We start from the raw sequence: 172,600 nt of genomic DNA, 5'->3' as shown, positions 1-172,600 counted from the left end.
CTGTAGAGCCAGACATCCTTTACATATTGAACCGGGGACATCCTTTACACCGATAGGCGTTGGACCTGGGAGGAGCCAGGTCCAAGCCGGCCTAAGGGATACTGGCCGAAGCGCAGCTCCCACACATCCGTCTCGACTTCGCGTAGCGCGACCCACTCGTCGATCAGGGCCTCGGACAGAAACACCGAGCGCCCTTGCCACTTGATGCAACCGTTGCTGTGCACCCGCCGGAGTTGCAGCCCTGTCGGGTACTCGATCGCCGGTAGACGGGCCGGATAGGGGCGCGGCGAGGGCCCATAGCGCTCGGCCGGGACCGCCATCCCGAGTCCTTCATGCGGCCGTATGGTGTTGAACTCCTGGCGGAACCGTTCAAACGCCATCTGCTGCTGGGCCAGATTGGGAGCGGGGGGCTTCAGGACGGCCGCTTTCAGGCTGCGGTGCATCCGCTCGTGTCGGCCATTCTGATCGGGACGGCCCGGCGCGATGCGCTCCGGGTGAATACCCAGGTGAATCCACCACACCGCCAAGCGCGAGAGACCGCCCACGCCCACCGAGGCGAACGGGCTGCCGTTGTCCGTGCGGATAGCCTCCGGCAGGCCGTATTCGCGGAAGGCCCACTCGAACCAGGGTCGACTCAGCCCGCCGCCGGGACGCGGCAAGCCCCGGCAGCACAGCAGATACCGGCTGGCCTGATCGGTCAGGGTCAAGGGATAGCACCAGCGACCATCCCCGGTCCGAAACTGCCCCTTGAAATCAGCACACCAGACGTGGTTAGGCTGCAGGCCGGCGCGCAAGGGCGTGACGGACGCCGGGGTGCTCCGCGGACGTCGGCGCGACTGCACCAACCCTGCCCGTTTCAACCATTCTCCCGCTGTGCTAGGGGCTGGCCAGGGCAATTCCGGATCCTGCTTGCGCAGACGCACCAGCAGCTTCTTCGGCCCCCAATCCAGATGCCGCAGCTTCTCTTCGATCAACCGCTCAATCAGCGCCGTCGCGGTCTGTTGCGGGCTGCTGAGCGGTCGCCGGGACTGCTCCAGAAGGCCAGCCTCACCGTGTTCCGCATAGCGCTGCAGCCACTTGTCGAGCGTCGGCCGGCTGATGCCATAGCTGCGCGCCAGCTCGCTCTTGCTGTAGTCACCGCTGCTCCAGGCGTGGATCAGCTCGATACGTTGGTCCATGGGCGACACTCTTTTCCAGGGCATGGCAGCTACCTCCTGCCATGCGAATTACCTGTAAAGGATGTGTCCGGTCCAACCTGTAAAGGATCTATCCGGTCTGTACCCCCCCCAGCCCCTCTCCCAAGGGGAGAGGGGTGAATCACGCCTGGCACGCATTGACCATCCTGCACGGTCAGCCCCCTCTCCCTCCGGGAGAGGGTTGGGGTGAGGGGCGGGAGGAAACTCAGCGCTTCTTCGCGATCAGGAACAACCCGATCAACACCGCCACGCCACACAGCGCCGCCACGTAATAGGCGGGGCCGAGGCTGTCCCACTTCAGCAGCAGCGACACCACCATCGGCGTCAGGCCACCGAAGATGGCGTACGCCAGGTTGTAGGAGAACGACAGGCCGGAGAAACGCACCACCGGCGGGAACGCCTTGACCATCACATAGGGCACGGCGCCGATGGTGCCGACGAACAGACCGGTCGCCGCGTAGAGCGGGAACAGCCAATCCGGATGGGCCTTGAGGCTGGTGTAGAAGGTCCAGGAGCTGATCGCCAGCAACAGGCCGCCCACCAGGAAAGTGCGGCCCGCGCCGATGCGGTCGGCGATGGCGCCGGAGGCCACGCAGCCGATGGACAACAGCACAATGGCCAGGCTGTTGGCCTTGAGCGCGGTAGCCGCCTCGAAGCCGTAGACGGTCTGCAACAGGGTCGGGGTCATCAGGATCACGACAACGATGCCCGCCGACAGCACCCAGGTCAGCAGCATGGACAGCACCACGGCGCCACGATGCTCGCGCAGCACGGTCTTCAGCGGGACCTCTGCCGCCAGCGCCTTGCGCTGCTGCATCTCGGCGAACACCGGTGTCTCGTGCAGCCAGCGGCGCAGGTACATGGCGAACAGACCGAAGACCCCGCCCACCAGGAATGGCAGACGCCAGGCCCAGTCCAGTACCTCGGCAGGGGTGTAGATGGTGTTGATCAGGGTGGCCATCAGCGAGCCCAGGAGGATGCCCGCGGTCAGACCGGAGGTCAGGGTGCCGCAGGCATAGCCCACATAGCGGGACGGCACATGCTCGGCAACGAAGACCCAGGCACCCGGAACCTCACCGCCGATCGCAGCGCCCTGCACCACACGCATCAGCAGCAGCGCCAGCGGGGCCCAGATGCCGATCTGCTCATAGGTGGGCAGCAGGCCCATCACCAGGGTCGGGATCGCCATCAGGAAAATGCTCAGGGTGAACATCCGCTTGCGCCCCAGCAGGTCGCCGAAGTGCGCCATGACGATGCCGCCCAGAGGGCGCGCCAGGTAGCCGGCGGCGAAGATGCCGAAGGTCTGCAGCTGGCGCAGCCATTCCGGCATCTCGGCAGGGAAGAACAGCTTGCCCACCACGGCGGCGAAGAACACAAAGATGATGAAGTCGTAGAACTCCAGCGCGCCGCCGAGGGCAGAGAGCGACAGGGTCTTGTAGTCGCTGCGGGTCAGCGGACGCGAGGCGGACGCCTCGGAGGCGAGCACGGAAGACATGTGGGGAGATTCTCGTCTGGGGGTGCGGAGCGTTTACCGCTGCTTGGGCGGCAAATCGCCAGGCAACATATCAAAAACGACCAAATGTACACAGTCCGAGCCACAAAACCGCCTCTGGCGCGTCACAGCGGTCGTCTGGCGCCACCTCATGGCTATATACTGCGCGCTGTTCAGCGCAGGTCGGCATGCAGTGGGTCGGCTGGCGCATTGGGAAGGAGAAGGGCCCACCCCTCTCCGGCATTGGCGCCACACACGAAACAGGCAGTTCCGGCATGATCGATATCGAAGAAGAAGAGAACCTCACCCCGCAAGGCGACCTCGCCCTGCAAATCACCGCGCTCCCGCGGGAAACCAACGGCTTTGGCGACATCTACGGTGGCTGGCTGGTTTCCCAGATGGACCTGGCCGGCACCGCCATGGCCAGCAAGGTGGCCGCAGGCCGCGTGGCCACCGTGGCCATCGACCGCATGGCCTTCCTGGTTCCGGTGGCCGTGGGCGCCCAGCTCTCCTTCTATACCCAGACCCTGGAAATCGGCCGCAGCTCGATCCAGATGCTGGTCGAAGTCTGGAGCGACGACCCGCTCTCCAGCGAATGGCGCAAGGTCACCGAGGCGGTGTTCGTCTTCGTCGCCATCGACGGCAGCGGCCGCACCCGCCCGGTCCCGCCGCGCCGGGGCTGAAGCCATCGCACAAAGGGCCGCATCAGCGGCCCTTTTTCATTGGCGGACACCTTGTGGGAGCGATTTCAATCGCGAATGAATTCGCTCCCACGGCCAGCCGAAACACCGCCCGGCCTTCATTCCAGACGCAAGGCATCCACTGGATGCAATCTCGCCGCGCGACGGGCCGGCGCCAGGCCCGCGCCCATCCCCACCAGCACTGACAGCAGCAGCGCCAGCAGCACCAGCGGCGGGCTCAGGCTCAGCGGCAGCCCGGGCAGCATCAGGTGCAGCAGCCCAAGCAGGACGCCCACCATCACCAGCCCCAGCACCCCGCCCAGCAGCGACAGCAGGGTCGCCTCGGCGAGGAACAGCGCCAGCACCTGGCGCGGCGCGGCGCCGACGGCGCGGAGCAGGCCGATCTCGGCGGTCCGTTCGCCAACGGTGGTGGTCATGATGGTAAGGATGCCCACCGCCCCCACGAACAGGGAGATCCCGCCGAGCGCCGCAACACCGAGGGTGATGGTGGCAAGGATGCGATTCAGGCTGCCCAGCAGGTCGCCCTGGGAGGTCATGCGGAAGTCCTCACGGCCGTGGCGCTCCACCAGCAACTGGCGCACCGCGTCGGCGAAGGGGGCGGCCGGCACGCTGTCGTCGAACAGCACGTGGATCTTCACCAGGCCCTCGCGGTTGAACAGGCTCTCCGCCCAGTCCACCGGGATGTAGGCGATGTCGTCGAGGTCGAAGCCCAGCAGGTTGCCCTTGCTCGCCATCACCCCGATCACCCGGAAGCTCATGCCACCCACCCGCACCCGCTGGCCCACTGGGCTGGCCGCACCGAACAGTTCCGTCGCCAGCTTCGCACCGAGCACTGCATAGGGTGGCGTACGGCCGTCCCGCGAGGGCGGCAGGAACTGCCCCAGGGCCATGTGCACGCGCCAGGCCTCCGCCAGTTGGGAGCCGGTGCCGAGGATGTCCACACGCCGCTGTCGGCCTTCCGCCTGGATATCGCCATTGCCCTGGATGATCGGCACCACGGCTTCGGCGTGGGGCAGACGACCCAGGGCGTCGGCATCGGCGATGGTCAACGGCCGCGCGCTGGCGAGAATGCCGCCGATGCCGCCCGTGGGCAGGGTGCCCGGACGCACCGTGACGACCCGCGTACCGAACTGGGCGAAGCTGTCCAGCACGCGGTTGCGCATACCCTCGCCCATGGCGGTGAGCAGTGCCACGGCGGCGATGCCGATGGCCACGCCGAGCAGGGTCAGCAAGCTGCGCAGAGGCTGGCTGGAGAGCGCCGAGCCGCACAGGCCGAAGCCATCGCGCCAGCGCATCAATGACTCCCTTGCGGCTGCAACGCCTGCACCGGCACCTGGGCCGCAGCGTGCCGGGCCGGCAGCCAGGCGAACAACAATGCCGCCGCCACCGCCAGCGACGGCGCGCCCAAGCGCGCCCACCAGGGCGCATGCAGCGGCAGGTCGGTGGCCAGCCGTCCGACCCAGAGCAGCAACTCACCCAGCGCCAATCCGGTACCGGCTCCCAGCAACGCCAGCAGCGCCGCTTCGCCGAGGAACAGCAGCCGCACCTGCGCCGAGCTGGCGCCCACCGCCTTGAGCAGGCCGATCTCGGCGGTGCGTTGCAGCACGGCGATCCAGGTGACATTCATGATCAGGATGCCGGCCACCAACAGGCTGATGGCCGCGATGCCGGCCAAGGCCAGCGTCAGCCCATTGAGGATGCCGTCGAAGGCCGCGAGCATGGAGTCCTGGCTGAGCAGGGTGACGTCTTCCTCGCCCTGGTGGCGCTCGGTCAGGGTCGCCAGGACCTGCCGCCGCGCACTTTCGAGATAACTGGGGCCACGGGCTTCGACGAACACGCGGAACAGTGCCTCACGATTGAACAGCGCCTCGGCACTGGCCACCGGGACGATCAGCGCCTCCGAGAAATCCATCCCCAGGGATTCGCCCCGCTCGTCCAGCACCCCGATCACCCGGAAGCGCCGGTCGCCGGCCCGCAGCCACTGGCCCAGGACCGGGGCACTGCCGAACAACTCCTGACGCAGGCGGCTGCCGATCACGCAAACCTCGCCCCCCTGCCCCAGTTCCAGCACCGGCAGCGGTTGCCCCTGGGCGAGGCGCAGTTGGCGGATGGCGAAAAAATCGCGGGTGGTGCCCAGGGTCAGGGCCTCGCGATTGCGGTTGTCGTGGCTGATTTCCACCTGGCCGGCATGCAGCGGCGCCACGCGGTGCACCGCCGGCAGGCGGCCGAGGGCGGCGGCATCCGCCTGGGTAAGGGGCCGGGGCGCCATACCGGTGATGGGCGGCATGCCACCTGTGGTTTCATTGCGGCCTGGCAGGACAATGAGAATGTCGCGCCCGAGCAGGGAGAACTCCCCCAGCACGTAGGCCCGCGCGCCCTCCCCCAGGCCGCCCAGCAGGGTCACGAAAAACACCCCCACGGCCATCGCCAGCAGGAGCATGGCGCTGCGCGATCCATGCCCGCGCATCGCGCCGAACCAGAAGCGACAGGCGTCCAGCGGGTCCATCAGTGCAGCGCCCCCTGGCGCCGGTCGCTGAGGATGCAGCCGTCGCGCATCTGGATCTGGCGATGGGCGCGGGCGGCGTGCTGGGCGTCGTGGGTGACGAGGATCAGGGTCAGGCCCTCGGCGTTCAGCTCCTCAAGCAGCTCCACCACCTCGGCGCCGGACTGGCTGTCGAGGTTGCCAGTCGGTTCATCGGCCAGCAGCAGGCGCGGCCGCATCACCATGGCGCGGGCGATAGCGACCCGCTGGCGCTGGCCGCCGGACAGCTCGGCCGGATGATGCCGCAGCCGCTCGGCCAGGCCGAGGCGTTCAGCCAGTTGCAGGCTGCGGCGGTGACGCTCGGCGGGCTCGATACCGGCCAGCAGCATGGGAAGCTCGATGTTCTCCAGCGCGGTCAGGCGCGGAATCAGGTGGAAGGACTGGAACACGAAGCCGATCAACCGGCTGCGCAGGGCCGCACGGCGCGCTTCGTCGAGGCAGGCGGTGGGCTCCTCGTCCAGCCAGAATTCGCCGCTGTCCGGCGCATCCAGCAGCCCGAGGATATTCAGCAGGGTGGACTTGCCCGAACCGGACGCGCCGGTAATGGCCAGGTACTCGCCATCGGCCACGTCCAGGTCGAGATGGTCGACGCCGCGCACCCGCTCCTGCCCCAACTGGAAGCAGCGGCTGACCTGGTGCATGAGAATCATGGCGCCGCCTCTGTGGAACCGGCACTGGGGCTGACCACGCTGCCGTCGGCCAGGCCCTCATGCTGCAGGCTGGGCAGGATGCGATCGCCAGCGACCAGCCCGCCCTTCACCTCGCTCCAGCGCCAGTTGGCCAGGCCGATTTCCACCTTCTGCTCCCGCAGGTGGCCGTTGCTCGGGTCGTAACGCAGCACCTTGCCGCCTTCCAGCAGGCTTTCCGTGGGCACCCGCAGGGTCTGTGCGCGCTGAGCCAGGAGGATTTCCACATCGGCGCTGTAGCCGCTGAGCAGCATCAGGTCCGCCGGAACCTGTTCGAACTTCACTTCCACATCCACCGTGCGCGCCTGCTTTTCCAGCTCACGCACGAAGGGCGCGATGCGGCTCACCCGACCCTCGAAGCTGCGCCCACGGAAGGCGTCCAGGGTGATGCGCACCGGCATGCCCGGACGCACCAGGGCGGCGTCCACTTCGTCGATGGGCGCTTCCACATAGAGACATTGGTCGTCGATCAGGTCCACCGCAGGCGGCGTGGGGATGCCCGGTGGCGAGGGCGTCACCACCTCGCCCAGCTCGCCGTTGATCTCCGCGACTATGCCGGCGAAGGGCGCCCGCAGGGTGGCCTGGTCCAGTTGCGCCAGTTGCAGGTCGAGGTTGGCTTCGGCCTCGCGGATCTTCGCCTCGCCGCCGCTGCACAGCAGCTGCGAGAGCCGCGCGCGGGTGACGCTCTGGTCCAACAGGTCCTCGGAGGCCAGCTTGCGCTCAGCCAGGCGTTCGAGGCGCTGCTGGTCGCGGCTGTCCTGGCTGGCCTGGCGGCAGCTCTGCTCACGCAGGTTGCGCTGGGCATCGAGGCGCGCGCGGGCTTCCTCCACCCGCGCCTGCAGATCGTCCTGGCGCAGGCGCATCAGCACGTCGCCCGCCTGCACCCGCTGTCCGGCATGGATCAGCAGTTCGCTGACCTGCCCGCCGGTCTTGAACGACAAGTGCGCACGCCGGCACGCCTTCACCGTACCCGCTCGGGTGTTGGCCACCAGGGTTTCCACTTCACCTTTACCTACTTCCACCAGTTGCACGGGCACGGGATCAGGCCGCGCCCAGAGCCCCAGCAACATCGCCAGGGAGGCGAAAATAGGAATAATTATCAGTAGCTTGCGCATGGCACCGACTCCACTTGCGAGCGGATTAAGCTGAGTCTAGGTGCGCTGTTACGGGCCCTTTCCGGCACCTGCGTGCCGCTATTCCCCGGTTTCGGGGAAGGACCGCCCATAAATGAAGAGCTTAGCGATGGGTCCGGCCAACCCGCGCCAATCGGGGCTCGGACCATCCATGTCAAATTGCCGACAAGTGGAACACCACTTACGAGCGCCCGATGAGAACTCGTCAAAATCAGATCACCAGCAACCTCAACGCCCTGTCTCTGGTCGAATCCCGGGAAAGCCCTTGCCGCCTCTGCCATGCTGTTTCGAAATAGCAGATGGCGCCCTGGCGGCCCGACAGCACAGCAAGCGGAGATTGCGATGTACGACGAAACCCTGCCCACCGTGGAACAGCTGGAGGTGGATGAACTGGTCTGCTGGCGGGTGCATACCCGTCACGGGGAATTGTTGATGGCCCAGCAGGGCGCGCAGGTCCTGAGCTACCAGCCCCACGGCGAGGAGCCGGTGATCTGGCTCAGCGGCCAGGCCGCCTACCAGAAGGGCAAGGCAGTGCGCGGTGGCGTACCGGTGTGCTGGCCCTGGTTCGGCGACCTGCGGCGCAACCCCGCCGAGATCCAGGGCATGCACCAGGGCGGGCCGATCTGCCCAGCCCATGGCCTGGTACGCGAACGCGACTGGACGCTGCTGGGTATCGACAGCGAAGGCCCGGCAGTGCGCCTGGACTTCGCCCTCGACACCGCCGCCGAACCGCTGCCCGGCTGGCCCCATGCCGCCGAACTGAAGCTGTCCATCCTGATGGACGAGCAACTGCGGATGACCCTGTCCACCCGCAATACCGGCGACCGCCCCCTGGCCATCAGCCAGGCCCTGCACAGCTACTTCGCCGTCAGCGATATCCAGGGCGTGGAAGTGGAAGGCCTGGACGACTGCCGCTACATAGAGACCCTGGAGGACTGGCAGGAGCGCAAGCAGAAGGGTTCTGTCGCCTTCCGCGGCGAAACCGACCGTATCTACCTGGAAACGCCACGACGCATGGCCATCGTCGACCGCGCCTGGAAGCGCCGCATCCTGCTGGAAGCCGACGGTTCCGCGTCTGCCGTGGTGTGGAACCCCTGGATCGACAAGTCCCGGCGGCTGTCCCAGTTCGCCGAAGATGCCTGGAAAGGGATGCTCTGCATCGAAACCGCCCGGGTGATGGACGACTTCCTGGTGCTGCGGCCCGGCGAAGAACAGCAGATGGTGCTCAACATCAGCAGCACGCCGCTTTGATGCCGGTGGTGGGCTGAAGCGGAACGCCGTCCGGCCCACCCTTGGTCTCTATTCATACCTGTAGGGTGCGCCATGCGCACCGATTACAAGGTCAGCCGACACGTCGCACCCAACTCCTGGTGCGCGCGGCGCACCCTACGGTCAGACTCGCGGTACCGACTGCTACAGATCCCCCTCCTCCACCAGCCGCACGCTGCCGGCATCCATGGCATAGGCGGCGTCGGCCAGGTCGTTGCTGACCTGCTCCACCTTGAGGGTGCCGTCGACCCAGATGGGCGCGTAGATGTCGTCGAGCTGGATGCCCTTGGGGTAGCGAACCAGCACGATCTGGTTCGGTGGCGGCGGCGGGACGTGGATGCAGGCGCCGGGATACGGCACCAGGAAGAACAGCGTGCTGCGGCCCTTGGCATCGCTTTCCAGCGGCACCGGGTAGCCGCCGATATGGATCGTCTTGCCGTTCAGCGCCGCTACCGTCTTCGCGGAATACATCACCGCCGGCAGGTTCTTGTCCTGCTGCTTCAGGCCACCTTGCTGGCCGAAGGTGCCGTCGGCCTCGGGCGAGTCGTGGCTGATGTCCGGCATTTCCTCGAGGGCCTTGCGGTCCTCAGGCGGCATCAGTTCCAGCCAGTCGGTTTCGGGGAGTTCGGCGCGGGCGAGGGTGCAGCAGAACAGCAGGAGGAGGCAGGCGAGACGGCGCATGGAAGGACTCTTCAACGCATGGGGCGGGAACATCAGGCGCTAAGACTAACCGCGCGGGAAGTCGGTTCCCAGCCCCACGGAAAAGCGGTCAGCTAACTCTTCCTCACCAGCCCGTAGATCACCAGCAGCACCACCGCGCCTACCACCGCGCCAATGAAGCCAGCGGCCTGCCCGGCCTGGTAGATGCCCACAGCCTGGCCGCCATAGGTGGCCAGCAGCGAACCACCGACACCGAGCAGGATCGTCATGATCCAGCCCATGCTGTCGTCGCCGGGTTTGATGAAACGTGCGATCAGGCCAACGATCAGCCCGATGATGATGGTGCCGATGATGCCCATGTCATGCCCTCCGAAGGTAGTTGAGGCATGCCTGAGCCTAGATGCAGTTGAGAACGCTTGCCATCGACCGCCCCGCAGGGCGGCCGGATGGACGTCAGGGCTTGACGATCAGCGCTTCGACCGCGGCGATCTGGCGATCGAGGGTGGCGCGATCCGCGCAGCGCAGGGTGGCGTGGCCCACCTTGCGGCCGGCCTTGAAGGCCTTGCCGTAGTGGTGCAGGTGGCAGTCGTCGACAGCGATCACTTTATCCACGGCCGGTACTTCGCCGATGAAGTTGAGCATCGCGCTCTCGCCCAGCTTGGCGGTCGAGCCCAGCGGCAGGCCGGCGACGGCACGCAGGTGGTTCTCGAACTGGCTGCACTCGGCGCCTTCGATGGTCCAGTGACCGGAGTTGTGCACGCGCGGGGCGATCTCGTTGGCCTTCAGGCCGCCGTCCACTTCGAAGAACTCGAAGGCCAGCACGCCGACGTAATCGAGCTTGGTCAGCACGCGGCCGACATAGTCCTCGGCCAGGGCCTGGAGCGGATGGTCGGTGCTGGCGATGGACAGGCGCAGGATGCCGTTCTCGTGGGTGTTGTGCACCAGCGGGTAGAAGCGGGTTTCGCCGTCGCGCGCACGCACCGCCACCAGCGAGACTTCGCCGGTGAAGGGCACGAAACCTTCGAGGATGCACGGCACGCTGCCCAGTTCAGCGAAGGCGCCAGTCACGTCTTCCGGCTTGCGCAGGACCTTCTGGCCCTTGCCGTCGTAACCCAGGGTGCGGGTCTTGAGCACGGCAGGCAGGCCGATGCTGGCGGCTGCGGCGTCGAGGTCGGCCTGGGACTGGATATCGGCGAAATCCGGGGTCGGAATGCCGAGGTCCTTGAACATCGACTTCTCGAACCAGCGGTCACGGGCGATGCGCAGGGCTTCGGCGCTCGGGTAGACCGGCACGAACTGCGAGAGGAAGGCCACGGTCTCGGCCGGCACGCTCTCGAACTCGAAGGTCACCAGGTCCACTTCATCGGCCAGTTGGCGCAGGTGGTCCTGGTCGCCGTAGTCGGCGCGGATGTGCTCGCCAAGGGCCTGGGCGCAGGCGTCCGGCGCCGGGTCGAGGAACGCGAAATTCATGCCCAGCGGGGTGCCCGCCAGGGCCATCATGCGGCCGAGCTGGCCGCCACCGATTACGCCGATCTTCATGACTCAGGCCTCACGCGGGTCCGGGTTGTCCAGGACCATGTCGGTCTGCTCGCGGCGGAAATCCTTCAGCGCCACGTGGTATTTCGGGTATTTGCCACCGAGGATGCTCGCAGCCAGCAGGGCGGCGTTGATCGCACCGGCCTTGCCGATGGCCAGGGTGGCGACCGGGATGCCGGCGGGCATCTGCACGATGGACAGCAGGGAGTCGACACCCGAGAGCATGGACGACTGCACCGGCACGCCAAGCACCGGCAAGTGGGTCTTGGCCGCACACATGCCCGGCAGGTGGGCAGCACCGCCGGCACCGGCAATGATCACCTCGATGCCACGGCCTTCGGCTTCTTCGGCGTACTGGAACAGCAGGTCCGGAGTGCGGTGGGCGGAAACCACCTTCACTTCATAGGGAATGCCCAGCTTTTCCAGCATGTCGGTGGTGTGGCTGAGGGTGCTCCAATCGGACTTGGAGCCCATGATCACGCCTACCAGTGCGCTCATCGTCGTGCCTCATCAAAGTGCGCCAGTTGGCGCGACCAAAAAACAACAAGCCACGCAATGGCGTGGCTTGTCTGCAATGTGGGGCCGTGCTGCGGGACGCGCTGCCGGCCGAAGGCCGCGCAGTATAACGCAAAGCCGCGCCTGGCGTGCATTTGCGCTTACCGCTCGTCCAGAGCTGGCGCCGCAGGGCGCGGACGCGGCTAAACCTTGCTCCAGCGCAATGCCCGCAAGAGGTAGCGGCGCAGAATCGGAGGTCTCTTCCAAGGAGGTGCATGCCATGAACCAGACCATGAAAGCTGCGGTTGTCCACGCCTTTGGCGAGCCGCTACGGATCGAGGAAGTGAAGGTTCCCCTGCCCGGCCCGGGGCAGATTCTGGTGAAGATCGAAGCCTCGGGCGTGTGCCACACCGACCTGCACGCCGCCGAAGGCGACTGGCCGGTGAAACCGAGCCTGCCCTTCATTCCCGGCCACGAGGGCGTGGGCTATGTCGCGGCAGTGGGTGCCGGCGTTACCCGCGTGAAGGAAGGCGACCGCGTCGGCGTGCCCTGGCTCTACACCGCCTGCGGCTGCTGCGAGCACTGCCTGACCGGCTGGGAAACCCTCTGCGAAAGCCAGCAGAACACCGGCTACTCGGTGAACGGCGGCTATGCCGAATATGTGCTGGCGGACCCTAACTTCGTCGGTATCCTGCCGAAAAACGTCGAATTCGCCGAGATCGCGCCAATTCTTTGCGCAGGCGTCACCGTCTACAAGGGCCTGAAGGTGACCGGTGCGCGGCCCGGCCAATGGGTGGCGATTTCCGGCATCGGCGGCCTTGGCCATGTGGCTGTGCAATACGCCCGCGCCATGGGGCTGCACGTCGCCGCCGTGGATGTGGATGACACCAAGCTCGAACTGGCGCGCAAGCTCGGCGCCAGCCTGACCATCAACGCACTCGACGAGAACCCTGCCGAGGTGATCCAGCGGGACATCGGCGGCGCCCACGGCGTGCTGGTCACGGCCGTCTCCAACAGCGCCTTCGGCCAGGGCATCGGCATGGCCCGACGCGGCGGCACCGTGGCCCTGGTCGGCCTGCCACCGGGCGACTTCCCGACGCCGATCTTCGACGTGGTGCTGAAGGCCATCAGCATCACCGGCTCCATCGTCGGCACCCGCGCCGACCTGCAGGAAGCCCTGGACTTCGCCGGGGAAGGCCTGGTGAAAGCCACCATCCACCGCGACAAGCTGGACAACATCAACGGCATCTTCGAGCAGATGCGCGCCGGGAAGATCGAAGGGCGCATCGTCGTCGAAATCTGACCCCTCTCCTCTCTCAATGACCCATTACAGCGTGCGGCCCAGCCGCGCACCGTAATGGGTCTACTTCGCAAGCCTTTCCCCGGACAAGTGCAAGTCCCCCTCCTGGCATAGCGCACCTTACATCCATCTCAGAATTTGCTTACTCCCACAACATACGCCCGCCGACATAAAAACTTTCCTGGGAACTTAATACTCCCCGCGTTCGTTTACCTCTAATTCCAGACAGTTGAGAAGTCCAAGCCTGGCACCGCACATACCGAGAGCAATAATTAATCTGTATTCAGGCCTTGAACGTATCAAACACCATATAAGTTCAGAGCCGCAGAAAATGAGACCAACCAAAACCATTTCTTCTAGATTCGTCGCCGCTTTCTTCGCATTACTGAGCAATAGCGCCTGGGCAGACATCAGCTTTGACGGATATACACGCTTCATTTTTGAGAGCAGCCATAAACTACTGACTTTCAATGTCGTCAATGAAGCCAATGAGGCGGCGCTGGTTCAAGTCACACTTGATTGGGGGGAAAATCGAAACTCGGCCTACGTTCCCATGGCCTTATCTCGACCATTGTTGGTAATCCCAGCCAATGGCAAAGCCTCTGTGGATATTCTTTACGAAGGCACGGGCCTGCCCGACAACCAGGAATCCTTCTTCCTATTGAGTGTCCTGGAAGTTCCGAAAGAACCAACAGAGCGAAATACTGCCCAGATTACGCTGCAACATAACCTGAAGCTGTTCTACCGCCCTCACTTCAGCCAATCCCGTGAAGAGGCAGTCGAGAAACTTCGCTGGACTCGGAAAAACCGCGCCACCGGGCAATGGCAGGCGGACAATAACTCGCCGTACTACATGACTCTGACCGACGTCGAGTTACTTGACGAACAGGGGCAACACTGTGGAACTCCGGTCAATCATCTGATGGTGGCGCCATTCAGCACCTTCGACCTCGCCATCCCTGACTGCACCGAGACGCCGAGCCAGCTCGCTTATCGCGTTATCAGCGATGGGGGTGTTGCACACGAGCGAAAGTACGACCTCACGCCAAATCAAGCCAATCAACAACAATGACCTAAATCAATGCTGGATTCTAATAACGCCACGACGGAAGTCTGACCTCATGAAAATCAAACAATTGCCACTAATTTTCCTGACTTTTTTCCTGAGCACCCGCTATAGCTACGCTTTGATATGTCAAGGGGCTTCTTCCGGCAGAATCGACGAGTCGATCACGATCTATACGACTACGGCAATTCCCAGCACACTACCTGAAGGTACGATTCTTTGGCGGCAACCTACAAAGACCATCAAAGTAGAGTGTTGGGTAGATATAAATGGACAACCTAGCGAAAAAATTTACTTCTACCCAAACCCAAATAAGAAAGATTTGGGCGACGATATCGAGGTAGGCGTAACTTTCCAGGGCAAGGATTATCTTTATTCATCGCTTCCAGGTGGAAAGCTGGATATCGGCTGGTATGTCAGGGGCTGCCCCAATGAGTCCGTCTGTGGCATTCAGAAGGAGCGCAAAACCCTGACTTATTCAATCTTTTTCTCGAAGAAATCCCCTGCCAGTGAAAACAAGGAAGGAGCGCTTGCATCCTTACCTAGTTACCGGGCATTCCAATTGGATGGCAAAGGCGGGGTTCGCCCAGGCAAAAGCTACAACCTCACCGTCCGCGGGCTCGGCGGTTTCAGATACGTGCCTTGTGCGTCGACCGTCAGCATATCGCCAAGCACTATCAACTTCGGGCAGATCAGCACCCACGGAGCCGCGACCGGCGCCACGATCAAGGAGACTCCCTTCACCGTCACTGAGAAGCGGTCATGTAACGCTGTTTACGGCGTGAGCGGCTATCTGGAACCCTTGAACGCAACGTTGTCGTATGACGAGAAAACCCTGATACCAACCGACAACAACTCCGTGGGCATCGCTATCCTCGACCCCCGCGACCAGACGGTGATCCCCTTCAAGCAGGAGTTCGTTCTGACCCCTGAAGGCGCCAGCTCTCAGTACAATTCGCGGGAATTCCTGGCACGCCTGAAGTGGATGGTCGGAACGCCCAAACTTGGCGAGTTCAATGCGGGTGCGACGTTGAACATCTTCTACAAGTAGCCTGCGTCGCGCAGCAGTGGTCAGGCCTCCCCGCCCACGCCACCTTCCAGCTTGCGCCACAGCAGGCGGATTGCTGCCTTGCGCACCAGGGCACAGCGGTACAGGCGAATTTCCAGCGGCACGTGCCATTGGCTGCCGCCACAGATCACCAGGTCACCACGGGCCAGCTCGGCCTGGGCGCTGAAGCGCGGCACCCAGGCCACCCCCAACCCTTGCAGCGCCATGCTCTTCAGGCTGTCGGCCATGGCGGTTTCATACACCGTGGTCGAACGCAATGCGCGCTGGCGGAGCAAGATGTTCACGGAACGGCCGAGGAAGGCACCGGCGCTATAGGCCAGCAGCGGCACGCTCTGGCCGCTGTCCAGTTCGAAGAGCGGTTTGCCGCTGGCGTCCACCGCGCAGACCGGCAGCATTTCGGTTCGTCCGAGGTTCATCGAGGGGAAGATTTCCGGGTCCATCTGCAGCGCCGCGTCCGGGTCGTAGAAGGCCAGGATCAAGTCGCAACCCCCTTCACGCAGCGAGTGCACGGCCTCACCGACGTTGGTGGCGATCAGGCGGCTGGCGATGTTCAGCCCATCGGCCCGCAGCCGGGCGATCCACTGCGGGAAAAAGCCCAGCGCCAGGGAGTGCGCGGCGGCGAACTGCAGCACCTCGCCCTGCTGGCCTTCCAGGTGATGCAGGTGACGCACCACCTCGCCCAACTGGTCCACCATGCTGCGCGCGGTCACCAGGAACAGCTGCCCGGACTCCGTCAGCTCGATGGGGGTGCGCGAGCGGTTGACCAGCGTCAGCCCCAGCGCCGCCTCCAGGCTGCGGATGCGTCGGCTGAAGGCCGGCTGGGTCACGAAACGCCGCTCGGCGGCCTGGGAAAAGCTGCGGGTGTTGGCCAGGGCGACAAAGTCTTCCAGCCATTTGGTTTCCAGGTTCATCTGCGTCTTCCGGAATGCTCGATTTTGGTGCACACGCTCGCGGTGCAACCCGCGTCACGCGGGCATTATGCCGATTGTGCATGACCTAGCGAATAACAGCATTGGCCGACAAATGGCTACAGGCCTAGATTATTGGGCATCGCGGCACTGGCCGTGTTCCCCCAGAGATGAATCGCATCATGTCCTCCGCTGCATCCTTCCGCATCGAAAAAGACCTGCTCGGCACCCTCGAAGTACCCGCTGACGCTTACTACGGCATCCAGACACTGCGCGCGGTTCACAACTTCCGCCTGTCCGGCGTACCGCTGTCGCACTACCCGAAGCTGGTCATCGCCCTGGCTATGGTCAAGCAGGCCGCCGCCGATGCCAACAAGCAGCTCGGTCACCTCAGCGCCGACAAGCACGCCGCCATCAGCGAAGCCTGTGCACGTCTGATCCGCGGTGACTTCCACGACCAGTTCGTGGTGGACATGATCCAGGGTGGCGCCGGTACCTCCACCAACATGAACGCCAACGAGGTGATCGCCAACATCGCCCTGGAGGCCATGGGCAAGCAGAAGGGCGAGTACAAGCACCTGCACCCGAACAACGACGTGAACATGGCGCAGTCGACCAACGACGCCTACCCCACCGCCATTCGCCTCGGCCTGCTGCTGGGCCACGACGCCCTGCTGGCCAGCCTCGACAGCCTGATCCAGGCCTTCGCCGCCAAGGGTAAAGAGTTCGCCGACGTACTGAAGATGGGCCGTACCCAGCTGCAGGACGCCGTGCCGATGACCCTCGGCCAGGAATTCCACGCCTTCGCCACCACTCTGGGCGAAGACCTCGACCGCCTGCGTCGCCTGGCGCCCGAGCTGCTGACCGAAGTGAACCTCGGCGGCACCGCCATCGGCACCGGCATCAACGCCGACCCGGGCTATCAGAAGCTGGCCGTCGAGCGCCTGGCAGCCATCAGCGGCCACCCGGTCGTCCCGGCCGCCGACCTGATCGAAGCCACCTCCGACATGGGCGCCTTCGTGCTGTTCTCCGGCATGCTCAAGCGCACCGCGGTCAAGCTGTCGAAGATCTGCAACGACCTGCGCCTGCTCTCCAGCGGTCCGCGTACCGGCATCAACGAGATCAACCTCCCGCCGCGCCAGCCGGGCAGCTCGATCATGCCGGGCAAGGTCAACCCGGTTATCCCGGAAGCCGTCAACCAGGTGGCCTTCGAAGTCATCGGTAACGACCTGGCCCTGACCCTGGCAGCCGAAGGCGGCCAGCTGCAGCTGAACGTGATGGAGCCGCTGATCGCCTACAAGATCTTCGACTCGATCCGCCTGCTCCAGCGCGCCATGGACATGCTGCGCGAGCACTGCATCGTCGGCATCACCGCCAACGTCGAGCACTGCCGCCGCCTGATGGAAAACTCCATCGGCCTGATCACCGCGCTGAACCCGTACATCGGTTACGAGAACGCCACCCGCATCGCCAAGGAAGCCCTGGAAAGTGGCCGCGGCGTGCTGGAACTGGTGCGTGAAGAGAAGCTGCTGGACGAGTCCATGCTGGCCGACATCCTCCGCCCGGAAAACATGATCGCCCCGCGCCTCGTGCCGCTGAAGGGCTGATCAGGCAAACGAACTCACCAGGAGGGGCCTCGCCCCTTCATCCTTCGAGGATGGCGCCAGCCATCCTTTTTTTTGCCCAGTAGGAGCGAATTCATTCGCGAAGGGCATCGATCGCGATTGAAATCGCTCCCACAATTGCGCCCCCCGGATTAGCCAGCGTCGGAACAGTGGATTCACAGGAGCGAGCTCTGCTCGCGAATGGCGGACAAACCGTTACCCATGTCTCCCGACAGAAAGCTTCGCGAGCAAGCTCGCTCCTACAGGTGCCACGCCTTGCGGAGGGTACGGATTGCCTCGGCGATCTGCGCTTCCGGCACGGCGGCAAAGCCCAGCACCAGCCCGGCGCGGTTATCCACAGGCTCCGCGCTGTTCTCCAGCCAGTATTCGCTCAGGCCGTTCAGCTCCACCCCGGCCGCTCGTGCGCTATTCACGAGCTCCCGCTCGCGGGCCAGGCTGTCCACCCGCACGCACAGGTGCAGGCCGGCATCCACCGGCGGCATGGGCGCGCAGCCGGGAATGAATTCGGGCCAGTCACGCAGCAGCGCATCACGGCGGGCGCGGGCGGCCAGGCGCATGCGCCGCACGTGGCGCTGGAAATGCCCGGCGGCGATGAACTCGGCCATCACCGCCTGGGTGCCGATTTCCGAGTGACGCATATCCAGGGCGCGGCGCCGGGCGAAGGATTCGGCCAGGGCTGGCGGCAGCACCAGATAGCCCAGGCGCAGCGCGGGGAAGGTGATCTTGCAGAAGGTGCCCACGTAGATCACCCGCCCCTGCCGATCCAGCGCAGCCAGGGGCGCCAGCGGGGTTCCGCTGTAGCGGTACTCGCCGTCGTAGTCGTCCTCGACTATCCAGCCGTCGCGGCGTTCGGCCCACTCCAGCAGTTCCAGGCGCCGCGCCAGGGACAGGGTCACGCCTGTGGGGTACTGATGCGAAGGGGTGACGTAGGCCAGCCGGCAATCCTCCACCCGCGCCAGCGCGGCGCAGTCCAGGCCGTCGTTATCCACAGGCACGCCGCACAGCTCGGCACCGGCCACGGCGAAGGCATGGCCGGCGGCGCGATAGCCGGGGTTCTCGATAGCCACACGATCGCCGGGCTGCACCAGCAACTGGGCGCAGAGGCTGATGGCCTGCTGGGCGCCGCAGGTGATCACCACCTGCGCCGGGTCGCAGGACATCCCGCGACTGCTGCGCAGGTAAGCGGCCACCAGCTCGCGCAGGCCCCAGTCCCCCGCCGGGTCGCCATAGCCCAGTCGCGCCGGCGATGGCTTGCGCCAGAAGCGGGCCTGCAGCCGCGCCCAGGTTTCGAAGGGGAACAGATCGAAGGCCGGCACGCCGATGCGGAACGCCCTTGGCGCGCCCGTGACCGGCGGCGGCAAGTGGTGCTCCTGCAAGCGCTGCAACGCTGGGCCGGGCGCAGGCCCCGCCGGTGGCTGGGGCACGGGGCGCGCTGTGGATAACTCGGCGACATAGGTGCCGTCGCCCACCCGGCCTTCCACATAGCCTTCGGCGTAGAGCTGGTCGAAGGCGCGGGTCACGGTGTTGCGGGAAATCCCCAGCAGCGCTGCCAGGTCGCGCGTCGCCGGCAGGCGCGTGCGACTGCCCAAACGGCCGTCGAGGATGCGTTCACGCAGGGCCTGGTAGAGCTGGCGCGACAAGCCCTGGCCGGGGTCCAGGCGAATGCCGGAAAGGTCGACGGGAAGCGGTGGCGTGGCAGGCATGCTCGGGCCTCGGATTGGCTCTATCGAACTGGCGGTAAATGGCTCTTACAACAGTCCAATATCCTGCCTAGCATGGAGCCATTCCGCCAGGAGAAGCCTTCATGTACGTCCCCTCCGCCTTCCGCCAGAACGACCTCGCCCAGCTCCATGCACAGATGCAGGCCACCGGCCTCGCCGTGCTGACCAGCGCCGGCAGCCAGGGCCTGCTGGCCAGCCACCTGCCGCTGCTGCTGGAGCCCGGTGAAGGGGAGTACGGCACGCTCTATGGCCACTTCGCCCGCGCCAATCCGCACTGGCGCGACCTCGCCGAAGGCACCGAAGCGCTGGTGGTATTCGCCGGCCCGGACGCCTACGTCACGCCCACCTGGTACCCGGCCAAGGCCGATCACGGCAAGGTGGTGCCCACCTGGAACTACATCGCCGTGCATGCCTGGGGCCAGGCCGAGGTATTCGACGACCCCGAGCGGCTGCTGCAGGTGGTCAGCCGCCTCAGCAACCGCCACGAAGCCGGCCGGCCGCAACCCTGGGCCGTGGACGAGGCACCCCACGAATACCTCGACAGCATGCTCCGCGCCATCGTCGGCTTCGCCCTGCCCATCCGCCGCCTGGAAGGCAAATGGAAGCTCGGCCAGAACCGCTCCGCCGCCGACCAGGCCGGCGTTCGCGAGGGCCTGGCCGGATCCGCCAACCCGCGCGACCGTGAACTGGCCGAGCGGATGTCCCTGATCGACTGACCCCAACAAGGAAGAAACCCATGTCCGCCGCACCGCTTGAAATCCGCCCGGTCAGCGCCGCCGACCACGCCGCCTGGCTGCCGCTCTGGCAGGGCTACCAGCGCTTCTACAAGACTGAAATCCCCGCCGAGACCACCGCCGTGACCTGGCAGCGCTTCCTCGATCCGGCCGAGCCGATGAACGCCGCCCTGGCCTGGCGCAATGGCGAGGCCGTGGGCCTGGTGCACTTCATCTATCACCGCAGCTGCTGGACCGTGGGCGACTACTGCTACCTGCAGGACCTGTACGTCGCCGAAGGCGTGCGCGGCGGCGGCATCGGCCGCCAGCTGATCGAACACGTCTACGCCGAGGCCCGCGCCGCCGGCGCCTCGCGGGTGCACTGGCTGACCCACGAAACCAACACCGACGCCATGCAGTTGTATGACCGCATCGCCGACCGTTCCGGCTTCGTCCAGTACCGCAAGATCCTCTGACCGGAGAGCAGCATGAGCAACCAGGACCTGAGCCACTGGCAGCCACGCCCTGCCCCAGCCCACACACCGCTGCCGGGGCGCTTCGTGCGACTCGAGCCGCTGGACGCCGCGCGCCACGGCGATGACCTCTGGCACGCCCTGCAGGGTCCGGACCCGGCGCTGTGGGACTACCTGCCCTACGGCCCCTTCGCCAGCCGCGAACCCTTCGACGCCTGGCTGGAGGGCAACGCCGCCAGCCGCGATCCGCTTTTCTATACGGTCGTTGACCTCGCCAGCGGCCGCGCCCTAGGCGTGCTCAGCTACCTGCGCATCGCCCCGAAGGACGGCGTCATCGAGATCGGCCATATCGCCTTCGGCAAAGCCATGCAGCGCACGCCAGGCTCCACCGAAGCGGTCTGGTTGCTGGCCCGCCACGCCTTCGACGACCTCGGCTACCGCCGCCTGGAATGGAAGTGCAACGCGCAGAACGCCCGCTCCATGCGCGCCGCCGAGCGCCTGGGCTTCAGCTATGAAGGGCTGTTCCGCCAGCACATGATCGTCAAGGGCCAGAACCGCGACACCGCGTGGTTCTCCATCATCGATGGCGAATGGCCGAAATGCCGGGAAGCCTTCGAGCGCTGGCTGTCTGTGGATAACTTCGATGGGGAGGGACGGCAGCACCAATCGCTGGAAGGGCTCAGGCGTTGAGCCAGGGGACCGCTGCGCGGTCCTTTCGCGACTGAAGTCGCTCCCACAGGTGAAGCACGCACCCGAATCGTGGGAGCGAATTCATTCGCGATGCCCTTGCACCCAGCTCACTCGATCTCGAACAGCCCGTTCTTGAGCGGCGCCACATCCAGGCGCTGGCGCACGTCGTCGTCGATGCGCGGATCGTCGGGGCGGTAGAGCTTCACCTGGCGGTAGGCAGCGACACGGTTGATCTCCGGGCCGAGGAATTCCCAGACCACGCGGGTGCAGGCCGGATTGCGCCGGTCGCCGCTGGAGACGCCGGTCTTCAGACCGTTGAGGCGCGTGATGCGGCTTTTGTAACTGGGAATGAGGATGGTCTGGCTCATCTCGTTCAAGGTGAGCGATTCGTAGTCCACCAGGAACAGGCGATCCTGCAGCTGGAAGGCCGCGCCCAGGTAGCGGCAGCGCACCCAGTCCTCGGCCCCCACGTCCGGGCTGCTGGATCGCTCCTGACGCTCCTGCCGCTCGAAGAGGAAGTTGCCGTCCTCCTCCCACAGGTGCACCAGCGACAGCAGCACCGTGCCCGGCACGGACATGCAGTTGGAGTATTCGAAGTAGTAGCCGCAGTAGCGCGACAGGTTGCCGGAATGCTCGCGCAAGGGCTGCAGCAGGCTGAGCAGCGGGTCATTGGCGCGGGCGAGACTTTCCGACTGGCGGACGCCGATCAGCCGGGCGAACTGCTCGGTGGGCAGGGCCAGTTCGTAGTCCTCGACGCCGAAAAAATCACCGATGCGCTTGAGGTTGTAGGCGGTCGGGTGGCTCTGCCCGCTCAGGTACTTGTTGAACTGGGCGCGGTTGATCGCCAGCTTGCGGCAAACCTCCGAGATAGAGCGGTAGTGGCTGCACAGTAGCTTGAGGTTTTCGCCCAGATTGTCCGACACCGCCCATTACCCCCTGTTGCGAGTGGCGCGACTATAGCATCAAGTCGCATCACGTCGAATAAAGCCGCGAAATTGTCTGATATGTCGCATTCCCCAACCATGCGCGGCAACGGCAGAGGCGTGTCCGCCCGAAGCCTTCGTCCATCACGCGAACAAAATAAGAATCGAGGTCTCACTCATGCTTGAAGTGATCAACGACTTCCTCTCGGGGAAAGTGCTCATCGTGCTCATCGTCGGGCTCGGCACCTATTTCACCCTCCGCTCCCGCTTCGTCCAGTTCCGCCATTTCGGCCACATGTTCAGCGTGTTCAAGGAATCCATCCGTGGCCAGGCCGGCCAGCTGAGCTCCTTCCAGGCCCTGATGCTGAGCCTCGCCGGCCGCGTTGGCGCCGGTAACATCGCCGGTGTCGGCCTGGCCGTGACCCTCGGCGGCCCCGGCGCCGTGTTCTGGATGTGGGTCACCGCGCTGGTCGGCATGTCCAGCAGCTTCTTCGAGTGCACCCTGGCCCAGGTCTACAAGCGCGCCGATGGCGACGGCCTGTACCGTGGCGGCCCGTCCTACTACATCCAGCATGGCCTGAAGCTGCGCTGGATGGCGCTGACCTTCGCCGTGCTGCTGCTGGTGACCTACGGCTTCGCCTTCAACGGCCTGCAAGCCTTCACCGTGACCCACTCCCTGGAAAACGCCTTCGGTCTGCCGGTGCAGTACACCGGTATCGGCCTGGCCGTGCTCCTGGGCCTGGTGTTCATCGGCGGCATCAAGCGCATCGCCTCGGTGTCCGACCTGCTGGTACCGGTCAAGACCCTGGCCTACATCGCCGTCACCTGCTACGTGATCATTTCCCAGATCGAGCTGGTGCCGGACATGCTGGTCACCATCGTGAAGAGCGCCTTCGGCCTTGAGCCGGCCTTCGCCGGCCTGCTGGGCAGCGCCATCGTAATGGGCGTGAAGCGCGGCGTGTTCGCCAACGAAGCGGGCCTGGGCAGCGCGCCCAACGTCGCCGCCGTGGCTGCCGTGAAGCACCCGGCCGCCCAGGGCGTGGTGCAGGCGTTCAGCGTGTTCCTCGACACCTTCGTGATCTGCACCTGCACCGCGCTGCTGATCCTGCTGTCCGGCTTCTATACCCCAGGCTTCGAAGGCGACGGCATCGTGCTGACCCAGAACTCCCTGGCCGCCGTGGTCGGTGAGTGGGGCCGCGTGTTCATCAGCGTCGCGCTGAGCCTCTTCGTCTTCACCTGCATCCTGTACAACTACTACCTCGGCGAGAACGCCCTGCAGTTCCTGGCCGGCCGCAGCCGCGCCGCCCTGCTGACCTACCGTGGCCTGGTGCTGGCACTGATCTGCTGGGGCTCCATGCAGAACCTGGGCACCGTGTTCGCCTTCGCCGACATCACCATGACCTGCCTCGCCTTCGTCAACCTGCTGGCCCTGGCCATGCTGATCAAGGTCGGCCTGCGGGTGATGCGCGACTACGACGAGCAACGCAAGGCAGGCATCAACCAGCCGGTGTTCGACTCCGCCAAGTTCGCTGACCTGGACCTGGACCGCGACGCCTGGCCGGCCAACCCGGCGCCGAGCGAGGACACCATCCCCGTCGCTCACGGCCTGGCGCAAAGCCACCGCTGATCGAGCGTTCCGGTAGTACCTGGTGCCGCTCCTCCGCTGATGCGGGGAGCGGCACTGTCGTTTCTGCATCCTGCTTTTTTCGAGTTTTCCCGACCCATGAATGCTGTGAAGAACCTTTTCGTGCTCTACACCGGCGGCACCATCGGCATGCTGCAGACTCCCGAAGGCCTGGCCCCGGCCAGCGGCTTCGAGGCACGCATGCGCGAGCAGCTGGACGGCCAGGGAGTGGCACTGGATTGGCACTTCCAGGAACTGCTGCCGCTGATCGATAGCGCCAACATGCGCCAGACCAACTGGCTGGCCATGCGCGATGCGATAGTCGACGCGGTGGAACGCGGTCACGACGGCGTGCTGCTGCTGCACGGCACCGACACCCTGGCCTACAGCGCGGCGGCCCTGGGCTTCCTGATGCTGGGCCTGCCGGTACCCGTGGTGCTGACCGGCGCCATGCTGCCGGCTGGTAGCGACGGCAGCGATGCCTGGCCGAACCTGCTGGGCGCCATCCGTGCGCTGCAGGCGGGAGTCGCACCCGGCGTGCATCTCTTCTTCAATGGCGAGCTGCTGCACGGCGCCCGCGCCAGCAAGCTGCGCTCGGAGGCCTTCGACGCCTTCGCCGTACTGCCGCGCCCACGGGAGGGCGAACGCGCCGGCCGGATTCCCGCCGGACTGGATTACCGCAGCCCGCGCCAGCCGGTGAACCTCGCGGTGCTGCCGCTCTTCCCCGGTGTGGCGGCGAGCCATGTGGAGGCACTGCTGGGCAGCGGCGTGCAGGGCCTCTTGCTGGAGTGCTACGGCAGCGGCACCGGCCCGTCCGACGACAAGGCGCTACTCGACGTCCTGCGCGCCGCCCACCAGCGTGGCGTGGTGCTGGCCGCCATCAGCCAGTGCCCGGCCGGGCATATGCAGGCGGGCGTGTACGCCGCCGGCAGCCAGTTGCTGGCCACCGGCCTGGTGCCGGCCGGCGGCATGACCCGCGAGGCCGCGCTGGGCAAGCTGTTCGCCCTGCTCGGCGTCGGCATGCGCCAGGAAGAAGTGGAGCAGTGGTTTGCCGTGGATCTGTGCGGGGAGATGGTGGAGTGAGCGCCACACGACACTGATGGGTAGGAGCGAGCTTGCTCGCGAAACGGCCGAGCACGATCCTTCGCGAGCAAGCTCGCTCCTACAGAAACCACCCAATGGCTCCGCTTGATGGGTTTCGCTCCGCTCTACCGCATCCTACGGGCGCTGACTCCTCAAAACGGCCACCAGCCTCGTCCGTCCTCCAGCGCTTCGCGGCACTGAGCCAGTTGCCGTCCATAGGCTCTCGACTGCTGGTCCACCTTGCGCGCCACTTGCATCAGCCAGGGTTTCTGGCGGTAGCTGCCGCGCCGGAATCCGCCCCGCCCTTCGTGATAGGCCAGGTACTGGTTGTAGGCATCCCACTTCGAGAGTCCCAGGTGGCGGCTGCTGGCGTCGGTGTACCAGCCGATGAAATCGGTGGCGTCGTCGAAATCGCTCCGTGAACCGCCGTCTCCTGTCGCCCGCTCGTAGTCGTCCCAGGTGCCATCGAGCGCCTGGGCGTAGCCGTAGGCGGAGGTGACCCGTCCCCAGGGAATGAACCCCAGGACGTAGTTGCGCGGCGGGAGGGCATCATGCCGATAGCTGCTTTCCTGGTCGATGAAGGCCATCGCCACGTGGATGGGCGTGCCCCAGCGCTGCTCCATTTCCCGCGCGCCCTCGTACCAGTCGGGGTACTGGCGGAAGATCGCGCACAGGTCGTCCGGTGCACGCGGCGGCGCCGTGGCGCAGCCGGCGAGCAGGAGAACGATCAGCAGAATCGGGGCGATTCGACGCCCCCGCCCAGCAGTCAGACTCGCTCCGGCCGGCCAAGCCGGTAGCCCTGGAACAGCTTGAACGGGAGCCCCTTGACCAGATCGTATTGCCAGTCGGTCTCGACCTTTTCGGCGACCAGCTCGACGGGGTAGCGGTGGATGAACTGGTAGAGCCTTTCCATGAGGCGCGCGTAATGGTCCGACATGAAGGCCTCGTCACCGCGACAGGCGATGCCCAGGTCGAAGAGATCAAGCTTCACCACATCGCACAGGCCCAGGTCGAGCTCCCAGTGGATGGGGGAATGGATGTCGTAGTCATCGAGCGCAACCTGCACGCCCTCCTGCCGCAGCCGGATCAGCCCGTTCATGTAGGCCTTGAATGCCTCCGGGGCGTCCAGCGGCCGCTCAGTGACCTCGACCACCAGTTGGGCACCGGTGCTGAGCAGGTCGGCAGCGCTTTCGATCAGTTCGTCGACCATCGCCGGCTTGGCCAGGCTGCGCTTCTCGACATTGACGAAGTGCCGCACCATCGCCTGCCCGCCACGCTGGTCGTTCAGCTGGCGGTGGTAATGGGTGTCGAGCAGGCAACGCATGCGCAGCCCCAGCAGCAGCTCCCGGGTGACGCTGTGCAGAAGGTCGTCGGACATCCTGTAGATGGCCAGATCGCCGGTGCCGTCGAAGCGCGCCAGGTTCTCGAATCCGATGATGCATTCCTGCCGGTCCAGGATTGGCTGCAGCCGAACCTCGGCCAGCCAGGCCGAGAGGAAAATGGGCTTGCCGGTGGGCGGCACGGGCGGAACGTCGCGCATGGGACGAAGGGGCATGGACCTGCTCCCGCAATTGGAGATGCGCGCAGGCTAGGTATCCGGCCCTCGATGATGGAAATCAGAAATCGTCATTGGCACGAGCAGGGGCTAGCAGGATGACGCTGATCCGGTAGGGTGCGCCGTGCGCACCGGCGGTTTGACCAGATGCCGTGGCGGTTCGTGGAATCGGTGCACACACAGCGCACCCTACGATCCAGACCGAGCCAAAGACATCTACCTTCTTCTCGGACACAAAAAAAGGGAGCCTTGCGGCTCCCTACGGGGACTATCGCCGGAGCAATCAGGCGATTTCGATCAGGATCTCGCCCGGGTTCACGCGGTCGCCCTTGGCCACGTGGATGGCCTTGACGGTACCGGCGATGGGCGCCTGGACTTCGGTTTCCATCTTCATCGCTTCGGTGATCAGTACGGCCTGACCGGCTTTCACCTGGTCGCCTTCCTTCACCAGCACGTCGACGATGTTGCCCGGCATGGTGGTGCTGACATCGCCCGGGGCGCTGGCCTGCTTGCGCTTGCTGCCGGCACCTGCGACGAACTCGTTGAGCGGCTCGAACACCACCTCTTCCGGCATGCCGTCGATGGCGAGGTAGAAGTGGCGCTTGCCGTCGCTCTTCACACCGACGCCGGTGATGTCGATGCGGTAGCTCTCGCCATGCACGTCCACCACGAACTCAGTCGGAGTACCTTCGCCGCCGACCGCAACCGCACCCTTGCCGTTGGGCATGGGCAGCAGCTCTTCCGGCTTCAGGGTGCCGGCGGCGCGCTCTTCGAGGAACTTGCGGCCAATGTCCGGGAACATGGCGAAGGTCAGCACGTCCTCTTCGCACTTGGCCAGGCTGCCAATGTCGGCGCGCAGCTTGTCCAGCTCGGGCTTGATCAGGTCGGCCGGACGCACGTCGATGACTTCTTCGTTGCCGATGGCCTGGCGGCGCAGCTGCTCGTTGATCTCACCCGGCGCCTTGCCGTAGCGGCCCTGCAGGTAGAGCTTCACTTCGTTGGTGATGGTCTTGTAACGCTCGCCGGCCAGCACGTTGAAGAAGGCCTGGGTGCCGACGATCTGCGAGGTCGGCGTCACCAGGGGCGGGAAGCCGAGGTCGGCACGCACGCGCGGGATTTCTTCCAGCACTTCGGCCATGCGGTTGAGGGCGCCCTGCTCCTTCAGCTGGTTGGCCAGGTTGGAGATCATGCCGCCCGGAACCTGGTTGACCTGCACGCGGGTGTCCACGCCGGTGAATTCGCTTTCGAACTGGTGGTACTTCTTGCGCACGGCGTGGAAGTACATGCCGATTTCCTGGATCAGCTCCAGGTCCAGGCCGGTGTCGAAGGGGGTGTTGCGCAGGGCGGCAACCATCGACTCGGTGCCCGGGTGGCTGGTGCCCCAGGCCATGCTGGAGATGGCGGTATCGATACGGTCAGCACCGTTCTCCACGGCCTTCAATTGGCACATGCTGGCCACGCCGGCGGTGTCGTGGGAGTGCACCACCACTTCCAGCGGCAGGGCATCCTTCAGGGCCTTGACCAGGTCGCCGGTGGCGAACGGGGTCAGCAGGCCGGCCATGTCCTTGATGGCGATGGAGTCGACACCCATGGCAGCCATGGTCTTGGCCTGATTCACGAAGGCGTCGATGGTGTGCACGGGGCTGGTGGTGTAGCAGATGGTGCCCTGGGCGTGCTTGCCGGCGGCCTTCACGGCTTCGATGGAGACACGCAAGTTACGCACGTCGTTCATCGCGTCGAAGATGCGGAACACGTCGATGCCGTTGACCGCGGCCTTGGCGACGAAGGCACGAACCACGTCATCGCTGTAGTGGCGGTAGCCCAGCAGGTTCTGGCCGCGCAGGAGCATCTGCAGGCGGGTGTTGGGCAGGGCGGCCTTGAGCTTGCGCAGGCGCTCCCACGGGTCTTCCTTGAGGAAGCGCACGCAGGCGTCGAAGGTGGCGCCGCCCCAGACTTCCAGCGACCAGTAGCCGACCTTGTCGAGCTTGTCGCAGATGGGAAGCATGTCTTCGGTGCGCATGCGGGTGGCCAGCAGGGACTGGTGCGCATCGCGCAGGATGGTATCGGTGATCGAAATCTTCTTGCTCATGTTCTGAATCCTTCCCCTACAGGCCGGCGTGGGCGGCGATGGCGGTGGCGATGGCGATGGCCAGGTGCGACGGGTTGCGCTTGATCGAGTACTGGGTCAGCTCCGGATGGCTCTCGACGAAGCTGGTGTTGAACTCGGCGCTGCGGAACTCGGGATTGCGCAGGATTTCCTGGTAGTAGGGCGCGGTGGTCCGCACACCCTGCACGCGCATGTCATCCAGCGCACGCAGGCCACGGTCCAGCGCTTCTTCCCAGGTCAGTGCCCAGACGATCAGCTTCAGGCACATGGAGTCGTAGTACGGCGGAATGGTGTAGCCGGTGTAGATCGCGGTATCGGTGCGAACGCCGGGGCCGCCAGGGGCGTAGTAACGGGTGATCTTGCCGAAGGACGGCAGGAAGTTGTTCTTCGGGTCCTCGGCGTTGATGCGGAACTGCAGGGCGAAGCCGCGGTGGATGATGTCGTCCTGCTTGACCGACAGTTCCAGGCCCGACGCGATGCGGATCTGCTCGCGGACGATGTCGATGCCGGTGATTTCCTCGGTGATGGTGTGTTCCACCTGCACGCGGGTGTTCATCTCCATGAAGTACACCTCGCCCTCGGCGAGCAGGAACTCCACGGTGCCGGCGTTCTCGTAGCCCACGGCCTTGGCCGCGCGCACGGCGAGGTCACCGATGTAGGCGCGCTGCTCGGGGGTGAGCTGCGGGCTCGGGGCGATTTCGATGAGCTTCTGGTTGCGGCGCTGGATCGAGCAGTCGCGCTCGAACAGGTGCACGGTGTTGCCGAAGGAGTCGGCGAGGATCTGCGCTTCGATGTGCTTCGGGTTGACGATGCACTTCTCGAGGAAGACTTCAGCCGAGCCGAAGGCCTTGGTGGCTTCGGAGATCACACGCGGGTAGGCCTGCTCCAGCTCCTCGCGGCTGTTGCAACGACGGATGCCGCGACCGCCACCACCGGAGGTGGCCTTGAGCATCACCGGGTAGCCGATGCGCTCGCCTTCGCGCAGCGCTTCTGCGAGGTCAGCGACGTTGCCTTCGGTGCCGGGGGTGACCGGTACGCCGGCCTTGATCATGCTGCGGCGCGCTTCGGTCTTGTCGCCCATGCGGCGGATCACTTCGGCGGAGGGGCCGATGAACTTGATCCCGCGCTCGGCGCAGATATCCGCCAGTTCGGCATTCTCTGAGAGGAAACCGTAGCCCGGATGCAGGGCATCGCAGCCGGTCTCGACCGCCAGATTCACCAGTTTGCGCGGGTTCAGGTAGCCCGCCAGAGGATCGTCGCCGATGCTGTAGGCCTCATCAGCGCGCTTGACGTGCAGGGCGTGCCGGTCGGCATCGGAGTAGATGGCCACCGAGCGGATGCCCATTTCGGCGCAAGCGCGCACGATGCGGACGGCGATCTCACCACGGTTGGCGATCAGGATTTTCTTGATCACGAGTTTTCCCTCGACCAAGTGAACAGGCGAACGGCTGGGCCGGTCGTTGAGTGACCGCTGATCGTGAAGCGGTCGCGTCATTACCCTACGCGCTCGATGTGAATAACCCCAATCAATAATTATTGGGTTATCCATTAGGATCGTCTTATAGTCAGCCACCCCTGCCCATCCGCGAGGCCACCCACCGATGCGCAAGACACTGCTGCGCATGACCCTGCGCCAGCTCCAGGTATTCCGAGCGGTGTTCGAAAGCCGCTCCTACAGCCGCGCGGCCGAGGAAATGGCACTGACCCAACCGGCCGTCAGCCTGCAGATCCGCCAGCTCGAGGAGCTGGTGGGCCAACCGCTGTTCGAGTACGTCGGCAAGAAGCTCTACGTGACCGACGCCGCCGAGGCACTGATGCGCGCCAGCAGCGATATCTTCCAGCGCCTGGCCAGCCTCGACATGCAGCTCTCGGATCTCCAGGGCTCGCTGCAAGGCCAGCTCAACCTGGCGGTAGAGTCCAGTGCCAAGTACTTCGTTCCGCACCTTTTCGCCGCCTTCCGCGAACAGCACCCGGACGTCAGCCTGCACCTGGTGGTGACCAACCGCGCCCAGGTCATCAAACGCCTTTCGGATAACCGCGACGACCTGGTGATCATGTCCCTGGTGCCCCAGGACATGGCCCTGGAGTTCCTGCCCTTCCTGAACAACCCGATCGTGGCCGTAGCGCCGCCGGGCCACCCGCTGTGCAATGCCGCCAAGCTGACCCTGAAGGACCTGGAGCCCTACACGCTGCTGGTCCGCGAGGCCGGCTCGGGCACCCGCAAGGCCTGCGAGGAATACTTCCAGCAGAAGCGCGCGCACTTCGCCCAGACCATGGAAGTGGCTTCACTGGATGCGCAGAAGGAATGCGTGGTGGCTGACCTGGGGATCGCCCTGATCCCGCGCCACGCGGTGAGCCTGGAACTGGCAACGGGGTTGCTGCGGGAGCTGCCGGTGGAGGAGCTGCCGCTTTACCGGAGTTGGTGCGCGGTACACGCCAAGGGCAAGCGGCTGTCGCCGGTCGCCCAGGCGTTTTTAGCCTTTATCCGCGAAGAACGCGCCCAGATCAGCGCGCTTTCGCACCGTTTTTCCGGCGCACTGCCTTTGACGACAACAGGTAGTTAACGGCGATCAATTCGGGGTAGGGATAGTCCGAGCACTCCGCCTGCAGGCGGCGTTGCTCGGCTCGGTCTTCGATGGCGCGGCGGAACTGCATACGCCGTTGGTCCTCCAGTTTTCGCCGGGTCTTGCTGTCCAGATGTACGGATTCATCGTGAAAGCGTTGCATGGCGTCTCTCCCAGGGTGGGTTCGGAAGCAGGCTGACAGGCGCAGGATCACCCGCCCCTGTGACGCTTTCGCGAAGGCTCGGTGAATCTGTGGTGAAGCGGGAGTTTCAGGTAGCTGGACAGACTGCCGGCGCCAGACTTTGCTCAGCAGTAGACGGGTAACGCCGCTGGAGGACGCCATGAGCAATGCCGTCGAGTTCTTCCAACGCTTTCCGATCCAACGGGTGCGCGCAAGCATCATCGATGACGTACTGGCCAGCGAACGGCAGAAGCTGGTGCTGCTCTACCTCTGGCAGGACGACTGCCCTCTCTGCGACGTCGCCAAGCACGACCTGTTGCGCACCCAGGAGCGCTGCCAGTGGCCGCAGGTGCGCTGGCTGCACGACGAAGTGGATGAAGACCCGGCGCTGGCGCTGCGCTACGGCCTGCACGGGGTTCCCACCTTCGTTGCCCTCTACCACGGCCGGCCGCTGGGACGGATCACCAGTTGGCCGGGCAGCGGGCCTTTCATCGAGGCGATAGAGAGGCTGCTCGTGCGTCAGGGCCTGGCTTGACGCCTCAACCCCTGAACAGGCTCTGAGCGGCTCAGTCCTCGGCGCTCTTCACCGACTTGGGCGACAGGCGCAGGCTGCGCAGGCTTCGCTTCACGCTCTTGAGGTGGTTAACCAGGCTCGGGCCACGGGCCATGGCGACGCCCATGGCGAGCACGTCGATCACCACCAGGTGGGCGATGCGCGAGGTGAGCGGGGTGTAGATCTCGGTGTCTTCCTGCACGTCGATGGCGAGGTTCACCGTGGCGAGATCTGCCAGGGGAGTCTGGCTCGGGCACAGGGTGATCAGGGTCGCGCCGGCTTCACGCACCAGGTTGGCGGTGATCAGCAGGTCCTTGGAGCGGCCCGACTGGGAAATGCAGATGGCCACATCCGAAGGCTTCAGGGTGACCGCCGACATCGCCTGCATGTGCGGGTCGGAATAGGCCGCCGCGGTAAGCAGCAGGCGGAAGAACTTGTGCTGGGCATCCGCCGCCACCGCACCGGATGCGCCGAAGCCGTAGAACTCCACGCGCTGGGCCTGGGCGCAGGCGCCGATGGCGCGCTGCAGGGCTTCCGGGTCGAGCTTCTCGCGGACTTCCATCAGGGTGTGCAGGGTGGTGTCGAAGATCTTCAGGCTGAAGTCCGCGACCGAGTCATCCTCGTGTATCGCGAACTGGCCGAAGCTGGCACCGGCGGCCAGGCTCTGCGCCAGTTTCAGCTTGAGGTCCTGGAATCCGCCGCAGCCGATGGCACGGCAGAAGCGCACGATGGTCGGCTCGCTGACCCCGACGCCCTGGGCCAGATCGGCCATGGAGCTGTGCATGACCGCTGCGGGATCGAGCAGGACGTGGTCGGCGACTTTCAGTTCCGACTTGCGTAGCAGATGACGCGACTGGGCGATATGTTGCAGCAGGTTCACAGGGCAGGCTCTGTCTGGAATGGGGTTCTTGCCGGATTCTTCCGTCATGCAACGGCTATCGACTCGGTTATGATCGGCTGAACCAGGCTGTAGTGATCTTGTAGTTATACTACATGAGTCGCTTCTCCGCCCAGTTGAACCACCTTTTCTCAGCGTGCAAGGAAGGGAGAGCGCATCCTTGACCAGCTCCTGCGACATGCTTGTCTTCGGCGGCACCGGCGATCTCGCCCTGCACAAGTTGCTTCCGGCCCTCTATCACCTGCATCGCGAAGGACGCCTGCATCCCCAGATGCGCATCCTCGCCCTCGCCCGCAACACCCTCGACCGCGATGGCTTCCGCGCCCTGGCCGAGCGCCGCTGCCGGGCCCAGGTGGCCCGCGCCGACTTCACCACCGAGGCCTGGCGCGGCTTCTCCGAACGCCTGGACTACTTCGCCATGGACGTATCCCAGAGCGCCGACTTCGGCCGCCTGGCCCACTACCTGGGGCCCGATCCCGGCTGCGGGCGGGTGTACTACCTGGCCACCGCCCCCGACCTGTTCGAGGACATCGCTGCGCACCTCTCCATCGCCCGCATGGCCACTCCGCAGTCGCGCATCGTACTGGAGAAGCCCATCGGCCATTCGCTGGATTCGGCCCGTGCGATCAACGCCGCCATCGGCAAGGTGTTCGACGAATCCCAGGTGTTCCGCATCGACCACTATCTGGGCAAGGAAACCGTGCAGAACCTGATGGCCCTGCGCTTCGCCAACGGCCTGTTCGAGCCGATCTGGCGCGCCGGGCATGTCGACCATGTCCAGATCAGCGTCTGCGAAACCCTCGGCGTGGAAAACCGCGGCGCCTACTACGACCGCTCCGGCGCCATGCGCGACATGGTGCAGAACCACTTGCTGCAACTGCTTTGCCTGGTAGCGATGGAAGCGCCGGTGCGCTTCGACGCCGAGGCGGTGCGCAACGAGAAGGTGAAAATCCTCGAGGCGCTGAAACCCGTCTCCGGCCAGGATGTGCGCGACAAGACAGTGCGCGGGCAGTACAGCGCCGGCAAGATCGGCGGCCAGGAAGTGCCCGCCTACTACTTCGAGAAGAACGTCGACAACGACAGCGACACCGAGACCTTCGTCGCCGTGCAGGCGGAGATCGACAACTGGCGCTGGGCCGGCGTGCCCTTCTACCTGCGCACGGGCAAGCGTCTGGCGCGCAAGTACTCGGAGATCGTCATCCAGTTCAAACCGGTGCCCCACCGCCTGTTCGCCGACGGCGAGGCCAACCGCCTGCTGATCCGCCTCCAGCCGGAAGAGCGCATCAGCCTGCAGCTGATGGCCAAGAGCCCCGGCAAGGGCATGAACCTGGAGCCGGTGGAACTGGACCTGAACCTGGCCAAGGCCTTCAGCCATCAGCGCCGCTGGGATGCCTACGAGCGCCTGCTGCTGGACGTGATCGAAGGCGATTCGACGCTCTTCATGCGCCGCGATGAAGTGGAAGCCGCCTGGCGCTGGGTCGACCCCATCCTCGAAGGCTGGCACGAGCACTACCAGAGCCCGCGCCCCTACCCCGCCGGCTCCACCGGCCCGGAGCAAGCCCACAGCCTGCTGGAACTGCACGGCCGCGCCTGGCACGACTGACCGCGACCATCCCGTAGGGTGCGCCGTGCGCACCGGGTGCCCTCGCGCCGGCCTTCCGGTGCGCACAGCGCACCCTACCGAAAACGACTTCCGCCCTCGCGAGTGCGACACCCCGGCGTCGCACATTGCTCTGGAGCAATAAAGCCCCCTCGCCCAGTTCCTAGAATCGCGCGCCCGTCCTCCAGACTCCGCGAGCCGCGCCATGCACAGCCCCGAACTGCTCTCCCCCGCCGGCACCCTCAAGGCCATGCGCTACGCCTTCGCCTACGGTGCCGATGCCGTCTACGCCGGCCAACCGCGCTACAGCCTGCGGGTACGCAACAACGAATTCGACCACGCCAATCTGGCCCTCGGCATCCAGGAGGCCCACGCCGCCGGCAAGCGCTTCTACGTGGTGGTGAACATAGCCCCGCACAACGCCAAGCTGCGTACCTTCCTCAAGGACCTGGAACCGGTGATCGCCATGAAGCCTGACGCGCTGATCATGTCCGATCCCGGCCTGATCATGCTGGTTCGCGAGCATTTCCCGCAGATGCCCATCCACCTCTCGGTACAGGCCAACGCGGTGAACTGGGCCAGTGTGAAGTTCTGGCAGCAGCAGGGGCTCAGCCGGGTAATCCTGTCCCGCGAGCTGTCGCTGGAGGAAATCGGCGAAATTCGCCAGCAGGTGCCGGGCATGGAACTGGAGGTCTTCGTCCACGGTGCCCTGTGCATGGCGTATTCCGGCCGCTGCCTGCTCTCCGGCTACCTCAACCACCGCGACCCCAACCAGGGCACCTGCACCAACGCCTGCCGCTGGCAGTACGACACCAAGCCAGCCCATGAGGACGAACTGGGACAGGTGGTGCCCACCCTCGGCTGCGGCCAGCCGAGCGACCAGGTGGTCCTGTTGGAGGAAGCCAATCGTCCCGGCGAACTGATGTCCGCCTGGGAGGACGAGCACGGCACCTACATCATGAATTCCAAGGACCTTCGCGCCGTGCACCACGTGGAGCGTTTGCTGCAGATGGGCGTGCATTCGCTGAAGATCGAGGGTCGCACCAAGTCGCACTTCTATGTGGCACGCACCGCCCAGGCCTATCGCAAGGCCATCGACGACGCCTGCGCCGGCCGCCCCTTCGACCGCACCCTGATGGACGATCTCGAATCATTGGCCAACCGTGGCTACACCGAAGGTTTCCTGCGCCGCCATGTGCACGACGAGTACCAGAACTATGAGCACGGCTACTCGCTGTCGGAGCGCCAGCAGTTCGTCGGCGAGCTGACCGGGGTGGTTCGCCAAGGGTTGGCGGAGGTGCGGGTGAAGAATCACTTCGCCGTCGGCGACCGCCTGCAATTGATGACCCCGCAAGGCAACCTCGACTTCCGCCTGGAAGCCCTGGAAAACCGCTACGGCGAGCGCAAGGCGGTAGCCCCGGGCGACGGCCACACCCTGTACCTGCCGCTGCCTGCTGGCGTGGACCTGGAGAACGCCCTGCTCCTGCGCTGGTTCAGCAACGGCAATAGCCGCACGGCGGCCAGCGCCTGACCGTAGGAGCGAGCTCTGCTCGCGAAACGCCGTGGCATGAGACTTCGCGAGCAGAGCTCGCTCCTACAATGCTTCAGCTCCGTAGGATGGGTCGGGCCGCGTTCCGCGAGCGGAGTGATACCCATCGCCCCGCCCGAAACTGATCAGCGCCAGAGCGCCGCAGCCTGCTCCTTGAGCAGCCGCACGAACTGGGGCGCTTCCACCGGCGGGCTGATCAGGTAGCCCTGGATCTCGTCGCAGCGCTGGCTACGCAGGAAGCTGAGCTGCTCGTGGTTTTCAACGCCCTCCGCCACCACTTTCAGCTCCAGGCTGTGGGCCATGGCGATGATCGCGCGGGTGATGGCGGCGTCCTCGCTGCCGGCGGAGAGGTCGCGGATGAAGGTCTGGTCGATCTTCACGTAGTCCACGGGGAAACGCTTGAGGTAGCTCAGGGACGAATAACCGGTGCCGAAGTCGTCGATGGCCAGCTTCACGCCGATCTGGCGCAGTTGGTGGAACGTGGCGATGACGTTCTCGACGTTTTCCAGCAGGTGGCTTTCGGTCAGTTCCAGCTCCAGCAGGCGCGCCTGCAGGCCGGTTTCCTCCAGCACCTGGCGCACCAGGCTCACCAGGTTGCCCTGGCGCAGCTGGTGCATCGACAGGTTCACCGAAACGCGGATATCCGCCAGGCCCTGGCGCTGCCATTCGCGGGCCTGCTGGCAAGCCTGGCGCAGCACGAATTCGCCGATGGGGGCGATCAGCCCGGTTTCCTCGGCAAGACCAATGAAGTCCCCCGGCGGCACCAGCCCCTGCTGCGGATGGCGCCAGCGCACCAGCGCCTCCGCCGCATTCAGGCTGTTGTCGGCCAGGCCCAGCTTGGGCTGGTAGAAGACCTCCAGCTGGCCTTCCTCGATAGCCTTGCGCAGCTGGTTCTCCATCTGCAGGCGCTCCAGGGTGCAGGCCTGGAGGTTGTCGGTGAAGAACTGGAAGGTGTTGCCGCCCAGGTGCTTGGCGTGCTGCATGGCCATGTTGGCCTGGCTGATCAGGGCGGAAATATCGCGGGCGTTTTCCGGCAGCAGGCTGATGCCCAGGGAGCCGCTGATCACCAGTTCGTGGCCGCCCACGGTCATCGGCATGCGCAGCTTGCCGAGCAGGCGACTGGCCTGGCGCGCGAGGTTGGCGACGCTGCCGTAGGCGTCGAGGATCACCGCGAACTCATCGCCCGCCAGGCGCGCGATGGTATCGGCCTCCGGCACGGCCTGGGTCAGGCGGCGGCTGACCTGGCGCAACAGCTGATCCGCCCCTTCATGACCGAGGCTATCGTTGAGCACCTTGAAACGATCCAGGTCGATGTGCAGCAAGGCCAGGCTGCGGCCGCTCTGGCGCGCGCGCTGGCTGGCTTCGTGGAGCCGGTCCTTGAACAGGGTGCGGTTGGCCAGCCCGGTCAGGTCGTCGTAGTTGGACAGGTAGCGCAAGCGCTCCTCGGCCTCGCGACGGGCAGAAAGGTCGGCGAAGAAACCGACGATATGGCTGACATTGCCCCGCGAGTCGCGCACCACGTTGAGCTGCAGCCATTGCGGGTAGAGCTCGCCGTTCTTGCGGGTGTCCATCAGCTCGCCCTGCCAGCTGCCGCTCTGCTCCAGCTCTTCGCGGATCAGGTGGTAGCGGCGGCGGGCTTCGCGGGTGCCGATCAGGGTGGCGACGCTACGCCCGATCACTTCTTCCTGGCGATAGCCGGTGACCTGGCTGAACGCCGCGTTGGTCTGGATTACCCGGTAGTCCGGGTCGAGGATGACGATGCCCTCGCTGGCCGCGTCGAACACCGTCGCCGCCAGGCGCTGTTCTTCGTCCTGGAGCTTGCGCGCGGTGATGTCGCGGCGGGTGCCGAGCATGCGCAGCACCTTGCCCTCGTCATCCCGCTCCACCACGCGGCCACGGTCTTCCACCCAGACCCAGTGGCCATCGACGTGGCGTACCCGGTAGTCGATGGCATAGCCGTCCGTACGGCCCTTCATGTGTTCCACCAGGGCCCGACGCAGCAGCGGCAGGTCGTCCGGGTGCAGGCGCGGCTTGAGGTCGCTCAGGACCCGGGTGACGTCGTCAGCCTCGATGCCGAAGATGGCTTTGAGCTGCGTGTGATGAACTTCGTCGGTTTCCAGGTTCCAGTCCCACAGGCCGAGCTCGCTCGCCTCCAGGGCCAGCGCCAGGCGCGCTTCGCTCTTCACCAGTGCGTGGCTGGCATCGGCCAGCTCCAGCGTGCGCTGGGCCACGCGCATTTCCAGCTCGCCATGGGCACGACGCAGGTCGCGCTCGGCGCGGCGGCGCTGCTCCACTTCACGGGCCAGTTCTTCGTTGAGGCCTTCGGCGCGGCCCTTGGCCTGCTCTAGGTGGCTGATCAGCGCCTGGTTCTGGAAGCGCTGCAAGAGGCTGCGCTGCACCAGCCGGTTGACCTGCCAGGCCACCACCATGAGCGAGGCGGCGAGGATGACCCCGAGCACGCCCCAACCGCGCAGCAGCGGCGTATCGCCCAGCAGCAGCCAGGTGATGGAGGGCAGCAGGCAGGGCAAGGCGAACGTGAGAAAGGCCGAAAGGCTGACGGCATAGGCAACGCTGGCGGAGAGGATCGCGGCGGCGATCAGCCCGTAGACCAGCGCCTGGGTCAGGAAGGCGTCCGGCGGCACCAGCGCAACGGCGGCGAACGCCAGGGTCAGGCCAGAGGCGCCGGCGCCCAGCAGGAAGGCCCGGCGCCAGCGCGGGCAGGCCTGCTTCGAGGGCAGCGCCTGTTTGAATGCGGCCACCTGGGTCAGGCGCAGGATGGCCAGCAGCACCAGCCAAACCAGCCAGCCGCCGAGCAGCAGGCTGTTGCCCGGCCCCCAGAGCAGGTAGGCGCAGGCCAGGCCGTTGAGCAGCATGAACAGGGTCGGGACCTGGGAGCCCTGGTAAAGAAGGCGCGTGCGTTCGGCCGCAATGTCGGTCGCGAACTGCTGGCGAATCTCGCGGCTGTCGGCCAGGGACAGCGTCTGGCCGGCAAACATTGAATTAGCGGTCATAGGCGCTTGTTTTTGTCTTGGTCTGCCTAAGCGAGCCCGGAGCTTACCCGAGCGGGGAGAAGCTGCAATAGCTTTATGTGCGAGGTTCCGGACGAGCGTCCCCCAACTTTAGGAGGGTCTCTGGCCCCAGCATCTGCGACCGTCCAGCTGACCATCCGGTCATCGGTTTGCCCTGCCCCGGCCGCCCCCCTAGAATGCCGCGATGCATGACGATCTCTCCCTCCTCCTGAACTCCCTCAACGATGCTCAACGCCAGGCCGTAGCGGCCTCGCTGGGGCGTCAACTGGTGCTTGCCGGCGCCGGTTCCGGCAAGACCCGCGTGCTGGTGCACCGCATCGCCTGGCTGATCCAGGTGGAGCAGGCCTCGCCGCATTCGATCCTGTCGGTCACCTTCACCAACAAGGCCGCCGCCGAGATGCGCCAGCGCATCGAGCAACTGCTGGGGATCAACCCGGCGGGCATGTGGGTCGGCACCTTCCACGGCCTGGCGCACCGCCTGTTGCGTGCCCATTGGCAGGAAGCGGGCCTTGCCGAGAACTTCCAGATTCTCGACAGCGACGACCAGCAGCGCCTGGTCAAGCGGGTGATCCGCGACCTCGGCCTCGACGAGCAGCGCTGGCCGGCACGCCAGGCACAGTGGTTCATCAACGGGCAGAAGGACGAGGGCATCCGTCCGCAGCACATCCAGGCCGGCGGCGACCTGTTCCTCGGCACCATGCTGAAGATCTACGAAGCCTACGAGGCCGCCTGCGCGCGCACCGGAGTGATCGACTTCTCCGAGCTGCTGCTGCGCGCCCTCGACCTCTGGCGCGACCGCCCAAGCCTGCTGGAGCACTACCAGCGGCGCTTCCGCCACGTGCTGGTGGACGAGTTCCAGGACACCAACGCCGTGCAGTACGCCTGGCTGCGCCTGCTCGCCAAGGGCGGCCAGAGCCTGATGGTGGTGGGCGACGACGACCAGTCCATCTACGGCTGGCGCGGTGCACGGATCGAGAACATCCAACAGTTCTCCAGCGACTTCCCCGACACCGAGGTGATCCGCCTGGAGCAGAACTACCGCTCCACCGCCGGCATCCTCAAGGCTGCCAACGCCCTGATCGCCAACAACCAGGGACGTCTGGGCAAGGAGCTGTGGACCGAGGGCGAAGACGGCGAACCCATCGGCCTGTATGCCGCGTTCAACGAGCACGACGAAGCCCGCTATGTGGTGGAGAGCATCGAGAGCGCGTTGAAAGACGGCATGGCCCGCAGCGAGATCGCCATCCTCTACCGCTCCAACGCCCAGTCGCGGGTGCTGGAAGAGGCCCTGCTGCGCGAGAAGATCCCGTACCGCATCTATGGCGGCCAGCGCTTCTTCGAACGCGCCGAGATCAAGAACGCCATGGCCTACCTGCGCCTGCTCGACGGCCGTGGCAACGACGCCGCGCTGGAGCGGGTGATCAACGTACCGCCGCGCGGCATCGGCGAGAAAACCGTGGAAAGCATCCGCGAGTTCTCCCGCGTCAACGAAGTCTCGATGTGGGAAGCGATGCGCCTGATGATCGCCAACAAGGCCCTGGCCGGTCGCGCCTCCAGCGCCCTGGCGGCCTTCATGGAGCTGATCGAGAACCTGACCGCGAAGTGCCTGGACATGCCCCTGCACCTGATGACCCAGACGGTCATCGAGCAGAGCGGCCTGGTGGCCTACCACAAGGACGAGAAGGGCGAGAAAGGCCAGGCCCGCGTGGAAAACCTGGAAGAACTGGTCAGCGCCGCCCGCGCCTTCGAGAACGAAGAGCCCGAGGACGACCTCACCCCGCTGCAGGCCTTCCTCAGCCACGCCTCGCTGGAAGCCGGGGAAACCCAGGCCGACGCCTTCGAGGACAGCGTGCAGCTGATGACCCTGCACAGCGCCAAGGGCCTGGAGTTCCCGCTGGTGTTCCTGGTGGGCATGGAAGAAGGCCTGTTCCCGCACAAGATGAGCATGGAAGACCCGACCCGCCTGGAGGAAGAACGCCGCCTGGCCTATGTCGGCGTCACCCGCGCCATGCAGCGCCTGGTGCTGACCTACGCCGAAACCCGCCGGCTCTACGGCAGCGAGACCTACAACAAGGTCTCGCGCTTCGTCCGCGAAGTGCCGCCGCAGCTGATCCGCGAAGTGCGCCTGAACAACAGCATCAGCCGTCCCATGGGTGCCGGCAGCCGCCACGGTTCCATCTTTGATGGCGCCGCCGTGCCGGAAACGCCCTTCTCCCTGGGCCAGCGCGTGCAGCACGCCTTGTTCGGCGAGGGCACCATCCTCAACTTCGAAGGCGCCGGCGCCCAGGCCCGGGTGCAGGTGAAGTTCGAGAGCGAAGGCAGCAAGTGGCTGATGCTGGCCTACGCCAAGCTGCAACCGCTCTGATCCCGCCCTGTGGGAGCGAATTCATTCGCGAATGAATTCGCTCCCACAAAGGCATGCGCCCCCTCCGCCCGTCCGATGCCCCTGTCACCTCCGCGAGCTTGGCCATACTCAGTGGCGGAGGTAATTCCATGCCCCGCTCCCCCAGCGCCCAGCAGATTCTCGATTGCGCCCTGTCCCTGGCCGACAATTGCGGCTGGGAGCAGCTTCACCTGTTCGAGGTGGCCAACCAACTCGGCGTCGGCCTCGACGCCATCGCCAAGCACTTCCGGCAGAAAGATGACCTGGTGGAAGCCTGGTTCGACCGCGCCGACCTGGCGCTACTGGAACGGGGCAAGGGCGGCGACCTGACGGCGTTGAATGCCGAAAAGCGTCTGGAAGAACTGCTGATGGCCTGGCTCAGCGCCCTGGCGCCGCATCGCTCCGTGACCGGGCAGATGCTGCTCTACAAGCTGGAGCCCGGCCATTTTCACTTGCAAGTGGCGGGTCTGTTGCGAATCAGCCGCACCGTGCAGTGGTGGCGCGAGGCAGCGCAACGGGAAACCCTGCATCTATGCCGCATCGCTGAGGAAAGCCTGCTCACCGGTGCCTACCTGCGTACCTTCGTCCACTGGCTGCGCCACCCCACTGAGGACGAGGCCGATCTGCGCGCCCTCCTTCGCAGGCAACTGCGTTGCGGTCCATTGATCCTCCTACTGCGCAGATGAACGGCAAGGCCGGAAAAGGCCGATTTCAGTGCCAGACAAAATCCCGAAACACTCTGCCCCTAGCTATCGCGCGACTGACTGTGCAGCATGGCGCGCGTAGATTCATAACCAAGAGAAGCCTCTGATGCGCCGATTCCTCAGTATTGCCCTGGCCCTCTGCGTCGGCCTGACGCTGAGCCTGGATGTCAACGCCGCCAAGCGTATGGGCGGCGGCAAGTCCTTTGGCTCCGCGCCGACTCACCAGACCCGCCAGGCAGCACCTGCCCAGCAAACCCCGAATGCCGCCGCTCCTGGCGTAGCCGGCAAACCCGCTGCCGCAAGCGGCGCGTCCCGCTGGCTCGGCCCGCTGGCCGGCATCGCCGCCGGTGGCCTGCTCGCCTCCATGTTCATGGGCGACGGCTTCGACGGCATGCAGATCTTCGACTTCCTCATCATCGGCCTGATCGCCTTCCTGATCTTCCGCTTCCTGGCCGCCCGCAAACGCGCCCAGCAGCAGGGCCGTCCCGCCATGGCTGGCGGCCATGCGCCGTTCCAGCGCGAAATGCCGCAGATGCCGCAGCAGCAGTCGCCGATCTTCGGCAGCGCCGCTCCGGTTGCCCAGCCGGCCTTCAACGCCCCGAGCTGGTTCAACGAGCAGCGCTTCGTCGAAGCCGGCCGTGAACACTTCATGGCCCTGCAGCAGCACTGGGACGCGGCCGAGATGGACAAGATCGCCGAGTTCGTCACCCCGCAGATGCTGAACTTCCTCAAGGAAGAACGCGCCAGCATGGGCGACGCCTACCAGTCCACCTACATCGACAACCTCCAGGTACAACTGGACGGCATCGATGAACTGGCCGACAAGACCGTCGCCACCCTGACCTTCAGCGGCATCTCCAAATCCTCGCGCTTCGACCAGGGCGAGGCGTTCAGCGAGAGCTGGCGCATGGAGCGCGTGAACGGCGACAACCAGCCCTGGCTGGTGGCAGGCATCCGTCAGAACTGATCGCTGGCGCACTGAAAAAACCCCGGGCTTGTCCCGGGGTTTTTCTTTTCACTGGCGCCGACCTCCACCGCGCCGCCAACGCCGACGGGCGATGGAGCGACGGAACCAGAATGGCGGCGGTTGCGGCGGCCGTGCGCCTTTGAGCCTGTTCATGGTCCGGTGTGAGCGCAGCGCAGCAAATCATGCTCGCTAATGACAGAGCTCGCAGACTTCGGCATCCGGCACCAGCTTCAGGTAGTCGTCCATCCGCATATGCACCAGATTCTCGTGGTCACCCGCCTCCAGGTAGATGTCCTTCTGCCGTGTCAGCTGCGGGTCCACCACCATATTCATGCCGTAGGGCTCGCCTACTGCGGGCACGGCGCCGAGTTCGCAGTCCTTGAACAGTTTGGCCAGGTCGGCCTCGTGGGTGAGCTGCCAGAGCCTGGCGTCCTTGCGTACCTTGCCCACGTCCAGATGGCGGCTGGCAGGTACTACCGCCATGAGGAAGTGACCTTGGCGATCGTCGAGGATCACCGTCTTGGCCAGGCGCTCAGCCGGGATGTTGGCGACCCGAGCCGATTCGAGGCTCGTGGCCGAGTGCGGGTGCGGCACCACATCGAACCGGGTATGGGAACGCGCCAGGCTACGCTGCAGGGTTGCGGCCATTCGCATGATGCACCTCCTGTGGATAACCAGGGATGGTTGGCTGCCCGGGGCAGCCGTATCGGTGCACACAGTTTAGCCAGCGAGCCCCCGTAGGGCTGAAGCAGTTGGTACTGAGCCGCGTCCGTTAAAGCAGCTTGAAGCCTAAGCGCGGCGCATGCCGATGTGGGGAATGCCGTCGTCCAGGTAGACCTCGGTCACCGGCGAGAAGCCATAGCGGCCGTAATAACCCTGCAGATGTGCCTGGGCGGAGAGGTACACCGGCATCCCCGGCCAGCGCCTTCCGGCCTCTTCCAGGGCGCGCTCCATCAACCCGTGTCCCAGGCCACGGCCACGAGCCTCGGCCGCACTGACCACCCGCCCGATCACCACGTCGCCGCCCTGGGTCGTCGGGTCCAGCAGGCGCAGGTAAGCCAGCAGCGCACCATCTTCCCAGGCCATCACATGGCAGGTATCGGCTTCCAGGTCCTGGCCATCGACATCCAGGTAGGGACAGTTCTGCTCCACCACGAACACCTTGCAGCGCAGCGCCAGGAAGCCATAGAGCTCGCGGGTATCGAGTTCGCTGTGGTGCTTGCAGGTCCAGGCGATGGCCATGATGGGGTCCTCGGAAAAAGGTCGAGCTTAACGGTTTGGCGGACCAGCGCATCTCCATGTGACGATCAGGCTCTTTTCTCCCCAGGTCCCGGCTACTGTATAAAGCGCATCCCAATGCATGAGGGCCTGCCGCCATGGAAGAAGTCATCGAACAGCTGCGCGAACTCAACGAACCGGTACCGGTTCCCCTGGAGCTCCCGGACGAGGAGTTGCTGGTGGAGATCGAGGAGCAGTTGCTGATCAACCTGCCCTTCGAGCTGCGTGAGTTCCTGCTCAAAGTCAGCGACGTGGTCTATGGCCGCCTGGAGCCAGTAACCGCCACCGACCCGCAATCCCACACCTTCCTGCCGGAAGTCGCCGCCGTGGCCTGGGACCTGGGCGTCCCCCGCGACCTGGTGCCGCTCTGCCAGGATGGCCGCGACTACTACGTGGTCGATGGCGAGGGCGAAGTATTGCTGTGGGACGGCGACGAAGGCGAGCTTACCGACGAGAGCTGGGATTCGGTGTGGCACTGGGCGAGAGACGTCTGGCTGGCCAACTGATTTCTGCGTCGCAACAGCAGCGTTGAAGATGGGCTCAGCCTGTAGGGTGCGCCATGCGCACCAGCCACCGACTCCGCGAGAGGTGCGCGCAGCGCACCCTACGATCCGCGTCGAGCCCCCCATCAGCGGTGATGCTGGTCCTGGCTCTGCTCCAGGGTCTCCATCAGCGCGATCTGCATCCGTGAATGCACGCGGATCAGCCAGCGCCAGAGCAATGCGCTGACGCCTGCCGCCAGCAGGGCGATCAGCACCAGCAGTTCCAGCGTCGGCAGGATGCTCGCCGACAGCGCCATCAGCAGCAGCATGATGCCCAGCAGCGACAGCAGCGGAATCACCTCGGCGATCACCTTGCGCACCCGCTCGGTGTGGCGGCCGGCCTTGTCCGGCGTCACGCCCATTTCCGCCAGCAGCATGGAAAGCGCCTTGAGCTTGCGGTAGGCGGCGATCAGGAAGGGCAGCGATAACAAGAGCGCGCCACCCCAGATCAGCGCCTTCTGCAGGTTGGGCGAGGCCACCCACTCGCTCAGGTACTCAGCCAGGGTGCCGGCGAAATAGGCGCTGCCCAGGAAGATGGCCACCACCAGCGCCAGGTTGACCATCACCTGCAGCAGGATCTTGCGGATCATCCCCGCCAGCACCGCGCTCTGGCCCTGGGGCTGGATGCTGCGCAGCCAGTCGCCGTAGTAGCCGAACACCCGCGCCAGCGGGCGTGGCATGGCCTTGGCCAGCTTGATCGACAGCGGGTCGGCAGCGCGGATCAGATAAGGCGTCAGCAGGGTGGTGATAGCCGACACGGCCACGGCCACCGGATACAGGAAGTCGCTGGTGACCTGCAGGGTGATGCCCAGCGCGGCGATGATGAAGCTGAACTCGCCGATCTGCGACAGGCCCATGCCGACCCGCAGCGAGGTGCGTCCGTCATTACCGGCGATGAAGGCGCCGAGGCCGCAGGACACCATCTTGCCCAGCACCACCGCGAGGGTGATGACGACGATGGGCCAGGCGTACTCCACCAGGATCTTGGGGTCGATCAACAGGCCAATGGCGACGAAGAAGATCGCACTGAACATGTCGCGCACCGGTTCGATCAGCCGTTCGATCTGCACCAGCTGGCGCGACTCGGCCATGATCGCGCCGATCAGGAAGGCGCCCAGCACCATGCTGTATTCCAGCTTCACCACCAGCAGGCAGAAACCGAAGCAGAGGCCGAGCACCGTCACCAGCAGCATCTCGTTGCTCTCGAACTTCGCCACGTAGGCAAGCAGGCGTGGTACCAGCAGGATGCCGATGACCAGCGCGACAATCATGAACAGGCTGAGCTTGCCCACCGTGGCGAACACTTCCCCGGTCTCCACCGAGCCGCTCACGGCGATGCCCGAGAGCAGCGCGATGATGCCGATGCCGAGGATGTCTTCGACGATCAGCACACCGAAGATCAGCTGCGCGAAGCGCTCGTTCTTCATCTTCAGGTCGCTGAGCGCCTTGACGATGATGGTGGTGGAAGAGATCGCCAGGATCGCGCCGAGGAACAGCGAATCCATGGTCTTCCAGCCGAAGTAACTGCCGATCTCGTAGCCGATCCAGATCATCAGCACGATTTCCAGGAAGGCCGCGATGAACGCGGTAGCCCCCACCTTGAACAGCTTGGCCAGGCTGAATTCCAGGCCCAGGCAGAACATCAGGAAGATCACCCCCAGCTCGGCGAGGGTCTTGATGGTCTCTTCGTCGTGGATCAGCTCGAAGGGCGGCGTGTGCGGGCCGATGATGAAGCCGGCAACGATGTAGCCCAGCACCACCGGTTGTTTGAAGCGGTGGAAAAGGATGGTCACCATGCCCGCGACCAGCATGATCACGGCAAGATCCTGGATGAAAGCGATGGCATGCATGGCGATGGACTCCTTTTCTGTAATGCGCGGCACAGCGGTCCCGCGCGCGGGCTACTCGCTCGGCTCCGGTGGAGCCATGTAGGAATTAGGGAAAATGAGGTTAGGAACGGCCGCAGATTATCATCGCCACCTTTCTCTCCAGGGCGATGCAATATGCAGTAACACTTGCCTGAAAGGTCCTACGGGAGCGAGATCGGCCCGCTCCCGAGGAATGGCGGGTCAGCCGCTGCGGGCCTGGGCGAAGTCCAGTTCCAGCAGGTTGAGGAGGGATTGGCCGAAGTAGGTGAGGTCCTGCTCGATGGCGAAGCGCGCAGCCTTGCCGTCACCGGCCTGCAAGGCCTTGAAGGCGTCTTCGTGGAAGTCGTTGAGACGCAACGACAGGTCCGCCTCGGTGAACAGGCGATTGAAGAAGGGGCCGACTTGCAGCCAGAGGGTTTCGATGGTGCGCAACAGGACCGGGTTGCCACAGGCGCCATACAGCACCCGGTGAAACTGGCTGTTGTCGGTCAGGTAGCCCTGCACGTCGCGCTGCTCGATGGCGGCGTCCATGCGCTCCATGCAGCCCTGCAGGACATCCAGTTCATCGGGGGAAAGCCGGCCCGCCGCCGCCTCCACCGCCATGCCTTCCAGCGCCATGCGCACCTGGAATATCTGCTTGAAGCGTTCGCGGGTCATGGGCGGCACGCGCACCGAGCGCTGTGGCTCGCCCTCCAGGGCACCTTCGGCCACCAGGCGCTGCAAGGCGGCGCGCACGGGCATCGGACTGGTGCCCCAGGCGGCGGCGAGATCGCGGATCTTCAGGCGCTCGCCGGGTTTGAAATGGCCTGCCAGCAGGCCTTCGCGTAGTCGTTGGTAAAGCAGTTCCTGCAGGTTCTCGGCCATGGGCATATCACCGTGCAAGGGCCGGCGGCGCCGGCAGTTGGTTCAGGGTCAGGCTGCAGTTACGCATGCGCTTGGTCGCCTTCTGTTGATGGGTTGATCGCTACGACCCCAGGTCGAGTCCGGACCAGCGGAGGCTTTCCATCTGGTCTATCGTTCGATCCTGTGATCACAAATATGCTTTCAAGTTAATTTTCAGGGCCTTTTTTCGCAAGCCTTGACAGAATTGTGATCACAAAACACGATGTGCAGAAATTCGAACGAGGTGTTCAACATGACTGCCAGTGGAATCAGCCAAGCTGCCGTGGAAACCTTTGCCGCCCGCGAGCGCGCCCGTTTCCTGGAGCGCAATCCGAAATCCGTCGCCCTCGCCGAACGCGCGCACAAGTCGCTCTACGCCGGCGTGCCGATGCACTGGATGGCCGACTGGTCCACGCCCTGCCCGCTGTTCGTCGAGCGCGCCAAGGGCGCCCGCTTCTATGACGTCGACGGCCACGAGTACATCGACTTCTGCCTGGGCGACACCGGCACCATGTTCGGCCACTCGCCGGACCCCATCGCCCGCGCCATCGCCGAGCAGGCCAACAATGGCCTGACCACCATGCTGCCGGGTGAAGACGCCGTGGTCTGCGGCGAGCTGCTGGCCCAGCGCTTCGGCCTGCCCTACTGGCAAGTGACCGCCACCGCCACCGACTCCAACCGCTACGTGCTGCGCTGGGCCCGCGCCATCACCGAGCGCAAGACCCTGCTGGTGTTCGACGGCTGCTACCACGGCACCGTGGACGACGTGATGGTGCGCTACCGCGATGGCGAGACCGTGCCGCGCTCTGGCCTGGTGGGCCAGGCGTACGACCTGACCCAGTACAGCCGCTCCATTCCCTTCAACGATGTCGAGGCGCTGGAAGCCGCACTGGCCAAGGGCGACGTCTGTGCCCTGCTCTGCGAGCCGGCGATGACCAACATCGGCATGGTCCTGCCCGATCCGGGCTTCATGCAGAAGTGCCGCGAGCTGACTCGCAAGTACGGCAGCCTGCTGATCATCGACGAAACCCACACCATCTCGACCGACATCGGTGGCTGCACCCACCTGTGGAACCTCGACCCGGACTTCTTCGTGGTCGGCAAGCCGATCGCCGGCGGCGTGCCCTGCGGCATCTTCGGCTGCAGCGCGGAGATGGCGGAACGGATGCTCGCCTCGCGCAAGAAGGCCCAGGAGGACAGCCATGGCCACGGCCACAGCGGCATGGGCACCACCCTTTCGGCCAATGCCCTGGCCATGCACTGCATGCGCGCCAACCTTGAACAGGTGATGACCCAGGCCGCCTACGACCACATGCTGCCGCTGGCCAAGCGCCTGGCGGACGGCTTCCGCAGCCTGATCGCCAAGTACGACCTGAAGTGGTCGGTGACCGAGCTCGGCGCCCGCAGCGAATTCCAGTTCTGCCCGGTATCGCCGCGTACCGGCGCTGAGGCCGAAGCCGCTTTCCACGATGAGCTGCAAATGGCCCTTCACCTTTACCTGATCAACCGCGGCATCCTGATCACGCCGTTCCACAACATGACCCTCTGCTGCCCGGCTACCACCGCCGTGGACGTGGACAAGCTGATCGCCACCCTGGACGAGGCCATCGGCGAGCTGCTGGCCATCCCCGGCGCCCGCGAATGATCCGTAGGGTGCGCCGCGCGCACCGAAAACCCGAATGAAGGTGCGCACGGCGCACCCTACCGAGAGAACCTCCATGCAATTCGCCAATCCCCAGGAAGCCCGCGACTTCCTCGAACAACACCCCGAGGTCCGCAGCATCGAGCTGATGCTGATCGACGCCAACGGCATCCCGCGCGGCAAGCTGCTGCACCGTGACGAGCTGTTGCCGATCTTCGAGAACGGCCGCCCGCTGCCCAGCTCCATCCTCTCGCTGACCATCCAGGGCGAGGACGTCGAAGCCAGTGGCCTGGTCTGGGAAGTCGCTGACGCCGACTGCTGGACGTACCCGGTGCCCGGCTCGCTGTCGCTGCAGCCCTGGCGCGCCACGCCCACCGGCCAGGTGCAGGTGAGCATGCACCCGACCCAGGGACTGCCCGCGACCCCCGGCGACCCGCGCCATGTGCTGGCACGCACCATCGACCGCCTCAAGGCCGACGGCTACCACCCGGTGATGGCGGTGGAGCTGGAGTTCTACCTGCTGGACAAGCATCGCGACGCCAATGGCCGTCCGCAGCCGGCCCTGCAGGCGAACGGCGTGCGCCCGCAGGCCCCCCAGGTTTATGGCGTCTACGAGCTGGAACAGCTGCAGCCCTTCCTCGATGACCTCTACGCCGCATGCGAGGTCCAGGGCCTGCCGGTGCGCACCGCCATTTCCGAGTACGCGCCCGGCCAACTGGAACTGACCCTGGAGCACCGCTTCGACGCGCTCCAGGCGGTGGACGAAGGCATTCGCTACAAGCGCCTGGTCAAGGGCGTCGCCAACAAGCACGGGCTCATCGCCTGCTTCATGGCCAAGCCCTTTGGCGACCTCGCCGGCAGCGGCCTGCACATGCACGTGAGCCTGGCCGACGAGCAGGGCAACAACTTGATGGCCAGCGAAGACCCGCACGGCACGCCGCTGCTGCGCCACGCCATCGGCGGCATGATGGCGACCCTCAACGACACGCTGGCGATCTTCTGCCCCAACGCCAACTCCTACCGCCGCTTCCAGGCCAACAGCTACGCACCGCTGGCCAAGAGCTGGGGTGTGAACAACCGCACTGTGTCCTTCCGCGTGCCGGGTGGCCCGGCCAAGAGCCGCCATGTGGAACACCGCATCTGCGGCGCCGACGCCAACCCCTACCTGGCGGCTGCGGCGATTCTCGCCGGTATCCACAAAGGCATTCGCGAGCAGATCGATCCGGGCGAGCCCATAGTCGGAAACGGCTACGAGCAGGCCCGCGAAACCCTGCCCACCGACTGGCTCACCGCGCTGCGTAACCTGGAACAGTCGACCTGGGCCAGGGACGCCCTGGGCGAGGACTTCCTGAAGATCTTCCTCGCCATCAAGTGGGAAGAATTCCGCCAGTTCGTCAGCGAAGTGGGTGAGCAGGATTGGCGTTGGTACCTGACCCACGCCTGATGGCGGACGCAAGGTCCGTCATGGTGCCCGGCCGGTCTGGCCGGGCACTGAAGTTTCCCCGAGCCGCTGCTAGGCTGAACGTCATTCCCTACCCTTCCAGGCCCGCCCGATGAAGGCTGCGATGTTCGCGCTGCTGTTCCTGGCCCTCGGCGTCTGCCAAGCGGAGTCACTGCGCATCGGCCTGGAAAGCCACGACTACCTCCCCTATTACCGCGCCCTCCCCGGCAAGCCCGCCGAAGGCTATGCGATCGCGGTGCTGCAACTCTTTGCCAACAGCCAGGGCCGCGCCCTCGAACTGGAAGCCCTGCCGATCAACCGCCTGCACCGCAACCTGCAGACCACCGACCGGCTGATGCTGGTGTTCCCCGACAACCCGGCCTGGTCGCGCCAGCTCAAGGGTGATGCGCGAATGCATTACAGCCGCCCGGTGATCCGCGTGGTGGACGGCAGCCTGGTGTTGCGCGAACACCTGGGACGGGGCGTCGACTCGGTACGGCGCCTCGGCACCGTGCGCGGCTTCACTCCGGAAGCCTGGCAGGAGCGCCTGCGTGACGGCCAGGTGCAACTGGTGGAGGCCAGCGACATCGCCAGTCTCGTGCGCATGCTGCTGCGCCTGCGCATCGATGCCATCTATGCCAACCCGGAAGTGCTGCACCACTACCTGGAGACCAGCACCAACCTGGGTGGCGACCGCCTGCTGCTGGACCCGGAATTGCCCCTGGCGCAGACCGCCTTCCACGCCAGCAGCCTGAATCACCCGGAGATACTCGAAGCCTTCGACCGCTTCCTGGTCGAGCAAAGCGACGAGCTGGCGCAACTGCGCCGCGAACACGGCCTGGCCTGCGGCCCTAGCGACCTGGTGGAAGAACGACCGGCCTGTCAGCAAGCCAACCAGACGCCCTGACCGCAAGTTATCCACAGCGCTCCCGGAATTGCGCGACACTGCAACTGTGGCGCCCAGGCGCCGACCCGCGTCTATCCCGGACAGACCCCACAGCGACGAGGCCAGCAATGGAACCCGGAACCGCACAACTGTCGATGACCGTCCTGATGACCCCGGACATGGCCAACTTCTCCGGCAACGTCCACGGCGGCACCTTGCTCAAGTACCTCGATGAAGTGGCCTACGCCTGCGCCAGCCGCTATGCCGGCCGCTACGTCGTGACCCTCTCGGTGGACCAGGTGATCTTCCGCGAGCCCATTCACGTGGGCGAACTGGTCACCTTCCTCGCCTCGGTGAACTACACCGGCAACACCTCGATGGAGGTGGGCATCAAGGTGGTCACCGAAAACATCCGCGAGCGTTCGGTGCGCCATACCAACAGTTGCTTCTTCACCATGGTGGCGCTGGATGACGAGCGTCGCCCCGCTGCAGTTCCACCGCTGCAGCCGGCAACCCCCGACGAAAAGCGCCGTTATGCCCAGGCCAAGCAGCGTCGCCAGATCCGCCAGGAACTGGAACAGCGCTACCAGGAAATGCGCGAGGGCAACTGAGCCCTCGCTTTTCCACCCTGTTCCCCAAAATCAGTGGAAGGGCCTGTGGATAAGGTGTAGACCGAGCTCCAGGCCCCGCACCACGCGGGCCTTCCCGCGATCTGGCGATTTTCTGAGCATTTTCAACCACTTGGCTTGTGCACTGCTCACAGATGCTGTGCAGCAGGCTGTTGATAACCTGTTCGGATACTGCTCTGTGCCCCGCCATTCGTGGCTTTCCGGAGACTGATCAATTTCTGATCAATCCTTGGTAGCCGCGGAATGCCTGGCCCGGCCCCAGGCCTCCTCCCAGCTGAAATCCCCATTACAGAGCCGTTTCCCCCATTTTCCGTGGATGCAACTGTGGATAAATTGTCGATGGATGCCTGGGAAGCAGGCACGACGCAGCTTTCCACTGTCTGGGCATTTTTCGAGCAAAATCATAGGGATAACTGCTTCGTTGCACACAATATCTGTGCAGCCATCTGTGAATAACTTGTGCGGACAATGCTGTAGGCCTCGAATCCCGTGGCTCGCAGAACATTGGTCAGTTTTTACCCAAGTCTTCTTGGGCGCTCTTCTGCTGTGAATAACAGATCGACGCCATCTCCGGATGGGGCCGCTCCGTCGGCAATGGATGGCGCATCCATGTGCATCAGGCGCCGTTTTGGCGTGAATTCGCGCGCTCCTCAACGATCTGTTCACAGGCCGGCAGAGTTTTTACCCAATTCCCGTGGATGCTGTTGTGGATAAGCTGTAGTTCGAGTGCCAGGGACCAGAGCTGCCGCGGCTTTTCGCGCTTTGTTCATTTTTCGCTCTGATTCAAGCACTTGGCCCACATATTCTGTGTAGCCATCTGTGGATAAGCTGTTTGGCCATGGCTGCAGCCCTGTAATAATGCGGCCTGCAACGTTGTGATCACTATTTGATCAGCCTCATCGACCAAATCGGGCCGCGCTCCGCCAGGCCAGGCCCGGTCAATCCCCGCGCCATTAATCCACAAGCGCCAGCATCAAGATTTCCACGCTTGTGCCCAAATTACGTGGACTGGTCTGTGTATAAGTTGTCCATGGATGGCTGCAGGCCAGGCAGCACGCAGCCTGTAGAAGAATGTACATTTTTCGAGCAATATCAACGAGTTACCCGGCCGGCTGCACACAGAATCTGTGCAACCGGCTGTGGATAGCCTGTGAGGACCGAGCTGCAGCCCATGAATGACGGGGCTTTCGAGAACCTGATCAATAAACGACCAGACGCCTCAGGATCGACTTATCCCCAGCAACACCCGCAGACCGACATGGAACCGGGCTCGGTGGTCTTCCAGTTGCCGTTCCAGCCGCCCTTGTTGCTGCACACCTGTGGACAGGTCTGCGCGGCCTGGCCGTTGTTCCAGATGGGGCCGGCCTGCACGTCCTGCGGCGTGGTGCACTGGCCCTGCATCACGTCATCGAAGATGTGGCTCAGCTTCGCCCAGGGAATGGTGTTGCTGTTCCCGCTGCCATTGAAGTTGTGGCAACCGAAGCAGTTGGAGATGAATGACTGGGTCGGGTCCACGTTCTGGTAGGTGGTTTCCATCACCGTGTTGGCCAGGCGCATCGAGCCACGCTGGTTGGAGAAGTTGGAGGACGGCTGGGTGACGTCGTTCTGCCAGATGGCGCCGACATTCATGTAGTTCTGCCAGACGGCCATCGGATTGTCGCTGGACAGCGCCGAGAGGAAGCCCTGGATCTGGGTGTTGAGGCTGTCGATGTCGGCGATGTTGTCGGAGGCCTCGTGGTCCGAGACATTGGTGCCGTCGTGGTAGACCCGACAGATTTCCGAAGGCGTGCCGGTGAGGCTGGAACTCGGCTGCGCCTGGTTCATGTTGCAGCCCGCAGGTGGGTTATCCACAGCACAGGTGGCACTGGTGAATGACCAGCCACCCGCCGGGGCAGTGGCGGGATTGCTGCATTCCGGCACGTTGCTGCGGTGCTCGAAGGTGGCCCAGATGAACTCCGGGTGCAGCGCGGTGGCGATAGCCATGTGGAATCCGACCATGCCCAGCAGTTCGTTGCCCGGTACGCCGTCCACGTTGGCTTCGATCCAGAAGTAGTTGGGCTTGTCGGCGTCGGTGATGATCCGCCACGCACTCTTCAGCTCGGTGGTTCCGCTCGGGTAGTTCAGCGCGCTCTGGATCTGCGGGATATTGCACAGGCTCTGGCTGAAGCGGATCTCGTAAAAGACCACGTTGCCGTTCTGGTCGAAGATGGTGTCGCCGCCACCAGCCTGGCCGGTGCGGTCGGGAATCTGGAAGGGCGTGTTTGCAGCGGCAGGTTCCACCCGGCGCACGAACATCACCTCGGCCTGCTTGGACGGGTCGCAGGAGTTGGTGCCGGTGGCCTGGAGGATCGGGTAGTTGGTATTGACCTGGAAGTTGCGCAGGCTGGGGTCACTGGCCGATGGGCTGACCAGCTGGAAGAACCATTGCCAGGCGAACTGGTAGAAGTCGCAGAAGTCGGCGTTGCTGCCTTCGGGGATTTCGCCGGGTGGGTTGGGGTTGGTGATCCAGTCCTGGCTGGCGCTGCACGCGGGGCTCGCCGCTTGCGCCGAGCCAGCCACCAGCAAGGGGCCGGCGCAGGCAAGCATCAGGACCAGCAACCAGGCGACACGGAATGTCCTTGTAGCGTTCATCTTCCCTCTCCTTTTCTGCTCATCAGGGCACGGGCCGTCGGAGCGCTGCGAAACACGCAGCGCCCTGGCCCAAGCGGTGCATCGCCAGGGAACAGTGAGGGCAGATGATTCAAGCGGGGCCGCGCAATGCGCGGGGCTGGCGTCCTGCCGGCGGGTGCTCCATGCGATGGAATCAGGCTAGAAGAGGCACCACGCCTCGGCAAACCATGCCGCCAAGCGGCATTGTGGATAACTGGGCAGGGAAGGCGCGGAGCCGGCCGGCCCCGCGCACGGACGTCAGTGCTGGTGCTCGGCCGCCGCCGCCGGCGCCTGCGTCTGCACGTGGACTTCCACGTCCAGGTCGCCGGCCTTCTGGAAGTGCAGGGTCATGGGGAACTTGTCGCCATCGTTCAGCGGCTGCTTCAGGCCGAACATCATCATGTGGTAGCCGCCCTGCTCGAAGCGCGCTTCGCCGCCAGCGGGAATCTCCACACCGCCTTCGACCTTCTGCATCTTCATCAGGCCGTCCTTGTGCAGATGCTCGTGGATCTCGGTCTTGCCGGCACGGGCGGTATCGGCGCCCAGCAGCTTGTCCGCCTCCGTACCCTTGTTGTGGATAACCAGGTAGGCGGCGCCGTTGGGCGATACCGCGGGCACGGCCATGGCCCAGGGGTGCTCGATGTGCAGCGACCCAAAGGTGTAATCATGGGCGGCCAGGGTGCCGGAAAAGCTCAGCAGGGCCCCCAGGGCCAGCAACGTCTTGCGCATGTCGGAACTCCATTCATTCAATTGACTGGCCCCCACCCCCGGCGGGTGCCGCTTGCTTTCCATCGCGGACGCGGCCCGCGGGCCACGCCTGCCGAACCGGTCTAGCCGGCCACCACCTTGCCGTCGCCGATACGCGACAGCACCGCCCAGTCCAGTGCCCAGATCGCCAGCAGGGACAGCCCCACCAGCGGGAAGGCGATGCCGAGGCCGATCATGATCACCACCGCGGTTTTCCACAACGGCAGGTCATGCCGCAGGGGCGGTACGCCCAGGCTGCCTTGCGGGCGGCGCTTCCACCACATCACCAGGCCGCTCACGGAGCTCAGCAGGATCAGCAGGCAGACGCCGAACATCAGCAACTGGTTGGCCAGGCCGAAGAACTTGCCTTCGTGCAGCACCACGCCCATTTCCACACTCTTGGCCACCACGCCGTAGTCCTGCCAGCGAATGTCGGCCAGCACCTTGCCGCTGTACTGGTCCAGGTGCAGGGTCGCGTCGTTGCGCGGGTCATCGGCGAACACGGCAATGCTGTACACCCCGGTCTCGTCGGCCGGCAGGGTGATGCTGTAGCCGGGCACCACGCTGCGCTCAGCAGCGGTGTTCACCACTTGCTGCAGGCTCACCTGCCCGCTTGGCACGGCCATGCCGGTGGCGCCATGTCCCTTGTGCGCAGCGTGGGGATCGGAGGCCGGCAGAGGGGTGTTTTCCACCGCCCAGGCCACGGTCTGGTCGGCGGCGGTGTTCAGACTACGGGCCTGCTGGTCGGACTTGGGCACCTCGTTCCACATGGCGGCGGGGAAGCGGTTCCACACATCGGAGAATTGCTCGCCCCAGAAGCCGGTCCAGGTCATCCCGGTGAGCAGCATGAACAGCAGCACCAGCGAGCCCCAGAATCCGGTCACTGCGTGCAGGTCCCGCCAGAACAGCCGACCGCGATTGGCCAGGCGCGGCCAGAACACGCCGCGCATGCCCTGACCCCGTGGCCACCAGAGGTAGACGCCGGACACCACCAGGACGATGGCCCAGCCTGCGGCCAGTTCGATCAGCCGGTCGCCGACCGTGCCGATCAGCAGCGTGCCATGCAGCGAGCGGGAAATGGCCTGGAGGTTGTTCTCCGCGTCCTGGGTGCCCAGCACCTGGCCGCTGTAGGGGTCGAGGAACAGATTGGTCTTGCGCCCGTCCAGGCTGACCACGAACTGCGCGCTGTGCTCGGCGTCCACCGGCGGCAGGTACTGGCTGACGGCAGCCTGCGGGTAGGCCTGGCGCACCTTGTCCAGCTGCTGGTCGGCGCTGAGCGCCTGCCCGGCCGGGCGGACCAGCATCAGGTCGCTGTAGAGCAGGTTGTCCAGCTGGGGTTTGAACAGATAGATGCTGCCGGTGACCGCCAGCATGATCATGAAGGGGATGACGAACAGCCCGGCATAGAAGTGCCAGCGCCACGCCAGGTTGTAAAAGGAGACAGTGTTCTTCGACATTGTCGTGCTCCCTGATGAACCAGTGGTCCGCACGCACGCGCGCCTGAACAGGGCGTGCACACGGCAAAGAAAGGTTGCGTGGATCAGGAAAGCGCGACGGGAGGTGCGCGGGTCAGCGCGCCGGGGAACACGGTCCGTCCACCGTGGCCAGCCAGGGGCGCCAGCGCGGCATGCGGACTGGTAAGGCCGGCCAGGTCCAACCCGTGCAGGGTCGCGGGGTTCAGGGCCGGGGAGTTGAACAGCAAAGTGCAGTAGCCGCACTTGGCCCAGGACATCTCGTGGTCGGGCATCGCCGGCTGATGGCTCGGACCGCCATGCTCGGCAGAACAGGCCAGCTCGCCCATCCACTCGGGCACGCCCCCCTGCCCCATGTCCCGCGCCTGGGACACCAACGGACCGACGAACACCAGCAGCATGGCCAGAAGGCCAAGCCAGGCGCCGCGTTGTCGTGTTCTGCCGTAGGTCACAGGGAGGGTTCCATACCGGTCGATCCGGGGGGCGCCTATGCTAGCCATGCGCCTGCCTGGGTTGAAGCCTAGTCGCTGGGACAGAAGGACGCAGGTCGGGTGCCGGCGTTTTCCAACCGTTCGGTCACAAGACAGCCTCACCCGGCGGTGCCAGAATCCAGCCGTCGGCTACCAGGCCCGGGAGGGCCTCGATGGAAACCCTGTACTTCTCACCCATGCTGCTCGGGCTCAACCTGATGCTCGCCAGCGCCGTCGCCTGCACTGGCCTCTGGTACTTCTCGCGGCCCTATCGCGGCCCCGGATTCTGGATGGCCGGCGCCTGGACCCTGATCCTCGGCATCCTGCTGTTCATGGGCTTCATGGCGAGCGGCAACCCGGTCCTCAACGTTCTGGGCAACGCCACCCAACTGGCCGGCGAGGCGATCCTGCTACTCGGCGTATTCCGCTTCCTCGGCCGGCGCCCGCCCTACTGGACGGTACCGGCCAGCGCCGGCGCCATGGCGCTGGTCAACAGCTGGCACTGGTTCAGCGCCATCAACAGCGAACTGCTGATCGCCATCTACGCCGCCATCGGCGGTGCCCTGCCCCTGCAGGCCTGCTACGTGTTGCTGGCCGAGCGCCGCGAACCGGCGCTGCGCAGTGCGCGGCTGTTCGTCGGCTTCACTCTCCTGGGCTACGCGCTGGTGACGCTGCTGCGCGCCGGCATCGGTGTGCACGACTGGCTGCAGCAGGTGGAGCACCCGGACGTCACCCTCTCGCTGAGCTACCTGCTGCCGTACAACTTCGGCATTCCGCTCTGGGTCATCGCACTGGTCGGCCTGGCCCTGATGACCATGCGCCGCATCCTCGAGGACAGTCAGCGACACGCCCGCGAGGCAGAGGCCAATGCACACCGCTTCGAACGGCTGATGGGCGTGGCCAACGCCGGCATGCTGGTGGTGGACGATGGACGCATCCTCGATGCCAACCCGATGCTCGAACAGCTCTTCGCACGGCGTCGCGAGGAGCTGCTCGGCCAACCCCTGGCCCGGTTGGTGACCGAGGCCGAAGCGCCGCGACTGGCCGAGCTGCTGCTGCAGGCCGACGGCCGCCCCCACGATATCGGTGCCTGCCGGGGAGATGGCAATGGCTTCCCGGCAGAGCTGGCCATCGCCTCCCTGGACAACTCCCACCAGCGCCTGGTGGAGATCCGCGACGTCAGCCATCGCAAGGCGCTGGAGCAACAGCTGCTGCACCTGGCCACCACCGATCCGTTGACCGGGGCGCTCAATCGCCGCGCCTTCGAAGAACGCGCCGAACAGGAGCTGCAGCGAGCGCGGCGGCAGCACTCGCCGCTGTGCCTGGCGCTGCTCGACCTGGACCACTTCAAGCAGATCAACGACCGCCACGGTCATCAGGTGGGCGACGAGGTGCTGCGTCAGTTCAGCCAGCTCTGCCAGCGACAGGCGCGGCGCACCGATCTCTTCGCCCGCTACGGCGGCGAGGAATTCATCTTCCTGCTGCCTGATACCAACGCAGATGCCGCCCACCACCTGCTGGAGCGACTGCGCCTGGCATTGCAGAGCCTGGAGATCGCCACCGTGGACGGCCACTTGCGGGTCAGCGTGAGCATCGGCCTGGCCAGCGTCAGCGCCAATGACGATCTGCACCGGCTGCAGGGTGTGGCCGATGCGGCGCTGTACCGCGCCAAGCAACTGGGAAGAAACCGTATTGAGCTGGCCCTCTGAAACCACCGTGGATGGTTTAAGCTTGGGTCTATGTTTCCGGAGTCATCATGCTGAGCCTGGCTGACGTTTTCCTGCTGATGTTGTTCGCCGCCGGCGCGGCTTGGCTGTGGCGCGGGCACGGCGTGCGCGAGCGCGCCCTGGTGCTGGCCAAGCAGCACTGCGCACGGCTGGATGTGGAACTGCTGGACGGCAACGTCGCCTTCCGCCGCCTGGCGATGGTGCGCGACGGCAAGGGCAACCGCCGCCTGGCGCGTATCTACGACTTCGAGTTCACCGTGACGGGCGAGCAGCGCCTGACGGGGAGCATCCAGATGTTCGGCAACCACCTGGGCCGCATCGATGTGGAAGCGCACCCCTTCCAGGCCGAAACCCAGCAAGACGGCAAGGTTATCCACATGAACGAGTGGCGCCGCAGCCATCCCAAACCGGATGAGCAGCGACGGGTGGATTGAGCGGGCCGGACCACGCTTCACCGGTCCACCATTCGCGTTCCGAACAGGTTCCGATGGTGGATGTAAAAAAGCGACATCCACCCTACCGCCAGCTTCAGCCGCAGAATTCATCCACGCAGCAGGAACCCGGTCACGCGCTCGGCGCTGGCCTGTGGATATTCCTGCATGAAACAGTGACCGCCCTCCACCACCTGGGCGCTGACATGGCCATTGAGCGCGGTCAGGCGCGCCACTGACTTGGCCACGAAGGGGTAGCTGTGCTGCCCGTGGAGGATCAGCGTCGGCGTGACGATGCGGCCCAGCGACGGCCACAGGCGCTTGGGGAAGGAACTGAAGATTTCCGCTTCGCGACTCGGCCGGCACTTCAGCTCGACACCGTTATCCACAGCCTTGATGGCGTGATCCACGTAGCCCCGTAGCGCCTCTTCGGTCCACCCCTTGAAGATGCCCCGGCCGTGGAGGCCGTTCCACGCTGCCTCGCGGTCGGCCCAGTGGTTGCGCCGGGCACGCGCGCGGCTGGCCATGGTGGTGCGGCGGTGCAGGCCGAGCACTTCGGAGAAGGCCATGGCCCCGACCATGGTCGGCGTGAAGATCACCGGATCGAGCAGCACAGCGCGGCTGAACAGCTCGGGATGGCGAGCGAGGATCAGGCTGCTCAGCACCCCGCCGAAGCTGTGCCCCACCGCCATCCGCGGGACCTCGCCGAACGGCCCGCGCCCGGCCTCGAAGGCTTCCACCGCCAGCTCGGCATTGCGGTTCCAACCGAGGAAGCGGCCGCCATGGTCGCTGTCGCCGTGACCCTGGATGTCGCAGAGCCAGAGATCGAAGTCTTTGGCCAGCGCCTCCAGCATCGGCGTATAGGTGCGCCCACAGAAACCGTTGCCATGGAGAAAGTGCAGGAGCGGCTTGCCGGAGGCCGGCGTGTGCCAGCCGCGCAGAGTGAATCCGGCGGAAGAGGAGTGGGACCAGGGGATCAATTGCATCGAACGTGCCTCGAAATGACTGCGCGAAGTGTATCCGCAGACTTCCGTCCAGAGCAGTGGGTGAGGTTGGCCGTGGTATCGTCGCCGCCTCTGACCCGCGGACGCCGCCCTTGATTTCCCGCCAACTGCGCATCGCCCTGTTGATCCTGCTGCTGCTCGCCGGCCTGTTCCTGGCGATGCACCTGGCTGGCCACAAGGCAGAGCGTCAGGCCCTGCGCGACGAAGGCGAACAGGCCCGCGAGCAACTGACGCTGTATGCCGGCAGCCTGCGCACCCTGATTGACCGTTTCCGCGCCCTGCCCGCCGTGCTGGCGCTGGACCCGGAGCTGCGCACGACATTGAGCGGGCCTGTGGATAACGCCGCGCAGCACATGCTCAACCTCAAGCTGGAGCAGATGAACCGCGCCGCCGGCTCCACCACCCTGGAACTGCTGGACCGCGAGGGCCTGGCCGTAGCCGCCAGCAACTGGCGCTTGCCCACCAGCTTCGTCGGCCACAACTATGGCTTCCGTCCCTACTTCGCCGAGGCACGGCGCCTGGGCAGCGGCCGCTTCTATGCGGTGGGCGTGACCAGCGGGATTCCTGGCTACTTCCTCGCCAGCGCCGTGCGTGGCGCGGAGGACGCCTTCATCGGCGCCATCGTGGTGAAGCTGGAATTCCCCGAACTGGAGCAGGAATGGGGACAGCGTTCGGACATCATCCTGGTCAGCGACGCCCGTGGCGTGGTGTTTATCGCCAACCAACCGGGATGGCGCTACCGCGAGCTGCAGCCCATCTCCGCAGAAGGCCGCGCCGAGATGGCGGCGACCCGGCAATACGACAAACAGCCCCTGGCACCACTTATCCACAGCACCCGGATCGATTTCGGCGATGACAGCCGTTTGGTCCGGGTCGAAGGACCCGACGGCCCCCGCGACTACCTCTGGGAAAGCCTGCCGCTGCCGAGCGAAGGCTGGACCCTGCACCTGCTGCGCACCCCGCAAGAGGCCGCCAGCAGCGCCCGCGCCGCCAGCCTGGCTGCCGGGGGTGCTTGGTTGGCGGTGTTCTTCCTGGTGCTTTTCCTGCACCAGCGCTGGCGCCTGGCACGCCTCCGCCAGCGCAGCCGGGAAGAGCTGGAGCAACTGGTGGAACAACGCACCGCTGCCCTGCGTACCGCCCAGGACGGATTGATCCAGGCGGCCAAGCTGGCCGCCCTCGGGCAGATGTCCACAGCCCTGGCCCACGAAATCAACCAGCCGCTCACCGCCCTGCAGATGCACCTGGCGAGCCTGCGCCTGATGCTCGACAACGGCCAGCTGGAACAGGCGCGCAAGGCCCTGGGGCGCCATGACGAACTGCTGCAGCGCATGGCCGCCCTCACCGGCCACCTCAAGACCTACGCGCGCAAGACCCCCGGCGGCCTGCGCGAGTGCCTGGAGCTGGGCAGCGTTGTGGATAAATCCCTGCAGTTGCTGGCGCCCAACCTGCGCGACGCGAAAGTGCAGATCAGCCAGGCGCTGACGGTGCCGGCCTGGGTTTCGGGCGACGCCATTCGCCTGGAGCAGGTGCTGGTCAATCTGCTGCGCAATGCCCTGGACGCGGTGGCCGGCGAGGCCGATCCACAATTGTGGATAACCCTGCGGCGGGACAGCGACCACTGGCTGCTGGAAGTGGCCGACAACGGCGGCGGCATCGCGGAAGACGATCTGCCACGGGTCTTCGACCCCTTCTTCACCACCAAACCGGCAGGTGCCGGCCTGGGAATCGGACTGGCAGTGTCCTACGCCATCGTCCATGAACTGGGCGGCACCCTGAGCGCCGCCAACCAGGGCGAGGGTGCGCTGTTCAGCCTGCGCCTGCCTGTGGATAAAACCAGAGAGGAACAGCCATGACAGCCCAGGTGATCTTCGTCGACGACGAAGCGGCTATCCGTGACGCTGTGCGCGAGTGGCTGGAGCTCTCCGGCTTCGAGGTGCGGGTGGAATCCAGCGCCGAAGATTGCCTGAAGCGCCTCGACGCGGACTTCCCCGGCGTGGTCATCAGCGACCTGCGCATGCCCGGCATGGATGGCATGGCCCTGCTCCAGGCGGTACAGGCGCTGGACCGCGAGCTGCCGTTCCTGATGGTCACCGGCCACGGCGACGTGCCCCAGGCAGTGGAAGCCATGCGCCTGGGCGCCTACGACTTCATCGAGAAACCCTTCACCGCCGAGCGCCTGCTGGAAAGCCTGCGCCGCGCCCTGGAAAAACGCCGGCTGGTTCAGGAGAACCGTCGCCTGCGGGTTCAGGCGGACCTCAAGGACCAGCTCGACGGCCGCCTGCTGGGCGTATCCAAACCCATGGTGCAACTGCGCCGGAAGGTGCTGGACCTGGCCGTTACCCCTGTGAATATCTTGCTGCGGGGCGATACCGGTGCCGGCAAGGAAATGGTCGCGCGCTGCCTGCACGACTTCGGCCCCCGCGCCAGCAAGCCCTTCGTGGCGCTGAACTGCGCGGCCATCCCGGAGAACCTCTTCGAGAGCGAGCTGTTCGGCCACGAGAGCGGCGCCTTCACCGGCGCCCAGGGCAAGCGCATTGGCAAGATCGAGCACGCCCACGGCGGCACCCTGTTCCTCGACGAGATCGAAAGCATGCCGCTGGCGCAGCAGGTGAAGCTGCTGCGGGTGCTGCAGGAGCAGCGCCTGGAACGCCTGGGCTCGAACCAGAGCATCGCTGTGGATATCCGCGTGGTGGCGGCCACCAAGCCGGACCTGCGCGACGAAGTCCGCGCCGGACGCTTCCGCGAAGACCTGCTCTACCGCCTGAACGTGGCCGAACTGCAATTGCCCGCGCTGCGCGAGCGGCGCGAGGACATTCCCCTGCTGTTCGAGCATTTCGCCCGCCAGGCCAGCGAGCGCCTGGGCCGGCCGCAACCGACGCTCACCCCTGCCGAACTGGCCCAGCTGCTGGCCCACGACTGGCCGGGCAACGTGCGCGAGCTGGCCAACGCCGCCGAGCGCCACGTGCTGGGCTTATCCACAGGCCAGGCGGATCGAACCGAGGGTGAACCTTCCCTGGCCGAACTGATGGAAGCCTACGAGGCGCAATGCCTGCGCCAGGCCCTGGCGCGCTGCCAGGGCGACATCAAGGCAGTGATGGACCTGCTGCGCCTGCCGCGCCGCACCCTCAATGAGAAGATGGTCCGCCACGGCCTGGCCCGCAGCGAGTTCCTGCGCGGCGAGGACGACTGACTCGCGCTCTTTCTGTAGGGGCGATTTCAATCGCCAAGCGGACCGCAGGTTCGCCCTCTGGAATATCCGGGGACAGCTGCGCTGTCCTTGGCGAATGAATTCGCCCCTACAGGCGACTCACCATCGGCGGAATCTTGCTCATCGCCATTCCGGCATCGGCAGGATTCCGCGCATGAACCTCGTCTCACAGCGCTGAAACCCCTCTATTCCGGGCCTTTCCTCCCCTGGCACAGCTCCTGCTATGTGCCCTGTGCCCAAGCGCGCCGCCACAGAGCAGCGCCTCCACAACAACAACACGCGTCGAGGAAAGATGATGGATAACTCCAGCACCCTGGCTGCCTCTGCAGAACCCCGCACGACATCGCAACGCATCAAATCGATTTTCAGTGGCTCAGTCGGCAACCTGGTCGAGTGGTACGACTGGTACGTCTACGCGGCCTTCTCGCTGTACTTCGCCAAGGCGTTCTTCCCCCAGGGCGACATGACCGCCCAACTGCTCAACACTGCCGCGATCTTCGCCGTGGGCTTCCTGATGCGCCCCATCGGCGGCTGGCTGATGGGCATCTACGCCGACCGCAAGGGCCGCAAGGCTGCCCTGCTGGCCTCGGTTCTGCTGATGTGCTTCGGCTCGCTGATCATCGCCCTGACCCCCAGTTACGAGACCATTGGCGTCGCCGCCCCGATCCTGCTGGTGGTCGCGCGCCTCTTGCAGGGCCTCTCGGTAGGCGGTGAATACGGCACCTCAGCCACCTACCTGTCAGAGATGGCGACCAAGGAGCAACGCGGCTTCTTCTCCAGCTTCCAGTACGTGACCCTGATCTCCGGCCAGCTCATCGCCCTGGCGGTGCTGATCATCCTCCAGCAGACCCTGACCACCGAGCAGTTGGAAAGCTGGGGCTGGCGCGTGCCCTTCTTCATCGGCGCCCTGTGCGCGGTGGTGGCCATGTTCCTGCGTCGCGGCATGGAAGAGACCGACTCCTTCACCAAGAAGAAGGACAAGCCGAAGGAAAGCCTCCTGCGTACCCTGCTGCGCCATCCGAAGGAAGTGCTGACCGTGGTCGGCCTGACCATGGGCGGCACCCTGGCCTTCTACACCTACACGACCTACATGCAGAAGTACCTGGTGAACACCGTGGGCATGAGCAAGGACGACTCGACCATGATCTCGGCCGCCACGCTGTTCCTGTTCATGCTGCTGCAACCCATCGTCGGCGGGCTTTCCGACAAGATCGGCCGTCGCCCGATCCTGATCGCCTTCGGCGTGCTGGGCACCCTGTTCACCTACCCGATCCTCAGCACCCTGCACAGCATCGAGACCTGGTGGGGCGCGTTCTTCCTGATCATGGCGGCGCTGATCATCGTCAGCGGCTACACCTCGATCAACGCGGTGGTTAAGGCCGAGCTCTTCCCCACCGAGATCCGCGCCCTGGGCGTGGGCCTGCCCTATGCACTGACCGTGTCCATCTTCGGTGGTACCGCCGAGTACATTGCCCTGTGGTTCAAGAGCATCGGCATGGAAAGCGGCTTCTACTGGTACGTCACCGCGTGCATCGCCTGCTCGCTGCTGGTGTACGTGTTCATGAAAGACACCCGCACCCATTCGCGGATGAACCAGGACTGATCCTTCCTCCGGATCGACATGAGACGGGCCCTTCGGGGCCCGTTTTCGTTTCTGGGGGGAATGCCTCCGAGCGTTCGTTGTAGGGCCGATTTCAATGGCTGTGTCCGCATCAAGTGTTGCAAGTGGCTGGATTGCCCGTAGGAGCTGGCTTGCCAGCGAATGGCCCCGTTTCGCTAGCAAGCTAGCTCCTACAAGGCCCCCGGACCGATGGACATCTCTGGCAACAGCTACCGCAGACATAGCCATTTCAATCGCCAAACGAACCCCAGGTTCGCCCTATGGCCTTGCATGGGGCAGCTACGCTGCCCTTGGCGAATGAATTCGCCCCTACAGGCAAGCCGACGATCCTCAGCCCTTCTCACTACCCAACCGGCAAACCTCCATTCCCGCCTTCAGCGCCGCCTCGTCCTGGGGCCCGTCGAAGATCAGCTCCAGACGCGAATCCTTGCGCCATTCGCTGGCCTGCCAGTGGATCGGCGCGCCATCCAGGGCGTTGCCGGAGAGCCAGCCGGCGTTGGTCTGCAGCACCAGCTTGGCGCGGCGCCAGGGCAGGCCGGCCAGCCACTGTTGCAGGCGCATCAGCTCGAATCGCTGGCTCGGGTGCCAGCGCCAACCAATGCTCCAACCGTCGTCGTTTGCCTGGATCTGGCAGATGGGTTCGGACGGATTCCTCCACAGGACGGGAGGTTTATCCACACCTGTTGGTAACTCATTGATACCAACAGCTTTTCCAGAATGTGAATGAATGCCTGGAAGCTTCTGGATATCGAGCCTTCCTTGTGTCGTCCACAGCAGGGGGACATTGGGTAGTTTCGCGGCAAGTTGTTCACAGGTAGCCGAATCCAGGCTTTCGGCCTTGTTTAGTAGCACTAGGCCAGCATCCGAAAGTGCCTCCCGCTGGCTGTCTGGCAGTAGCTGGCCCGTAGCCAGCGCCGCCGCGTCGAGCACCATGACGCTCGGCTGTAGCGCCAGAACGCCCTCCCAAGGGGGTTCGCGTAGCTGTCGCAGTAGCTCCACCGGGTGTCCGAGTCCGGAGGGTTCGATCAGTAGCCGGTCTGGCCGTGCCTTGCGCAGTAGCCGGCCAAGTCCGACCTGGAAGGGCGCGCCGTTGACGCAGCAGACGCAGCCGCCCGCCACCTCGGCGATGGCAATGCCGTCGTCGCTGCTGGCGAGCAGTGCCGCGTCCAGGCCGATCTGGCCGAATTCGTTGATCAGCACCGCCCAGCGTTCATGGGCAGGCCGCTGCGCCAGCAGCTGGCGGATCAGGCTGGTCTTGCCGGCCCCCAGGGGCCCGGCGATGAGATGGGTAGGGATATGGGTAAGCATGGACCTATGGTGCTGCTTCACAGCCCGCCGAGAAAGCCTCGTGCTAGAGTCGCGTCCTTCATGACCCGGAAGACCTCCCATGCGTATCTGGTTGCTGCCCGTGCTGCTGTTGCTGTCCGTCGAAGCCCGTGCCGAAGCCTGTGTTGTCCACAGCCAGGGCAACGGCCTCGACGTGAAGCTCTGCCAGGAAAACCGTAGCATCCCGTCGCAACTCTTTCGCGACGGCTTCTGCAAGCCGGAGATGAAGGGACAGAAAGTGGAAGTGAGCTTTGTGGATAACTGCCCGACCGGCGCATTCGGTGTGTGCCGCAACGCCAAGGTCAGCAACCAGCTCTACCGCCAGGATATCCACTACTACGGCGTGGCCAGCGATGCGCGCTACCTGAAACCCTTCTGCGAGACCCAAAGCCAGGGCAAGTGGGAGTAAAGCAAGTCCTCCCAATCCCTGTAGGGGCGAATTCATTCGCCAAGCAGACCGCAGGTCTGCCCTGCAGCCCCGTCTGGTAAAGCACCTGTCCCAGCCAATCCAGCGTCAATAACAGGCGGCTGTCACCCAGCGTCAGCCGTGGCGACCTGTGGATAATTCCCCGACCTTCATGGACCGCTTATCCACAGTGGCCGCCGCCGGCGCGAGATAAGCCGTCCCCCGGCAGCTGCCACGCCAGCATCAGGCCGCCTCCTCATCGTGCCAGGGGTCGAAAGGATCTGGCAGCAGCGCCCAGGCTTCCAGACCTCCGGCCATCTCGTCGTCGTCCAGCAGGCAGCCATCCAGCTCCCTGCGCAGGCGCTCGAAGTCGATGCCCTGGCCAATGAACACCAGCTCCTGGCGGCAATCGCCAACGCCCGCCAACCAGTGCTGGAGAACGGCACTCAAGCCATCCCGGTCATCCGGCCAACGCTCGCGCGGCACGAAGCGCCACCAGACGCCCGCCAGGCCGTGGCGCATCAGGCCGCCGGCCTGGGACCAGCTGCCCGCCTCGCGGTAGCGGCTGGCAAGCCAGAAGTAGCCTTTGGAGCGCAGCAGGCGGCCATTGCTCCACTCGCGATTGACGAAGCTGAAGAAGCGCTGGGGGTGGAACGGCCGCCGGGCGCGATACGCCGTGGAGGCGATGCCGTACTCCTCGGTTTCCGGCCTGTGCTCGCCGCGTAGTTCCTTCAACCAGCCTGGCGCCTGGGCGGCACGGTCGAAGTCGAAGCGGCCGGTGTCGAGGATGCGCCCGAGGTCGACCTGGCCCATCACCATCGGCAGCACTTCCGCCTCGGGATTGAGACGCCGCAGGATGGCAATCAGCTCCTCACGCTCGGCGCTGGAAATCAGGTCGGTCTTGCTGATGAGCAGCACGTCGGCAAACTCCACCTGCTCGATCAGCAAGTCGCTGATGGTGCGTTCGTCGTCCATCCCCAGGGACTCGCCGCGGCTGTCGAGGCTTTCCGCGGCGTGGTAGTCACGCAGGAAGTTCACCCCATCGACCACGGTGACCAGGGTATCCAGGCGCGCCAGGTCGGACAGGCTCCGGCCCTGTTCGTCACGGAAGGTGAAGGTCTCGGCCACTGGCAGTGGCTCGGAAATTCCGGTGGACTCGATCAGCAGATAGTCGAAGCGCCCTTCGCGAGCCAGGCGGCTGACTTCTTCCAGCAAGTCTTCGCGCAGGGTGCAACAGATGCAGCCATTGCTCATTTCCACCAGCCGTTCCTCGGCACGGTTCAGGCTGACGTCGCGCTGGACCTCGCTGGCATCGATGTTGATCTCGCTCATGTCATTGACGATCACGGCCACGCGAAGTTGGTCGCGGTTCCTGAGCACGTGATTGAGCAGGGTGCTCTTGCCGGCGCCGAGGAAGCCGGAGAGCAGGGTGACGGGTAGATGTTGATCCATGGGGGTTCCTCTCAGATTTGGCGCTGGTGGCGTTCCTGTTGTTCCTGGCGCTGCTTGGCTTCCAGGCAAAGGGTCGCGGTGGGCCGCAGAAGCAGGCGGCGCAGACCGATGGGCTCGCCGCTTTCTTCGCACCAGCCGTACTCGCCACTGGCGAGGCGATTCAGGGATTCGTCGATCTTGTCCAGCAGGCGCTTCTCCCGCTCCAGCAGCCGGAGCTGCCACAGGCGCTGTTCCTCCCGGCTGGCGAGATCACTCTCATCGCTGACCGGCTCCACTTCGCGCAGGGCACCGAACTCGGTGTCGATGCGCTGGCGTAGCTCTTCACGCTGGCGCTCCAGGAGGTCGCGGAAAAACGCCCTTTGTGCCTCGTTCATGTAGTCCTCGGCGGGCAGGGCTAGGAGTTCTTCGCGGTTGAGCAGGGTGTCTGGCATGGTGGTGTTCTTCACAGGCTTTATTTGTTATAACATAACATTTATTGCCGATTTCAAGAGCCCGACCGATGAACGCCATCTCCCTTCCGGATATCGCCGCGCAGACCTCGACCCTCGACCTGCCCCTGGACTGGGTCGGCATGTGCGGCATTGCCCAACCCGTGGTTCTGGCCGGACAGCGCATCGTCACGCAGGTCGACGCTGGCGTCAGCCTGGATGACGCCAGTGCCCGTGGCATCCATATGTCGCGTCTCTACCTGGCATTGGAGGAACTGGAACGGGAGGAGCTTTCCGGCACCCTGTTGCGCCGGGTGCTGAAGCGTTTCCTCGATAGCCACCAGGGACTGTCTGCCAGCGCCAGCCTGAACGTACGCGGCGAGGCCTTGCTGCAGCGGCCAGCCCTGGTGAGCCCGCTGGCCGGATGGAAGGCTTATCCATTCGAGGTCCGTGCACGCCAGGATCGATGGGGGTTCCACGTGGAACTTCAATTGCAATTGGCCTATTCCTCCACCTGCCCTTGCTCAGCAGCGCTTGCCCGCCAGCTGATCCAGCAGCGCTTCGCCGAGGACTTCCCCGACCATCCTTTGCCACGGGAACAGGTGCTCGCCTGGCTGGGCAACAGCCAGGGCATAGTCGCCACGCCCCATAGCCAACGCAGCACCGCCACCTTCTGGCTGCGCCTGGCTGCGAAAGAGAGCATCCCCCTGCTCCGCCTGGTCGAACTGGCCGAGCAGAGCCTGGGTACAGCGGTGCAGACGGCGGTGAAACGGGCGGACGAGCAGGCCTTCGCCCTGGCCAACGGCCAGAACCTGATGTTCTGTGAGGATGCTGCCAGGCGCCTGGGCAGCGCCTTGCAGAAGCAGGACTGGCTGGAGGGCTTCAGGCTGCGGGTCGTGCACGCGGAAAGCCTCCACGCACACGACGCCGTTGCCGAATATGCCTGGCGTTATCGGACGTAGAGGTCCGCCCGACTCCACGGCAACTCATGGGAGCCATCCGCGCGGGGCTTGGTGGCGAGAATCTGGTGCAGATTGATCCACCCCTTCTGGAAGGCATGGGAACAACCTGCCAGGTACAGCCGCCAGATTCGCAGGGCCTGCTCCGGAACCAGTTTGGCAGCCTTGCCCAGATTGGCTTCCAGATTGGCGCTCCAGAATTCCAAGGTGCGCGCGTAGTGCAGGCGCAGGCTTTCCACATCCACCACTTCCATGCCGGCCTGGCTCAGCTCGGTGACCATGGTGGCCAGGTGAGGCAGCTCGCCGTGGGGGAAGACATAGCGGTCGATGAATTCGCCGGCGCCACGCCCGACCGGACGGCCATCCGGGTGCCGCGAGGTGATGCCGTGGTTCATCACCAGCCCGCCGTCACGCACCGCGCCAAACAGACGCTGGCAATAGACCGGCATATTGGCGTGGCCGACATGTTCGAGCATGCCGACACTCACCACCTTGTCGAAGCGGCCGTCCTGGGGCAGATCACGGTAATCCAGCAGCTCCAGCTCCACCTGTCGTTCCAGCCCATCGGCCTTGACCCGTTCCCGGCCAAGGGCCAGCTGTTCGCCGCTCAAGGTGATGCCAAAAACCCGGACGCCGTACTCGCGAGCCGCGAACCGCGCCAGGCCGCCCCAGCCGCAGCCCACGTCCAGCAGGTACTCGCCCTGCTTCAGGCGCAGCTTGCGGCACAGGTGATGCAACTTGGCTTGCTGAGCGCTGTTCAGATCCTCGGTGCCGGTGGGGAAATAGGCACAGGAGTAGACCATCTCGCGGTCCAGCCAGAGGGAATAGAAATCGTTGGATAGGTCGTAGTGGTAGGAAATGGCCGCCGCGTCCGTGGCCTTGTCGTGGGACTGGCGCAGCGGTGCCGAATCGTCGTCGTCATCGACCAGCGCCTCGCTGAGGGCATCGCCAACCCGGATCACCTCCAGGATCGGCCCGGTCAGTTCCACACGCCCTTCCACGTAGGCGGTTCCCAGTGTTCCGAGGCTTGGGCGGCTCAACAGGGAGACCGCGCTAGGGTCCTTCACCGTCATGGTCACGGTCGGGTTGGGGCCGAGATCGATTTCCTTGCCATCCCAAAGCTGCAGGCGTAGGGGCAGCTTCAGATCGCGCAGGACCGGTGGAAGTTGCGCAAGCATGGGAACTCCTCCTTTTCCAGGAACACTGGAAAGGTAGACCACCCTGTACAGTTGTCAGGCTATCGATTCGATAGTCCCCCTCAATTGAGCGGTCCGCAAGCGGCTTCAATACGCACTTTCCGGGCACTCATGGCATTCGACCACCCATCCATGGCAATCGCTCAACCTGTTTCTCGGCGCGCACTGGAACATCACGGTTATTCACACGTTCATTGATTACAGAATTGTAATCAGCAACTCATCTCCAAGTTATCTCCCGCTTGCAACGATAAGCGCCGGCTAGTTCCGGGAGATGCTCAATTACCTCTCGAAGCACGGCCCCATAACAACAATTCCTGGCAACTAGAAAACCAATAACTGCCGATATGAGAGGAGCAATCAATGCGCAATAAAAGAACCCGCTTGTCCATCGCGATACTTTGCTCGCTGACTTCCGGCGCCACACTGAATGCGGCCGAAGAGTCCGCGGAAGGGTTCATCGAAGGCAGCAACCTGTCGATCCTCAACCGCAACTTCTACATGAACCGCGACTTCCGTCATGGCCAGTCCAGCCCGAGCGACAACGGCTACAGCGAGGTCTGGGCACACGGCATCATCGGCCGCTTCGAATCCGGCTTCACCCAGGGCACAGTGGGCTTCGGCATCGATGCTTTCGCCATGCTCGGCCTCAAGCTGGATACCGGCGAAGGCCGCCACGGCCCGGGCGGGAGCGTGAACCTGCTGCCGGTCAACAGCCAAGGCGAAGCCGAGGACGAGTACTCCAAGCTGGGTGGCGCGCTCAAGGCGCGTCTGTTCGACACCGTGATCAAAGCCGGCGACGTATTCCCCACCACCCCGGTGGTGCACTACGGCGACTCCCGCCTGCTGCCGGAAACCTTCCGTGGGGTGACCCTGGAGAACGCCAGCATCGACGGCCTGAAGCTCCAGGGCGGACGCCTGCACGCCATGAGCCAGCCGCAGCAAAGCGGCATGCGCGGCGACTTCGCCACCTTCTATGCCGGCACGGTGGACTCGCCCTGGGTGGCGTATTTCGGCGGCGACTACCGGGTCAACGACAACCTCTCCGTCAGCCTCTACAGCAGCCGCCTGGAAGACGCCTGGAACCAGCATTACGCCGGTCTCTACGGCGAGTACCCGCTGGCCGGCGAGCTGACCCTGTTCGGCGGCCTGAATTACTACAAGGCCGTGGACCAGGGCCAGAAACTGCTGGGCGAGTTCGACAACGATATCTACAGCGGCAAAGTCGGCGTCCGCCATGGCGCCCACAGCCTGGCCCTGTCGTACCAGCGCAACGCCGGCGACGACGACTTCGACTACCTGCGCCAGTCCGACTCGATCTTCCTCGACAACTCCATCCAGTACAGCGACTTCAACTCGCCCAAGGAACGTTCCTGGATGCTCCGCTACGACCTGGACATGGCCAGCTTCGGCATTCCCGGCCTGTCCTTCATGACCCGCTATGCCCGAGGCAGCGATGCCGACTACTCCAACGCCAATGCCACCTACATGCGCCGTGACGCCAATGGTGACCCGCTGGTGGATCAGAAGCGCTGGGAGCGCAACATCGAGGCGAAGTACGTGGTGCAGACCGGCTCGTTGAAGGACATGTCCTTCCGCGTGCGCCAGATGACCACCCGCGCCACGGACTTCGAGTCCGATCTCGATGAAGTTCGCCTGATCGTCGAATACCCGCTCGACGTTCTCTGACGTCATTCAAGGGCGGGCGAAGTCCGGCAACTTCGCTCGCTCTTTCTGTCACAAATGTAATGTTCGCCTCACCTTGTCGTTAGTTCCGCCTTTTTAAGATTCAGGGGTAGTTGCAGGACTCCGAATGAATCGAAACGAGGCGAACTTCATGAACGTACGCAAACTTCTCCTGATTACCCTCCTCAGCCTGGGTTCCACCGCCGCGCTGGCCGAAGACGGCTACAGCCGCTCCCTGCAGATGGTGCAGGAATTCCGCGCCAGCCAGGCCGAACTCAAGGGCAAGCAGTTCTTCGCCCGCGACAGTGGCAAGGCGTCCGAAAGCAAGGCCGATACCCAACAGCTCAGCGCGCAGAACGACTCCAAGGAAGACTGATTTCCCCCGGCAAGACCGTTCACCTTCAAAAGCTCCACGCTCCTATTGGTCGAGGTGAACCCTGGGCGCCCCATGTGGGCGCCTTTTTTATTGGCCAATGAATCCGCGCTTGCCCAATCGTAGGGTGCGCCTTGTGCTCGAATCGTGGTCGATCCCCATCCTCGAACGCTGCCGCCAGCGTAAATGCGTTACCCATGTCCCCCGACTGAACACTGTGCGCACCGATTGCGGGATCGGTACCGCACAACGCTCGACCACCGGCGCGCATGACGCACCTCTGCTTCGCGAGCAGAGCTCGCTCCTACGGGGTTTGGGTTATGGAATGGAGAGAAGCCCCTCGCATTGCGCGAGGGGCCTTGAGTGTCAGGCTGCGGCGTCTTCCTGCTCATCCTTCTGGTGAGCACGGAAGTAGAGGGCAGGCAGCACCAGCAGCGTCAGTGCCGTGGAGGAGAGGATGCCGCCGATCACCACGGTGGCCAGCGGGCGCTGGACCTCGGCGCCGGTCCCCGTGGCCAGCGCCATGGGCACGAAGCCGAGCGATGCCACCAGGGCGGTCATCAGTACCGGACGCAGGCGGGTCAGCGCGCCTTCGGTCACGGCCAGGGCCAGCGGCTTGCCCTGCTCACGCAGGTTGCGGATGAACGCGATCATCACCAGGCCATTGAGCACCGCCACCCCGGACAGGGCAATGAAGCCCACCCCGGCAGAGATGGACAGCGGAATGTCCCGCAGCCACAGCGCCAACGCCCCGCCGGTGAGGGCGAATGGAATGCCGGTGAACACCAGCAGGCCATCCTTGAGGTTGTTGAACATCATGAAGAGCAGCGCGAATACCAGCATCAGCGCCACCGGCACCACCACCTGCAGGCGCTTGGCGGCGGACTGCAACTGCTCGAACTGGCCACCCCAGCTGGTCCAGTAACCAGCCGGCACCTCCACCTGGGCCTGGATGCGCTCCTCCGCTTCACCGACGAAGGAGCCGATGTCGCGACCCCGCACGTTGGCGCTCACCACCACCAGGCGCTTGCCGTTCTCGCGACTGACCTGGTTCGGGCCGAGTACCAGATCCAGGCTGGCGACGTCGGACAGCGGAATGAAGGCGATGCGCTCAGAACCACCACTGGCCGGCACCGGTACCAACAGACGGGACAGCCCTTCGATGTCGGTACGCAACTCATCGGAGAGGCGCACTACCATGTCGAAGCGGCGGTCACCCTCGAACAGGGTTCCGGCCTGGCGACCGCCTACCGCCACCGCGACCGTGTCCTGCACATCGCCGACGTTGAGCCCATAACGCGCGGCCTTGTCACGGTCGATGTTGATGGTCAGCACCGGCAGGCCGGTGGTCTGCTCCACCTTCACCTCAGAGGCGCCCTCCACCTCCTGCAGGGTGGCGGCGATCTTCGCGGCAGTGGCGTTGAGCACGGCCATGTCGTCGCCGAAGACCTTTACCGCCACATCGCTGCGCACGCCGGAGATCAGCTCGTTGAAGCGCAGCTGGATCGGCTGCGACAGCTCGTAGTTGCTGCCTGGCACCGTCGCGCTGGCACGCTGGATGTCTTCGATCAGCGCCTCCCTCGACTTGCCCGGATCAGGCCACTGCTCCTTCGGCTTGAGCATCACGTAACTGTCGGAGATGTTCGGCGGCATGGGGTCGGAGGCAATCTCCGCAGTGCCGGTGCGGGCGAATACCTGCTGTACTTCCGGCACCTGTTCGACGATGGCGCGCTCCAGGCGCTGCTGCATGTCCAGGGACTGCGACAGGCTGGTGCCGGGCACGCGCAGCGCCTGCAGGGCGAAGTCGCCTTCGCTCAGGCTCGGCACGAATTCGCTACCCATGCGGCTGGCCAGCACACCGGAGACCAGCACCGCGCCGGTGGCCAGGGCGAAGGCCAGGTTGCGCCGGCGCATCACCCAGTCCAGCACCGGTGCGTAGCCGCGCCGCGCCGCGCGCATCACCGCGTTCTCCTCTTCGCGCACCTTGCCGGTAACGAACAGGGCGATGGCCGCAGGCACGAAGGTCACCGAGAGCATCATGGCGCCCAGCAGGGCGATGACCACGGTGAAGGCCATGGGGTGGAACATTTTCCCCTCGACGCCGGTGAGGGCGAAGATCGGCAGGTACACCACCATGATGATCAGTTGGCCGAACACCAGGGCGCGGCGCGCTTCCTTCGATGCGGCGAACACTTCGTGCAGCCGCTCGCTGCGAGTCAACAGGCGGCCGTGGTGGCTCTGGGCGTGGGCCAGGCGGCGGATGGCGTTCTCGACGATGACCACCGCACCGTCGACGATGATGCCGAAGTCCAGCGCGCCCAGGCTCATCAGGTTGGCGCTGACCTTGTTGGCGAACATGCCGCTGAAGGTGAAGAGCATCGACAGCGGGATGACCATGGCGGTGATCAGCGCCGCCCGGATGTTGCCGAGGAACAGGAAGAGCACCGCGATCACCAGGATGGCGCCTTCCACCAGGTTCTTCTTCACCGTGGCAATGGCCTTGTCCACCAGGTGGGTGCGGTCGTAGACCGGCACCGCCACCACGCCCTTCGGCAGGCTGCGGTTGATCTCTTCCAGGCGGTTGGCCACCGCCTGCGAGACGCTGCGGCTGTTCTCGCCGATGAGCATGAACACCGTGCCCAGCACCACTTCGCGGCCGTTCTCGGTAGCGGCGCCGCTGCGCAGCTCACGGCCGATATCCACACTGGCGATGTCGCGCACACGGATCGGCGCACCGCTGCGGTTGGCAACCACGATATTGGCGATGTCGGCGGTGCCCTCCAGTTGGCCGGGTGCACGGATCAGCAACTGCTCGCCGTTGCGCTCGATGTAACCGGCGCCGACGTTGGCGTTGTTGCGCTCCAGGGCGGTGACGAGGTCGGTCAGGGTCAGGCTGTAGGCCGCCAGGCGCTTGGGCTCCGGGGAAATCTGGAACTCCCTGGCGAAGCCGCCGATGGTGTTGATCTCAGCTACCCCGGGCACCGTGCGCAGCTGCGGCTTGATGATCCAGTCCTGGATCACCCGCAGGTCGGTGGGCGTGTAGGCGCTGCCATCTTCCTTGCGCGCGCCCTCCTCGGATTCCACCGTCCACAGGAAGATCTCGCCGAGCCCGGTGGAGATTGGCCCCATCATCGCCTCGGCGCCTTCCGGCAATTGCCCGCGCGCCTGCTGCAGACGCTCGTTGACCAGTTGCCGGGCGAAATAGAGATCGGTGCCGTCTTCGAAGGTGACGGTGACCTGGGACAGCCCGGAGCGCGACAGCGAGCGGGTCTGCTTGAGGTGCGGCAGACCGGCCATCGCGGTTTCGATGGGGAAGGTGATGCGTTGCTCGGTCTCCAGCGGCGAGAAGCCAGCCGCTGAGGTGTTGATCTGGACCTGGACGTTGGTGATGTCGGGCACCGCGTCGATGGGCAGCTTCTGGTAGCTGGCGATGCCCAGCCCGGCCATGGCCAGGACGGCCAGCAGCACGATGAGGCGCTGCTCGATGGCGAATTGGATGATGCGTTCGAACATGGTGGCTACTCGTCAGTGGGCGTGCTCGGCGCTGGCCTTGCCCAGCTCGGACTTGAGGATGAAGCTGCCGGCGACTGCCAATTCGGTGCCGGCGGCCAGGCCCGCGGTGATTTCCACGTGGCCTTCGTCTCGCTCACCCAGGACCACTTCCTGCACCAGGAAGCCGCCAGGTACACGGACGAACACCACGGGCTTGTCCTCAAGGGTCTGAATCGCCTGCTGGGGAACCGTGACCGTCACCTCGCGGGATTCGGTGGCCAGCAGCACGGAGACGAACAGGCCGGGGCGCCAGGCGCCTTCGGGGTTCTCCAGGGTGGCGCGGGCGGTGGCGCTACGGGTCTGCTCCCCCAGCAGGTTGCCGACGTAGGCCACCGAGCCGCTGACTTCTGCGCCCAGCTCCGGCGCGCTGATCCGCACGGACCGGCCGACCTGCACCAGGCGCAGGTCCTTGGGCGAAACGTTGAAGGTTGCCCAGACCCGCGAGAGGTCGGAGAGGATGAAGGCGTTGGTCGCGTCACTGACCACCTCACCCGGTACCAGATGCTTCTCCACCACTACGGCATCGAAGGGTGCGCGCAGCTCGTAGCGGTTGCCGCCGGCCAGGGTGACGCTACCGCTCAGGGCACTCATCTTCTGGCGCGCGTTGCCCAGGGCGATTTCCGCTTCTTCCAGGGCCTGGCGTGCCTGCAGGTAGTCCTGCTCGGCGGAGACGCCGTCGCGCCAGAGCTGTTGCTCGCGTTCCAGGGTGGTTCGCGCCAGCTTGGCACGGCGTTCGGCGGCAGCCAGTTCGCTGCGCTGGTCGGACACCTGCTGGCTGGCGATCACCGCCAACAGCTCGCCCTTCTTCACGGCCTGGCCCAGGTTCACCCGCACCGACTCCACGACGCCACCGGCGCGGGGAAAGATGTGGGCCGTGCGGTCGTCGTCCAGACGGATCTCGCCGGCCAGGGAAATGCGCTTGCTCAGGGTGCGCGGCACAGCTCTGGCCAGCTCAATGCCGGCGGCCTCGATCTGCGTCACGCTGAGCTCCAGGCGGCCCTCCTCGGCGTGGCCATCCCCCTCCTCGGCGTGCTCGCCGTCGTCGGTGTGACCGTTCTCCCTCGCCACCGGCTGGCTGGCGCGGTCAGTCAGGAGCAGGGTGCCGATCCCCATGCCGAAGGCCAGCAGCAGGGCCAGGGCGATGCCTCGTTTCTTGTCCATGGATGTTCCTCGGTTGATACGTCTCCCGGCCCGCAGGGCACGCCATCAGGGCTGCCGTTCAGGCCAGGAGAGGGAGATTCGCGGCCGTTGGCGGCGATGGATTTCAGGCCTCGGCCGGGCTGGAGAGGTCGCCATAGAGGCGCACCAGGGCAGCCCAGGCATCGGTGGCCTCGGCGACGGCCTGGAGGTAGCGGCCACGGGAGTCGATCAGGGTGCGCTGGGCGTCGAGCACATCGAGGAAGGCGAACTTGCCCATCTGGAAGCCGCGCGTGGCGGAGTCCACCGCACGCTGGGCCGCCGGCAGGATGGACTGCTCGAACGCGTGGATATCCGCCGCCGCGCTGCGCCACTGTTCCAGCGCCTGGCGGGTTTCGCTGCGCAGACGGAGTTCCGTGGCGTTGCGCAGATCGCGCGCCTGGTCGGCACGTCTCGCCGCCGCCAGGACATTGCCCTGGTTGCGGTCGAACAACGGAATGGGCATGGACAGCCCCACCAGGTTGACGCGCTCGCGGTCTTCCGCGCTGTACTGGCTACCGACGCTGATACTGAGGTCAGGGATGCGGTTGGCCTTCTCCAGCGCCAGCGATGCCTCTTGCTGCCCAATCTGCCGGGCGGCCAGGCGCAGTTCGGCAGTCTCGTCCAGTCGCCCGAGGAGGATGGTGGCAGCAGGTAGCGTCGGCAACGCATCGAGCTCGCCCTGCACACGGCTGAAGCTGGGCCGCGCCTCACCCATCACCATCGCCAGCTGTTGGTACGCCGCTTCGCGCTCAGCGTGGGCTCGGCCCAGTTCAAGGCGCATCTCGGAGCGCTGCACATCGGCACGCAAGGCCTCCACCGGCGCAGCCTTGCCCGCGCGAATCCGCGCCTCGGCCACCGACAGGCCGCGCTCGGCCAGGCGCAGGGATTCTTCCGCCAACTCCACCCGCATCTGGGTGCGCAACGCACCGTGGAACGCAACGATGGTGTCGGCACGCAGGCCATTGCGCTTCTGCTCCAGCTCCAGGGCAGCGATGTCCTGACCGCGCTCTGCCACCTCGATCCGCGCCCCACGCTTGCCACCCAGCTCGATGGGCTGGCTGATCTGCACGGTGGTGGTGCGGGTATCGCTGCGGGTGTCTTCGGCATCCCAGGACAGCTCCGGGTTGGGGATAACCCCGGCCTGGCGGCGCTCCCCTTCGGCGATGCCAATGTTCCAGCCGATGGCGGCCAGCTCCGGGTTGTTGCGGTAGGCGGCGTCCAGCGCACGCGTGAAGTCGAGGCCGGCGGGGCTGGACGCCAGCAGTGGGCCGCTGAACAGCGCCAGGGCGCCGAACAGGGCAGCTCGCCAGCGTTCGCGAAGGGGGGATCCGTGCAATGGGAAAGTCCTCTGCAACTCGAAAGGGTGCCCGGCCATGCAACCCGGAAGTTCACGGCACATTGAGATGTCTGGGGCTATTCGATATTCACGACGACTTTAGTTATTCGCACTTATCCGCAAGGTGGCTACAAAATTACAAATATGTAATTGGCGAATATTGGTGTTTCGCCTGTATTAGCATGACTTCCGCTGCGGATATCCTGCGATAACTTACGTAGCAAAATGAAACAACTTATCCATGCCATGCAACCGCCATTCGCCGTGGCCACGCTGCAGTTGGTCCGCCTGTAAGCCGCGTGGATCAACACCCAGGCATTGACCCTTGAGCTGCTACAGGGTTTAGCCTCCACGCCCGCTCGCCACCCTGTCAGTTGTGGTGAAGTTGAGACTTCCAATCGGTACATGGCCCACATGAATAACTACCGCATGAGCATGGCAATAACTTGCAGGACGAATTGATATGCGAATCCTTATTGTCGAGGACGAGCCCAAGACTGCCGAATATCTGCATCAGGGCCTGAGTGAAAGTGGCTATGTCGTAGACAGCGCCAACAATGGTATCGACGGCATCCACCTGGCCCGCCAGCACGCCTATGACCTGGTGATCCTCGACGTGAACCTTCCGGAGGTCGACGGCTTCGGGGTACTCGGCAACATCCGCCAGTGCGGCAACACGCGGGTGATGATGCTCACCGCCCGTGGCCGCCTCGCAGACAAGGTTCGCGGCCTCGACCTGGGCGCCGATGACTACCTGGTGAAGCCCTTCGAGTTTCCCGAACTGCTGGCGCGGGTACGCAGCCTGTTGCGGCGTAGCGAGCAGATCCAGTTGCCAGAGGTGCTGCGCGTGGCAGACCTGGAACTCGACCCGGGCCGCCACCGGGCCTTTCGCGGCACCCGGCGCATCGACCTGACCACCAAGGAATTCGCCCTGCTCCACCTGCTGATGCGGCGCAGCGGGGAAGTGCTGTCACGGACCCAGATCATCTCGATGGTCTGGGACATGAACTTCGACTGCGACACCAATGTGGTGGAGGTATCGATCCGCCGCCTGCGGGGGAAGATCGACGATCCCTTCGACAGAAAACTTATCCACACCCTGCGCGGCGTCGGCTACGTACTGGAGGACCGTGGATGAAACCAGCCAGCCTGTCCGCTCGCCTGGGGCTGTGGGTAAGTCTGATGGGCGCAGCGCTGGTGGTACTGCTGGCGGCCCTGGCCTACCTGGTTCTCACCCACGAACTGGACAACCTCGCCCGGCGCGAACTGGAGGCCAAGCTGGCGCAGATCGAACACAGCCTGGCGCTGGACCTGAGCACCCGCGCCGAAAACCTGCGCCCGCATATCCTCGGCGACCAGGTGAAGGGACATGACGACCTTCAACTGACCATCTTCGCCAACGAGGTGGGCGGGCCGGCACTGCTCAGTCTTGGCCGCCATGTCCTGGAACGACGCCTGGCTGACATTCCCGCCGATGCCGATACCCGCTTCCAGGCCACCGACGACGGGGATGGCGATCGTACCCTCAGCGCCTACCGCGAGATGACCCTGCCGGATGGCGACAGGGTGCGCGTGTTCCTCTCGCTCGACCGACGCAGCGACCTTGCCCTGCTCGCCGCCTACGTCAAATCCACCCTGGTGGCCCTGCCCTTCGTGCTGCTGCTGATCGGTCTCGGCGCGCACTTCGTGGTGCAGCGCGGGCTGGCGCCCCTGGCGCAGTTCCGCCGGGTGGCGGCCAAGGTTTCCGCCCAGGACCTCACCCACCGCATCCCCGTGGACCAGCTGCCGCGAGAACTGCATGACCTGGCCCAGGGCATCAACGTCATGCTGCATCGCCTGGACGGCGGCGTGCAGCAGCTCGCGCAGTTCTCCGACGATCTCGCCCACGAACTGCGCTCCCCCATCAGCAACCTGATGGGCAAGGCACAGGTAACGCTGTCGCGGGAACGCCAGCCGGACGAGTACAAAGCGGTGCTGGAATCCTGCACCGAGGAGCTGGAGCGGGTCTCGCGCATCGTCACCGACATGCTGTTCCTGGCCCAGGTCAGCCACCCCGCGGCACTGGTCAGGTTCGAGCGCATCAGCCTGCAGGCTGAAGCGCGGCGGGTGGTGGACCTGTTCGCCCTGGCGGCGGAGGAGAAACTCATCGCCCTGGAAATCAGCGGAGACGGCGCGCCACTTGGTGACCGCCTGATGATCCAGCGGGCAATCTCCAACCTGCTGTCCAATGCCATCCGCCACAGTCCGCCCCGCAGCCTGGTGCGGCTGCGCATCGAAGCGCTTGTGGATAACTTCGCGCTGGCGGTGGAGAACCCCGGAGCGGGCATTCCATCCCGACACCTGCCCCACTTGTTCGAACGCTTCTACCGGGTGGACGCCAGCCGCGCACGGGCCGATGGCGGCACCGGCCTCGGGTTGGCCATCGTGCGTTCGATCATGAGCCTGCATGGCGGCAAGGTGGAGGCCGGCAGCGAGCCGGAGGGGCTCACCACCTTCCGCCTGCTGTTCCCGAAAACGCGAACGGCGCCCTGAGGCGCCGTTCGTTCAAGCAGGCTGCGGATTACTCCACGGTCACCGACTTGGCCAGGTTGCGCGGCTGGTCAACGTCGGTGCCCTTGAGCACGGCGACGTAGTAGGACAGAAGCTGCAGCGGGATGGTGTAGAGGATCGGCGCCAGCGCGTCGTCGATGTGCGGCATGGCCACGACATGGACGCCCTCGCCGTTGTCGATGCCGGCTTCGCGGTCGGCGAAGACGATCAGCTCGCCACCACGGGCACGCACTTCCTGCAGGTTGGACTTGAGCTTCTCTACCAGCTCGTTGTTCGGTGCCACGGTGACCACCGGCATGTCGCTGTCCACCAGGGCCAGCGGACCATGCTTGAGCTCGCCGGCCGGATAGGCCTCGGCGTGGATGTAGGAAATCTCCTTGAGCTTCAGCGAGCCTTCCATCGCCACCGGGTACTGGGCGCCACGGCCGAGGAACAGGGTGTGGTGCTTCTCGGCGAACAGCTCGGCCACCTTTTCCACGGTCTTGTCCATGGCCAGGGCTTCGCCCAGGCGGGTCGGCAGGCGACGCAGTTCTTCCACCAGGCCGGCTTCCACGCCCGCCTCGAGGGTGCCGCGTACCTGGCCGAGGGACAGGGTCAGCAGCATCAGGCCGACAAGCTGGGTGGTGAAGGCCTTGGTCGAGGCCACGCCGATTTCCGGACCGGCCTGAGTCAGTAAGGTGAGGTCGGATTCGCGCACCAGGGAGCTGGTGCCGACGTTGCAGATGGCCAGGCTGGTCAGGTAGCCCAGCTCCTTGGCATTGCGCAGGGCGGCCAGGGTGTCGGCGGTTTCACCGGACTGGGAAATGGTGACGAACAGGGTGTCCGGCTGCACCACTACCTTGCGGTAACGGAATTCGCTGGCCACTTCGATCTGGCAGGGGATGCCGGCCAGGCCTTCGAGCCAATAACGGGCAACCATACCGGCGTGATAGCTGGTGCCACAGGCAACGATCTGCACATTGCGCACTTTGGCGAACAGCTCGGCGGCACGCGGGCCGAAGGCGTTGACCAGGACGTGGTCGGTGCCCAGACGGCCTTCCATGGTGCGCTGCACGACCTTGGGTTGCTCGTGGATTTCCTTGAGCATGAAGTGGCGGTACTCGCCCTTGTCGGCGGCTTCGGCACCATCGTGGTACTGCACCTGCTCGCGCTGCACGGCGTGACCCTGCTCGTCCCAAATTTGCAGGCTGTCACGGCGGATCTCGGCGATATCCCCTTCTTCCAGGTAGATGAAACGGTCGGTGACCTGGCGCAGGGCCAACTGGTCGGAGGCGAGGAAGTTCTCGCCCAGGCCCAGGCCGATCACCAGCGGGCTGCCGCTGCGGGCGGCGAGCAGGCGGTCCGGCTGGCTGGCGCTGATCACCGCCAGGCCATAGGCGCCATGCAGTTCGGGCACGGCAGCCTTGAGGGCGTCGGCAAGGTCAGGGATGGTCTTCAGCTTGTGATGCAGCAGGTGGACGATGACTTCGGTGTCGGTGTCCGAGGTGAAGACATAGCCCAGGGCCTTGAGCTGTTCGCGCAGGGCTTCGTAGTTCTCGATGATGCCGTTGTGGACAACTGCCAGCTGTTCGCCGGAGAAGTGCGGGTGGGCATTACGCTCGCTGGGGGCACCGTGGGTGGCCCAGCGGGTGTGGGCGATGCCCAGACGACCGAGCAGAGGCTGCTCGGCCAGGGCCTGCTCCAGCTCGGCGACCTTGCCGACGCGACGGCGGCGGTCCAGCGTGCCGTCATTGGTGAAGACGGCCACACCAGCGCTGTCATAGCCGCGGTATTCGAGGCGCTTCAGGCCCTCGACCAGGATGGGGGTGATGTTGCGCTCGGCGATGGCGCCAACGATGCCACACATGGCTCTTCTCCTATTTCAATCTATGCGCGCGCAGATCAGCTTGATCCCGCGCGCGGCTATCTGTTCGCGCGCTTCGGCAGAAAGGCGCTCATCGGTAATCAGGGTGTGGATGTTGCTCCAGGGCAGCTCCAGGTTGGGAATGCGCCGGCCGACCTTGTCGGACTCGGCCATGACGATCACTTCGCGAGCCACTTCGGCCATGACGCGCGAGAGGCCCAGCAGTTCGTTGAAGGTGGTGGTGCCGCGCTGCAGGTCGATGCCATCGGCGCCGATGAACAGCTGGTCGAAGTCGTAGGAACGCAGGACCTGCTCGGCCACCTGGCCCTGGAAGGATTCGGAGTGCGGGTCCCAGGTGCCACCAGTCATCAGCAGCACGGGCTCGTGCTCCACCTCGCGCAGGGCGTTGGCGACATTGAGGGAGTTGGTCATCACCACGAGGCCAGGCTTGTGCCCGAGTTCCGGGATCATCGCCGCAGTGGTGCTGCCGCTGTCGATGATGATGCGCGCGTGCTCACGGATGCAGCCGACGGCGGCGCGGGCGATGGCCAGCTTGTAGGACGAGACCGGCTGGGCGCCCTCACCGATCAGCTCCTGGGGCATCGGTACGGCCCCGCCGTAACGACGCAACAGCAGGCCGTTCTTCTCCAGGGCGGTGAGGTCCTTGCGGATGGTCACCTCGGAGGTGGAAAAGGCCTTGGCCAGTTCATCGACACTCACCTCGCCCTGCTCGTCGAGCAGAGCAAGGATGGCGTGACGGCGCTGCGGTGTGTTGCGTTTGGTCATCACCGAAAGTTTCGTTTCGAAAGATAATGGCGCGAATCAAAACCTAAGATGCTTCTCGCGTCAATCCCGAAAACGACAAAAGGCGGCCTGAGCCGCCTTTTGCATGGGCTGCGAGTTATCCACAGCCCAGGTTTTCCACAACCTTACTTCTTGATTTTCACCGGGCGCTTCCAGCCTTCGATGTTGCGCTGCTTGGCACGGCCTACGGCCAGGGTGTCGGCTGGCACGTCCTGGGTGATGGTGGATCCGGCACCCGTGGTAACGCCGTCGCCCAGAGTGACCGGAGCCACCAGGGAGCTGTTGGAGCCTATGAACACGTCCTCGCCCATGACGGTGCGGAACTTGTTAGCGCCGTCGTAGTTGCAGGTGATGGTGCCGGCGCCGATGTTGGTGCGCGCACCGATTTCGGCATCGCCCAGGTACGACAGGTGGCCGGCCTTGGCGCCCTCGCCCATCACGGCGTTCTTCAATTCGACGAAGTTACCCACATGGGCCTTGGCGCCCAATACGGTGCCCGGACGCAGACGTGCAAACGGACCGCAATCAGAGCCCTCGCCCAGCTCGGCACCTTCCAGGTGGCTGTTGGCCTTGACCACGGCGCCGCGGCGCAGGGTGCTGTTCTTGATGACGCAGTTCGGGCCGACCTGCACACCATCCTCGATCACGACCTTGCCTTCGAGAATGACGTTGACGTCGATCAGCACATCGCGACCGACGCTGGCTTCGCCACGCAGGTCGAAGCGGGCGGGGTCCAGCAGGGTCACGCCCTGGGCCATAAGGCGCCGGGCAGCGCGCTTCTGGTAGTGGCGCTCGAGGTCGGCGAGCTGGATGCGGTCGTTGGCGCCCTGCACTTCCATGGCGTCATGGGGGTGTTCGGTGGCCACCACCAGACCGTCGGCCACGGCCATGGCAATGACGTCGGTGAGGTAGTACTCGCCCTGGGCGTTGTTGTTGGACAGGCGGCCCAGCCAGTCGGCCAGGCGCTTGCCGGGCACCGCGAGGATGCCGGTGTTGCCTTCACGAATGGCGCGCTGTTCGGGTGTCGCGTCCTTGTGCTCGACGATGGCCTTCACCACGCCAGCGGCATCACGGACGATGCGGCCGTAGCCGGTGGGGTCATCCAGTTCGACGGTGAGCAGGGCGAGCTGGTCGTCCTTCACCTTCTCCAGCAGGCGCTGAAGGGTCTCCACTTCGATCAGCGGCACGTCGCCGTAGAGGATCAGCACGCGCTCGGCAGTCAGCTGTGGCAGAGCCTGGGCGACGGCATGGCCAGTGCCCAGCTGTTCGGCCTGAAGGACGAAATTCAGGTCATCGGCAGCCAGGCGCTCGCGTACGGTCTCGGCGCCATGGCCGATCACCACGTGGATGCCCTTGGGCTCGAGTTTGCGGGCCGAGTCGATGACGTGGCCGAGCATGGCCTTGCCGGCCACCGGATGCAGGACCTTGGGCAGGGCCGAACGCATACGCGTGCCCTGGCCAGCGGCGAGGATGACGATATCGAGAGACATGGAGGGGATCACCGAATCAGGCTGGTAAGCGAAAACCGGAATGCCGGAAAAGAAAAAGGGTAGCCAAGGCTACCCTTTAACTTGTCTGCAATGAAGCCTGGAAGCTCTTAGCCGCCGAACTTCTTGCGGATCTGCTGGACGGTACGCAGCTGGGCCGCGGCCTCGGCCAGACGAGCAGAAGCGGCAGAGTAATCGAACTCCGCGCCCTTCTCGTGCAGGGCCTTCTCAGCAGCCTTGAGGGACTCCTGAGCAGCAGCTTCGTCCAGGTCGCCGGCGCGCAGCACGGTGTCGGCAAGGACCTTCACCATGTTCGGCTGGACTTCGAGGAAACCGCCGGAGATGTAGTACACCTCCTCCTCACCACCCTGTTTGACCAGGCGGATCGGACCCGGCTTGAGGTCGGTGATCAGCGGGGCGTGACCCGGAGCGATACCCAGATCGCCCAGGTGGCCGTGCGCAATCACCATCTCCACCAGACCGGAGAAGATCTCCGCTTCGGCGCTGACGATATCGCAATGGACAGTAATAGCCATACGCTTGCCTCACGTAAGCGCCCGTTGCCGGGCGCTCAGGGGGTTACAGTTTCTTCGCTTTCTCGATGGCTTCTTCGATGCCGCCGACCATGTAGAACGCCTGCTCGGGCAGGTGGTCGTAGTCACCGTTGAGGATGCCTTTGAAGCCAGCGATGGTGTCCTTCAGCGACACGTACTTACCCGGGGAACCGGTGAAGACTTCGGCCACGAAGAACGGCTGGGACAGGAAGCGCTGGATCTTACGAGCACGGTTAACGAGCTGCTTGTCCGCTTCGGACAGTTCGTCCATACCCAGGATCGCGATGATGTCCTTCAGTTCCTTGTAACGCTGCAGAACGTACTGGACGCCACGAGCGGTCTCGTAGTGGTCCTGACCGATCACCAGCGGGTCCAGCTGCCGGGAGGTCGAGTCCAGCGGGTCAACGGCCGGGTAGATACCCAGGGACGCGATGTCACGGGACAGTACGACGGTGGCGTCCAGGTGGGCGAAGGTGGTCGCCGGGGACGGGTCGGTCAGGTCGTCCGCAGGAACGTATACGGCCTGGATGGAGGTGATCGAACCGGTCTTGGTGGAGGTGATGCGCTCTTGCAGAACGCCCATTTCCTCGGCCAGGGTCGGCTGGTAACCCACAGCGGACGGCATACGACCCAGCAGCGCGGACACTTCGGTACCGGCCAGGGTGTAACGGTAGATGTTGTCGACGAACAGCAGAACGTCGCGGCCTTCGTCACGGAACTTCTCGGCCATGGTCAGGCCGGTCAGTGCAACGCGCAGACGGTTGCCCGGCGGCTCGTTCATCTGGCCGTATACCAGGGCCACTTTGTCCAGAACGTTGGAATCCTTCATCTCGTGGTAGAAGTCGTTACCCTCACGAGTACGCTCACCCACGCCGGCGAACACAGAGTAACCGCTGTGCTCGATCGCGATGTTACGGATCAGTTCCATCATGTTTACGGTCTTGCCTACACCGGCGCCACCGAACAGGCCGACCTTACCGCCTTTGGCGAAGGGGCAGACCAGGTCGATTACCTTGATGCCGGTTTCCAGCAGCTCGTTGCCACCCGCCTGCTCGGCGTAGGACGGAGCATCGCGGTGGATAACCCAACGCTCTTCTTCGCCGATGGGACCAGCTTCGTCGATGGGGTTGCCCAGCACGTCCATGATGCGGCCCAGGGTCGCTTTACCGACCGGGACGGCGATGGCTTTGCCAGTGTTGGATACGTCCAGGCCACGCTTGAGGCCTTCGGTCGAACCCATTGCGATGGAACGAACCACGCCGTCGCCCAGCTGCTGCTGAACTTCCAGGGTGGTTTCGACGCCGCTGACTTTCAGCGCGTCGTATACGTTCGGCACCTGATCACGCGGGAATTCCACGTCGATAACGGCGCCGATGATTTGAACGATACGTCCGCTACTCATATCTGGTTCCTCTAAATATATGAACCGGTCTTAAACCGCGGCAGCGCCGCCGACGATTTCCGAAATCTCTTGAGTGATCGCTGCCTGACGCGCCTTGTTGTAGATCAGCTGGAGGCTGCTGATCAGATCACCGGCGTTGTCGGTGGCGTTCTTCATCGCGATCATCCGTGCCGCCTGCTCGCAAGCGTTGTTTTCAACCACGGACTGATACACCTGGGATTCCACGTAGCGCACCAGCAGACCCTCGAGGATCTCCTTGGCATCAGGCTCGTAGAGGTAGTCCCAGTGGTGCTTCAACTCTTGATCGGCGTCGGCCACCAGCGGAACCAGTTGGTCCACGGTCGGCTTCTGCGTCATGGTGTTGACGAACTTGTTGGAAACCACGAACAGGCGGTCGATACGGCCGTCCAGGTATGCGTCGAGCATGACCTTGACGCTGCCGATCAGGTCGTTGATCGAAGGCTCCTCGCCGATGTGGCTGATAGCTGCCACGACGTTGCCGCCGTAGTTGCGGAAGAAGGCCGCACCCTTGCTACCAATCACGCAGAGGTCGATCTCCACGCCTTGTTCACGGTAACCCGCCATGTCCTTGACCAGGGTCTTGAACAGGTTGATGTTCAAGCCGCCACACAGACCACGGTCGCTGCTCACCACGACGTAACCGACGCGCTTGACTTCACGGTCGATCATGAACGGGTGGCGGTATTCCGGGTTCGCGTTGGCCAAATGACCGATCACCTGGCGGATGCGCTCCGCGTAGGGGCGGCTGGCAGCCATACGCAGTTGTGCCCTGCGCATCTTGCTGACCGCCACCTTTTCCATGGCGCTGGTGATCTTCTGCGTGCTTTTGATGCTCGCAATCTTGCTGCGAATCTCTTTTGCGCCTGCCATGTAACACCTATCGGGTTAGCAGGCGGGGGGCCTTTCGACCCCCCGCTGCGGCTTACCAGGTTTGGGTGGCCTTGAACTTCTCGATACCAGCCTTGATGCCGGCGTCGATTTCGTCGTTGAAGTCACCCTTCACGTTGATCTTGGCCATCAGTTCGGCGTGATCACGGTTGAAGTAGGCGATCAGGGCTTGTTCGAAGGCGCCGATCTTGGACAGTTCGATGTCCTGCAGGAAGCCACGCTCGGCGGCATACAGGCTCAGCGACATGTCGGCGATGGACATGGGCGCATACTGCTTCTGCTTCATCAGCTCGGTAACGCGCTGACCGTGTTCCAGCTGCTTACGGGTAGCCTCGTCCAGGTCGGAAGCGAACTGCGCGAACGCAGCCAGTTCACGGTACTGGGCCAGGGCGGTACGGATACCACCGGACAGCTTCTTGATGATCTTGGTCTGGGCCGCGCCACCAACACGGGATACCGAGATACCGGCGTTAACGGCCGGACGGATACCCGAGTTGAACAGGGCGGATTCCAGGAAGATCTGACCGTCGGTGATGGAGATCACGTTGGTCGGAACGAACGCGGAAACGTCACCAGCCTGGGTTTCGATGATCGGCAGGGCGGTCAGGGAACCGGTCTTGCCTTTCACGGCGCCGTTGGTGAACTTCTCTACGTACTCTTCGGAAACGCGGGAAGCGCGCTCCAGCAGACGGCTGTGGAGATAGAACACGTCGCCCGGGTAGGCTTCACGGCCCGGCGGGCGGCGCAGCAGCAGGGAGATCTGGCGGTAGGCTACGGCCTGCTTGGACAGGTCATCGTAAATGATCAGGGCGTCTTCACCGCGGTCGCGGAAGTATTCACCCATGGTGCAGCCAGAATACGGAGCGATGTACTGCAGGGCAGGAGACTCGGAAGCACTGGCGGCCACGATGATGGTGTTGGCCAGGGCGCCGTTCTCTTCCAGCTTGCGAACTACGTTGGCGATGGTCGATTGCTTTTGACCGATGGCTACGTAGACGCAGCGGATGCCGCTGTCTTTCTGGTTGATGATGGCGTCGACGGCCAGGGCAGTCTTACCGATCTGACGGTCGCCGATGATCAGCTCACGCTGGCCACGGCCGATCGGGATCATGGCGTCAACGGCCTTGTAACCAGTCTGTACCGGCTGGTCTACCGACTTACGCCAGATCACGCCCGGCGCTACTTTTTCCACCGCATCGGTGGCAGCAGCGTTGATCGGACCTTTGCCGTCGATCGGGTTGCCGAGGGCGTCAACGACGCGACCCAGCAGTTCCGGACCAACCGGTACTTCCAGGATGCGGCCGGTGCACTTGGCGCTCATACCTTCGGCCAGGCCGAGGTATTTGCCCAGGATTACGGCACCAACGGAGTCTTGCTCCAGGTTCAGCGCCATACCGTAGATGCCGCCCGGGAACTCGATCATTTCACCGTACATCACGTCGGCCAGGCCGTAGATGCGCACGATGCCGTCGGAAACGGAGACGATGGTGCCTTCGTTGCGGGCTTGGGAAGAGACGTCGAGTTTCTCGATACGTCCCTTGATGATTTCACTAATTTCGGAAGGATTGAGTTGCTGCATTGCTCTGCTGCCCCTTCAAACTCAAGATTTCAACGCTTCGGCCAGTTTCGCGATCTTGCCGCGAACCGAGCCATCGATAACCAGGTCGCCGGCGCGGATGACTACACCACCAATGAGGCTGGAGTCTTCCACGGCGTGCAGACGCACTTCCCGGCTGAGCCGTGCGCTGAGAACCTTGGCGAGTTTGTCTTGCTGTTCATCGCTCAATGCGAAGGCACTGGTGACTTCCACATCTACCGATTTCTCTTGTTCGGCCTTGTACAGCTCGAACTGCTCGGCAATTTCCGGCAGCAGCACGAGGCGGCCGTTCTCGGAAACAACGTGGATGAAGTTCTGTGCCTGGGCGTCGAACTTGTCGCCAACCACCTCGACAAAGGCGGTGGCTTTCTCTGCGCTCGTCAGACGCGGGGCTTTGAGCACGCGCTGCATGGTGTCGTCCTGCGACACCGCAGCGGCCAGGCCTAGCATGGCCGACCAAGCGGCCAGCTGCTGATGGGCCTGGGCGTACTCGAAAGCAGCCTTGGCGTAAGGTCGGGCCAGCGTGGTCAGTTCTGCCATGATCGCCCTCGCTTAAATTTCGGCTGCCAGTTTGTTAACCAGCTCCGCGTGCGCGTTTTGATCGATAGTGGCACCCAGGATCTTCTCGGCACCATTGACCGCCAGGCTACCCAGCTGGGCGCGCAGCGCGTCTTTGACGCTGTTCAGTTCCTGTTCGATCTCAGCCTGAGCTTGCGCCTTCAGGCGCTCGCCTTCAGCACGTGCCTGATCGCGAGCTTCGTCGACGATCTGGGTAGCGCGCTTTTTGGCTTGCTCAATGATTTCTGCCGCTTGACCTTTGGCTTCGCGCAGTTGCTGACCCACTTTTTCATGGGCCAGCTCCAGGTCACGAGCCGCACGGTTGGCAGCGTCCAGGCCATCAGCGATCTTCTTCTGACGTTCACGCAGAGCAGTGATGACCGGTGGCCACACGAACTTCATGCAGAACAGTACGAAGATGAAGAACGCAACGGACTGGCCGATCAGGGTTGCATTAATGTTCACGCCAACACCTCGCTCGTTCGTTGTCAGTCGAATCCTCGAAAATCGAGGATTACTGGGCTACCTGAGCAATGAACGGGTTAGCGAAGGTGAAGAACAGGGCGATACCAACGCCGATCATGGTTACGGCGTCGAGCAGACCGGCCACGATGAACATTTTAACTTGCAGCATCGGAACCATTTCCGGCTGGCGAGCAGCGCCTTCCAGGAACTTGCCACCCAGCAGACCGAAGCCAATGGCGGTACCCAGGGCACCCAGACCAATCAGCAGAGCTACGGCGATCGCGGTCAGACCTACTACAGTTTCCATTTTTCCTCCCGACTTTATGTCGTGTTGGTTAAGGTTTAAGTGAAGCGGTAAAGCGAAATCGTTGTTTCCCACTGCCCTTGCGGGCTTTCCGGCCCAGAGCCGGAACCATCTCAAACTGACTGTGCACCCTCTCGGCCTTTCTCTCTTCTCGGGAGAAGGTCAGCGGGTGCGCAGCGCGTTATTAATGGTTGTCCTCATGCGCCATCGACAGATAGACGATGGTCAGCATCATGAAGATGAAGGCCTGCAGGGTGATGATCAGGATGTGGAACACGGCCCACGCCCACTGCAGTGCGATACCCAGGCCGCTCAGCAGCAGGATGCCGGCGCCGAACATCACGGCGATCAGGATGAACACCAGCTCGCCGGCGTACATGTTGCCGAACAGACGCAGTGCCAGGGAGATCGGCTTGGCGATCAGGGTGACGAATTCGAGCAGGAAGTTGACCGGAATCAGCAGGATCTGAACCAGCATGTTCTTGCTGCTGAAGGGGTGCAGGGTCAGTTCGCCGAGGAAGCCGCCGATGCCCTTGACCTTGATGCTGTAGAAGATGATCAGGCCGAAGACCGAGAAGGCCATGCCGAGGGTGGCATTCGGGTCGGTGGTCGGAACGGCGCGGAAGAACAGGTGCTCGTTGCCGGTGATAGTGGCAGCCAGCATCGGGATCCAGTCGACCGGGATCAGGTCGATGGCGTTCATCAGGAAGATCCAGACGAAGATGGTCAGCGCCAGCGGAGCGATCAGCGGGTTGCGGCCGTGGAAGGTGTCTTTCACGTTGCTGTCGACGAAGTCGACCATCACTTCGACCAGGTTCTGCAGGCCGCCGGGAATGCCGGAAGTAGCTTTCTTGGCTGCCATGCGGAAGAGGAGAACGAAGAGCAGACCCAGGCCAATGGACCAGCCCAGGGTGTCGACGTGGAAGGCCCAGAAGCCCATTTCCTTGGCTTGCTCGGCGCTGTGGGCGAAGCCCCAATCGCCATTGGGCAGACGACCGAAGGTCAGGTTCTGCAGGTGGTGCTGGATATAGCCCGAAGCGGTTTGCTCTGCCATGTTTGCCTCAAACGCCCTAAGGTTTCGAAAATCTTGTTCTCATCAGCAGGGGCGCGAACCAGTTGACCGACTGGGTCAGCAGGAAAACACCGAAAACTGCCGGCGCATCCAGAGGTTTCACACCTGCAAACGTCAGTGCGAACAGCACTGCCGTCAGAATCAACTTGCCCATCTCGCCCGCATAGAAAGAGCGGACTATCGCCTGGGCTGCACGGGCTCCACTGTAGCGGAACGCCTTGCGGGCGAAATACAGGTTCGGCACCCAGGCGATAAGCCCGCCGCACAAGCCAGAGTATCCAGCCACCGTGCCACGCCACTGCCAGAGAACGACAGCGGCGAGCAGCAGGACGACCAGTTGGACCAGCAGCACCGGAAAGACCGGTTGGCGATGGAAGGGCAGGCGGTTTGGCGTGCGGATATCCATCGCAGCAGTTCCTCTGGCGTCGGCCGCTGAATTCAACGACTTGGCATACTTTGTGCCGACAAAATTGCGCGCAGAGTATAGGGGGGGAACCCCCCCTGTTCAACTGCCGGGTAGTGAAATCCGACCGCCGCTACAGCGCCAAGTGTTTCAGCGGATGTGGGCCAGGACGCCCTGCAATTCGTCGAGGGAGTTGTAGCGGATGACCAGTTGGCCTTTGCCTTTCTGGCCGTGCTTGATCTGCACCGGAGCGCCCAGCCGCTCAGCCAGGCGCTGTTCGAGGCGGCTGATGTCCGGATCGGCCTTGACCGGTTCGACAGCTTTTTCCTTGCTGTTCAACCAGTGCCGTACCAGTGCCTCGGTTTGGCGCACGGTGAGGCCTCGTGCGACAACATGTCGCGCCCCTTCCACCTGCCGTTCCAGGGGCAGACCGAGCAGGGCACGGGCGTGTCCCATTTCCAGATCACCGTGGGAAAGCAGGGTCTTGATCTCTTCCGGCAGGCCGATCAGGCGCAGCAGGTTGGTGATGGTGACGCGCGACTTGCCGACCGCTTCCGCCACCTGCTGCTGGGTGAGCTGGAATTCCTGCTGCAGACGCTGCAGGGCGATGGCTTCCTCGATGGGATTGAGATCCTCGCGCTGAATGTTTTCGATCAGCGCCATGGCGATGGCGGCTTCATCCGGCACTTCGCGGACCAAGGCCGGGATCTTTTCCAGTCCGGCCTGGTGGCTGGCGCGCCAGCGGCGTTCACCGGCGATGATCTCGTAGCGGCCCGCACCAATCGGGCGCACCACGATGGGCTGCATCACACCCTGGGCCCTGATGGACTGGGCCAGTTCTTCCAGGGCGGTGGGGTCCATGTCGCGGCGGGGCTGGTACTTGCCACGCTGGATCAGTTCCAGGGGCAGGTGCTGCAACTCGCGGCTGTCGATCTGGACGGCTTCTTCTTCGAGTTTGGTGACGGTGCTGCCGCCCAGCAGGGCGTCCAAGCCACGACCCAGACCTCGTTTTTTCGCGGCCATGCGGATTCCTTATGCGGTAGCGGTTTTGGCTTTGGCGCGCTGGCGGCGAACCAGTTCACCTGCCAGCGCCAGATAGGCGACGGCGCCACGGGATTGCTTGTCGTAGACCAACGCAGGCATGCCAAAGCTCGGTGCTTCCGCCAGGCGGACGTTGCGCGGAATCACGGCGTCGTAGAGCTGGTCGCCGAAATGCTCCTTGAGCTGGGCCGAGACTTCGTTGGTCAGGCTGATGCGCGGGTCGTACATGGTGCGCAACAGGCCTTCGATCTTCAGGCTCGGATTCAGCAGCTGTCCGATGCGCTGGATGCTGTTGACCAGGTCCGACAAGCCTTCGAGTGCGTAGTACTCGCACTGCATGGGAATGATCACGCCATCGGACGCCGCCAGGGCGTTGATGGTGAGCATCGACAGCGAGGGTGGGCAGTCGATGAGGATGTAGTCGTAGTTCTCGCGGATCGGCGCCAGGGCCTCGCGCAGGCGATGCTCCTTGTTCGGCACGTTGAGCAGGGCCACTTCCGCCGCGGTGAGGTCGCGGTTGGCGGGCAGCAACTGGTAGCCGCCGTGCTCGGAGAACTGCATGGCGGTCGCCAGATCGCACTCTCCTGTCAGCACGTCGTAGATGGAGTGCTCCAGTGCGAGTTTGTCGATGCCGCTCCCCATGGTGGCGTTGCCCTGGGGATCGAGGTCGATCAGCAGCACGCGTCTCTTGGTGGCGACCAGCGACGCGGCGAGGTTTACACAGGTGGTGGTCTTGCCGACCCCGCCCTTCTGATTGGCAATTGCGAATACCTTGCCCATGGCTGCCTTCCCCCTCATAGCATGCGGCGCAGTATCAGCAGATGGCGCTGACCTTGGCAACCGGGAACCTCCAGCTGATGCGCGGACTCGACGCGGAAGTCCGCCGGCAGTGCCTGGAGCTCGTCATCCGGGTGCAATCCCTTCATCGCCAGCCAGCGTGTTTCGCCATCACCGAGATGGCGGGTCCAGTTGCTGAAGTCCTCCAGCGAACTGAACGCGCGGGAGACGATGCCACTGAATGGCTGTGCGGGCGTGAATGCTTCGACGCGGTTGTGGACAACTTCGAGGTTGTCGAGTTTCAGCTCCAGCTTCACCTGGGTGAGGAAGCGGGTCTTCTTGCCATTGGAGTCGAGCAAGGTGAAGCGCCGCTCGGGGAACAGGATGGCCAGCGGAATGCCGGGCATGCCGCCGCCGCTGCCGACGTCGAGCCAGTTATCCCCACGCGCGCCGACAAAGGGCACGACGCTGAGGCTGTCGAGCAGGTGACGCGAGACCATTTCATCCGGATTGCGTACGGCAGTCAGGTTGTAGGCCTTGTTCCACTTGATCAGCAGGGCCAGGTAAGCAAGGAGCCGTTCCTGGGTCTCCGGCGTGAGTTCGACAGCAAGTTGCTTTGCGCCACGGGACAGTTCGTCTGCGTGGCGCGGGGTAACCAGGGACATCAGGCGCTTTGCTCCAGCTGACGGCCAGCGCCGCGTTTCTTCAGGTGAATCAGCAACAGGGAAATGGCTGCCGGGGTAACGCCAGGGATACGACCCGCCTGGCCCAGGGTTTCCGGACGGGAGTTGCCCAGCTTGTGCTGGATCTCCTTGGACAGGCCGGAGATGGTGGCGTAGTCCAGATCCGCCGGCAGGCGAATGTCTTCACTGGCACGCAGACGGGCGATTTCGTCCTGCTGGCGGTCGATGTAGCCGGCGTACTTGGTCTTGATCTCGACCTGCTCGGCGACTTGGGGGTCTTCGGCGCCGCCGCCGGTGAGTTCCACCAGGCCGGCGTAATCGATTTCCGGGCGGCTAAGCAGATTGAGCAGGTTGTACTCATGGGCCAGCGGCGTGCCGAATCGTTGGGCGATGGCATCGCCTTCCGGCGTTCCGGGACGGACCCAGGTGCTCTTCAGACGCTGCTCTTCGAGGGTGATGCCCTCGCGCTTGGCTTCGAAGGCGGCCCAACGCTTGTCGTCCACCAGGCCGAGCTCGCGGCCCTTTTCGGTAAGGCGCAGATCGGCGTTGTCCTCGCGCAGGATCAGCCGGTACTCGGCGCGCGAGGTGAACATGCGGTAAGGCTCCTGAGTACCCAGGGTGATCAGGTCGTCCACCAGCACGCCGATGTAGGCCTCGTCGCGACGCGGGCACCAGGCTTCCTTGCCCTGGGCGCGCAAGGCGGCATTGGCGCCGGCGAGCAGGCCCTGGGCACCGGCTTCTTCGTAGCCGGTGGTGCCGTTGATCTGGCCCGCGAAGAACAGCCCGGAGATGACCTTGGTTTCCAGGCTGTATTTCAGATCTCGCGGATCGAAGTAGTCGTACTCGATGGCGTAGCCCGGACGAACGATATGGGCGTTCTCCATGCCACGGATGGAGCGCACGATTTCCAGCTGCACGTCGAATGGCAGCGAGGTGGAGATGCCGTTGGGATACAGCTCGTTGGTGGTCAGGCCTTCCGGCTCGAGGAACACCTGGTGGCTGTCCTTGTCGGCGAAGCGGTGGATCTTGTCTTCAATGGACGGGCAGTAGCGCGGGCCGATGCCTTCGATCACGCCCGAGTACATCGGCGAGCGATCGAGGTTGCTGGCGATGATCTCGTGGGTACGTGCGTTGGTATGGGTGATCCAGCAGCTGACCTGGCGCGGGTGTTGTTCCTTGGAGCCAAGGAAGGACATCACCGGAATCGGCGTGTCGCCAGGCTGCTCGGTCATCACCGAGAAATCCACGGAACGGCCATCGATACGCGGCGGCGTGCCGGTCTTCAGGCGACCGACGCGCAGCGGCAGTTCACGCAGACGGTGGGCCAGTGCGATGGACGGCGGATCACCGGCACGGCCACCGGAATAGTTCTGCAGACCGATGTGGATAAGTCCGCCAAGGAAGGTACCTGTGGTGAGCACCACGGATTCCGCGAGGAAGCGCAGTCCCATCTGAGTCACTACGCCCTTGACCTGGTCGTTCTCGACGATCAGGTCATCGCAGGCCTGCTGGAATATCCACAGGTTCGGTTGGTTCTCGAGGATTTCGCGAATCGCCGCCTTATAGAGCACGCGATCGGCCTGGGCGCGAGTGGCGCGTACGGCCGGACCCTTGCGGCTGTTCAGTACACGGAACTGGATGCCGCCCAAGTCGGTGGCGGTCGCCATGGCGCCGCCCAGGGCATCGATTTCCTTGACCAGGTGGCTCTTGCCGATACCGCCAATGGCCGGGTTGCAGCTCATCTGGCCGAGGGTTTCCACATTGTGGGTCAGCAGCAAGGTCTTCACGCCCATGCGTGCAGCCGCCAGAGCGGCCTCGGTGCCGGCATGGCCGCCGCCGATCACGATCACGTCAAAACGGGAAGGGAAATCCACCACGCACCTCGTGCCTGTTCAAGGCTGGGAAATAGAGAAAGCCGCACAGTATAGGGGAATTTCACCATCGGCATGAAGCCGTCTGGACAAAAAATAGCCAACCCTTCCGATCAGTGCTTTTCCCTGAAAGTTATCCAGATGGGGAAAAATGGTTGTGGGTAAAAGAAAATAAGAGAGAAGAATTTCTTAAAAAGCCTGTTTTTATTTTTATACCTTGGGGGAAGGCCTTTCTGTGGATAAGTGTCTATAGCCCATTTAGGATGCTGGTTGCAGAGAATGATAACCCTGTTACGTTCCTGCCCGTAGCCGTTGTGTATGCCGTCAGAAACCTGTGCATGCAGAAGGTAGTTATTCACAGGTAATTTATCCATCGGCTTTTCACCAGGCTTATAGACTGGGTTACGGGCAACTTATCAACAGGGTTCAGGTACGGGGTTTTTCAGGCTAACAGGCACGAACGGACCGCCCGGCAAGCAGGCAGTCGCGTTCGTTGTGGATAAGAAGGAGAGGGCTTCGGCTTATTTGCCGATGCAGAAGCTGGAGAAGATGCGACCGAGCAGGTCGTCCGAGCTGAAGGCGCCGGTAATTTCACCCAGAGCTTGCTGGGCTTGGCGCAAGTCTTCTGCCAGCAGTTCGCCGGCGCCCGCCAGGGTGAGCTGGGAACGGCCATGATCGAGGAAGGCGTTAGCCTGGCGCAGGGCTTCCAGGTGGCGTCGGCGGGCGCTGAAGCTGCTTTCGGCCGTCTGTTCATAACCCATGCAGGCCTTGAGATGCTCGCGCAGGAGCTCCAGACCGTCGCCTGAGCGGGCAGACAGGCTCAAAGTGACATGGCCGTCGTCGCTCACTTCCAGGCCTATGGATTCACCGCTGAGGTCGGCCTTGTTGCGGATCAGGGTGACCTTGGCTGGATCAGGTTTCTGGTCGAGGAACTCAGGCCACAAGGCGAATGGGTCGGCCGCCTCGGGCGCAGTAGCGTCGACCACCAGCAGCACACGATCTGCTTCGCCAATGGCCTTCAGGGCGCGCTCGACGCCAATCTTTTCCACATGGTCGTCGGTGTCGCGCAAGCCTGCGGTGTCCACTACGTGCAGCGGCATCCCATCGATGTGGATATGTTCGCGCAGTACATCACGCGTGGTGCCGGCGATGTCGGTGACGATGGCCGCCTCACGCCCTGCGAGGGCGTTCAACAGGCTGGATTTTCCAGCATTCGGACGTCCCGCGATCACCACAGTCATGCCGTCGCGCAATAACGCACCTTGCCCCGCCTCGCGGATGACTGTGGATAAGTTTTCCCTCACACCATCAAGCAGGCGCAGAACGTGGCCATCGGCTAGAAAGTCGATCTCCTCCTCGGGAAAGTCGATCGCCGCTTCCACATAGATGCGTAGCTCGATCAGCTTTTCGGTCAGCTCGTGTACCCGCTTGGAGAACGCGCCCTGTAGCGAGCGCAGGGCGTTACGTGCAGCCTGTTCGGAGCTTGCCTCGATGAGGTCGGCGATGGCCTCGGCCTGGGCCAGGTCGAGCTTGTCGTTGAGGAATGCGCGCTCGCTGAACTCGCCCGGGCGGGCTTGGCGAGCCCCAAGCTCCATGCAGCGGCGCAGGAGCAAGTCGAGCACCACGGGGCCGCCGTGGCCCTGCAGTTCGAAGACGTCTTCACCGGTGAAGGAGTTGGGGCCGGGGAAGTACAGGGCGATGCCCTGGTCCAGGGTTTGTCCGGCGCCATCGAGGAAAGGCCCGTAGTGGGCGAAACGAGGCTTGGGGATCCGGCCGCTGATGGCTTCTGCTATCCGCGCGGCGTGTGGCCCGGATACGCGGACGATGCCTACCCCGCCACGACCCTGGGCGGTGGCGACGGCGGCGATGGTTTCACGGACAGGATTCATCTGTGGATACCTTGAGGTCTGCGGATGGCGGATAGCAAGACGCCCCCAGAGGGGGCGTCTTGTTCAAGCTGACTGGCGTCGCTGTCAGGCTGCTGCCTTCTTGCTGGCCGCCTCGATCTGCCGGGTAATGTACCACTGCTGTGCGATCGACAGGACGTTGTTGACCACCCAGTACAGGACCAGGCCAGCCGGGAACCACAGGAAGAAGAAGGTGAAGATGATCGGCATCAGCTTCAGTACCTTGGCCTGCATGGGGTCCGGCGGAGTCGGGTTCAGCTGCTGCTGGATGAACATGGTGGCGCCCATGATGATCGGCAGGATGAAGAACGGATCCTTGATCGACAGGTCGGTGATCCAGAACATCCACGGGGCCTGGCGCATGTCCACGCTTTCCAGCAGAACCCAGTAGAGCGCGAGGAAGACCGGCATCTGTACCAGGATCGGCAGGCAGCCGCCCAGCGGGTTGATCTTCTCCTTCTTGTACAGCTCCATCATCGCCTGGGACATCTTCTGGCGATCGTCACCGAACTGTTCCTTCAGCGCTTGTAGCTTCGGCGACACGGCACGCATGCGCGCCATGGATTTGTAGCTGGCGGCCGAAAGCGGGAAGAAGGCGCCCTTGATCAGGATGGTCAGGACGATGATGGACCAGCCCCAGTTGCCCAGCAGGCTGTGGATATGTTGCAGCAGCCAGAAGATCGGCTGGGCGATGAACCACAGGAAGCCGTAGTCGACGGTCAGCTCCAGACCTGGGGACAGTTCCTTCAGGTGATTCTGGACTTTCGGGCCGGCGTACAGGGTGGCGGAGGTTTCGGCGGAGGCGCCAGCCGGAACGTTCAGCGAGGAACCCACGAGGCCAACGATGTAGTTGCCCTTGGAGTCCTTGCGAGTCTGAATGACGTTGTTCTGGTCCTTGCTCGCGACCCACGCGGTCACGAAGTAGTGCTGCAGCCAGGCAACCCAGCCGCCCTGGACGGTTTCCTTGAAGGGCTGCTTGTCCATGTCCTTCATGGAGATCTTTTTGTACGGCTCGTCCGGGGTCCAGACCGCAGCGCCCAGGTAGGTGGATACGCCGGTAGCAGTGGTGGAGGACGGGTCGGCGCTGGAGTCACGTTTCAGCTGTGCGTACATGCTGCCGGTCCAGGGCTGGGCGCTCTGGTTGTCGATCTTGTACGACACCTGCAGCTCGTACTTGCCGCGATTCAGGGTGAAACGCTTGGTGTAGTTGACGCCAGCTTCGCTGAAGGTCAGGTCCACGACCAACTGCTCCTGGCCATCGGCCAGTTTGTAGCTGCGTTGAGTGGCGCTGTACAGCGGGCGGCCATTGGCGCGGGCATCCGGGCCATTGGCACCGACCAGGCCGCTTTGTGCCTGGTAAAGACGCTCGCCACCGTTGTCGAACAGCTGGAACGGCACGTCAGGACGGTCCTGGCGGCGCGGAAACTTCGGCAGGGTCAGCTGGACGATGTCACCGCCATTCGGGTCGATGGCCAGATTGAGCACATCGGTTTCAACGCGGATCAGGTCGCTGCTGGGCGCTACCTGGGTGACTGCCGGCTCGTTGCGCTCGGCATTGGCGGCAGTCGGAACGTCGTCGCTGGACTTGGCGGTTGCGGTGTCGTCCGGCAGGGTCGCTTGAGCGCTGTTTGCGCTGGTGCCCGCGGTCGGCAGGGCGGCTTGACCGTAGTCCTGGTTCCACTGGAGAACCATGAGGTAGGACACGATTGCCAGGGCGACGATCAGGATCGAGCGTTGAATGTCCATGATTACTCGGCCATCGAAGAGGATTGGGAAGTGTTGGCGGGTGGCACCGGGTCATAGCCGCCCGGATTCCACGGATGACAACGGCCCAGCCGACGCAAGGTCAGCCAGCCGCCTCGCAGGACGCCATGCTGTTCGATGGCTTCCTGCGCGTAGCAGGAACAACTGGGATAGAAACGACAGTGACTGGCCATCAGTGGGCTGATGGCGTAGCGGTAAAACTGGATCGGAGCGAGGGCCAGTTTACGCATGGGGACTGTCGGACACCCCTGATCCGGTTGATGGTTCAGGGCGAGCCCGGCTGCGCGCTAGACGCTTCCAGAGTTTGCCGAACTGATGTTGCAGCTCGGGATTCTCCAGGTCGCCAATGCCTTTACGCGCCACGATCACGATATCCCAACCAGCCAGCAACTCGAGGTTATGGCGGAAGGATTCGCGAATCTGACGCTTGAGGCGGTTGCGCTCTACGGACAGCTTGACGCTCTTCTTGCCGATCACCAGACCCAGGCGGGGATGATCGAGACCGTTGTCGCGCGCGAGGAGCAGGACGTGCTTGCCGGGAACCTTCCCGGTCGGTGAGTCGAAGACTGCCTTGAATTGTCGGGGAACCAGCAGACGCTTTTCCCGACCGAAGCCCTGACTCACCACCCGTTCCGGATAATCAGACGGTCAGGCGCTTGCGGCCCTTGGCGCGACGACGCGACAGGACTTGACGGCCGTTCTTGGTGGCCATGCGGGCACGGAAACCGTGGGTGCGAGCGCGCTTGATGGTGCTGGGTTGGAAAGTGCGTTTCATGATGCTTTACCTGGTGGTCACTACGGGCCGGAAGTGGCCCCCGTTTAAAGAGACCGGCAATTCTAGTGAAACGCTGCGGGCAGGTCAATTTCCAACCAGTGCCGTCGAGCGAAAGAATATAAAAGGAAGGAATTTTTAAAGAAAGGCTGGTTGTGTTTTTTAAAGCTGGGCCCCGGGTCTGCCTGTGGAAAACTCATCGGGGCCCGCATGCGGCCTGTTGATGAGCTTACTAACAACCCTGTCGAAAATCGGTTATTCGGCTGTGGGGTTTCTGGGTGGAAGCTGGGGGCGAATCGTCGATTTACCCACAGGCAGGTTGTTCATGACGTTTTCCCCAAGGCTGAAAGGGTGGTTATCGCATGGTTATCCACAAGATTCATGCCAATCAATGGGAGATCCAGCGCGGTGAATAACGCATTGATTTTATTCAACCATTGGCCATCTTTCGTGTGGATAACTCTCCCCGTGGCAGCTACAATGACGGCTGTTTTTTGCGTCCGGCACCTTTCCGACTTGGGGGATATCCGTGTCAGTGGAACTTTGGCAGCAGTGCGTGGAGCTCCTGCGCGATGAGCTGCCTGCCCAGCAATTCAACACCTGGATCCGCCCATTGCAGGTTGAAGCCGATGGAGACGAACTGCGCGTGTACGCGCCGAACCGGTTCGTGCTCGATTGGGTCAACGAGAAGTACATGGGGCGGCTCCTCGAGTTGCTCGGCGAGCGGGGCAATGGCATGGCGCCTGCCCTTTCCTTATTAATAGGCAGCAAGCGCAGCCCGGCTCCGCGGAAGGCTCCGCCTCCCCCGCCACCGGTCATGGCGCCGCCGCCAGCCCCTGCACCTGTCGCACCGCCGCAGATGCGCATCGAGACCGTGGAAGAAACCCGCGACAACCTCGATCCGTTGGCTTCTGTCGTGCCCGCACCGGCGATCCGCACCGAGCGCTCCGTACAGGTGGAAGGTGCGCTCAAGCACACCAGCTACCTGAACCGTACCTTCACCTTCGAGAATTTCGTCGAGGGCAAGTCGAACCAGCTGGCACGCGCTGCGGCCTGGCAGGTAGCGGACAATCCGAAGCACGGCTACAACCCGCTGTTCCTCTACGGCGGCGTTGGTCTCGGCAAGACTCACCTGATGCATGCTGTGGGTAACCATCTGCTGAAGAAGAATCCGAATGCCAAGGTGGTTTACCTGCATTCCGAGCGCTTCGTTGCGGACATGGTCAAGGCCCTCCAGCTCAATGCCATCAACGAGTTCAAGCGTTTCTACCGCTCTGTGGACGCGCTGCTGATCGACGACATCCAGTTCTTTGCCCGCAAGGAGCGCTCGCAGGAAGAGTTTTTCCACACCTTCAACGCCTTGTTGGAAGGTGGTCAGCAGGTGATTCTCACCAGCGACCGCTATCCGAAGGAAATCGAAGGCCTGGAAGAACGCCTGAAATCCCGCTTCGGCTGGGGTCTGACGGTGGCCGTCGAACCGCCGGAGCTGGAAACCCGCGTCGCGATCCTGATGAAGAAGGCCGAGCAGGCCAAGGTCGAACTGCCCCACGATGCCGCGTTCTTCATCGCCCAGCGCATCCGCTCCAACGTGCGCGAACTGGAAGGTGCGCTCAAGCGCGTGATCGCCCACGCCCACTTCATGGGCCGGGATATCACCATCGAGCTGATTCGCGAGTCGCTGAAGGACCTGCTGGCCCTGCAGGACAAGCTGGTCAGCATCGACAATATCCAGCGCACCGTAGTTGAGTACTACAAGATCAAGATGTCCGACATGCTGTCCAAGCGCCGCTCGCGCTCGGTGGCTCGGCCACGGCAGGTTGCCATGGCGTTGTCCAAGGAACTGACCAACCACAGCCTGCCTGAAATCGGCGATGCATTCGGCGGACGAGACCACACCACGGTACTCCACGCCTGTCGTAAGATTGCGCAATTAAGGGAATCCGACGCGGATATCCGCGAGGATTACAAGAATCTGCTGCGTACATTGACCACCTGATCGCAGCCCAAGAGGCAAGGGACTAGACCATGCATTTCACAATTCAACGCGAAGCCCTGTTGAAACCCCTGCAACTGGTCGCCGGCGTCGTAGAGCGCCGCCAGACTTTGCCGGTCCTCTCCAACGTATTGCTGGTGGTCGAAGGCCAGCAGCTGTCGTTGACCGGCACTGACCTCGAGGTCGAGCTGGTCGGGCGAGTTGCCCTGGAAGAGCCGGCTGAGCCAGGTGAGATCACTGTACCGGCGCGCAAGCTGATGGACATCTGCAAGAGCCTGCCGGGTGATGCGTTGATCGATATCCGCGTCGACGAGCAGAAGCTGCTGATCAAGGCAGGTCGCAGCCGTTTCACCCTGTCCACACTGCCGGCGAACGACTTCCCCACCGTGGAAGAAGGCCCGGGTTCGCTGAATTTCAGCCTGGTGCAGAGCAAGCTGCGCCGTCTGATCGAGCGCACCAGCTTTGCCATGGCCCAGCAAGACGTTCGTTACTACCTCAATGGCATGCTGCTGGAAGTTAACGCCGGCATCCTGCGTGCTGTCGCTACCGATGGCCATCGCCTGGCGATGTGCGCCATGCAGGCGGGTATCGAAGCCGCGGATCGCCACCAGGTGATCGTGCCGCGTAAAGGTATCCTCGAACTGGCGCGTCTCCTGACCGAACAGGATGGTGAGGTGCGTATCGTGCTCGGCCAGCACCACATCCGTGCTACCACCGGTGAGTTCACCTTTACTTCCAAGCTGGTCGACGGCAAGTTCCCGGACTATGAGCGTGTGCTGCCGCGTGGCGGCGACAAGCTCGTGGTGGGCGACCGTCAGGCGCTGCGTGAAGCATTCAGCCGGACTGCGATCCTCTCCAACGAGAAGTATCGTGGCATCCGCCTGACCCTGGCTTCCGGTCTGCTGAAAATCCAGGCCAACAACCCCGAGCAGGAAGAGGCCGAGGAAGAAGTCGCCGTTGAGTACGGTGGCAGCAATCTGGAAATCGGCTTCAACGTGAGCTATCTCCTGGACGTACTGGGTGTGATGTCTACCGAACAGGTTCGCTTGATCCTGTCCGACGCCAACAGCAGTGCCCTGGTGCAGGAAGCTGATAACGACGATTCCTCGTACGTCGTAATGCCGATGCGCCTGTAACGACTCAATGTCCCTCAGCCGTATCTCGGTCACCGGTGTGCGCAACCTGCACCCGGTGACCCTCTCCCCCTCCCCCCGCATCAATATCCTCTACGGCGCCAACGGCAGCGGAAAGACCAGCCTGCTTGAAGCCATTCACCTTCTCGGTCTCGCCCGCTCCTTCCGCAGTACCCGATTGCAGCCCGTCATTCAGTACGAGCAGCCTGCGTGCACCGTGTTTGGTCAGGTGGGCCTTCCCGAGGGTGGCCAGAGCAATCTGGGGATTTCGCGGGATCGTCAGGGGGAATTTCAGATTCGCATCGACGGAGAGAACGTCAGGAGTGCGTCGCAACTTGCCGAAGCACTGCCGTTGCAGCTTATCAATCCAGACAGTTTCCGCCTTCTGGAAGGGGCTCCGAAGATCCGCCGGCAGTTCCTCGATTGGGGAGTGTTCCACGTGGAACCTCGGTTCTTGCCGGCCTGGCAAAGGCTGCAGAAGGCCCTGAGGCAGCGGAACTCGTGGCTCCGGCATGGTACACTGGACGCCGCTTCGCAGGCGGCTTGGGACCGGGAGCTTTGCCTGGCCAGCGATGAAATCGACCAGTATCGCCGGGCCTATATCCAAGCATTGAAACCGGTCTTTGAACGGACTCTTGCTGACCTTGTGGAACTCGATAGTCTCACGCTCAGTTACTACCGCGGCTGGGACAAGGATCGGGAGCTGTCCGAAGTGCTGAACACTTCCCTCCTCCGCGACCAACAGATCGGGCACACCCAGGCAGGGCCACAACGCGCTGACCTGCGATTGCGTTCAGGTGCACATAACGCGGCTGACATACTGTCGCGCGGCCAACAGAAACTGGTTGTCTGCGCTTTGCGAATTGCGCAGGGCCATCTGGTCAACAAGGCGAAACGCGGACAGTGTATCTACCTAGTTGACGACTTACCGTCAGAGTTGGACGAACAGCATCGACAGGCACTTTGTCGATTGCTGGAAGATTTGGATTGCCAGGTGTTCATCACCTGCGTTGACCATGAATTTCTGAGGGACGGCTGGCGCACGGATACGCCGGTCGCCATGTTCCACGTGGAACATGGCTGTATCAGCCCCACGAACATCGGGAGTGAAGCATGAGCGAGAACAACACGTACGACTCTTCCAGCATCAAGGTGCTGAAGGGACTGGATGCCGTACGCAAACGCCCCGGTATGTACATCGGCGACACCGATGATGGGACAGGTCTGCACCACATGGTGTTCGAGGTCGTCGACAACTCGATCGACGAAGCACTTGCCGGCTTCTGCTCGGAAATCAGCATCACCATCCACACCGATGAATCCATCACCGTTCGCGACAACGGCCGTGGCATTCCGGTGGATATCCATAAGGAAGAAGGGGTTTCTGCCGCCGAGGTCATCATGACCGTGCTGCACGCTGGCGGTAAGTTCGACGACAACACCTACAAGGTTTCCGGCGGTCTGCACGGTGTGGGTGTGTCGGTGGTGAACGCCCTCTCCGAAGAACTGCGCCTGACCATTCGCCGTGCAGGCCAGGTCTGGGAGCAGATCTATCATCACGGCGTACCGCAGTTCCCGCTGCGCCCTGTGGGTGAAACCGAAGGCACGGGTACCGAGGTGCACTTCAAGGCTTCTGCCGAGACCTTCACCAACATTCACTTCAGCTGGGACATCCTGGCCAAGCGTATCCGTGAACTGTCCTTCCTGAACTCCGGCGTGGGCATCGTGCTGCGTGACGAGCGCAGCGGCAAAGAGGAAATGTTCAAGTACGAAGGCGGTTTGAAAGCGTTCGTCGAGTATCTGAACACCAACAAGACCGCCGTCAACGAAGTGTTCCACTTCAATGTCCAGCGCGAAGAAGATGGCGTTGGTGTAGAAGTTGCCCTTCAGTGGAACGACAGCTTCAACGAAAACATCCTCTGCTTCACCAACAACATTCCCCAGCGTGACGGTGGTACCCACCTGGCAGGCTTCCGCTCTGCCCTCACTCGTCATCTGAACAACTACATCGAGCAGGAAGGTCTGGCGAAGAAGTACAAGATCGCCACCACCGGTGACGATGCTCGTGAAGGCCTGACCGCCATTATTTCGGTGAAGGTGCCGGATCCCAAGTTCAGCTCCCAGACCAAAGACAAGCTGGTTTCTTCGGAGGTGAAGACCGCCGTTGAACAGGAAATGGGCAAGTACTTTGCTGACTTCCTGCTGGAGAACCCGAACGAAGCCAAGGCTGTAGTCGGCAAGATGATCGACGCCGCGCGTGCCCGTGAAGCCGCACGCAAGGCCCGTGAGATGACCCGCCGCAAGGGCGCCCTGGATATCGCAGGTCTGCCGGGCAAACTGGCTGACTGCCAGGAGAAGGACCCTGCCCTTTCCGAACTGTACATCGTGGAGGGTGACTCTGCGGGTGGCTCGGCCAAACAAGGCCGTAACCGCAAGACCCAGGCGATCCTGCCGCTCAAAGGCAAGATCCTCAACGTGGAAAAAGCGCGTTTCGACAAGATGCTGTCCTCGCAGGAAGTCGGCACCCTGATCACTGCATTGGGTTGTGGGATCGGCCGCGAGGAATACAACATCGACAAACTGCGTTACCACAACATCATCATCATGACCGACGCCGACGTCGACGGTTCGCACATCCGCACGCTGCTGCTGACCTTCTTCTTCCGTCAAATGCCTGAGCTGGTCGAGCGCGGCTACATCTACATCGCTCAGCCGCCGTTGTACAAGGTCAAGAAGGGCAAGCAGGAGCAGTACATCAAGGATGACGAGGCCATGGATGAATACATGACCCAGTCCGCCCTGGAAGATGCCAATCTGCACGTCAACGAGAACGCACCGGGCCTTTCCGGTGAGGCTCTTGAACGCCTTGTGAACGACTACCGCAATGTGATGCGTACCCTGAAGCGTCTGTCGCGCCTGTACCCGCAGGAGCTGACCGAGCACATGGTCTACCTGCCTCGAGTTGGCGTGGAGCAGCTCTCCGACCAGGCGGTAATGCAGAACTGGCTGGAAGCATTCCAGGCGCGTCTGAAGGCCGCCGAGAAGTCTGGCCTGACCTACACCGCCAGCCTGCGCGAAGATCGTGAGCGTCACCTGTGGCTGCCGGAAGTGGAACAGACTGCCCATGGTCTGTCTCACTACATCACCTTCAACCGCGACTTCTTCGCCAGCAACGACTACCGCCAGGTGACCGAACTGGGCGACCAGCTCAACAACCTGCTGGAAGACGGTGCCTTCGTCCAGCGTGGCGAGCGCAAGAAGCCGGTGGCCACCTTCAAGGAAGCCCTGGCCTGGCTGATGACTGAAAGCACCAAGCGTCACACCATCCAGCGCTATAAGGGTCTGGGTGAGATGAACCCCGAGCAGCTGTGGGAAACCACCATGGACCCGAACGTCCGTCGCATGCTCAAGGTGACCATCGAAGACGCCATTGCCGCGGACCAGATCTTCAACACCCTGATGGGTGATGCTGTAGAACCGCGTCGTGACTTCATCGAGAGCAACGCCCTCGCGGTGTCCAACCTCGACGTCTGACACAAGCCACGCCAGAAGAAGAAAACCCCCGGCCAGTGCCGGGGGTTTTTGTTTTTGAAAGGCGATAATTTGTGCCCGTTTCCCAAGAAAAGGACACGTGGTCTGTGCCATGGCGCGCTGCCAGAATAGTGCAGGACACGTGGAGGAAAACCAGCGATGCGCATCATCCTGAGCCGTAAAGGCTTCGATTCATCCGCTGGTGGTTGTCCGAGCCCGATCCTGCCGGATGGGCGACTCTGTTCATTACCCATTCCAGACCCGGAGTCCGCCATCTCTTTTGGTGATATCGCCTTTGACGGCATCAACCTGGGGGACGTGGTGAGCGGACTGAATCGCGAGGCGGGCTGGCATCATCGGCGTGCACATCTGGACCCAGACCTGCGACCCGACGCCCTGCCCCGCCTACCGGGCTGGAGGCCAATGCTGGGCCAAAGCGGTAGCGCCCAAGGGCATTTGCGAAATGAGGGCGTTGCCGTGGGGGACCTGTTCCTCTTCTTCGGCTCCTTTCGTCCAGTCGAAGAAACGGGGTATGGCGATTGGCGATTCATCTCCGGTCAACCCGCTCGCCAGGTGATCTGGGGATGGTTGCAGGTTGGCGAGATTCTAAAGGTCGACGATGTGCCCACCGGCGCGATGCCCTGGGCGCGCTACCACCCTCACTTTGCCTACGGTCAGGACGCCAGCAATACCCTGTATGTGGCTACGGAAGGGCTTTGTCTCGATGGTCTGTCGGAGTACGTTTCGGGAGCCGGCAACTTTCGGATCCTGGATGAGCGCCTGGTGCTGACGGCACCTGATTCGACGCTACAGACGCGCTGGCAGGTGCCGGCCTGGTTTGCTCCCAGTGCAGAGCGATCAGGATTGAGCTTTCACCGGAATCCAAATCGATGGACCGCAGCTGGTGATCGTTGCATGCTGAACAGTGCATATCGAGGCCAGGAGTTCGTCTTCGACACGCTCGGAGAGCAAGCACCAATGGATTGGATCAAGGCGCTGCTCAGGGCGGCATGAAGCAACTGGTCGAGCGAGAAAATTCGTTCTACGGCAATGAGTTACATACTGGAAACAGGGGGTAACACTCTGGCTGGGGAAGGGGGCTTCGAGTGTTACCCACGACTCGGACCGCGGGTACCCGGACGGGTCGTAAGGGAACATTTTAGGGCAAGGAATTGCGTTTCTGAAATGAATGATTTTTCTAACTTATTGATTTATAAGTGTTTTATAAAAATTGGCACGAGGTGTGCTCTATATATGGCACAACAACAATAAAAAGCTTCAAAAAGAAAGTTTTCGACTCTGACAAAACAACAACAACAGCCCAGAGAAGAAGCAAACCGATTTTTTTGGACAGGGTGTGCCGTTCCGCATCCGGTGGCTGGAGCAATAGAACAATAAAACTACCTCAAGGTAGCGGCGCTCTGGTTGGTTCAGAAATGACGATGGCATGATCAGCGTCCAAAAAAATCCGTTTGCCCTCGGTCCATGTTGGGACCAGCCAATTCTGGCTAGCTAGTAGCCAGTAGCGAAGAACAACAACGAATACTCAATAAGAACAACAACAAGAATGAAAAACCATTTGAGGGGAGCTTCGGCTCCCCTCAGTGCTTTCCGGCTTTCGCAAACTTCCCTTTCCTCCATTTCCCAGCTCATTCAGATAGCGTGCTCTCGCTCGTTCTGCGCTCGGGATGAGGCGTGGGCGTGCGTGGCTGGGAAGCGTAGTCTGGAACGGCTTGCAGAGGCCCTGGAGGCCCTAGAGGAGAAGTGGGATGGATGAGCACCAGGAAGATGCACCGAGCATCACCGATGAAGAGATTGGCGCCTACATGATGCGGCAGCTGCGGTCGGGGCGGGTCAAGGCGTTGGTGTTGGTGGTGCTGACCGAGAAGACCTTCCCGGGCGTTGCGCGCGAGCGGATCATCCGCTGCTTCAACGCCCTCGATTCGAAGTATCTGAAGGGATAGCGCTGGTGCCTTGCGAGAAATCGTTATGCACTTTCTCGCTAAGCTTTATTGTAAAAAGGAAAGCCTTGTAAATCAGAGGCTTGAGCTGTTATTTCGGCGATTCGCCAAAATTTTGTTCACAGCTTATCCACAGATCAGGCTGGGGTCTCGACCTTGGCGGTAGTTTGCGGACCTTCCAGCTCGCGCTGAGTCGCTTCCACCCAGGCAAAAGCCCTGTCATTCAGCTCGGCGATGGCCCTTGGCCCCTCACCTTCGGCATACATCACGGGACCGATCACGACCTGGATGGTGCCCGGGCGCTTAGCCCAACCTTCCTTCGGCCAGAAGTGCCCGGCATTGAGTGCCACTGGCAGAACAGGTAGCCCAGCATTCACCGCCAGGGCCGCGCCACCGCGGGAGAACTTGCCCATCTGGCCAACCGGCACACGGGTGCCCTCAGGGAAGATCAGCACCCAGGCACCCTGCTTGAGGCGTTCGTCGCCTTGCGCTGCGAGCTGCTTGAGGGCCGCCTTGGGGTTGCTGCGATCGATGGCGATGGGCTTCATCAGCGCCATGGCCCAGCCGAAGAAGGGCACGCGCAGCAGCTCACGCTTGACCACCTGGCTCAGGGGCTCGAAAGCACCGGAGAGGAAGAAGGTTTCCCAGGTGCTCTGGTGCTTGGCGAGGATCACGCAAGGCTGGGCCGGAACGTTCTCCATGCCTTTCACTTCATAGCGGATGCCTACCATCACCTTCGCCAGCCAGACGGCAAATCGGCACCAGCGCCATACGATGAAGCGGTAGCGCGCGCGAAATGGCATGAAAGGCGCGAAAAAGAGGCTCAACGTGCCCCAGATGAAGGCGCTAAGCGACAGCAGCAGGTAGAAAAGGAAGGTTCTGATGGCCTGCACTGTCGTCATGGGAGCTGTTGACCTTACTGAAGGAGATGCGCGGCAACCGCCGCAAGATCGTCGAATACCAGGGTGCCCGCTGGCAAGGTTTTAGCCAGGGTGCGTTCGCCCTTGCCGGTCTTCACCAGAACGGGCTGACAATCGACGGCCAGCGCGGCTTCCAGGTCACCACTGCTGTCGCCGACGAACCAGATTCCAGCAAGGTCCACGCCATAGTGCGCGGCGATGCGGTTGAGCATGCCGGGGCGCGGCTTGCGGCAATCACAGCCTTCGTCGGGGCCGTGCGGGCAGTACTGGATGATGCCGAGTTCGCCGCCCTGCTCCGCCACCAACTCGCGCAGGCGGGCATGCATGGAGTCCAGGGTGGCAAGGTCGTAGTAACCGCGCGCGATACCGGATTGGTTGGTGGCCACGGCGACGGTCCAGCCGGCCTTGCTCAGGCGGGCGATGGCCGCGATGGCGCTGGGAATGGGGATCCATTCCTCAAGGGATTTGATGTAGTCGTCGGAGTCTTCGTTGATGACTCCGTCGCGGTCGAGAATCAGTAGTTTCATGAACGACGCCTGAAGCGTGGAGCCGGAGCGCCCGAAGCATGCTGCCTCGGACCTCCGACCCACGGGCTTGCCTTAGCCCAGTACCGAGATGTCCGCTACGCCCAGGAACAGGCCGCGCAGCTTGGCCAGCAGCGCATAGCGATTGCCACGAACGGCGGCGTCTTCGGCGTTGACCAGTACCGCTTCGAAGAAGCTGTCCACCGGCTCGCGCAGGCTGGCCAGGCGCTCCAGGGTTTCGCGGTAGCTGCTGGCGCTCGCCAGGGCCTGCTCGGCGTCGGCCACGGCCTTGGCCAGGGCCTGCTCGGCAGCTTCCTGTAGCAGGGCATTGTTGACGCTGCCGGGAACATTGCCTTCGGCCTTGCTCAGCAGGTTCGACACGCGCTTGTTGGCGGCGGCCAGGGCCGCGGCTTCCGGCAGCTTGCGGAAGGCCTGGACGGCCTGCACGCGCTGGTCGAAGTCCAGGGCCGAGGACGGCTGCAGGGCGCGTACCGAGAGGTACACGGCCACGTCCACGCCTTCGTCCTCATAGCGGGCGCGCAGGCGGTCGAAGACGAACTCCAGCACTTGCTCGGCGAGGCCTTCGGATTTCACCTTGGAACCGTAGAGGTCGATGGCGAAGGCGACGGCTGCGGCGAGGTCGAGGTTCAACTGCTTCTCGATCAGGATGCGCAGGACGCCCAGGGCCTGACGACGCAGGGCGAAGGGGTCCTTGCTGCCGGTGGGCAGCATGCCGATGCCGAAGATACCCACCAGGGTGTCCAGCTTGTCGGCTACGGCAACCGCGGCACCGGTGAGGGTCTGCGGCAGTTCGGCACCGGCGCCACGAGGCATGTACTGCTCGTTCAGCGCCTTGGCGACGTCTTCCGGCTCACCGTCGTTGGTCGCGTAGTAGTAGCCAGCGATGCCCTGCATTTCCGGGAACTCGCCGACCATCTCGGTGGCCAGGTCGCACTTGGCAAGGATACCGGCACGCGCAGCGCGGGCTGGATCGGCGCCGATCTGCTCGGCCACGAAGCCCGCCAGACGGGATACGCGCTCGGCCTTCTCGTACACGGTACCGAGCTGGGCCTGGAACACCACGTTCTTCAGGCGCTCGTTGAAGACTTCGAGCTTCTGCTTCTTGTCCTGCTTGAAGAAGAACTCGGCGTCGGTGAGGCGCGGGCGAACCACCTTCTCGTTACCGGAGACGATCTGCGCCGGGTCCTTGCTGACCACGTTGGCCACGGTGATGAAGCGCGGCAGCAGCTTGCCGTTGGCATCCAGCAGGCAGAAGTACTTCTGGTTGTCCTGCATGGTGGAGATCAGGGCTTCCTGGGGCACGGCGAGGAAGCGCTCCTCGAAGGAGCACACCAGCGGCACCGGCCACTCGACCAGCGCAGTCACTTCGTCCAGCAGGTCGGCAGGCACCACGGCAGTGCCGTTCTGTTCGGCAGCCAGTTCGGCCACGCGCTTGGCGATGATCTCGCGGCGTTCGGCGAAGTCGGCCAGCACGTGCGCGCTGCGCAGGTCTTCCAGGTAGGTGGAAGGCTTGCTGATACGGATGTTGTCCGGGTTGTGGAAACGGTGGCCACGGGATTCACGACCGGCTTTCTGGGTAAGGATCTCGCAATCCACCACGTCGTCGCCGAACAGCATGACCAGCCACTGGGTCGGGCGGACGAATTCTTCGCGGCGAGCGGCCCAGCGCATGCGCTTCGGAATCGGCAGGGCAGCCAGGGAGGTTTCGACGATACCCGGCAGCAAGCCCGCGGCGGGCTGGCCGGGGATGGACTGGCTGAACTTCAGTTTCGGACCGCTCTTGTCGATCTGCTCCAGGTCGACACCGCACTTGCGGGCGAAGCCCAGTGCGGCCTGGGTCGGCTTGCCTTCAGCGTCGAAGGCGGCCTGGATCGGCGGGCCGTCGAGGTTGACGCTGCGATCGGGTTGCTGGGTGGCCAGTTGTTCCACCAGCACGGCCAGACGGCGCGGGGCGGCGAAGACTTGCGCCTTGGCATAGCCCAGACCGGCGGCCTTGAGGCCTTGCTCGATGCCGCCGAGGAAGGCGTCACCCAGGGTTTTCAGGGCCTTAGGAGGCAGCTCTTCAGTGCCCAGCTCTACCAGGAAATCTTGTGCACTCATTCTTGAGCCTCCAGCTTGGCCAGTACTTCGTCACGCAGTTCGGGAGTGGCCATGGGGAAGCCGAGACGCGCGCGCGCCTGCAGGTAGCTTTGCGCCACGGCGCGGGCCAGGGTGCGCACGCGCAGGATGTAGCGCTGGCGCTCGGTCACCGAGATGGCGCGGCGGGCGTCCAGCAGGTTGAAGGTGTGGGAGGCCTTGAGGACCATCTCGTAGGTCGGCAGCGGCAGCTGCAGCTCGATGAGGCGGTTGGCTTCGCTCTCGTAGAAGTCGAACAGCTCGAACAGTTTCTCGACGTTGGCGTGCTCGAAGTTGTAGGTCGACTGCTCCACTTCGTTCTGGTGGAACACATCGCCATAGGTGACCTTGCCGAAGGGGCCGTCGGCCCAGACCAGGTCGTACACCGAATCGACGCCCTGGATGTACATGGCCAGGCGCTCAAGACCGTAGGTGATCTCGCCGGTCACCGGGTAGCACTCGATGCCACCGACCTGCTGGAAGTAGGTGAACTGGGTGACTTCCATGCCGTTCAGCCAGATTTCCCAGCCCAGGCCCCAGGCGCCGAGGGTCGGCGATTCCCAGTTGTCTTCGACGAAGCGGATGTCATGCACCAGCGGGTCGACCCCGATGGCCTTCAGCGAGCCGAGGTACAGCTCCTGGAAGTTCTCCGGGTTGGGCTTGAGGACCACCTGGAACTGGTAGTAGTGCTGCAGGCGGTTGGGGTTTTCGCCGTAGCGGCCGTCGGTCGGACGGCGGGACGGCTGCACGTAGGCGGCGTTCCAGGTTTCCGGGCCGATGGCGCGGAGGAAGGTGGCGGTGTGGAAAGTACCGGCGCCCACTTCCATGTCGTAGGGCTGGAGCACCACGCAGCCCTGCTCGGCCCAGTACTGCTGCAGGGCGAGGATCAGGTCTTGGAAGGTGCGCACGGCGGGCGTAGTCTGGCTCACGAATTTCACCTGTGCTGGGTCTTCGACGGAAAATGCCGGAGTATACCCGATCCGACCCCGCCGCAACCGCATGGAAAGCCTTATGCCACGCTGCTTCTGGTGCAATGACGACCCCCTCTATATCGCCTACCACGACACCGAATGGGGCGTACCGCTGAAGGACCCGGCGGCGCTCTTCGAACTGCTCTTGCTGGAAGGCTTCCAGGCCGGCCTTTCGTGGATCACCGTGCTGAAGAAGCGTGAGCGTTACCGCGAGGTGCTGTTCGGTTTCGATCCGCAGCGTCTGGCAGTGATGAGTGACGAGGAAATCGAGACGCTGATGCAGGACCCGGGCATCATCCGCAACTTCCTCAAGCTCAAGGCCGCCCGGCAGAACGCCCAGGCCTGGTTGCGCCAGGACGACCCGGTGGCGCTGCTCTGGTCGTTCGTCGGCGGCAAGCCGAAGATCAATCACTTTAGCGAACGCGGCCAGGTGCCGGCAGTCACGCCGGAGGCGGAGGCCATGAGCAAGGCCTTGAAGAAAGCCGGTTTCACCTTCGTCGGTCCGACCATCTGCTACGCCTTCATGCAGGCCGCTGGCATGGTCATGGATCACACCACGGACTGTGACCGTTATCGCGAGCTGACCCTGTGATCCGGTGCGAGGGTAGAATGCGCGCTTTCGAACGTCCTGGAGTTGCCTGTGGATAAGTTGAAAGGTGCGCTGATTGTCGGCTTCCTGCGCCTCTTCGCGATGTTGCCCTGGCGCGCCGTGCAAGCGGTTGGCGCGACCATTGGCTGGCTGATGTGGAAGCTGCCGAACCGTTCCCGCGACGTGGTGCGGATCAACCTGTCCAAGTGCTTCCCAGAATGGTCGCCCGCGGAGCTGGAGCAGCGCGTTGGCCAGAGCCTGATGGATATCGGCCGGACCTTCACCGAAAGCGCCTGCGCCTGGATCTGGCCGGCGGAGAAGTCCATCGGACTGGTACGCGAAGTGGAAGGCCTGGACGTGTTGCATGAGGCCCTGGCCAGCGGCAAGGGCGTAGTGGGCATCACCAGCCATCTGGGCAACTGGGAGGTGCTCAACCACTTCTACTGCGCCCAGTGCAAACCCATCATCTTCTACCGCCCGCCCAAGCTGAAGGCGGTGGACGATCTGCTGCAGAAGCAGCGCGTTCAGCTGGGCAACCGCGTGGCGCCTTCCACCAAGGAAGGCATCCTCAGCGTCATCAAGGAAGTGCGCAAGGGCGGCTCCGTGGGCATTCCCGCCGACCCCGAGCCCAGCCTCTCGGCGGGCGTCTTCGTGCCCTTCCTCGGCACCCAGGCGCTGACCAGCAAGTTCGTCCCCGGCATGCTGGCCGGCGGCAAGGCGCGCGGTGTGTTCCTGCATGCCTTGCGCCTGCCCGATGGTTCGGGCTTCAAGGTGATCCTCGAAGCTGCCCCGGAAGGCATGTACAGCGAGAACGTCGAAGAAGGCGTCGCCGCCATGAGCCAGGTGGTGGAGAAGTACGTACGGGCCTATCCGACCCAGTACATGTGGAGCATGAAACGCTTCAAGAAACGCCCCGAGGGCGAGAAGAAGTGGTATTGACGAAAAAGGCGCCGAGAGGCGCCTTTTTTGTGGCCCTAATTATGCGGCCCGAGAAAGGGTTGTTCCAGATTTGATACATCGTTAACGTCGGTAACTCACCGGCTCAGGACGATGCGATCCAATGGCGAACCAGCGGCAATTTCCCCGAACTCCGATGAAATGCAGGATCAAGATCAGCCACCCGAGCTTCGGTGATCTGGTTGCCCAGACCCGCGATCTCTCCGATGGCGGCGTCTATGTCCGCCATCCCGACCTGGCCGCCCTTCCCGCCGGCAGCATCGTCCGCGGCCAGGTGCAGGACCTGCCCTTCGAGGCGCCTGTCCTGGCGATGGAAGTGATGCGGGCGGATGCCGAGGGCGCCGGCTTTCGTTTCCTGATGGAAGGTTGATTCCCCTCCAGGCAAGACCACCTGCCTCAGTCTCCCCCCTAATCGCTTCTCGGCCTTGCGCCGTTCTGCGCAACCTCTAATCGCGCGGGCAGAGTCGATCAGGCCGACGCGCCGCCCCGCTTGTCCAGGCGCTTGAGGAACACCGTCATTTCCTTCTCCGCCTGCTTGTCGCCATGGGCCTGGGCGGCCGCGAGGCCTTCGGTCCAGGCGGCGCGGGCGGCGGCGAGGTCTCCGTCCGCTTCCAGGGCCTTGCCCAGCAGCTTCCAGGCGGCGGAATACTTGGGGTCCTGCTCGACGCAACGGCGCAGGTGCTCGGCCGCTTTAGTGGCATCACCCTGGTCGAGGTAACCCTTGCCCAGGCCGAAGCGCAGCAAGGGGTTATCCACACCCTTGGCCAGCATCTTTTCCAGTCCTTCGAGCATGGGGCGCGCTCCTAATCTGTAAATGAGCAAATCCGAGCCTGCTTTTAACGCTGCAGGGCCGACGCGCAGCTGATCGTAGACGGGCTCTTAGAAGAAGGTCAGGCCCACCTGGAAGAGCCGCTCGGCGTCACGGATGTACTTCTTGTCCACGAGGAACAGGATCACGTGGTCGCCGGATTCGATCACGGTGTCGTCGTGGGCGATCAGCACTTCCTCGTCGCGAATGATGGCGCCGATGGTGGTGCCCGGTGGCAGGGCAATTTCCTCGATCATCTTGCCCACCACCTTGCTCGACTTGGCGTCGCCATGGGCGATGGCTTCGATGGCCTCGGCCGCGCCACGGCGCAGGGAGTGCACACTGACAATGTCGCCACGACGCACGTGGGTCAGCAGGGTGCCGATGGTGGCCAACTGCGGGCTGATGGCGATGTCGATGTCGCCGCCCTGCACCAGGTCCACGTAGGCCGGGTTGTTGATGATGGTCATCACCTTGCGCGCGCCCAGGCGTTTGGCCAGCAGCGAGGACATGATGTTGGCCTCGTCGTCGTTGGTCAGGGCGAGGAAGATGTCCGCGTCGCTGATGTTCTCTTCCACCAGCAAGTCGCGGTCGGAGGCGCTGCCCTGGAGCACGATGGTGCTGTCCAGGACTTCCGAGAGATGGCGGCAGCGTGCCGCGTTCATCTCGATGATCTTCACCTGGTAGCGGCTCTCGATGGCTTCGGCCAGGCGCTCGCCGATATGGCCGCCGCCGGCGATCACCACGCGCTTGTAGCTGTCTTCCAGGCGGCGCAGCTCGCTCATCACCGCGCGAATGTGCGCCTTGGCGGCGATGAAGAAGACTTCGTCGTCGGCCTCGATCACGGTATCGCCCTTGGGCAGGATCGGGCGGTTGCGACGGAAGATGGCGGCCACACGGGTATCCACGTTGGGCATGTGCTCGCGGATCTGGCGCAGCTCCTGGCCTACCAGCGGCCCGCCGTAGTAGGCCTTGACCCCCACCAGCTGGGCCTTGCCATCGGCGAAGTCGATGACCTGAAGGGCACCGGGATACTCGATCAGGCGCTTGATGTAGTTGGTCACCACCTGCTCGGGGCTGATCAGCACGTCCACCGGAATGGCTTCGTTGTCGAACAGGCCGGCGCGGGTCAGGTAGGCCGCTTCCCGTACCCGGGCGATCTTGGTCGGGGTGTGGAAGAAGGTGTAGGCCACCTGGCAGGCGACCATGTTCACTTCGTCGCTATTGGTCACCGCCACCAGCATGTCGGCATCGTCGGCACCGGCCTGGCGCAGCACGGTGGGAAAGGAGCCTCGGCCCTGCACGGTGCGGATGTCGAGGCGGTCGCCGAGGTCGCGCAGGCGGTCGCCGTCGGTGTCTACCACCGTGATGTCGTTGGCCTCGTCGGAAAGGTGTTCGGCAAGCGTACCGCCCACCTGGCCCGCACCGAGAATGATGATCTTCACTGCTAGCTCCGTTAGCCGCGTGGCGAGGCGGCGATCTTGATCAGCTTGGCATAGTAGAAACCGTCATGGCCGTTTTCCTGCGCCAGCAATTGGCGGCCATGGGGTTGTTTCAATCCGAAGGGACCGGGGATATCCAGTTCGCGGGCGCCGGGGGTGCGGGCGAGGAAGGCGGCGATGTTGTCGCTGTTCTCCCGTGGCAGGGTGGAACAGGTGGCATAGAGCAGCACGCCACCCACTTCCAATGTCGGCCAGAGGGCGTCCAGCAGCTCGCCCTGGAGCTGAGCCAGGGCGGCGATGTCTTCTTCCTTGCGGGTCAGCTTGATGTCCGGGTGGCGGCGGATCACGCCGGTGGCCGAACAGGGCGCGTCGAGGAGGATGCGCTGGAACGGCTTGCCGTCCCACCAACTGGCGGTAGCGCGGCCGTCGGCGGCGATCAGCTTCGCATCCAGGCCCAGCCGGTCGAGGTTTTCCCGCACGCGGACCAGGCGGCTTTCTTCCAGGTCCACCGCCACCACTTCGGCGAGGCCCGCTTCGGCCTCCAGCACGTGGCAGGTCTTGCCGCCGGGGGCGCAGCAGGCGTCCAGCACACGCTGTCCGGGCGCCAGTTCCAGCAGGTCGGCCGCCAGCTGTGCGGCTTCGTCCTGCACGCTGACGCGCCCTTCGGAGAAGCCCGGCAGGGTTTTCACGTCGCAGGCTTCGATGAGGCGGATGCCGTCGCGGCTGAAGGTGCAGGGTTCGGCTGCGATGCCGACCTGTTGCAACTCGGCCAGGTAGGCGTCGCGGCTGCCATGGCGGCGATTGACCCGAAGGATCAGCGGCGGATGGGCGTTGTTCGCCGCGCAGACCGCTTCCCAGTGTTCCGGCCAGGCGGCCTTGAGGGCCTTCTGCAGCCAGCGTGGGTGGGCGGTACGTGCTGCCGGGTCGCGTTCGAGCTCGGCGAAGATCGCTTCGCCCTGGCGCTGGGCGTTGCGCAGCACGGCGTTGAGCAGGCCCTTGGCCCAGGGCTTCTTCAGCTTGTCCGAGCAGCCGACGGTCTCGCCGATGGCGGCATGGGCGGGAATGCGGGTGTAGAAGAGCTGGTAGAGGCCGACCAGCAGCAGCGCCTCCACATCCTTGTCGGCGGACTTGAACGGCTTCTGCAGCAGGCGCTCGGCCAGGGCAGCGAGGCGCGGTTGCCAGCGCGCGGCGCCGAAGGCGAGGTCCTGGGCGAGCGCGCGATCGCGCGGCTCCACCTTGTCCAGTTGCGGCGGCAGGCTCCCGCCGAGGGAAGCCTTGCCTGAGAGCACCGCGGCCAGGGCTCGGGCGGCGGCGAGACGTGGATTCATGCGCCCAGTACCTTGCCCACGGCGAACTGCTCGCGACGGCTGTTGAAGAGGTCGGCAAAGTTCAGCGGCTTGCCGCCGGGCAATTGCAGGCGAGTCAGGCGCAGGGCACCGTCGCCACAGGCCACGGTCAGGCCGTCCTTGCTGGCGGCGAGGATCTGGCCGGGCGCGCCCTTGCCATCGCCCAGCACGGCGGCGAGCACTTTCAGCGGCTCGCCGTCGAGGGTGCTGTGGCAGATGGGCCAGGGGTTGAAGGCGCGAACCAGGCGTTCCAGTTCCACCGCCGGGCGGCTCCAGTCGAGGCGTGCCTCATCCTTGTTCAGCTTGTTGGCGTAGTTGGCCAGGGCGTCGTCCTGCACTTCGCCTTTCAAGGTGCCGGCGGCAAGACCTTCGATGGCTTCCAGCACGGCCTTCGGACCCAGTTGCGCGAGGCGGTCGTGCAGGCTGCCGCCGGTGTCTTCCGCGCTGATCGGGGTGGTGACCTTGAGCAGCATCGGACCGGTGTCGAGGCCCGCTTCCATCTGCATGACGGTGACGCCGCTTTCCGCGTCGCCCGCCTGCACCGCGCGCTGGATCGGCGCCGCGCCGCGCCAACGTGGCAGCAGCGAGGCGTGGCTGTTGATGCAGCCCAGGCGCGGGGTGTCGAGCACCACCTGCGGCAGGATCAGGCCGTAGGCAACTACCACCATCAGGTCAGCGCCGAGGGCCTTGAGCTCGGCCTGGGCGGCGGGATCACGCAGGGTTGGCGGCTGCAGCACCGGAATGCCGTGTTCGACCGCCAGTTGCTTGACCGGGCTCGGCATCAGCTTCTGGCCGCGACCGGCCGGGCGGTCCGGCTGGGTGTAGACGGCGATGACCTGGTGGCGGGAGCCCAGCAGGGCGTTGAGGTGCTCGGCGGCGAACTCGGGGGTGCCGGCGAAGACGAGGCGCAGTGGCTCGGTCATGGGGAAGTCACCAAAAAGAAAAGGCTTGCCGGGGCAAGCCTTTGGATCGGGGGAATCAAGCCTGTTGGCGGTGCTGCTTTTCCAGCTTCTTCTTGATGCGGTCGCGCTTGAGGGACGACAGGTAGTCGACGAAGAGCTTGCCGTTGAGGTGGTCGCACTCGTGCTGGATGCACACGGCCAGCAGGCCTTCGGCGATCAGTTCATAGGGCTGGCCGTCGCGGTCCAGGGCCTTGATCTTCACCTTCTGCGGACGATCGACGTTTTCATAGAAGCCCGGAACCGAAAGGCAGCCTTCCTGATACTGGTCCATCTCGTCGGTCAGGGACTCGAACTCGGGGTTGATGAAGACCCGTGGCTCGGATTTGTCTTCCGACAGGTCCATCACCACCACACGTTTGTGGACGTTCACCTGGGTGGCGGCCAGGCCGATACCGGGAGCGTCGTACATGGTTTCGAACATGTCGTCGATCAGCTTGCGGATGGAGTCGTCGACCACCTCCACCGGTTTGGCGATGGTGCGCAACCGCGGATCGGGGAATTCGAGAATGTTCAGAATCGCCATATGCGTTTGTGATGCACTTGTGGAATAAGTTGAAAATCCGCTGCTAAGATGGTGCGCAGCATCGAAAAAACGGCTGCAGAGCCCGGTTGGGGCGGCTCTCAGGGCGTTTCATGTGAATGAACATAATAAAGGGATTCACCGCATGAGGAAATCACTACTCGCCCTGCTGCTCCTGGCCGCCAGTGGCCTGACCCAGGCTGCGGTGGAACTCAAGGATGGGCATCCGGAGCGATATACCGTCGTCAAAGGCGACACGCTCTGGGATATCTCGGGCAAGTTCCTGAGCCAGCCATGGAAATGGCCGGAGATCTGGCACGCTAACCCGCAGATCGAAAACCCGCACCTGATCTATCCCGGCGACGTGCTCAGCCTGGTCTACGTCGATGGCCAGCCGCGCCTGATGCTGAACCGCGGCGCGTCCCGCGGCACCATCAAGCTGTCGCCGACCGTGCGCAGCACGCCGATGGCCGAAGCCATCCCGGCCATTCCGCTGGAAGCCATCAACGCCTTCCTGCTGAGCAACCGCATCATCGACGATCCCAAGGAATTCGAAGGCGCGCCCTACATCGTCGCCGGCAACGCCGAACGCGTGGTCAGCGGCGCTGGTGATCGCGTCTATGCCCGTGGCAACTTCTCTCACGAGCAGCCGGCCTACGGCATCTTCCGCCAGGGTAAGACCTACCTGGATCCGGAAACCAAGGAATTCCTCGGCATCAACGCCGACGATATCGGCGGCGGCGAGATGGTGGCCGACGAGGGTGATATCGGCACCCTGCAACTGACCCGCTCCACCCAGGAAGTCCGCCTGGGTGACCGCCTGTTCCCCACCGAGGAACGCGCGATCAACTCCACCTTCATGCCCAGCGCGCCGGATCGTGACATCAGCGGCGTGATCCTCGATGTACCGCGCGGCGTGACCCAGATCGGCCAGTTCGATGTGGTCACCATCAACAAGGGCAAGCGCGACGGCCTGGTGGAAGGCAACGTGCTGGCGGTCTACAAGACCGGCGAAACCGTTCGTGACCGCATCACCGACGAGTTCATCAAGGTCCCGGACGAGCGCGCTGGCCTGCTGATGGTGTTCCGCACCTACGACAAGCTCAGCTACGGCCTGGTGCTCGCCGCCACCCGCCAGCTGGCGGTGCTGGACAAGGTACACAACCCGTAACACCTCCAAGCCCCCGCCATGCGGGGGCTTGTTGTATTGATGGCTGTTCTGCCGCGATTGCGGCGCGATCAAGGACCGATCGAATGCCATCAATCTCCCCTGCCGAGCTGGAAGCTCGCCTTCGTCTTCATCACCTCCCCGAACTCGGCCCCGCGCGTTTCCGTCGCCTTATCGAAGCCTTTGGTTCCGCCTCCGCGGCCCTGAGCGCACCGGCCTCTGCCTGGCGCTCGCTGGGCCTGCCGGAAGCCTCAACCGACCCACGGCGTAGCCCGGAGATTCGTGACGCGGCCGCCCGCGCCCTGGCCTGGCAGGAGCGGCCCGGTCACCAGCTGCTGTGCTGGGACGATCCCGCCTACCCCGCCCTGCTGACCGAACTCGGCAATGCGCCGCCGCTCCTGTATGTCGCCGGTGATGCGTCCTTGCTGGAGCGTCCGCAACTGGCCATGGTCGGCAGCCGCCGCGCTTCGGCGGCCGGGCTGGATACCGCCCGTGCCTTTGCCCGCAGCCTCGCCGGTGGTGGCTTCGTGATCACCAGTGGCCTGGCCCTGGGCATCGATGGCGCTGCCCATCTGGGCGCGCTGGAGGTCAAGGGCGCAACGGTGGCGGTGCTCGGCACCGGCCTCGAACGCGTCTACCCCAATCGCCACCGTGGCCTGGCGGAGCGCATCGTTGATGAAGGCGGCGCGCTGGTGTCCGAACTGCCGCTGGAATGTCCGCCCCAGCCGGCCAACTTTCCGCGCCGTAATCGCATCATCAGTGGGCTGTCCCTCGGCGTTCTGGTGGTGGAAGCCAGCCCCTCCAGCGGATCTCTGATCACCGCGCGCCTGGCCGCCGAGCAGGGGCGCGAGGTCTACGCCATTCCCGGTTCCATCCACCATCCCGGCGCCCGTGGCTGTCACCAGTTGATTCGCGAAGGTGCGGCCCTGGTGGAAAAGGTCGAAGACATCCTCGAAGCGCTGCGTGGCTGGCAGACGGTGGCGTCCGAGCCGCGGATCGAGGCGCCCCTTCAAGTGGAGCATCCGCTGCTCGATCTGCTGCGCGCGGCGCCCTACAGCAGCGAAGCCCTGGCCGTTGCCAGCGGCTGGGAACTGCCGCGCGTGCTCGCTGAACTCACCGACCTGGAACTGCTGGGGCGCGTCGCCCGTGAGGCGGGCTGCTGGGTGCATCGCCAAGGTTGAGCCCTGTACACTTTAGCGATCCAGTATTGCGGGAGCGGGTGATGGTCAGCAGTTGGCGTGTGCAGCAAGTGGCGCGGATCGTGCGAGAAGGCGGGGTTATCGCCTATCCCACCGAGGCGGTCTGGGGCCTGGGCTGCGACCCCTGGAACGAGGACGCGGTCTATCGCCTGCTGGCGCTCAAGGAGCGTCCCGTGGAGAAAGGTGTGATCCTGGTGGCGGACAACATCCGCCAGTTCGACTTCCTCCTTGAAGGCCTGCCGGATGCCTGGATCGACAAGCTCGCCAGCACCTGGCCGGGCCCCAACACCTGGCTGGTGCCACACCAGGACCTGCTGCCGGAGTGGATCACCGGCCAGCACGACAGCGTCGCCCTGCGCGTCAGCGACCATCCGCTGGTGCGCGATCTCTGCGCCCTCACCGGGCCGCTGGTTTCCACCTCCGCGAACCCGTCGGGCCGTCCGGCCGCGTACTCGCGTCTGCGTGTCCAGCAGTACTTCGGCGACAAGCTGGACGCGGTGCTGGGGGGCGCCCTCGGCGGGCGGCGCAACCCCAGCGTGATCCGCGATCTGGCCAGTGGGCGCGTGCTCAGGGGATAAGCACGGTCGAACCGGTGGTCTGGCGGCTGGCCAGGGCGGTGTGCGCCTTGGCAGCGTCGGCCAGGGCGAAGCGCTGGTTCACCTCCACCTTGATGCGGCCGTCGGCGATCAGCCCGAATAGCTCATCGGCCATGGCCTGCAGGCGTTCCGGCGTGCTGGCGTAGCCGAACAGCGTCGGCCGGGTGACGAAGAGCGAGCCCTTCTGCGCCAGGATGCCCAGGTTGACCCCGGTCACCGGCCCCGAGGCGTTGCCGAAGCTGACCATCAGGCCGCGCGGCGCCACGCAGTCCAACGAGATTTCCCAGGTGTCCTTGCCTACCGAGTCGTAGACCACCGGGCACTTGGCGCCATTGGTGAGTTCCTGCACGCGCTGCACCACGTTCTCATGGCTGTAGTCGATGGTCGCCCAGGCACCGTTGGCCTTGGCCTGCGCGGCCTTTTCCGCCGAGCTGACGGTACCGATCAGCTTCACGCCAAGGGCGCGGGCCCACTGACAGGCAATCAGCCCCACACCGCCGGCGGCGGCGTGGAAGAGGATGGTTTCGCCGCCCTGCAACGGGAAGGTCTGACGCAACAGGTACTGCACGGTCAGGCCCTTGAGCATCACCGCCGCGGCCTGTTCGAAGCTGATGCCCTCCGGCAGGCGCACCAGCATGTCCGCCGGTAGCACGTGCAGTTCGCTGTAGGCGCCCAGCGGGCCGGTGGCATAGGCGACGCGATCGCCCACCTTGAACTGGGTCACCGCGCTGCCCACCGCCTCTACCTCGCCGGCCCCTTCGGTGCCCAGGCTGGTGGGGAAGTTCGGTGCCGGGTAGAGGCCACTGCGGTAATAGGTGTCGATGAAGTTCAGGCCGATGGCGCGGTTGCGCACGCGCACTTCCTGCGGCCCCGGCTCTGCAGGCTGGTAGTCCGCGAACTCGAGGACTTCCGGACCGCCGTAGGCGGAGAACTGGATGCGTTTGGCCATGCTTGCAACCTCCTGGTCGGAAAAGCCCCCATCCAACGCCTCGCCTTGATTCCCGTCAAGCCACCAGGCCTCTCGGGCGGTGGTATGCTTGCCTGCTCATTTTTCCGCCACTCCACCTGCTTCCAGGGTTGACCACGTGACTGACCGTATCGAGGCCGTGAAGGCCTACCTGCTCGATCTGCAAGACCGCATCTGCGCCGCGCTCGCGGCCGAGGATGGCAAGACCGGTTTCTACGAGGACGCCTGGACCCGTCCCGCCGGTGGCGGTGGCCGTACGCGGGTGATCGAGAACGGTGCGCTGATCGAGAAGGGTGGCGTGAATTTCTCCCACGTGTTCGGCGCCAACCTGCCGCCATCGGCCAGCGCCCACCGTCCTGAGCTGGCCGGACGTGGCTTCCAGGCCCTCGGCGTGTCCCTGGTGATCCACCCGGAAAACCCCCACGTACCCACTTCCCACGCCAACGTGCGCTTCTTCTGCGCCGAGAAGGAAGGCGAAGAGCCGGTCTGGTGGTTTGGTGGCGGCTTCGACCTGACCCCCTACTACGCCGTCGAAGAAGACTGCGTGTTCTGGCACAAGGTGGCCCGCGACGCCTGCGCGCCCTTCGGCGCCGACGTCTACCCGCGCTACAAGGAATGGTGCGACCGCTACTTCCACCTCAAGCATCGCAACGAGCCGCGTGGCATCGGCGGCCTGTTCTTCGACGACCTGAACCAGTGGGACTTCGACACCAGCTTCGCCTTCATGCGCGCCATCGGTGATGCCTACCTGGAGGCTTACCTGCCGATCCTGAAAAAGCGCAAGGACACCCCCTTCACCGAGGAGCAGCGCGAGTTCCAGGCGTTCCGCCGTGGCCGCTACGTGGAGTTCAACCTGGTGTTCGACCGCGGCACCCTGTTCGGCCTGCAGTCCGGCGGCCGCACCGAGTCCATCCTCATGTCCCTGCCGCCGCACGTGCGCTGGGGCTATGACTGGAAACCCGAGCCGGGCAGCGAGGAAGCGCGCCTGACCGAGTACTTCCTCAAGGATCGCGACTGGCTCGGGGAGGCAGGGCTGTGACCGATCGCTACTGCGTCTTCGGCAACCCCATCGGCCACAGCAAGTCGCCGCTGATCCACGGCCTGTTCGCCGAACAGACCGGCCAGCAGCTCACCTATGAAGCCGTGCTGGCGCCGCTGGATGACTTCACCGGCTGCGCCCGGCAGTTCTTCGCCACGGGCAAGGGCGGCAATGTCACCGTTCCGTTCAAGGAACAGGCCTACCAGCTGGCCGGCAGCCTCAGCGCCCGCGCCCAGCGCGCCGGTGCGGTGAATACCCTGAAGAAACTGGATGACGGCAGCCTGCTTGGCGACAACACCGACGGCGCCGGCCTGGTGCGTGACCTCACCCGCAACGCCGGTCTCGATCTGGCCGGCAAGCGCATCCTCCTGCTGGGTGCTGGTGGCGCCGCTCGCGGTGTGATCGAGCCGCTGCTGGCCGAGAAGCCGGCTGCCCTGGTGGTCGCCAACCGCACCGTGGAAAAGGCCGAAGCCCTGGCCCAGCTGTTCGCCGACCTCGGGCCGGTATCCGCCAGCGGCTTCGACTGGCTGGAAGAGCCCGTCGACCTGATCATCAATGGCACCTCGGCAAGCCTTGCCGGCGACCTGCCCCCTATCTCGCCGAGCCTGATCAAACCGGGGCACACCGTGTGCTACGACATGATGTACGGCAAGGAAATGACTGCCTTCAACCGCTGGGCTGCCGAACACGGCGCCGCGCGTACCCTCGATGGCCTGGGGATGCTGGTGGAGCAGGCAGCCGAAGCCTTCCTGCTGTGGCGCGGCGTGCTGCCGGACAGCGCACCGGTGCTGGCCGAACTGCGCCGCCAGCTGGCGCAAAGCTGAACTTGTGGGAGCGAATTCATTCGCGAATGAATTCGCTCCCACAGCAATCCCGCTACCCCTCGATCACCAACTGACTGCCCTCGCCTTCCAGCTTGCGCAGCTCCCGCGCCACCTGCGGCCGGGCGCGACGGAGCACCAGGCTGCGCCCTTCTCCACCCAGGCGCCGCGCTTCCTCGTGAAGCATGCTCACTCCCGCGTAGTCGATGAAATTCACATGGTGCGCATCCAGCACCAGGCGTCCGGCGCGGCTGCGCTGGATCAGCTTCTGCAGGTACGGGCAGGCGCCGAAGAAGATTGACCCCTCGATGCGCAGGACTTCGGCGTCTTCTTCCGTCGCCTGCAGCACACGTGGTTGCGAGGTGCGCTTGAGGTAGAAGAACAGCGAAGCCAGCACCCCGGCGTAGATGGCGGTCTGTAGCTCCAGCAACAGGGTGGCGACGCAGGTCAGCGCCATCACCACGAACTCCGCCCGGCTGACCCGCCAGAGCTGGTGCACGCTGCGTCCATCCAGCAAACCCCAGCAGATCAGCAGGATGCTCGCCGCCATGGCGGGCAGTGGGATATGGGCGATCAGGCTTGCCCCCAGCAGGGCGAACAACGCCACCCAGAGCGCCGAGAACACACCCGACAGGGGCGACTGCGCACCGGCCTGGAGATTCAGCCCGGAACGGGTGAAGGAGCCCGCCGAGAGGTAGCCGGAAAACCAGGCGCCGATCAGGTTGGACAGGCCCTGGCCACGGCATTCCTGGTCTGCATCCAGCACCTGGCGCGACTGGCAGGCCAAGGCGCGGGCGATGGAAAGGCTGGTGACCAGGCCGAGCAGACCGCAGGCGACCGCCGAGGGTAGTAGGCGCAGGATGTCTTCGGCATCGAAGCGGATCGCGGCCAGTGGCGGCAGGCTTCCGCTGAAGGGCTGCACCAGCGGGACGCCGGCGAAGGTGCCGGGCAGCGCCAGCACCAACAGGCTGCCGCCGATGATGCCGATCAGCAGCGCCGGCATGCGTGGCCACAGAGTGCGTACAAGAATCGACAGACCCAGTGTGACGACCGCCACCAGCAGCGACGGCCAGTGCACTTCGCGCACATGCCGCGCCAGTTCCAGGGCGCTCTGCCAGGCCGTTGCGCGCCCTTCCAGATGGGCCAGGCCCAGCAGGTTCGGCACCTGGCCGAGGGCGATCACCAGCGCCGCGCCCAGGGTGAAGCCGAGCACCACCGATTGCGAGACGAAGTTGGCCAGCGAGCCAAAGCGCAGGGCGCCCAGCAGCCACTGGAAGGCCCCGGCGAGGAAGGTCAGCAGCAACACCAGGCCGACGTAGTCCTGGCTGCCCGGCAGGGCCAGCGGGCTGACGCTGGCGAAGAGCACCACCGAGATGGCCGCCGTAGGCCCGCAGATCAGGTGCCGCGACGAACCCCAGAGGCAGGCGACGATCACCGGGACTACCGCCGCGTACAGGCCGTATTCCGCTGGCAGTCCGGCGATCAGTGCATAGGCGATGGACTGTGGCAGGGCGAGGATGGCGCCGGTCAGGCCCACCAGCGCGTCGCGGCCGAGGCCGCGTGGGCGAATGGCGGGTAGCCAGGTGAGGAAGGGGAAGAGGTTCGAGGGTTTCATCCTGGGGCGGGACCGGCCGGTGTGGGAGCGAATTCATTCGCGATGCAGGCCGAAGGCCTGCCCTGTACCCCCAATGGGGGCTGCTGCGCAGCCCTTCGCGAATGAATTCGCTCCCACAGGGTTCTCGATCATCCGAGGGCGTCAGAGCTTCGCCTGCACCGCCGCCACGGCATCGCCGCCCTCGCGGGTGGTCACGCCCTGCAGCCAGCCCTGCACCACCGCCGGATTGGCCTTGAGCCAGGCCTTCACTGCCGCGTCGTTGTTGGCGCTGCCGTTGAGCACCTGGTCCATGATCGAGTTCTCCATCTCCTGGGTGAACTGCAGGTTGGTCAGCAGCTTGCCCACGTTCGGGCACTGCGCGGCGTAGCCCTTGCGCGCCAGGGTGTTCACGCTGCCGCTTTCGCCGAAGTACTTCTCGCCGCCCTTGAGGTAGGCCATGTCGTACTGCACGTTCATCGGGTGCGGCGTCCAGCCCAGGAACACCACGAACTGCTCGCGTTTCACCGCTCGGCCCACCTGCACCAGCATCGCCTGCTCGCTGGACTCCACCAGCTTCCAGTCGCCGAGGCCGAATTCATCCTTGGCGATCATCTGCCGGATCGACTCGTTGGCCGGAGAACCGGAAGCAATGCCGTAGAGCTTCTTGTCGAACTGGTCGGCGAAGCGGTCCAGGTCGGCGAAGGTCTTCACGCCCGCGTCGAAGGCGTAGCGTGGTACCGCCAGGGTGTACTCGGTGCCGCTGAGGTTCTGCGCCACCTTGTCGACATTGCCGGCGGCGACGAACTTGTCATAGTTGCTCTGTTGCGCCGGCATCCAGTTGCCGAGGAAGGCGTCGATCTGCCCCTTGTGCAGGCCGGCGAAGATGATCGGCACCGCCAGTGTCGGGGTTTCCGTGCGATACCCCAGACCATCGAGCAGGATGCGCGCCACGCCGTTGGTCACGGCGATATCGCTCCAGCCCGGATCACCCAGCTTCACCGTCGCGCAACTGGCGTCCTCCGCCTGGACGTTGAACGTCAGGCCGGTCAGCAGCACGCCGCCGGCAAGCACCGCATTGATCGTCTTCATGCCTTGGTTCCTCGCAAGAGTGGGTCAGGGTTGGGGAAAGCGCGCGCGGCGCTCCAGGTCGTCCAGGTCGATGTGGTTGCGCATGTATTGCTGGCTGGCGTCGACGAAAGGCTGGTGGTCCCAGCTCTTCAGCCGGCCATGGGTCAGGGCGTCGGCGACGAAGCGGCGACGGCGCTGGCTGGCCAGTGCGGCTTCGGCGATGGTCGGGATATCCCAGCGTACGCGCGCCTCGTCGAGAAATACCGCAAGCAGTGCCTGGTGGTCCGGTGAGGTGGCCAGGTTCTCCAGTTCCTGCGGGTCGTTGGCCAGGTCGAAGAGCAGGCAGGGGTCTTCTTCCGAGTAGATGAACTTGTAGGGGCCGCGACGGATCATCATCAGCGGGCTGGTGGTGCCTTCGGCCATGTACTCGCCCAGTACGCCGTCGTGCCCGCCCTCGCCCCGCAGGTGTGGCAACAGCGAGCGGCCATCCAGCGGCAGGTTGCGTTCCAGCGTGCCGCCGGCCAGTTCCACCAGCGTGGGCAGCAGGTCGACGGTGGAGACCGACTGGCTCACTCGATGCGCCTGGAAGCGGCCGGGAGCGTGGACCAGCAGCGGCACGCGGGCGGCCATCTCGAACCAGTGCATCTTGTACCAGAGGCCGCGCTCGCCAAGCATGTCGCCGTGGTCGCCGGAGAACACGACGATGGTGTCCTCGTCCAGCCCGCACTCGGCCAGGGTCTTCAGCAGGGCGCCGATCTGGTCGTCTACGTAGCTGCAGGCGCCGAAGTAGGCACGGCGGGCGTCGCGGATCTTCCCGTCCGGTAGCGGTTTGCCCCAGAGGTCGATGACCTTGAGCAGGCGCTGGCTGTGCGGGTCCTGCTCGGCATCGGCGAAGCGCTGGCGCGGCAGGGGAATGTCGACGTCCTCGTAACGATCCCAGTACTCCGCCGGGATGGTGTAGGGATCGTGGGGATGGGTCAGGGACACGGTCAGGCAGAAGGGCTGCTCGGCGTTGTCGCGAACATGGTCGTAGAGGTACTGGCGGGCCTTGAACACCACCTCCTCGTCGAAATCCAGCTGGTTGGTGCGCACGCAGGGTCCGGCCTGCAGCACCGAAGACATGTTGTGGTACCAGCTCGGGCGCACATCGGGCTCGTCCCAGTTCACCGCCCAGCCATAGTCGGCCGGATAGATGTCGCTGGTCAGGCGCTCCTCGTAGCCGTGCAACTGGTCCGGGCCGCAGAAGTGCATCTTGCCGGAGAGTGCCGTGCGGTAGCCGAGGCGGCGCAGGTGGTGGGCATAGGTGGGCACGTCGGCGGGAAAGTCGGCGGCGTTGTCGTAGGCGCCGATCTTCGACGGCAGTTGCCCACTCACCAGGGTAAAGCGTGAGGGCGCGCAGAGCGGGCTGTTGCAGTAGGCCGAATCGAATACCACACCCTCGGCGGCGAGCCGCGACAGGTGCGGCACCTTGATCGGTGAGGGCGCGTAGAAGGGCAGCAGCGGTGCGGCCATCTGGTCGGCCATGATGAAGAGGATATTGGGTCGTTTCATCGTTCGCTTATCCATACTGTCGAATTATGCGAAAGTGCTGGGAACGATGATTGCGCCAGCGATCAGCCCGGTAAACCGCATAGCGGAACATGACTTGGATAAGAGCTACTTATGGCAGAACTACAGTCTGAGCTGTCCCTGGACCTACTGCGGGTGTTCGAGTCCGCCGCCCGCCATCTCAGCTTCACGGCCGCCGCCGTGGAACTGGGCACGACCCAGCCGGCGGTTAGCCAGCAGATCCAGCGCCTGGAGAAGCAACTGGCGACTCGCCTGTTCGACCGTGTTTATCGCGGTATCGAACTCACTGACGCCGGCCGCCTGCTGTTCCTCCATGTCCAGGAAGGTTTGCAGGCCATCAGCGCCGGGCTCGAAGCCATCGGCTCGCGGCCCCAGCACGAGGTGCTGCAGGTGGCCACCGACTTCGCCTTCGCCGCCTACTGGCTGATGCCGCGCCTGCACCGTTTCCATGAGGCGAACCCGGAAATCGATGTCAGCATCGTCACCAGTGATCGCACCATGAACATGCTGCGCTCGGAGGTGGACATCGCCATCGCCTTCGGCGACGGCCGCTTCAAGCATGGCGAGGCGCTGCTGCTGTTCCGCGAAGAGGTCTTCCCCATCGCCAGCCCGCGCCTGCTGGCCGCACGTGACAAGCCACTGCCGGTGACGGCCCTGACTGAACTGCCGCTGCTGCACCTCAAGCCCGAGGTACGCACCCGCTGGTTCGACTGGGGCGCGCTGTTCCGCGAACTGGGGATCGCCCAGCCGCCCGGCTCGGGAATGCTGCGCTTCGACAACTACACCCTGCTGATCCAGGCCGCGATTGCCGGCCAGGGTGTGGCCATCGGCTGGCGCTATCTGGTGGACGACCTGCTCGACCAGGGCCTGCTGGTGCCCGTGCTGGAGACCAGTGTCAGTTCGGATTTCGGTTATTACCTGGTGCAGCCGGAGCGCAAGCGCCGTGCCCGGCTGATGAAGTGTTTCGTCGACTGGCTGCAGCAGGAGTTGGGCGACGAAGCCCGCCACGCGCAGCTCATCCGGCATCGGGAAGGCATCGCCATCTGAGACCCGATCAGGCCCAACTATCGGTTGGTTCTGCGCGGATCTGAGACGTTCGTGCTGAAATCGTGCCGCACTGTCATGCAGCGGGAAAGAACCTCGGCTATCAGTTCTGGCTTCGTCCATTTCATGAGAGCTGCCGATGAAAGTCCTCACCTGCCTGGCTGCCGGCCTCAGCCTCTGCGCCCTCGCCGGCCAGGCCAGTGCCTGGTCGCAACCGACCCACAAGAACATCGTCAAGGATGCCCTGGCCTACATGAATTCCCCCTATGCGACGGCGGAAATGCGTGAGGCCTACCAGTTCTACGTGAGCGCTGCCGGCAGCGAGGCCAAGGCCGGGGAAGTCCTCGGCCAGGCCGCCTTCGACGTGGATGACTTCAAGGACACCCGCCTGGGCGGCTGGTGGGTCGGCTACGAATACGCGCCGGTGTGGAACGCCGCCGCCGGCCTGGTGAACTACACCTCCTACTGGCACTTCCTCAACCTCACCCGCGACGGCGATGCCCATGGCAATGCCCATGGCGGCTATGACTATCGTTACCACAAGGTGGACGGCGGCATTGCCGACGTGGATTGGTACGCCATGGTCTATCTCTACAACCGCGAGCTGAAGCGCGGCGACTTCGACACCACCGAAGCCCACTATCGCCGGGGCACCCGTTCCAACTGGCAGGAGCACTACGGCGACTTCCAGACCGCCGCCTTCCAGCCCATCGATAACCTCGCCGGCTACTGGTTCGATCAGTTCCGTGCCGCGCCCTCGCTGCAGACCATCGGCTACGCCCTGCACGCCACCGGTGATGTGGCGCAGCCGCACCACGTGTGGGTCACCTCGGCCAACGGCCACTCCAGCTGGGAAGGTTGGGTCGACGACCATTACGCCAGCGAGAAACTCAATGACCAGGCCGCAGTGGCCAACCTCATCGGCCGCTACGACGCCAGCCGTAGCATCCGCGAACTGCTGACCCAGACCGGACAGGTCGCCTATGCCCACCCCGAGCCGCTGTATGACACCAGCTACGCCACGCGCCTGCGGGTGGCGAGGGAGCTGATCCCCGAGTCCATCGCGCTGACCGTCACCGTGTTGACCAAGGGGGCCGACAGCTTCAATGCGCCCGAAGGCATCTGACGTGCGCAGGGCGATCACCGGCCTGTTGCTGGGGTTGTACCTGGGGGGCGCGCAGGCCATGCCGGCCGCGTCGGATTTGCGGGTCGATGGCGAGCTGCTGCCGGGCAAGAGCATCGCCCTGCTGGAACAGGTGCTCAGCCGGGTGAAGTTCAACACCGACTCGCAACAACTGCGTCGCGGGCTGCTGGAGAACCACCTGCTCGCCCGCGAGGTGGCGGGCGAGTTGAACGCCCAGAGCCGCGCCGACCTGGACGCCAGCGTCGAGATGGAAGCCGGCAACCTGCTTGAGCAGTACTACGGACGTGCCGGCCGGCAGGACCTGCGGCCCTTCCTGCGCCAGCCACAGCCGCTTAGTGCCCAGCACCTGCGCGACGTGCTGGCTCCCGCTTCCCGCGGGTTGGTGGAGAACAGCCTGCAGCTCAGCCCCGAGCAACAGCGCGAAGCTGCGCAGGTGGAGCTGATCCGCTGGCAGTTCCCCGGCCAGCCCGAGCAGCGCCTGGACCTGTTGTCCCTCTATCAGGGCGACAACATCCAGGGTCAGGTGGAACTGCAGCAGGGCAACCTGGAATACCTGGCGAGCCAGGTGCAGACGCGCGTGCAGCGTGACTACCTATGGTTCCGCCTGGCTCAGGACGGCTTTACCCCGGCGGAACGGCGGGGGCTGAAGACCCTGGTGCGGGATCGCCTCGTGCGCCAGCGCTACCTGCACCAGATCGGCCTGTACAGCGACTTCCACCATGAATCCGATGCCCTGCGCGAGTTGGCGGGCAAAGTCACCGACGCTGAGGCAGAGGCTTATTACCAGCGCAACCAGGCGCGCTACCGCAACGTCGCGGGCGTACAGGCGGCGCATATCCGCCTACCCGACCAGGCCAGCGCTGATCGCGTCTATGCCGAACTGCAAAAAGGGCTGGCGTTCGATGAGGCGGTGCGGCGCTATTCCCTGGCGCAGGACAAGGATCGGACACCCCCGGGCGATCTCGGTCTGATCCGTCCAGAGGACGGCGAGCTCGACCTGCTGCGCAAGACGGCGTTGATCCAGAAGGCCGATACCCTGTCGCAGCCCATGCGCATCGGTGGCGTGTTCGAGATCGTCCGGGTACGCAGCCGTGAAGACCGGCAACTGCCCCTCAGCGACCGCAGCGTGCGTTATGAGGTGAACCAGGCGGTGGCGCGGGAGAAGCTGGCCGCCGAGTTCGAGGAGCGCCTGGGCCGCCTGCTTGCCAGTGCACGGGTGGAGGGGCTGTGAAAGCCTGGCTCGGCGTGGCCCTGGCCTGCAGCACGGGCGTTGCGGCGCTGGCCTGCGCCACCGTGTTGCTGACACCGACGCCGCAGCCGGTATCGGCGTCCAGACCCATACCGCCGCCGATCATCGCCCCCGCGTCTTCATTGCCGGTGGCGGCGCCTGCGCCTGCCCTGCCTGCGGAAGGTCGAGGCGGGCCCCTGGCTGTCGCCACGTCGGAACGGGAAACACCAAGGCTGGACCAGGCCGAGGCTATTCAGCTCATGCAGTGGATGGCCGAAAAGGGTGACCCGCGCAGCCCGACCCTGGGTGGCCTGAAACCGCGCCAGGCTGCCACCGCCACCGAGCTGGCCGACCCGCGCCAGTACGCAGCCCTGGAGGAACGCCAGACCCGCGAGCTGCTCCAGGCCTATGCCGGCGGCGTGCAGCAGATTCCGGAAATTCGTGCGCGCATCGAGGCGGCGGAGCAGAGTGGCGAACGCAGCACCAGCGAACTCGACGAAGCACGCGCCGCGTTGGAGCAACTGGAAGCCATGAAGGGCCGGCTCGAAAGCGAGGCACCGCAACTGCTTCCCGAAGCAGGTACCCAGGCCCCGGCGAAAGACCGATAGCGGCGGAAATCCCCGCGGCCAAGCCATCGCTTGCAGGTACCATGGGTGCCTTCGCATTCCGGGAGGCGTGATATGCAGGACTTCTCCACACCCCGCATCAAGGGCTTTCACGCCCACGTTTATTTCGACGCCACGAGCCTTGAGCAGGCCCGCACGCTCTGCGAGGAAGCCGCACGGCGCTTTCCGCTGAAGATGGGGCGCGTACACGAGAAACTTGTCGGCCCGCATCCGGACTGGAGCTGCCAGCTGGCGTTCAAGCCCGAATTGTTCGGCGACGTGATCCCCTGGCTGGCGCTGCACCGCAATGGCCTGACGGTGCTCATCCACCCCATCACCGGCAGCGACCTGCGCGACCACCGCGACTACCCCATGTGGATGGGCGCCGTGCGGCCGTTGGATCTGTCCTGCCTCGAAGACGGCGAGATCGAGTACGACCTGTGACGATTCGAATGCTCGGGCTAGCAGGATGAGGCCGATCGGGTAGGGTGCGCCGTGCGCACCGGCGGTTTGGCCTGGTGCCGAAGCTGGTCATGAAGTCGGTGAACACACAGCGCACCCTACGGTCCTGACTGGACTATAGAGGTCGGCATTGTGCTCCGTAGTGGATTCGTCCCCACAGGAATGTCAGGGGACGGTACGAAAAAAGCCGCTGCTCCCTTTGGGAGCAGCGGCTTTTTCATGCCCTTGGGCGTGAATCAGGCGCGAGCGCCGCGTACGCCTTCGGCCAGGGTCTTGCAGAGGCTGAGCACGCCGTTCACGGCCTGTTCCGGGGTTTCGGCCTTGGCGATCTGGTCCACCAGGGCGGAGCCCACCACCACGCCATCGGCCAGCTTGGCGATGCTCGCGGCGTGTTCGGCGGTACGGATGCCGAAGCCGATGGCCACCGGCAGGTCGGTGTGGCGACGTAGGCGGGCGACGGCTTCCTGCACGTGCTCCAGGGTGGCGGAGCCTGCACCGGTCACGCCCGCTACGGAGACGTAGTAGACGAAGCCGGAGCTGCCATCGAGCACCACGGGCAGGCGCTTGTCGTCGGTGGTCGGGGTGGTCAGGCGGATGAAGTCGATGCCCGCGGCCTGGGCCGGGTGGCAGAGGTCTTCGTTATGTTCCGGTGGCAGGTCGACCACGATCAGGCCGTCCACGCCGGCTTCCTTGGCGTCGCTGATGAAGCGGTCCACGCCGTAGTAGTGGATGGGGTTGAAGTAACCCATCAGCACCAGCGGAGTGGTCTGGTTGCCAGCGCGGAATTCGCGAACCATCTGCAGGGTCTTGGCCAGGTTCTGCTTGGCACCCAGCGCGCGGATGTTGGCCAGCTGGATGGACGGGCCGTCGGCCATCGGGTCGGTGAAGGGCATGCCCAGTTCGATGACGTCGGCACCGGCTTCCGGCAGGCCCTTGAGGATGGCCAGGGATGCGTCGTAGCCCGGGTCGCCGGCGGTGACGAAGGTCACCAGGGCGGCGCGGTTCTGCTCTTTCAGTTCGGCGAAGCGGGTCTGCAGGCGGCTCATGCTTTCTGCTCCTGTTGCATGTGGTGCATAACGGTCTGCATGTCCTTGTCGCCGCGGCCGGACAGGTTCACCACCATCAGGTGGTCCTTCGGCAGCTTCGGCGCGCGCTTGAACACTTCAGCCAGGGCGTGGGAGCTCTCCAGCGCCGGGATGATGCCTTCCAGGCGGCAGCACTGGTGGAAGGCTTCCAGGGCTTCATGGTCGGTGATCGAGGTGTACTCGACGCGGCCGATGTCGTGCAGCCAGGCGTGTTCCGGGCCGATGCCGGGGTAGTCCAGGCCGGCGGAGATCGAGTGGGCGTCGATGATCTGGCCGTCCTCGTCTTGCAGCAGGAAGGTGCGGTTACCGTGCAGCACGCCCGGTACGCCACCGTTCAGGCTGGCCGCGTGCTTGCCGGTTTCGATGCCGTGGCCGGCAGCTTCTACGCCGACGATCTTCACCGAGGTGTCATCGAGGAACGGATGGAACAGGCCCATGGCGTTGGAACCACCGCCGATGCAGGCGACCAGCGAATCGGGCAGGCGTCCTTCCTTCTCGGCCAACTGCCCGCGGGTTTCCTTGCCGATCACGGCCTGGAAGTCGCGGACCATGGCCGGGTACGGGTGCGGACCGGCGACGGTGCCGATCAGGTAGAAGGTGCTGTCGACGTTGGTCACCCAGTCGCGCAGCGCCTCGTTCATCGCGTCCTTCAGGGTGCCGGTGCCGGCGGTGACCGGGATCACTTCGGCGCCGAGCAGCTTCATGCGGAAGACGTTGGCCTGCTGGCGGTCGATGTCGGTGGTGCCCATGTAGATCACGCACTGCAGGCCGAAGCGGGCGGCCACGGTGGCGGTGGCCACGCCGTGCATGCCGGCGCCGGTCTCGGCGATGATGCGCTTCTTGCCCATGCGCTTGGCCAGGAGGATCTGGCCGATGCAGTTGTTGATCTTGTGCGCGCCGGTGTGGTTCAGCTCTTCGCGCTTGAGGTAGATCTTCGCGCCGCCGAAGTGCTCGGTCAGGCGTTCGGCGAAGTACAGCGGGCTCGGGCGGCCGACGTAGTCACGCTGGAAGTAGGCCAGCTCTTTCTGGAATTCCGGATCATCCTTGGCCTTTTCGTATTCGCGGGCCAGGTCGTGGATCAGCGGCATCAGGGTTTCGGCGACGTATTGTCCGCCGAAGCTGCCGAAGAGGCCCTTGGCATCGGGGCCGGTGCGCAGAGAGGTCATGCTGGACTCCTGTTTCTGCACCCCTCGCTCGTCGGCGAGGGGCTGGGGAAGAGGGTTGATGGCGCCATTCTACCCTTGGCGAGGTGACGGAAAAGCGATTAGATTGCCTTTACCTGTCAGAAAAACTCACGAATAACCATGAGCCGTGACCTGCCTCCCCTGAATGCCCTTCGCGCCTTCGAGGCCGCCGCCCGACTGCAGAGCATCAGCCGCGCCGCCGAAGAACTTCACGTCACCCACGGCGCCGTGAGCCGGCAGGTGAGGATGCTGGAGGAGGAGCTGGGCATCGCCCTGTTCAGCAAGGATGGTCGCGGCGTAAAACTCACGGATGCCGGCCAGCGCTTGCGCGATGCCGCCGGTGACGCCTTCGAGCGCCTGCGCAACGCCTACGCCGACTTGCAGAAACGTAGCGAGGATGCGCCCTTCGTCCTCGGCTGTCCGGGCAGCCTGCTGGCGCGCTGGTTCATTCCGCGCCTGGACCGGCTCAACCGCGAACTCCCCGAACTGCGCCTGCAGCTCTCGGCCAGCGAGGGTGAACTGGACCCGCGCCGTCCTGGCGTTGACGCCACCCTGTGCTTCGCCGAGCCGCCCTGGCCGGCGGACATGCGGGTGTTCGAGCTGGCCGCCGAATCCATCGGCCCGGTACTGAGTCCACGTTATGCCCGCCACGACCTGCTGGCCCACGCCAACCCCGCCGCGCTGCTGGACGAGGCCGTGCTGCACACCGTGTCGCGCCCCCAGGCCTGGCCGCAGTGGACCGCCGCCCAGGGGCTGGACCAGGGCCGCCTGCGCCAGGGCCAGGGTTTCGAGCATCTCTACTACCTGCTGGAGGCGGCCGTGGCCGGGCTCGGCGTGGCCATCGCCCCGCAGCAGTTGGTCGCCGACGAACTCGCATCCGGCCGCCTGGTGGCGCCCTGGGGCTTTGTCGAAACCCCGGCGCGCCTGGCGCTCTGGGTCCAGGCGCGGCAGCTGGATCGTCGAGCCGAACGCCTGGCCCATTGGTTGAGCAAGGAGTTGGCCGGCCGATAGCGGCATTCTTGGCTAGCCTTGCAGGGGAACCCACTCGTGCCCGGCACAGGAGATACACCATGTCTGATCACCGCACCTACAAGAAGATCGAGATAGTTGGCACCTCCCGCAGCAGCATCGACGACGCGATCAACAATGCCATCACCGAGGCGTCGAGGACGGTCCGCAACATGGACTGGTTCGAAGTCGTGGACACCCGTGGGCACATAGAGAACGGCAAAGTGGCGCACTTCCAGGTGACCCTGAAGATCGGCTTCCGCATCAGCGACAGCTGACGCGCCACCTGCTCCCACGCGGGAGAGCGAGGTGGCGCACATCCTCCCTCGCCTGAATTCGGCTAGTCTCTGGCCGTCCACTCCTGGCCTTCCTGGAACCAGGCGGGAGCGGATGGCTCGTGCGAGCCCATCATTCATTACGAGGGAGCGTTACACATGAAGAAACTGCTGTTGGGCCTTGGCCTGTTTGCCCTGGCCGGTTCGGCCTTCGCCGCCGTCAAACCCTGCGAAGAGCTCAAGGCCGAGATCGACGCCAAGCTCAAGGACAAGGGCGTCGTTTCCTACAGCCTGGAGGTCGTCGACAAGGGCAATGCGGCCGGCAAGCAGGTGGTGGGTACCTGCGAGGGCGGCACCAAGGAGATCGCCTACCAGCGCAATTGATCGCGCGGCATTCCCCGGGCCGGCGCCTGTGCCGGCCCAATCCTTACCTTCTGGTGCCCTGGTTACCGAAAAGTGCCTTCTAGCGGCCTTGGGCGCCAATCCCTAGAGTAAGACCTACTGATTCACTCGGATAAGGCTCCACGCCTTTCCCCTGCCAAGGTCTTGCCTATGTCTGCCCTGTCCAAGTTGCCCCTTTCCGTCCTCGATCTGGCCCCTGTGCGCGACCACGGCGGCGCCACCCAGGCCCTGCACAACTCCCTGGAGCTGGCGCGCCACGTCGAACAGCTGGGTTTTTCGCGCTTCTGGGTAGCCGAGCACCACAACATGGACGGCATCGCCAGCTCCGCGACCGCCGTGCTGCTCGCCTACCTGGCCGGCGGTACCTCGCGCATCCGTCTGGGCTCCGGGGGCATCATGCTGCCCAACCACGCGCCGCTGGTGGTCGCCGAGCAGTTCGGCACCCTCGCCAGCCTCTATCCGGGCCGCATCGAACTGGGCCTTGGCCGTGCGCCGGGGGCTGACCATCTCACCGCCCGCGCCCTGCGCCGCGACCGCCTGGGCAGCGCCGACGACTTCCCGCAGGACGTGGAAGAGCTGGAAATGCTCCTCGGCCCGCGCCAGCCGGAGCAGAAGGTGATCGCCATGCCGGGCGTGGACACCAATGTGCCCATCTGGCTGCTTGGCTCCAGCCTGTTCAGCGCCCAGCTGGCCGGGCAGAAAGGTCTGCCCTATGCCTTCGCCTCGCACTTCGCGCCGCGCTATATGCATGAGGCGATTCGCGTCTACCGCAATCATTTCCGCCCCTCGGCGGTGCTGGACAAGCCCTACGTGATGCTGGGCGTGCCGCTGGTGGCAGCGCCCACCGACGAAGAGGCGGAATTCCTCGCCACCACGGTGTACCAGCGCGTCCTGGCGCTGATTCGTGGCGAAAGCCTGGTGTTGCGACCGCCAGTGGAAAGCATGGCGGGTCGCTGGTTGCCCCATGAGAAGGATGCCGTGGGCAGTTTCCTGGCCATGGCCATGGTGGGTGGGCCGGAGAAGATCCGTGCGCGCCTGCAGGTGCTGCTGGACCAGACCGATGCCGACGAGCTGATCTTCACCTGCGACCTCTACCAGCACGAGCACCGGCTCAGGGCGTTCGACATCCTCGCCAGCCTTCGCGGTTGACACACGCCGGCGAGGCAGCAGCGGCCAGGGCGGCCGCTTTCAGTTCAGAAGGGGCCGCAGCGCGGGAAGATCTCATGGCGCGCCAGCACGTTGCGCTGGTCGTCGTAGAGCCAAACCCAAGGCTGGTTGGCGGCGTTCCGTGCTTCCACGCGGTAGCGCCTGCCGGCTTCGAACTTGTCGTAGCGCAGCACCACGTAGCAGGTGGTTTGGGTGGGGCCTGAGTTCATGTCTCTGCCGAAGCCACCGCCGCCACCACCGATTTCGAACTGGTAGCGCAACTCCAGCTCGTGCTTGCCAGGCAATACCTGGTAGTAGCGGCCGTCGCCCCAGCGCCTGTCGTCGAGGCGGTCGGCCATGAGGGTATCGCCGGGCTCGGGAGAAATGTCGATCCACGCCATCCGCGGATCGGGTTCGGGCAACTTGCTGGCGCAGGCGGAGAGGCTGGCCAGCAGCGTCAGGGCCAACAGCGTGCGCATGAAGCAGCTCCTGATGGGTAAGGTGCGTTCAGCATACGCCCATGTCGGAGATTTCAGACATCGCCGCAGCGACTTTCCCGCGCCTTGGCGACTTCCTGGCTGCGCTCGTCATACAGCCGCGCCCAGGGACGGAAACCGATACCGCCCGCCTGTAGCAGGTAGCGCTCGCCTGCCGCGAAGTCGGCATAGTCCAGCTTGAGCAGGCAGGTGCGCCGATAATTCGTGCTGCCCTGGCCGATGTCCTGACCGCCCACGTCGAACTCCAGGCGCACTTCCAGTTCGTGCCGGCCCGGCGTGACCTGGAAGTAGCGCGGGTCGGAGAGTGCCTTGTTATCCACCCGGCTGGCCTGGATGTCCTGGCCTTCCTGCTCGTGCAGGGAGATCCAGGCCTGGTTCGGGTCGGGGCTGGGCAGCATCAGGGCGCAGCCGCCAAGGCTGAGAAGCGGCAGGAAAAGCAGCAGAGGGCGCATGGAAGGCTCCAACAGGCCAGTAGTGGTGGATGGCTCCGATGCGCTAGTGTCGCGGCATGCTGACCACCCTTGTTATCGAACTGCTTGACCGCATCCACAGGCCCTGGGTTCCCCTGCTGGGCGCCGTGCTGCTGAGCGGTTGTTCCAGCCTGGACTACTACGGCCAATTGGCGCGCGGACAGCTCGCCCTGCTGCACGCCCGCCAGCCGGTGCAGGCGTTGATCGACGACCCCGCCCAACCGCAACAGCTGCGCCAGCGCCTGGCACTCACCCAGGAGGCGCGGACCTTCGCCAGTTCGTCCCTGGGGCTTCCGGACAACGACAGCTATCGCGTCTACGCCGATATCCAGCGGCCCTATGTAGTGTGGAACCTGTTCGCCACGGCGGAGTTCTCCCTGCAGCCGGAAACCCACTGCTTCCCGATTGCCGGTTGCGTCGCCTATCGCGGCTACTACCAGTTGAGCCGTGCACGAGGTGCTTCCGCATTGCTCAAGCAGCAAGGCCTGGATACCTGGGTCGGCGGCGTCGAGGCCTATTCCACCCTGGGCTGGTTCGACGACCCGCTGCTCAACACCATGCTGCGCTGGGATGACGACCGCCTTGCGGCGCTGATTTTCCACGAGCTGGCCCACCAGCAGCTCTATGTGCCGGGGGATACGGCGTTCAACGAGTCCTTCGCCAGCTTCGTCGAGCGCGAAGGCCTGAACCAGTGGCGCGCCAGCCGTGGCCTATCCACCCGGGGCGACGAAGACTCCCGGCGCCGGGACGCCCTGACCCGACTGGTGCTGGACGCCCGCGAGCGGTTGGAACATCTCTACGCCAGCGGCTTGCCGCCCGAGCGCATGCGCCAGGGCAAGGCCAAGGAATTCGAGCGCCTGCGCCGCGACTACCGCACCATGCGCGACCGCGATTGGGGCGGCTACAACCGCTTCGACGCCTGGATGGACGGGCCGATGAACAACGCCAAGCTGCTGCCCTTCGGCCTCTACGACCAGTGGGTACCGGCCTTCGCCGCGCTGTTCCGCGAGGCGGGAGGAAACTGGCAAGCCTTCTACCGGCGCGCCGGGGAGTTGGGGGACCTGCCTCAGCAGGAACGCACGCGAGCACTGGAAAGCCTGACGGCGAACCGCTAGAACTTGCCTGGCTGGCTGTCAGTCCAACGGCCGGGAGATCAAGGAAATGGAGTTGGCGATGAGAAGAATGGCTGTAGTCCTGATGCTGGGCGCGTTGGCGGGCACCGCTGTGGCGGCACCCAAGCCTTGCGAGGAGCTGAAGCAGGAAATCGAAGTGAAGATCCAGGCCGCGGGCGTCACCAGCTACACCCTGGAGATAGTCCCCAACGCCGAAGTGAAGGACCAGAACATGGTGGTCGGCTCCTGCGAGAACGGCACCAAGAAGATCATCTACCAGCGCAACGGGGATTGATGCCGACGCTGGGTTGGCCCTGTAGGGGCGAATTCATTCGCGAAAGGCCGCGTTGCGGCCCCTCCTTGAAATCTGGTTGAGCAGGTCTTCGACCTGCATCGCGATTGAAATCGCTCCCACAAAATGCGGTTTCTCGCCGTCCACCCATCAACCAAACGCCCGACTCAGCTCATCCAGGCTGGCGAAGTAGTAGGCCGGCGCCTCGCCCATCAGCTCCTCGCGGCTGCCGAATCCATAGCCCACGCCGGCCCCGTGCAGGCCATTGCGGCTTGCGCCGATCAGGTCGTGCTTGCGGTCGCCGATCATCAGAGTATCGGCGCGGTCCAGGCGCTCCTCCTCCAGCAGGTGGGCGATCAGCTCCACCTTGTTGGTGCGGGTGCCGTCCAGTTCACTGCCGTAGATGTGTTTGAAGTGCCGGTCGAAGCCGAAGTGCCGGGCGATCTCGCGGGCGAATACCGTCGGCTTGCTGGTGGCGATGAACAGGGTGCGGCCCTGTTCGCGCAGGCGTCCGAGCAACGCATCGATGCCATCGAACACGCGGTTCTCGTAGAGCCCGGTGACCTTGAAGCGGTCGCGGTAGTGGTTCACCGCTTCCCAGGCGCGCTCTTCCGGGAGGTCGTAGGTCTGCATGAAGCACTGCAGCAGCGGTGGGCCGATGAAGTGCTCCAGCTTCGCCAGGTCCGGCTCGTGGATGTCCAGTTTGCCGAGCGCGTACTGCACCGAGCGGGTGATGCCCTCGCGCGGGTCGGTGAGGGTGCCGTCGAGGTCAAAGAGGATGTTCTGGTAATCCATCTCAGCCCCCGTAGCCTTCGGCGATGTGCAGGTCCTTCAGCTTCACGTAGTTGGCCGCGCTGTAGGTGAAGAAGGCCTTTTCCTTGTCGCTCAGCGGGCGGGCCTGTTTCACCGGGCTGCCGACGTAGAGGTAGCCGCTTTCCAGGCGCTTGCCCGGCGGCACCAGGCTACCGGCGCCGAGCACTACGTCGTCCTCGATCACCGCGCCGTCCATGACGATGCTGCCCATGCCGATTAGCACCCGGTTGCCGACCTTGCAGCCGTGCAGCAGCGCCTTGTGGCCGATGGTCACGTCGTCACCGATTTCCAGCGGGTAGCCGTCGGGATTGAAGGGGCCGGCGTGGGTGATGTGCAGCACGCTGCCGTCCTGCACGCTGGTGCGCGCGCCGATGCGGATGCGGTGCATGTCGCCACGGATGGTCACCAGCGGCCAGACCGAGCTGTCGTCGCCAAGGTGCACATCGCCGATGACCACGGCGGAGGCGTCGACGAAGACCCGCTCGCCGAGCTGCGGGGTAGTGCCCTGATAGGTTCTGATCGGGTTCATAGCTTTTCCTGAGGCTGCGTCAGCCGGCGATTGTAATTAAGATGGCTCCCATCCGGGCTGTGTCTCGTCTCCTTGTGCAGCCCGCGCCCTTCCTCGAATACAGGTGAATGCCGTGACCCTGAGCAATCCCCTCCTGCAAGACTTCGATCTGCCGCCCTACTCCGCCATTCGTCCGGAACATGTCGAGCCTGCCGTCGACCAGATTCTTGCCGACAACCGTTCCGCCATCGCCGAGCTGCTCGAACGCCAGGACGGCACCCCCACCTGGCAGGGGCTGGTGCTGGCGCTGGACGAACTGGGCGAACGCCTGGGTCGAGCCTGGAGCCCGGTGAGCCACCTGAACGCCGTGTGCAACAACGCCGAACTGCGCAATGCCTACGAGGCCTGCCTGCCCAAGCTGTCCGAATACTGGACCGAGATGGGCCAGAACCGCGCCCTGTTCCAGGCCTACGAGGCGCTGGCCGCCGGTCCTGAAGCTGCCGGCTTCGACGTGGCGCAGAAGACCATCCTCGACCACGCACTGCGCGACTTCCGCCTGTCCGGCATCGACCTGCCGGCCGACGAGCAACAGCGTTACGGCGAAATCCAGATGAAGCTGTCCGAGCTGGGCAGCCGCTTCTCCAACCAGCTGCTGGACGCTACCCAGGCCTGGACCAAAGAGGTTCACGACGAAGCGGCACTGGCCGGCCTCACCGATTCGGCCAAGGCACAGATGAAGCAGGCCGCTGAAGCCAAAGGGCTGGGCGGCTGGCTGATCACCCTGGAATTCCCCAGCTACTACGCGGTGATGACCTACGCCGACGACCGCGCCCTGCGCGAAGAGGTCTACACCGCCTACAGCACCCGCGCCTCCGACCAGGGGCCGAATGCCGGGCAGAACGACAACGGCCCGGTGATGGCCGAAATCCTCGACCTGCGCCAGGAGCTGGCCCGCCTGCTGGGCTTCGAGCATTTCTCCGACCTCAGCCTGGCCACCAAGATGGCCGAGTCCACCCCGCAGGTGCTGGGCTTCCTCCGCGATCTTGCCAAGCGCAGCAAGCCGTTCGCCGCCAAGGACCTGGACGAGCTCAAGGCCTTCGCCGCCGAGCGCGGCGTGAGCGACCTGCAGAGCTGGGACGTGGGCTACTTCAGCGAGAAGCTGCGCGAGCAGCGCTACAGCATTTCCCAGGAAACCCTGCGCGCCTACTTCCCCGTCGACAAGGTGCTGTCCGGCCTCTTCGCCATCGTGCAGAAGCTCTACGGCATCGAGATCCGCGAGCTGTCCGGCTTCGACACCTGGCATCCGGACGTGCGCCTGTTCGAGATCAGCGAGAACGGCCAGCACGTCGGCCGCTTCTTCTTCGACCTCTATGCCCGCGCCAACAAGCGCGGTGGTGCATGGATGGACGGCGCCCGCGACAAGCGCCGCAACGTCGGCGGCGAACTGGTGAGCCCGGTGGCCAACCTGGTCTGCAACTTCACCCCGGCCGTGGGCGACAAGCCGGCCCTGCTGACCCACGATGAAGTCACCACCCTCTTCCACGAGTTCGGCCATGGCCTGCACCACCTGCTGACCCGCGTCGAGCATGCCGGTGCGTCCGGCATCAACGGCGTGGCCTGGGACGCGGTGGAGCTGCCCAGCCAGTTCATGGAGAACTGGTGCTGGGAGCCGGAAGGCCTAGCGCTGATCTCCGGCCACTACCAGTCCGGTGAGCCCCTGCCCCAGGACCTGCTGGACAAGATGCTGGCGGCGAAGAACTTCCAGTCCGGCCTGATGATGGTGCGCCAGCTGGAGTTCTCCCTGTTCGACTTCGAACTGCATGCCACCCACGGCGACGGCCGCGGTGTACTCGACGTGCTGGAATCGATCCGCTCTGAAGTGGCAGTGATGCGTCCGCCCGCGTTCAACCGCTTCGCCAACAGCTTCGCGCACATCTTCGCTGGCGGTTACGCCGCCGGTTACTACAGCTACAAATGGGCGGAAGTACTGTCCGCCGACGCCTTCTCGCGCTTCGAGGAAGAAGGCGTGCTGAACCCGGCCACCGGTCGCGCATTCCGCGAGGCCATCCTGGCCCGTGGAGGTTCCCAGGAGCCCATGGTGCTGTTCGTCGACTTCCGTGGTCGCGAGCCCTCCATCGACGCCCTGCTGCGCCACAGCGGCCTGACGGAGGACGCAGCATGACCGCCACGCCGAAACGCTTCATCGCCGGTGCCGTGTGCCCTGCGTGCAGCGAAATGGACAAGATCCAGATGTGGGACGAGGACGGGGTGCCGCACCGCCAGTGCGTGGCCTGCGGCTACGCCGACACCCTGAATGCCCAGGGCCAGTCGGTGCCGAAGGAGCTCGGTACCCGCGTCAATCAGCCCAAGCCCAAGGTGGCCGATCCCAAGGTGCAGGGGGTGCAGTTCTTCCCCAATCCGAAGCTGAAGAAACCCAGCGAGTGATCTGCAGGCCAAGGAGGGCGTGTGTGGCGTCTGCTGTGAGGTGATGTGGCGGCGGCGTTAGCTGTCTCCACGTGCCTTGTAGGCGCCAGCTTGCTAGCGAAATGGACCATTCGCTGGCAAGCCAGCTCCTACGGGCAACCGCCCGGCAGAATCCGGCTAGTCGTAGGAAGAATCTCCATATACTGTATGAATATACAGTTTGCGGAGATTCTCCCATGCCTGCCCCTCTTCCGCCCCGTGGCCGTGGTACGGCCAGCAACCCGTTCAACCGTTTCGCACCAACCACCTCGGTGGCGATGGATGACGGCTGGTTCCAGGAAGTCCCGCCCAGCCGCGCGACCGAAGTCCGGCAGGAAACCGCGAAGAGCATCATCACCCGCAACCAGTCGCCGGACCTGCCCTTCGACCGCTCGGTGAATCCCTATCGCGGCTGCGAGCACGGTTGCATCTACTGCTATGCGCGGCCCAGCCATGCCTATTGGGACATGTCGCCGGGATTGGATTTCGAAACCCGGCTGATTGCCAAGACCAACGCCGTCGCCCTGCTCGAACAGCAGCTCTCCAAGCCTGGTTACCAGTGCGCGCCGATCAACCTCGGTTCCAACACCGACCCTTACCAGCCCATCGAGCGCGAATACCGCCTCACCCGCCAGACTCTCGAAGTGCTGCTGCGCTATCGCCACCCGGTGACCATCGTCACCAAGGGCTCGCTGGTACTGCGCGATCTCGACCTGCTCACCGAGCTGGCGGAGCAGAACCTGGTGGCGGTGATGATCAGTCTCACCACCCTCGACGATGAACTGAAACGCACCCTGGAACCCCGCGCCGCCGCTCCATCGGCACGCCTGCGGGCGATCCGCGTGCTGAGCGAGAACCGAATTCCGGTGGGAGTGCTCTGTTCGCCGATGATCCCCATGATCAACGACATGGAGCTGGAGAGCCTGCTGGAAGCCGCGCGAGATGCCGGCGCGCGGCAGGCGAACTACATGCTGCTACGCCTGCCCAGGGAAGTGGGGCCGCTGTTCGAAGAATGGCTCCAGGCGTACTACCCACAACGTGCCGCCCATGTGATGAGCATCATTCGTCAGTGCCGGGGCGGGGAAATCTACGACAGCCGTTTCGGCCACCGCTTCAAGGGCCAGGGGCCTTTCGCCGAACTGCTGGCGCAGCGTTTTGCCGTCGCCATCCGCAAGCTGGGACTGAACCGGCGACGTGACTATGAACTGGACTGTTCTCGCTTCTGTCGGCCCGGCGGACAAATGGCGTTACTTTGAAGTGTGACTCGGAGGGTTGTAACGACAGTCCTGTAGGAATTCAAATGCCGGCAATACGTGGATAATGGGCGGCATAACAGACAATTCCTACGATGACCGAGGTTGGCAGCATGAACAACGAGCACGACAAGCTGGGCAGTGAAAGCGCCGAAGAAGCCCTGCGGAACATAGTCGAGGGCTTCCAGCGGTTCCGCGACGAAGTCTTCCCGCAACAGGAAGAACTGTTCAAGAAGCTCGCCCATGAACAGAAACCCCGCGCGATGTTCATCACCTGCGCCGACTCGCGCATCGTGCCCGAACTGATCACCCAGAGCTCGCCCGGCGACCTGTTCGTCACCCGTAACGTCGGCAACGTGGTGCCGCCTTACGGCCAGATGAACGGCGGCGTGTCGACGGCCATCGAGTTCGCGGTAATGGCCCTCGGCGTGCACCACATCATCATCTGCGGCCACTCCGATTGTGGCGCGATGAAGGCGGTGATGGACCCGCAGACGCTGGAACGCATGCCCACCGTAAAGGCCTGGCTGCGCCATGCCGAGGTGGCCAAGGTGGTGGTCCAGGAAAACTGCGGCTGCGCCAGCCACGAGTCCCTGGCAGTACTCACCGAAGAGAACGTGGTGGCCCAGCTGGACCACCTGCGCACCCACCCTTCGGTGGCGGCGCGCCTGGCCAGCGGCCAGCTGTTCATCCACGGCTGGGTCTATGACATCGAGACTTCCGTCATCAAGGCCTACGACGCCGAGCAGGGGCGCTTCCGCGCGATCGGTGACGGTCCGCTGCCGATGGCCACGCCACGGCCGCGCTACCAGGCGGAGTGATGAAAAAAGGGGCTGCCGGTGCAGCCCCTTTTTCATTTGAGCTTGGGAAATCACGTTCCGAGGACGTGGTCTTGAGTCACCGGCTCTGCCAGTGACGATGGGCCGCCGAGGAATCAGGATGACGTTCGTAGGATGTGGCGGGTGGTACTCCGCTGGAGCGAAGCGATACCCATCGGCTCTACAGAACTGCCTGAGGCGGTTCGTATCCCCGTGAAGCCGATCTTGTAGGGTGCGCCGTGCACACCGGCAGTTTGACCGGGTGCCGCAGTTGATCCATGGAGTCGGTGTGCGCAGCACACCCTACGGTCCAGACCGAGGATTCGCCCCCTTTTCAGGGGGCTTCCGCAGGTCCGCGTTCTACGAACCTGGATGCTTACTCAGCCCGCAGAACGCTGGCCCTGCTTCAGTTCCAGCCCGACGCCCAGTTGCTGGGACATGCACGGCCAGCGTTTCCAGGCTTCTTCCACCTTGGGGTCGTGCAGTTGCTGGCGATAGGCCTGGGCCGAGGGTTGGCTGAACACCTCGTCGTCCAGCAGGCCGTCCACGGCATGGTGAACGGCTTCATCCAGCTGGTTGGCGAAGGGCTCGCCGATCAGCTGGTGGGCGATCAGGTTGGCCACCGTGGTATCCAGCGGGATCAGCGGCTGGCCGAAATGCACGATGTAGCGGTCATTGACCTCTTCCACCAGGCGATGGGCCAAGTAGGCCTCGTCGAGCAGGCCTTCCAGGCCTTCATGACCTGCCATCAGGGCCGGGGGCTGCAGGAAGAACTGCTCGGCGACCTGGAGCACCGGTTTGATGCGGGCTTCGATTCCGGCTTCACGGGCGACATTGGCGGCGGCATCCAGCACGTCCGGGACCTGTTCCACATAGGCGGCGATGAAGCGGGCGAGCACGCCCTGGGCATCCTCTGCCGGCAGGCGAATGGCGGGGTGCAGGCTGGCGACCTGGGCTTCCAGTATCCGGGTCAGTTGGGAGGAGGCGACTTCGTTCTGGAGGGCGCGCTGGATGAGTTCGCGCAGTGCGGCGGTGTTCATGACTGCTCCTGAAAAGGACATGGCGGTTGCAGGTGAATGAAAAGTTGAAGACAAGACCTTAGCTCGCTCAGCGGAACTGCTAAGACCGGATTGTCATAATTGCCTAGCAGTTATTCGGGCAGGATATAACAGCACTTTGCCATCTGCTTGTAGCCCACGCCAGCCGTGGCGTTTAGGACAAGGCTTACGCGCCTTCAGCCATTTCTTCGGTCGCGTTGCGCACCCGAAGTCCCTGTCTATACTCCGACTCGAAAGGCATTACCTGATGGAACCCGACTGTGCACCTGCGTGCCGAGGTCGGCGGTCCGAGTGTGGTAGTCCGGGCAGCCGTCCCCAAGCCGTTGGCCCAGCCGGCGGGATAACAAGAACGAGAAGGGGAACCCGCAATGATGCGACATCCACGAGTCTGGATGGGACTCCTGCTGCTGTCTGTTCTCAGCCAGGCGGAGGCTGCCTGGACAGTCAACATGGCGCCTGGTGCAACCGAGGTCAGCCGCACCGTTTTCGATCTGCACATGACCATCTTCTGGATCTGCGTCGTCATCGGCGTACTGGTCTTCGGTGCCATGTTCTGGTCGATGATCATCCACCGCCGCTCCACCGGCCAGCAGCCAGCGCACTTCCACGAGAGCACCACGGTTGAAATCCTCTGGACCGTCGTGCCCTTCGTCATCCTCGTGCTGATGGCGGTGCCGGCGACCAAGACGCTGATCGACATCTACGACACCTCCGAATCCGGGCTGGACGTGCAGGTCACTGGCTACCAGTGGAAATGGCACTACAAGTACCTGGGCCAGGACGTGGAGTTCTTCAGCAACCTGGCCACGCCTGCTGACCAGATCCACAACAAGGCGCCGAAGGACGAGCACTACCTGCTGGAAGTCGACCAGCCGCTGGTGGTGCCGGTGGGCACCAAAGTGCGCTTCCTGATCACCGCCGCCGACGTGATCCACTCCTGGTGGGTGCCGGCGCTGGCGGTGAAGAAGGATGCGATCCCCGGCTTCGTCAACGAATCCTGGACGCGCATCGAGAAGCCCGGCATCTACCGTGGCCAGTGCACCGAGCTGTGCGGCAAGGACCACGGTTTCATGCCCATCGTGGTCGAGGCCAAGTCCCAGGAGGACTTCGCCAAATGGCTGGCGGCTCGCAAGGAAGAGACCGCCAAGCAGAAGGAGCTGACCGACAAGGATTGGACCCTGGAGGAACTGGTCGCGCGAGGTGACAAGGTCTACCACACCACCTGCGCCGCCTGTCACCAGGCCGAGGGCCAGGGCCTGCCGCCCATGTTCCCGGCACTCAAGGGTTCGAAGATCGCCACCGGTCCCAAGGCTGATCACCTCGGCATCGTCTTCCACGGCAAGCAGGGCACTGCCATGGCCGCCTTCGGCAAGCAACTGTCCGAAGTCGATATCGCCGCCGTCATTACCTACGAGCGCAATTCCTGGGGCAACAACACCGGGGACATGGTGACGCCGAAGGAAGTGCTGGCCCTGAAACAGGCGGAAAGCCAATGAAGAAGACACCGGCCTATATGGAGACTGACATGAGTGCAGTGATCGATCACGATCATGCCGGGCATGATCACCACCACGGTCCGGCCAAGGGCCTGATGCGCTGGGTGCTGACCACCAACCACAAGGACATCGGCACGATGTACCTGTGGTTCAGCTTCGCCGCCTTCCTCCTCGGGGGCTCGATGGCGATGGTGATCCGCGCCGAGTTGTTCCAGCCCGGCCTGCAGATCGTGCAGCCGGAATTCTTCAACCAGATGACCACCATGCACGGCCTGATCATGGTGTTCGGTGCTGTGATGCCGGCCTTCGTCGGCTTGGCCAACTGGATGATCCCGCTGATGATCGGCGCGCCGGACATGGCCCTGCCGCGCATGAACAACTTCAGCTTCTGGCTGCTGCCGGCGGCCTTCGGCCTGCTGGTCAGCACCCTGTTCACCGCCGGCGGCGGACCGAACTTCGGCTGGACTTTCTACGCGCCGCTATCGACCACCTACGCGCCGGAGAGCGTCACCTACTTCATCTTCGCCATCCACCTGATGGGCATCAGCTCGATCATGGGCGCGATCAACGTGATCGCCACCATCCTCAACCTGCGTGCCCCGGGCATGACCCTGATGAAGATGCCGCTGTTCGTCTGGACCTGGCTGATCACCGCCTTCCTGCTGATCGCGGTAATGCCGGTGCTGGCCGGCTGCGTGACCATGATGCTTATGGACATCCACTTCGGCACCAGCTTCTTCAGTGCTGCCGGCGGTGGTGACCCGGTGCTGTTCCAGCACGTGTTCTGGTTCTTCGGCCACCCCGAGGTGTACATCATGATCCTGCCCGCCTTCGGTGCGGTCAGCTCGATCATCCCAGCCTTCAGCCGCAAGCCGCTGTTCGGCTACACCTCGATGGTCTACGCCACCGCGTCCATCGCCTTCCTGTCGTTCATCGTCTGGGCGCACCACATGTTCACCGTGGGCATTCCGCTGACCGGTGAGCTGTTCTTCATGTTCGCCACCATGCTGATCGCCGTGCCCACCGGGGTGAAGGTGTTCAACTGGGTGAGCACCATGTGGGAAGGTTCGCTGACCTTCGAGACGCCCATGCTGTTCGCCGTGGCCTTCGTCATCCTGTTCACCATCGGCGGATTCTCCGGCCTGATGCTGGCCATCGCCCCGGCGGACTTCCAGTACCACGACACCTACTTCGTGGTGGCGCACTTCCACTACGTGCTGGTGCCCGGCGCCATCTTCGGCATCTTCGCCTCGGCCTACTACTGGCTGCCGAAGTGGACCGGCCACATGTACGACGAGACCCTCGGCAAGCTGCACTTCTGGATGAGCTTCATCGGCATGAACATGGCGTTCTTCCCCATGCACTTCGTGGGGCTGGCAGGCATGCCGCGGCGGATTCCGGACTACAACCTGCAGTTCGCCGACTTCAACATGATCTCGTCCATCGGCGCCTTCACCTTCGGTGCCACCCAGCTCCTCTTCCTGTTTATCGTCATCAAGTGCATCCGTGGCGGCAAGAAGGCCCCGGCCAAGCCCTGGGATGGCGCCGAGGGCCTGGAGTGGACCGTGCCGTCGCCGGCGCCCTACCACACCTTCACCACGCCGCCGGAAGTGAAGTGAGATGAGCGGGGAAATGAGCACTCGCCGCCTGATCCAGCGCCTGCTGTTGCTGGTGGTGGTGATGTTCGGCTTCGGTTTTGCCCTGGTGCCGATCTATGACGTGATGTGCCAGGCGTTCGGCATCAACGGCAAGACCACCGGGTCGGCCTACGAGGGCGCGCAGAACGAAGACCAGCAGCGCCAGGTGCGGGTGCAGTTCCTCGCGACTAACGCAGCGGGGATGAGCTGGGAATTCCGCCCCAAGGCGGATGACCTGGTGGTGCATCCGGGGGCGAGCAACGAGATGCTGTTCATTGCCTACAACCCCACCGACAAGCCGATGACGGCCCAGGCCATTCCCAGCGTGGCGCCGTCGAAGGCGGCGGCGTTCTTCCACAAGACCGAATGCTTCTGTTTCACCCAGCAGGTCCTGCAGCCCGGCCAGCGCATCGAGATGCCGGTGCGTTTCATCGTCGACCGTGACCTGCCGGCCGATGTGCATCACCTGACCCTCGCTTACACGCTGTTCGATATCACTGCCCGCAAGCCACCAGTCGCCAGGAATGACGGCTGACGGGCCGATAAGGAGAACAACAACGATGGCTAGTCACGAGCAGTACTACGTCCCGGCCCAGAGCAAGTGGCCGATCATCGCCACCATCGGCCTGCTGACCACGGTCTACGGCCTGGGCACCTGGTTCAACGACCTCAAGGCGGCGCGCCCGGATTCAAACGGCCCGATCATCTTCTTCGTCGGTGGGCTCATCGTCGCCTACATGCTGTTCGGCTGGTTCGGCAATGTGATCCGCGAGAGCCGAGGCGGTCTCTACAGCCCGCAGATGGACCGTTCCTTCCGCTGGGGCATGAGCTGGTTCATCTTCTCCGAGGTGATGTTCTTCGCCGCCTTTTTCGGTGCGCTGTTCTATGTGCGCCACTTCGCCGGCCCCTGGCTCGGCGGCGAGGGCGCCAAGGGTGTCGCCAACATGCTCTGGCCGAACTTCGAATACACCTGGCCGCTGCTGAACAACCCGGATTCCAAGCTGTTCCCGCCGCCCAAGGCGGTGATCGACCCGTGGCATCTGCCGCTGATCAACACCCTGCTGCTGGTGACCTCCAGCTTCACCGTGACCTTCGCCCACCATGCGCTGCGCAAGAACAAGCGTGGTCCGCTGAAGATCTGGCTGGCGCTGACCATCCTGCTCGGTGCGACCTTCCTGGGCTTCCAGGCCGAGGAATACATCCACGCCTACAAGGAGCTGGGGCTGACCCTCGGTTCGGGCATCTACGGCGCCACCTTCTTCATGCTCACCGGCTTCCACGGCGCCCACGTGACCATGGGGGCGCTAATCCTGACGGTGATGCTGGTGCGCATCCTGCGCGGCCACTTCGACCCCGAGCATCACTTCGGATTCGAGGCGGCGGCCTGGTACTGGCACTTCGTGGACGTGGTCTGGATCGGCCTGTTCACCTTCGTCTACGTGCTGTGAAGGTGGTGGCCGGAGGCGGGGGCTTCCGGCTTACCAGGTGACATGGGAAACGAACTGGCCGCTGTAGAAACCCCAGGCAATTAGCGCCAGGGTGACAGCGGTCAGGATTACACGAACCGTTAGCGCATTGACCACGCGGGAGCTGCGTCCTTCGTCCCTGACCAGGAAGAAAAGGCCGCTGAACAGGCTGACCAGCGTGGCAAGCAACATGAGGATGATCGCAGCTTTGAGCATGCGTGACTCCGGGGGAAGGGGGATGTTTTGCAGTATAGCCAGCCCTGTTCTGCCTCGCGGACGGCGGCCATGAGCGCCTTCCGGCCCGGCCTGGCGCCCACCCTGGTGGTGCTCGCCCTGCTGCCGGTGCTGCTCGGGTTGGGCTTCTGGCAGCTCTCCCGCGCCGAGGAAAAAAGCCAACTGCTGGCTGCTGCCGATGCCCGGCACATCACCGCCCCTGTCGATATCGAGAACCTTCGTGCCAGCGCCGATCCGGCCTACCTGCGCGTGCGCCTGAGCGGCCATTTCGACGCCGCCCACAGCCTGTTGCTGGACAGCCGCATCCGCGACGGCAAGGCCGGCGTCGAACTGCTGCAGCCCTTCCAGGACAGCACCAGCGGCCAGTGGCTGCTGGTCAACCGTGGCTGGCTGCCCTGGCCGGATCGCCGCGTGGCGCCGGCCTTCACCACTCCCGATAGCGAGCAGGCGCTGGTTGCCTGGGCCTATGTGCCGCCGGGCGCCGCGTTCGAACTCAAGCACCTGCAAGCGAGCGGCTGGCCGCAACTGATCAACCAGGTGGATGCCGCCGCGCTCTGGCAACACCTCGGCCGCAACGGCCTGCCACTGGAACTGCGCCTGGAGGAAGGCCCGGCGGCCTACCGCACCGACTGGCCGGTGGTCGCCATGGGGCCGGAAAAACACATTGGCTACGCCGTGCAGTGGTTTGCCCTCGCGGCGGCGCTGCTCGGCCTGTTCATCTATTTCGGATTGCGCAAAGGACGGGAGAACAACAATGAACCCAGCACTCGCCATGCCTGAGGCCGCGCCGCCGCGCCGCCGTGGACGCATCCAGCTGCTGCTGATCCTGATGGTGGTGATCGGCCCGATGATGCTCGCCACCGCCATGTACAAGTTCAGCTTCTGGGTGCCGGAAGGCCGCAGTTATCACGGCGCCATGATCGGCAATGGCCAGACCAGCGCCGATATCGGCGTCCAGGGCGCAGCGCCCCAGGAGACCTGGCAATTGCTGGTCACCGCGCCGGGTGCCTGCGAGGCCGATTGCCAGCAGTTGGTCTACCTGGCGCGGCAGATTCACATCGGCCTGGGCCGCGACGCGTCGCGCGCCAGCCACTCCCTGGCCGCCGCCGATGTGCCGGCGGACTACGCCGACAAGCTCAAACAGGAATATCCGCAGTTGAAACGCTACGGCCTGGACACGGTCACCTACGGTAAGGCCACCGACAATCTGGGTGGCGCCCGCCTGTGGATCGTCGACCCCCACGGCAACCTCGTCCTGCGTTACGACGGCACTGCCAAGGGCAAGCAGATCCTCAACGACCTGCGCCACCTGCTGAAGCTTTCCAATATCGGTTGATCGACCCCTTTCTCGCGAAAGGTGAGGAGCGACTGCTGTGGATACCTACAAGAACCGGCCCGGATTCCGCCTCGCCCTGTTCGCCACCCTGCTGGCGCTGGTGGTGGTACTGCTGGGCGCCTACACCCGCCTGACCCACGCCGGCCTCGGCTGCCCCGACTGGCCCGGCTGCTATGGCTTCATCAGCGTGCCGCAGACTGACGCCCAGCTCGCCCATGCCGAGGCCAATTTCCCCCACGCACCGGTGGAGGCCCAGAAGGGCTGGAACGAGATGGTCCACCGCTACTTCGCCGGCACCCTGGGCTTGGTGATCCTCGGCCTGGCCATCCATGCCGTGCGCCTACGCGGCCGTGACGGCCAGCCGCTGAAGCTGCCACTGCTGCTGGTGGCGGTGGTCGTCGCCCAGGCCGCCTTCGGCATGTGGACGGTGACCCTGCAACTCTGGCCCCAGGTGGTGACCGCGCATCTGCTGGGTGGCTTCACCACGCTCTCGCTCTTGCTGCTGCTGAGCCTGCGGCTGTCCAACGCCTTCCCGCCGCTGCAATTGCCACAGCGTCTGCGGCTGTGGGCGGCACTCGGGCTGGCGCTGGTGATCGGACAGATCGCCCTCGGCGGCTGGGTCAGCTCCAACTACGCGGCTGTGGCCTGCGTCGACCTGCCCACCTGCCATGGTCAGTGGTGGCCGGCGATGGACTTCGCCAACGGCTTCCACCTCACCCAGCACATCGGCCCCAACTACCTGGGCGGGCAACTGGATAGCGACGCCCGCACTGCCATTCACATGACCCATCGCCTCGGTGCATTGGCCGTGACCCTGGTGCTGCTGGCCCTTGCCTGGCAATTGCGCGCCGGCGGCCTCAAGGGCCTGGCCGGGCTGCTGCTGGCGGCCCTGTGCCTGCAGGTCGGCCTGGGCATCAGCAACGTGATCTTCCACCTGCCGCTGCCGGTGGCGGTGGCCCACAACGGTGGCGGCGCCCTGCTGCTGCTGGTGCTGGTCACCACCAATTACCGGGTGCGCAACGCGGCTCTTTTTGTAGGAGCGAGCTCTGCTCGCGAAATTGGCGGCGGCGGAGGTTCGCGAGCAGAGCTCGCTCCTACGGCATTGACCCCGCACGGCAAGTAACCGGATCACCAAGGAGAAAACGCCATGGCCACTCTGCTCAGCCAAGGACACAGCCAGGCCCGCGCCAGCTGGCGCGACTACCTGGAACTGACCAAGCCCAAGGTGGTGGTGCTGATGCTCATCACCTCCCTGGTAGGCATGTTCCTCGCCACCCGCGCCGGGGTGCCCTGGGAGGTGCTGCTGTTCGGCAACCTCGGCATCGGTCTCTGCGCCGGGGCGGCGGCGGCGGTCAACCATGTGGTGGACCGGCGCATCGACTCGATCATGGCGAGAACCCTGAAACGCCCTGTGGTCAATGGTCGCGTCTCGCCGGTGGCTGCCTTGAGCTTCGCCTTCGTCCTGGCCGTGCTGGGTCAGGCGCTGTTGCTGGCCTTCACCAATGAGCTGACCGCCTGGCTGACCCTTGCCTCGCTGGTGGGCTACGCGGTGCTCTACACCGGTTTCCTCAAGCGCGCCACGCCGCAGAACATCGTCATCGGTGGCCTGGCCGGCGCCGCGCCGCCGCTGCTGGGCTGGGTTGCCGTCACCGGGCATATGTCCGCCGAACCGCTGCTGCTGGTGCTGATCATCTTCGCCTGGACCCCGCCGCACTTCTGGGCCCTGGCCATCCACCGCAAGGAGGAGTACGCCAAGGCCGACATCCCCATGCTGCCGGTGACCCACGGCGAGCACTACACCAAGGTGCACATCCTGCTCTACACCCTGGTGATGTTCGCGGTCAGCCTGCTGCCCTATGTCATCCACATGAGCGGCCTGCTCTACCTGGCGTGCGCGGTAGCCCTGGGGGCGCGCTTCCTGCAGTGGGCCTGGGTGCTGTACCGTGACAGCAAACCGCACGCTGCGATCAGGACCTTCAAGTACTCTATCGCCTACCTCTTCCTGCTGTTCATCGCCCTGCTGGTGGACCACTACCTGATGCTGAACCTATGACCAGAATCCAGAAAACCGTCTTTGTCCTCGTCGCCGTCGTGGCCGTGGTGCTCGGCCTCACCGTGCACCGCGTCCTGACCAGCCAGGGCCAGGCCGACCCCACCAAGCTGCTCGATGCCGGCATCGTCCTGCTGCCGCAGAGTCGCACCCTGCCGACGCTGGAAATGGTCGACCAGAACGGCCAGAAGGTCGCGGTGGACCAGCTCAAGGACAAGTGGAGCCTGGTGTTCTTCGGCTACACCTTCTGCCCCGATATCTGCCCCACCACCCTGGCGCAGATGCGTGAGCTCAAGGGCCTGCTGCCGCAGCAGGCGCAGGACAACCTGCGCTTCGTGTTCGTCAGCGTCGACCCGAACCGCGACACCCCGCAGCAGATCAAGCAGTACATCGGCTATTTCGACCCGACGTTCGTCGGCATCACCGGTGACCTGCCGACCCTGCAGAAGCTGGCCAACGCCGTGAGCATTCCCTTCATCCCGGCGGACACCAGCAAGGAAAACTACACCGTCGACCACAGCGGCAACCTGGTGGTCCTCGGCCCGGACGGCACCCAGCGCGGCTTCATCCGCTCGCCGCTGAACAACCAGAAGCTCAAGGAGCAACTGCCGGGGCTGGTGACGCCGAAGAGCTGACGCGAATCGGACGCACTGCGTAGGGTGCGCTGCGCGCACCGAAATCTCGGCGCAGGCTAAACGTGCGCACGGCGCACCCTACGATCAAGCTGAGTGCGTTACGCCCACAAAAAAGCCCGCTCATTGAGCGGGCTTTTTCGTTCAGCGCAAAGCGATCAGAACGCCGGAACCACAGCGCCTTTGTACTTCTCCTCGATGAATTTCTTCACCTCGGGGCTGTTCAGGGCCTTGGCCAGTTTCTGCATGTCGGCGTTGGCCTTGTTGTCCTCGCGGGATACCAGGATGTTCACGTAAGGCGAGTCGCTGCCTTCGATCACCAGGGCGTCCTTGGTGGGATTCAGCTTGGCTTCCAGCGCGTAGTTGGTGTTGATCAGCGCCAGGTCCACCTGGTTCAGCACGCGCGGCAGGGTCGCGGCTTCCAGTTCACGCACCTTGATGCCCTTCGGGTTCTCGACGATGTCCTTCGGGGTGGCGGTGATGCTGGTGTTGTCCTTCAGCTTGATTACACCGGCCTTGTCCAGCAGCAGCAGGGCACGGCCGCCGTTGGTGGCGTCGTTGGGGATGACCACCTGGGCGCCTTCCGGCAGATCGGCCAGGGACTTCACCTTGCTGGAGTAAGCGCCGAAGGGCTCGACGTGCACGCCGGTGACGGAAACCAGTTTCACCTTGGTCTGGCGCGCCTTGTTGAACTCATCGAGGTAAGGCTGGTGCTGGAAGAAGTTCGCGTCCAGGCGGCCTTCGGCAACCTGCACGTTGGGCTGGACGTAGTCGGTGAAGACTTTCACCTGCAGGTCCACGCCTTCTTTGGCCAGCTGCGGCTTGATGAACTCGAGGATCTCCGCGTGGGGCACCGGGGTGGCGGCGACTTTCAGGGTGTCGGCCTGGGCGGAGAGGGCGGTCAGGGCGGCGAAGGCCACCAGCAATTTCTTCATGAACGGCTCCTTGTGGGAAGTCATCGGGCCGGCGCAACTGGCGCCGGCACCAGGTCATTTACGGGAAAAATGCACCACCAGCTTGTCGCCGACGGTTTGCAGGATCTGCACGAGCACCAGCAGCAGGACCACGGTGACCACCATCACGTCGGTCTGGAAGCGCTGGTAGCCGAAGCGGATGGCCAGGTCGCCGAGGCCGCCCGCGCCCACCACGCCGGCCATCGCGGTGTAGGACACCAGGGTGATGGCGGTGACGGTGATGGCGGCGAAGATGCCCGGTCGCGCCTCCGGCAGCAGAGCGTTCCAGATGATCTGGCGGGTGGTGGCGCCCATCGCCTGGGTGGCTTCGAGGATGCCGCGGTCCACCTCGCGCAGGGCGGTTTCCACCAGGCGCGCGAAGAACGGCGTGGCACCCACCACCAGCGGCGGGATGGCGCCGGCGACCCCCAGGGAGGTACCGGTGAAGAACACGGTGAAGGGGATCATCACGATCAGCAGGATGATGAAGGGCAGCGAACGCAGCACGTTCACCAGCAGCGACAGCAGGCCGTAAACGGTCTTCTGCTCGAACAGTTGGCGCGGGCCGGTGAGGAAAAGCAACACGCCCAGCGGCAGGCCGAGCAGCACGGTGAACAGCAGCGAGCCACCGAGCATGAGGAAGGTATCGAGGGTGGCGAGCCAGATTTCGTACCAGTCGATATTGGCGAGCAGGGCTTCCATCAGCGCAGGATCTCCAGGTGCACGTCCGCCTCGCGGAAGCAGCCAAGCGCAGCGTCGATGTCGCCGCCGGTCAGGGCCAGGGTCAGCTGGCCATAGGGGGTGTCCTTGATGCGGTCGATGCGCCCGGCAAGGATGCTGTAGTCCACGCCGGTCTGGCGCGCGACGGTGCCCAGCAGCGGGGCGTAGGTCGCCTCGCCACGGAAGGTCAGGCGCAGGATGCGGCCGCTGACGTGGGAGAAGTCGTCACGCTGTTCGCCCTCGTCCACCTGCTCGTCTTCCAGCACGAAGCGCTGGGTGGTGACGTGCTGCGGGTGCAGGAACACATCGGCCACCGCGCCCTGCTCGACGATCACACCACCATCCATCACCGCCACGCGGTCGCAGACCCGGCGGATCACATCCATCTCGTGGGTGATGAGGACGATGGTGAGCTTCAGCTCGCGGTTGATCTCGGCCAGCAGTTGCAGCACCGAGGCGGTGGTCTGCGGGTCGAGAGCGCTGGTGGCCTCGTCGCAGAGCAGGATCTTCGGCTGGGTGGCCAGGGCGCGGGCGATGCCGACGCGCTGCTTCTGGCCGCCGGAGAGTTGCGCCGGGTATTTGCGGGCATGGTCGCTGAGACCGACGCGGGCCAGCAGTTCGGCGACGCGGCGGTCGATCTCTGCGCGGGACAACTCACCGGCCAGCTTCAGCGGTAATCCGACGTTCTCAGCAACGGTCTTGGATGCCAGCAGGTTGAAGTGCTGGAAGATCATCCCGACGCGCTGACGGAAGCGGCGCAGGCCTTCGCTGTCCAGGGCGGTGATGTCGTCGCCATCGATGACGATGCGACCACCGGTGGGTTCTTCAAGGCGGTTGATCAGGCGCAGCAGGGTGCTCTTGCCGGCTCCCGAGTGGCCGATCAGGCCGAACACTTCGCCGCTCTGGATGGCGAGGTCGGTCGGCTGCAGGGCCGGAATTTCGCGGCCTTCGACGCGGTACGCCTTGTGGACGTTATGGAATTCGATCACTGCGGAAACCTTGTGGGTTCGTCGTTAGCCGGATCGGCTAAAAACCGGCAAGTTTACCTGCTGGCACATAGGCACAGAAAATCTTTCTGGACCTATGGCTATAGCAAGAGGGAATAAGCGACAGGCGGACTGCGTGGAGTCTAGCTGCCGCCGGCCGGGACGTTCAGTGGTGCGGGCTGAGCACCAGGCGCGGCACCTGGTCGGGGTTCAGCGCCTGGCTGTACTGGGGCTTGAAGCCGGGATCGAGCTTCTTCACCCGTGCCGACAGCAGGGCGGCGACCCAGGGATAGTCCTTGGCCTCCCGCACCTGGATCTGCACGGCGCAGTCGTGGGCGACGATGTCGGCGGCCACGTCGTCCAGCAGGCGGCGCAGGTTTTCGTTGTCGTCGCGATCGAGCATGGGCAGCTCCACCAGCGGTTTCAGGGCGCGCGGCTTGCTGGCCTGGACAACAGGCTTCTCGCCCTGGGGGGCGTTGGGCAGAACGGTTTGCGCCTGGATGGCGGCGGCTTGGCGTTCGGCGGCTTCGCGCAGTTGACGGGCCTGTTCCAGGCGCGCGGCATTTTCCTTGGCAGCGGCGGCCTCGGCAGCGCGGCGGGCCTGCTCGGCGCGGGCCTCGGCGGCTTCGCGGGCCTGGTCGATGGCGCCGTCCAGGCCGGTGGTCAGGGCGGGCGCCTGGGGCATCAGGCCACGGGCGTGGCTGAGGGCCTTGGTGGCGTTGTCCAGGTCGCCCTGCTGCAGGGCGTCCTGGCCGCGCTTGAGCCAGGCATCGGCCAGCTGGCGCTGGTATTGCTCGAGTCGGGTGTCGCCGGCGGCCTTTTCTTCCAGGCCCTTGAGCTGCGCCTCGGCTTCGGTGAGCTTGCCTTCGGAAAGGTCCTGGTCGAGATGTCGGAAGCTGTTGACCAGATCGTCAGTTGGTACCTCGGCTACTTGCTGGGCAGTCTGACAGGCGGCCAACAGCAGGGAAAAGGCGACAACGGGCAGGCAACGAGTGGCGAACAGCTTCATTCCAGCGGGTCTCTGATTGCTCAAAAAACGCGCGATTCTACACTGCGGTGCTGATCAGGACAAAAAGTAGGGGCAAAACGGCCGCGAAGATGGCATTTCCAGAGGCATCTCAGTGGCCTTGCAGACCTTTCCCAGCTCCTGTCGGAACCGCCACTGCTGCAATATGGCCAGCCACAACGACAAGAACGGCGAGGATTGCCATGTACCCAGCCCTCCAGGACTTCGACTACCTCATCGTCGGTGCCGGCCCGGCCGGCTGCCTGCTGGCCAACCGGCTTTCCGCCGACCCCGGTGTGCGCGTGCTGCTGCTGGAAGCCGGTGGGCGGGACAGCTATCCGTGGATCCACATTCCGGTCGGCTACCTCTATTGCATCGGCAACCCGCGTACCGACTGGTGCTATCGCACCGAGGCCGAGCCCGGCCTGCATGGCCGCAGCCTGGGCTACCCGCGCGGGCGGGTGCTGGGTGGTAGCTCTTCGATCAACGGGATGATCTACATGCGCGGCCAGGCCGCCGACTACGACCGCTGGGCCGAGCTGGGCAATGCGGGCTGGAGCTGGAAGGACGTGCTGCCGCTGTTCCTGCGCAGCGAGAGCCACTTCGGCGGCACCAGCGAATTCCACAACGGTGCCGGCGAGTGGCGGGTGGAGCGCCAGCGCCTGTCCTGGGAAATCCTCGACGCCTTCCGCCTGGCCGCCGGCGAATGCGGCATTGCCCCGGTGGAGGACTTCAACACCGGCGACAACGCCGGGTGCGGCTACTTCCAGGTCAACCAGCGCGCAGGGGTGCGCTGGAATGCGTCCAAGGCGTTCCTGCGGCCGGCGTCGCAACGGCCCAATCTCACGGTGCGCACCGGGGTGGAGGTGCAGCGCCTGCTGCTGGAACAGGGCCGCGCGGTGGGTGTGTCGGGGCGCTGGGAAGGTGTGCAGCATGAATTCCGGGCGCGGCGCGAAGTGATTCTCTGCGCCGGTGCCGTGGGCACACCGATGCTGTTGCAGCGCTCGGGAATCGGTCCGCGATCGCTCTTGGAGCGCCTCGGCATCGGCGTGCGACATGAGCTCGCCGGGGTGGGCGGCAACCTGCAGGATCACCTGCAGCTACGGCTGATCTTCAAGGTTTCCGGCGTGCCGACCCTCAACCAGATGGCCGGCAGCCTGTGGGGACGGCTGGGTATGGGCCTGCGCTATCTCGCCAGCCGCAGCGGACCACTGGCCATGGCGCCGAGCCAGCTGGGCGCATTCGTCCGCTCTGGCCCCGAGCAGACCCGGGCGAACCTCGAGTATCACGTACAGCCACTGTCGCTGGAGCGTTTTGGCGAGCCGCTGCACCCCTTCCCCGCCTTTACCGCCTCCGTCTGCAACCTGCGCCCGCGAAGTCGTGGCCGGGTGGATATCCGTTCCGTCGATCATCGGGCGCCGCCCTTGATCCAGCCCAACTACCTGAGTGATGCCGAGGACCTGCGGGTGGCCGCTGATGCCATCCGCCTGACCCGGCGCATCGCCGCCGCGCCCGCATTGGCGCGCTATCGACCGGAGGAATACCTGCCGGGCCCGGCGCTGCAGAGCGAAGCGGAACTGCACGAGGCTGCGGGGCAGATCGGCACCACCATCTTCCATCCGGTGGGTACCTGCCGCATGGGGCAGGATCGGGACGCCGTGGTGGATGCCGAACTCAAGGTGCACGGTATTCCGGGGCTACGCATTGCCGATGCCTCGGTGATGCCGGAAATCGTCTCCGGCAACACCTGCTCACCGACCCTGATGATCGCGGAGAAGGCCGCGTCCCTAGTGCTTGCCGACCTCAGGCGCGGCGCGGCAGTGCAAAGCTGAAGAGGAACAGGCTGGCGGCGGAGACCACGATGGACGGACCGGCCGGGGTGTCCTTGAACCAGGACAGCGCGAGGCCCGCGCAGACCGCCACCAGGCCCAGCAGGCTGGCGCCCAGGGCCATCTGCTCGGGGCTGCGGGCGTGGCGCTGGGCGGCGGCGGCCGGGATGATCAGCAGCGAGGTGATCAGCAGCACGCCGACGATCTTCATCGCCACGGCGATCACCACCGCGATCAGCAGCATCAGCGCAAGGCGGATGGCCGCCACGGGAAGGCCTTCCACCCGCGCCAGTTCCTCGTGCACGGTGATCGCCAGCAGCGGCCGCCACATGGGGATCAGCACCAGCAGCACCAGGGCGCTGCCGCCGAGGATCCAGGCGAGGTCGGTGCGGCTCACCGCCAGCAGGTCGCCGAACAGGTAGCCCATCAGGTCGATACGCACTTCGCTCATGAAGCTCAGGGCCACGAGACCCAGGGACAGGGTGCTGTGGGCGAGGATGCCCAGCAGCGTGTCCGACGCCAGCGGCTGGCGCTGTTGCAGGGTGACCAGCAGCACCGCGAGCAATACGCAGCCGACAGTCACGGCCAGAGTCGGGCTGACGTCCAGCATCAGGCCCAGGGCCACGCCGAGCAGCGCGGCATGGGACAGGGTGTCACCGAAGTAGGCCATGCGCCGCCAAACCACGAAGGAGCCGAGGGGGCCGGCCACCAGGGCCAGGGCGAGACCGGCGAGCAGTGCGTTGAGCAGGAAATCAGCCATGGTTGCAGTCGGGGCCGTGCTGGTGGACGGGAGTGAAACGGGTGCCGCTGGGGAAAGGTTGCTTCACCACTTCGCCATGCAGGTCGTGGGCGTGATCGTGGTGGTGGTGATAGACCGCGAGGCTCTTGGCGTCCTGGCCGAACAGCTCGACGAAGGCCGGGTCGCCGCTGACCTGTTCCGGGTGGCCGGAGCAGCAGACGTGGCGGTTGAGGCAGACCACCTGGTCGGTGGCGCTCATCACCAGGTGCAGGTCGTGGGAAACCATCAGCACGCCGCAGCCGTGACGGTCACGCAGGCGGCTGATCAGGCGGTAGAGCTCGGCCTGGCCGGCGACATCGACGCCCTGCACCGGCTCGTCGAGCACCAGCAGTTCGGGTTCGCGCAGCAGGGCACGGGCCAGCAGCACGCGCTGCAATTCGCCGCCGGAAATGTTCTGCAGCGGGCTGTCGATCACCTGCACGGCGCCTACTTCATCCAGCGCGGCGAGGGCCGCCTTGCGGTCCACGCCCGGCACCAGGCGCAGGAAACGCAGCACGGTGAGCGGCAGGGTGGCGTCCACCTGGAGCTTCTGCGGCATGTAGCCGATGTGCAGCCGCGGCTTGCGCCAGACCTCGCCCTTGTCCGGCTTGAGCAGGCCGAGCACGGTGCGCACCAGGGTGGTCTTGCCGGCGCCGTTGGGACCGATCAGGGTGACAATCTCCCCGGCCTTCACGGCCAGGTGCACGTCCTGCAGCACCGGCTGCCCGGCAAAGTCGACGCCGACCTTTTCGAGGTGGATCAGGACGTCGCTCATGCGGCCACCTGGCAGCTGGCGCAGAGGCCGACGACTTCGACGGTCTGGCCTTCGACGACGAAACCGACGGATTTCGCGCTGTCGATGATGGCCTGGCTGATGCTCGACTGCTCCAGTTCGATGGCCGTCTGGCAGTTACGGCAAATGAGGAACTGACCCTGATGGGACTCGCCCGGATGGTTGCAGCCGACGAAGGCGTTGAGCGAAGCGATGCGGTGCACCAGGCCGTTTTCCAGGAGGAAGTCCAGGGCGCGATAGACGGTGGGCGGCGCCGCGCGGCGGCCATCTTCCTCGGTCAGCACGCCGAGGATGTCGTAGGCACCCAGCGGCTTGTGGCTCTGCCACACCAGTTCCAGCACGCGCTTGCGCAGGGCGGTCAGGCGCAAGCCCTGCCGGCCGCAGATGGCTTCGGCTTCGGCCAGGGCGTTGGACACGCAGTGGGAGTGGTCGTGGGGGCGACAGGCCAGGGGGGCTTTTGCGCTGATCGGCTTGAGCATGGCGGCGGCGACGTCTGGAGAAAGAGACGTTATTCTATAACTCTTTTCCCGCCGAGTCTGTGCCGTGTTCCGTCTATTCGTCTCCCTGTTCCTCAGCGCCTGCGCCCTGTCTGCCCAGGCCGACGTACGCCTGCTGACCAGCATCAAACCGCTGCAACTGATCGCCGCAGCCGTGCAGGACGGCGCTGGCCAGCCGGACGTGCTGCTGCCTCCGGGCGCTTCGCCACATCAGTACGCCTTGCGCCCCTCCGACGTGCGCCGGGTGCGTGAGGCGGACCTGTTCTACTGGGTCGGGCCCGACCTGGAAGGCTTCCTGCCCCGCGTGCTGAAAGGGCGTGACAAGCCCAGCGTGGCTGTGCAGGACGAACCCGGCATGACCCTGCGCCATTTCGAGGCGCTGCACGATGAGCACGAAGGCGAGCACGACGAACACGAGCACGACCATGACCATCGCCCCGGCACCATCGACGCGCACCTCTGGCTGCTCCCGGCCAACGCTCGGGTGATCGCCGCACGCATGGCCACTGACCTCGCCACCGCCGACCCGGCCAACGCCGCCCGCTACCAGGCCAACCTGAAGGCCTTCGAAGGCCGCCTCGACCAGCTCGACGCCCGCCTGAAGGCGCGCATGGCCAAGGTCGCCGGCAAGCCGTTCTTCGTCTTCCACGAGGCCTTCGACTACTTCGAGGCGGCCTACGGCTTGCGCCATTCCGGCGTATTCAGCGTCGCCAGCGAAGTGCAGCCCGGTGCCCGCCACGTCGCTGCGATGCGTGAGCGACTGCAAGCGGCTGGCCCGAGTTGTGTGTTCAGCGAGCCGCCGGTACGCCCGCGTCTGGCCGACACCCTGACCGCCGGCCTCTCGGTGCGCCTGGCCGAACTGGATGCCCTGGGCATGAACGCCCCGGTGGCCGCCAACGGCTACGAGACCCTGCTGCAGAACCTGGGCGATGGGCTGGCGGGGTGCCTGGAGGCGCTCTGATCTCGACTGTAGGGTGCGCTGCGCGCACCAACTCGCTATGCACGCCTGGGCTTCGCCCGGTGCGCATGGCGCACCCTACCGGGCATTCCGCACGGACTGCTAAGGTGAGAGAGGGGCCGCGGGTCGTCTTGATGTGAATCAGCGGCCGGCATTCGTGGTCAGACTAGTCTGGACTCTTCATCGAGGGAGGGCAGCGGATGGCCAGGACGGGAACCCCCAGGCAGGTCCAGGGTAACCACGGCATCGCCTTGCAGGCGGCGTCGGAAGACATCTGGGACAGCAAGTACCGCCTCAAGCACAAGGACGGTACGCCGATCGACCTCACCCCTGATGCCACCTGGCAGCGCGTGGCCCGCGCCCTGTCGGAGGTGGAGGCCGATGCCGCAGCCCGCGAGCACTGGTACGAACGCTTCCTCTGGGCCCTGCGCAATGGCGCCATCCCCGCCGGCCGGATCATTTCCAATGCTGGCGCCCAGGACATCAAGCCCGCCACCTCCACCATCAATTGCACCGTTTCCGGCACCATCCTCGACTCCATGGACGACATCCTCGGCAAGGTCCATGAAGCCGGGCTCACCCTCAAGGCCGGCTGCGGCATCGGATACGAATTCAGCACCCTGCGCCCACATGGCGCCTATGTTTCCGGGGCAGGCGCGCAGACCAGCGGGCCGCTGTCCTTCATGGATATCTACGACAAGATGTGCTTCACCGTGAGCTCCGCCGGCGGTCGCCGCGGCGCGCAGATGGGCACCTTCGACGTATGCCATCCGGATGTGCGTGAGTTCATCCGTGCCAAGCGCGAGGATGGCCGCCTGCGCCAGTTCAACCTCAGCCTGTTGGTGAGCGATGCCTTCATGCACGCGGTGGAGAACGACACCGAATGGCCACTGCTCTACCCGGTGCACCCCAAGGAGCGCGACGAGCTCGACTTTGGTGACGCGACCCAGGTGATCTGGCGCGATTGGCCGGTGCATGACGGCTACATCACCCGTGAGGACGGCCTGGTGGCCTGCAAGGTCTACGGCCGCGTCCAGGCCCGGCACCTGTGGGACATGATCATGGTCTCCACCTACGACTTCGCCGAGCCGGGCTTCATCCTCATCGACCGGGTCAACGAGCTGAACAACAACTGGTGGTGCGAGGCGATCCGCGCGACCAACCCGTGCGGGGAGCAGCCGCTTCCCCCTTATGGCTCCTGCCTGCTGGGTTCGATCAACCTCACCGCCTTCGTCGAAGAGCCGTTCACCGAGGACGCGCACTTCGACTGGGAGCGCTTCCGTGCCGTGGTGCGGGTATTCACCCGCATGCTCGACAACGTGGTGGAGATCAATGGGCTGCCGCTGGCGCAGCAGCGCGAGGAAATCCTCGGCAAGCGCCGCCACGGCATGGGCTTCCTCGGGCTGGGCTCGGCCCTTGCGCTGCTGCGGTTGCGCTACGGCAGCACCGAGGCCTGTGTGTTCACCGAGGAAGTGACGCGGGAAATGGCCCTGGCCGGCTGGCAGGTAGCCCTGGAGCTGGCGCGGGAGAAAGGGCCGGCGCCCATCCTGGCGCTCGACTATGAGGTCACCGCCACCATGCTGCGCAAGCGCCCGGAAATGGTGGATGACGGCTACAAGGTGGGCGACCGCGTGCCCGGCCGCATCCTCCACGCGCGCTATTCCCGCTACATGCAGCGTGTCGCCGAACATGCCCCGGAACTGGTGGCCGAGCTGGCCGAGGTGGGCGCGCGCTTCACCCATCACAGCTCCATTGCCCCCACCGGCACCATCAGCCTTAGCTTGGCGAACAACGCTTCCAACGGCATCGAGCCGAGCTACGCCCACCAGTATTCGCGCAACCTGATCCGCCCCGGGCGCAAGACCAAGGAGAAGATCGACGTCCGCAGTTATGAGCTGCTGGCCTACCGCTCCCTCGTCAACAGCCAGGCCCGGCCGGATGCCGAGCACCCGGCGCAGCGCTTGCCGGACTATTTCGTCAGCGCTGACGACATCAGCCCGGCCGAGCACGTGGACATGCAGGCGGCGGCGCAGAAGTGGATCGACTCGTCCATCTCCAAGACCGCCAACGTGCCCACCGACTTCCCCTTCGAAGCGTTCAAGGACATCTATCTGCACGGCTGGCGCCAGGGTCTCAAGGGATGCACCACCTTCCGCTTCAATCCGGCGGCCTTCCAGGGTGTGCTGGTCAAGGACGCGGATCTGGAGAGGACGGTTTACCGCTTCGAGCTGGAGGACGGCACTCTGGTGGAGCTGCGCGGTAACGAAGAAGTGGAGTACGACGGCGAATTACACACCGCCGCCAACCTGTTCGAGGCCTTGAAGGAAGGCTACTACGGCAAGTACTGAACGATCGGAGGCGGTCATGACCATCAAGATCGAGAAGAAGATCAAGGGCTTCAGCCTGGTGGACCTGGAACAGGAAAAGGCCCGCAAGGCCGCCGAGGAAGCGGCTGCCGTCGTGCAGATGGATGAAACCCTGCAGCGGCCGGAAACCCTGGTGGGCGCCACCTACAAGATCAAGTCGCCGTTGTTCGAACACGCGCTCTACGTGACCATCAACGACATCGTGCTCAACCCCGACACCGCCTTCGAGCAGCGCCGGCCCTTCGAAATCTTCATCAACTCCAAGGGCATGGAGCACTTCCAGTGGATCGTCGCCCTCACCCGCATCATGTCGGCGGTGTTCCGCAAGGGCGGCGACTGCACCTTCCTGGTGGAAGAGCTCAAGGCGGTGTTCGACCCGCGCGGCGGTTACCTCAAGCGTGGCGGCGTCTACATGCCGTCGCTGGTGGCCGAGATCGGCGCCGTGCTGGAGCGCCACCTGATCGCCATCGGCCTGATGGAAGGCCAGAAGCTGGACGAGGAACAGCGGCTCTACCTGGCGGAAAAGCGTGCCGCCTACGAGGCCAGCCAAGGCACCACCACCGCCGAACCCGGCGAAGGCTTCCCACCCGGCGCGCAGCTCTGTGGCAAGTGCAATACGCAGGCGGTGGTGCAAATGGATGGCTGCGCGACCTGCCTCAACTGCGGTCACTCGAAATGTGGGTGAGCTTGTCGGCCGATTTCTGTAGGAGCGAATTCATTCGCGAAGGGCAGCGCAGCTGCCCCGCCACCCAGCCTGGGAATCGCGAATGAATTCGCTCCCACAAGAAAGGCGAATTCTGGCCTGGCTCAGAGCGCAAACGGCAGCGGCAACTCCACCTTCTGCCGCTGCGCGAGACGCCGCTGGAACACACTCGGATCGTGGATCAGCACGTCCTGCCCGGCGAAGGCATTGGCGGCGATCAGGCGCGACAGCCAGAAGCGCACGCAGGCGATGCGCAGGGCGGTCGGCCAGAGTTCGGCTTCGGTGGCGGTGAAAGGGCGCAGCGCGGCGTAGGCGCCGAGCAGGGCGCGGGCGAGTTGGCCGTCGAGGCGGCCGTCGGCGTCCGAACACCAGTCGTTCAGGCAGATGGCCAGGTCGTAGAGCATCGGCCCGGAACAGGCGTTGTAGAAGTCGATCAGGCCGGACAGGTGGGGGCCGTCGAACAGGGCGTTGTCCTTGAACAGGTCGGCGTGCAGGTTGGCGCGCGGCAGGGCGAGGAAACGCGCCTTCACTTCGCCGATTTCCTTCAGCGCGTCACGCAGCAGTGGCAGGGCCGTCTCGTCCAGTTGCAGGGCCAGCGTCGGGCCTTCATCGAGCATCCAGTCCAGGCCGCGATCGCTCTTGCGCTCCAGAACCCGCTCGCGGGTGGCCAGGTGCAGGCGTGCCAGCAGGGCACCGACCTCGGCGCAGTGGTGGGCATTGGGCTGGTGCACGTGCTTGCCCGGCAGGCGCGGTTGCAGCAGCGCCGGTTTGCCGGCGAGTTCGCGCAGGGCGTCGCCGCCCCCGGTGCGCAGCGCAAAAGGGACCGGCAGGTCCGCGTCGTGGAGCACATCCAGCAGTTCGATGAAGAACGGCAGGTCGTGGACCGGGCCGCGCTCCACCAGGGTCAGTACGTATTCACCCCCTTCCAGGCTGACGAAGAAGTTGCTGTTCTCGGAGCCTTCGGCGATGCCCTGGAAGTCCTTCAGCCGACCCAGCCCGTAGGGGGCGAGGAAAGCTTCCAGTTCCGGACGTTCGAGCGGAGTGAATACAGACATTGGACTACCTTGTTACGGGGTTGCGTGTGCGCTACCAGCTGAAGATTTCCCAGGCTGGGATGAGCATGTCGGGATAGTCCGAGCGGACGAAATTGTTTTCGCCGTCGGCGCGGACCAGGAAGTACGGCTTGCCACCCTTGGGTGTCACCTTGATGGCGTAGAGGATGCCGTTGACGCGGTACTCCTGGATGGTCTTGTCGCCTTCCTGGCGGATGGTCACGTCCGGCTCGGCGGACGGCTCGTCTGCGGCGAAGGTGGCGACTGGTGCGAGAGCCA

Annotated in this window: 163 protein-coding genes (1 of these 163 running past the window's edge); 76 read left to right on the top strand and 87 right to left on the bottom strand. The window is 64.4% G+C overall.

Annotated elements, in window-relative coordinates:
* Window positions 1-44: 44 nt before the first annotated feature.
* Both E8E91_RS08720 and E8E91_RS08715 read right to left on the bottom strand, forming a co-directional pair.
* Window positions 45-1,178 carry an IS481 family transposase gene (locus E8E91_RS08720; RefSeq protein ID WP_280375419.1) on the bottom strand — a complete coding sequence of 378 codons (1,134 nt, stop codon included), beginning with the start codon at window positions 1,176-1,178 and terminating at the stop codon, window positions 45-47.
* 223 nt (window positions 1,179-1,401) lie between these two features.
* Window positions 1,402-2,691 carry an MFS transporter gene (locus E8E91_RS08715; RefSeq protein ID WP_280375418.1) on the bottom strand — a complete coding sequence of 430 codons (1,290 nt, stop codon included), beginning with the start codon at window positions 2,689-2,691 and terminating at the stop codon, window positions 1,402-1,404.
* Between the two features lie 272 nt (window positions 2,692-2,963).
* Here E8E91_RS08715 and E8E91_RS08710 point away from each other — a divergent pair, with 272 nt between their 5' ends.
* Window positions 2,964-3,371, top strand: a complete 408-nt coding sequence (locus tag E8E91_RS08710; RefSeq protein WP_120653904.1) for an acyl-CoA thioesterase — start codon at window positions 2,964-2,966, stop codon at window positions 3,369-3,371.
* Window positions 3,372-3,487: 116 nt separating this feature from the next.
* Here the strand turns inward: E8E91_RS08710 and E8E91_RS08705 are convergent, their stop codons facing one another.
* The 4 genes from E8E91_RS08705 to E8E91_RS08690 are packed head-to-tail and all read right to left on the bottom strand — an operon-like array spanning window position 3,488 to window position 7,732.
* The gene (locus E8E91_RS08705) at window positions 3,488-4,684 is read right to left on the bottom strand and encodes an ABC transporter permease (RefSeq protein ID WP_280375417.1); all 1,197 of its coding nucleotides are present in this window, start codon (window positions 4,682-4,684) and stop codon (window positions 3,488-3,490) included.
* Window positions 4,684-5,895, bottom strand: a complete 1,212-nt coding sequence (locus E8E91_RS08700) for an ABC transporter permease (protein ID WP_280375415.1) — start codon at window positions 5,893-5,895, stop codon at window positions 4,684-4,686. The genes E8E91_RS08705 and E8E91_RS08700 overlap by 1 nt, the downstream gene beginning before the upstream one ends.
* Window positions 5,895-6,581, bottom strand: a complete 687-nt coding sequence (locus E8E91_RS08695; RefSeq protein WP_280375414.1) for an ABC transporter ATP-binding protein — start codon at window positions 6,579-6,581, stop codon at window positions 5,895-5,897. The genes E8E91_RS08700 and E8E91_RS08695 overlap by 1 nt, the downstream gene beginning before the upstream one ends.
* On the bottom strand, window positions 6,578-7,732 hold the full coding sequence (locus tag E8E91_RS08690; RefSeq protein ID WP_280375413.1) for an efflux RND transporter periplasmic adaptor subunit: 1,155 nt from the start codon (window positions 7,730-7,732) through the stop codon (window positions 6,578-6,580). Before E8E91_RS08690 ends, E8E91_RS08695 begins: the two co-directional genes overlap by 4 nt.
* A gap of 360 nt (window positions 7,733-8,092) precedes the next feature.
* Here E8E91_RS08690 and E8E91_RS08685 point away from each other — a divergent pair, with 360 nt between their 5' ends.
* Window positions 8,093-9,001: a D-hexose-6-phosphate mutarotase gene (locus tag E8E91_RS08685; RefSeq protein ID WP_280375412.1), complete on the top strand. Its 909-nt coding sequence runs from the start codon at window positions 8,093-8,095 to the stop codon at window positions 8,999-9,001.
* Between the two features lie 162 nt (window positions 9,002-9,163).
* Here the strand turns inward: E8E91_RS08685 and E8E91_RS08680 are convergent, their stop codons facing one another.
* From E8E91_RS08680 to purE, 4 genes are all read right to left on the bottom strand, one after another.
* Entirely contained in the window at window positions 9,164-9,700 is a 537-nt protein-coding gene (locus tag E8E91_RS08680; RefSeq protein WP_280375411.1) for a DUF3299 domain-containing protein, read from the bottom strand.
* A 92-nt stretch (window positions 9,701-9,792) separates the two neighbouring features.
* Window positions 9,793-10,038 (bottom strand): GlsB/YeaQ/YmgE family stress response membrane protein, encoded by a 246-nt coding sequence (locus E8E91_RS08675; RefSeq protein WP_280369864.1) that lies wholly within the window; start codon window positions 10,036-10,038, stop codon window positions 9,793-9,795.
* Window positions 10,039-10,132: 94 nt separating this feature from the next.
* Window positions 10,133-11,218, bottom strand: a complete 1,086-nt coding sequence (locus E8E91_RS08670; protein ID WP_280375409.1) for a 5-(carboxyamino)imidazole ribonucleotide synthase — start codon at window positions 11,216-11,218, stop codon at window positions 10,133-10,135.
* Between the two features lie 3 nt (window positions 11,219-11,221).
* Window positions 11,222-11,713 (bottom strand): 5-(carboxyamino)imidazole ribonucleotide mutase, encoded by a 492-nt coding sequence (purE, locus tag E8E91_RS08665; RefSeq protein WP_077524410.1) that lies wholly within the window; start codon window positions 11,711-11,713, stop codon window positions 11,222-11,224.
* A gap of 277 nt (window positions 11,714-11,990) precedes the next feature.
* On the opposite strand from purE, the gene adhP reads away from it, so the two are divergent.
* The 3 genes from adhP (at window position 11,991) to E8E91_RS08650 (ending at window position 15,127) form a co-directional block, all read left to right on the top strand.
* Window positions 11,991-13,013 carry an alcohol dehydrogenase AdhP gene (gene adhP, locus E8E91_RS08660; protein ID WP_280375407.1) on the top strand — a complete coding sequence of 341 codons (1,023 nt, stop codon included), beginning with the start codon at window positions 11,991-11,993 and terminating at the stop codon, window positions 13,011-13,013.
* A gap of 328 nt (window positions 13,014-13,341) precedes the next feature.
* Window positions 13,342-14,082: a molecular chaperone gene (locus E8E91_RS08655; protein WP_280375406.1), complete on the top strand. Its 741-nt coding sequence runs from the start codon at window positions 13,342-13,344 to the stop codon at window positions 14,080-14,082.
* A 49-nt stretch (window positions 14,083-14,131) separates the two neighbouring features.
* The gene (locus E8E91_RS08650; protein ID WP_280375405.1) at window positions 14,132-15,127 is read left to right on the top strand and encodes a fimbrial protein; all 996 of its coding nucleotides are present in this window, start codon (window positions 14,132-14,134) and stop codon (window positions 15,125-15,127) included.
* Window positions 15,128-15,147: 20 nt separating this feature from the next.
* Here the strand turns inward: E8E91_RS08650 and E8E91_RS08645 are convergent, their stop codons facing one another.
* Window positions 15,148-16,056 carry a LysR substrate-binding domain-containing protein gene (locus E8E91_RS08645; protein WP_077524407.1) on the bottom strand — a complete coding sequence of 303 codons (909 nt, stop codon included), beginning with the start codon at window positions 16,054-16,056 and terminating at the stop codon, window positions 15,148-15,150.
* A 179-nt stretch (window positions 16,057-16,235) separates the two neighbouring features.
* On the opposite strand from E8E91_RS08645, the gene aspA reads away from it, so the two are divergent.
* Window positions 16,236-17,660 carry an aspartate ammonia-lyase gene (gene aspA, locus E8E91_RS08640; RefSeq protein WP_280375404.1) on the top strand — a complete coding sequence of 475 codons (1,425 nt, stop codon included), beginning with the start codon at window positions 16,236-16,238 and terminating at the stop codon, window positions 17,658-17,660.
* 257 nt (window positions 17,661-17,917) lie between these two features.
* On the opposite strand, the gene E8E91_RS08635 is transcribed toward aspA, so the two are convergent.
* Window positions 17,918-19,381, bottom strand: coding sequence for a PLP-dependent aminotransferase family protein (locus E8E91_RS08635; protein ID WP_280375403.1), 1,464 nt, complete (start codon window positions 19,379-19,381; stop codon window positions 17,918-17,920).
* A 101-nt stretch (window positions 19,382-19,482) separates the two neighbouring features.
* On the opposite strand from E8E91_RS08635, the gene E8E91_RS08630 reads away from it, so the two are divergent.
* The 3 genes from E8E91_RS08630 to E8E91_RS08620 are packed head-to-tail and all read left to right on the top strand — an operon-like array spanning window position 19,483 to window position 21,275.
* On the top strand, window positions 19,483-20,115 hold the full coding sequence (locus E8E91_RS08630; RefSeq protein ID WP_280375402.1) for an FMN-binding negative transcriptional regulator: 633 nt from the start codon (window positions 19,483-19,485) through the stop codon (window positions 20,113-20,115).
* Between the two features lie 20 nt (window positions 20,116-20,135).
* Window positions 20,136-20,588, top strand: a complete 453-nt coding sequence (locus E8E91_RS08625; RefSeq protein ID WP_226283084.1) for a GNAT family N-acetyltransferase — start codon at window positions 20,136-20,138, stop codon at window positions 20,586-20,588.
* 12 nt (window positions 20,589-20,600) lie between these two features.
* The gene (locus E8E91_RS08620; RefSeq protein WP_280375401.1) at window positions 20,601-21,275 is read left to right on the top strand and encodes a GNAT family protein; all 675 of its coding nucleotides are present in this window, start codon (window positions 20,601-20,603) and stop codon (window positions 21,273-21,275) included.
* Window positions 21,276-21,382: 107 nt separating this feature from the next.
* On the opposite strand, the gene E8E91_RS08615 is transcribed toward E8E91_RS08620, so the two are convergent.
* On the bottom strand, window positions 21,383-22,198 hold the full coding sequence (locus E8E91_RS08615; protein WP_151138492.1) for a helix-turn-helix transcriptional regulator: 816 nt from the start codon (window positions 22,196-22,198) through the stop codon (window positions 21,383-21,385).
* A 178-nt stretch (window positions 22,199-22,376) separates the two neighbouring features.
* Here E8E91_RS08615 and E8E91_RS08610 point away from each other — a divergent pair, with 178 nt between their 5' ends.
* Together E8E91_RS08610 and E8E91_RS08605 are read left to right on the top strand one after the other, a co-directional pair.
* Window positions 22,377-23,825, top strand: coding sequence for an alanine/glycine:cation symporter family protein (locus E8E91_RS08610; RefSeq protein WP_151138494.1), 1,449 nt, complete (start codon window positions 22,377-22,379; stop codon window positions 23,823-23,825).
* A 96-nt stretch (window positions 23,826-23,921) separates the two neighbouring features.
* Window positions 23,922-24,905 carry an asparaginase gene (locus E8E91_RS08605; protein WP_280375400.1) on the top strand — a complete coding sequence of 328 codons (984 nt, stop codon included), beginning with the start codon at window positions 23,922-23,924 and terminating at the stop codon, window positions 24,903-24,905.
* A 152-nt stretch (window positions 24,906-25,057) separates the two neighbouring features.
* Here E8E91_RS08605 and E8E91_RS08600 read toward each other — a convergent pair whose 3' ends face one another.
* From E8E91_RS08600 to E8E91_RS08585, 4 genes are all read right to left on the bottom strand, one after another.
* A complete protein-coding gene (locus E8E91_RS08600) occupies window positions 25,058-25,675 on the bottom strand; it encodes a hypothetical protein (protein ID WP_280375424.1) in 618 nt (205 codons plus the stop codon).
* Window positions 25,672-26,460 carry an EAL domain-containing protein gene (locus E8E91_RS08595; protein ID WP_280375399.1) on the bottom strand — a complete coding sequence of 263 codons (789 nt, stop codon included), beginning with the start codon at window positions 26,458-26,460 and terminating at the stop codon, window positions 25,672-25,674. The genes E8E91_RS08600 and E8E91_RS08595 overlap by 4 nt, the downstream gene beginning before the upstream one ends.
* Window positions 26,461-26,743: 283 nt before the next feature.
* Window positions 26,744-28,549 (bottom strand): sodium-extruding oxaloacetate decarboxylase subunit alpha, encoded by a 1,806-nt coding sequence (oadA, locus tag E8E91_RS08590; RefSeq protein ID WP_280375398.1) that lies wholly within the window; start codon window positions 28,547-28,549, stop codon window positions 26,744-26,746.
* A gap of 16 nt (window positions 28,550-28,565) precedes the next feature.
* Window positions 28,566-29,981 carry an acetyl-CoA carboxylase biotin carboxylase subunit gene (locus E8E91_RS08585; protein ID WP_280375397.1) on the bottom strand — a complete coding sequence of 472 codons (1,416 nt, stop codon included), beginning with the start codon at window positions 29,979-29,981 and terminating at the stop codon, window positions 28,566-28,568.
* Between the two features lie 202 nt (window positions 29,982-30,183).
* Here E8E91_RS08585 and E8E91_RS08580 point away from each other — a divergent pair, with 202 nt between their 5' ends.
* A complete protein-coding gene (locus tag E8E91_RS08580; RefSeq protein WP_280370612.1) occupies window positions 30,184-31,131 on the top strand; it encodes a LysR family transcriptional regulator in 948 nt (315 codons plus the stop codon).
* Here E8E91_RS08580 and E8E91_RS08575 read toward each other — a convergent pair.
* Window positions 31,073-31,294 (bottom strand): transcriptional regulator, encoded by a 222-nt coding sequence (locus E8E91_RS08575; protein ID WP_280375396.1) that lies wholly within the window; start codon window positions 31,292-31,294, stop codon window positions 31,073-31,075. The genes E8E91_RS08580 and E8E91_RS08575 overlap by 59 nt on opposite strands.
* Window positions 31,295-31,472: 178 nt before the next feature.
* On the opposite strand from E8E91_RS08575, the gene E8E91_RS08570 reads away from it, so the two are divergent.
* The gene (locus E8E91_RS08570; protein ID WP_280369834.1) at window positions 31,473-31,847 is read left to right on the top strand and encodes a thioredoxin family protein; all 375 of its coding nucleotides are present in this window, start codon (window positions 31,473-31,475) and stop codon (window positions 31,845-31,847) included.
* Between the two features lie 31 nt (window positions 31,848-31,878).
* Here the strand turns inward: E8E91_RS08570 and hexR are convergent, their stop codons facing one another.
* Entirely contained in the window at window positions 31,879-32,745 is an 867-nt protein-coding gene (hexR, locus tag E8E91_RS08565; RefSeq protein WP_151138991.1) for a transcriptional regulator HexR, read from the bottom strand.
* 196 nt (window positions 32,746-32,941) lie between these two features.
* Between hexR and zwf the strand changes: the two genes are divergently transcribed.
* Window positions 32,942-34,366: a glucose-6-phosphate dehydrogenase gene (gene zwf / locus E8E91_RS08560; RefSeq protein WP_280375423.1), complete on the top strand. Its 1,425-nt coding sequence runs from the start codon at window positions 32,942-32,944 to the stop codon at window positions 34,364-34,366.
* Between the two features lie 202 nt (window positions 34,367-34,568).
* Complete coding sequence (yegQ, locus tag E8E91_RS08555) at window positions 34,569-35,894, top strand: tRNA 5-hydroxyuridine modification protein YegQ (RefSeq protein ID WP_280375395.1); 1,326 nt, start codon at window positions 34,569-34,571, stop codon at window positions 35,892-35,894.
* Between the two features lie 143 nt (window positions 35,895-36,037).
* On the opposite strand, the gene E8E91_RS08550 is transcribed toward yegQ, so the two are convergent.
* Window positions 36,038-38,923, bottom strand: a complete 2,886-nt coding sequence (locus E8E91_RS08550; protein ID WP_280375394.1) for an EAL domain-containing protein — start codon at window positions 38,921-38,923, stop codon at window positions 36,038-36,040.
* A gap of 202 nt (window positions 38,924-39,125) precedes the next feature.
* Here E8E91_RS08550 and uvrD point away from each other — a divergent pair, with 202 nt between their 5' ends.
* The 3 genes from uvrD to E8E91_RS08535 all read left to right on the top strand — a co-directional run bounded on the left by uvrD (window position 39,126) and on the right by E8E91_RS08535 (window position 42,995).
* Window positions 39,126-41,306 (top strand): DNA helicase II, encoded by a 2,181-nt coding sequence (gene uvrD / locus E8E91_RS08545; protein ID WP_190829082.1) that lies wholly within the window; start codon window positions 39,126-39,128, stop codon window positions 41,304-41,306.
* Between the two features lie 128 nt (window positions 41,307-41,434).
* Window positions 41,435-42,010, top strand: a complete 576-nt coding sequence (locus E8E91_RS08540) for a TetR/AcrR family transcriptional regulator (RefSeq protein WP_280375393.1) — start codon at window positions 41,435-41,437, stop codon at window positions 42,008-42,010.
* Window positions 42,011-42,134: 124 nt separating this feature from the next.
* Window positions 42,135-42,995: a Tim44 domain-containing protein gene (locus tag E8E91_RS08535; protein ID WP_280369824.1), complete on the top strand. Its 861-nt coding sequence runs from the start codon at window positions 42,135-42,137 to the stop codon at window positions 42,993-42,995.
* A gap of 189 nt (window positions 42,996-43,184) precedes the next feature.
* Here the strand turns inward: E8E91_RS08535 and E8E91_RS08530 are convergent, their stop codons facing one another.
* Together E8E91_RS08530 and E8E91_RS08525 are read right to left on the bottom strand one after the other, a co-directional pair.
* Window positions 43,185-43,649 carry a YbaK/EbsC family protein gene (locus tag E8E91_RS08530; RefSeq protein ID WP_280369822.1) on the bottom strand — a complete coding sequence of 155 codons (465 nt, stop codon included), beginning with the start codon at window positions 43,647-43,649 and terminating at the stop codon, window positions 43,185-43,187.
* Between the two features lie 135 nt (window positions 43,650-43,784).
* Window positions 43,785-44,237, bottom strand: coding sequence for a GNAT family N-acetyltransferase (locus E8E91_RS08525; protein ID WP_280375392.1), 453 nt, complete (start codon window positions 44,235-44,237; stop codon window positions 43,785-43,787).
* A 134-nt stretch (window positions 44,238-44,371) separates the two neighbouring features.
* Here E8E91_RS08525 and E8E91_RS08520 point away from each other — a divergent pair, with 134 nt between their 5' ends.
* Window positions 44,372-44,779 (top strand): SMI1/KNR4 family protein, encoded by a 408-nt coding sequence (locus E8E91_RS08520; RefSeq protein WP_280369818.1) that lies wholly within the window; start codon window positions 44,372-44,374, stop codon window positions 44,777-44,779.
* A 122-nt stretch (window positions 44,780-44,901) separates the two neighbouring features.
* Here the strand turns inward: E8E91_RS08520 and E8E91_RS08515 are convergent, their stop codons facing one another.
* Both E8E91_RS08515 and E8E91_RS08510 read right to left on the bottom strand, forming a co-directional pair.
* Window positions 44,902-46,665, bottom strand: coding sequence for a cation:proton antiporter (locus tag E8E91_RS08515; RefSeq protein WP_280375391.1), 1,764 nt, complete (start codon window positions 46,663-46,665; stop codon window positions 44,902-44,904).
* A gap of 219 nt (window positions 46,666-46,884) precedes the next feature.
* Entirely contained in the window at window positions 46,885-47,547 is a 663-nt protein-coding gene (locus E8E91_RS08510; RefSeq protein ID WP_280375390.1) for a GntR family transcriptional regulator, read from the bottom strand.
* 271 nt (window positions 47,548-47,818) lie between these two features.
* Here E8E91_RS08510 and E8E91_RS08505 point away from each other — a divergent pair, with 271 nt between their 5' ends.
* The 4 genes from E8E91_RS08505 (at window position 47,819) to E8E91_RS08490 (ending at window position 52,145) form a co-directional block, all read left to right on the top strand.
* Complete coding sequence (locus tag E8E91_RS08505; protein WP_280375389.1) at window positions 47,819-49,210, top strand: aspartate aminotransferase family protein; 1,392 nt, start codon at window positions 47,819-47,821, stop codon at window positions 49,208-49,210.
* A 73-nt stretch (window positions 49,211-49,283) separates the two neighbouring features.
* Window positions 49,284-50,651 carry a glutamine synthetase family protein gene (locus E8E91_RS08500; RefSeq protein WP_280375388.1) on the top strand — a complete coding sequence of 456 codons (1,368 nt, stop codon included), beginning with the start codon at window positions 49,284-49,286 and terminating at the stop codon, window positions 50,649-50,651.
* A gap of 121 nt (window positions 50,652-50,772) precedes the next feature.
* On the top strand, window positions 50,773-51,555 hold the full coding sequence (locus tag E8E91_RS08495) for a transporter substrate-binding domain-containing protein (RefSeq protein ID WP_280375387.1): 783 nt from the start codon (window positions 50,773-50,775) through the stop codon (window positions 51,553-51,555).
* Between the two features lie 107 nt (window positions 51,556-51,662).
* Window positions 51,663-52,145 carry an acyl-CoA thioesterase gene (locus E8E91_RS08490; RefSeq protein WP_190829066.1) on the top strand — a complete coding sequence of 161 codons (483 nt, stop codon included), beginning with the start codon at window positions 51,663-51,665 and terminating at the stop codon, window positions 52,143-52,145.
* A 1,248-nt stretch (window positions 52,146-53,393) separates the two neighbouring features.
* On the opposite strand, the gene E8E91_RS08485 is transcribed toward E8E91_RS08490, so the two are convergent.
* The 4 genes from E8E91_RS08485 to E8E91_RS08470 all read right to left on the bottom strand — a co-directional run bounded on the left by E8E91_RS08485 (window position 53,394) and on the right by E8E91_RS08470 (window position 57,483).
* Entirely contained in the window at window positions 53,394-54,794 is a 1,401-nt protein-coding gene (locus E8E91_RS08485) for a mannan-binding lectin (protein ID WP_280375386.1), read from the bottom strand.
* A 276-nt stretch (window positions 54,795-55,070) separates the two neighbouring features.
* The gene (locus E8E91_RS08480) at window positions 55,071-55,541 is read right to left on the bottom strand and encodes a copper chaperone PCu(A)C (RefSeq protein WP_280375385.1); all 471 of its coding nucleotides are present in this window, start codon (window positions 55,539-55,541) and stop codon (window positions 55,071-55,073) included.
* A 101-nt stretch (window positions 55,542-55,642) separates the two neighbouring features.
* Window positions 55,643-57,016, bottom strand: coding sequence for a PepSY domain-containing protein (locus tag E8E91_RS08475; RefSeq protein WP_280375384.1), 1,374 nt, complete (start codon window positions 57,014-57,016; stop codon window positions 55,643-55,645).
* A gap of 83 nt (window positions 57,017-57,099) precedes the next feature.
* Complete coding sequence (locus E8E91_RS08470) at window positions 57,100-57,483, bottom strand: DUF2946 domain-containing protein (RefSeq protein ID WP_280375383.1); 384 nt, start codon at window positions 57,481-57,483, stop codon at window positions 57,100-57,102.
* A gap of 191 nt (window positions 57,484-57,674) precedes the next feature.
* Here E8E91_RS08470 and E8E91_RS08465 point away from each other — a divergent pair, with 191 nt between their 5' ends.
* Window positions 57,675-59,210 (top strand): sensor domain-containing diguanylate cyclase, encoded by a 1,536-nt coding sequence (locus tag E8E91_RS08465; protein ID WP_280375382.1) that lies wholly within the window; start codon window positions 57,675-57,677, stop codon window positions 59,208-59,210.
* A 47-nt stretch (window positions 59,211-59,257) separates the two neighbouring features.
* A complete protein-coding gene (locus tag E8E91_RS08460) occupies window positions 59,258-59,662 on the top strand; it encodes a DUF3301 domain-containing protein (protein ID WP_280375381.1) in 405 nt (134 codons plus the stop codon).
* A gap of 107 nt (window positions 59,663-59,769) precedes the next feature.
* On the opposite strand, the gene E8E91_RS08455 is transcribed toward E8E91_RS08460, so the two are convergent.
* Window positions 59,770-60,645 carry an alpha/beta hydrolase gene (locus E8E91_RS08455; RefSeq protein WP_280375380.1) on the bottom strand — a complete coding sequence of 292 codons (876 nt, stop codon included), beginning with the start codon at window positions 60,643-60,645 and terminating at the stop codon, window positions 59,770-59,772.
* A 110-nt stretch (window positions 60,646-60,755) separates the two neighbouring features.
* On the opposite strand from E8E91_RS08455, the gene E8E91_RS08450 reads away from it, so the two are divergent.
* The 3 genes from E8E91_RS08450 to E8E91_RS08440 all read left to right on the top strand — a co-directional run bounded on the left by E8E91_RS08450 (window position 60,756) and on the right by E8E91_RS08440 (window position 65,474).
* Complete coding sequence (locus E8E91_RS08450) at window positions 60,756-62,516, top strand: ATP-binding protein (protein WP_280375379.1); 1,761 nt, start codon at window positions 60,756-60,758, stop codon at window positions 62,514-62,516.
* A complete protein-coding gene (locus tag E8E91_RS08445; RefSeq protein ID WP_280375378.1) occupies window positions 62,513-63,853 on the top strand; it encodes a sigma-54 dependent transcriptional regulator in 1,341 nt (446 codons plus the stop codon). Before E8E91_RS08450 ends, E8E91_RS08445 begins: the two co-directional genes overlap by 4 nt.
* 313 nt (window positions 63,854-64,166) lie before the next feature.
* Window positions 64,167-65,474 (top strand): MFS transporter, encoded by a 1,308-nt coding sequence (locus E8E91_RS08440; RefSeq protein WP_280375377.1) that lies wholly within the window; start codon window positions 64,167-64,169, stop codon window positions 65,472-65,474.
* A gap of 348 nt (window positions 65,475-65,822) precedes the next feature.
* Here E8E91_RS08440 and E8E91_RS08435 read toward each other — a convergent pair whose 3' ends face one another.
* Entirely contained in the window at window positions 65,823-66,800 is a 978-nt protein-coding gene (locus E8E91_RS08435) for a CobW-like GTP-binding protein (RefSeq protein ID WP_280375376.1), read from the bottom strand.
* 79 nt (window positions 66,801-66,879) lie between these two features.
* Here E8E91_RS08435 and E8E91_RS08430 point away from each other — a divergent pair, with 79 nt between their 5' ends.
* Window positions 66,880-67,227, top strand: a complete 348-nt coding sequence (locus E8E91_RS08430; RefSeq protein ID WP_280375374.1) for an NADH:ubiquinone oxidoreductase — start codon at window positions 66,880-66,882, stop codon at window positions 67,225-67,227.
* 240 nt (window positions 67,228-67,467) lie between these two features.
* Here E8E91_RS08430 and zigA read toward each other — a convergent pair whose 3' ends face one another.
* Window positions 67,468-68,676: a zinc metallochaperone GTPase ZigA gene (gene zigA, locus E8E91_RS08425; protein ID WP_280375373.1), complete on the bottom strand. Its 1,209-nt coding sequence runs from the start codon at window positions 68,674-68,676 to the stop codon at window positions 67,468-67,470.
* An 11-nt stretch (window positions 68,677-68,687) separates the two neighbouring features.
* A complete protein-coding gene (dksA, locus tag E8E91_RS08420; protein ID WP_280369782.1) occupies window positions 68,688-69,107 on the bottom strand; it encodes an RNA polymerase-binding protein DksA in 420 nt (139 codons plus the stop codon).
* A gap of 68 nt (window positions 69,108-69,175) precedes the next feature.
* Here dksA and folE2 point away from each other — a divergent pair, with 68 nt between their 5' ends.
* Entirely contained in the window at window positions 69,176-70,066 is an 891-nt protein-coding gene (gene folE2 / locus E8E91_RS08415; RefSeq protein ID WP_280375372.1) for a GTP cyclohydrolase FolE2, read from the top strand.
* Here the strand turns inward: folE2 and cfaB are convergent.
* Window positions 70,054-71,241, bottom strand: a complete 1,188-nt coding sequence (gene cfaB, locus E8E91_RS08410; protein WP_280375371.1) for a C17 cyclopropane fatty acid synthase CfaB — start codon at window positions 71,239-71,241, stop codon at window positions 70,054-70,056. The two genes, folE2 and cfaB, sit on opposite strands and share 13 nt — an antisense overlap.
* 381 nt (window positions 71,242-71,622) lie before the next feature.
* Between cfaB and E8E91_RS08405 the strand changes: the two genes are divergently transcribed.
* Window positions 71,623-72,948: an OprD family porin gene (locus E8E91_RS08405; RefSeq protein ID WP_280375370.1), complete on the top strand. Its 1,326-nt coding sequence runs from the start codon at window positions 71,623-71,625 to the stop codon at window positions 72,946-72,948.
* 148 nt (window positions 72,949-73,096) lie between these two features.
* A complete protein-coding gene (locus E8E91_RS08400; protein WP_280375368.1) occupies window positions 73,097-73,321 on the top strand; it encodes a hypothetical protein in 225 nt (74 codons plus the stop codon).
* Between the two features lie 363 nt (window positions 73,322-73,684).
* Here E8E91_RS08400 and E8E91_RS08395 read toward each other — a convergent pair whose 3' ends face one another.
* From E8E91_RS08395 to E8E91_RS08385, 3 genes are all read right to left on the bottom strand, one after another.
* Window positions 73,685-76,831 (bottom strand): CusA/CzcA family heavy metal efflux RND transporter, encoded by a 3,147-nt coding sequence (locus E8E91_RS08395; protein ID WP_280375367.1) that lies wholly within the window; start codon window positions 76,829-76,831, stop codon window positions 73,685-73,687.
* 12 nt (window positions 76,832-76,843) lie between these two features.
* Window positions 76,844-78,031 (bottom strand): efflux RND transporter periplasmic adaptor subunit, encoded by a 1,188-nt coding sequence (locus tag E8E91_RS08390; RefSeq protein WP_280375366.1) that lies wholly within the window; start codon window positions 78,029-78,031, stop codon window positions 76,844-76,846.
* A 103-nt stretch (window positions 78,032-78,134) separates the two neighbouring features.
* The gene (locus E8E91_RS08385) at window positions 78,135-79,334 is read right to left on the bottom strand and encodes a TolC family protein (RefSeq protein WP_280375422.1); all 1,200 of its coding nucleotides are present in this window, start codon (window positions 79,332-79,334) and stop codon (window positions 78,135-78,137) included.
* 514 nt (window positions 79,335-79,848) lie between these two features.
* Here E8E91_RS08385 and E8E91_RS08380 point away from each other — a divergent pair.
* Both E8E91_RS08380 and E8E91_RS08375 read left to right on the top strand, forming a co-directional pair.
* The gene (locus tag E8E91_RS08380; protein ID WP_280375365.1) at window positions 79,849-80,523 is read left to right on the top strand and encodes a heavy metal response regulator transcription factor; all 675 of its coding nucleotides are present in this window, start codon (window positions 79,849-79,851) and stop codon (window positions 80,521-80,523) included.
* Window positions 80,520-81,917, top strand: coding sequence for a heavy metal sensor histidine kinase (locus E8E91_RS08375; RefSeq protein ID WP_280375364.1), 1,398 nt, complete (start codon window positions 80,520-80,522; stop codon window positions 81,915-81,917). Before E8E91_RS08380 ends, E8E91_RS08375 begins: the two co-directional genes overlap by 4 nt.
* A gap of 28 nt (window positions 81,918-81,945) precedes the next feature.
* On the opposite strand, the gene glmS is transcribed toward E8E91_RS08375, so the two are convergent.
* From glmS to rpmH, 21 genes are all read right to left on the bottom strand, one after another.
* Window positions 81,946-83,781 carry a glutamine--fructose-6-phosphate transaminase (isomerizing) gene (glmS, locus tag E8E91_RS08370; RefSeq protein ID WP_280375363.1) on the bottom strand — a complete coding sequence of 612 codons (1,836 nt, stop codon included), beginning with the start codon at window positions 83,779-83,781 and terminating at the stop codon, window positions 81,946-81,948.
* Between the two features lie 15 nt (window positions 83,782-83,796).
* Window positions 83,797-84,567: a DeoR family transcriptional regulator gene (locus E8E91_RS08365; RefSeq protein ID WP_280375362.1), complete on the bottom strand. Its 771-nt coding sequence runs from the start codon at window positions 84,565-84,567 to the stop codon at window positions 83,797-83,799.
* A gap of 140 nt (window positions 84,568-84,707) precedes the next feature.
* Window positions 84,708-86,072, bottom strand: a complete 1,365-nt coding sequence (glmU, locus tag E8E91_RS08360; RefSeq protein ID WP_280375361.1) for a bifunctional UDP-N-acetylglucosamine diphosphorylase/glucosamine-1-phosphate N-acetyltransferase GlmU — start codon at window positions 86,070-86,072, stop codon at window positions 84,708-84,710.
* Window positions 86,073-86,179: 107 nt separating this feature from the next.
* The gene (locus tag E8E91_RS08355; RefSeq protein ID WP_120653847.1) at window positions 86,180-86,605 is read right to left on the bottom strand and encodes a F0F1 ATP synthase subunit epsilon; all 426 of its coding nucleotides are present in this window, start codon (window positions 86,603-86,605) and stop codon (window positions 86,180-86,182) included.
* Between the two features lie 43 nt (window positions 86,606-86,648).
* Complete coding sequence (gene atpD, locus E8E91_RS08350) at window positions 86,649-88,025, bottom strand: F0F1 ATP synthase subunit beta (protein WP_190829029.1); 1,377 nt, start codon at window positions 88,023-88,025, stop codon at window positions 86,649-86,651.
* Between the two features lie 30 nt (window positions 88,026-88,055).
* Entirely contained in the window at window positions 88,056-88,916 is an 861-nt protein-coding gene (atpG, locus tag E8E91_RS08345; RefSeq protein ID WP_280363295.1) for a F0F1 ATP synthase subunit gamma, read from the bottom strand.
* A gap of 52 nt (window positions 88,917-88,968) precedes the next feature.
* Window positions 88,969-90,513 carry a F0F1 ATP synthase subunit alpha gene (gene atpA / locus E8E91_RS08340; RefSeq protein WP_280363297.1) on the bottom strand — a complete coding sequence of 515 codons (1,545 nt, stop codon included), beginning with the start codon at window positions 90,511-90,513 and terminating at the stop codon, window positions 88,969-88,971.
* Window positions 90,514-90,534: 21 nt separating this feature from the next.
* Entirely contained in the window at window positions 90,535-91,071 is a 537-nt protein-coding gene (locus tag E8E91_RS08335) for a F0F1 ATP synthase subunit delta (RefSeq protein ID WP_280363299.1), read from the bottom strand.
* Window positions 91,072-91,083: 12 nt separating this feature from the next.
* Window positions 91,084-91,554 carry a F0F1 ATP synthase subunit B gene (locus tag E8E91_RS08330; RefSeq protein WP_069086358.1) on the bottom strand — a complete coding sequence of 157 codons (471 nt, stop codon included), beginning with the start codon at window positions 91,552-91,554 and terminating at the stop codon, window positions 91,084-91,086.
* Between the two features lie 49 nt (window positions 91,555-91,603).
* Entirely contained in the window at window positions 91,604-91,861 is a 258-nt protein-coding gene (gene atpE / locus E8E91_RS08325) for a F0F1 ATP synthase subunit C (RefSeq protein ID WP_003457994.1), read from the bottom strand.
* A 181-nt stretch (window positions 91,862-92,042) separates the two neighbouring features.
* A complete protein-coding gene (atpB, locus tag E8E91_RS08320) occupies window positions 92,043-92,912 on the bottom strand; it encodes a F0F1 ATP synthase subunit A (RefSeq protein WP_280363302.1) in 870 nt (289 codons plus the stop codon).
* Between the two features lie 16 nt (window positions 92,913-92,928).
* Window positions 92,929-93,336, bottom strand: coding sequence for a F0F1 ATP synthase subunit I (locus E8E91_RS08315; RefSeq protein WP_280375360.1), 408 nt, complete (start codon window positions 93,334-93,336; stop codon window positions 92,929-92,931).
* Between the two features lie 147 nt (window positions 93,337-93,483).
* Window positions 93,484-94,356, bottom strand: coding sequence for a ParB/RepB/Spo0J family partition protein (locus tag E8E91_RS08310; RefSeq protein ID WP_280375359.1), 873 nt, complete (start codon window positions 94,354-94,356; stop codon window positions 93,484-93,486).
* Window positions 94,357-94,365: 9 nt separating this feature from the next.
* Window positions 94,366-95,154, bottom strand: a complete 789-nt coding sequence (locus E8E91_RS08305) for a ParA family protein (protein WP_280363308.1) — start codon at window positions 95,152-95,154, stop codon at window positions 94,366-94,368.
* Window positions 95,155-95,168: 14 nt separating this feature from the next.
* Window positions 95,169-95,816, bottom strand: coding sequence for a 16S rRNA (guanine(527)-N(7))-methyltransferase RsmG (rsmG, locus tag E8E91_RS08300; protein WP_280375357.1), 648 nt, complete (start codon window positions 95,814-95,816; stop codon window positions 95,169-95,171).
* A complete protein-coding gene (gene mnmG / locus E8E91_RS08295; protein WP_280375356.1) occupies window positions 95,816-97,708 on the bottom strand; it encodes a tRNA uridine-5-carboxymethylaminomethyl(34) synthesis enzyme MnmG in 1,893 nt (630 codons plus the stop codon). The genes rsmG and mnmG overlap by 1 nt, the downstream gene beginning before the upstream one ends.
* Window positions 97,709-98,226: 518 nt before the next feature.
* Window positions 98,227-99,594 (bottom strand): tRNA uridine-5-carboxymethylaminomethyl(34) synthesis GTPase MnmE, encoded by a 1,368-nt coding sequence (gene mnmE / locus E8E91_RS08290; RefSeq protein WP_280375355.1) that lies wholly within the window; start codon window positions 99,592-99,594, stop codon window positions 98,227-98,229.
* A gap of 84 nt (window positions 99,595-99,678) precedes the next feature.
* On the bottom strand, window positions 99,679-101,358 hold the full coding sequence (gene yidC / locus E8E91_RS08285; protein ID WP_280363317.1) for a membrane protein insertase YidC: 1,680 nt from the start codon (window positions 101,356-101,358) through the stop codon (window positions 99,679-99,681).
* A 2-nt stretch (window positions 101,359-101,360) separates the two neighbouring features.
* Window positions 101,361-101,606: a membrane protein insertion efficiency factor YidD gene (gene yidD / locus E8E91_RS08280; protein WP_151138611.1), complete on the bottom strand. Its 246-nt coding sequence runs from the start codon at window positions 101,604-101,606 to the stop codon at window positions 101,361-101,363.
* Window positions 101,599-102,003: a ribonuclease P protein component gene (gene rnpA / locus E8E91_RS08275; RefSeq protein ID WP_280375354.1), complete on the bottom strand. Its 405-nt coding sequence runs from the start codon at window positions 102,001-102,003 to the stop codon at window positions 101,599-101,601. Before rnpA ends, yidD begins: the two co-directional genes overlap by 8 nt.
* Window positions 102,004-102,016: 13 nt before the next feature.
* Window positions 102,017-102,151, bottom strand: coding sequence for a 50S ribosomal protein L34 (gene rpmH, locus E8E91_RS08270; protein ID WP_003290924.1), 135 nt, complete (start codon window positions 102,149-102,151; stop codon window positions 102,017-102,019).
* Between the two features lie 526 nt (window positions 102,152-102,677).
* On the opposite strand from rpmH, the gene dnaA reads away from it, so the two are divergent.
* The 6 genes from dnaA to E8E91_RS08240 all read left to right on the top strand — a co-directional run bounded on the left by dnaA (window position 102,678) and on the right by E8E91_RS08240 (window position 110,769).
* The gene (gene dnaA, locus E8E91_RS08265; protein ID WP_280375353.1) at window positions 102,678-104,144 is read left to right on the top strand and encodes a chromosomal replication initiator protein DnaA; all 1,467 of its coding nucleotides are present in this window, start codon (window positions 102,678-102,680) and stop codon (window positions 104,142-104,144) included.
* 29 nt (window positions 104,145-104,173) lie between these two features.
* Window positions 104,174-105,277: a DNA polymerase III subunit beta gene (gene dnaN, locus E8E91_RS08260; protein ID WP_280363327.1), complete on the top strand. Its 1,104-nt coding sequence runs from the start codon at window positions 104,174-104,176 to the stop codon at window positions 105,275-105,277.
* Between the two features lie 7 nt (window positions 105,278-105,284).
* The gene (recF, locus tag E8E91_RS08255) at window positions 105,285-106,391 is read left to right on the top strand and encodes a DNA replication/repair protein RecF (protein ID WP_280375352.1); all 1,107 of its coding nucleotides are present in this window, start codon (window positions 105,285-105,287) and stop codon (window positions 106,389-106,391) included.
* Window positions 106,388-108,808, top strand: coding sequence for a DNA topoisomerase (ATP-hydrolyzing) subunit B (gene gyrB, locus E8E91_RS08250; RefSeq protein WP_280375351.1), 2,421 nt, complete (start codon window positions 106,388-106,390; stop codon window positions 108,806-108,808). Before recF ends, gyrB begins: the two co-directional genes overlap by 4 nt.
* A 156-nt stretch (window positions 108,809-108,964) precedes the next feature.
* Complete coding sequence (locus E8E91_RS08245; protein ID WP_280375350.1) at window positions 108,965-109,819, top strand: hypothetical protein; 855 nt, start codon at window positions 108,965-108,967, stop codon at window positions 109,817-109,819.
* A 755-nt stretch (window positions 109,820-110,574) separates the two neighbouring features.
* The gene (locus E8E91_RS08240; protein WP_280375349.1) at window positions 110,575-110,769 is read left to right on the top strand and encodes a hypothetical protein; all 195 of its coding nucleotides are present in this window, start codon (window positions 110,575-110,577) and stop codon (window positions 110,767-110,769) included.
* Between the two features lie 134 nt (window positions 110,770-110,903).
* Here E8E91_RS08240 and E8E91_RS08235 read toward each other — a convergent pair whose 3' ends face one another.
* From E8E91_RS08235 to glyQ, 4 genes are all read right to left on the bottom strand, one after another.
* On the bottom strand, window positions 110,904-111,668 hold the full coding sequence (locus tag E8E91_RS08235) for a lysophospholipid acyltransferase family protein (protein WP_280375348.1): 765 nt from the start codon (window positions 111,666-111,668) through the stop codon (window positions 110,904-110,906).
* Window positions 111,669-111,682: 14 nt separating this feature from the next.
* The gene (gmhB, locus tag E8E91_RS08230; protein ID WP_280363341.1) at window positions 111,683-112,213 is read right to left on the bottom strand and encodes a D-glycero-beta-D-manno-heptose 1,7-bisphosphate 7-phosphatase; all 531 of its coding nucleotides are present in this window, start codon (window positions 112,211-112,213) and stop codon (window positions 111,683-111,685) included.
* A gap of 72 nt (window positions 112,214-112,285) precedes the next feature.
* Window positions 112,286-114,331: a glycine--tRNA ligase subunit beta gene (gene glyS / locus E8E91_RS08225; protein ID WP_280375347.1), complete on the bottom strand. Its 2,046-nt coding sequence runs from the start codon at window positions 114,329-114,331 to the stop codon at window positions 112,286-112,288.
* Entirely contained in the window at window positions 114,328-115,275 is a 948-nt protein-coding gene (gene glyQ, locus E8E91_RS08220; protein WP_280375346.1) for a glycine--tRNA ligase subunit alpha, read from the bottom strand. Before glyQ ends, glyS begins: the two co-directional genes overlap by 4 nt.
* 82 nt (window positions 115,276-115,357) lie before the next feature.
* Here glyQ and E8E91_RS08215 point away from each other — a divergent pair, with 82 nt between their 5' ends.
* The 3 genes from E8E91_RS08215 (at window position 115,358) to E8E91_RS08205 (ending at window position 117,233) form a co-directional block, all read left to right on the top strand.
* Entirely contained in the window at window positions 115,358-115,909 is a 552-nt protein-coding gene (locus E8E91_RS08215) for a DNA-3-methyladenine glycosylase I (RefSeq protein ID WP_280375345.1), read from the top strand.
* A gap of 48 nt (window positions 115,910-115,957) precedes the next feature.
* Window positions 115,958-116,845 (top strand): lysophospholipid acyltransferase, encoded by an 888-nt coding sequence (locus tag E8E91_RS08210; RefSeq protein ID WP_280375344.1) that lies wholly within the window; start codon window positions 115,958-115,960, stop codon window positions 116,843-116,845.
* A gap of 121 nt (window positions 116,846-116,966) precedes the next feature.
* A complete protein-coding gene (locus E8E91_RS08205; protein WP_280375343.1) occupies window positions 116,967-117,233 on the top strand; it encodes a PilZ domain-containing protein in 267 nt (88 codons plus the stop codon).
* 98 nt (window positions 117,234-117,331) lie between these two features.
* Here E8E91_RS08205 and E8E91_RS08200 read toward each other — a convergent pair whose 3' ends face one another.
* From E8E91_RS08200 to def, 5 genes are all read right to left on the bottom strand, one after another.
* Window positions 117,332-117,655: a tetratricopeptide repeat protein gene (locus E8E91_RS08200; RefSeq protein ID WP_280375342.1), complete on the bottom strand. Its 324-nt coding sequence runs from the start codon at window positions 117,653-117,655 to the stop codon at window positions 117,332-117,334.
* An 87-nt stretch (window positions 117,656-117,742) separates the two neighbouring features.
* Complete coding sequence (gene trkA / locus E8E91_RS08195; RefSeq protein ID WP_280375341.1) at window positions 117,743-119,116, bottom strand: Trk system potassium transporter TrkA; 1,374 nt, start codon at window positions 119,114-119,116, stop codon at window positions 117,743-117,745.
* An 11-nt stretch (window positions 119,117-119,127) separates the two neighbouring features.
* Complete coding sequence (gene rsmB / locus E8E91_RS08190; protein WP_280375340.1) at window positions 119,128-120,441, bottom strand: 16S rRNA (cytosine(967)-C(5))-methyltransferase RsmB; 1,314 nt, start codon at window positions 120,439-120,441, stop codon at window positions 119,128-119,130.
* Window positions 120,438-121,382, bottom strand: a complete 945-nt coding sequence (fmt, locus tag E8E91_RS08185; RefSeq protein WP_280375339.1) for a methionyl-tRNA formyltransferase — start codon at window positions 121,380-121,382, stop codon at window positions 120,438-120,440. Before fmt ends, rsmB begins: the two co-directional genes overlap by 4 nt.
* 55 nt (window positions 121,383-121,437) lie before the next feature.
* Entirely contained in the window at window positions 121,438-121,944 is a 507-nt protein-coding gene (def, locus tag E8E91_RS08180) for a peptide deformylase (RefSeq protein WP_280363363.1), read from the bottom strand.
* A 142-nt stretch (window positions 121,945-122,086) separates the two neighbouring features.
* Between def and E8E91_RS08175 the strand changes: the two genes are divergently transcribed.
* From E8E91_RS08175 to E8E91_RS08165, 3 genes are all read left to right on the top strand, one after another.
* Complete coding sequence (locus E8E91_RS08175) at window positions 122,087-123,112, top strand: LysM peptidoglycan-binding domain-containing protein (RefSeq protein ID WP_280375338.1); 1,026 nt, start codon at window positions 122,087-122,089, stop codon at window positions 123,110-123,112.
* 83 nt (window positions 123,113-123,195) lie between these two features.
* Complete coding sequence (gene dprA, locus E8E91_RS08170; RefSeq protein ID WP_280375337.1) at window positions 123,196-124,290, top strand: DNA-processing protein DprA; 1,095 nt, start codon at window positions 123,196-123,198, stop codon at window positions 124,288-124,290.
* A 41-nt stretch (window positions 124,291-124,331) separates the two neighbouring features.
* A complete protein-coding gene (locus E8E91_RS08165) occupies window positions 124,332-124,886 on the top strand; it encodes a Sua5/YciO/YrdC/YwlC family protein (protein WP_280375336.1) in 555 nt (184 codons plus the stop codon).
* Here the strand turns inward: E8E91_RS08165 and E8E91_RS08160 are convergent.
* Window positions 124,876-125,853, bottom strand: a complete 978-nt coding sequence (locus tag E8E91_RS08160) for an NADPH:quinone reductase (protein WP_280375335.1) — start codon at window positions 125,851-125,853, stop codon at window positions 124,876-124,878. The genes E8E91_RS08165 and E8E91_RS08160 overlap by 11 nt on opposite strands.
* Window positions 125,854-125,989: 136 nt before the next feature.
* Here E8E91_RS08160 and hemF point away from each other — a divergent pair, with 136 nt between their 5' ends.
* A complete protein-coding gene (hemF, locus tag E8E91_RS08155; protein WP_280375334.1) occupies window positions 125,990-126,910 on the top strand; it encodes an oxygen-dependent coproporphyrinogen oxidase in 921 nt (306 codons plus the stop codon).
* Complete coding sequence (aroE, locus tag E8E91_RS08150; protein ID WP_280375333.1) at window positions 126,907-127,734, top strand: shikimate dehydrogenase; 828 nt, start codon at window positions 126,907-126,909, stop codon at window positions 127,732-127,734. Before hemF ends, aroE begins: the two co-directional genes overlap by 4 nt.
* 52 nt (window positions 127,735-127,786) lie before the next feature.
* Here aroE and E8E91_RS08145 read toward each other — a convergent pair whose 3' ends face one another.
* From E8E91_RS08145 to betC, 3 genes are all read right to left on the bottom strand, one after another.
* Window positions 127,787-129,346 (bottom strand): SulP family inorganic anion transporter, encoded by a 1,560-nt coding sequence (locus E8E91_RS08145; RefSeq protein WP_280375332.1) that lies wholly within the window; start codon window positions 129,344-129,346, stop codon window positions 127,787-127,789.
* 141 nt (window positions 129,347-129,487) lie between these two features.
* Window positions 129,488-130,414 (bottom strand): choline ABC transporter substrate-binding protein, encoded by a 927-nt coding sequence (gene choX, locus E8E91_RS08140; protein WP_280375331.1) that lies wholly within the window; start codon window positions 130,412-130,414, stop codon window positions 129,488-129,490.
* 24 nt (window positions 130,415-130,438) lie between these two features.
* Window positions 130,439-131,944 carry a choline-sulfatase gene (gene betC / locus E8E91_RS08135; RefSeq protein WP_280375330.1) on the bottom strand — a complete coding sequence of 502 codons (1,506 nt, stop codon included), beginning with the start codon at window positions 131,942-131,944 and terminating at the stop codon, window positions 130,439-130,441.
* Between the two features lie 111 nt (window positions 131,945-132,055).
* Between betC and E8E91_RS08130 the strand changes: the two genes are divergently transcribed.
* From E8E91_RS08130 to E8E91_RS08110, 5 genes are all read left to right on the top strand, one after another.
* Window positions 132,056-133,009 carry a LysR family transcriptional regulator gene (locus E8E91_RS08130; protein ID WP_280375329.1) on the top strand — a complete coding sequence of 318 codons (954 nt, stop codon included), beginning with the start codon at window positions 132,056-132,058 and terminating at the stop codon, window positions 133,007-133,009.
* A 136-nt stretch (window positions 133,010-133,145) separates the two neighbouring features.
* Window positions 133,146-134,132, top strand: a complete 987-nt coding sequence (locus E8E91_RS08125; RefSeq protein WP_280375328.1) for a hypothetical protein — start codon at window positions 133,146-133,148, stop codon at window positions 134,130-134,132.
* A gap of 1 nt (window position 134,133) precedes the next feature.
* Window positions 134,134-135,381 (top strand): peptidyl-prolyl cis-trans isomerase, encoded by a 1,248-nt coding sequence (locus E8E91_RS08120; protein ID WP_280375327.1) that lies wholly within the window; start codon window positions 134,134-134,136, stop codon window positions 135,379-135,381.
* Window positions 135,378-135,986, top strand: coding sequence for a hypothetical protein (locus E8E91_RS08115; RefSeq protein ID WP_280375326.1), 609 nt, complete (start codon window positions 135,378-135,380; stop codon window positions 135,984-135,986). The genes E8E91_RS08120 and E8E91_RS08115 overlap by 4 nt, the downstream gene beginning before the upstream one ends.
* 72 nt (window positions 135,987-136,058) lie before the next feature.
* Complete coding sequence (locus E8E91_RS08110) at window positions 136,059-136,427, top strand: DOPA 4,5-dioxygenase family protein (protein WP_280375325.1); 369 nt, start codon at window positions 136,059-136,061, stop codon at window positions 136,425-136,427.
* Window positions 136,428-136,681: 254 nt separating this feature from the next.
* Here E8E91_RS08110 and trpA read toward each other — a convergent pair whose 3' ends face one another.
* Both trpA and trpB read right to left on the bottom strand, forming a co-directional pair.
* Window positions 136,682-137,491: a tryptophan synthase subunit alpha gene (gene trpA, locus E8E91_RS08105; RefSeq protein ID WP_280375324.1), complete on the bottom strand. Its 810-nt coding sequence runs from the start codon at window positions 137,489-137,491 to the stop codon at window positions 136,682-136,684.
* Window positions 137,488-138,696, bottom strand: a complete 1,209-nt coding sequence (gene trpB / locus E8E91_RS08100; protein ID WP_280375323.1) for a tryptophan synthase subunit beta — start codon at window positions 138,694-138,696, stop codon at window positions 137,488-137,490. The genes trpA and trpB overlap by 4 nt, the downstream gene beginning before the upstream one ends.
* A gap of 138 nt (window positions 138,697-138,834) precedes the next feature.
* On the opposite strand from trpB, the gene E8E91_RS08095 reads away from it, so the two are divergent.
* From E8E91_RS08095 to E8E91_RS08080, 4 genes are all read left to right on the top strand, one after another.
* Entirely contained in the window at window positions 138,835-139,725 is an 891-nt protein-coding gene (locus E8E91_RS08095) for a LysR family transcriptional regulator (RefSeq protein WP_280375322.1), read from the top strand.
* Window positions 139,726-139,784: 59 nt separating this feature from the next.
* The gene (locus E8E91_RS08090) at window positions 139,785-140,000 is read left to right on the top strand and encodes a dodecin (RefSeq protein WP_190828978.1); all 216 of its coding nucleotides are present in this window, start codon (window positions 139,785-139,787) and stop codon (window positions 139,998-140,000) included.
* Between the two features lie 156 nt (window positions 140,001-140,156).
* The gene (locus E8E91_RS08085) at window positions 140,157-140,381 is read left to right on the top strand and encodes a DUF1161 domain-containing protein (RefSeq protein WP_280375321.1); all 225 of its coding nucleotides are present in this window, start codon (window positions 140,157-140,159) and stop codon (window positions 140,379-140,381) included.
* A 168-nt stretch (window positions 140,382-140,549) separates the two neighbouring features.
* Window positions 140,550-141,548 carry an LLM class flavin-dependent oxidoreductase gene (locus E8E91_RS08080; protein WP_280375320.1) on the top strand — a complete coding sequence of 333 codons (999 nt, stop codon included), beginning with the start codon at window positions 140,550-140,552 and terminating at the stop codon, window positions 141,546-141,548.
* Between the two features lie 44 nt (window positions 141,549-141,592).
* On the opposite strand, the gene E8E91_RS08075 is transcribed toward E8E91_RS08080, so the two are convergent.
* Window positions 141,593-142,024 (bottom strand): hypothetical protein, encoded by a 432-nt coding sequence (locus tag E8E91_RS08075; protein ID WP_280375319.1) that lies wholly within the window; start codon window positions 142,022-142,024, stop codon window positions 141,593-141,595.
* Window positions 142,025-142,077: 53 nt separating this feature from the next.
* Window positions 142,078-142,494: a hypothetical protein gene (locus E8E91_RS08070; RefSeq protein ID WP_280375318.1), complete on the bottom strand. Its 417-nt coding sequence runs from the start codon at window positions 142,492-142,494 to the stop codon at window positions 142,078-142,080.
* A gap of 56 nt (window positions 142,495-142,550) precedes the next feature.
* Here E8E91_RS08070 and E8E91_RS08065 point away from each other — a divergent pair, with 56 nt between their 5' ends.
* The gene (locus E8E91_RS08065) at window positions 142,551-143,627 is read left to right on the top strand and encodes an aminopeptidase (protein ID WP_280375317.1); all 1,077 of its coding nucleotides are present in this window, start codon (window positions 142,551-142,553) and stop codon (window positions 143,625-143,627) included.
* A gap of 58 nt (window positions 143,628-143,685) precedes the next feature.
* The gene (locus E8E91_RS08060) at window positions 143,686-143,919 is read left to right on the top strand and encodes a DUF1161 domain-containing protein (RefSeq protein WP_190828968.1); all 234 of its coding nucleotides are present in this window, start codon (window positions 143,686-143,688) and stop codon (window positions 143,917-143,919) included.
* Between the two features lie 147 nt (window positions 143,920-144,066).
* Here the strand turns inward: E8E91_RS08060 and E8E91_RS08055 are convergent, their stop codons facing one another.
* Together E8E91_RS08055 and E8E91_RS08050 are read right to left on the bottom strand one after the other, a co-directional pair.
* The gene (locus E8E91_RS08055) at window positions 144,067-144,711 is read right to left on the bottom strand and encodes an HAD family hydrolase (protein WP_280375316.1); all 645 of its coding nucleotides are present in this window, start codon (window positions 144,709-144,711) and stop codon (window positions 144,067-144,069) included.
* 1 nt (window position 144,712) lies between these two features.
* Window positions 144,713-145,258, bottom strand: a complete 546-nt coding sequence (locus tag E8E91_RS08050) for a gamma carbonic anhydrase family protein (protein ID WP_280375315.1) — start codon at window positions 145,256-145,258, stop codon at window positions 144,713-144,715.
* Between the two features lie 112 nt (window positions 145,259-145,370).
* Between E8E91_RS08050 and prlC the strand changes: the two genes are divergently transcribed.
* From prlC to E8E91_RS08030, 4 genes are all read left to right on the top strand, one after another.
* Window positions 145,371-147,419 (top strand): oligopeptidase A, encoded by a 2,049-nt coding sequence (gene prlC / locus E8E91_RS08045; RefSeq protein ID WP_280375314.1) that lies wholly within the window; start codon window positions 145,371-145,373, stop codon window positions 147,417-147,419.
* Window positions 147,416-147,682 (top strand): YheV family putative zinc ribbon protein, encoded by a 267-nt coding sequence (locus tag E8E91_RS08040; protein ID WP_190828961.1) that lies wholly within the window; start codon window positions 147,416-147,418, stop codon window positions 147,680-147,682. The genes prlC and E8E91_RS08040 overlap by 4 nt, the downstream gene beginning before the upstream one ends.
* Window positions 147,683-147,897: 215 nt before the next feature.
* On the top strand, window positions 147,898-148,956 hold the full coding sequence (locus E8E91_RS08035; protein ID WP_280375313.1) for a PA0069 family radical SAM protein: 1,059 nt from the start codon (window positions 147,898-147,900) through the stop codon (window positions 148,954-148,956).
* A 110-nt stretch (window positions 148,957-149,066) separates the two neighbouring features.
* Entirely contained in the window at window positions 149,067-149,774 is a 708-nt protein-coding gene (locus E8E91_RS08030; RefSeq protein WP_280375312.1) for a carbonic anhydrase, read from the top strand.
* A 377-nt stretch (window positions 149,775-150,151) separates the two neighbouring features.
* Here E8E91_RS08030 and E8E91_RS08025 read toward each other — a convergent pair whose 3' ends face one another.
* Entirely contained in the window at window positions 150,152-150,811 is a 660-nt protein-coding gene (locus E8E91_RS08025; RefSeq protein WP_280375311.1) for a hypothetical protein, read from the bottom strand.
* Between the two features lie 386 nt (window positions 150,812-151,197).
* Between E8E91_RS08025 and coxB the strand changes: the two genes are divergently transcribed.
* The 4 genes from coxB to E8E91_RS08005 are packed head-to-tail and all read left to right on the top strand — an operon-like array spanning window position 151,198 to window position 155,410.
* Window positions 151,198-152,325 (top strand): cytochrome c oxidase subunit II, encoded by a 1,128-nt coding sequence (gene coxB / locus E8E91_RS08020; protein WP_280375310.1) that lies wholly within the window; start codon window positions 151,198-151,200, stop codon window positions 152,323-152,325.
* A 29-nt stretch (window positions 152,326-152,354) separates the two neighbouring features.
* Window positions 152,355-153,944 (top strand): cytochrome c oxidase subunit I, encoded by a 1,590-nt coding sequence (ctaD, locus tag E8E91_RS08015; protein ID WP_280363436.1) that lies wholly within the window; start codon window positions 152,355-152,357, stop codon window positions 153,942-153,944.
* Between the two features lies 1 nt (window position 153,945).
* Entirely contained in the window at window positions 153,946-154,497 is a 552-nt protein-coding gene (locus E8E91_RS08010; protein WP_151131116.1) for a cytochrome c oxidase assembly protein, read from the top strand.
* 25 nt (window positions 154,498-154,522) lie between these two features.
* On the top strand, window positions 154,523-155,410 hold the full coding sequence (locus tag E8E91_RS08005) for a cytochrome c oxidase subunit 3 (RefSeq protein ID WP_280363439.1): 888 nt from the start codon (window positions 154,523-154,525) through the stop codon (window positions 155,408-155,410).
* Between the two features lie 30 nt (window positions 155,411-155,440).
* Here the strand turns inward: E8E91_RS08005 and E8E91_RS08000 are convergent, their stop codons facing one another.
* Window positions 155,441-155,644, bottom strand: coding sequence for a twin transmembrane helix small protein (locus tag E8E91_RS08000; RefSeq protein ID WP_280375309.1), 204 nt, complete (start codon window positions 155,642-155,644; stop codon window positions 155,441-155,443).
* Between the two features lie 69 nt (window positions 155,645-155,713).
* On the opposite strand from E8E91_RS08000, the gene E8E91_RS07995 reads away from it, so the two are divergent.
* From E8E91_RS07995 to E8E91_RS07975, 5 genes are read left to right on the top strand one after another with little or no spacing between them, the layout of a single operon-like run.
* Window positions 155,714-156,442 (top strand): SURF1 family protein, encoded by a 729-nt coding sequence (locus tag E8E91_RS07995; RefSeq protein WP_280375308.1) that lies wholly within the window; start codon window positions 155,714-155,716, stop codon window positions 156,440-156,442.
* Window positions 156,417-156,998, top strand: a complete 582-nt coding sequence (locus E8E91_RS07990; RefSeq protein WP_280375307.1) for a hypothetical protein — start codon at window positions 156,417-156,419, stop codon at window positions 156,996-156,998. The genes E8E91_RS07995 and E8E91_RS07990 overlap by 26 nt, the downstream gene beginning before the upstream one ends.
* 37 nt (window positions 156,999-157,035) lie before the next feature.
* Entirely contained in the window at window positions 157,036-158,121 is a 1,086-nt protein-coding gene (locus tag E8E91_RS07985) for a COX15/CtaA family protein (protein WP_280375306.1), read from the top strand.
* A gap of 24 nt (window positions 158,122-158,145) precedes the next feature.
* On the top strand, window positions 158,146-159,051 hold the full coding sequence (cyoE, locus tag E8E91_RS07980) for a heme o synthase (RefSeq protein WP_280375305.1): 906 nt from the start codon (window positions 158,146-158,148) through the stop codon (window positions 159,049-159,051).
* Entirely contained in the window at window positions 159,048-159,683 is a 636-nt protein-coding gene (locus tag E8E91_RS07975) for an SCO family protein (RefSeq protein WP_280375304.1), read from the top strand. Before cyoE ends, E8E91_RS07975 begins: the two co-directional genes overlap by 4 nt.
* Window positions 159,684-159,838: 155 nt before the next feature.
* Here the strand turns inward: E8E91_RS07975 and E8E91_RS07970 are convergent, their stop codons facing one another.
* The 4 genes from E8E91_RS07970 to E8E91_RS07955 all read right to left on the bottom strand — a co-directional run bounded on the left by E8E91_RS07970 (window position 159,839) and on the right by E8E91_RS07955 (window position 163,348).
* Window positions 159,839-160,615 (bottom strand): MetQ/NlpA family ABC transporter substrate-binding protein, encoded by a 777-nt coding sequence (locus E8E91_RS07970; RefSeq protein ID WP_280363454.1) that lies wholly within the window; start codon window positions 160,613-160,615, stop codon window positions 159,839-159,841.
* 54 nt (window positions 160,616-160,669) lie between these two features.
* The gene (locus E8E91_RS07965) at window positions 160,670-161,335 is read right to left on the bottom strand and encodes a methionine ABC transporter permease (protein ID WP_280375303.1); all 666 of its coding nucleotides are present in this window, start codon (window positions 161,333-161,335) and stop codon (window positions 160,670-160,672) included.
* Window positions 161,335-162,342 (bottom strand): methionine ABC transporter ATP-binding protein, encoded by a 1,008-nt coding sequence (locus tag E8E91_RS07960; RefSeq protein WP_280375302.1) that lies wholly within the window; start codon window positions 162,340-162,342, stop codon window positions 161,335-161,337. Before E8E91_RS07960 ends, E8E91_RS07965 begins: the two co-directional genes overlap by 1 nt.
* A gap of 163 nt (window positions 162,343-162,505) precedes the next feature.
* A complete protein-coding gene (locus E8E91_RS07955; protein ID WP_280375301.1) occupies window positions 162,506-163,348 on the bottom strand; it encodes a PA5502 family lipoprotein in 843 nt (280 codons plus the stop codon).
* 200 nt (window positions 163,349-163,548) lie between these two features.
* Here E8E91_RS07955 and E8E91_RS07950 point away from each other — a divergent pair, with 200 nt between their 5' ends.
* Window positions 163,549-165,177 carry a GMC family oxidoreductase N-terminal domain-containing protein gene (locus tag E8E91_RS07950; RefSeq protein ID WP_280375300.1) on the top strand — a complete coding sequence of 543 codons (1,629 nt, stop codon included), beginning with the start codon at window positions 163,549-163,551 and terminating at the stop codon, window positions 165,175-165,177.
* Here the strand turns inward: E8E91_RS07950 and znuB are convergent.
* The 3 genes from znuB to E8E91_RS07935 are packed head-to-tail and all read right to left on the bottom strand — an operon-like array spanning window position 165,149 to window position 167,224.
* Window positions 165,149-165,934, bottom strand: a complete 786-nt coding sequence (gene znuB, locus E8E91_RS07945) for a zinc ABC transporter permease subunit ZnuB (RefSeq protein WP_190828927.1) — start codon at window positions 165,932-165,934, stop codon at window positions 165,149-165,151. The genes E8E91_RS07950 and znuB overlap by 29 nt on opposite strands.
* Entirely contained in the window at window positions 165,927-166,727 is an 801-nt protein-coding gene (znuC, locus tag E8E91_RS07940) for a zinc ABC transporter ATP-binding protein ZnuC (protein ID WP_280375299.1), read from the bottom strand. Before znuC ends, znuB begins: the two co-directional genes overlap by 8 nt.
* On the bottom strand, window positions 166,724-167,224 hold the full coding sequence (locus tag E8E91_RS07935) for a Fur family transcriptional regulator (RefSeq protein ID WP_280375298.1): 501 nt from the start codon (window positions 167,222-167,224) through the stop codon (window positions 166,724-166,726). Before E8E91_RS07935 ends, znuC begins: the two co-directional genes overlap by 4 nt.
* A gap of 64 nt (window positions 167,225-167,288) precedes the next feature.
* Here E8E91_RS07935 and E8E91_RS07930 point away from each other — a divergent pair, with 64 nt between their 5' ends.
* The 3 genes from E8E91_RS07930 to E8E91_RS07920 all read left to right on the top strand — a co-directional run bounded on the left by E8E91_RS07930 (window position 167,289) and on the right by E8E91_RS07920 (window position 171,251).
* Window positions 167,289-168,203 carry a zinc ABC transporter substrate-binding protein gene (locus tag E8E91_RS07930; RefSeq protein ID WP_280375297.1) on the top strand — a complete coding sequence of 305 codons (915 nt, stop codon included), beginning with the start codon at window positions 167,289-167,291 and terminating at the stop codon, window positions 168,201-168,203.
* Window positions 168,204-168,400: 197 nt separating this feature from the next.
* Window positions 168,401-170,548 (top strand): adenosylcobalamin-dependent ribonucleoside-diphosphate reductase, encoded by a 2,148-nt coding sequence (locus E8E91_RS07925; protein WP_280375296.1) that lies wholly within the window; start codon window positions 168,401-168,403, stop codon window positions 170,546-170,548.
* A gap of 16 nt (window positions 170,549-170,564) precedes the next feature.
* Window positions 170,565-171,251 (top strand): NrdJb, encoded by a 687-nt coding sequence (locus E8E91_RS07920; RefSeq protein ID WP_280363475.1) that lies wholly within the window; start codon window positions 170,565-170,567, stop codon window positions 171,249-171,251.
* A 122-nt stretch (window positions 171,252-171,373) separates the two neighbouring features.
* Here E8E91_RS07920 and E8E91_RS07915 read toward each other — a convergent pair whose 3' ends face one another.
* Window positions 171,374-172,324 carry a homoserine kinase gene (locus E8E91_RS07915; RefSeq protein ID WP_280375295.1) on the bottom strand — a complete coding sequence of 317 codons (951 nt, stop codon included), beginning with the start codon at window positions 172,322-172,324 and terminating at the stop codon, window positions 171,374-171,376.
* Between the two features lie 31 nt (window positions 172,325-172,355).
* Window positions 172,356-172,600, bottom strand: the 3' portion of a protein-coding gene (locus tag E8E91_RS07910; RefSeq protein WP_280375294.1) for a DUF2782 domain-containing protein. The gene runs 37 nt beyond the window's last position; the window shows 245 of its 282 coding nt (coding positions 38-282); its start codon lies beyond the right edge, outside the window; it ends in the stop codon at window positions 172,356-172,358.

The organism is Pseudomonas sp. BN515, assembly GCF_029873155.1.
Taxonomy (GTDB): Bacteria; Pseudomonadota; Gammaproteobacteria; order Pseudomonadales; family Pseudomonadaceae; genus Metapseudomonas.
The sequence above is the reverse complement of the archived record's forward strand: the minus strand, read 5'-3'. Positions and strand labels throughout refer to the sequence as shown.

Excerpts from the sequence above, each read along its gene's own strand:
- oadA (WP_280375398.1), bottom strand. The coding sequence starts at position 28,549 with ATGAGCAAGAAGATTTCGATCACCGATACCATCCTGCGCGATGCGCAC.
- E8E91_RS08700 (WP_280375415.1), bottom strand. The coding sequence starts at position 5,895 with ATGGACCCGCTGGACGCCTGTCGCTTCTGGTTCGGCGCGATGCGCGGG.
- E8E91_RS08040 (WP_190828961.1), top strand. The coding sequence starts at position 147,416 with ATGACCGCCACGCCGAAACGCTTCATCGCCGGTGCCGTGTGCCCTGCG.
- mnmE (WP_280375355.1), bottom strand. The coding sequence starts at position 99,594 with ATGAATCCTGTCCGTGAAACCATCGCCGCCGTCGCCACCGCCCAGGGT.
- E8E91_RS08035 (WP_280375313.1), top strand. The coding sequence starts at position 147,898 with ATGCCTGCCCCTCTTCCGCCCCGTGGCCGTGGTACGGCCAGCAACCCG.
- E8E91_RS08610 (WP_151138494.1), top strand. The coding sequence starts at position 22,377 with ATGCTTGAAGTGATCAACGACTTCCTCTCGGGGAAAGTGCTCATCGTG.
- E8E91_RS08525 (WP_280375392.1), bottom strand. The coding sequence starts at position 44,237 with ATGGCCATCGCCTGGACCTGCAAGCACCACAGCGAACTCGATACCCGC.
- glyS (WP_280375347.1), bottom strand. The coding sequence starts at position 114,331 with ATGAGTGCACAAGATTTCCTGGTAGAGCTGGGCACTGAAGAGCTGCCT.
- E8E91_RS08505 (WP_280375389.1), top strand. The coding sequence starts at position 47,819 with ATGACTGCCAGTGGAATCAGCCAAGCTGCCGTGGAAACCTTTGCCGCC.
- E8E91_RS08475 (WP_280375384.1), bottom strand. The coding sequence starts at position 57,016 with ATGTCGAAGAACACTGTCTCCTTTTACAACCTGGCGTGGCGCTGGCAC.
- atpE (WP_003457994.1), bottom strand. The coding sequence starts at position 91,861 with ATGGAAACTGTAGTAGGTCTGACCGCGATCGCCGTAGCTCTGCTGATT.
- E8E91_RS08060 (WP_190828968.1), top strand. The coding sequence starts at position 143,686 with ATGAGAAGAATGGCTGTAGTCCTGATGCTGGGCGCGTTGGCGGGCACC.
- E8E91_RS08005 (WP_280363439.1), top strand. The coding sequence starts at position 154,523 with ATGGCTAGTCACGAGCAGTACTACGTCCCGGCCCAGAGCAAGTGGCCG.
- E8E91_RS07935 (WP_280375298.1), bottom strand. The coding sequence starts at position 167,224 with ATGCTCAAGCCGATCAGCGCAAAAGCCCCCCTGGCCTGTCGCCCCCAC.
- E8E91_RS08495 (WP_280375387.1), top strand. The coding sequence starts at position 50,773 with ATGTTCGCGCTGCTGTTCCTGGCCCTCGGCGTCTGCCAAGCGGAGTCA.
- E8E91_RS08240 (WP_280375349.1), top strand. The coding sequence starts at position 110,575 with ATGGATGAGCACCAGGAAGATGCACCGAGCATCACCGATGAAGAGATT.
- E8E91_RS08050 (WP_280375315.1), bottom strand. The coding sequence starts at position 145,258 with ATGAACCCGATCAGAACCTATCAGGGCACTACCCCGCAGCTCGGCGAG.
- E8E91_RS07990 (WP_280375307.1), top strand. The coding sequence starts at position 156,417 with ATGAACCCAGCACTCGCCATGCCTGAGGCCGCGCCGCCGCGCCGCCGT.
- E8E91_RS08515 (WP_280375391.1), bottom strand. The coding sequence starts at position 46,665 with ATGCATGCCATCGCTTTCATCCAGGATCTTGCCGTGATCATGCTGGTC.
- E8E91_RS07950 (WP_280375300.1), top strand. The coding sequence starts at position 163,549 with ATGTACCCAGCCCTCCAGGACTTCGACTACCTCATCGTCGGTGCCGGC.
- E8E91_RS08650 (WP_280375405.1), top strand. The coding sequence starts at position 14,132 with ATGAAAATCAAACAATTGCCACTAATTTTCCTGACTTTTTTCCTGAGC.
- E8E91_RS08310 (WP_280375359.1), bottom strand. The coding sequence starts at position 94,356 with ATGGCCGCGAAAAAACGAGGTCTGGGTCGTGGCTTGGACGCCCTGCTG.
- E8E91_RS07920 (WP_280363475.1), top strand. The coding sequence starts at position 170,565 with ATGACCATCAAGATCGAGAAGAAGATCAAGGGCTTCAGCCTGGTGGAC.
- E8E91_RS08540 (WP_280375393.1), top strand. The coding sequence starts at position 41,435 with ATGCCCCGCTCCCCCAGCGCCCAGCAGATTCTCGATTGCGCCCTGTCC.
- E8E91_RS08480 (WP_280375385.1), bottom strand. The coding sequence starts at position 55,541 with ATGCGCAAGACGTTGCTGGCCCTGGGGGCCCTGCTGAGCTTTTCCGGC.
- E8E91_RS08390 (WP_280375366.1), bottom strand. The coding sequence starts at position 78,031 with ATGGACAAGAAACGAGGCATCGCCCTGGCCCTGCTGCTGGCCTTCGGC.
- E8E91_RS08680 (WP_280375411.1), bottom strand. The coding sequence starts at position 9,700 with ATGCGCCGTCTCGCCTGCCTCCTCCTGCTGTTCTGCTGCACCCTCGCC.
- rsmG (WP_280375357.1), bottom strand. The coding sequence starts at position 95,816 with ATGTCCCTGGTTACCCCGCGCCACGCAGACGAACTGTCCCGTGGCGCA.
- E8E91_RS08125 (WP_280375328.1), top strand. The coding sequence starts at position 133,146 with ATGAAAGTCCTCACCTGCCTGGCTGCCGGCCTCAGCCTCTGCGCCCTC.
- E8E91_RS08400 (WP_280375368.1), top strand. The coding sequence starts at position 73,097 with ATGAACGTACGCAAACTTCTCCTGATTACCCTCCTCAGCCTGGGTTCC.
- E8E91_RS08695 (WP_280375414.1), bottom strand. The coding sequence starts at position 6,581 with ATGATTCTCATGCACCAGGTCAGCCGCTGCTTCCAGTTGGGGCAGGAG.
- E8E91_RS08635 (WP_280375403.1), bottom strand. The coding sequence starts at position 19,381 with ATGCCTGCCACGCCACCGCTTCCCGTCGACCTTTCCGGCATTCGCCTG.
- E8E91_RS08215 (WP_280375345.1), top strand. The coding sequence starts at position 115,358 with ATGCCACGCTGCTTCTGGTGCAATGACGACCCCCTCTATATCGCCTAC.
- zwf (WP_280375423.1), top strand. The coding sequence starts at position 32,942 with ATGCTTGTCTTCGGCGGCACCGGCGATCTCGCCCTGCACAAGTTGCTT.
- E8E91_RS08030 (WP_280375312.1), top strand. The coding sequence starts at position 149,067 with ATGAACAACGAGCACGACAAGCTGGGCAGTGAAAGCGCCGAAGAAGCC.
- E8E91_RS08445 (WP_280375378.1), top strand. The coding sequence starts at position 62,513 with ATGACAGCCCAGGTGATCTTCGTCGACGACGAAGCGGCTATCCGTGAC.
- znuC (WP_280375299.1), bottom strand. The coding sequence starts at position 166,727 with ATGAGCGACGTCCTGATCCACCTCGAAAAGGTCGGCGTCGACTTTGCC.
- E8E91_RS08440 (WP_280375377.1), top strand. The coding sequence starts at position 64,167 with ATGGATAACTCCAGCACCCTGGCTGCCTCTGCAGAACCCCGCACGACA.
- E8E91_RS08245 (WP_280375350.1), top strand. The coding sequence starts at position 108,965 with ATGCGCATCATCCTGAGCCGTAAAGGCTTCGATTCATCCGCTGGTGGT.
- E8E91_RS08690 (WP_280375413.1), bottom strand. The coding sequence starts at position 7,732 with ATGCGCAAGCTACTGATAATTATTCCTATTTTCGCCTCCCTGGCGATG.
- E8E91_RS08235 (WP_280375348.1), bottom strand. The coding sequence starts at position 111,668 with ATGACGACAGTGCAGGCCATCAGAACCTTCCTTTTCTACCTGCTGCTG.
- E8E91_RS08070 (WP_280375318.1), bottom strand. The coding sequence starts at position 142,494 with ATGCGCCCTCTGCTGCTTTTCCTGCCGCTTCTCAGCCTTGGCGGCTGC.
- E8E91_RS08025 (WP_280375311.1), bottom strand. The coding sequence starts at position 150,811 with ATGAACACCGCCGCACTGCGCGAACTCATCCAGCGCGCCCTCCAGAAC.
- E8E91_RS08095 (WP_280375322.1), top strand. The coding sequence starts at position 138,835 with ATGAGCCGTGACCTGCCTCCCCTGAATGCCCTTCGCGCCTTCGAGGCC.
- choX (WP_280375331.1), bottom strand. The coding sequence starts at position 130,414 with ATGAAGACGATCAATGCGGTGCTTGCCGGCGGCGTGCTGCTGACCGGC.
- znuB (WP_190828927.1), bottom strand. The coding sequence starts at position 165,934 with ATGGCTGATTTCCTGCTCAACGCACTGCTCGCCGGTCTCGCCCTGGCC.
- dprA (WP_280375337.1), top strand. The coding sequence starts at position 123,196 with ATGCCATCAATCTCCCCTGCCGAGCTGGAAGCTCGCCTTCGTCTTCAT.
- E8E91_RS08085 (WP_280375321.1), top strand. The coding sequence starts at position 140,157 with ATGAAGAAACTGCTGTTGGGCCTTGGCCTGTTTGCCCTGGCCGGTTCG.
- E8E91_RS08595 (WP_280375399.1), bottom strand. The coding sequence starts at position 26,460 with ATGCCCCTTCGTCCCATGCGCGACGTTCCGCCCGTGCCGCCCACCGGC.
- E8E91_RS07965 (WP_280375303.1), bottom strand. The coding sequence starts at position 161,335 with ATGGAAGCCCTGCTCGCCAATATCGACTGGTACGAAATCTGGCTCGCC.
- def (WP_280363363.1), bottom strand. The coding sequence starts at position 121,944 with ATGGCGATTCTGAACATTCTCGAATTCCCCGATCCGCGGTTGCGCACC.
- E8E91_RS08550 (WP_280375394.1), bottom strand. The coding sequence starts at position 38,923 with ATGACCGCTAATTCAATGTTTGCCGGCCAGACGCTGTCCCTGGCCGAC.
- E8E91_RS08620 (WP_280375401.1), top strand. The coding sequence starts at position 20,601 with ATGAGCAACCAGGACCTGAGCCACTGGCAGCCACGCCCTGCCCCAGCC.
- E8E91_RS08375 (WP_280375364.1), top strand. The coding sequence starts at position 80,520 with ATGAAACCAGCCAGCCTGTCCGCTCGCCTGGGGCTGTGGGTAAGTCTG.
- uvrD (WP_190829082.1), top strand. The coding sequence starts at position 39,126 with ATGCATGACGATCTCTCCCTCCTCCTGAACTCCCTCAACGATGCTCAA.
- E8E91_RS08315 (WP_280375360.1), bottom strand. The coding sequence starts at position 93,336 with ATGGATATCCGCACGCCAAACCGCCTGCCCTTCCATCGCCAACCGGTC.
- coxB (WP_280375310.1), top strand. The coding sequence starts at position 151,198 with ATGATGCGACATCCACGAGTCTGGATGGGACTCCTGCTGCTGTCTGTT.
- E8E91_RS07975 (WP_280375304.1), top strand. The coding sequence starts at position 159,048 with ATGACCAGAATCCAGAAAACCGTCTTTGTCCTCGTCGCCGTCGTGGCC.
- dnaN (WP_280363327.1), top strand. The coding sequence starts at position 104,174 with ATGCATTTCACAATTCAACGCGAAGCCCTGTTGAAACCCCTGCAACTG.
- E8E91_RS08715 (WP_280375418.1), bottom strand. The coding sequence starts at position 2,691 with ATGTCTTCCGTGCTCGCCTCCGAGGCGTCCGCCTCGCGTCCGCTGACC.
- adhP (WP_280375407.1), top strand. The coding sequence starts at position 11,991 with ATGAACCAGACCATGAAAGCTGCGGTTGTCCACGCCTTTGGCGAGCCG.
- E8E91_RS08395 (WP_280375367.1), bottom strand. The coding sequence starts at position 76,831 with ATGTTCGAACGCATCATCCAATTCGCCATCGAGCAGCGCCTCATCGTG.
- cfaB (WP_280375371.1), bottom strand. The coding sequence starts at position 71,241 with ATGCTTGCGCAACTTCCACCGGTCCTGCGCGATCTGAAGCTGCCCCTA.
- atpB (WP_280363302.1), bottom strand. The coding sequence starts at position 92,912 with ATGGCAGAGCAAACCGCTTCGGGCTATATCCAGCACCACCTGCAGAAC.
- yidC (WP_280363317.1), bottom strand. The coding sequence starts at position 101,358 with ATGGACATTCAACGCTCGATCCTGATCGTCGCCCTGGCAATCGTGTCC.
- E8E91_RS07970 (WP_280363454.1), bottom strand. The coding sequence starts at position 160,615 with ATGAAGAAATTGCTGGTGGCCTTCGCCGCCCTGACCGCCCTCTCCGCC.
- E8E91_RS08110 (WP_280375325.1), top strand. The coding sequence starts at position 136,059 with ATGCAGGACTTCTCCACACCCCGCATCAAGGGCTTTCACGCCCACGTT.
- E8E91_RS08705 (WP_280375417.1), bottom strand. The coding sequence starts at position 4,684 with ATGCGCTGGCGCGATGGCTTCGGCCTGTGCGGCTCGGCGCTCTCCAGC.
- E8E91_RS07915 (WP_280375295.1), bottom strand. The coding sequence starts at position 172,324 with ATGTCTGTATTCACTCCGCTCGAACGTCCGGAACTGGAAGCTTTCCTC.
- E8E91_RS08625 (WP_226283084.1), top strand. The coding sequence starts at position 20,136 with ATGTCCGCCGCACCGCTTGAAATCCGCCCGGTCAGCGCCGCCGACCAC.
- E8E91_RS08335 (WP_280363299.1), bottom strand. The coding sequence starts at position 91,071 with ATGGCAGAACTGACCACGCTGGCCCGACCTTACGCCAAGGCTGCTTTC.
- E8E91_RS08485 (WP_280375386.1), bottom strand. The coding sequence starts at position 54,794 with ATGAACGCTACAAGGACATTCCGTGTCGCCTGGTTGCTGGTCCTGATG.
- E8E91_RS08080 (WP_280375320.1), top strand. The coding sequence starts at position 140,550 with ATGTCTGCCCTGTCCAAGTTGCCCCTTTCCGTCCTCGATCTGGCCCCT.
- E8E91_RS08645 (WP_077524407.1), bottom strand. The coding sequence starts at position 16,056 with ATGAACCTGGAAACCAAATGGCTGGAAGACTTTGTCGCCCTGGCCAAC.
- E8E91_RS07955 (WP_280375301.1), bottom strand. The coding sequence starts at position 163,348 with ATGAAGCTGTTCGCCACTCGTTGCCTGCCCGTTGTCGCCTTTTCCCTG.
- aspA (WP_280375404.1), top strand. The coding sequence starts at position 16,236 with ATGTCCTCCGCTGCATCCTTCCGCATCGAAAAAGACCTGCTCGGCACC.
- E8E91_RS08175 (WP_280375338.1), top strand. The coding sequence starts at position 122,087 with ATGAGGAAATCACTACTCGCCCTGCTGCTCCTGGCCGCCAGTGGCCTG.
- E8E91_RS08520 (WP_280369818.1), top strand. The coding sequence starts at position 44,372 with ATGGAAGAAGTCATCGAACAGCTGCGCGAACTCAACGAACCGGTACCG.
- purE (WP_077524410.1), bottom strand. The coding sequence starts at position 11,713 with ATGAGCGCACTGGTAGGCGTGATCATGGGCTCCAAGTCCGATTGGAGC.
- E8E91_RS07995 (WP_280375308.1), top strand. The coding sequence starts at position 155,714 with ATGAGCGCCTTCCGGCCCGGCCTGGCGCCCACCCTGGTGGTGCTCGCC.
- dksA (WP_280369782.1), bottom strand. The coding sequence starts at position 69,107 with ATGCCAGACACCCTGCTCAACCGCGAAGAACTCCTAGCCCTGCCCGCC.
- glmU (WP_280375361.1), bottom strand. The coding sequence starts at position 86,072 with ATGTCTCTCGATATCGTCATCCTCGCCGCTGGCCAGGGCACGCGTATG.
- E8E91_RS08535 (WP_280369824.1), top strand. The coding sequence starts at position 42,135 with ATGCGCCGATTCCTCAGTATTGCCCTGGCCCTCTGCGTCGGCCTGACG.
- E8E91_RS08530 (WP_280369822.1), bottom strand. The coding sequence starts at position 43,649 with ATGCGAATGGCCGCAACCCTGCAGCGTAGCCTGGCGCGTTCCCATACC.
- E8E91_RS08465 (WP_280375382.1), top strand. The coding sequence starts at position 57,675 with ATGGAAACCCTGTACTTCTCACCCATGCTGCTCGGGCTCAACCTGATG.
- atpD (WP_190829029.1), bottom strand. The coding sequence starts at position 88,025 with ATGAGTAGCGGACGTATCGTTCAAATCATCGGCGCCGTTATCGACGTG.
- E8E91_RS08430 (WP_280375374.1), top strand. The coding sequence starts at position 66,880 with ATGCGTATCTGGTTGCTGCCCGTGCTGCTGTTGCTGTCCGTCGAAGCC.
- E8E91_RS08380 (WP_280375365.1), top strand. The coding sequence starts at position 79,849 with ATGCGAATCCTTATTGTCGAGGACGAGCCCAAGACTGCCGAATATCTG.
- E8E91_RS08165 (WP_280375336.1), top strand. The coding sequence starts at position 124,332 with ATGGTCAGCAGTTGGCGTGTGCAGCAAGTGGCGCGGATCGTGCGAGAA.
- E8E91_RS08145 (WP_280375332.1), bottom strand. The coding sequence starts at position 129,346 with ATGAAACCCTCGAACCTCTTCCCCTTCCTCACCTGGCTACCCGCCATT.
- E8E91_RS08500 (WP_280375388.1), top strand. The coding sequence starts at position 49,284 with ATGCAATTCGCCAATCCCCAGGAAGCCCGCGACTTCCTCGAACAACAC.
- E8E91_RS08090 (WP_190828978.1), top strand. The coding sequence starts at position 139,785 with ATGTCTGATCACCGCACCTACAAGAAGATCGAGATAGTTGGCACCTCC.
- E8E91_RS08510 (WP_280375390.1), bottom strand. The coding sequence starts at position 47,547 with ATGGCCGAGAACCTGCAGGAACTGCTTTACCAACGACTACGCGAAGGC.
- glmS (WP_280375363.1), bottom strand. The coding sequence starts at position 83,781 with ATGTGTGGCATCGTTGGCGCCATCGCCGAGCGCAACATCACCCCCATC.
- E8E91_RS08675 (WP_280369864.1), bottom strand. The coding sequence starts at position 10,038 with ATGGGCATCATCGGCACCATCATCATCGGGCTGATCGTTGGCCTGATC.
- E8E91_RS08160 (WP_280375335.1), bottom strand. The coding sequence starts at position 125,853 with ATGGCCAAACGCATCCAGTTCTCCGCCTACGGCGGTCCGGAAGTCCTC.
- E8E91_RS08605 (WP_280375400.1), top strand. The coding sequence starts at position 23,922 with ATGAATGCTGTGAAGAACCTTTTCGTGCTCTACACCGGCGGCACCATC.
- E8E91_RS08710 (WP_120653904.1), top strand. The coding sequence starts at position 2,964 with ATGATCGATATCGAAGAAGAAGAGAACCTCACCCCGCAAGGCGACCTC.
- trpB (WP_280375323.1), bottom strand. The coding sequence starts at position 138,696 with ATGACCTCTCTGCGCACCGGCCCCGATGCCAAGGGCCTCTTCGGCAGC.
- E8E91_RS08460 (WP_280375381.1), top strand. The coding sequence starts at position 59,258 with ATGCTGAGCCTGGCTGACGTTTTCCTGCTGATGTTGTTCGCCGCCGGC.
- betC (WP_280375330.1), bottom strand. The coding sequence starts at position 131,944 with ATGAAACGACCCAATATCCTCTTCATCATGGCCGACCAGATGGCCGCA.
- atpG (WP_280363295.1), bottom strand. The coding sequence starts at position 88,916 with ATGGCAGGCGCAAAAGAGATTCGCAGCAAGATTGCGAGCATCAAAAGC.
- trpA (WP_280375324.1), bottom strand. The coding sequence starts at position 137,491 with ATGAGCCGCCTGCAGACCCGCTTCGCCGAACTGAAAGAGCAGAACCGC.
- E8E91_RS08055 (WP_280375316.1), bottom strand. The coding sequence starts at position 144,711 with ATGGATTACCAGAACATCCTCTTTGACCTCGACGGCACCCTCACCGAC.
- gyrB (WP_280375351.1), top strand. The coding sequence starts at position 106,388 with ATGAGCGAGAACAACACGTACGACTCTTCCAGCATCAAGGTGCTGAAG.
- E8E91_RS08130 (WP_280375329.1), top strand. The coding sequence starts at position 132,056 with ATGGCAGAACTACAGTCTGAGCTGTCCCTGGACCTACTGCGGGTGTTC.
- E8E91_RS08630 (WP_280375402.1), top strand. The coding sequence starts at position 19,483 with ATGTACGTCCCCTCCGCCTTCCGCCAGAACGACCTCGCCCAGCTCCAT.
- E8E91_RS08010 (WP_151131116.1), top strand. The coding sequence starts at position 153,946 with ATGAGCGGGGAAATGAGCACTCGCCGCCTGATCCAGCGCCTGCTGTTG.
- zigA (WP_280375373.1), bottom strand. The coding sequence starts at position 68,676 with ATGGATCAACATCTACCCGTCACCCTGCTCTCCGGCTTCCTCGGCGCC.
- ctaD (WP_280363436.1), top strand. The coding sequence starts at position 152,355 with ATGAGTGCAGTGATCGATCACGATCATGCCGGGCATGATCACCACCAC.
- E8E91_RS08205 (WP_280375343.1), top strand. The coding sequence starts at position 116,967 with ATGGCGAACCAGCGGCAATTTCCCCGAACTCCGATGAAATGCAGGATC.
- E8E91_RS08655 (WP_280375406.1), top strand. The coding sequence starts at position 13,342 with ATGAGACCAACCAAAACCATTTCTTCTAGATTCGTCGCCGCTTTCTTC.
- E8E91_RS08065 (WP_280375317.1), top strand. The coding sequence starts at position 142,551 with ATGCTGACCACCCTTGTTATCGAACTGCTTGACCGCATCCACAGGCCC.
- E8E91_RS08435 (WP_280375376.1), bottom strand. The coding sequence starts at position 66,800 with ATGCTTACCCATATCCCTACCCATCTCATCGCCGGGCCCCTGGGGGCC.
- E8E91_RS08685 (WP_280375412.1), top strand. The coding sequence starts at position 8,093 with ATGTACGACGAAACCCTGCCCACCGTGGAACAGCTGGAGGTGGATGAA.
- rpmH (WP_003290924.1), bottom strand. The coding sequence starts at position 102,151 with ATGAAACGCACTTTCCAACCCAGCACCATCAAGCGCGCTCGCACCCAC.
- E8E91_RS08405 (WP_280375370.1), top strand. The coding sequence starts at position 71,623 with ATGCGCAATAAAAGAACCCGCTTGTCCATCGCGATACTTTGCTCGCTG.
- E8E91_RS08000 (WP_280375309.1), bottom strand. The coding sequence starts at position 155,644 with ATGCTCAAAGCTGCGATCATCCTCATGTTGCTTGCCACGCTGGTCAGC.
- gmhB (WP_280363341.1), bottom strand. The coding sequence starts at position 112,213 with ATGAAACTACTGATTCTCGACCGCGACGGAGTCATCAACGAAGACTCC.
- fmt (WP_280375339.1), bottom strand. The coding sequence starts at position 121,382 with ATGACCGAGCCACTGCGCCTCGTCTTCGCCGGCACCCCCGAGTTCGCC.
- E8E91_RS08570 (WP_280369834.1), top strand. The coding sequence starts at position 31,473 with ATGAGCAATGCCGTCGAGTTCTTCCAACGCTTTCCGATCCAACGGGTG.
- E8E91_RS07925 (WP_280375296.1), top strand. The coding sequence starts at position 168,401 with ATGGCCAGGACGGGAACCCCCAGGCAGGTCCAGGGTAACCACGGCATC.
- E8E91_RS08355 (WP_120653847.1), bottom strand. The coding sequence starts at position 86,605 with ATGGCTATTACTGTCCATTGCGATATCGTCAGCGCCGAAGCGGAGATC.
- E8E91_RS08200 (WP_280375342.1), bottom strand. The coding sequence starts at position 117,655 with ATGCTCGAAGGACTGGAAAAGATGCTGGCCAAGGGTGTGGATAACCCC.
- atpA (WP_280363297.1), bottom strand. The coding sequence starts at position 90,513 with ATGCAGCAACTCAATCCTTCCGAAATTAGTGAAATCATCAAGGGACGT.
- rsmB (WP_280375340.1), bottom strand. The coding sequence starts at position 120,441 with ATGAATCCACGTCTCGCCGCCGCCCGAGCCCTGGCCGCGGTGCTCTCA.
- E8E91_RS08455 (WP_280375380.1), bottom strand. The coding sequence starts at position 60,645 with ATGCAATTGATCCCCTGGTCCCACTCCTCTTCCGCCGGATTCACTCTG.
- yegQ (WP_280375395.1), top strand. The coding sequence starts at position 34,569 with ATGCACAGCCCCGAACTGCTCTCCCCCGCCGGCACCCTCAAGGCCATG.
- E8E91_RS08075 (WP_280375319.1), bottom strand. The coding sequence starts at position 142,024 with ATGCGCACGCTGTTGGCCCTGACGCTGCTGGCCAGCCTCTCCGCCTGC.
- E8E91_RS08305 (WP_280363308.1), bottom strand. The coding sequence starts at position 95,154 with ATGGGCAAGGTATTCGCAATTGCCAATCAGAAGGGCGGGGTCGGCAAG.
- yidD (WP_151138611.1), bottom strand. The coding sequence starts at position 101,606 with ATGCGTAAACTGGCCCTCGCTCCGATCCAGTTTTACCGCTACGCCATC.
- folE2 (WP_280375372.1), top strand. The coding sequence starts at position 69,176 with ATGAACGCCATCTCCCTTCCGGATATCGCCGCGCAGACCTCGACCCTC.
- E8E91_RS08575 (WP_280375396.1), bottom strand. The coding sequence starts at position 31,294 with ATGCAACGCTTTCACGATGAATCCGTACATCTGGACAGCAAGACCCGG.
- recF (WP_280375352.1), top strand. The coding sequence starts at position 105,285 with ATGTCCCTCAGCCGTATCTCGGTCACCGGTGTGCGCAACCTGCACCCG.
- cyoE (WP_280375305.1), top strand. The coding sequence starts at position 158,146 with ATGGCCACTCTGCTCAGCCAAGGACACAGCCAGGCCCGCGCCAGCTGG.
- E8E91_RS08720 (WP_280375419.1), bottom strand. The coding sequence starts at position 1,178 with ATGGACCAACGTATCGAGCTGATCCACGCCTGGAGCAGCGGTGACTAC.
- E8E91_RS08670 (WP_280375409.1), bottom strand. The coding sequence starts at position 11,218 with ATGAAGATCGGCGTAATCGGTGGCGGCCAGCTCGGCCGCATGATGGCC.
- E8E91_RS08490 (WP_190829066.1), top strand. The coding sequence starts at position 51,663 with ATGGAACCCGGAACCGCACAACTGTCGATGACCGTCCTGATGACCCCG.